The organism is Mycobacteroides sp. PCS013 (assembly GCF_049532645.1).
Classification (GTDB): domain Bacteria; phylum Actinomycetota; class Actinomycetes; order Mycobacteriales; family Mycobacteriaceae; genus Mycobacterium; species Mycobacterium gwanakae.
Map to the genome: position 1 here is coordinate 2,690,615 of NZ_CP150131.1, position 226,735 is coordinate 2,917,349.

Here is a 226,735-nt window from a genome sequence, read left to right on the forward strand (position 1 = left end):
GGCGTGCGAGGGCGGCGAGGCCAGCAGCATCGCCGCGAGCGCGGCGACAGCCGCCAGCGCCACGGTGATCTTGTCGTAGCCGCTCACACGGCGCCGCCGGCGCGGTTGTGGCCTGCTCGGGATATGTTGGGTCACGCCAATTCCTCTCAGTAGGATTGGTTATCGAGATGGCCCCGGCGGGTTCATTGGCGTGAGGTTCGCCGGGGCCGTTTCTATTCAGTTGTGAAATCTGCTGTCGTACTCGGTTTTTCAGGCGCTGAGTAAGCGTCGACGGGATCGCCCGGATAGGCCGAGGGCTGTTGGATCTGCAATAGGGTCTGGCGCGGCCACCGGTGCCGACACGTTGGTGTATTTCGCAATCAGCGCGTCAAGCTGCTCGCGCGTGAGACGCCAATCGCGGCCTACGCGGTACCCGACCAACTCGCCGCGATTCAGCCGCTCACGTAGCCAGCGCTCAGGGTGCTTCCAGTGTTTCGGTAGTGCGGCGTCGGCGACCTCGGTCAGCGAGAATGTCTCGACACGCGGCAGGGTGGTCATACAGCTCCCCCGAGTTGGTCTGGTTCGGGCCAAGTGATCCGACTGGATCGCTCGACAACGGCTCTGGCGCCGTAGGATTCGAGAAGATTGACACGCTTCTGGGCCGTTCTGTAGGTGCGGTATACCTTGTTGGTTACCGGCCACACGAACTCGTCGGTGCCCATGATCTGCGTGTAGTTCCCGGCCGGGCGCCATCCTGGTGGGCGCCAACCGGGAACGGGTGACCAGATGGCGTCCTCGGGAAAGTCTGGATCTATCGCGGTGATGGGTTCGAAAGCGCCGTCGGGGTACCGGCTCACCCGCACGCGGTACAGGAATTCGCCATCGAATCGCATGCTCACGCGGGATCACCGCCCCGCAGCTCGCGCGGAAGGATGAGTGATCCATGATCAGCGACGTACTTGGTGATGCGTTTCCAGGCGTAGTTCTGACCGTCAGCAGTCAGCTTTCCGACCGCGTAGGCGTACCCGTTCTTCGCAACGTCCTTGTGGGTGAACGCAAGTCCGCGCTTGAGGGCGTCGGCGGTCGCGTGCCCGGTGTCGGTGCGCTCGCCCCGGATGAATAGACCGATGTGTCCGAGGAAGCGCATCACGTCGGCATGCCTGATGTCGATGCCCTGCTTGACACCCCATGCCTGTACCTCGCGCGCGAACTCCTGCCGGTGGATCGCCGAGTCGGACCCCGTGTGCGCCTCCGCCTTCGCAACCAGCGGGGCGTCACGCTCAATCGCAGCCTGGAGCACCTTCGATTTCAGCTCGGCCGCTTCGCGTGCATCCTCGGCGTCGATGACCATCTGCGCGAGCTGGCGTGTGTTTGGCAGCTCGATCACGGGCGCCGCATTCGCGAGCAGATATCGCATGGCATAGAACCCGGCGACAAGGCGCTTCTTGAAGTCGCGGACCACCTCGTTGTTGCGCATGTAGGTGATGAGCAACGCCGACTGCGGTTCATTCAGGACCGCGAACTCGGTGTCGCCGCCGCCGTGCTGGCCGACTTCTCTTGGTCGCGTTTGAAACGCGACCAAGTCGCCCAGTTCGTTGAGGTCATCCATGTTGGCCCGAATCAGGCCGAGCACATTCTTGTGCTGATTGCCCGTCTCAGCGGCGATCACCAACGACGTGGTGAAGGGCTCGCCGTCTGATCCAGCGAATACCAACTCGTTGTTGGTAGGTTCGAGATCTGACACGAAGTGTCCTTTCGTTGTCGGTGCCCTCACCCCTGGCCGGGTGGGGGCTTTTCTTATGCGGCTGATGTCCGCTTCTGCGGGTCGTTTGACATGCCAGTCATTGACATCCTGGGGTCAAAAAGGACCGCAGTGGGCACGTGAAGCGCCTCCGCGATGCGTTCGGCGAGGTCTGGTGTACAGCTACTGCGACGCCCGGCAAGGAGGTGCGAAATGAAGCCCTTGGAGCACCCCGAGTATCTAGCCAATCGCCCCAAGGAGAACTTGTCCTGCTCCATTAGCGCCCGCAGCGTGTCAGCGCTTCGGAGCTTCATCCAGGTCCCCTTTGGCCATCGATTGCGTTGCTTCATGAGTGTCCCCTAGTAGACGTCTATCTGTCAAGCATTACGGGTCAATCATGCGGCTACTGGTAGACGCTTGGCAAGTAGTCACACGCTTGTAGTTTCGCAGCCAGCGCATTTGCCCATGTAGCGGCGCTATTGATTGGTAGACGGTATGAGTTAGATTTTGTGTCAACCAGTGGTAGACGGTAGTGAGGTAGCGATGGTTGATACAGGGGACGGCAGTGTTCATGGTTCAGATGTGCCCACAATCCGTGACCTGATTCGCGAAGCTCTCGACGGAGGTAGTTCCGTCCGGAAACTCGCCGACGACTCCAACGGTCTGGTGAAGTTCCAGACCTTCCAGGAGTTGTCGAACGCGGCGCCGAGCCAGTTCCCCAAGGACGTCAAGACAGTCCGCGGCATGGCTTCGGCGCTAAGGGTTCCCGAGTCAACGATCGTCCTCGCCTACGCCAAAAGTCTGGGAATAGACGTGTCGGTCGAATCGGGAATTGCGGCCCGGATGCCCAAAGGGGCAGACGGGCTGGGCATCGAGATGCAGAACGCGCTGGTGTCGATAGTGCGCGCTGCCGTCAAGATGAACGGAGTTGACCATGCCGATCAACCAGAACCCGCCAATGATCCGCCCACGCAACCGGATGCATCGGCGCAAGACGTCGAAGACGAGGAGGTGAAGCACTACTACCTACTCCGGTACGAATCGAGCAATCCCGATGTGATCACCCAGACGCCTGGTGTCGATGCCCGCGATGACGGCGAAGCCCTTCATGAGCTCTACCGCAGCTTGCGCGTAGCCGGTGTGGAGATTGAACCCGGCAGCGACGCGACGGTCACGATCACTCAGCACAACGGGATCACAAGTTTGATCGGACTCGTACGCTCAGACACCAGCCCCACCCGTGAGGAGTACGTCATGGCGCGGCTACGTGAGCGGGCAGCCCAAGTGACAGATCCCGCGATGGGTAGTGGATTCCTACAAAAGGCGCGGCATGACAACTCGGCAGAGATCGTCCGCCCAGATCATTGGAACGAAGCTCCGCTACCTCCGTCTGCTGCCGAGGCAGACGCCGCATCCGAGGGTTACAAGCAGTCGGACACTGAGGACACCGCGGGGGCGCTCACGCACTACGTGGCGCTTGCCCGCGAGATCTTCCAGGACCTCGCCGACATAGACCCGTCACTGGACATGAGGGACCAAGCATCCAGCCTCGAACGGCTCATCGGGCCTGGGGCAAACCTGGTGGCACATTCGGCCTACATCAGCTCTATCGGCGCCATGCTCGACCGCGCGAGAGAACGGCTCATCGAATTCGCCGTCAAGCAACCCAGCGCGAAGAAACAGGCTGCAGCGATGATCGAACGACTAGAGGCTCACGCCAACTTGGCCCCCGTCGACGGCTAATTCACGCCGTCGCGAACAGGGTCGCCTGCTCCAAGGTCACAGGTTGTTTCTGGGCAGCGCTGTACCTCGGGAACGTGGGGGGCACCAGCGGGCGTTTCTTGGCGAGCAGGTCGGCAACCGTGATGTGTTGCAACCGCGGGTAGGTCTGGCCATTAGCAGGATGAGTGAAGACGCCGCCATGGTTAATGGCGTCAGTAACACCCTTGGTCGCAGGTGAAAGTGTGATGAGGACACCCATCTGCGCCTTCCGCGCTTCGACCGCGCCCAGCAACTCGCGCACCATCGCTGGCCCGATGTTCTTGCCGCCCTTCACTGAGACGATCAGCTTGCCAATCTGCCCCTTAGCGCCGAGCGGGAAGCGGGCTACCCCGTCAACACCCTTGTCTGCCACTTGCTTTCGATTAGCCTCGGCATTGATCATTGTTACTGCCCACGTCTCGAACTCCAACGGTGAGAGATCGAACAAGGCTCGTGCACCACGCAGGTCCTTCGGAATACCAGTTACCTTGATGTCCTTGAAGACATCCTTGCCGAAGGTGTACCCCAACCTCGTCGTAATCACGTCGATCGCCAACTGAGTGACATCGATCCCAATCCATTGCCGTCCCAACCGCTGGGCCGCATCGACCGTGGTGCCACACCCGCAGAAGGGATCAAGGACCACATCGCCCGGCTCGGTGGTCAACTTGATCAACCGATCCAGCAGGGCCAACGGCTTCTGTGTGGGATACCCGAGCCGCTCGGCAGCCCGCGAGTTGATCGGAGGTATGTCGGTCCACACGTCGCCAAGCGGTCGGCCGCGCTGCTCGCTGAGGTACCGCTTCATCTGAGGAACCCGGCCCGGTGCCGTTTGCACAACGATTCCGTCTTTGTATGCCTTCTGCATCCGCTCACGGGTCCATCGCCAGACGCGAGTAACGCCAAGAAACTCGTAGGTCAGATTTGGGCGGTCATGATTCGGGTTTATGAGGCTATCCAGTCGATACAGCCTTCCGTCGGCGTCCCGATTTCTGTATTTACTCTTCGTTTTCTCGTCGAGGTCATATTCGTCGTAGGGTTGAAATGCCGAATCCTCCATCCACTTCGGCGATTTCGTCTTCGAGTATCCGAGGATCACATCGTGATTCGACGGCAACCTTCGCGATTGAAGGCTCTTTCCTGTGCTGCGTTGCCAGATGATTTCATTCTGGTAGTTCTGGATGTCGAAGATCGCATCGAGGAGCACCTTCAGGTAGTGGCTCATCGTTGGATCACAATGCAGGAATAGCGAACCTGCGGGCTTAAGAACACGGTGCAGCTCCAGAAGACGAGGAGTCATGTTCGCCAGGTATGCCAGCGCCTCGCTCTCGCCGAGCAACGTGTAGTAGGCGGATAGAGCATCGGCGACTCGTGCAGGCGCGCTGTTCGATAATCCGCCGATAAGCACTTCCGTCTTGTGCGTCCACCTCCACGTGTCCTCGAACGCATCGCTTTGCGCGACCGACTCATCGTCGGCCCGGTTATTGCCGAAAATCACCGAATAGTTTCGGTTGGAGTTGAAGGGTGGATCCAGATAAATCAGATCCACTGATTCATCCGCGACGTGCTCATCTAGCACTTCGAGGTTATCGCCGAAATACAATCGGTTCACGTCGCTCACCTCAACATCCTTTAGTAGTTGGCACAATTGCCCATTTCGGATTGGAATCGAACGGTTACTGGTCCGTAGCAATCGATGAACAAACGGCCAGACTGGACGTTCGCCGCTGTTGGGCGCGCGCGCCAGCCATCCGAACGGAATAACAACCGTGTTATTCGAGGTCAGGGCATGTTTTTGTCGGTGGCCGTCTTTAAAGTTCCCGCCATGCACAGCGTGTGGCACCCGTGGAAGACCGCAGCGGAGCGGTATCCGCACATCAACATCGTCTGCAAACACCGACTCCCCCAGGGGATCCGGGGGTTGCTCAAAGGCGACACCATCTGGCTGTGCAACACCCTCACTCAGGCTGAACGCCGTTCCACACTTACTCATGAGTTGATCCATCTGGACCGCGGAGTCGTCGCACCGCCGCTGCGCCAGCGCGAGGAGTGGTACGTCGATGCCCTCGCGGCCCGACGACTCATCCCGCTGCCGGCGCTGTTGCGCGGACTGCAGCGCGCCCAGGACGATTACGAACTCGCCGAGGAACTTTGGACGGACGTGCATACCGTCCGTGTGCGGCGAGAAATCCTCACGGCGGGAGAGATCGCATGGATCGATCAACACCTAGACGATATGGAGATCGCATGAACATCGTGGAAGTACTTGAATTCGAACGGATCTGGTGGCAGTGCTCGGGATCTAAAGATGAGGCTATCCGTAGCAAGTTTGGCCTCACGCCTACTCGCTACTACCAGAAACTCAACCAGATGCTTGACGGCGACGACGCGCTCAAAGATGATCCGATCACGGTCAACCGGCTGCGCAGAATCCGCGCTGCGAAACGGCTGTAAGCAGGTTTCGGTTCGGCGTAGAGTGCCCTAGTCGGGGTTACTTACCGAGGGGTTCACATGAGAACGGTGACAGCGCTATGTGCACTTCTCTTCACAGTCGGCTTCACGGCACCATCAGCGATCGCCGACCCTGGTGTCACGCGGAACATCCCTGGGGATGGGGTATTTCGCGTCGGCGTTGATGTCGCCCCGGGCACCTACCGATCAGCAGGGGGAATCGGCGGCTACCCGTGCGGCTGGTACCGACGTAGCACCCTCGGCGTGAATGACAGCGTCATCGATGTTGGGTCGTCCACCGGTCAGCAGTTTGTGAAAATCGCCGCTACTGATGCGTCCTTTGAGTCGATCAACTGCCAAACCTGGACGATGGTCAGCGAGGGGCAATCAGCAAAACCTGCCGCATCTCAATCACCCCCAGAGCTCGGACAGTCTTGCAGCAATTCAGGACCCGCATTCATGACCTCATCATCAGGAGCGACGCTCGCGTGTGTGTATGCGGGACCAGGTGTCGCCCATTGGACCAATTCGATTACACCGATAGGGGTTCGAGAATCCGGCACACCGTGCGACAGCAGCGATTCCCGCCCCGCGGTGACCGCCGACGGGAGGCACGGTCTACTTTGCGTTAGTAACGGTCCCTCGGCGATCTGGTCGCCAGGCGCCTAGACCAGTGCCTTCTCCATAGCCTCGGCAGCCGCCCTCATCGAGGATCGATCGAGGTGTCCGTACGTGTTGACCGTTGTGGTGATGGACTCATGCCCGAGGTGCCGCTGGATGACCGGCAGCGGAACGCCGGCCGCGATGAGCCACGACGCGCAGGTGTGCCGCATATCGTGAATCCTTGGCCGCGGGTCAAGCTCAGCGCGCTCGACGGCCGGCGTCCAGACGTTTGCGCGGAAGTTCACAGCACGCACCGGGCCACCCTCGGCGCGTCGACCTCGCCCGGGGTTGGTGAACAGCCACTCCCCTGAGTAGTCGAGTTTCTCAAGCACCGACCCGGGAACGTTGATCGTGCGGACCGACCGCTTCGTCTTCGGTGGTCCGATGCGATATCCGTGGTTGTCGCGCCTCCACGCCCGCGTGATGCGGACGGTTCCAGCGTCGCGGTCCACGTCCGAGGGCTTGAGGGCGCTTACCTCACCCCAACGGGCTCCGGAGGTGACCAGGAACTCGGGCAGTGGGCGCCATGGCTCGGTGACCTGCTCGTTGAGATGGGCGAATTCGCTCTTGGTGAGGAAGACCATTTCGTGACCAATGCCGCGCGGCAGGCGGGTCCGGTCGGCCGGATTGCTGGCGATCTTCCCCGCAGCCACCGCCGTCGCCAGCGCGGCCGAGAGGAAGCCGTGCTTATTGGCGACGGTCTTGGCGGCGTGCTTATCTCCCAACGATTGCACCCACAGCGAGACGTCCTCCCGCGACAGTGCCTCTAGCGGCATCGCACCGAATGCGGGCTCGATGTCGTTCTTGAGATACCCGAGGTAGTCCTGAACGGTCCGTTGATCCACACCGGTCAGGTGCTCGATGTGATGCGTCACCCACTTCCCGACAGTCATGCCTGAGCGTGGTTCGGGTAGCGCAATGTTGTGCATCTGGAGTGCCCGCTCTGCGCCGTGGGCGTCAACGAGCGTTCGGAACGCCTCGGCGGCCCCTGGGCTCTCAAAAGTCAGCGAGAACTGGCGGCCGCCTATGCGGTAGAGCACGTCCCAGCATTCGCCGGATTTGAGCGACCGCGTACGAATCGACGCCATGCAACGGACCATATCACCGAAAGGTGTTGCATATGGCGTTGCATGGCGTTGCGTGATTGCATTACTGCTGTTCAAAGCGTATTTAATTGTGGAGCTGCCGGGAATTGAACCCGGGTCCAACGGCCGTTCATTAAGGCTTCTCCGTGCGCAGTTCGCTATGCCTCTACTTGGATCTCTCGGTCCCGCGAACAAGCCGAGATGACGATCCCAGTCGCTGTTTGATGTCCCCACGGGTCCCGCGACCGAACCCGTAGGTTTGTCCCTCTAGCTGATGCCAGGGTCCGGGCCGAGGGCGCTCCCGGTCTGACAGACACGCAGTCGCTTAGGCAGCGAGTGCGTAGTCGCGCTGATGAGAATCGGCGCTTAATTGGTTGCAATGACGCTTACGGTGGTCTCTTGCCTGCACCGGCACGCTTCCCTTAAGTCGAGACTCGCTGTCGAAACCTTTCAGCCCCGTCACCCCACCGACCTTCGGTGGGACACTCCATCGTACCGCCGCAGATCCATGAAGCCACCGAATTACCCGTCCACGCCACGGTAACGTGCGGGAAATCGCCAAACCTGGGGAGTCACCGCCATGCGCATGCTGCTGAGTACCTATGCCGCCGTTGCGGCCGGCGCGACCGTATTCGCTGCTCAGGCGTCCGCCGAGCCGTCAATACCCAGCCTTGACGGCTACACGGCGGTCGAGCCCACTGCCTTTGAGACGTACTCGGCGTACGCCACCACGGGTGTGCAGTTCCTCACCCCCGATGGCCTGCGCTGTCGCATCACCTCGAACTCCCGCGCCACCGGAGTCGACGGCACATGCTGGGGCAAGCTCCCCGGCGTCGCGGGTGACGAGAACGTCGCCGCAGTGTCGCTCAATACCCCGACCGCGAGCCTGACCCACATGCCCGATCTGGGCCAGCAGGAGATCGTCGCGCGGCCCGACGCCTCCCCCGCCGGACCGGCCCCGGTGGACCCCAGCGCCTATCGGCCGCTGACCTCTGGCCAGAAGATCACCTACGGACTCAAGGGCACCGACAAGGTGATCACCTGCGGCGTGAGTGATCAGCGCGAGACGATCTGCCTACTGCCCAACAATTTCACCGGTGACGGCCCGCACGGATTCGTGCTGTCCCCAGCAGGCAGCCGAGCGTTCTAGCCGTCGTCGCCGAGACCAAGGTTGTGGCGAAAAGATGCGAGACGAATCCGCCACAACCTTGGTCTCGGCGCGAAGGGGGGCGACGCGAAGGGGGGTCGACGCGGCGGGGCGGCGCGAAGGGGTCACGGCGCAGGAGCGCTCTAGCGCGCGTCTGCCAACACTTCCAGCGCGGCGTTGTATCCGGGGATGAAGGAAATCGCCGGTCCTCCATGACATCCCGCGCTCCCGAGATACAGGCCTTCGACGGGTAAGGGATCGCCCCGGTATCCGCGTGGCCCTGGTCTATTGACGCCGATCTGGTCCGCGTGAACCAGCCCGAAGCAGTAGTCGCCGCCCGGCGCCCCGAACATGGTGCCCATGTGGCGGGGCGTGAAGGTGGTGTGCCGCAACACCGTTTCCTTGAAGTTCGGTGCCAGCCGGGAGATCTTGTCCATCACCCGCTCCCCCATCTCCACCTTCATCTCTCCGTATCGGGCGTGCCCCGTCTCCACGGGGAACCACAATGCGAAGGCCGAAGCCGCGTGCTTACCCTCGGGCGCCAGCTGCGGGTCATGCAGGGACGGAATCTGGAACACCACCGCGGGATCGGCGGGCACCACACCCCGGCGACAGTCTTCCCACTGCGCCTGCAACTCCTCGGGCGTGCTGTACATCCCGACCGTCGATTGCATCTCCGGATCGTTCAGGTCCTGGTACGGCGCCGCGAACTCCGGCAGCGCGTCGAGAGCGAAGTGCATCTGCAGGTAGCTGCCCCGGTGATCGACCCGCGCGAATCGGTCCCGCTGATTGGGTGGAACAACCGCGGAGTCCAGCATCTCGACCATGGTGATATCCGGTGCGACGCACGAAATAACGACGGGCGCGGTGATTGTCGAGCCATCTTCCAAACCGACGCCGCTCACCCGGCCGTCGGACGTCAGGATTTGGGTCACCTTGCTGCGCAGCCGCACTTCACCGCCATGCCGAACCAAGAGCTCATGCAGATGCGACGTCAGCGCACCGATACCGCCTCGGAGCTTCTTCATCTGCAAGGCGGTCGCATCCGGCATCGCCAACCCGAAGGCCAGCGCGGCAGCGCTACCGGGGGTTTCGGGACCGCGGTAGGTCATGTTGAGCGCCAGAAACGCCAGCATTCCGCGCAGCACGCCATGTTTTTCTTTATCGGGAAAGTAGCGGTCCAGCACATCGGTAACCGATCCGAACAGCATGTCGTTGATGCTCGCCCTCTCGAATTCGTTTGTCGCGCAGGCGTACATCTCGTCAAATGTTTTCGGCGGCTGACCCACCTCAAATCGCCCCAACGCCCTCGTGGGCGCCTGGCTCCATGCCATGATCCCCGCCATGCCGTTGACCGCCTCGGCCCCGTGCACCTCGTTGAGATGGGTCAAAAGCTTTATCGGATCGCTGTAGTAGACAAGCGGCTCGTCTCCAATTCCCCTGAGCGCCACGGACACAACATCGAGGTCGACGGTCGGCAGCGTGTCGAGCCCGAGATCGCGACTCAAGACGGCAGATGTCGGAAACTGGACGGATCCGGCGATCTCGAATCGGTAGCCGTCGAACAGCTCCACCGTCGAGGCCATACCGCCGGCGTACAACTTTGCGTCGAGGCACAGGGTGTGCAGACCCGACTGTTGCAGCTTCGCCGCTGCGGTAAGTCCGTTGTGCCCCGCGCCGATCACGATCGCCTCGAAGTCCGCCATGCCTCACGCTGACACGGCGCCTAAGTTTTGTCAATAGTGACAAAACTTGGTTTCAGGAAGCGTCGCCAATTCCCGCCTTCAGGAAGTCCAGCGCGGTACGACTGAGCCGCGCAAGCTCCTCGGGCGAGCGATTCTCGCCCAGCATCCACGCGTCCATGGCGCCGAAGACTGCCGCCGCAATGCTGCGCGCTGTCACGGTATTGCGCAGGCGCACATCAGGATTAGTGTCGCCGTCACCATCGCGAACGAGATGTTCCTCGATCGCCTCGGCGAACTCGGCCTCAACCTGCCGGATATGCCGCACGATGCGCGCGCGGTCGAGCTCCTGGTTACGCAGCGTCGCGATCTTGACCACCGCGTCGACGTCATAGGGCGCACTGAAGATCGCCGACTCCACCGATTCCAGGATGGGCTCGCCGGGAATCCTGGCGTCCAGCGCGCTGCGAAACCATTCCAAACCGAGGTCGTAGTCCGGGAAGAGCAGGTCGTGCTTGGACTCGAAGTGACGATAGAAGGTACGTAACGAGACTCCGGCATCCGCGGCGATCTGCTCGACCGAGGTGTCCTCCACGCCCTGACCGAGAAAGCGCACGATCGCCGCCTGCCGAAGGGCGGCACGGGTCCGCTCACTGCGGACGGTCTGGGCCGGTCTGACCATGCTCGAAAGGTACCGCAAGGATCAATCAAGGCAAGTTATGTCACTATTGACAAAACTTCAGAGCGCTGTCAAGCTCCGGACATGGTGTCGCTCATCGTGCACGCGATCCTCGGAATCGCCGTCATCGCGCTCATCGTCGCCTCGAATCGACCGATATTCGCCCGAACCGCAACGGGTCCCGCGTTATCGCTGCTCGAAATCGTGTACTACGCCGTCGGCATTGCCTCGATCGCACTGGGCTGGTACTTCAACATCCGGTACGTCGCCGAGTACCACGTGTCAAACCCCATCACCGGGTGGATCGACTACATCAAGCTGATGTTCGTCAATCCCGCGGCCGGCTCGGCCAGTCAGGACTACACGATAGGCAATGTCATTCTGCTGCCGCTGATGACGATCATCGACGGGTACCGCCGCGGCATCCGGCGCCCATGGCTTTACTTCGTATCGAGCCTCTTCACGAGTTTCGCGTTCGCATGGGCCTTTTACCTGGTAACCGTCGAGCGCCAGCGCAGACACGAGAAGGCCTTGGCGGTGGCCGCGTAACCTGTTCGGGTTACATGCCTTTGGCGCGCCGTCCCAATTCGCGGGTGATCTCGCGGGTGGCGTCCCGCTTGGCCAGATCCTGACGCTTGTCGTGCGCCTGCTTACCGCGCGCCAACGCCAGCTCCACCTTGACCTTGCCGTCTAGGAAGTACAGCGACAACGGCACCAGCGTCAGGTTGCCATCGCGAACCTTGCCGACCAGCTGATCAATCTGCGCTCTGTGCAGCAATAGCTTCCGGTTCCGCAGCGGTGCGTGGTTGGTCCAGGTTCCGTGGTCGTACTGCGGGATATGCAACGCGCGCAGCCAGACCTCGCCATCATCGATGGTGGCGAAGGCGTCTACCAGAGAGGCCTTGCCCTCGCGAAGGGTCTTGACCTCGGTGCCCACCAGCTGCACCCCGGCCTCGTAGACGTCGAGGATCGAATAGTTGTGCCGAGCCTTGCGATTGGACGCGATGATCTGGCGCCCGTCGGTCGGTTTCTTACTCATCGCCAGGACCTATCTACGCACGTACAGACGCAAGGTCACATAGGCGGTCACTCCGGCCAGCAGAATGCCCAGCGCCGCCATCTGAATCGACGCGAGGAACACATCTCCATAGGTGATCGGGGCAATCAGGTTGGCCTGAATGAACTGTTCCAACGCGCCGTTGAGGATGGTCACCCGCGCCACGATCAGACCGATCACCGCCAGCGCGACACCGGCAAGCGCCGCGATCACCGCCTCCAACAGGAACGGCAGTTGCGTGTACCAACGGGTGGCACCCACCAGACGCATGATGCCCACCTCGGTGCGCCGGGTGTATGCGGCGACCTGAACCATGTTGGCGATCAACAGAACCGCGCCGACAGCCTGGACCAGCGCGATCATGAACGCCGCGTCACGCAGGCTGTTCAGTACCGCGAACAAGCGGTCGATCAGATCTTTCTGGTTGAGCACACCCTTCACACCGGGCTTGCCGACGAATGACTCGTCGAAATCTGCGTGCGTCTCCGGGTTCTTGAGCTTGACGATGAACGAGGCCGGGAACGCATCCTTGCTCACGTCCTTCATCAGGTCCCGGAACTGCGGCAGCCGCTTCTCCGCGTCCGCGTACGCGTCCTCGCGATTCACAAAGCGCACCGACTTGATATCGGAACGCTTCTCGATCTCGTCGCGCAGACCCTTGCAGATATCGCTGCTGCAGTCGGTGTCGCTGGCCGACAGGTCCTCGGTGAGGAAGATCTGCGTCTCCACGCGGTCCAGGTAGATGGCCTTAGAGTTCTTGGCCAGCGATATCACCAGCAGACCACCACCGAACAATCCGATCGCGATCGCGGTGGTGATGATCATCGCCACCGTCATGGTCACATTGCGACGCAGGCCGGTGAGGACCTCGTTGAACAGGAATCCAAATCGCATGTTCTATTCCACTTACCTATCTACCCCGTAGACACCGCGCTGCTCGTCGCGGATCAGCTTGCCGAGCTCCAACTCGATGACGCGCTGGCGCATCGAGTCGACGATGTGATGGTCATGTGTCGCCATCAACACGGTGGTGCCGGTGCGGTTGATCCGCTCCAACAGCGCCATGATGTCCTCACTGGTCTCGGGGTCCAGGTTTCCGGTCGGCTCATCAGCCAGCAGTACCAGCGGACGGTTGACGAACGCGCGCGCGATACCGACACGCTGCTGCTCGCCACCGGACAACTCCGAGGGCAGCCGGCTGGCCTTACCGGTCAGGTTCACCATCTCCAGTACCTCGGGCACGATGCGGTTGATGATGTCGGTCTGCTTGCCGATCACCTCAAGCGCGAAGGCCACGTTCTCGTAGACCGTCTTCTGCTGCAACAGCCGGAAGTCCTGGAAAACACAACCAATCGTCTGCCGAAGGTGCGGGATTTCGCGGCCGCGCAGCTTGTTGACGTGGAACTTGGAAACCTGGATTTCGCCCTTGGTGGGCAGCTCCTCGCCCAGCAGCAGCCGCATGAATGTCGACTTGCCCGAACCCGAAGGTCCGATGAGGAACACAAACTCACCCTTGTCGATCTCGAGGCTCACGTTGTCCAACGCGGGCCGAGCCGACGATTTGTAGAGCTTGGTTACCTTTTCGAGGCTGATCACGGCACGCCAGTCTAGCCGGGAAACCCGTGATGACCGTGAGGGCGCACTACGGCGCGGGGCTTGGAGGCGTCGCGGGAGGTGCACCCGGCGGCGGCGGAAGCTGCGGCGGGACCAGCCAGGGGGGCAACCATCCGGGTGGCGGAGGTGGGGTTGTCGTCGGGGGTGTCGGCGGCGTTCCGCTGGGTGTCAGCGTCGGAAATGTCGTGACGATGGTGTTCGTCGGCTCCGTCGTCGTGGTCGTGGTGGGCGCCGTAGTGGTCGTCGGACGCCTCGTGGTGCTGGGCACCGGTCGCGGCGTGGTGGTCGTGACGCTGGGCTTGGGCACCCAGGTGTATCCAGGCGGCGGCTGCGGAGGCGCCGGCTCCGGCTTGTTGATCTCGTAGAGCCAGCTCGCCGCGACGAACGCAAGAATGAGCATGGCGGTCGAGGTGCGGATCCTGACCTTTGCCCGGATCTTGGCCGCCGAGGACAGAAGCTTCTCCCAGAGCGGTTCCTGGCGAGGTTCACTCATTTGAGATCCTCGTCCCTCACAATCGGTTGGGGTTTGGTGTCAACGCCCTCGTCGCGGCCCTCCTCGCGCTTGGTCTCGCGTTTGAGCTCTCCGGAGCTCGAGGAGGACATGGTGCGCACCACCGGGCGGCTGTCCCCCACCAACGCCACGCCGGCCTTGGCCAGCGCCGCGATGACCTTGGCGCGCAGCCGCCGGCCCACCTCGAACTGCTTACCGGGCAGCGACCGCGCCACCATGCGCACGTTGACCCGGTCCACCTCGATGCTCTCCACACCCATCAGCGACGGGGCGTCGAGCAGCAGCTGCGACAGATCACGGTCCACCAGCGCCTGCTGGCAGACGTCGTACAACACATCGTTGACCCGGGCCAGGTCCACACTCGTGGGCACTGGGATATCGACGACCGCGCGGGCCCAGTCCTTCGACAAGTTGACCGCCTTGACGATCAACCCATTCGGAATGGTGATGACCTCGCCCTCGCTCGAACGCAACTTGGTCACCCGCAGGGTGACCTCCTCGACGGTCCCCCGCGATTCGGTGGTCTGCCCCTGCACGTAAAGCTCCACCAGATCACCGAAGCCGTACTGCTTTTCGGTGATGAGAAAGAAACCACTCAACAGGTCCTGGACGACGCGCTGAGCGCCGAAACCGAGCGCGCCACCGAGCACCGCGGCGGGACCTGCAAGCCCGCCTATCGAAATACCCAGCACCCCAACGACGTGCACGGTGGTGACGACAACGACCAGCACCACGACGATCCAGGAGACGACGGAGGCGAGTGCCTGGCGATGCTTACTGGCCTCGGAGCGCACCAGCGCATCGCTCTGCGTAAACGAACGGTCCAGCCGGCGGGTGATCTTGTGCGCGCCCCAGTTGATGAAGCGCACGAGGATCATCGCACCCAGGACGGCGATGACGATCTGCAGACCGCTATCGAGTAGCCAGCGGCCAACCTCGCTGGACCACAGGGTGTTCCAGCGCTCGTGGAGGCGAAGGCTCGCCGCGTTGAACTCGGTGGCGCTAGTCATCGCGCCTATTGCGCCACCGAATTCCCGCCTCGATGAATCCGTCGATGTCCCCGTCCAGTACCGCCGCGGGATTACCTACCTCGTACTCGGTACGGAGGTCCTTGACCATCTGATACGGCTGCAGCACGTAGGAGCGCATCTGGGTGCCCCAGGAACTGCCGCCATCACCCTTGAGCGCATCCATCTCGGCACGCTCCTCCTGCCGCTTACGCTCCAGCAGCCTGGCCTGCAGCACGCGCATCGCCGCGACCTTGTTCTGCAGCTGCGACTTCTCGTTCTGGCAGGTGACGACGATCCCCGTCGGGATGTGAGTCAAACGCACCGCCGAGTCGGTGGTGTTCACCGACTGACCACCCGGGCCGCTCGATCGGTACACGTCGACGCGCAGATCGCCTTCGGGAATCTCGATGTGATCGGTCGTCTCCACCACCGGCAGCACCTCGACATCAGCGAACGAAGTCTGCCGCCGGCTCTGGTTGTCGAACGGGCTGATTCGCACCAACCGGTGCGTGCCCTGCTCGACCGACAGTGTGCCGTAGGCGAAGGGTGCGTGCACTGCGAAGGTCGCGCTCTTGATACCCGCCTCTTCGGCGTAGGAGGTGTCGAAAACCTCGACGGGATATTTGTGCGCCTCGGCCCAGCGGATGTACATGCGCATGAGCATTTCGGCCCAGTCCGCGGCGTCCACACCGCCGGCACCGGACCGGATGGTGACCACGGCTTCGCGTTCGTCGTACTCGCCCGACAGCAGCGTCCGAACCTCCATGGCCTCGATGTCCTCACGCAGCTTGGCGCGGTCGGCATCGGCCTCTGCCACCACCGAGGGGTCATCGCCTTCCTCGGCGAGCTCATAGAGCACGGGCAGATCGTCGAGACGCTGCCGCAGTGCTTCCACACGCCGCAGCTCACCTTGTGCGTGCGAGAGCTGGCTGGTCACCTGCTGGGCGCGCGCCTGGTCATCCCACAGGTTGGGGTCGGCGGCAGCTTCTTCGAGTGTCTTGATCCGCGCACGCAGACCGTCGACGTCGAGCACCCGCTCCACCGTGGTGAGGGTCGTGTCGAGGTCAGCGATGTCGGCTTGGCAGTCCAGATCCACAACTGTTCAGGCTACCGGGCTGACGGAGCGCAACATTCCGACCCGATGCCATAGGTGCTACCCACGCGTCACCGCACGGATGTGATCGGCGGAGTGACTCAGCCGGATCGCGGCCTCCGCGACCGCCGCACGGTCCATCAACTCGGACGGTCCCAGCGTGCCGAGGACGGCAGCCACGTCGCCGTCATCGCTCATGACAGGCACACCCAAGAACCCGATCCGGCAGGGCTCGGTCAAGTCGACGGGTTCACACATCATGTCCACCATGACGTCGAGAGTTCGCTGGTCAGCTTCCCGACGATCTTCCGCCGATCGCCTGGCTCCGCCGCCGGAGAGTGAGTAGAACTGATCCACCCGGGTGCTCTGGCGCGCGACGTAGAACCCGTTGGCGCGCACACGCGCGAACATGGCAGAGACACGTTCCCACCGCGACTCAGATACGAATGCCCCGGCGTTCTCCAGCCATTGCCGCACCGTGGAATCGTCGGCCCAGGCCATGAAGATGATCCCCGCTGGAGCGGCCAAACGGACGCGGCTGCCGACGGGATAGCCGACCCCGGTCGCCGAACGTCCCGAGGAAGAGATGATGGCGACGTCGTCGCCGATGATCATCGCCATGGTGGCCAACGCATTGAAGTGGTCGGCCAGCTCAACAACCTCACGATCGGCCACCACGGCGGTGCCGAAACGAGCACGCGCCGCGTGACCACCAATCAGCAATGCCGGACCTATCGAGTAAGTCTTATGCCGGGGATGACGCTCCAGATAGCCCGCGTCCGTCAGCGCCTGAAGTATCGCAAGCGTCGATGCCGGATTGACGCCTATTGCCTCGGCGATCTCGGTCATCGACAGCGGCTGAACGGGCCGCGCTGCCAGGTAATCGAGAACCTGGGTTGCGCGCACGACCGCGGGTGCGGACTTCGTCATTTCCACCCCGATCCGGCTATCCGGCTGTTACTATTCCGTCGAATTTGATATATCGAATTTCAACAAGAAATACAATACTCAACTACTTAGCTACCCGGGGGACTCGAACGACATGTACTCCTTCGGGCGGCAGCTGGCCGCGCTACCAAGATCACGGTACGGCCCGTGGGCCGTTATCGCGGCCGGAGAGACCGAAACGGCGACCGCATTCGCGCGCCACATCGCCGCGAACGGCATCAACGTAGTGCTGGCAGCGCACGGTGGCAGAGCCGACGCCTACACACTGGCCGTGACCTCGGGCGTGAGCGTGCGAACCACATCGCCCGATGTCTTCACCGGCGAGCTCGCCGCGGCGACCGACGACATCGACGTCGGCCTGCTGGTGTGCATCACCGACGAAGACAGCGGCAGCAGCCGCTTCGGCGAACCCGTACTGAACCGCATGCGCACGCTCTATCTCACCCATCGATTTGGGCACCGCATCGCTGATCGCGGCCAGGGCGGCGTCATCATGGTCAGATCGCTGGCAACACAAAGGATTTCGCACCACATTCAACCCCGCAGCGCCGATTCGATGTTCACGGCGGGCATTCGCGATGGCCTGGACAAGCAGGGCGTCGAGGTAGCCCTACTTGATGATTACGTGCCGCACCGGCCCGCGATGGATGCGGACGACCTGGCGCTGATGGCATTGGCCCGCCTGGGACGGCGGCGCCACCGGCACTGCACCCACCAACGTGACCAGACCGACCGGCGCACGGCACGCGACGCCAACTGACCCACCGACGGTTGTGCACGTGCTGTTCAAATCCCCGTCCCTCCCTATCCAAACTGACGCACTGGTAAGTTCCTGACCGTGAGTCAGGATACGAACATCGCCCCCAAGACCGAGCTGCTTCACCCCACCCAGGACGACTTCGCCGAATTCGACGGTGAAACACGCCGACTCCTGAAGGCCACCGTCGACTGGTTCGAGAATCGCGGCAAGACGCGCCTGCTCAAGGACTATGTCGACAAGGTCTTCTACCAGGACTTCCTGGACTTCGCGGCGAGCGAGAAGCTGTTCGCAACCTTCCTCACCCCGGCCGCCGACGGCGCCGGGAACGCCGACAAGCGCTGGGACACCGCCCGGGTGGCCAAGCTGTCGGAGATCCTCGGCTTCTACGGCCTGAACTACTGGTACCCGTGGCAGGTGACCGTGCTCGGGCTCGGGCCCGTGTGGCAGAGCACCAACACCGACCCGCGCAAGCGCGCTGCCGACCTGCTCGACGGTGGAGCCGTCGCGGCATTCGGCCTGTCCGAGCAGGCCCACGGCGCCGATATCTACTCCACCGACCTGGTGCTCACTCCGGTCGAAGGTGGCGGATACAAGGCATCGGGCCGCAAGTACTACATCGGCAATGGCAACTGCGCCCGCATCGTGTCGGTGTTCGGCCGGGTCGAAGGCCGCGACGGACTGGACCAGTACGTCTTCTTCCTCGCCGACAGCGAGCACCCCAACTACACGGTGATCAAGAACGTCGTGCCGTCGCAGATGTACGTCGCAGAGTTCGAACTCGACGAGTACCCGGTCAGCGAAGACGACATCCTGCACGTCGGCGCCGACGCCTTCAGCGCCGCGCTCAACACCGTCAACATCGGCAAGTTCAACCTGTGCTTCGGCGGCATCGGCCTGTCGACTCACGCCCTGTACGAGTCGGTCACCCACGCACACAACCGCATTCTGTACGGCAGCCCGGTCACCAAGTTCGACCACGTGCGCCGCGAGTTCGTCGACGCCTACGCCCGGTTGATGGGCATGAAGCTGTTCAGCGAGCGCGCCGTGGATTACTTCCGCACCGCCAGCCCCGAGGACCGGCGCTACCTGCTGTTCAACCCGGTCACCAAGATGAAGGCCACCACCGAGGCCGAGAAGGTGCTGGCGTTGCTGGGGGATGTCATGTCGGCCAAGGCATTCGAGGCCGAGACCTACACCACCGCGGCACGTATCGACGTGGCCGGCCTGCCCAAGCTCGAGGGCACGGTGGCCGTCAACCTGGCGCTCATCCTCAAGTTCATGCCTGCCTACCTGCACCATTCCCAGGATCTCGCGGTTCCCGGAGTGCAGCTGGAAGCCCGCGACGACGAATTCCTGTTCAACCAGGGCCCGGCCAGCGGCCTGGGCAAGGTCCAGTTCCACGATTGGCGCAAGCCGTTCGCGGAGAACGCCGGCATCCCGAATGTCGCGGCCTTCACCGAGCGCGCCGAGGCGCTGGCCACCTTGGTGGCCGCGGAGAAGGACGCCATCAAGAGCGCCGGACTGGATCTGCAGCTCAGCATCGGCGAGCTGTTCACCCTGGTGGTCTACGGCGGTCTGATCCTGGAGCAGGCCAAGCTGCGAGGTGCCGACGAACAGCTCATCGACCAGATCTTCGAGATCCTCAACCGGGATTTCTCGCAGTACGCGGTCGATCTGATCGGCAAGCGCGAGGCCACCGCGTCCCAACGGCAGTGGGCCAAGGACGTGATTTCAGAACCGGTATTCAATTCCGAACGCTTCGACGCGATTTGGAATCGGGTCGAGGCGCTGTCCGGCGTGTACGAAATGCGGGCCTAGTCCGCAGGTCTACCCGCGCACCCTCGTAACCGTCGCTAGCATCGGTGGGGTAACCCGTCCGCACAGGACCGCGGCCAGCCCCCTGTCGGCCAGCCCATAGCCGACGACAGCCGCTGCCCCCTGGCGGGCAGATAAGGATGGACGAGGGTGCGCGCCGTTCACGTCGCCATCGTCGGTGCGGGGCCCTCGGGCTTCTTTGCCGCCGGATCGCTACTCAAACACCCCGATTTCGACGTGCATGTTGACATGCTCGAAATGCTGCCCACCCCTTGGGGTTTGGTCCGGTCTGGGGTTGCACCGGATCACCCCAAGATCAAGTCGGTCAGTGCGGTATTCGAGAAGACGGCAACGCACCCGCGCTTTCGGTTCTTCGGCAATATCGAAGTGGGAGAACAGATCACCGCCGAGGAGCTGGCGTCGCGCTATGACGCGGTGATCTACGCGGTGGGAGCCCAGTCCGACAAGCCCCTGGGCATCCCGGGCGATCAACTGCCGGGCTGCATCGCGGCCGTCGACGTGGTGGGTTGGTACAACGCCAACCCCACGTACCAAAAGGTGTCGGTCGACCTGTCGGGCGCACGCGCGGTGGTCGTCGGCAATGGCAACGTGGCGCTGGACGTCGCACGCATTCTGGGCATGGATCCGGAGACGCTGCACACCACGGACATCGCCGATCGCGCCCTGGATTCGTTGGACCACAACGCGATCCGTGAGGTGGTGATCATCGGACGGCGCGGACCGCTGCAGGCCACCTTCACGCCGCTGGAGCTGCGCGAGATGGGCGATCTGCCCGGTGTAGACGTCGTGGTGGACCCTGACGACCTGGCCGACATCACCGACGAGCAGTTGGCGGCCGCACCCAAGCCCACCCGCACCAACATCGACACCTTGCGCAAGTTCTCGGAACGACCGCACACCGAAGGCCATCGCAGAGTGGTGTTCCGGTTTCGCACCTCCCCCATCGAGCTGCACGGCGATACCGAGGTCGAATCAATTACTGTGGGCCACAACGAATTAGTAGATGAAGACGGGTACGTCGCGGCCCGCGACACCGGCGAACGCGAGACGCTGCCCACCCACCTGGTGGTGCGTGCCATCGGGTATCGCGGAGTTCCGGTGCCGGGATTGCCCTTCGATTCCCGGCGTGGGGTCATCCTCAACAACGCGGGACGCATCGAGGGCCGCCAGAACGAGTATGTGGTCGGCTGGATCAAACGTGGCCCGGTCGGCGTCATCGGAACCAACAAGAGCGACTCACAGGAGACGGTCGACACGCTGCTCGCGGATCTGACGACCGCCGACCTGGGCGCCGCACCCGATACCGCAGCCCTAGAGGAATGGCTTTTGGGTCACGAACCACACATCGTGTCCCAGTCTGATTGGCTGACCATCGATTCGCATGAGCGCGCAACCGGCGAGCCACAGGGCCGCCCCCGGGTGAAGCTCGAGACGGTGCCCGATCTGCTCGCCGCAACCGGACGACACGGCGAGCCATGACATTGGTCCTCGCCCAAGAGGCTCATCCGTGACCGTCCACATCGTGATGTCACAGGTCATGCCCGCAAGCTGCGAGCGGACGTTCGACCTGCTCCACGATTACGGCCGGCGACTGGAATGGGACACCCTGCTACGCCGCGCGTCGGTGGAGGGCGGCAAGGCCGATGTCGGCAAGGTGGCTGTCTGTACCGCGCGCTGGATCCTGGGCGGCTACTCATTTCGCACCCGATACGTCACGTTCAAACCACCGCATCTGGCGGCCATCAAGCTCGAATCCACGCCGCCCTTCTTCAGCAAGTGGGCCGCCTCGCTCCGTCATGAACCGATCGACAGTGACGACACCGACCTCGCCGCCGAGCACCGCGAGGACATGTCGCTGGCGACATACACCATGACCTTCACCTGCAGACCGGCGATCATCGAGCCCATCGCGGAGCGAATGTTCAAGCGTGAGACCGAGAATCGCCTCGCCGCGTTGGCGAACTTCTTGCAGCAGACCGCGTAGCTACAGCGGCGGAGGCTCGTAGTAGCGCGGCGGCAGTTCATGCTTCTTGGCCGGATCCTCCGTTGACGACGGACCCCCAAAGGCTGCCGGAGGTGGCGGCGGCGTTGCAGGCGGCGGTGGAGGGGGTACCGGATCGATGTTTTCGATCGATGGCGGCCCGCTCGGGTATTGCTGCGCAGTGGTGGCCCCCGGCGGCGGCGCTAACAACACATCCCAACGCTCGGGATTCTTCGGTGAGTACAGCACCGGAATCAGATCGCCGATGCGCGGCCAATCGTTGACGTCACGCACGATCTGCCGATAGGTGATGTATTCGGCGACCGTCGGACCATTGAGCGCACCGGTGATCGTAACCAGCTGCTCACCCGTCACTCCCTCGGGACGAGGGCTCACACCCGTCACCAACAGGGTCCCTTGCGCCGCGTTCGTACCGGATTGCGCCTGCCTGCCGCGTCGCATCTGCATGATGACGAAAGCCAGCGAGCCGCCGATGAGCAGTAGCACCACGAATTCCCACACACGTCCATGGTAGGACTGCAGGCATGACGCCCACCGTCTCCTTGCGCGAAGATCGTCGGCTGGCACTCGAATTGGCCGATGCTGCCGATGAAATCACCACGTCGCGGTTCGGTGCGCTCGATCTTCGGGTGGACACCAAGCCCGACCTGACGCCGGTAACCGACGCAGACACCTCGGTGGAGTCCGTCCTGCGCTCTCAGCTGCATCGATCACGTCCAGCGGACTCGGTGCTGGGCGAGGAATACGGCGGAGAGGCCGCCTTCAGCGGTCGGCAGTGGGTCATCGATCCCATCGACGGCACCAAGAACTTCGCACGTGGCGTCCCCATCTGGGCCACACTCATCGCGTTGCTTGAAGACGGCGTCCCCGTCGTCGGAGTGATCAGTGCCCCGGCGCTGTCCCGCCGGTGGTGGGCGGCCTCCGGGCTCGGTGCGCACCGCCGGGTCGGCTCCGGCGAGGACGAGCTGATCCATGTTTCCGGGGTCGACCAGCTGGCGTCTGCCAGTCTGTCGTTCTCCAGCCTGTCGGGCTGGGCCGACCGCGGTACGCGCGATCGATTCATCGACTTCACCGACGCGGTGTGGCGGGTCCGGGGATACGGCGACTTCTTCTCGTACTGCCTGGTGGCCGAGGGAGCGGTCGACATCGCGGCCGAACCCGAGGTCTCGTTGTGGGACCTGGCCGCGCTAGACATCCTGGTCCGCGAGGCCGGCGGCACCTTCACGAATCTGGCCGGCGAGCCTGGCCCACATGGCGGTAGTGCCGTCGCAAGCAACGCATTGCTGCACGAGGAAGTACTGCGCGCCCTGTCCTAAGGGCCCAGCTTCTCGCACTCCCAGCGCCGCTTGAGAGCGGCAGAGCCCGCGTGCCGCGGGGTCCATCGGTGTGACATGCACCTCGTTTTGTGCGGACCTTACCGCTTAGTAAGATACGGTTCTTACTTCGGAGTAAGGTAACGATCAGTTACTCCGGCAGAACCCCACTTTGACCCCAGAAACGGCTGGTGACATGACCAACACGTTGACCCCGCGCGACGAGAAGAAGGCCGCCAAGAGCAAGAGCCTGGCGAAACACGAGACCGGCGTCGGCCTCCAGAAGCACAAGCGCGGCGCGATCGACATCCTCATCGCGGTGCTGACCCCGATCGCGGGTTCGGAGCTGCTGGACAAGTACAACCTGCGCGGAGCCTTCAACAAGGGCATCTTCGAGACCACGAAGGGCTTGTTCACCACCCTCGGCGTTGCCAACCGCACCTTCAAGAAGGTGACCGGCAGCAAGGGCGCCCCCAAGCGCCTCGACAAGGCGAACGCCGACTACTTCGACCTCACTCCCGAGGACGAGCAGAAGATGATCGCCGACACGGTGAAGGAATTCGCCGTCGAGGTCATCCGCCCGGCCGCCTACGAGTCGGACAAGAACAAGACCTACCCCGCCGATCTGCTGAGCAAGGTCGCCGAGCTGGGCGTCACCGCCATCAACATCCCCGAGGATTTCGACGGCATCGCCTCGCAGCGCTCGACCGTCACCAACTCCCTTGTCGCCGAAGCTCTCTCATACGGTGACCTGGGCCTGGCACTGCCGATCCTGGCGCCGTCAGGTGTGGCTTCCGCACTGACCAACTGGGGCAGCGCCGACCAGCAGGCCACCTACCTCAAGGAGTTCGCGGGCGAGAACGTGCCGCAGGCCTCTGTCGTCATCGCCGAGCCGCAGGCACTGTTCGATCCGTTCAGCCTGAAGACCACGGCCACCCGCACCCCCAGCGGTTTCCGCCTCAACGGCGTCAAGTCGCTGGTTCCCGCTGCCGCACAGGCCGAGCTGTTCATCGTGGCCGCCAACTACAACGGCCGCCCGTCGCTGTTCATCGTCGAGTCCGGCACCGAGGGCATCACGGTCGAGGAAGACCCGAGCATGGGTATCCGCGGCGCGGCCCTGGGCCGGCTGAACCTGAACAATGTCGCGGTTCCCGCCGCCGGCCTGCTGGGCGAGGACGGAGCCGGAGAGTCCGACTACTCGGAGGCCGTCGCACTGGCCCGTCTCGGCTGGGCATCCCTGGCGGTCGGCACCGGCCAGGCCGTGCTCGACTACGTGATCCCCTACGTCAAGCAGCGCGAGGCATTCGGCGAGCCCATCGCCCGCCGCCAGGCCGTTGCCTTCATGTGCGCCAACATCGCCATCGAGCTCGACGGTCTTCGTCTGGTAACGCTGCGCGGTGCCTCGCGCGCCGAGCAGGGCCTGCCGTTCATCCGCGAGGCCGCCCTGGCCCGCAAGCTGGCCACCGACAAGGGCATGCAGATCGGCCTCGACGGCGTGCAGCTGCTCGGCGGCCACGGCTTCACCAAGGAGCACCCGGTGGAGCGCTGGTACCGCAACCTGCGTGCCATCGGTGTCGCCGAAGGCGTCGTAGTCCTCTAAGCCCCGAACCTCTACTAAACGAAAGTCTTTCCATGGCAATCAATTTGGAACTCCCCAAGAAGTTGCAGGCGGTTCAGGAGAAGGGGCACCAGGGCGCTGCCGAGCTGGTACGGCCGATCTCCCGCAAGTACGACCTGGCCGAGCACACCTACCCCGTCGAGCTGGACACCCTGGAGACGCTGTTCGCCGGCGTCACCGCTGCGGGCACGTTCGCCTTCGCCGGTGCCGAGGCCTTCCGCGCCGAGGAGAACACCGAGAAGCAGAACGTCAACGGCGCCAACATGTCCGCGCTGCTGAATGCCCTCGAGATGAGCTGGGGCGACTGCGGTCTGCTGCTGACCATCCCCTTCCAGGGGCTGGGCAACGCCGCGGTGTCGAGCGTGACGACCAAGGAAGACGCCGACAAGTTCGGCAAGGTGTGGGCCGCCATGGCCATCACCGAGCCCGGCTTCGGTTCGGACTCTGCCGCGGTCACCACCACCGCCAAGCTCGATGGTGACGAGTACGTCATCAACGGCGAGAAGATCTTCGTCACCGCCGGTTCGCGTGCCACCCACATCGTGGTGTGGGCCACCCTGGACAAGACCAAGGGCCGTCCGGCCATCAAGTCTTTCCTGGTTCCGCGTGAGCACCCGGGCGTGACGATCGAGCGTCTCGAGGAGAAGCTCGGTATCAAGGCATCCGACACCGCGGTCATCCGCTTCGACAATGCACGGATCCCCAAGGACTACATCCTGTCCGATCCGGAGATCAACACCGAAAAGGGTTTCGGCGGTGTGATGAGCACCTTCGACAACACTCGCCCGATCGTCGCGGCCATGGCCGTCGGAGTCTCGCGGGCCTCGCTCGAGGAACTGCGCAAGATTCTTGAAGACGCCGGCATCGAGATCTCCTACGACCGGCCTGCTCACGCTCAGCACGCGGCCGCGGCCGAGTTCCTGCGCATGGAAGCCGACTGGGAGTCGTCGTACCTGCTGACCCTGCGTAGCGCATGGCAGGCCGACAACAACATCCCCAACTCGATGGAAGCGTCGATGGCCAAGGCCAAGGCCGGTCGGGTCGGTAGCGATGTGACCCTCAAGGCTGTCGAAATGGCTGGCACCACTGGCTATTCCGAGCGCACCCTGTTGGAGAAGTGGGGCCGCGACTCAAAGATCCTGGACATCTTCGAGGGCACCCAGCAGATCCAGCAGCTGGTGGTGGCCCGCCGCCTGCTGGGGCTGAGCTCCGCAGAACTCAAGTGATGCACTGATCAAGATCCATTGCGGCCCTTTCGGGATTCCCCCCGGAGGGGCCGCAGTGGTTCCCGACGAGCGTTCTGTGAGCCAGCTGAGCGAAGTCTGGCAAAGACAGCTAAGCTCCCGTTTTTATCGGCGCGATACATCATCTTGTGGAGGACATATGTGGGTTCGGTCAGGTCTGCTTGCCCTGGTGAGCTGTTCCATCATTCCGTTCGGCGCGGGCCTCCCGGTGGCCAGCGCGGACGAATCGACCTGCGCCGCGATCAACCAGATGTCCAAGGCCGTCGATGACCCGGCCAACAACGGCCCGATCGTCACCGAGGCACTGATGTACCTGCGCGGTGACAACCCCGCCTACTCCGGCCTGGACCGTCAGGTCGATGCCATTGGGCAGGCTCGCGACATGTGGGGACGGGTCAACGACGGCGTGCGCGCCAACCTGGACGGCATCACCGAACCCGGGCCCCGCCAGCAGCTCACCGCCTACGCCGACGGCCTGAGCGGCGCCTACGACCTCTCCGGAACGTGGCTGGTGGCCGCCCCCGAGGTGCGCTCCTCCCCCGAGATCATCGACCGTGGCGCTGCGGTGGGGGGCCTACTGTTCGACGGCGTCAACAACTTCCACGTGCTGTCCAACATCTGCAACGGGGGCGCGCACTAAGCGTGCGACTCGACCCGGCCGACGCACGGAGCCGTTTCCGGACGGCGACGGTGGCAAGGCTGGCGACGGTGCACGCATCGACTGTGCCGCACTTGGTTCCGGTGACCTTCGTGGTCGCCGATGATGTCATCTGCTGGGCGGTTGATCACAAGCCGAAGTCACGCAACGATTTACAGCGACTGCGCAACATCGCCGCGAATCCCGCCGTCAGCTTCCTGGTGGACCACTACGACGAGGATTGGTCAGCGTTGTGGTGGGCGCGCGCCGATGGCATAGCCCGGACACTCGACAAGCCCGATCTGGCCTGGATCAGCCTGCTGGCCAACAAGTATCGGCAGTATCGAGAAACTCCGCCTGCCGGCCCCATGGTGCTGACCGATGTTTCCCGGTGGAGCGGGTGGACCGCCTCCCCCGTTCAGGCGTGACTACTCCGGCCTGATCCCATCGCGCGCGCAGTCCGCGAGCAACAGCCGCTTGATGACCTTGCCGGTGGACGTACGCGGCAGTGCGCTGACGAAGTACACGTCACGGGGCACATGGAACTTGCTGAGCCGATTCTTGATGAAGGCGCGCACCATGTCTCCGTCGAGACCGGCGTCTTTGTGCAGCACGACGAACGCCGACAGCCGCTGCCCGAAGCTGTCATCGGAGGTCCCGACGACGGCAACATCGGCAACCTGCGGCAAGAAGGCCAACGCGTCTTCCACCGGCCGGGGAAACACGTTTTCACCGCCGGAGATGATCATTTCGTCGTCGCGCCCATCGATGTACAGACGACCATCGGCATCCAGGTGACCCAGATCGCCGGTGTCCAGCAGACCGTTGACCGAGGCCGGAGACGGATCGGCGACGTACCCGTCGAACAACATCTCATTGCCGACGAAGATTCGTCCCGTCACGCCGCGCGGCACCGGGCGCCGGTCGGCATCGAGAATCGCGATGGTGGTGCCCAACGGCGGCCGCCCCACGGTGGTGGGAGCGATCGCAAGATCCGCGGGGTCGGCAATGGTGGCCCAGGACACTTCGGTGGACCCATAGAAGTTGTAGAGCACTTCACCGAACGCCTCGGTAAACCGTTGCACCAGTGAGGCATTCAGAGGCGACCCGCTGCAGGCAACCAGTCGCAGGCTCGAGGTGTCGTACTTCTGGCGCACCGTGGCGGGCAGATCGACGATGCGCTGCAACATCACGGGGACAGCAATCAGCGTGGTCACCTTGCGGGTGGCGATGGCCCGCAGGCATTCTTCCGGATCGAACTTCTCCTGCAGGATCACCGTCGCCCGCAGCGGGGTGCTGATCTGCAGGCAGCCCAGTCCCCAGGCATGGAAGACGGGCGCCGAGATGAGCATGGTCTCGTTCATCTTCATCGGCATCCGCGAAAGCATCGCGGCAATGACGGCGAACCCACGCGGCGTCGGCCGCAACGCCCCCTTGGGGGTTCCCGACGTTCCGGAGGTTTGCACCACCTGGTGGCCGGGACGGGTGGGCGGCAACACTCCCGGCTTGTCGGCGACAACGAAGTCATCGAGCCCGCGGCGGCCATTGATGGCACTGCGCCGACCGGTGCTGACGAGCTCGACCTCCCAGGGTACGTACCTGACGAGTTCGTCCAGATCGTCGTCGACAAACACCTTGGTGAGATTGTTCCGCGCCACAGCAATCTGGATCTGGGTTGCTGCCAATGCGTTGTTGAGAAGCATCACGTCCACACCGAGCATGCCGAAGGCAATGAGGCACTCGACCATGGCAATGTTGTTGCGAGCCAGCAGGCCAATCTTGGACGTTTCGTTGATGCCGTCGCGCATCAGACCGGTGGCCATTGCCTCGGCGCGCCGGTCGAGTTGCTCGAAGGTCAGTTGTCCGGCGTCATCGGCGATCGCGAGCTGCTTGGGGGCGCGGGCCGCCGCGGCCGCGTATCCGCCCTGGAGAGTGAATCCCCACCGCGCCAGTGAACCCAACTGGCGAAGTCCGCGGTCGGGGCGCGGGATACGCACCACGCCGACCCCCACCATCAGCCGGGCGATGCTGAGTTGAATATTTCCGCCATCACCCATGTTGGACACGGTGGAAGTCGACGCGCCGGACAGATAGTCGTCGATTTTGTCCAGCCCATCCATCAACCACTGGTTTACCGCCACGCTCGGCTTCTTGATACCGGGAGGTAAGACGGAGGCCGCCCGCAACACCGTGATGCGTACCCGGGTCTGCGCCGAACGTTCCTCGAACAACCGGACGGAGATCAGCCCGTCGTTATCGACGCCCTCGATGGCGAGGCTTTCCTTGGTGTTGCTGAGAATCAGCCGAACGCGGGCCGTGGTCTTGGCCGACAGCACCAGGTATTCGGGATCGGGTCCCGTCTCGGTGTTCTCGATCAAGGTCTCGCAGGAACCGACCCCGGTAAAGAACATCGGGTACATGTCGGGTGAGCTGATCAGCTCCCACACCAGCCCGCGCGGGTGACTGAGCAACTTGTCGCAACTAATTACATCAGCGACCATAATAGTAGTCCTACCTGGGGTTTTCGGTCATGCACCGCGCGAGCGTACCCGATGACGCGGATCACTGCCCAGGAACGGATGTGGTTCCTATCACTGCCGTGACCAGATTGCCCAGCGCAGCGCGGGGCGATTGCCCGCAACCCCAGCCGGACATATCCGCGGCCAGGCAAACACTGTGTGAAAGGCCCTACCTAGATGTGGGGAGCCTCGCGGATCTTGCTGCTGTCGTTCCCCAGCGTCTTGCAGTACATCGTGACCGAGGTACGTGTCGCGGAGATCTCCAGATTCGAGGCATCACGCCCACGCTGATCCTTGAGCATCTTGCTCACCGCGTCGTTCTGCTTCTGCTCCTCGGCAGCGATGAAGTCCTTGCATGGGGTATCCCCACCCTGATTGATGACACCCGAGCATCCCGCGAGCAGCGCGACTGCCACGAAACCGGTTCCAGCCAAGACCTTCACAGCGCTCATGCCGTGACAGTAACTCATCACCGAACCCTGCTCCGGCAAGATGTACCTTGAGCCGGAGATAGGGAGGGTCATGTTCCATCTGTTCAACGAGCGCTCGCGACAGGTCATCGTGATCGCACAGGAGGAAGCACGCGAACGCCAGCACAACTATCTCGGAGCAGAACACCTCCTGCTGGGTCTGCTCGGCGAAGGCACCGGCCTGGGTGCTCGGCTGCTCGCTACCGCCGGAGTCCGTTTTGAGAACGGGTCACGGGTCATTCAGCAGATCGTGCCGTTGGGCCAGGAGCCGCCAACCGAGAAGATGGCGTTTACTCCGGGCGCCCAGCAGACACTCGAGCTGGCGATGACCGCGTCCACAAGCAGGCGGCACACGGAAATCTGCACGGGGCACCTACTTTTGGGGCTCGTGGACGCGGCCGACCCCCTCATCATCCAAATCTGGGAGAAGCTCAACGTGGACGTTCTGGACCTCTGGGATAACGTCCGGGCCCATCTGGACGAGAACCTCGGCGACTAGGACGCGGTTAGGCGTACGCAGGTCGTGACTGCGCGGCGATGCTCTTCTCCCCCGCGCTCGCGGCCCGCCGCAGAGCCCCGTACTCGCCGAAATATCCGGCCACACTGCCCACCGCCGGCAGCATTCCCAGATAACGGAAAATCGGCTTGGGCTGCGGCCGCTTTTCCAGCTCATCGCCGATGGCCCGCAGGATGCCCGCGAGGTGCCACAGGGTGCGAGCCAGGGCGAACGGCGACCAGCTCCGCGGCGTCTCCGGGTCCTGATCGTCGGCGCCGGCCAGCGCCGCATCGCTGAGGGTGCGATTGCACAGCACCTTCGCCAGCAGCCGGACTTGCTCCTGGTGATCACCGATACCAAGCTCGCGGGCGATGGCCACCAGGACAATGGCCTGGTTGGAGAATCCCAGCAGGTCCTGCACGGGCAGCCGTGCCGCGAGTGCACCGAAAATCCCTGGGAACGCGACAAATACGGTGTTGACGGCGCCCACGCGCTGCACCCACCAGTGCACCTTTCCGCGCGTGTCCAGCTGCTCCCAGGCGCGGGTGCCCGGGGTAGTGGCCGTGTTCAGAGCGCAGGCCAGGGCATCAAGCGCCTTGTCTGCGACTCCGTCGCCTTCGCCCAGCTCGTAGGTGCGCTCCTTGAGTCCAAAGGGATCGGACTGCGCCAGCACGGTCAGGACGGGGTTGATCACCCGGACCGCGCGGCTCAATGCGTCGGCGATATCGGCATCGGAGAGCACGGCATTTGGTAACGCGATGAGACCCATATGCCCATCATCTCGCGGCCGGGGTCCAGGCGCGCGACGGGGATCGATTCCTCTGAATTCAGACCGTCAAATCGCCACGGCGTGAACGTGATCGGGCGTACTGTGCCCTCAGCACAACAAGATAAGGACGGGCAATGAAGCTCATGGTCTCGACCCCAGAGAGCGACGAGGGCTGATCCGTGGCACTCGCAGCAACTCTGATCACCGTCTGCACCACTGCGGTCGGTGCGACAGCATTCGGCGCTTCGCTCGCCATCACTCCGCAGCCCCCGGACACTGTTCTCTACGTCATCAGTTCAGATCGCCCGTTAACGGCGATTACCTGGCGAGACAGCCTCGGGCATATGCGTGAGCAGCCCGTCGACGGCTCTCAGCGCACCTGGACCTGGACCTTTACCAGCGATATCACCGATCCCCCGTACTTCGTCAGCGCCCAGTCCGCAGGGGCCGAAGCGACATGCCGCTTGATCGTCAACGGCAAGGTCAAGGTCGAAAACACCGCCGCGGCGCAGGACTCAACCGCCACCTGCCACGGATAACGCTCGCCGCACCGCTCAGCGATGCTTGGCGACCGTCAACAGGACTGCCGAATCCGCCAGCGCCTGTAGCGAGTGCCGGGCGTCGGGGATTTCGATGAGGTCACCGGTGCGACCGTCCCAATGTTCGGCGCCGACCACTAATCGGACCGAGCCCTGAATGACATAGATCGTGGCCTCACCCGGACTCTCGTGCTCACCGAGCGCGGACCCCGCGCGCAGTGCGATCACGGTTTGACGCAGCACACGCTCGTGGCCCCCGACAACCGTGTCCGCGGCATTGTGGCCATCCTCGGCGCGCTCGAACAGCTGCCGTATCAGGGCTTCGATCGAGCGTTTCTGCATACCTGTCATTCCATGCCCCGGCGGCCGGCCCGTCAACCCTCCTCAACCCTTTTTCAGCTCCTCGGCGAACATCACGAGGATGCCGCTGGGACCGCGAAGGTACGTGAGCTTGTAGACGTCCTCGTAGGTGGCGACACCACGAAGCGGATGGCAGCCGTGCCTGGCGGCTATTTCAATGGCCTCGTCGATGTCATCGACCGAGAACGCGACGCGGTGCATGCCAATCTCGTTGGGGCGAGTGGGCTTCGACGCGATTGCTTCGGGATGGATGTACTCGAAAAGCTCGATCCGACCATGGCCGTCTGGCGTCTGAAGCATCGCGATGTTCGCGTGGTTGCCGTCCAAACCGACGGCGGTGTCGGTCCACTCACCACTGACCGTGGCGCGACCGACGACGGTGAGACCAAGGTCGGTGAAAAACGCGATAGCCGCTTCGAGATCGCCTACGGCGATACCGACGTTTTCGAGCTTGATGGCCATCGCAGGGATGCTACCGAGCCGGGCAGCGAGAGTTGTCGAACATCTCAGAGTAAAAATGACGCAGGCCAGAGACTGTTATGAGTCTCTGGCCTGCGTACCTAGTAGCGGGGACAGGATTTGAACCTGCGACCTCTGGGTTATCCGAGAGTTGAGCTAGCACAGGCCGTCTCGGACAGTCAATGGCAAGCCCAAATGACCGATGAGCAGCGCCGACCGCGCCAGAACGACAGGGATGGACAGTCGAACACAATGGCGAATGGGTGGGACGCCGTGCGAATTATTGGAGACTTAGCAGAGACAGGAACGCCTCCGACTCCCCATTCACTCAGGGAGCCGGAGGCGCCGTCGACCATGGTGGCACCAGTACCGTCGGACTTTGCCGCATAGGCCAGAAGAGGGGCTTTCCTTTAGTCCGTGAGGCTACGACCGTCTCGCATAAACAACCCAAGACGGTAGGGGATACCGGGAGTTTCTTCTGCTCGCGCCCGTACCAAACATCTAGCCGTTCACCGCGGTCCTTGGCGATGTCCGCGTTCCGGATCTCGCGCAGCAGTTCACCGCGCACTACAACGCCAAGCACTGACCGTGGACCCGGAACTCTGGCCGCGTTCAGCCGCCCCCACCGCCGTCGCACCCACCGCCACCATCACTGAATCCACCGCTATCGCAGAGCCCACCACCGCCACCGTGGTCTGAACCGAATCCGCCGAAGTAGCCGAAGGATCCCGCGTCGGCCCCAGGACCTGAGCCATATCTGGGCGTATTGCCTGACAGGTCGCGGCGTCGCCGTGCAGGGGCTCGCAGCCTGGGGCTCTCAGATCGTGACGCTGTAGGTCGGTGCGGCTTACTGGCTTCTGGCGTGCGACGGGCATCCCTGTGGTTGGCTTTGCGGGCCAACTGCCAGCCGAAGCATCCGAGTAACAGTGCTATCAGTGCTAGCGCCATCAGTGCAATCCCCACAGAAGCTCCTCCCTGAGCCTGGCCACCACTTTGCTGAACGTCTCTTCATATTGCGCTAGTTAGTGCGTGAGCGCCAGGTGGGCAACAGCTGTGTGAGCGTTAGAGCTTGCCGCTGAGATAGAGGATCTTGTGGCCGCCGGGCTCGAGCCTCCCCGGTGGCAAATAGCCGCATGTTGAACAACCATGAGCCTCAACACTCAACGCCACATGGTCCGGCGGGTGGTAGTCCACGCAGGAGGCCATGGTGTCTGCATGCTGGATCACGCCCACGGAACCAGTCGCTTGTCTCGCTCATCGTTGAACGCTCCTGCGGTCGGGGATCTGCTGACATCCACTACGACGGCGCACCAGACTGATTCGGTTCCAACAATTTTCAACTATGTGGAGAAATTCCGACCGTTACACCGACAGCGGCGGATGACACCAGGAGTAAAGGGCTGCAGCCTGTTTGGCCGCGTATGCCATTGCCGGCCTGGAGCCGCGTGAAAGAACTGCGTGCGCCTCTTCGAGTAGATCCCGCACGGGCCTCAGCAGCTGGTAGTCGATGCCGTTGGACCGCTTCGGCAGCAGTGGATGCTCGTCGCGGGTTATCGACGCTTCAAATGCTGCTGCCGTGTTCGGGGCAACCACTTCACCGGCGAAGTACGCATCGACCATCTCATCGTCGGCGCGCATCTTCACCGCATAGCGCCTGTACGCGTCAGCCTGCCACCGCATCAGATCCGTGAGCGCCTGAAGGCTCGCAGCATCCGGGGACGAAATCCCATAGCCCGCAGCATCATCGAGGAACACATCGAGCTGCCACGCCGCCATGTCATACAGGCCCGCGGCCAAGTCCAATCTCGACGGATCCAATCGCGGCTGCGGCCTGCTCACAAGCTAGTCCGATCCCTGCTTGGTCCAGGTGATGGTGTTTCCCCTACCGACGTAACTCATCGAAAGGGACGCGGGAGTGACATTCAGGGGGAAGTACACGAGATCGAGCGGAGGCTCCTTGAGCCACAGCACGCACTTATTGCCCTGACCGGACGGCGCTTCCTGCGGAGTTTTGTCCCAGCTGGTGAATTCCCAATGTCCCGGTGCCCCTTGTGCCAAGAGTGAGCCGTCCGCGGCGAGAGTGATCGTGCTCGAATCATCAAGCCAGGTGCCGATGAACTGGTCACGGGTGTACTTGGAATCGCAGGCCGCTGCCGGTGGTTGCGCGGGCGCAGACGAGGACGCCTCGGGGGCATTGGAGCAACCCACCACTGCCAGCGCTACCAGAAGTACCAGTTGTCTCATTTCCCAAGAACTCTCATCGCGTTGTCGAATACCACGGTGCGTCTGTCGAGCGCGTGATGGCCGCCGTTAACCATCTCGGTAATTTTGGTGATATTTCCAGTGTCTGCAACGGCATTGCCGTTGTGGGTGTTCCAATACCAGAGGGCTGATGTAAATGCGTACTGCGGAGTTTCCAGTAACTCAGGGTTGCTGACGAAATCCACGCCGAAAGCATCGCTGATCTTCTGGTAGTTGTACTTACCAGTGACCTGAATGGCGCCACGGCCTTTGTATCGCACACCATCACCTGGCGACGTGTTCCCGAGGTCTTCGCGCCCCTCGTACTCAGCCCCCGACGCATACTCCTTGTACGTCGCGAAATGATCGGACTCGATGGCCACCTGCGATAGGAAAGCAGCCTGTCTGACAGGCGTGTTCATACCGCCCTGACGCATCATGTCATTAAGCGGGCCAACAACTTCGTTGGCCTTCGCCTCGCTGATGTTGGGGTCGATTTCCATAAGCATTGCAACAGTCACCGGCGTATAACCGTCCGTGGGCGGCTGCTGAGGATCCTCCGGCATTCCGGTGGGCGCCACGGCGCGACGGATTGCCGCAGCGATGTCGTGGTCAAGTGCATTGGCGCGCTCCAGAATTCCCTTGAGCTCGGTCTCCTTATTGCCCCGGACCGTTTCCAGCATGAGGTCGCCGTGCACATCGCCAACGACCTTGCCATCGGGCGTGATCTGCCAGCCGAATTTCGCGACCTCACCTTTGAGCAGTTTGAAGTCCGTCACGACGCGACCGACTTGGTCGACGAGGGGCTCTAACGCATCTGTTACCGCACGAGTTTGTTTCTGCTGCTCGTCAATGTCGGTGCGGCGCTTACCGAGTTCATGACGCCAGGTATCGGCGGCATCGCCTCCCCACCCTTCCAGCGAGCGTTTGATGCCGTCGAGCGTGTCCCCAAGGTTGGCAAGTCTCTTGTGCTTGCCGAACATGACACCCAACAACTGGACGAGCGCGTTGGGATCCCACTTCTCCAGTTCGGCAACGCTGACCATCAGTGTCCCCCATCGGTCTTCGCGATGCTGTCGCGGCTGCGCTGATCCTGCGCGGTGAACTTACCGGCGGCTTCCTGCATCCAGGTACCCAGCCCGCCCAAGTTTCGGTGGAGCACGTCGCCCTGTTCCGACCAGGAGCCCTGCGCCTCGTTCAATGCTCGCGCCGATTCGCCGATCCATCCGCCAGCGGCCTCGGCAACACTGTCGACGTCATGCGCATGATCCGCGCGGGAGTCGGTAACAGCATCAATCAGCGCCCACGCATGCCGGTTCACATCTTCGGGATTAACCTGAAGTGCCACGCCCCACCCTCCTACAAAACACCGGAATTTGTCTGCGCTACAACGTATTTCACTCGAATTTCACGTCCCAGCCAAGGGCCTTGTAGCGGCGCACTTCCCGCTCCCGTGCCGCCTTCTCGGCCTTCTCCTGCTCAGACCAGTCACCGATAACCCCCGGTGAAGCTGCTGGCATATCGCCCAAGAACTCATCGGTGTTGTCGTAATTGATCAGAATCTGCGGTGTCGCCTTCTCACCATCGTCCTCACCCTTGCCGCCGCGACCATGCGCGCCAGCGCCGCCCATCATCCCCATCGGGCCACCACCACGCACACCGGCAGCACCCACCGCCGCCGGGTTGATGCCCGACCCATTGCCGCCAGCGGCACCGCCCGGCAGACCCGCACCGCCGCGAAGCGCACTCAACCCGCCAGGCCCGCCAGCACCTGAACCGGACCCGCCGACGCCTGTGCCGGTGCCCGTTGACGATGGGGAGAATCCTGCCGCCGTCGTACTACCGATCGGCAGGCCGGAACCTCCAGAGCCAGAACCCAACCCTGAACCCGCACCACCGGAACCCGAACCAGCGCCCGATCCCGATCCCTGACCACCACCAGAACCGCTGCCCTGGCCACCACCCTGACCTTGCCCCTGTCCAGCTCCAGCCTGCTTTGCATCACCGCCGGCCAGCTGCGGCTTGGTGTCCTTGTTGGCCAGTCCGTCGGTGGCGGGCGGGGTCTGGGTACCGCCACCGGAACCACCCCCGCTATTGCCTCCCCCGCCACCGTTGCCACCGCCCTGATCGCCGGGCATCGCCCCCAGCTGCTGCACATCGGGGTCCGTCACCTTGGGACGGTCCGTCGACATCGGGTTGGTATACGTGCTTTGCGCCGCAGCACGAATCGCGTTGAGAGCCTGCTGCTTCTCGTCCTTCGAAGCGTTCTTGTCCGGCACCGGATAGCTGTTCGGAACCCGACTGGCCGCGATCAACGTCTCTCCATCCTGCTCCGCAGCCTGGCTCAGCTTCCCCGCCTCGGCCGCCAAACCGGTATCCGGGTCCGCGATCTTCTTGTAGGTGCGATCCACCGCGTCGTACGCCGAATTCGCAGCCTCACCCGACCATGACTCGGAATCGAGCAGCTTGCTACGCACCTTCATCGCTGTATCTACCGAATCAGACACGGCCCCATAAACGGAGGTCCATCGGTCAGCTTCCGCTCGCGCCGACTCCACACCCAACCCAGTCAGCTTGGAGACGATCTCCTGATGCGACATCCCCTGCCAGCCATCATCAGCCATCACTCACACCCCATTTCACTTCGGAAGAGTCGGCGCCACCGCAGTGGCTATCTGCTTGGATTTCGCGCACGCATCGGGCACATCTTTGGCTTCCTGGACATCCACAACCACCACGACAACAGCGACTGTTGCCTGTTGCGACGGCAGGATCACGGTGCAGGTAGGTACCGAAGCGACACGGCCCTGGTAAATCACTCCGTCAAGGCCGGCCACCGTGATGGGCTGAGGATTGGTGTACAGCTCAGGATCCAGGTAAGCCGACACCTTGGTGTTAGCGACCGTCAATTCCGCCGTCCAACCGCCACTGAGACCCTTCCATTGGCAGCCACGCAACTGCGGATCCTGAGTGCCTACATCGGTCACCTTCGCCGAATCCAAACCCCAAGAGCGAATCTGCTCAGCTGAATAGCCAAAGCACGGGTCGTAACTCGTGCCGTCATTCCAATGGCTCGGCGGCGGGTGCGGAGCCGTCAATGTGCTCGACACCTGAGGTTGCGAACTCGCAGTGGCCGACGCCGAAGACGGCACTGAACCGGTGCTATCCGCTGGCTTCGTGATGCCCGTCGATGTCGAGCATCCGGCCATCAACAGCGCCGCCGCGCACGCTAAGCCCATCCGCATCATCAGTACTTCACCGTCGCCGTTCCGTCCTTGTACGGGTTTATGCGCCCAGCGTTGCGTTCCTCGGTGTTGCGAAACAACATCTCCGTAGCGATGAAGTGGTCGGCGTGACTCTTGTAATGGGCGGAGATTTTCTTCAGGGCATCAACGGCCGCTGCACGCTGCTCTGCGTAGTGCTGGGCCGCCGCCTGTCCAGAGGGCAGGTCCCCGAGCGCGAGTTGTTGTTCACGGCTCACCGCTGAAATCTGCGTCTCGACCAAGTCCCGGGCCCGCAACATGTCCCCAGCGAGTTCCATGCCGTAGCCGTCTTTGAACTTCAGAGTGGTGCGGGCGGCCTCAGCGGCTTCCTGTCGGGCATCTTGGGACATCCCGTTGATGTCGAACTTGTACTCACCCACAGACCACCTCGCCTTTCATCGTCACAACCGGCATTCATCTAGATAGGACGACACTAGGGACAAATCGGTTCCAACAATTTTCAAGGCATTTGGCAGCCGCGGGAGAGCGGAGAAATTCGCTGGTCGCTGGGGGTTCCTCAGCGCCTCACTATGAACGGCGGCAATAGTCGATACCTCAAATACGTGAGGACATTCCCGTTGTCCATCCTCGCCGTAGCTTTCCGATAACACTCAGCGAGACGTTCGACATAACGCCTGTTGACCTCAGTCCTATGGGCAACGGCCTTCATCGAGTCGGCCATCTGCTCGGGCCCCAGAACAGCGGGCCTCATTGCCTCAAAGCGGGCTCGACTCTCCTGGGTAGTCCCGAGGTCGTAGAGGGCCAAATGCAGCTCTTTGATCTGACGCGGGCTCGGCGACCGAATGCCTTCATCTTCAACGATTTTCAGCTTCTCCACCGCTTCAAGCATTACGCGGGATGCGGCCGGCCTCCAGTCCTTGATCTCATAGTTTTTGCACGCCTTCGAGACATCCCGCAGCACCGCCCGTAGCTGCCCCCTCAGTTCTCGCTGCCGCTTGCTGACAGCGCTCCTAATGCTCAGCAACGCCGGGACCGCGATGGCGAGTGCTGCCATCCACCACGCCAGATCCCAAAGCTTCACCGCAGAAGTGTTTCATGCGCACGCTCGATGTCGACGTCTATTTGAGCTCCGATCGCCATCGCCGCTTGCGCGGTGCGCAGCTAACGCAAGGCTGGCGGGACCTTCAAAGACGATGCAGGTCTGCCCATGCGCGTCATCGCCGACTCACTCGGCCAGGCTGACATCCTGACCACATAGCGGCACTATCTGGCTCGCGGCAAGGCGCATCCGGAGGCCCTGGCCGTGCTGGATCGCATGCTGGAACACCCTGCGAATTAGGGGAGACTTTTTGGAGACCTGGGGTGACACAGGGAAAGAAAAACCCCAGGCCAGAGGAAATTAATCCTCTGGCCTGGGGACCTAGTAGCGGGGACAGGATTTGAACCTGCGACCTCTGGGTTATGAGCCCAGCGAGCTACCGAGCTGCTCCACCCCGCGGTGGTGAACACCAGGTTACCGGGCGCAGTGCGTGGCACCAAATCGTTTACCTGGCCTGCAGTTACGCACCCACGAACGCCTCGGCCGAGTGTCGACTTTCCGGACTTCTATCTCGGACTTTGGCCCGAAAAGTCGACATTCGACGGAAATTACTTGGCCTGTGTGAACTTCGTCATCGCATCGTCAAGGCTCTTCAGCGCCTGCCCATACCGGGCGAAGTCGCCACTCTTCTGGGCGTCCTTCACCTCGCCGATGGCCCGCTGAACCTCCTGCAGCGCGGCGGTCTTCGCCGAGGACAGTTCCGAGGACCCCGCCGGCGGCACGGCAGCCGGGGGAACGATCGGAACGTTCTGACCGCTGGGCGGCGGCGGGTTCACATTTCCGGGTTCGGCCGCCGGGGCGGTTGCCGTCGCACCGGCACCGGGCCCGAACACCATGTCCAGAGCATCCCTGACCGTGGTCGCGTAGCCGACCTTGCCGTTGTAGAACATGCCCACACGGATCAGGCGCGGATACGAGGACTGATCACCCTGGCCCGGCGAGGCATACAGCGGCTCGACGAACAACAATCCGCCGTTGGCCACCGGCAGTGTCAGCAGGTTGCCCCACCGCAGGATGTTCTGGTTCTTGATGATGCCGACATGCGAAGACACCTGGTTGTCGGTGGTGATCGCATTGTTCACCAGCTTGGGGCCCTGCACCGTTCCGGGAACCGTCAAAACGGTGATCTTCCCGTAGGTTTCGGGATCGGAGCTGGCACTGACATAGGCGGCCAGGAAGTCACGCTGGAAACGATTCAGCGCACTGGTCAATTGGAATGACGCCGAATTGTCGTTCTTCGTAATATCTTTCGCGACGATGTAATACGGCGGCTGCGAACCGGTGGACGCGTTCGGGTCATCGGGCACCTGCCAGAAATCACTGGTGGAGAAGAAGGTCACCGGATCGTTGACGTGGTAACGCGCCAACAGCGTCCGCTGCACCTTGAAAAGATCCTCCGGGTAGCGCAGGTGGCGCGCGAGGTCCGGCGAGATGTCGCTCTTCGGCTTAACCGTTCCGGGGAAGATCTTCATCCATGCCTTGAGCACGGGATCCTTCTCGTCCTGCTGATACAGGGTGACGGTGCCGTCGTACGCATCCACCGTCGCCTTGACCGAGTTCCGGATGTACGACACCTGCTGGTTGGGCAGCGCTCCCCCGGTCTTGCCGACCTGGCTGTCAAAGGTGGCCTCCGACAACGACGTCTGCTGCGAGTACGGGTAGTTGTCCAGCGTGGTGTAGCCGTCGACGATCCAGACCATGCGCTTGTCGACGATCGCCGGGTAGGTCCCGCTGTCGACCGTCAGCCACGGCGCCACCGCTTCCACCCGCCGGCTTGGGTCCCGGTTGAACAGGATCTTGCTGTTGTCCCCGATCACGTTGGAGAACAGGAAGTTCCGTTCGGCGTACTTCAGGCCAAAGACCGTCCGCGCCAGCGCACCGCCAACCGGCACGCCGCCGGTACCGGTGTAGGTGCTGTTCTTGGTTCCGGAGTTGTTCTCGTAGTCGTACTCACGATCGTCACCGTTCTTGCCGACGATCGCATAGTCGTTGGTGTCGCTGGCGATAATCGGGCCGTAGTAGACGCGCGGCTGAGCCAGCGCCGCCGGGCCGTCGGAAAGGACCTTGCCGTTGTCATCGACGGCATTTACCAGGAACTCCGGGTACCCGCCGTTCTCGTCCGGCTTATCGGCCACCCCGCGCACGGTGTTGGCCGGTGCGGCGATGAATCCGTTGCCGTGGGTGTAGACGGTGTGCCGGTTGATCCAGTCGCGCTGGTTATCACGAAGCTTGGCCGGATCGAGCTCGCGTGCGGCAACGACATAGTCGCGCAGCGAGCCGCTCCTGTCCTGATACCGATCGATCGACAACGAATCGGGGAAGGCGTAGAAGTTCTTGCCCTGCTGCAACTGAGTGAAGGCCGGGCTCACGATGTTGGGATCCAAAACGCGGATGTTGGCGATCGTGGAACGATCGGCCGCAACCTGTTTGGCCAGTTGCTCACTGCCGGTGGGCGCCGATGCGGTACCGCTGTAGTCCCGATAGGTCACGACGTCGTCGGTCAGTCCGTAGGCGTCGCGCGTCGCCTTGATACTGCGCGCGATGTACTCGCTTTCCTTCTGCGCGGCATTGGGTTTGACGCTGAACTGCTCCACGATGAGCGGCCAGCCGGCGCCGACCACCAACGAGGACAGCAGCAGCAGCGCCAGGCCGATCGCGGGAATCCGCAGATCCTTGAGCACCAGCGCCGAGAACACCGCGACCGCGCAGATCACCGCGATGGCCAGCAGGATGAGCTTGGCCGGCAGCACCGCGTTGATATCGGTGTAACCGGCGCCGGTGAACGGCTTACCGGCCCGCGTGTGCGAAAGCAGTTCGTACCGATCGAGCCAGTAGGCGGCAACCTTGAGCAGCACCAGAATTCCGGCAAGAGTCACCAGCTGGATGCGTGCCGGGCGCGACAGCGTGCCCGAACGACCGGACAGCCGAATGCCACCAAAGATGTAGTGCACCAAGGCGTTGACGATGAGCGCGACGAAGACCGCGATGAACAGGTACGTCAGCACGAATCGATAGAACGGCAGCTCGAAGGCAAAAAACCCGAGATCCAGGCCGAACTGTGGATCCTTGATACCGAAGTCCCCGCCCTCCAGGAACAGCTGCACGGGCATCCAATAGCTTTGGGCCACAATGCCGGCCAGCACGCCGATAAGCACCGGAACACCGATGACGAAAAGCCGCACCCGCGACAGGATCAGAGCACGGTACTGCGCCAGCGCGTCACCCGGCCCCTTGGTGGGCACGAACACGGGCCGCGCCCGGTATGCCAATCCGAAGCCCGCGAAAACCACAGCACCGACCAAGATTCCGACGATCAGGAACAAGGCCAGCCGGGTCAACAGCACGGTCGTGAATACGCCACGGAATCCGAGCTCACCGAACCACAGCCAATTGATGTAGGTGTCGACCAGGCGTGGGCCGATCAACAACAACACCACGATCACCAACGCCGCGGCGACCAGTCGCCGGCTCCGTCGGGTCAATCGTGGCAGAGCCCCATTCGGCCGCATTCCCACGTCGCTACGCTCCTCGTCGAGTGTTCAAGCACGGCTCAATTTTCGCGCTTCGATTCTCAGCCCCACTGTAGCCGCAGAACAGCGGGCATCGGCCAGCATCGAGGGTGGTGAGGCTCGCTAACAACTAGGCGCTTGACCACCGCGATCAAGGGCGTTGAGCCCGTCAACCGCTTCGGCCAAGGTGCCGACCTTGACCATGGTGAGCCCCTGGCCACCGTCCGTCTTGGCCTCGGCGCAGTTGGCCGCCGGCACCAAGAACACCGTTGCTCCAGCGTCTTTGGCTGCCTGCATCTTGTGCGTGATTCCACCGATGGGCCCCACCTTGCCCTCGGCGTCGATGGTTCCCGTTCCGGCAACGAACTTTCCACCGTCGAGTTCACTGGGCGTCAGCTTGTCGATCACCGCGAGGCTGAACATCAGCCCGGCCGACGGCCCACCGATATTGGCCAGGTTGAAATCAATGGTGAACGGCGCCCACGGTGCCTGCACAACTCCGACCCCCAGGAACCCGTAGTCACGATCCGCGTTCTTGCCGAGCGTGATCTTCACCGATTCGGTCTTACTGCTGCCCTCGGGGTTCTTGCGCTTGTAGTCCAGCGTCACCACCTCACCGGGCTTGGTCGCCTTGAGCGCTCCGGTGAACTCCTCCAGGTTGGCGACCGGTCGCCCGTTCACCGCGGTGATCGCGTCGTTCTCCTGCAGCTTGCCCTTGGACGGTCCGTCATCGCTGATGGTCAGGACGGTGACCGCCGTCGGGTACTTGAGATATCCGAGCGCCGCGAATTCAGCACTTTCTTCGGACTTCTTGAACTCGAGGTCGTTTTCCTTGTCCACCTGGTCCTTGGACCGATTAGGCGGGTACACCGCGTCCCGCGGAACTAGCTGCTCGCGCCCGCTCGCCCACAACCGCAGCGCGTCGGCCAATGTCAGTCCGTCGCGCTGGGAGACCGTCGTCATGTTGAGGTGGCCCGACACCGGGTCGACCTTGGTGCCCTTGATGTCGACGACCTCCTTGCCCTCGACCTGACCGAGGGTGTTGAAGGTCGGGCCCGGTCCCAGGGAGACGAACGGCACGGTGATCACCGACATCAACAACGCGAAGGCGATGATCGGGACCAGCGCGACCAGCAGCGTCGCTACGCGGCGATTCATGCCTGCACCCTATGGCAAGCCCTGCTCGGGACCCCGTCGGTAGTCTCATGGTGGAGGTCCGATGAACGATCATGCCCCCGTCCTGCTGTATGACGGCGTGTGCGCACTGTGCAACGGGGCGGTGAAGAAGATCCTGCGGGACGACAAGGTCGGAACGATGCGCTTCGCGGCGCTCGACAGTGAATACGGCAAGCAGGTGATCGCGCGGCACCCCGAACTCGTCGGTGTCGACTCCTTCGTGATCGTCGACAACCCGGGCGATCCTGCCGAACGAATTCATATCCGGTCCGACGGAGTGGTGCGCATCATCGACTATCTCGGCGGCACCCGACGAGCCTCCCTCATCGCACTGGTTCCGCGCCCCATCCGCGATGCGCTCTACCGGCTGGTCGCCCGAACCCGATACCGGGTGTTCGGGAGGTACGACACCTGCCCGGTGCCGCCTCCGGAGGTCCGGGCGCGCTTCCTGGCCTGATCCCATGCCAAAACGGGTGCGTTCACTGACAGCGTGATCCGGCCACGTCTACCAGCGGTACCGTGGAGATATGGCCGACCTCCCCTTTGGATTCGCTGCTGGCGACGACCCCGACCGTGAGCCGGGCGACGGCGCGCGGCCGGGCCCTGGCTCGGGACCGTCGGGCGCGGACCCGTTCGGCTTCGGATCTGGTGGATTCAATCCCGCCGACCTCGGGCAGATCTTCACCCAGCTGGGCCAGATGTTCAGCGGGGCTGCCGCCGGTGCGGCCAGTGGTCAGTCCGCGGGCGCGGTCAACTACGACATCGCCCGGCAACTCGCTTCAAGCTCAATCGGTTTCGTCGCGCCTATCACCGAGGGCACCCAATCGGCGATCACCGATGCGGTGCATCTGGCTGACACCTGGCTCGACGGAGCCACCGCGCTGCCCGCCGGGGCCACCCGAACCGCTGCCTGGACCGCGACCGACTGGGTGGACAACACCCTGGAAAATTGGAAGCGGCTCGTCGACCCTGTCGCCGAACAGATTTCAGGCATGTGGGCGGCGAACCTGCCCGAAGAGGCCCAGGGCATGGCCGGGCCGCTGCTGGGCATGATGACCCAGATGGGCGGCATGGCCTTCGGATCGCAGCTGGGCCAGGCGCTCGGACAGCTGTCCCGAGAGGTGCTGACCTCCACCGATATCGGATTGCCGTTGGGCCCCAAGGGCACCGCGGCTCTGCTTCCGGTCGCCATCGAGGCGTTCTCCGAGGGCCTTGAACAGTCCAAGAGCGAGATCATGACCTTCCTGGCCGCCCGGGAAGCCGCGCACCACCGGTTGTTCAGCGGCGTGGGCTGGCTGACCATCCGGCTGATGGACACCCTCGAGCAGTACGCCAAGGGCATCTCGATCGACATGAGCGCCATCGAAGAAGCCGCACGCGGCTTCAACCCCGCTTCGCTGGGCGATCCGTCCGATATGGAACAGATTCTGTCCCAAGGCATTTTCGAGCCGAAGACCACGCCGCAACAGGAGCAGGCCCTGGAACGCCTGGAAACCCTGCTGGCGCTGATCGAGGGATGGGTGCAGACCGTGGTGACCGACGCGCTCGGCGAGCGCATCCCCGCGACCGCGGCCCTCAGCGAGACCTTGCGGCGCCGCCGCGCCACGGGCGGCCCGGCCGAGCAGACCTTCGGCACCCTGGTGGGCCTGGAGCTGCGGCCGCGCAAGCTGCGCGAAGCTGCAGATCTGTGGCGCAGGCTCACCGACGCCGTGGGTGTGGACAAGCGCGACGCGATCTGGGCACACCCCGATCTGATTCCCGATGCCAGCGATCTGGACAACCCAGCCGCCTTTATCGATCGCATCGTCGGCGGAGACACCGACGCCATCGACGACCCGATCGCGCAGATCGAGAAGCTCGATCCGGGCACATCCGAATAAAACCGGAGAAATCTGCGGCTCACACATTCGGCGCTGGTCAGGGGTCGAATAAGGCTGTGGATAAATGGCTTTCAGCCGCCCGGCACGCACGCCGGATATGTCACAGTGGGTCATGTCCAGTGAGCCGACCTTCACCCTCGATCCGGCACGTCCGGTGCTGCCGAGGCCGGATGACGGAGTTCAGATCGGGTGGATGCCGCGTCATGCGGTGATCGTGCGCCCCTCATCCACCGCGCCGGCCGCGGCGGTACGTCAGCTGCTGCACTCCCTGAACGACGAACTCACCTGGAGTCAGATCCTGGGCCTTCAGTGCGTCAAGGACTTTCGTGACGCTGAGGACATCCGGGCGCTGCTCGAGGAATTGGTCGACACCGGCGCCGTCATCCGGCGCACCCGATCCGTCACGGCCGCTTCGCCGGTGATCCGGCTCGTGGGCCGCGGCCCGCTGTCCGACACCCTCGCGGAGGCGCTCCGGCACACCTCGGCGCGTATCCAGCGCGCAACCCAGTCGGCACACGGAAAGTCTTGGCAACACGTAGATTTGGCGATACTCGCCGATGACCTGATTGCCGACACCCGGCTACTTCGGGCACTGGCCGATGCCGAGGTGCCGCATCTGTCCGTCCGGGCGCGCGACGGCACCGGTCTGATTGGGCCCATGGTTTTACCTGGTATCACCAGTTGCCTGCAATGCGCCGACCGCCATCGGCGTGATCGCGACGAACAGTGGCCCGCGGTGGCCGCTCAACTCACCGGAACCGTGGGTGTCGCCGCGCCGGCCACGGTGCTGGGCACCGCGGCGGTGGCGCTGGCGCAGATAGACAGAGTGCTGTCGGCGATTCGCGGACAGGCGCCGGGACCACTGGTGACGCTCAACGCGACGCTCGAGCTCGACCTGGCCACTCACGCGCTGACGGCCCGACATTGGACCGCACATCCGTTGTGCCCGTGCGGCGCCTATTTCACTGGAAATTGACGAAGACCCACTTTTTGTTAACTTCATCACGACCGGGCATGATGTGCACATGGCAGAGATCCGTCGTGGCCGCGCCGCACGCGCCGCAAAACTCGCATCGCTTCCGGCCGGAATCGCGGGCCGTGCCGCACTCGGTGTGGGTAAACGGATCGCCGGGAAATCCAAAGACGAAGTGAATGCCGAACTCGTCGAGAAGGCTGCCGAGCAGCTGTTCCAGGTTCTCGGCGAGCTCAAGGGCGCGGCCATGAAGATCGGCCAGATGCTCTCGGTGATGGAGGCCGCGATTCCCCCCGAATTCGGGGAGCCGTACCGCGAGGCGCTGACCAAGCTGCAAAGCGATGCCCCGCCGCTGCCCGCCGATAAGGTCCACCGCGTGCTGGACGCACAGCTGGGCACCAAGTGGCGCGAACGTTTCCAGTCCTTCGACGACAAGCCCGTCGCCTCGGCCAGCATCGGCCAGGTACACAAGGCCGTCTGGAAGGACGGCCGGACCGTCGCGGTCAAGGTGCAGTACCCCGGCGCCGACGAGGCAGTCCGCTCGGACCTCAAAACCATTCAGCGTCTGTCCTCGTTGTTCAAGCAGGTGGCGCCGGGCGCCGATATCAAGGCCATCGTCGACGAACTCATCGAGCGCACCGAGGAAGAACTCGACTACCGCATCGAGGCCACCAATCAGCGCACCTTCGTCAAGGCTTTCAAGGACGACCCCGAGTTCTACGTCCCCTCGGTTGTGGCCTCGTCCCCCAAGGTGATCATCACCGAGTGGATGCAGGGCCGGAAGCTCTCCGAAATCATCGCCAAGGGCACCGAAGAGGAACGCAGCAAGTGCGCGCATTTCCTCCTCGAATTCAGCATCAGCTCGCCGTATCGGTGTGGACTGCTGCACGCAGACACCCACCCCGGGAACTTCATGCTGCTCGAAGACGGCCGGTTCGGAATCATGGACTTCGGCGCCTGCGCCGCGCACGAGGGTGGTCTGCCCGCGGGCTTCGGTCCGATCCTGCGCCTGGCCCGGGACGAGAAGTGGGAAGAGCTCACCGAGGTACTCCGTTCGGAGGGTTTCATCCCGCCGAGCGCAACCTCCGTGTCTCACGAAGAGGTCAACTCCTACCTTGAGCCGTACATCGAACCGCTCAACCACGAGACCTTCCACTTCAGCCGCAAGTGGCTGCAGCGGCTCACCGCCAAGGCCACCGATTTCCGCAGCCAGGAGTTCCTCGAGTCGTTCAAGACCAGCCGGCAGATGAACTTGCCGCCGAATTACCTGATGTTCTTCCGGGTTCTCGGCGGTCTGATCGGTATCGCCGCGCAGCTCGATGCCCCGGTCGACTACGCCGCCATCATCGACAAGTGGGTTCCAGGGTTCCACGAGGACAGCAAGGCTCCGGTCGCCACGTAAGTGAGATGGAAAACCTGCGTTGTCAGACTCTCGCCGCCCCCGGCATGATGTAACGCATGGCTGAGATCCGTCGTGGCCGCGCCGCGCGCGCTGCAAAACTGGCATCCCTACCGGCAGGCATCGCCGGTCGAGCCGCGCTGGGCGTCGGAAAACGTTTGACCGGCAAGTCCAAGGACGAAGTCAACGCCGAGATGATGGAGAAGGCGGCCGAACAGCTGTTCCAGGTTCTCGGCGAGCTCAAGGGCGCGGCCATGAAACTCGGGCAGGCCCTTTCCGTTTTCGAGGCCGCCATCCCGCCGGCCTTTGCCGAACCCTTCCGCGAGGCGCTGACCAAGCTGCAAAGCGATGCCCCGCCGCTGCCCGCCGACAAGGTCCACCGCGTGCTGGACGCACAGCTGGGCACCAAGTGGCGCGAACGTTTCCAGTCCTTCGACGACAAGCCCGTCGCCTCGGCCAGCATCGGCCAGGTACACAAGGCCGTCTGGAGCGATGGGCGCGTTGTCGCGGTCAAGGTGCAGTACCCCGGCGCCGACGAGGCGGTGCGCTCCGACCTGAAAACCATGCAACGGTTGTCATCGCTGTTCAAACAGATCGTGCCCGGAGCAGACGTCAAAAGCATCATCGACGAACTCATCGAGCGCACCGAGGAAGAACTCGACTACCGCATCGAGGCCACCAACCAGCGGGCCTTCGCGAAGGCCTTCAAAGGCGACCCCGAGTTCTATGTGTCACCGGTCGTGGCCTCGGCGCCCAAGGTCGTTATCAGCGAATGGATGCAGGGCCGCAAGCTCTCCGAAATCATCAGCAGCGGAACCGAAGACGAACGCAACGAGTGCGGCCGCCTGCTGCTGAAATTCACGGTCAGCTCCCCGTACCGATGTGGACTGCTGCACGCGGACACCCACCCCGGAAACTTCATGCTGCTGCCCGACGGGCGCCTCGGCGTCATGGACTTCGGCGCCGTCGCCACCCATGAGGGTGGGTTCCCTCCGAACCTGGGCCCCATCTGGCGTCTGGAGCGCGACGGGATCTGGGATGAGCTCATCCCCCTCATGCGCGAGGAGGGATTCATTCCGCCGCGCACCGAGGTCTCACCGGAGGAGATCGACGAGTACCTCAAGCCGTTCATCGATCCGCTCAAGTCCGACGAGTTTCACTTCAGCCGCAAGTGGATGCAGCGGGTCGCCGCCAAATCCAGTGACCTGCGTGGAGCCCAGTTCCAGACCGGCCGTCATCTGGATCTGCCGCCCGTCTATCTCATGATGTTCCGCGTTCTCGGCAGCCTGTCGGGCATTTTGGCCCAGCTCGACGCCACGGTCCCGTACGCGCAGATCATCGGCGACTGGGTTCCCGGATTCCGCGAGGATGAGCCCGTTGCTGCCAGCTAGCAACAGCTAGCATTCCGTGAAGACGTGGGGCAACGACGCCACACTGAAGGATATGAGGTGACATGGCAGATATTCGCCGCGGCGGGCTCAGCCGAATGACCAAACTGGCAAGCCTGCCCGCAGGGATGGCCGGTCGCGCGGTCATCGGGGTGGGCAAACGGCTGACCGGAACCTCGGCCGATGAGGTCAACGCCGAACTCCTGGAGAAGGCCGCCGACGAACTGTTCAACGTGCTCGGTGAGCTCAAGGGCGGCGCCATGAAGGTCGGCCAGGCCCTGTCGGTGATGGAGGCGGCGATACCGCCGCAGTTCGCCGATCCGTTCCGTGAGGCTCTGGTCAAACTGCAGAGCGAGGCACCGCCGCTGCCCGCAGCCAAGGTGCATCGCGTGCTCGACGCACAGCTCGGCACCAAGTGGCGCGAACGTTTCCAGTCCTTCGACGACACGCCCGTCGCCTCGGCCAGCATCGGCCAGGTGCACAAGGGGATTTGGAAGGACGGCCGCGAGGTGGCCGTCAAGATCCAGTATCCGGGCGCCGACGATGCGCTGCGCGCCGATCTCAAGCTGATCCAGCGGATGACGCCGCTGGCCAAACAGATTGCGCCCAAAGCAGATATCGACAGGCTGGTGGCCGAGATCAGCGACCGCATCGAGGCCGAACTGGACTACCGTCAGGAGGCGTCCAACCAGCGTGCATTCGCGAAGGCCTTCGCCGAAGATCCGAAGTTCTTCGTCCCGGCGGTGGTCGCGAGCGCACCCAAGGTGATCATCGCCGAGTGGATGGAGGGGCGGCGGCTCTCGAAGATCATCTCCGAGGGCACCCGCGAGGAACGGGACTCCGCCGGCGCCTTGATGCTCGAATTCACGGTCAAGTCACCGGAAAAGGTGGGCTTGGTGCACGCCGACCCGCATCCGGGCAACTTCATGCTGTTGCCCGATGGGCGTTTCGGCATCATCGATTTCGGCGCGGTCTCCGAGCACCCCGGCGGCATTCCGCCCGAATTCGGCGAGGTGCTGTGCTGGGCCCGAGATGAGCAGTGGGAGCAGGTGATCCGGCTCATCAAGCAGCTCGGATTCATGCCACCGGAGGTCCAGCTGTCCGGGGATCAGGTGATGGACTACATCCGGCCGCTGTGGCCCTATGTCGATCCGCTGCGCTCCGGTGAATTCCATTTCACGCGTGAATGGTTCCAGCAAGCCGCGGTGGCGTCGACCGACCTCCTGGACGAGGGATTCACCGAACGATTCAAGCTGGCACGTCAGATGACAGTGCCGCCGGGTTACGTCATGCTGCTGCGCACGCTCGGCGGAATGATCGGGGTTCTGGTGCAGCTCGGCGCGCACGTGAACTACGCGGCGATCGCCGAGGAATGGATGCCGGGGTTCTTCGAACCGAACGCGAAAACGCCCTGATAACAATGCTCCCCACCGCCACATGGCGATGGGGAGCATTGGTTGTCGAGGCCCACAACATGCCGAGTCATGCCGCGGCGGGATCTGCGGCCGGCAGCGGGTTCTTACGCGGGCGTCCACGCGGACGCTTACGCGCCACGATGGCACCCTGCTCCAGGATCTCGCCACCCCACACGCCCCAGGGCTCCGCGCGATCCAGCGCCGCAGCCAGGCACTGCGACCGGATCGGGCAGTCCGCGCACAGCGTCTTAGCCCGTTCCAGGTCCGCCGGGCTTTCCGCGAACCATAGGTCCGCATCCGCGACGTGGCACGGTAGCGCGAGTCTTCGGGCCTCCACTTCGACGGTCATCATGTGTCCGTTCACCTGCTTCCTCTTCGGTTCCTCGTAAAACTGCTGGTCTCGTATCGGTGTCTTATCGATCGAGATCCGGAACCACGTCTGAGGTTTTGGGGCTCAAACAAAAGTGGCCACGGATCCCGGTGGTGTCGGGTCCGTGGCCTGGGAGGCGGTTGAGGGGCTACCTAGATGTATCCCCTATTCACGGACGCGACATTCGCGGCGGCGACGGCGGCGCGGTGCTTAATGCCGACGGCCGACATGCTCTGAGCCGCCGGCTTGGCAGCGGCGGCATGCGTCAGGAGCGACGGCGGAGCGAGCGGCGATACGACAAAGGCACCATGGGCATCACGCCACAAGGTGTCGCCGTAATTGGTGGGTGTGTTCATCGCTCCTCCTTCCGTCTACTCACTCGTGAACAGGTCTGGTCTGGAATCCTCGCGAATTCCTGAAGCCCAGAGTAAAAGGTCATCTATTGGTTGACAAGTTATTTTTGACCTGCGGCGATACTTCAAAACCAGTTTTTCCGAACTGGCATCTTTTCCAGATCTCCGGTTACACAGATGTCAGTAGTCGGGAGCGGAACAGATCCAATACCTGATCCAGTGCCGCGCGCGTGGGCTGTCCCGGCTCGTCGATGAGATGTTCGGTGACCACCGAATGCGCAGGCATCGGCGAATGGGGGTTGGCCACGTCGCCGGGCAATTCGATGGCGACAAACGCATCCCCCAGCTCATCTCTGAGGAACTGGAATCGCTCGGCCGGCACCAGCTTGTCGGAGGTGAAGCGCATACCGAGCACCGTGAGCCCGTCGTGCTGACAGCGATGCTTGACCTTCTGCAGGTCCTCCGGAGAAATATCGATGTTGTAGCGATGCGACTTGGTGAGACCGGCCGGCAGCGATGGCTGCGACAGCACGGGTGCCAACAGCCTGTCGTCGGCCGCCATGGCCAGCGCGTATCCCCCGGTGAAACACATACCGATGGCGCCCACCCCAGGACCGCCGTTGCGCTCGTGCTCGTTCTGAGCGAGTGCCCGCAACCACGCCACCACCGGGGAGCTCTTTCCGGTGGCCAGGACCGTGAATTCGCGGCTCACGCAGCCGCGGAACATCGAGGAGGCCATATAGGTCGCGGTACGCAACCACCCCTCTTCCCGGGGGTCCGTGTTCTGTCCGGGATTCCCAAACAGGTGCGGCATGACGGCGGTGCAGCCGATGTCGGCCACCTTGCGTGCGAAGTTGGCGACCTTCGGGGTGATTCCGGGCATCTCGGCGATAACGATCACCGCCGGTCCACTGCCCTTTCTCAACACGATCTTGGTTTCACCCTCGTGTGTGAAGGTGCCTGCTTCGAAATCGCGGAGGTCATCGTCGGCCATGGGGCGAGCCTAGGACGAGATCGCGCTCCGCGCTAGACACGTGTTGAACAAGGAGCTACGAGGCTCTGGCACGGACCAAACGCAGTACATCGGGGCCGTACTGCTCCAGCTTGCGCGCGCCTATTCCGGGAATGGCCACCAGGGCGGCATCATCCCCCGGAAGAAGCTCGGCGATGGCGATCAAGGTGTTGTCGGTGAACACCACGAACGCGGGCACCTTCATCTCCTTGGCCGTCTTGAGCCGCCAATCCTTGAGCGCGACAAGGAGTTCCTCATCGATATCGGATGGGCAACTCTCGCAACGCCGGAGCATTACCGCCGCCGGAGTGCTGAGCGCGGCATTGCAGATTCGGCAGCGCGCACCGCTGCCCCGACGTCTCGGCGTAGCAGCGGCCGGCAGTTGCGCGGTGGGGGCGATTCCGTTGAGAAACCGCGAATGCTTGCGGGACTTGCGGCCACCGGCCGCGCGCGCGAGCGCCCAACTCAGGTTCAGATGCACACGCGCACGGGTGATCCCGACGTACAGCAGCCGCCGCTCCTCTTCGACCGGTTCGATATCGCCGGCACGCGACAGGGCATGCGAGATGGGCAGGGTGCCGTCGGCCAGCCCCACTAGGAACACCGCATCCCATTCCAGGCCCTTGGCCGCATGCAACGAGGCAAGCGTCACGCCTTGCACGGTCGGTGGGTGACGCGCCTCGGCCCGCACCCGCAGTTCACGCACGAGCCCCGGCAGATCCAGCTCCGGCAGACGGACACATTCTTCCTCGGCGAGTTCCACGAGCGCGCGCAGTGATTCCCACCGCTCACGCGCCTGGGCGCCGTGCGGCTCCTCGGCCGACAAACCCAGCGGCTCCAGAATCTCCCGAACCTGTTGCGGCACAGAAGTGTCTGCGTGATCTCGCTCAGCGGCACGCTGCAGCGCCACCAGCGCCTGCCGCACCTCCTGGCGTGTGAAGAACCCTTCACCACCACGCACCTGGAACGGTATGCCCGCCTCGGTGAGCGCCTCCTCGTATACCTCTGACTGCGCGTTGATCCGGTACAGCACCGCGATTTCCGATGCCGGGGTTCCGGATTCCAACAGTGTTGCAATCGATTTCGCCACGGACTTCGCCTCGGCGGCCTCGTCGTCGTGTTCGGAGAATCTGGGGGTCGGCCCTTCGGCCCGTTGACCGATAAGTTGCAGCTTGCTGCCCGCCACCCGTCCTTGCGCCGCGGCGATCAGCCGGTTGGCCAGCGAAACCACTTGCGGGGTCGAGCGATAGTCACGCTCAAGACGGACCACTGTCGCTTCGGGAAATCTGCGGGAAAAGCCCAGCAGATACTGCGGGGTGGCGCCGGTGAACGAATAGATGGTCTGGTTGGCATCACCCACAACGGTCAGGTCGTCGCGGGGGCCCAGCCACGCGTCGAGCACCCGCTGCTGCAGTGGGGTGACGTCCTGGTATTCGTCGACCACAAAACAGCGATAGCGATCCCGGAACTCGTCGGCCACCGATGCGGAGTTCTCGATGGCTGCCGCGGTGTGCAGCAGCAGGTCATCGAAATCAAGCAGGGTTGATCCGTCGGGTCGGGCCTTGAGCTTCTCGTAACCGGCGTAGACCTTCGCGACCTGCTCGGCGGGCACCGGCGTATCCCGCGCGAACTTGGCGGCGGCGGCCGGATAGGCCTCGGGGCTGATCAAAGAGGCCTTGGCCCACTCGATTTCACCGGCAAGGTCGCGCACGGTGTCGGTGCTGGTGCTCAGCTTGGCGCGGTTGGCGGCCTGGGCGACGATGGTGAACTTGCTGTCGATGAGCTCCCAGCGTGTATCGCCGACCAGCTGCGGCCAGAAGTAGCGGAGCTGCCGCAGACCGGCGGCGTGGAACGTGACGGCCTGAGCCGATCCCACGCCCAAGTCGCGTAACCGCCCACGCATCTCCCCTGCCGCCCGCTGGGTGAAGGTGACCGCGAGGATCTGACCGGGAGCGACATGCCCGGATTCGACCAGGTGAGCGATGCGATGGGTGATGGTGCGGGTCTTACCGGTGCCCGCTCCGGCGAGCACGCAGACGGGACCGCGCGGCGCGGTGACGGCGGCACGCTGCTCATCGTCGAGACCATCGAGGAGAGAACGCGCCACCCGGCCATCTTCGCAGCAACCGCCGACAACACCGCTCGCTGACCCCGTTCTCGGCGTTGAGACATCTCACATACCCCGGCGGAACACCCACCAGGGGTATGACGTTGAATGCCGGTGTGACTACAGCGAGCGACACATTGACCATGTACAGCACCACCTGGTGCGGATATTGCCGTCGGCTCGAGACGCAGCTGAAGGCCGCGGGCATCGACTACACCAAGATCGATATCGAGCAGGACCCGGCCGCAGCCGACTATGTCGCCAACGTCAACGGTGGAAACCAGACCGTGCCGACCGTGAAGTTTCCTGATGGCAGCGCGTTGACCAATCCGTCGCTGTCGCAGGTGAAGGCCAAGCTCGGCGTCTAAACCCAGGGCCCGGTTGATTTAGGCGTAAGCCCAGGATTCGACGATCTCCCGGGCGATGGAAATCGACCCGGGCAACATCAAGCGCGAGTCGGACGCGGTGGTCCAATCCCCTGCTTCCAGTGCAGCCCGCACCTCGTCGCGTGTGAACCACTCTGCTTCGGCGATTTCACCGTCGTTGAACGAGAAGGGCTGCGATGGATCGCCCACGGCGTGGAAACCCAGCATGATCGATCGTGGAAAGGGCCACGGCTGGCTGCCCAGGTACTGCACATCCGTGACGGTCAGACCCACTTCCTCGGCGATCTCGCGGGCCACACACGCCTCCAGGGATTCGCCCGCCTCGACGAACCCCGCCAGCAGCGAGAACATCCGCTCCGGCCAGAACTTCTGACGGCCAAGTACCGCGCGGTCACCGCCGTCGTGCACCAGGCAGATGACAGCAGGGTCGGTGCGCGGAAATTCTTCCTGACCGGTCGACGAATTCACCCGGACCCAACCGCCCTTGGCCGGAGTGGTCGGCGATCCATCAACGGGGCTGTAACCGGCACTGTCGTGCCAGGCCAGCATCGCCATCGCGGTGGCCAGCAGGGCCGCACTGGTGTCGTCGAACAATTGTCCGGAGCGGCGCAGATCCAGCAGGGGCGCACTGTCGTCGTCGAGTTCGGCGCGCACCGCCCACACATGACGGCCGCCCGGGATGCGCCCGAGGAACACCGCGTGCTCCGGCGGCACATCGCCGACGCGTGCCGCGTCTTCGAGAACCACTCGCCCGTCGACAATGTTCACCCGGCCCCGCACATCCAGGGTGACCAGCCCCGCCTCGGCCCAACCCTTCGCCAATTCCTCAGGGTTGGAACGCAGTTCGTCGGCCCGATCGAGCCCGACCCGTGACAGCAGCGGAATGTTGCGAAGACGGAAAGTCATGTCATGCTCCGGCGTTGCGGACGTAGAGCAGGCGGTCGGAGGCCTCAATGGAATCGACCTCTGGCGCATCCACCCGGTGCAGGGTGCCGTCGCGCACCACACCCAAGACGATGTCCGAGAGATGACGCGGCGAGCCGCCTACCTCGCTGCGCTCCACCTCGCGTTCCGCGATCGCGAACCCTGCCTCCGGGGTCAGCAGGTCCTCGATCATCTCGACGACGCGCGGTGTCGAGGTGGCGATGCCGAGCAGCCGTCCCGCCGTTTCCGAGGAGACCACCACCGAGTCGGCGCCCGACTGGCGCAGCAGGTGCACGTTCTCTGCCTCGCGGATCGCGGCGACGATCTTGGCGTTGGGCGCCAACTCACGTGCGGTGAGCGTGACCAGCACCGAAGTGTCGTCCCGGTTGGCGGCCACGATGATCGACTTGGCGTTTTGCACACCGGCGAGCCGCAACACGTCCGACTTGGTAGCGCTGCCACGCACCGTCACCAGGTCTGCGGCAGCCGCCGAATCCAGGGCCATCTGGTCTTCGTCAACGACCACGATCTCGGCCGGGGTAGCGCCATCGGAGAGCATCGCCTGGACGGCGGTCTTTCCCTTGGTGCCGTATCCGACGACAACGGTGTGGTTGCGCACGCGGGACCTCCATCGCTGGATCTTGAGTGCTTGACGCGAACGTTCGGTGAGCGCTTCCACCGTGGTGCCGACCAGAACGATCAGGAACAGCAGCCGCAGCGGCGTGATCACGAGAATGTTCACCAGCCGCGCGCCCTCGGTGTACGGGGTGATGTCGCCATAGCCGGTGGTGGAGAGCGAGACGGTCGCGTAATAGAAGCAATCGAGGAAGCTGAGCGGATCGCTTTCCTCCGGGGTGGATGCAACATCGCGGTAGCCACTGCGATCGGCGTACACCACGAGCACCGCGGCGAAGAGCGTGCCGACCGCGATGAGGATTCGTTTTCCAATGGCGAGCCATGGGCTGGCGGCGTTCTGCGGGATACGCAGGACGCCGACGAGAGCATGGTCGGGCTGTGCGGTCAGCGCCTGGTCGATGCCACGGAACCGCTGGCGAAACTTACCGGCCATATGCCGATCGCGTCCGAGTCACCGGTTGCACGGGTGTCAATCTACTCACATGGCGCCCGTCATTCGCGTTGGCTAGCGACTTGGCGCCGAAGTTGCCTCCGAAGTCAGCTTCGCGAGTTCGGTTGCCTGGGGCAGCTCGGGCAGTTCGGCAGGCGCCACCGTGCGCCCCGTCCGCACGTAGTGGAACACCGCGCTCACCCGCGCCGGATCGATGTTCTGCAACGCCGCCCAGGCGTGCCGGTACGCGGCCAGCTGCAGGGCTGCGGCTTCCATCTCGGTACCTGACGGCTCATGCCCGGTCTTCCAGTCCACCACTGTCCAGTTTCCGTCTGTGCTGTTGTCGGGTCCGAACACCGCGTCGATCCGGCCGCGGACGGCGGTCCCGGCGACAGAGATCTCGAACGGCACCTCGATATCGACGGGTGTTCGATCCGCCCATTCCGAGGCGAGGAAGGCCGACTGCAGGGCCGCGAGATCCTCGGCGTCTTCGAACTCCCCGTAGCCGTCGCCCGGCAGATCTTCGAAATCGATGAGACGTACCGCTCCGTAGTGACGCTGCACCCAGGAGTGGAAGGCGGTGCCGCGCCGGGCTTCGAGGTCCGGACGTGTGGGGCGCGGGCGGGCCAGCCTGCGCGCGAGCGCCTGCGGATCCTGACGCAGCTCGACCAGGCTGGTCACCGAAAGATGCTGGGGAAGAGTCCGTTCCGGTCGGCGATGGGCCTGCTCTCGTTCGCGCAATAGCGCGTCGACGTCGGCGGCCCAGCCGTCGGGATCCTCATCCTCGGCCGGCGCGGCGGTATCGGTGAGTGCCTCGCGCACCAGCTGCGCCCCTGCTTCGATGTCGCCGCGCCTGCCCGCCAGCGGGTCGGCGGGCCATTGCGCCTCAACGGTCTGATCGAGCATGGGGTTGCGCTCGCCTGCCGCTGGCGCTGGCGCCCATTCCTCGACAATTCCGCACGGGATGCCCTGGGTGATCGCGTCTTCGATGACATCGCGCAGCTCGACCAGAAAATCGGACGGCCCCTTGGGTTTGAGTCCGGTCTGGCCCCAGTGGTGTCCGGAGACGAAAAGTTGCTCGGCCGACCTGGTGACCGCCACGTACAGCAGTCGGCGTTCCTCGTCGATCCGGCGAGTGGCCAGGCTGTCCTTGTGTCGCGCGATGGCGTCGGAGAGCTGTTTGCGGTTCGTGATGCCCTCGGTGTCCAGCTGCGGAACCCCGAAACGATCTCCCAGGGTGGCGCGGTCGCCGCGCACCAATGGCGGCAGCTCGGTGGCACTTGTCAGCCAGGTCGGCGCGGCCACGCCCGAGGGAAACACCCCGGCACTCAGATGCGGGACCGCTACCACGTCCCATTCCAAACCCTTGGCCGAATGCACGGTCAGAATCTGTACCCGGCCCGGGCTACTCGCGACTTCCACCGGGGCGAAGCCTTTTTCGACCTCCCATGCCGCATCCAGGTATTGCAGGAACGCGGCGATCACGCTCACCGGGTCGCTCTGGTCGGCAGCCTCGGCGAATCCGGCGGCCACATCGGTGAATGCGCGCAGCTGGTCCAGGCCGCCGCTGCGTTGTCCCGCGATGAGCTCGACATCCAGCGCCAACACTCGCTGCACCTCGCAGATCAGGTCGGTGAGCGGCATGCCGAGCCGGGTGCGCAATGCGGTCAGTTCCCGCCGCAAGGCCGTCAGGCGCGTCCAGCCCTCCGCCGAATACTGTTCGGGTGCACCGGGGTCGCTGATGGCATCGGCCAGACACGGTATGTCGGCGTCCTCCCCTGCCATGTCGGAGCCGGCGCGACCAAATCCCATCGCCCGCCGCCACAACACGGCCAGGTCGTGAGCGCCAAGGCGCCATCGCGGGCCGGTCAACACCCGCAGGGCAGCCGGGCCCGCGGTCGGGTCCGCGACAAGACGGAGCATCGCCACGGTGTCGGCGACCTCAGGAAGACCGAGCAGACCCGTCAAGCCGACCACTTCGACCGGAACACCGTGCGCAGCAAGGACCTCAGCCATGGGGGCGGCATCGCTGTTGCGGCGGACCAGCACCGCCGACGACGGCGGACGGTTCCCGCCGCGACGTGCCTCCTCGTACACAGAGGCCAGTTTTGTTGCGACCCATTCGCGTTCGGCGACGATATCGCCGAAGAGCGCGCAGGCGATGTTGCCGGAGGTAGCGTCCGGGCGGGGGCGCAGCGGCCGCACCGCCACCGAGCGCCGTCGCGCTTCCTCGGACACGGCGTTGGCCAGGTGCAGAGCCTCCGGCGGGTTACGCCAACTGGTGCGCAACTCCCGTGTGGGCGCCGGTGAACCGTCCGGCAGCGGGAAGTCGGTGGTGAATCGGGGCAGGTTCGTCGCCGAGGCGCCCCGCCAGCCATAGATGGACTGGATGGGATCACCCACCGCCGTCAACGCCAGCTCGGGATCGACGCCGCGCCCGAACAACGACGACAACAGGATGCGCTGAGCATGCCCGGTGTCCTGGTACTCGTCGAGAAGCACTACCCGATAACGATCTCGCTGGGTCTGTCCGACGATGGGGTGTTCGGCGGCCAGACGGGCCGACAGCGACATCTGTGCTCCGAAATCGAGGACACCGCGGGCACGCATCTGCTCCATCAGCTGGGCGACGATCGCGACGAGCTGCGTTCGTTCATGCTGTGTCTCGATCAGACGCAGCAGCCAGGCGCTTGGGCGGCCCTCCCGCTGGTACGGGCCCGGGGGCAGAGTGTGAATCAGCTGTTCCAGCTCATCGTGCGAGGAGAGCAGATCGGTGGTGTCCACCAGATGTTCGGACAGCTGACCGGCCAGCGCGAGCACCTGAGCGGTGACCGCGCCGGGCGTCTTCTCCGTATCCAAATCCCCATCGAAGTCACAGACCAGCCGGAACGCCAACTGCCACAACTGCGTTTCCGTCAGCAGCCGCGCGTTGGGCTCCATGGGCAACAGCAACCCATGCTCGCGCAGCAGGGTTCCCGCATAGGCGTGGTACGTGGCGATCACCGGATCGGGCTCGTCGGCCCCGACGGGAACCATGATCCCGCTTCCCGCCAGCCGGGCCAGTCGCGATCTGACCCGGCGCAACAACTGGCCCGCCGCCTTGCGCGTGAAGGTCAACCCGAGCACTTGGCCAGGGGTGGCATAGCCGTTGGCCACCAACCACACCACCCGCGCGGCCATCGTCTCGGTCTTACCCGCCCCGGCACCCGCGATGACCACCATCGGGCCAGGTGGCGCGCCGATGACGGCGGCCTGCTCGTCGGTGGGCTCGAAAAGCCCCAAGGCCCTGGATAGTTCGGACGGAGAGTAGGTGCTCACGACTGGCACACCGCCTGCCCATCTGCCTGTGCGGGGCAGCATGCGCGTAGCGGGCAGTGCCCGCATCCATCATTGACCCGGGCGATGAACAGCGGCCCCTTCGTGCTGGCCGCGGCGGTGTGGATGGTGTCACGCCAGGCCTGCTGAGCGGCAGGCGTCAACGGATCCTGATGGCGTTGAGTGGCCCCGTCATCGAGGTTCGGTTTCGCGACGTACACCAATCGGCCACCACCGGGCTCACCCTCGGGTTGTCCGGTGATGAGACCTTCGGCAGCGGCGACCTGGTAAGTGGCGAGCTGGGCGTGTTGTTGCGCGTCGTCCTTGGTGGCGGGGCTCTTGCCGGTCTTGATATCGATGACGACGGCGCGACCCTCGGCGTCACGTTCCAACCGGTCGATGCGACCGACCAGCCGCACTTGCGGGTGATCGGCGTGCGTGAGCACTCCGTCGACGCCGATCTCTCGACCGACTTCGGTGAGTTCACCGCGCGTCGCCATACGCCACGCGGAAAAGGCCTCCAGTAGTTCATGATGCCTGCGCAGCTCATTACGTGCATACCACTGCGACTCGAATGACATTGACTCCCAAGCCTTGTCGAGCTCTCGGGACATGGCCTCGTTATCCGCGGGATGCTCACCGACGAGCGCATGCACCAATGTTCCGAGCGCACGGCGCGGATCGGTCAGATCCGTGCCGCCATGCCGTTCCAGCAGCCAGCGCAGCGGGCAGGCCATCAGCGTCTCGACATTGGACGGTGACAAGCGGACCGGGCCGTCCTCGGCGTGCCACAGGGGATCCTCGCTACTGACATCGGCGAGCCCGTACCAAGACCCGGGGTCTGCGCCGGAAACACCGGCCTCCGCGAGGCGAGCCAGCTGACGCGCCGCCGCGCGACGACGGGCATCGCTCACGGTACCCGCGGATGCGGTGACGACGGCCCGCAGTTCGCCGACGAGACTAGCGGTGGTCAAGGTCCGGGACTCCGGCACTCCCGCGCGATATTCCGGCATCACCCATTGCGGATGCGCGACCATGAGCTCGGTGAGAAAACGGGAGGCCATCGCGGAACCGCCGCCCACATCGGCATTCTCGTTGTCGACGGCCGAGACAAGAACGCGGCGAGCCGCCCTGCCCACTGCCAGCAGCAGCAGCCGACGCTCCTCAGCGAGTGCCACCGCCGCCCCGTCGACATACGCGGCGTGGTCAATGCCCGCCAGCACATCCATCAGCTCCTGGGTGCGCAGCACCCCGCCCCGTGGCGCGGTGTTCGGCCACAGCCCTTCTTGCACACCGGGGATCGCGACCACATCCCACTGCCGGCCCACGGCAGCGTGCGCACTGACGATGGAGACCGCATCGGGCTCACCCGCCGCGCGCTGACCCGCGAGCGCCAACGACCGGATGTGGTCGATCAGTCCCATCACTCCGATGCCTGGTGTGCGCGCCACATGTTCGGATGCCAGGTCGAACAGTGCGGACACCGCATCGAGGTCCCGGTCTGCTTGCGCGCCCAGTGGACCTCCACGTTGCGACAGCCCGTCCCAACGGCGTTGCAGACCCGATCGGATCCAGGCCGCCCACAGCACATCGAGGACGCCCGCATCGGACGTGATGGCCTCGCGCACAGCGGCGATCACCGCACGCACGCGCCGCAGTGGTGCGGCCTGGATATCGGTGAGCGCCCTGAGGCGCGTGTCTTCGGCATCCACCAGAATCGAACGCAATAGCGCAGCGCTGTTCGCATCCCCGCCCGCAGCTTCCTCGGCCCGCAACAGTTGGCGGCGTAACCGCCTGAGCGCTACCGGATCCACGCGCCCAATCGGGCCGGTCACCAATGTCACCGCATCCTCGTCGGTCAGACTGCCTTGCGCACAGGACACTGCCAGCAGCAGCGCATGTACGGCTGGAACAGCGGCCACCGGACCGTCGTAGGACTCCGCGTGCACCGGAACGCCGGCCGACTGCAGAGCGCGGCGCAGAGCCGCGCCACTGCGCGGCACCGACCTGACGACGACCGCCATCTGAGACCACGGCACCCCATCGATCAAGTGGGAGCGTCGCAGCAGGTCGACAACCAGCGATGCCTCCGCGGTTTCGGTGGGCACGGCGGCAAGACGCACGGCAGCCCCCGGAGCACTCTCCGCCCCCTCGATCACGCGGGCGGGCGAGCTTCCCGGCAGCCGTCTCGCCACCGTGTTCGCAAGTTCGGCGACCGGCGGGGCGCAGCGATACGAACTGTGAAGTTCGATGGTCGTGGCCCCGTCGTCGGCGCCGGTCTGCAACAGCCGGGCATCGGCCCCGCGGAATCCGAATACGGTTTGATTGGGGTCACCGGTGCACACCGACAGCGAGGCGCCCCCCGCCAGCAGTCGCACCAACAGCGCCGCCTGCGGATCAAGATGCTGGGAATCGTCAACGAGAAGAAGGCCGATCCGATCGCGTTCGGCGGCAAGGATTCCCGGATCGACAGCGAAGATTTCGAGCGCCGATCCCACCAACTCGGCTGCGCCGAGTGCGGGCACCGTGGCCTGTGGAGCCGCCATCCCCACCGAGGACCGCAGCAGCATGACCTCCTCATACTGTTGCGCAAGGTCGGCAACTGCGACCCACTCCGGTCGGTTGTGCCGCCGCCCGATAGCGCGAAGGTCTCTGGCGTCCACACCGCGCTCGGTGCACCGCGCCATGAAATCTCGAACACCGGTCGCGAACCCGGCCGTCGTCAGCGCGGGCCGCAGCGAGGCGGGCCAGGAGCCTCCATTGTCTTCAGCGTTGCCGCACAATAAGTCCCGCACAATGCTGTCCTGTTCGGCAGCGGTGATCAAACGCGGCGGCGGATTGCCCTGACGGGCAGCGTGGGCGGCAAGCATGGCGAAGGCATACGAGTGCACGGTGCGGACCATGGGTTCACGGATGGCGATGGTTCCGCGGCGCTCGAACACCGCCGCAGAGATCCGGCTGCGCAGCTCGATGCTGGCCCGGGTGGAACCGGTGAGCACGAGAATGGATTCCGGGCTCACACCCGCGGCGGTCCGCGCCGCCACGATGTCTACCAGCAGGCTCGTCTTGCCGGTTCCGCTACCGCCGACCACGACGAACCGGCCTTGCCGGGCCGGGTCCAGCAGATCTGCGGCCGCGCCATCCCACGATCGGGGGGAGGTGGTCGGCGCCGGCATGTGCAGATCACAGCACGAGGGTCTGACAACCGGACCTGACCTGGGTGTCCCGCGCGGAGATCACCCGCGGATCGTGGCAGGATTCCGCGGGTGACACCGACGTTGAAGACCCACCGGTACGGCCCCGACGAACCCGCGCGTCTGGTGGCGTTGCACGGGCTCACCGGGCACGGCAAGCGCTGGGCGCCGCTTCTCGACGAGCACCTCCCCGATGTGCCCACCCTGACACTGGATCTACTGGGCCACGGGCGCTCCCCTGCACCCGCGCCATGGTCGCTGGAAGCGCATGCCGATGCGGTTGCCGCGGTGCTCGACGAAACGCAATCAGGGCCCATTGTGGTGGTGGCGCACTCATTCGGCGGCGCCACCGCGTTGCATCTGGCCGCACGCAGACCCGACCTCGTGAAGTCGCTCGTGCTGCTGGACCCGGCGATCGGACTGGACGGTGACTGGATGCGTCAGATCGCCGAGCAGATGGTGGCCTATCCGGATTACACCGACCGCGCCGAAGCAAAGTCGGACAAGGTCGCCGGAGCATGGTCGGACGTACCGGACCACGTCATCGAGGCAGAACTGGATGAACACCTGATCCAACTGCCGAACGGCCGGTGGGGCTGGCGCATGCACCTGCCTGCCGTGGTCACCGCGTGGAGCGAGCTGGCACGCGATATCGCCCTGCCGAACAACATCATTCGCGTTACCCTGTTACGCGCCACCCGCACCTCGCCGCCCTATGTCACCACCGGACTGCTGGATGCTCTTGTCGCCAAGCTTGGCGACCGGTTGGAGCTGGTAGACGTCGACTGCGACCATATGGTGTCCCAATCACGACCCACCGAAACCGCCGCCGCGATACGGTCACACCTGGAGTAAGCATGGCGGCCGTCACCGAAGAACAAGTAGAGCTGGTGCGCTCGCTGGTCGCGTCGATACCGGCCGGTCGGGTGGCCACGTACGGCGATATCGCCGACGCGGCAGGCCTTTCCAGTGCACGAATCGTCGGATGGATCATGCGAACCGACTCGGCCGACCTGCCCTGGCATCGTGTCATCGGGGCAAGCGGTCGCCCCGCACCTCATATCCGCACCCGACAGCTCGAACTGTTGAGGGCCGAGGGCGTGCTGGCGGTGGACGGACGAATCGCGTTACGCGACGTCCGCCACGGCTTCTAGCGCACCCGGCACCGCCGCCGAAGTAAATCGGCGCACCAGGAGATTCACAATCTCGGGATGCACACCCAACGGCTGTGCGACACCATCGGCGCCGCACGCAGCCAGGCGCTCCTGAAACAGACCTTGCGCCAACAGATACGACGCGATGAAGACGCGCCGACCGGTCGCACGCGCTGCTGCGACCATGTCGGGCACCCGCGGTTCGCCTGTGGCGACATAGCCCACCCTGACGGGGCCGGTGTGATGCGCCAGCATGTTCGCCGCGGTGTGCACCTCATGACGAGCCCGGGGATCGGAAGACCCTGCCGCCGCGAGCACCACCGCATCACCATGACGCCACCCGGCCTCGCGCAGCCGCTCGGCCATCACACTGGCCAGCACCGGATCGTGCCCCAATGTTTGGGTCACCGCGACGTTGGGATGTCCACTCAGCTCGACATGCTGCGGAATATCCTGGTGCACATGGTATCCCGATGCGAGAAAGGCCGGAACCAAGACCGCGGGACCTTCGATCGTCGACAGCACCTCTGACGGGGTAGGACCCAGCACGTCGACGAATGCGGTGCGCACCGCACCTATGCGCAGCGACACCGCCTCGGCGAGCGCCGCAATGTTCTCCACGCCGGCAGCCGAACGCGTTCCATGCGCGACCAAAACGTATTCGACAGCGGACGAGCCGCATGTGCGAAGACCGTCATCCATGGCATTCCCCAATCATGGTCGGATCGATCGCCAGCCGGTAACCGCGCTTGACCACTGTTTGAATCACTTTCGGCGCACCGAGCGCAGACCGCAGGCGCGTCATCGCCGTCTCCACCGCATGGGTGTCGTCTCCGCCTCCGGGCAGGACACCCAACAGATCTTCGCGCGACACCACCTGACCGGGACGCACCATCAGCCGTTTCATCAACGCCATTCCCGCCGGAGAGATCTGACGCGTCTCGCCGTCAACCGCAATCCCGCAGCTGCGCACACTCACAACATGCCCACCGGCGTGAAAACGCGGTGCACGCCTAGGCAATTCATCAGCAACGTGCCGGGCCAACGCCCCCAGCCGCGCTCGTTCGGGTTGCGTTGTCTGCACACCCAACACTTCCAGCGGCGCCGCGGTCACCGGGCCGACACACAGCGGCGCCACCCTGCCCCGCAGTGCGGACAGCAGCTCATCCAATCGTCCTGTTGCCTTGGCGCGACCAAGCATTGATGCCACCGCGGGGGCGCTTGTGAAACTGATCCCGTCCAGCTCGGCATTGATGGCCATGGAGATCATGCGGTCCATCGGGCGCTGATCCTCCGGTGGTTCCCAGCGGTATACCGGTACCCGAATCACCTGCGCGCCAGCGATTGTCAGCGCTTCACAGAGATCGGCGATGGGCTCCCACTCGGTGGCGGCACCGTGAAGCTGCACGGCGATACGCCGGCCCTCGACACCCTCTTCCAGGAGCCTATCCAGCACCTCCGCTGACGACTCGGACGCGGGTGACCACTCTTCACGCAGACCCGCTTGGCGAATCGCCCCAGTGGCTTTGGGCCCGCGGGCGACCAAACGCCCGGACTCCAACGCCGACTTGAGACTTTGCGCCACACCCCATTCGTCAGCGGCTTCGATCCAGCCACGGAACCCGATTCCGGTGGTGGCCACCGTGACGTCGGGCGGGTCGGCGATGACGAGCTCGGTGGCCTCACGCAACTCGGCGTCATCCGCGAGCGGGATGATCCGGATGGCCGCGGCGTACACCACTGCAGCACCCCGGCGTTCCAGGAGCGCGATCAGTTCCTCCGACCGGCGCGCAGCAGTGACACCGATGGTGAATCCGTCGAGCCGACGCTCTTGTTCGTTACGCGGCAACCGCGTTCCGGTGTCGGCTCCTGAGCATTCCGATTTCGACATTTCCATTGCTCACCCGCACCTCGAAGACTGGCAACCGGCGCGACGCATCATCGAGGCAACGCCCGTCTATTAGCGAGAAGACCTGCTTAAGCAGCGGCGAAGCCACCGTCGGCTCACCGCCACGGTCACCGGTCAAACCGCGCGACATGACGGCGGCATGACCGTATGGATCGATGTTACCGACCGCGTACAGCTCTCCATTGGACAGCAGAAACAGTGCGGCCTGCACATCATCCGGAAGGAGCACCGCAGCACCCCGGCCCGGGGTGAGCGAGTCCACCGCACACACCGTCGACCACACGTACTGGTACCGCCTCAGACGGGGGCGAGCGTCCAGAATTGTCATCTCCGGCCTTTCTTCTCGTCGTGTTGTGTCATGTCTACCCCTGTTGTGTTACCCGGGTATTACCGCCGCCGGTTCGCTACGTTGCGGACTCGGTGGCGGACCTGAATCCCGGGGTACCCAAGAGCACCGGAATCTTGCGCGGACCGCTGTCGTCGAATGCGATGGTGGAATCGAGTTCCTCGGGCGCGTTCACGAACGACACGAATCGGCGCAACTTGTCCTCGTCGGCCAGCACGGCCGCCCATTCATCGGAATAGCCCTCAACGTGGCGCGCCATGGCGGCCTCCAAGTCATCGGCGATACCAAGCGAGTCCTCGCACACCACGGCCCGGATGTGATCGAGGCCACCCTCGATCGCCTCCTGCCACGGCGCCGTGCGCTGCAGCCGATCCGCGGTGCGGATGTAGAACATCAGGTAACGGTCGATGTATTTGATCAGCGTCTCCGAATCCAGATCTCCGGCGAGCAGTTTGGCATGCGCGGGGGTCGCGCCACCGTTACCTCCGACATAGAGGTTCCAACCGTTCTCGGTGGCAATGACGCCAACGTCCTTGCCCCGGGCCTCGGCGCATTCGCGGGCACATCCAGACACGCCCATCTTGAGCTTGTGCGGGGAACGCAGCCCGCGATAACGCAATTCGAGTTCGACGGCCATGCCCACCGAATCCTGAACCCCGTACCGGCACCACGTCGAACCCACGCAACTCTTCACGGTGCGCAAGGACTTGCCGTAAGCCTGCCCGGATTCCATGCCAGCGTCGATGAGCCGCTTCCAGATCAGCGGGAGCTGTTCGACGCGAGCACCAAACAGATCGATGCGCTGACCACCGGTGATCTTGGTGTACAGGCCGAATTCCTTTGCTACTTCGCCGATGACGATGAGCTTCTCCGGAGTCACTTCGCCGCCCGGCAGGCGCGGCACCACTGAATAGGTGCCGTTCTTCTGCATATTGGCCAGGAAGTGGTCGTTGGTGTCTTGCAGCGCGGCCTGCTCCCCTTCCAGAATGTGATCGCTGGACGTGGAGGCCAAGATGGACGCGACCGTGGGCTTGCAGATGTCGCAGCCGGTTCCCGTGCCGTGCTTGGCAATCAGCTCCGAGAAGGTCCGGATCCCCGTCACCTGCACCACTTGGAACAGCTCGGCGCGCGACTGTGCGAAATGCTCGCACAGCGCCTTGGACTGCTCGACACCCTGAGCGGCCAGGATCTGCTTGAGCATCGGAATGCAGCTACCGCAGGATGTTCCGGCACAGGTGGCCGCCTTGAGAGCCGGCACATCGGTGGCGCCCTCACAGATGGCACTGCAGATCGCACCCTTGGTCACCGCGTTGCACGAGCAGATCTGCGCGTCATCGGGCAGTGCGCCGACGCCGATCTCCGCACCCGAGGGCGCGATCAGTGCGGCCGGGTCTGCCGGCAATTCCCGGCCCAGCATGGGCCGCAGGGTGCCGTAGGCGCTGGCATCACCGACGAGGATGCCGCCCAACAGGGTTCGCGCATCATCGGAGACCACAAGCTTGGCATAGGTGCCCTTGGTGGCGTCGTTGAAGACGACCTCCAGGGCACCGTCGGAGGTACCGTGGGCATCGCCGAAGCTGGCGACATCCACCCCGAGCAACTTGAGCTTGGTGGACAGATCGGCGCCCGGAAACTCGGAAGTGCCGCCGAGTAGCCGGTCCGCGACGATCTCGGCAGTGGTGTACCCGGGCGCGACGAGCCCATAGCAACGGCCTTCGATGGCGGCTACTTCACCGATCGCATAGATGTGCAGATCGCTTGTCTGGCAACCGGCATCGGTGAAGATGCCTCCGCGTTCGGCCAACTCAAGCCCGCATTCCCTGGCCAGCTCATCACGCGGCCGGATACCCGCCGAGAACACCAGCACCGAGGCGTCAATCGTGGATCCGTCCGACAGCTGTACGGACAGCGTTCCGTCTTCTGCCTTCTCGATGGCCGCCGTGGACACACTGGTGTGCACCGTCAGTCCGAGGTCGGTGACCAGCCGGGTGAGCAGGGCACCGCCACCCTCGTCGACCTGCAGGTGCATGAGGCGAGGATTGAGCTCCACGACGTGCGGGGCCAACCCCATGAGGCGCAACGCATTCGCAGCTTCCAAGCCGAGCAGGCCACCGCCGATGACGACACCCGCAGCACCCGGCGACTTGTCGGCGACGGCCTTGATGGCATCCAGATCATCCATGGTGCGGTAGACGAAGCAACCGTCGGCGTCGCCACCGGGGACCGGGGGCACAAACGGGTATGAACCGGTGGCCATCACCAGTGCGTCATAGTCCAGGACGGTGCCGGCTTCGGTGGTGACCGTCTGCCCGGCCCGGTCGATGCCGACCACCCGGTCGCCGAGATGAAGAGTCACCATGGGGTCATCGGTATAGCTGTTTCCGGTGAGCGCCAGCGAGTCCCGGTCCCAGCTCTCGATGTACGAGGACAGCGCGACGCGGTCGTACGCGGCGTCGGATTCCTCGCCGAGGACGGTGACCTGCCACTGATCGGTGGCGTCACGCTCGCGGAGCACCTGGACAAATCGGTGGCCGACCATTCCGTGGCCGATGACGACGACTTTCTTGTTCATGACTTTCACACCGCCACTTCGTCTTTGGAATCGAGAACTACCGGCACCGGGACTCCCACCGGGCGCCGCACGTAGGCGTACCAGGTGACCGCCGCGCAGACCACGTAGAAGGCGAGGAACACCCAGAACGCCATGGTGGCCGACTTGGCGGCGCTGAGGTAGGAGGCACGCAGCACCAGGTTGATGGCCACACCACCGAGGGCGCCGATGGCTCCGGCCACACCGATCAAGGCACCGGACATGGTGCGCGACCAGGTTTCATCGAGCCCGGCGCTATGCGCCTTGGCGGCGAAGATCGACGGAATCATCTTGTACACCGAGCCATTACCGATTCCGGAGACGACGAACAGGACGATAAAGCCCACGACGTAGGCGGTCATGATGGCTCCGGAGGGCGCGCCGGCCGTGCGGTCGTCGATGGTTCCGGCGGACACCAGGATGCCCGCACCGAAGATCATCGCGACAAAGGCGTACAGCGAGATCTTGCCGCCGCCCGTGCGGTCCGAAAGCCAGCCGCCGAACGGTCGGGCCAGCGAGCCGAGCAGCGGCCCGATGAACGCGATCTGCGCGGCGTGCAGCGATGCCTGCGCCGCCGCCTGCGCCGGGGTCAGGCCGCTGTGAGCGAGCCCGGCAAGGAAGTTCAGCTGCAACACCTGCCCAAACGCGAAGCTGAACCCGATGAAGGACCCGAAGGTGCCGATGTACAGGAAGGCGATGATCCACGAATCCCGGTACTTCATCACGTTGATGAGCGAGCGGCCGTCGGTCTTCTGGTTCGCCAGGTTGTCCATGAACAGCGCCGCACCCACGGCGGCGAGGGCGATCAGCACGAGGTAGATACCCGCCACCCAGTGCGGTGAACGGTTCCCAGCGGTGGCGATGACGAGCAGGCCGAGCACCTGAATCACCGGGACGCCGATGTTCCCGCCACCCGCGTTGAGGCCCAGCGCCCAGCCCTTGAACCGTTGCGGGTAAAAGGCATTGATGTTGGTCATCGAGGAGGCGAAGTTTCCACCACCGAATCCCGCGACCGCAGCCACGACCATGAAGGTGGTGTACGACGTTTCCGGGTGCGCCATGAAGTACAAGGTGAGTGAGGTCGGCACCGCCAGCACCAGGGCACTGAAGATGGTCCAGTTGCGCCCGCCGAACCATGCGGTGGCGAAGGTGTACGGCAGCCGCAGCACGGCACCAACCAGGGTGGGCATGGCCACCAGGAAGAACTTTCCGGCCGCGTCGATGTGATAGACGTTCTGCGGCATGAACAGAACCATCACCGACCAGATGGACCAGACTGAGAATCCGACGTGTTCGGCGACCACCGACCAGATCAGGTTGCGCCGCGCCACTTTCGCACCGCCGTTTTCCCAGGCGGCGACATCCTCCGGATCCCAGTTCTCAATCCAGCGTCCGCGCCGTGCAATTGGGGCTGCTGCCGTGTTGTTCGCCATGCAAGCAAGGTAGAAAAATCTTGTTGCAGCGGCGCTGCTGGCGATGACCGAGCCATCACATCTCGCTCACATGAGTCTGTCATGTCGCGGTGAGGGTCCCCGAACGCGTCACATCCAGGCTCGAAAGTGATGCGCGTTACAGCGTGAGCCGCACCAGAGCCGCGGTGCGCGCCAGCCCCGGGAAGGACTGTGCCGACGAACGGGGGTGCAGTGCATGCACGGCCAGCCGGAAGATCAAGGCCCGCAACAGCATCTGCGGCCACTCCGGCAAGGTCGCCCAGCGTTCGATAAGACCGTCGTCCGCGTCGCCCCAGGACAGTGCGTCCACCACCGCGACACCTGCCGCCCAGGACGCGGGACGCCAGTAGGGGGTGATGTCGGTGATACCGGGCGCGGCCGCGCCCGCGAAAAGCACGGTGCCATACAAGTCGCCGTGGACCAGCTGCGGTGGACTCTTGGTGGGCCGCCGCAGACTCGCCAATTGGTTGATCAGATCGATGGATCGCTGGCCATCGGGCGAGCCGGGCGACACCCGGGCAGCAGAGGGCCAGGATTGCAGCGGCCGGTCTTCCCAGGCCGCACGATCGGCCGCGATGAACACATCGACATCGGCCCAGGGCGCCACGGGAGGCTGGGTCAAGAACCGGGGACGTTCCAGCTTGGAAGTGGCCTCATGGAGGCGCACCGACAGCGACACGACCTCGTCGTGCCGGGGTTCGGGCGCACCCGCAACGAATGTGTCCGCACGCCAACCCGATACGACATAGCGTCCGTCGGTGGAGCGAACCGGCCGGGCCAACCGCACCCCGTCGATGAACAGGGTGTCGCGCACCTTGGCGGACCACGCGGCACGCGCATGATCCGCTACCAGTGACAACACCACTTCACCGCAGCGCCAGCCACCCTCCCATGTCGGGCCTAGCTGGACTGGTTTGACGCCGCTGAGCCCGTAAGTCGCGAGCACGTGCTCGGGTGGGCGGTCCACAGTCACGCGGGATACGTTACCGCCTGCGATGAACTGGATTGTGTTCGCTCGGAGTTCGTGTCGGCAGTCACAGATGGGAAGTCCCGCAATACGTGGCTGTTGCTGGTTCCCATCGATCAGTACATGACCATGTCGGGGTCCACCTGTTTGGCCCAGGCCGCGATGCCGCCCTGGAGGTGTACCGCGTCCGCGAAACCCGCCTTCTTGACGGCCACAAGCGCCTCTGCCGACCGAATCCCCGTCTTGCAGTACAGCACCGCCTGACGGTCCTGCGGCAGCTTGGCAAGGCCGGCACCGGACTCCAGGGTCGACTTGGGCACGAGCTCGGCACCGTCGATGTGGACGATGTCCCATTCGACCGGCTCGCGCACGTCGATCAGCGCCACCTTCTTGTCTGCGTCGAGCAATTCGCGCAGTTCACGGGGGGTAATTGTGGAATCTGCGACCGCAGCCGAGGCCTCGTCGCTGATGACGCCGCAGAACGCGTCGTAGTCGATGAGCTCGGTGATCTTCGGCGTGGCCGGATCCTTACGGATCTTGATGGTGCGGTAAGTCATGTCGAGCGCGTCGTACACCATGAGCCGGCCGAGCAAGGAGTCGCCGATCCCGGTGATCAGCTTGATCGCCTCGGTACCCATCACCGAGGCGATGGATGCGCACAGGATGCCCAGCACGCCCCCCTCCGCGCAGGACGGCACCATGCCCGGAGGCGGCGGCTCTGGGTACAAGTCGCGATAGTTCAAGCCGAGCCCGTCGGGCGCGTCCTCCCAGAAGACCGATACCTGCCCCTCGAAACGGTAGATCGAGCCCCACACGTAGGGCTTGTGTGCGAGCACCGCGGCGTCGTTCACCAGGTAGCGCGTCGCGAAGTTGTCGGTGCCATCAAGGATCAGGTCGTACTGCGAGAACAGGTTCACCGCGTTATCGGGTTCCAGGCGCAGCTCATGCAACCGCACCTCGACCAGCGGATTGATCTCCAGCACCGAGTCACGTGCACTCTGCGCCTTGGACCGGCCGATATCGGACTGGCCGTGGATGATCTGACGCTGCAGGTTGGACTCGTCGACAACGTCGAACTCGACGATGCCGATGGTGCCGACACCCGCGGCGGCCAGGTACAAGAGTGTCGGAGATCCGAGGCCGCCCGCACCGATGACGAGCACCTTGGCGTTCTTGAGACGCTTCTGCCCATCGACGCCCAGGTCAGGGATGATCAGATGCCGGCTGTACCGCGCGACTTCCTCGCGGGTCAGATCGGCGGCGGGACTTACCAACGGCGGCAATGTGGGCACCGTGACTCCTGTAACTCGAATTCCTCAGGGCTGTCTGAAAGGGCTACAGCTGCATCAACAGTATCGGGATGCCAACCCTTCCCGAGCCGGGACTGCCGCTACGGAATCGGATACGGCCAGGGATTCGTGCGGCAGCTCTTGCCGTCGGGCTTGATCGAATCCGCGTCGAACTTCGCCGCGTCATTGTTGTTGGTGCTGAATGTCTGCTGCATCATCACCGGCGCCAGCTGCTGGTCCTGCTCACACGGTTCGTGAACCCGATAACCGATGGCATGTCCGACTTCGTGGTTGATGACGTATTGGCGGTACGAGGTGATGTCGCCCTGGAACGGCACCGCACCGCGTACCCACCGCGCTTCGTTGATGAACACGCGGCGGTCACCGTTTTCGCCGTATCGCGGGTTGTAGCACGAAGCCTCGAGCTGGATCTCATAGCCGCAGCCCTCGCGCACCGTCGCCGGTGAGGTCAGTGAGATCCGGAAATCAGGTGTGCCGGAGTCGATCCGGACGAACCCGAACTGCGGGTTATGCGTCCAGCTCTTCTGGCTGGCCAGTGTCTCGGTCACCATGCGCGCGAAGAGATCGTCACCACCGAATCCCATGGTGTCGATGCCGTCTTCGACCTCGATGGTGTACGCGAACACCTTCGCCGCACCCGTCCCGATCTGGGGTGTCGTACCCGGTACGACGTGCCAGGACTTGGCGCCCGCCTCGGTGAACGACTCCCCCTCCGGCAGCACGCCGGTGGGCAGGGTCGCGTCGAACTGGGTGAGGCCCTTGGGCGGAGCGCCAATGATCGCGTCACCCAGCGCGCCAATGGATGGCGGATCGGCGACGGGCTCGTTGGGGCCGGTACCCGCATGCGAGGGTTCACGCTGCGTGACGGTTTGGTAGCCGACGAAGACGGTCAACCCGACCAGCAACGGGATGGCGTACGCGCGCCACCCATAGGTGGAGATGAAACGACCGAGCCAGGTCTGCTTGCGCCAGCGGTCGCGATCGCGCCGATCGGAACGGATGCGTCCGCTTCCCTCGGCGAGCGGATCGCGCTGGGCGCGCAGTGGCTCGTAGCGTTCGGAGGACTCCTGCACGGGGAGTCGACTCATGGTTTCTGGCATGGACCTACGATTATGCGCCCATTGGTGCCGGTCGTAGGTCACCGGGCAAGGATGGCATAGCGACAAGCCATCCCGCCTCGGGCACGCCGCCGGATGCCAGGAGTACTGTCTGTAGTTCGGGTTCAGGCGGATTGAATAGCCGGCTGAGTGAGGTGGCGTGCGCGACCATCAAGTCGTGTGTGCGCAGAGGATAAGGACATGCGTGATCTTGCGAATCTGGCCGGGCGTCGAGGCACGGTGAACTCGACGGTGGCGACGCAAGATTCGACTCAGGGAAATGCGCGGCGTGGTGGACGGCTGCCACGCGACGAGCGCCGCGGCCAACTGGTGGGCTCTGCCAGCGAGATATTCGTCGACCGCGGTTACCACGCGGCCGGAATGGATGAGATCGCAGAACGCGCGGGCGTAAGCAAACCTGTTCTGTACCAACACTTTCCGAGCAAGCTGGAGCTGTACCTCGAGGTGCTGCACAAGCATGCCGACAATCTGGTTTCCAGTGTGCGACAGGCGTTGCGCACCACCACCGACAACCGCCAGCGGCTGCGCGCCGCCGTGATGGCGTTCTTTGACTTCGTCGAGCACGACAGCCAGGGGTACCGACTGATCTTCGAAAACGATCTGGTGGGCGTCCCACAGGTCACCGAGCGCGTCGAGGGCGCCATCAGCGCCTGCACCGACGCGGTCTTCGACCTGGTCAGCCACGATTCCGGACTGGACCCCCACCATGCCCGCATGGTGGCCGTCGGCCTGGTCGGGATCAGTCAGGTGAGCGCCCGCTACTGGCTGGACAACGAGAAGCCCATCTCCAAGGACGACGCGGTCAACGCCACCGTCGGGTTTGCCTGGGGCGGGCTCTCACACGTTCCGCTGCAGCCGCTGGACTAGCCGCTGAAGCCGACGCGTCGCGCGTCGGCAACGCCGATTTCCACGTAGGCGATCCGGGCCGCCGAGATCAGGTACTTGCGGCCCTTCTGGTCGGTGAGGTTCAGCACATCCGATTCCTTGGCCAGCGCCGCGGATACGACCTTTTCGACGTCAGCCGGGGTCTGATCGCTCGAAATGACCAGCTCGCGCGGGCTATCTGTGACACCGATCTTGATCTCCACGGGGACACCTTTCCAAGTTGTTGAGCCGCCATTGAGCTCGTATCGACGAGGTTAGCCGACGCGCTTCACGCCGACACACCTCGCATGATCGTGCCAGTCCTTAAGTCACAGCAGTAACATCAGCATCAGATTTCACATTTGATTTGGGGCTGAGAGGAAGCGCTGATCATGGTCGGTTATCGCGGAGATTCTCGGTACTCGAGCGACTACGAGCCCTACGACGACCCGTACGACTCCCAGACGACCCCGCAGTACCGCGAGTACTCGGGTCTCGATGAGGACTTCGAGTACCGGCCCCCGGGTTCCAACGAGAACTGGAAATGGGTCGCGTCCATCGCCGGAGCCGTGCTGGCAATCGCCGTCATCGCGACGGCGGTCGTGCTCAGTGGCGGCGAGGACAAGCCGCCGGCCGCCGCCATCACCACACCCGTGCCCTCGCTGACTCCGGTGACCACCACCGCGCCCCCGCCGCCGCCCTCGGCGACATCGACGCCACCATCGACGACAACCGTGACGAGCACGCCTGTGCAGGAGACGCCGTCCACCGCGCCGTCCACCGAGGCGCCGCCGCCCGAGCCTCCCCCGTCGAACCCGATGCTTCCGCCGGAAGGCCAGCGGCCGATCACTCCCGCGGCATTCGCGTACTACGTGACGGGTAACCAGACGCCGGGCGATCTGCTCACCATCACCTACACCGACGGCAACGGCACAACACGCACCGTGCTCGGCGCCTCACTGCCCTGGACGATGATCGTGACCCCGAGCCCCGGTATCACCGGCGGCTCGATCACCGCGACGAGCTTCGCGAGCCAGGTCAACTGCTCGATTACCAATAGCGAGAGTCAGATACTGGCGGTGCAGAGCAGCAACAGCATCATCGCGCGCTGCGCCAAGTAGCTCTCGCCGCTACGCGAGCCCGAGGACGGCCATCCGCTCGGTGTGCGCCTTCTGCAGCCGCTCGAAGAACTCGTTGAGGTTGCCCAAACCGGCATCACCGGACATCACCAGCTCGGCCAGCTCATCGTGCCCAGCCAGCACGTGCTGCGCCTGCGTCACCGCCTCACCCAGCAGCCGCCGCCCCCACAGGGTGAGCCGGTTGCGCTGCTGCGGGTTGTCCTTGACGGCCTCACGCACCTGAGCGATAACGAATTCCGAGTGCCCCGTGGTACCCAGCACCGACTTGAGAACCGCCGCCGATTCACCCGGTAACGAGGCCACGACCTCGCCATAGAAGTCGGCTGCCAGCGAGTCGCCGATGTACGCCTTCACCATGGCCTCCAGCCAGGTCCGCGGCAGCGTCAGCGAGTGGTAGTTCTCCAGGGTCTTGACGTACGGCTCCATGGCCGCCAGCACGTCAACTCCGTTGGCCTCCATCGCATCCCGCAGTACCTCGTAGTGACGCATCTGCGAGGCCGCCATGCTGGCGATCGCGATCTTGCTGGCCAAATCGGGCGCCATCTTGGACTCGTCGGTCAACCGGTAGAACGCCGCGATCTCGCCGTACGCGATCACCGCGAACAGCTGATTGACGCCGGGAGGATCGAGGTCCGTACTCATGCCTGGAACTCTAGTCGGGGGCCCGCGGCAGAACACCGATCTGCGCGGCAAAGCACGGCGAATCGGAAAAACGCAGCTCACCCGCTACCATGGTCGCAGGACGAACGCCCTGACCACGAAGCACCCAGGGATTTCTCCCACAGGAAATGTGCGTGCACGTGCTGCCCTCGCCGATAGACGCGAGCCCGGCCCCTTGGAATCCTAGGAATCCGACCTACCGATCGTGCGCGCTGAGCGAAAACACGAAAGGTACGTACACCCCCATGAGTCACATCGAACACACCTTTGCCCAGCTCGGGGTCCGCGACGAGATCGTTCGCGCCCTACGCGAGGTCGGAATCGAGCATCCGTTCGCCATCCAGGAGCTCACCCTTCCCCTCGCCCTCGGCGGCTCCGACCTCATCGGCCAGGCCCGCACCGGTATGGGCAAGACCTACGCATTCGGCGTCCCGCTGCTGCACCGCATCGCCACCGGCGTCGAGGACCGGCCGCTCAACGGCACCCCGCGCGCCCTGGTCGTGGTGCCGACCCGCGAGCTGTGCATCCAGGTCTACGAAGACCTCATCAAGGCATCCAAGTACCTGTCGGCCGGCGACCGCGACTTCAGCGTCGTCTCCATCTACGGCGGACGCCCGTACGAGGCGCAGATCGAGTCCCTGCGCGCCGGCGCCGATGTCGTTGTCGGGACGCCCGGACGCCTGCTCGACCTGGCACAGCAGGGTCACCTGCAGCTGGGTGGCCTGGCGATGCTGGTGCTCGACGAGGCCGACGAGATGCTGGATCTGGGCTTCCTGCCCGATATCGAGCGCATTCTGGCGCTGGCGCCGTCCGCCGAGTCGGGGCGGCAGTCGATGCTGTTCTCGGCCACCATGCCCGATGCCATCATCACCCTGGCCCGCACGTTCATGAATCGTCCGACCCATATCCGGGCCGAGGCGCCCCACTCGTCGTCGGTGCACGACTCAACCGAGCAATTCGTGTACCGCGCACACGCGCTGGACAAGATCGAGTTGGTCAGCCGCATCCTGCAGGCCGAGGGCCGCGGCGCCACCATGATCTTCACCCGTACCAAGCGCACCGCCCAGAAGGTCTCCGACGAGCTGGCCGAGCGCGGTTTCGTCGTCGGCGCGGTACATGGTGACCTCGGTCAGATCGCGCGCGAAAAGGCGCTGTCCGCGTTCCGCTCCGGTGAGATCACCGTGCTGGTCGCAACCGACGTGGCCGCCCGCGGCATCGACATCGACGATGTCACCCACGTCATCAACTACCAGTGCCCCGAGGACGACAAGACCTATGTGCACCGCATCGGACGCACCGGTCGTGCCGGGCGCACCGGCATCGCGGTCACCCTCGTCGACTGGGATGACATCGCACGCTGGCAGCTGATCGACAAGGCACTCGGCCTCGGCGTGCCCGACCCCGACGAAACCTATTCCACCTCACCGCATTTGTTCACCGAGCTGAACATCCCCGCCGATGTGACCGGTTCGGTCGGTCCCAAGTTCGCCGGCGGACCGAAGCGCCGTGAGCCCCGGGCCGAGCGCACCGAAGGCGACAAGCCCAAGCGGACCCGCACCCGTCGGCGTACCCGCGCGGGCGAGCCCGCCGACGGTGCGGTGGCCGAAGCGCCCGCGGCAGTGGCTACCGCCGAAGGCGACCAGCCTGCTGCTGCGCGCCGTCGCCGCCGCCGTCGGCGTCCGAACGCGGCCGCTGCCACCACCGCCACGGCGTGATCGCACCGGAGCGGCGCACACGGGCCGACATCATTGCTGCGGCGGTGATCGCCGTGGTGGTCGCCGTTACCGGTGTCACGATCTGGTGGACCAGCGACGCCCGCGCCACCGTCAGCCATCCCGCAGCCGGGGACATCAAACGCCCGATGAGTGCTACCCGGGTTCCCGACTCGGTGCGCGAACTATGGTCCGCCGCCAGTGGAGCCACGAAGGGGCCGGTCATCGCCAGCGGTGCGGTCGTCAGCGCCTACGGACACGAAGTAGTGGCCCATGACCCGGTAACCGGGGCCCAACTGTGGTCTTACGCGCGCCGCAATCTCGATCTGTGCGGCGCGATCGGCTTCATCGACGACGCGGTGGCCGTCTACCGAGACGCACGCGGATGCGGCCAGGTCACGATGATCGACGGACAGACCGGCCGCCGGGGCCCGCTGCGCAGCAGCCCCAATGACCCGAAGGTGTCGTTGTCGACCGACGGCACCTACGTGCTGGCGCTCGGCAGTACCCGGCTGGAACTGTGGCGTTCGGACATGGTGCGCACCCTGGAGTACGGGCGAGTCGTCGCTCCCCTGAACCCCAATAGCCAGCCCCGCGTGGACTGCACGCTGAAATCGGGTGCCGTCGGGTCCAGCGTGCTCGCGGTGCTGGAAACCTGCCCGCAGGACTCCACCCTGCGGCTGACGCTGCAAAAGCCCACACCAAAAGACAACGACAAGCCCGAGGAGCTCTACTCGGCGGCGCTGCCCGGAGTCGAGCGCGGCTCCGCGGCCAAGGTGCTCGCGGTCGCGGACACCCGGTCGGCCGTGTATCTGCCCGGCACGCACAATGAGCTGGTGGTCTTCGACGACCACGGCATGCGCGTCGGCGCGACAGCCCTACCGGGCGAGGTGGTCCAGTCCAACACCGCCGCCCAGGCCGGCGACGTCGTCACCTGGTGGACGGGCAATCAGGTGCTGGTGCTGGGCGGCTTCGATCTCTCCTACCGATTCGTCCTGCCCACCACCAAGAAGCCACTGGGGCCAGGTACGGCCATGGCCGGTGAGTTACTGATCCCCGTCGAGGGCGGGATCGACGTCTTCAACATGACCACCGGAGAATTCCGGAAATCCATTGCCGTACACCGTGATCCGGCCGACGAAAAGGGTCCTGTCATCAGCGCCGTGGTCGGCAACACGTTGGTGGAGCAGCGGGGGTCGCGAGTCTTCGCGTTGGGATAACCCGCCCGCGCGGAGTGCCCGACTCAGTCCACCGGCGGGGTGAAGGTCGGCATGGCCTTGCCGCTCTTCCAGTGCTTCACCAGGCTCTGCGCCAGCTCGCGATAGGCCAGCGCGCCCTTGTTCTTGCGGCCCGCGAGCACTGAGGCACCCGAGGCACTCGCCTCGGCGAAGCGCACCGTTCGGGGAATCGGCGGCGCGAGCACCGGCAGCTCGTAACGGTCGGCCACGTCCAACAGCACATCGCGACTGTGCGTGGTCCGCGAGTCGTACAGAGTGGGCAGCGCACCCAACAGCGTCAGCCCGGGGTTGGTGATCTGCTGTACGTCGGTCACCGTCCGCAGGAACTGTCCGACACCTCGATGCGCCAGGGTCTCGCACTGCAGCGGCACCATCACCGAATCGGCCGCCGTCAAACCATTCAGTGTCAGCACCCCCAGGGAGGGCGGGCAGTCGATGATCACCACATCGAAGTCGTCCCCCAGCGATTCGAGCGCCCGCTTCAGCGCGTACTCGCGTCCCGCCCGCATCAACAGCATTGCCTCGGCGCCGGCCAGGTCGATATTCGCAGGTAGCAGCGTCAGATCCTCGGCGGTGGTGAGCAGCGCCTCCTTGATATCGGCCTGCCCCAGCAGCACCTCGTGCACCGAGACCCCCAGGCGGTCCGGATCCTGCCCCAACGAGAACGTCAGACAGCCCTGTGGGTCGAGGTCAACCAGCAGCACCTTCTTGCCGGCCTGGGCCAATGCCGCGCCGAGGGACGCGACCGTCGTGGTTTTGGCCACCCCACCCTTTTGATTGGCTACCGCCAGCACCCGAGTCACGTCCACATACTGGCATGCCGAACACGATCACGACGGAAGTCGGTACGGCACAATCAAGTGCGTGTCTGCCCCTCAGAACCGAATGTTGTTGCTACGTCATGGCGAAACGGAGTGGTCAAAGATCGGCAGGCATACCGGTCGCACCGACCTGGATCTCACGGAAATCGGTCGCGCCCAGGCTGTGGCGGCGCGCGAGGTGCTGGCCAATCTCGATCTAAATGATCCGGTTGTGGTGAGCAGTCCGCGCCGACGGGCGATCCAGACCGCCGAACTGGCGGGTCTGACGATCGACGCAACCGACGAGGAGCTCGCCGAATGGGACTACGGCGATTACGAGGGCCTGACCACACCGCAGATCCGCGAGAACGACCCGGGTTGGCTGGTATGGACGCACGGCTGCCCCGGCGGCGAGTCGGTGGCGCAGGTGCAGGCCCGGGCCGACCGGGTGATCGCCAAGATCGCCGCCGAGCTCACCCAGCGCGATGTGCTGTTGGTCGGTCATGGCCACTTCTCGCGCGCCCTCATGACCAGGTGGATCGACCTGCCGCTGGAAGAGGGCACCCGGCTGGGCATGGCCACGGCCTCGATCGCGGTGGGCGGGCATGAGCACGGCCAGCGTCAGGTGGCCGCACTTGGGCTGACCGGGTACAGGCACCCGGTACCGTCTAGCTGACCATGACGGCCACCGACTCGCCCGCGTACCCGCATTTCGTGATGTCGCGGGCGGCCGACGCGTTGTACGCGTATGGCCGCGAGAGGGCCTACGACGATGTCGCGAGTGCCGCAGAAGCCCTGCGCGCAGGCCGGCACCGCATGCTGGTGGGTGCGCTACCTTTTGACACCTCCAGGCCCTCAGCACTGACGGTTCCGGCGACAGTTGAGCGCGGGCAGCCCCACGAGTTCTACGGCACCATGCCGAATATTCATGTGACACAACAAGTACCGGAGCCCTCTGAGCATCTGCGGCGTGTCACCGAGGCCGTCGAGGTGCTGCGTGACACCACCGGAGGCCTGTCCAAGGTGGTCCTTGCACGGGTGCTGGAGTTACAGGCCGATGACCCGGTGGACGCCTTGGTGCTGACCCATCGGCTGATCCGAAACGACCCCGACGCCAACAGTTTCTGCGTGGACCTCTCCCCCGCAGGCGAGCGGTTCCGTGGACACACCATGGTGGGCTGCAGCCCGGAGCTGTTGGTAGAGCGCCACGGAGACATGGTGATCTGTCATCCGTTCGCCGGTTCGGCCCCTCGGTCCAGTGATCCATCGCAAGACCGGCGCACGGGCGAAGACCTCGCGGGCTCGCACAAGAACCGCCACGAACACTCCGTGGTGATCGATCAGCTGCGCGAGGACCTGTCCTCGTTGTGCGTCGATGTCCAGGTTCCGCCGGAGCCGACGCTGAGTCGTACCGCAGCGCTCTGGCATCTGAGCACCTCCATCAGTGCTCGGTTACGCCAAAGTTCTACCACTGCACTTGATTTGGCAATGGCATTACACCCCACTCCGGCGGTGTGCGGTACCCCCACCGAGGCGGCAGCCGATCTGATCGCACGCATCGAGGGTGATCGCGGGTTCTATGCGGGCGCGGTCGGCTGGTGCGACAGCAGCGGGGACGGCCGTTGGGCCGTCTCGATCCGCTGCGCCGAGCTGTCGGCGGACGGCACGGCGATCCGCGCCTACGCGGGCGGCGGCCTGGTCGCCGAATCGGATCCCCAGGACGAACTGTCGGAGACCACCGTCAAATTCCGGACCATATTGGCAGGGTTAGGAGCCCACAGTGAGTAACACCCAGATTCGCCGTGCCACCGAAGCGGACGTCCCGGCCATCGTCGGCCTCATCGAGGATCTGGCGGAGTACGAGAAGGCGCGCGATGAATGCCACATCAGCCCGGAGCAACTTCATAAGGCGCTATTCGGTTCGGCTCCGGCACTTTTCGCCCATGTCGCAGAGGCGGGCGGGGTGGTCTGCGGCACCGCCGTGTGGTTCCTGAACTTCTCCACCTGGACCGGTCAACACGGCATCTATCTGGAGGACCTGTACGTCAAGCCCGAACAGCGCGGCACCGGCCTGGGGAAGGCCCTGCTGTCGGCGCTGGCCGCCGAATGCGTGGCCAACGGCTATACCCGGCTGGATTGGGCTGTGCTGGACTGGAATACACCGTCCATCAAGTTCTACGACTCGATAGGCGCAAATCCGCAATCGGATTGGATCACTTACCGGCTGCAGGGCCCGGCTTTGGCGCAGCTGGCCTCGGACCGCTAGTCGGATTCGTCGGGGCCGGATTCGTCGCCGGTGGCCCATATCTGAGCGGTGGGACTGAACAGCAGCGCCAGCGCCACCACGGCGACGATGGCGATCGGTACGCCCAGCGCGAGCTGATGCGATCCCACAGCCGCGTACCACGCGACGGGCAGGAGCAGCAGCTGCATCATCACCGCGATCCCTCTGCCCCAACGTTTCCCCGTGGCGAGGGCCAGACCCGCCGCAAGGACAGCGGTGCCGAATACCGCGAACCACGCGGCGGTGCCATACCCGTTCACCAGATGCTGGTCGGCGCCACCGGCCGCCCGCACCACCAGGACCACCGCGATGACCAGCCCCACGGCACCTTCACCGGCAACGATCGTCCCGGCGCGGCGAACGGTATTCGGAACGGCTGTGGTCACCCGACAAGCCTAGGTGGACGCTTCGCCGCGGCGATGGGCAGCTTGCGTGAAGAAGGTCCCGCTAGGCTCATGCCCCGTGCGTGCGGTCCTCATCGTGAATCCCAATGCCACCTCGACAACGGCGGCCGGGCGTGACCTGCTGGCTCACGCGCTCGAGAGTCGAGTGCATCTTCAGGTTCTGCACACAGACCACCGGGGCCACGCCAGCGAGCTGGCCCGGCGCGCAGCCGACGAGGGCGCGGCGGTCATCGTCGTACACGGCGGCGACGGCACAGTCAGCGAGGTGGTGAACGGCCTGCTCGGCCAGCCGGGACATCCCGCGCCCGGGCCACTGCCCGCCATCGCGGTGGTACCCGGCGGCTCGGCCAATGTGTTCGCCCGAACGCTGGGGATATCGGCCGACCCTGTGCAAGCCACCAATCAGGTGGTCGATCTGCTCGATGCACACCGCCGTGACCAGCGACGGTGGCGCCGGATCGGCCTCGGGCACTGCGGAGAGCGCTGGTTCATCTTCAACGCCGGAATGGGCCTGGACGGCGAGGTGGTCGCCGCCATGGAGGCTCACCGCAACAAGGGCAAGCAGGTCACGGCCGGACGGTATGTGACACGCGCGGTGCTGAGCTTCTTCCGCGCCGCGCGCCACCAGCCAACCCTCACCGTCGAGCTGCCCGGCCAGGAGCCGCAGCAGGGCGTCCACTTCGCGTTCATCTGCAATTCCAACCCGTGGACGTACGCCAACGAGCGCGCCATCTGGACAAACCCGGGCACCGGTTTCGAGAGCGGTTTGGGCGTATTCGCATCGAAGAGCATGAACGTGATGGCCAACCTTCGCCTGGTCCGCCACATGGTGGGCGCACCCCGCCCGGACCGTCCCGCGGCCAGCCACCTGCTGCGCGAAGATGACGTCGCATGGGTACGGATACGCGCGTCAGCACCTATCGCCACCCAGGTCGACGGCGATTTCCTCGGGTTCCGCAGCGAGCTGACCTTCACCGCCGAACCCGACGTTCTCGACGTGGTGGCCCCGGCAAAACCCGCAGACGCCCTCTCCTGAGACCGGCCGGGAAGGCAATAGTGTTGGGCGACAGCCCGTTCCGGACACAGCCGACTCACAGCAGCGACGCGGTCTACGTCACACCTGGGGCAGATCGGATGTACTACTTGACGTAGTCGATCTCCGGCAGGCCGTGATGTTACTCACCGGTAGCACTAAGCCACCTGGGAAAATGGGGGAATCTCGCCAGATTCAAGGCGCAGATCCGATCAGTGTAGTACAAACGAATGTGGAGTCCGCAGACACCACCCCCGAGTGAGATTGACCACGTGTTAACTCACGCTATTGACTTCTGCTGAGCTTGTGAAACGATCGGAAGCAACAGTGCAGAAACATTTGGTACGCACGCGTTAACAGCCGAAAAACATTGATCTCGTGCGCTTGTGGCGCGCGCGATGAAAAAGGAGTGCACAACTATGGATTGGCGCCATAAGGCGGTCTGTCGCGACGAGGATCCGGAACTGTTCTTCCCCGTAGGGAACAGCGGACCGGCCCTTGCCCAGATCGCTGACGCAAAGCTCGTCTGTAACCGCTGTCCGGTGACGACCGAGTGCCTTACCTGGGCGCTGGAGTCGGGCCAGGACGCCGGTGTGTGGGGTGGCCTCAGCGAGGATGAGCGCCGCGCCCTCAAGCGTCGCAACGCCCGCGCTCGCGCCCGCAGCGCCGTCTAACGCCGCAGCATCGCAGAACCCGGCACAATTTGGTGCCGGGTTCTTTGCTGCTCTGGGCCGGATTGATTGCCGCGCAGAAGCTTTCAGGCCATCAGGCGGGCACGCCGGCCCAGTGGCACCCGAAGCACCGCATTTGTTCCACCCTCGGCGTCGCTGCGCATGTCCAGTGAGCCGTCGATCTCGGCCGACACCAACGTCCTAACGATCTGCAATCCCAGCCGGTCGGACGTCTCCACACTGAATCCCTCGGGTAATCCCCGCCCGTCGTCATGCACGACGACATCGAGCCAGCGGGCCGAGCGCTCCGCCCTGATAACCACCTGACCCTGCGCACCCTCCTCGAAGGCGTGCTCAATGGCGTTCTGCACCAGCTCGGTGATCACCATGATCAGTGGTGTCGCGCGGTCGGAGTCGAGCACCCCGAGCGCACCTTCGCGGGAGACCCGCACCTTGGTGTCGACGGTGGCCACATCGGTCATGATCGGCATGATCCGGTCGATCACCTCGTCGAGGTTGACTTCCTCATCCACGGACATCGACAGGGCGTCGTGGACCAGGGCGATGGACGACACCCGGCGTACCGATTCGAAAAGCGCCTCGCGAGCTTCCTCGTTCTGTGTGCGCCGGGCCTGCAGCCGCAGCAGCGCGGCCACGGTCTGCAGATTGTTCTTCACCCGATGGTGGATCTCGCGGATGGTGGCGTCTTTGGACAGCAGTGCCCGGTCACGGCGCTTGACCTCGGTCACGTCACGGGTCAGCAGCAGCGCCCCCACCGACGCGCCGCGCACGATGAGCGGCAAGGTGCGGATGAGCACCGCGGCACCACGTGCGTCGACCTCCATGCGCATACTCGGCCCCCCGGCCAGCACGTCACGGACGTGCGCCGCGAGCTCTTGACCTTCAAAGGGATCCGAGATGAGCGGCTTGGTGACCTCCATGAGGTCATGTCCCTGCAGATCGCTGGCCAAACCCATGCGGTGATACGCCGACAAGGCATTGGGGCTGGCGTATCGGACCTCACCGGATACGTCGAGCCGGATGAATCCGTCACCCACCCGGGGGCTGGAGCGCGACATCGCCTGGTCCGCCACGTTCGGGAAGGTGCCCTCGGTGAGCATCAGCAGCAGATCGCCCGCGCACTCCAGATACGCGCGCTCCAGCACGCCCTTCTTGAGTCGGGAGGCCAGTGCGGTCTGGTGGGTCAGTACGGCCACGGTCCGGTCCCCACAGCGCACCGGGACCGCCTCCACGTTCAGCTCGGAGGCGTGCTCGGTCAGATCCGAATCACTTTCCCGCTCGATGGTCCCCGAAGCGAACGCCGCCTCCACCAACGGAACATCCGCGATCTTCGCGACGGTGCCGACGGCGTCGCTGTCGATGATCGTCGGGGCGGTGTTGGGCCGGCATTGAGCGACGCAGACAAAGGAGTCGTCGTCGCGATGCACCCACATCAGATAGTCGGCGAAAGAGAGGTCAGCTAGCAGCTGCCATTCGGCCACCACGGCGTGCAGATGATCAACCGCTTCACCGGGAAGCATGGTGTGCTCGGCAAGCAGATCACCGAGAGTTGACATGCGGTGGCGATCTAGTCGTCGATGACGGCGATCAAGTCGCCGGCCTGGATGACGTCGCCCACCGAAACGCTCACGTCGCCTATGGTTCCCGCCACCTCAGCCAGCACCGGGATCTCCATCTTCATGGATTCCAGGAGGACGATCGTGTCGCCTTCGGCGATCGCGTCACCCTTCTTGACGAGCACTTCCAGCACGCTGGCCACGATCTCGGCGTGTACTTCCTCGGCCACCTGCGCGCCACCTCGCTCTCGTCGACATCCGGTTACCGGTCCTCAGTATCGAACCACACCTACGGGATCCACGCTTTCAACCACCCGCCCCGGCATGAGAGACTGGATACACACACCGGCGCGCACCACGCGCAGCTGGCATGTCAGCCGGGCTCGCACCCGGAACCCATTTGATCGGTAAGGAGATTCCCATGGCCAAGCGTGGTCGCAAGAAGCGCAGCCGTAAGCACAACGCCGCCAACCACGGCAAGCGTCCCAACAGCTAGCGCTAGGAGTTCTCGGCCCGCTGCTCGATGAGCGTGGTCTGAGTGATCTTCAACTTAAGACGCTCACGTAGCCCGTCAGGTGCCTTTTCTCCACCGCACTTGCGGGCTACGAGTGTTTTGATCTGCTCTTCGATGCCGTAGTGCTGCAGGCAGCCCGGGCACTCTTCGAGATGATGCCGCAGCCGCGCACTGTTTTCTGCGCTGCATTCACCGTCGAGGAGGGTCCAGACCTCCGCGATCACCTCGGCGCAACCCGATACCTCGCAGTTGCCACCCTTATCGACACTGTTCTTCAGTTCACCGTCGGTCATGCCCGGCCCTCCGCCAACTCATTGTTGCGCAGGAACCCACGGTCCTTGGCCACTTCGGCCAGCAATTCGCGAAGCTGGCGACGGCCACGGTGCAACCGCGACATCACCGTGCCGATCGGCGTATCCATGATCTCGGCGATCTCCTTGTACGGGAAGCCTTCGACGTCCGCGTAGTACACGGCCATCCGGAATTCTTCCGGCAGCTTATTCAACGCTTCCTTGATTTCGTCATCAGGCAGTCCGTCAAGTGCCTCGATCTCCGCGGAGCGCAGCCCCGTGGAGGTGTGCTCGGCGTTCGCCGCAAGCTGCCAGTCGGTGATCTCCTCGGTCGGATACTCCGCGGGCTGGCGCTGCTTCTTGCGATAAATATTGATGTAGGTATTCGTGAGAATCCGGTACAGCCAGGCCTTGAGGTTGGTGCCCTCTTTGAAGGTCCCGAACCCGGCGTACGCCTTGACCATCGTCTCCTGCACCAGGTCCTCCGCATCGGCGGGGTTCCGTGTCATCCGCAGCGCAGCACCGTAGAGCTGATCCAGCAGCGGGAGCGCGTCACGCTGAAAGCGTGCGGCCCGCTCGGCCTCAGTTTCCGCCTTGGTATCCACCTGAATCGGCTGATCAACGGGATCTGCAGTGTCTGTCACGGCGGTCCTTTCGGTAGCGACACCGACCATACGGATCGGCACCGACATCGGACGTTCGAGGCACGCCATTGTCACCTGCAATACCCCTTCCGTGTTGAGGACCATAGTCCGCTCTCTGCGGACACACTGCTCAACACCGACGCATGCCGGGGTATTTCCCAAAGTATCTCGACTGTCAACTCCAAATTCACTGGACCCGGAGCGCTACTGTCCAGATCGTGGGTTCCAGGGCCGCCAAAGCTGCCACTCCGGCCGTCGCCACGTTGATAGCGGCCGGAGTCGACTATGAACTATTGCCGTATGAACACCGGCCCGGAGAAAGCGCGTTCGGCGATGAGGCGGTGCGCGCGTTGGCTGGTTCCGGATTGGTTCCCGAACAGATCTTCAAGACACTGCTGATCTCGCTGGATCGCGGGGCGGATCTGGCGGTCGCGGTCATCCCGGTACCCGCGACGCTCTCACTCAAGGCTGCCGCCGCCGCACTCGGCCGGGCCAAGGCCACCATGGCTGATCCGGCGGCGGCCGAACGCAGTTCCGGTTACGTGGTGGGCGGAATCTCTCCGCTCGGGCAGCGCAAACCATTACCCACCGTCATCGATTCGTCCGCCCTGACCTGGGAACGCATTCTGTGTAGCGCGGGCAAGCGCGGGCTGCAGATGGCACTGGCACCCGATGATCTGGTCCGGCTTACCAACGCGGTGACCGCATCCGTCACAGCAGGGTGATCTGCTCCCCCACCCGCTGGGATCCGTCGTCGGGCGCGAGTAGTTCAGGACCGTTGTTCGCGACACTGTTGACCAATGAAGAGACCTGCCGGGTGTCGATTCCGGTTGCGTCCCCTGTTCCCCGCAGAAGGCTCTGGTCCAGATCGCGGTCGGGGTCCAGCCAGCGATCCCACGATTGAGCACCCAGCATCAACGGCATCCGGTCATGAATTTCCCGGAGCGGACCGACCGCATCGGTGGTGACGATCGTGCAGCTCAGCAGCGGCGCCGCGTCCTGTCCCTGCAGACCGGTGGGCTTCCACACCGACCACAAGCCCGCGGCGAACAACCGCTTCCCGTCGCCGGCATTCATATAGAACGCCGTCTTGGCGCCCTCCTGCTTACGCCACTCGTACCAGCCGTCCATCGGAACCAGACACCGCTTGGATTGCGCGGCCACGCGGAAGGTGGCGGCCGTGGTGAGGGTCTCCGCCCGGGCGTTGATCAGGGGCGCACCCTTGGCCTGCGGCCGACCGTCTTCGCGCGCCTTGGCCCATGTCGGCACCAACCCCCAGCGCATGGCGCGAATACGACGAGTGGGAACGTCGCCGGGTTCGCGATGCCGCGCCACCACCGTGAGCACCGGATCGGTGGGGGCGACGTTGTAGTTCGGGATGACGGGAAGCTGCTGCGCAGATTCCGACGCCTGACTCGCTGTGCTTATCTCGTCGATTGCGTCGATCTCCGCGGCAAGCAGCGCCGGGTCGATCGTTACCGCATACCGTCCGCACATATCGCCATCGTGCCACCCGGGGCCGACACCACAGGTATGCGTCCGGGACAATAGGGCGGTGACAAGCGGACTCTGGCAGGCACCGACGATCGACGGTTCCGTCAAGGCGACCATCACCATGCCCGGCTCGAAATCTCAGACCAATCGAGCGTTCGTGCTCGCGGCCCTGGCGGCGCGCGAGGGCGGCACCTCCACCGTGTCCGGCGCGTTGCGCAGCCGCGACACCGATCTGATGATCGGGGCGCTACAAGCCCTCGGGTTTGCCGTCACCGGCGACGGTACCGATCTGACGATCTCCCCCGGGACCAGCGACGGAGACACCTCGAGGGTCGACTGCGGGCTCGCCGGAACAGTCCTTCGTTTCCTGCCACCGCTGGCAGCACTTCGTCACGCCCCCACCATTTTTGACGGCGACGATCAGGCACGCGCCCGTCCCATTGCTCCGCTGCTGGACGCGCTGCGCGCCATCGGAGTCGGCATCGACGGGCAGCACCTGCCGTTCACAGTGGCCGGCGCGGGACAGGTCCGCGGCGGCCAGGTCGGTGTCGATGCCTCCGGATCGTCCCAATTCGTTTCCGGTCTCCTGCTTTCCGGCGCCGCGTTCGCCGAAGGTCTGACGGCGGTGAATACCGCGGACGTGCTGCCTTCGGGTCCACACGTGGTCATGACGGTGACGATGCTGCGTGAGGCGGGTATCGCGGTCGACGATTCCACCCCCGGGCGCTGGCATATCGATCCGCAGCCAATTCCCGCACACCACTGGGTGATCGAGCCTGACCTGTCGAACGCGCTGGCGTTCATCGCGCCGGCGTTGGCCACCGGCGGAGGTGTGCGCATCAGTGGCTGGCCGCGAGAATCCACTCAGCCCGCCCGCCAGATCGAGAATGTGGTGCGCCAGTTCGCCCAGACAGTGTCACTGACGGATTCCCATCTGGAGGTCATCGGCCAGACCGGTTATGGCGGTGTCGATCTGGACCTTGGCGAGGTTGGCGAGCTGACCCCGACGGTGGCGGCACTGGCTGCCCTCGCCGCACCCGGGAGCGTCTCCACACTGCGTGGGATCGCGCATCTGCGCGGGCACGAAACCGACCGGCTCAAGGCGCTTGCCCATGAGATCAACGCTCTGGGTGGGCAATGCGAGGAGACCGAAGACGGGCTGCGGATCGTCGCCACCGATCTGCACGGCGGCATCTGGGGCTCGTACGCCGATCACCGGATGGCCACTGCCGGGGCCCTCGTCGGCCTGAAGGTGCCCGGCGTTTCCGTCGACGACATCGCCACCACCGGCAAGACACTGCCCGACTTCCCCGGAATGTGGGCCGACATGCTGGCCCAATCTGGCGGTCGCGCCTCTTGAGCCCACGCGAGTACGACGAGTCTGACGCCCGCATCCGGCCGGGCCGGCGCTCGCGGCCTCGCACCAAGAATCGTCCCGATCACGCCGACGCGGTGCCCGCGATGGTGGTCACCGTGGACCGCGGCCGCTGGGGGTGCGTGCTCAACAACGACCCCACCGAACAGGTGACCGCGATGCGTGCCCGTGAGCTCGGCCGCACTCCGATCGTGGTGGGCGATACCGTCAGCCTGGTGGGCGACCTGTCCGGCCGACCCGACTCGCTGGCACGCATCGTACGGCTGGAGGAACGGCGAACGGTGTTGCGCCGCACAGCCGATGACACTGATCCGTTTGAACGGGTCTTTGTGGCGAACGCCGATCAGTTGCTCATCGTGGTGGCGGTAGCCGATCCCCCGCCGCGCACCGGACTGGTGGAGCGAGCGCTCATCGCGGCGTACGCGGGGGGCCTCATTCCCATCCTGGCTCTCACCAAAACCGATCTCACAGATCCAGATTCGTTCGCAGCACAGTTCTCAGATCTCGATATTCAGGTCATCGTCGCGGGACGCGACGCGCCCCTGGAGCCCATCATGGATGTGCTGACCGGCCGTCTCACCGCGCTACTCGGCCACTCCGGGGTGGGTAAGTCAACTTTAGTCAATCGGCTTGTGCCCGAAGCCGATCGCGCGACGGGCGAGGTGACCGGCGTCGGCAAGGGCCGGCACACATCCACCCAATCGGTGGCCTTGCCGCTGCATCCGTCGGGCTGGGTCATCGATACCCCGGGCATCAGGTCGTTCGGCCTGGCCCACATCAAGCCGGCAGACGTGTTCGCCGCATTCAGCGACCTGTCCGAGGCCATCGAGGACTGCCCGCGCGGCTGCCAGCACCTTGGCCCACCCGCAGATCCCGAGTGCGTCCTCGACGAGCTCACCGGCGCGTCCGCGAAACGAGTGATCGCGGTGCGACAGCTGCTCTCTGTGTTAACAACGGCCTAACTCTTGGTTGCGGAGGCCTTCTCGGATCGCGCGAACAGCACATGGCGATTAGCGTTTCCATCAGTGGCTGCGACGGAAACAGCCAACTAGGGTCAGGGGTTAAGAGATGACGAGCTACGTTCGTAGAATCGCCAATGTGGCAGCCATTTTCGCCTGCGGTGTCGCCGCCTGGGCCACCATGTGGCTGTCCGTATCCGGCCTGGGGTAGTTCCCGGCCACCACCAAACCTAAAAGCCCCCGACGCATTGCGCGTTCGGGGGCTTTTAGGTTTTCTCGTCAGGCGTTGGCGCCGCGACGCGCCCTTCTACGTTCACGTACCGCCGCGAACGCCGACTTCAGACCGCGCCGCTCGCGCGGCTCCAGCTCGTCGAACATCTTGACGCTGCGTGTTTCCGGCGCATTGTCCGCGGTGTACTTCAGGTACTTGTCCGGCAGTGACAGCTTGGCGATGGTGCGCCAGGCCTTGCCGTACTGCAGCAGGAACGGCCCGGAGGTGTACGGCAGGTCATACTTGTCACACAGCTCGCGCACTCGTACCGCCACCGCGGAGAGCCGGTTGCTCGGCAGATCCGGGAACAGATGGTGCTCGATCTGGTGGCACAGGTTGCCACTCATGAAGGCCATCGCCGGACCGGCGTCAAAGTTGGCGCTGCCCAACATCTGTCGCAGGTACCACTGGCCCTGTGTCTCGTTCTCCAGGTCTTGTTTGGTGAACTTCTCGGCACCGTCCGGGAAGTGGCCGCAGAAGATGACCGCGTTGGACCAGATGTTGCGGATCACGTTGGCCAACAGGTTGGCGGTCACCGTCTTGCGATAGCTTCCCGCGGGCGAAAGCGCGCTCAGCGCCGGGAAGGCCACGTAGTCCTTGGCGACCTGCTTGCCCATCTTGGCCAGCGCCTCATCACGCTTGGCGCGGAACTCCGCCTTGTCGGCGCGCCCCTGGGCTACCTTGCCGAGCTCCAAATGCTGTGTGCCAACACCCCATTCAAAGAGGAGCATCAACAGCGTGTTGTAGACGAGGTTGCCCAGGTTGAACGGTGTCCACTTCTTGTCGCGGGTGATGCGCAGCAGACCGTAGCCCACATCGTCATCCATGCCCAGCACATTGGTGTACTTGTGATGGATGTAGTTGTGGGTCTGCTTCCAGTGCGAGGCCGGGTCCACCATGTCCCACTCCCAGCTGGAGGAGTGGATCTCGGGATCGTTCATCCAATCCCACTGGCCGTGCATGACGTTGTGGCCGATCTCCATGTTCTCGACGATCTTGGCCACCCCGAGCGTCACCGCTCCAGCCCACCAGGCAGACCGCTTCTTGCTCGCGGCCAGCAGCACACGCCCACTCAGTTCCAGGGCACGCTGGGCGGCGATGGTGCGACGGATATACCGCGCATCGGCGGCTCCAAGCGATTCCTCGACATCCCGACGGATCGCGTCCAGCTCATTGCCGAGGGCCTCAACATCAGCCTCGGTGAGGTGCGCGAATTCCTGGATATCCGAAATCGCCATCCGTGAGCTCCCTTCGCCGGTTCGTGCCTACGATAGCGTAACCTACGGCACCGTAGGTTACTAGACCGTTAACCTCATACGTCGAGTACGCAATCCCCCGAGGCTGCGGAAACGCAGGTCTGAATGCGCGATCCCGGCTCGTGCTCGGCACCATTTCGCAGGTCGCGCGCGTGCCCTTCCAGCAGTGACACCACACAGGTCTGACAGATCCCCATGCGGCACCCGAAGGGCATCTGCACCCCGGCTTCCTCCCCGGCCTCCATCAGCGAGGTCGCCGCATCGGCCGCGCGCTGCTTACCGCTGCGCGCGAAGGTGACCAGACCACCCTGCCCGTGCGGCGCGGCCCGCGATACCGCGAATCGCTCCAGGTGCAGCAGATCGGCAAGATCGGCGTCGGCCCATACCCGCTGCGCGTCGTCGAGCATGCCTTCCGGACCGCACGCCCACGTCTGGCGCTGCGCCCAGTCCGGCACCTCCGAGGCCAGTGTTGAAAGGTCCAGACGTCCCTGTGTTCTCGTCGTCCGCAGACGGTAGTGGTACGACGGGTGCTCCTCGGAGAACGCGGCAAGCTCACCGGCGAACATCACGTCGGCCTCGGTGGGCGCCGAGTGCAGGTGCACGACATCCGGCAGGGGTAACTCAGCCGCCGCCGACCGGCGTACCAACGTACGCAGCATCGACATGATCGGGGTGATGCCGCTACCCGCGGTGAGGAACAAGATCGCCGGTGGCGCGGGGTCGTCCAGCACGAAGTTCCCCTGAGGGGCCGCCAGTCGCACGATCGTGCCGGGCTCGAGGCCGTTGACCAGGTGTGTCGAGAGAAATCCCTCGGGCATCGCCTTGACGGTGATGGTGATGGTGCGCCCCGAACCACCGGCGTGCACGGGCGCCGATGTCAGCGAGTACGACCGCCAACGCCACCGTCCGTCGATCAGCACGCCGATCCCGACGTATTGACCCGGGTGATAGTCGAAGTGGAAGCCCCAGCCTGGCTTGATCTCCAGGGTCGCCGAATCGCTCGTCTCCTTGTGCACGCTGACCACGCGGCCGCGCAGTTCCCGGGCCGACCACAGCGGATTGGCCAGACTCAGATAGTCGTCCGGGAGCAGCGGGGTGGTGATGCGGGAAGCCAAGCCACGCAAGACGTTTACCGCGGCATGGCGCGACTTGGGCGCACCCGAGGCGGACGCGTCGAGCCAGGAAGACAATTTCACAGCCAATGACCTTCCGGTGATGAAGGAGATGCCCTGCCAGGCGTAACCTACGCTACCGTAGGTTACTGGCCGGAAACAGGCCAATCGGCCACGTCATGCCGCCTACAGCAGGTCGAGCAGGAACGGTAGTTCTTGAGTCGCGTACCAGGCTAGATCGTGGTCTTGAGCGTCCCCGACCACCAGCTCGGCATCCTCATCGCCCAGATCTGCGGCATCGATCACCTCGGCCGCGCGCACCACATCGGACTCGGCCTGCGCCAGGTCGACGTGCGCGGCCACCACCGCGGATATCGGTACCGCGCCCGCCAGCCGCACCACCGCGTCGTCCAGGTCGGGACGCAGCTTGGCATCGTCGGCGTCGGCCACCAGCACCGCCCGCCGAGCCGGCAATTGATCCTCGCCATCATGGTTGGCCAGCAGCCGCAGCGAGGCCATCGCCGCCTCACGCATCGCCACCTCGGACAGCTCCTCCTCATCACCCGCGGAGTAGGCCTCCCTCAGCGCCGGTGTCACCGCGAAAGCGGTGCCGTTCACCGGCCAGAGCTCGCCATCGGCCACCAGTTCACGCAGCATCGCGAGCGTCACCGGGATATAAACCTGCATTACTGCGCCGCCTCCAGCAGTTCATCGAGCGCCTCGGTGATCAACACCGGGAGCATGTCGGCATCGGGCATCGCGTCGCGATCAGCATTGATCCCGTAGTACACAACGCCGTTGTAAGAAGTCAGCCCGATCGACAACACCTGATTGCGCAACAACGGAGGTACCGGGTAGATCTCCGCCAAGCGCGCACCGCCGAGGTACATCGGCGCCTGCGGCCCAGGAACATTCGTGACCAACAGATTGAACAACCGATTGGGCAGGGTGGTCGCGACGCGAGCCGCCAGTGCATGCAGGGTCGGCGGCACGAATCCCGAGAGCGCGGCCATGTTCGGCACGTCCACCAAACTGAATGCGGCAGAGTGCGATTCGGTGGCATGCGCGATCTGAGACAACCGCACCACGGCGTTGCCCTCCCCGACCGGGAGATCTACGAGAAATGGCGACACCTCGGTGGTGGCGGCCCCCTCAGCGAGGACATCCAGATCCCCGTCCCGGTACACCGACATCGGCACTATCGCGCGAATCGTGGAGGCGGTGGTGACCGGCTCCCCCCTGCTCATCAGCCAATTACGCAGCGCCCCAGCGATTACCGCCAAGACCACATCGTTGACATCGCAATCGTATTTGGCGCGCACCCGCCGATAGTCGGCCAGTTTGGTGGTCACCACGCTGAACCGTCTGCTGCGCGACACGCGCTGGTTGAGCGGGCCGCGCGGTGCGGTACCGCGAGCCGCGGTGCGCACCACCTTGACCATCCGCTCCCCCAGCTCACCGATCTCGCCCGTCAGTGATGCGGCATCGGCGACCGCGGTGCGCACCGCCTCCAGACGGGCACCGGGACGCGCCAACCATTCCGAAACAGCGCCGGCGATCAGCTCGTTCGTACTCGGTTCATGTCCGGGAACCCAGATGTCCTCCCCGAAGTCCGGCGTGCGGGCCGTCCGGTCGAACATGACCTGCCCGAGTTCCAGTGCGGATTGGCCATCTACCAGGGCCTGGTGTGTCTTGGTGTAGATGGCCAGGCGGTTTTTGGACAACCCCTCCACCAGGTACATCTCCCACAACGGCCGCGATCGATCCAGTGGGCGAGATGTCAAGCGCGCCACCAGGTCTTGCAACTGACCATCACTTCCCGGCGACGGCAGTGCCGAGCGCCGGATGTGGTAGGTGACGTCGAAATCGACATCGTCGAGCCAGACCGGCCGGGCCAGCCCGAACCCGATCTCCTTGACCTTCTGCCGATAGCGCGGAACTTGCGGCAATCGGCTCTCCACCAGCGCGAGAAGCTCCTCATACGTGAAGCCGCCGCGGGGCTTGCGGATGATCGCCAACGAGCCGACATGCATCGGGGTAGAGCTGTCCTCGCGGGAGTAGAACGATGCGTCGAGCGCGGACAACCGGGTCACCACAATCCGCGCCGCCTTCCCCTCAAACTCACCACTTGTACCCAACGGCGCCGCTGTGCCGAACGTCTTGCTCACCGTACCCTGGCGCCCTGACCACCGGCTGTGCGATCATGATCGCAATAATCTGCATCTCTCCAGCAGAGCAAATGAGGGGGCTCATTTCACTGGAGGGGGAAAATGTCTCATCGCTATGTCACTCGGGTGGCCGACTACGAACCGGCCCCGGTGCTGGCCAGCCTGCCGCCGGCCTGTCAGATGCCACGTCCGGCGAGGTTGCACCAATCACGGACTCGGCCAGCGGGTATCGAGCGTCAAACACATCTGCGCGAACAGTCTCCGCCGCCCCAGGCGGTTGCGTTCGCCGATGCCGCAATGCGCCGTGTGCTGGAAGTCATGGACCGGCGCCGTCCGGTTACCCAGCTGCGCCCGCTGCTGAGTGACGGGCCACTGTCCGCGGTGATGGCACGTTCCTCGCGGACCCCGGTCACCGCCGCTGCCCGGTTGTCCAAGATTCGGGTGCGCCGCTGCGCGGACGACGCCGCAGAGATCTTCGGGACGTTCGAGCGCGGCGGACGCGTCAGGGCGTTCGCCGGCCGCATCCAGTCCGTACGGGGCAGCTGGCTGGTGGTTGCGTTGCAGCTCGGCTGACGCCGACGGCCGCTACCGCTTGCGGCGCGACTTCGTCGGCTTAGAGGTGCGTCCCGCGTTGCGCGCCGCTTCCCGGCGCTCGCGCCGCGTGCCGCCGCCCGAGGCCGAGGCGCCGCCGCCTTCGTGCCGGGATTGCGCCGAGCCGTCTTCTGCAGGACCCGAGTACGTCAGCTCTGGCGTCGACTCATCAAGCCCCTTGGCGCGCAACTCCCCTTGCGCTGCTTGCGCTGCGGCGGAAGCGAATTCGGCTAGCCCTTCCGGCGCCGGCTGCGGAGCGACCGTTCCGTCGGCTGGCTGCTGGACCTCGACGTTGATGTTGAACAGGAAGCCAACCGACTCCTCCTTGAGGCCGTCGAGCATGGCGGTGAACATGTCGTAGCCCTCACGCTGGTACTCCACCAGCGGATCGCGCTGCGCCATCGCGCGCAGGCCGATGCCCTCTTTGAGGTAATCCATTTCGTAGAGGTGCTCACGCCACTTGCGGTCGATCACGCTGAGCAAGATGTTGCGCTCTAGCTGACGCATCGATCCCTCGCCGGCCAGCCCGTCGATCTCGGCTTCCCTTGCCTTGTAAGCCTTTTTGGCGTCATCAAGCAGAGCGGCCTTGAGATCTGCGGGGCTCAACTCGTCGGCTTCCCCATACGTATCGGACGCGATGAGTTCTTCGGGCTTGATGCTCACCGGGTACAGCGTCTTGAGCGCGGTCCACAGCGCTTCGAAGTCCCAGTCCTCGTGATAACCGTCGGCCGTGGCGCCGTCGACGTAGGCGGCGATGGTGTCGGTGATCATCTCCTCGATCTGCGGCTGCAGATCCTCACCCTCCAGGATGCGGCGACGCTCGGCATAGATGACCTTGCGCTGCTGGTTCATCACCTCGTCGTACTTGAGGACGTTCTTGCGGACCTCGAAGTTCTGTTGCTCGACCTGGGTCTGCGCACTCTTGATGGCGCTGGTCACCATCTTGGCTTCGATCGGCACATCATCGGGAACGTTCATGCGCGTCAGAATCGTTTCCAGCGCAGCACCATTGAAGCGCCGCATCAATTCATCACCCAGCGAGAGGTAGAAGCGGGACTCGCCCGGATCGCCCTGACGTCCGGAACGTCCGCGCAGCTGGTTGTCGATACGCCGCGACTCGTGGCGCTCGGTACCCAGCACGTACAGGCCGCCGGCCTCCTGCACCTCTTTGGCCTCCGTCTCCGCGGCGTCCTTGAACTTCTGCAACGTCGCGTCCCAGGCGTCCTGGTACTCGTCCGGGGTCTCCACCGGGTCCAGACCCTGTTCGCGAAGATGCGTATCCGCCAAGAAGTCCGGGTTACCACCCAGCACGATGTCGGTGCCGCGACCGGCCATGTTGGTGGCCACCGTGATGGCTCCACGGCGCCCGGCCTCGGCGATGATGCGGGCTTCCTGCTCGTGGTACTTGGCGTTGAGGACGTTGTGCGGAATCCGACGCTTGGTGAACTGCCGTGAAAGGTACTCGGAGCGCTCAACACTCGTGGTACCGATCAGGACGGGCTGGCCGGCCTCGTACCGCTCCACCACGTCGTCGACGACAGCGATGTACTTGGCTTCCTCGGTCTTGTAGATGAGGTCGGACTGGTCCTTGCGGACCATCGGCCGGTTCGTGGGGATCGACACCACACCAAGCTTGTAGATCTCGTGCAGCTCGGCCGCCTCGGTCTGCGCGGTACCGGTCATGCCGGCGAGCTTGTCGTAGAGGCGGAAGTAATTCTGCAGGGTGATCGTGGCCAGCGTCTGGTTCTCGGCCTTGATCTCCACCCGCTCCTTGGCCTCGATGGCCTGGTGCATGCCCTCGTTGTAGCGCCGGCCCAGCAGCACGCGACCGGTGAACTCGTCGACGATCAGCACCTCGCCGTCGCGGACGATGTAGTCCTTGTCCCGGTTGAACAGTTCCTTGGCCTTGATGGCGTTGTTGAGGTAGCTCACCAACGGCGAGTTGGCGGCCTCATACAGGTTGTCGATGCCCAGCTGGTCCTCGACGAATTCCACGCCCAGCTCGTGCACACCGATGGTGCGCTTGCGGATGTCCACTTCGTAGTGGGTGTCCTTGTCCATCAGCGGCACGATCCGCGCGAACTCGGTGTACCAGTTGGAGGCGCCGTCTGCCGGACCCGAGATGATCAGCGGGGTGCGGGCTTCGTCGATGAGGATCGAGTCGACCTCGTCGACGATGGCGAAGGCGTGTCCGCGCTGCACCAACTCGTCGAGCGAGTGGGTCATATTGTCGCGCAGGTAGTCGAAGCCGAACTCGTTGTTGGTGCCGTAGGTGATGTCGGCGTTGTAGGCCTCGCGGCGTTCCGGCGGCGTCATCTGAGACAGGATCACGCCCACCTCCAGCCCCAGGAAGCGGTGCACGCGGCCCATCCACTCCGAGTCACGTTTGGCCAGGTAGTCGTTGACGGTCACGACGTGCGTGCCCTTGCCGGCCAGCGCGTTCAGGTACGCGGGCAGCACACAGGTGAGGGTCTTGCCTTCACCGGTCTTCATCTCGGCAATGTTTCCGGCGTGCAGCGCGGCACCACCCATGACCTGCACATCAAAGTGCCGCTGGCTCAGCACGCGCCAGGACGCCTCGCGCGCGACCGCGAATGCCTCGGGCATCAGGTCGTCGAGGGTCTCGCCCTTTTCCAGGCGAGCCTTGAACTCGCCGGTCTTGGCCTGCAGTTCGGCATCGGAGAGCTTCTCGACGTCGTCGGACAGGGTGTTGACGTAATCGGCCACGCCCTTGAGACGCTTGACCATGCGACCTTCACCAAGGCGCAGCAACTTCGACAGCACGTCAATAACCCCTGTACTCGTTAGGACTAGTCAGACTTCAGCGAGTCCCATCGTAGGCGTCGCCCGCACCAGCTTCCCCGAGCAGTCACTGTTGGGTGCCAGCGCCGCCATCCGCCAGCGCCGCCAGGCGCCGCTCGCGGGCGATGAGGAACAACGGGAACGCGACGCTGATCGCGATAAGGAAGCAGAGCGCGATGTACACCCAGATGTGTTTGATACCCAACCGTCGGGTCTCGACAACCATAAGGACGAGGGCGGCGATCGTGAGCAGCATCAAGTCGTTGGTCAGTGAGCCAGCGACGTGATTTGCATACGCACTGGTCACGACGTCGACCAGCTTCCCCCCCGGATGAGATGTACGCAACGTTGTGCCACCAGGTGGCAACTAAGGCGATCAGTGCTATCACGCCGTACAAAGCACAGAGATTTCGGCGAGCGGTACTCACCACCGAAGTATGCGACGTAACAGGGCCCCCACACCAGATCTGGGTGCGGGGGCCCTGTGCGCGGGTGTCCGCGCGCCCTACTACTCCCCGAGGCGTATCAGGCCGTAGTCGTACGCGTGCCTGCGGTACACCACCGACGGGCGGCCCGAGGACTCATCGTGGAAGAGGAAGAAGTCATGGCCGACCAATTCCATCTCGTAGAGCGCGTCGTCGACCGTCATCGGTTTGGCCGGGTGATCTTTGGTCCGCACAATCTGTCCCGGACCGTGACCGTCATCGACCTCGGCTCCGTTGTGACTGTGTGCGCCATTGAGCTCGGCGGGTGGCGTGAAGGCATCGGCGGGCAGAACCTTGGTGGCCTCGGCAAGCGATACCGGCGTCTTGTCTCCGTAGTGAACCTTGCGGCGGTCACGGCCTCGCCGCAACCGGCTTTCCAGCTTGGCGGCGGCCGCTTCAAGGGCGCTGTGGAACGTGTCGGCACATGCCTCGCCCCGGACGACCGGCCCCCGGCCCCGCGCGGTGATCTCCACGCGCTGACAGCTCTTTTTCTGGCGCCGGTTGCGTTCGTGTTCGAGTTCTACATCAAAGAGGTAAACGGTTTTGTCGTAACGTTCCAGACGGGACAGTTTGTCGTTCACAAAGATTCGAAAGTGATCGGGGATTTCCACGTTTCGGCCCTTGACCACGATATCGGCTTGGGCTGTCCGCTCCCCGTCCTCGAGTGCAACGGATGCCTTTGATGTGCTTGACAACTCATACCTCCGGTACTGAGAGTGCGCTTGCGCTCAACCCTTCCGCTAGGGACTAAAGATGTTGGCGACGCGCATGTTTGATGTTTGAAGTACGCCGGAGTCGCCTGAAACGCTGAGACGGCAGCCCGCCGGCGTTGGGGTTGGTGACCACCTCCTCCGCCAAACCGGACGCAGGCGCCCGTGTCGGTAGGCGGTTCGACCGCCCAAGCGCGGAACGTTCATAGCTTGTTGGCCCCGACGGTAGTCCGTGTTCACTCGCCTTGCCACCGATTCGTCAGAGTCGTTTCGAGATCGTCATACGATCTTTAGGAGTACGTCAGCGTGAGCACGGCGGCGACTCGAAATCCCGCCGATTTCAACACTCTGACCGATTCGGTAGCGGTGGCGCCGGTGGTCACGACATCGTCCACCAGCACCAATTCCGTATCCGGTGTCCGGGCCCGGCGCAGCGCGACGCGTCCGGACACATTGCGCTGCCGGGCCGAAATGGACAGTCCGACCGAATCACGCGCCCCCACCCTCATGCGCAGCAGGGACGCAAGGCGCACACCCGGAATCCGGGTAGCGACCGCGGCCACGGCGGTCACCGGATCACCGCCTCGCCCGCGTGCCGACGTCCATCGAGTGGGAGCGGGAACCAATGTCACCGGCTGCTCGACGAGGTGCCAGCACAGCAGCTGCGCCACCCCGCGTGCCAATGCCGCACCCAGCGGAGCGGTGAGATCGCGGCGACCGCGCTCCTTCATCGTCACAATCGCCTGCCGACGAGCGCCCGCGTACCGCCCGAGCGAAAGAACGGGCACACCCGGATCGACCCGCGGCGTGACCACCACGGGTTCGGCGGTGAACGCACACGCACACGCCGAACACCACCGGGTGGCGGGTGCCCCACATCCGCCACAGGTCAGTGGCAGCACCAGATCAAGCATGGGGTCACTGTGCCCGCGAGGTCCGACAGACTGACCGGATAGCACTCACCCCGGCCTAGAGTGCCGCGACCAGCCTCTCGATCTGACGACGGTCCAGTACGTCGACCGTCCCGTCGGGTAGCCCGAGAATGCGGTCGGTGGCGATGCCGTAGAGCCGCTGACGCTGGACCGCCGCATCGACAGCCTCCGCGCGCGCCGGGGCATCCGGCGCGGCCACGATCCTCTGCACGGTAGAGCCCATGTTGGCCGCGAAGCCCTGAATCATGTCGCCGACGCCCTCGGGATCGAATGTCTGGAACACCCCCTCGGCGACTCCGTGAGTGATCAGCTCGGTAAGCACGGGACGGAACTTGTCCTCCCAGATTGCCGAGATCCGGCGCAGCAGCGGCTGATTCTCTGGGCTGAACATCGACACCATCGCCGCGATGCTCTCCGGTGCACCAAGCGCCATTTTCACCTCGTAGCTAGCGCGCAGTCCGGCGTTCAGCCGCTCCAACGCCCCCATGCCCGGCTCGGTGAACACCGGACTCAGCACCTCGAAGGCCTGGTCGGCGCTACGCTCCGCCAGCGTGGCCACCAGGGCCTCTTTCGAAGAAAAGTAATGGTAGAAAGCACCTTTCGACATGCCGGAGGTGGCGATGAGATCGTTGAGGCTCACCTTCTCGTAGCCGCGTTCCAGGAACAGAGTCATCGCCAGATCGAGCAACTCGGCCCGGCGCACCTCCGGATGCTTCACCACACGTGGCATACGTCAGCGCTTCCTGATCCAGCCGACGTAGGTCAGGTACACACCGACAACCGTCAGAAACAGGAAGAAGAAACGGACCGGGCCGACTGCGGGCACCGAGGCATCGACTCCCTTCTGCATCAGCTGAGGAAACGCCAGCAGCACGAATCCGCGCAGGGCCAGGAACCATCCGAACAGCGAGATGATCACCGGCGCGAGTCCTCGCCAAAACTGATGGAAGGCGATGATCATCAGCCCACAAAACAGCAGCAGGGCACCGAACAGCCACGACCACATCGGCTCTGTGAAGAAGCTGTCGCCCAGGAAGCGCAGATCTGCCGCGCGCACGGCGATGATGGCGGTGACCGTCGCGACAAAGGGGCCGATGACCCGCGCAAATGCGCGGGTACGCAGGGCCGGATCGACCGTGGTGGACGCAGTACTCATGTCCCGATCTCCTTTCACACAGCCTGAATAGACCACTGGTCGGTATGTTAGACCACTGGTTGGTATAAGCAAATGGTTTGCCCTAGAACGCCAAGCCGACGGATTGACCTGACTAGGCTCGGGCATATGGAGACCCGGACAGCACCTGCCGATCCCGAAGTCCTCACCTCGAATCTGCGCGTTGCGCTCGACGGCCGATTCGGCCCGATACGTGATGCCGCTCGTGAGTACCTGAACCGCGCCGATCTGCTACCCGACCCCTCACTGACACTCGAGGAGGCGCGGACGCGATCGCTGCGCATCATGCGCGAGCTGGTTCCACATGGCTTGCCACACGCGGGATTCCGCAAAGAACACGGCGGCACCGGCGACGTCGGAGCCGCGATCGTCGGCATCGAGATGCTCGGCTATGCCGATCTTTCCCTCATGGTCAAGGCCGGCGTGCAATGGGGCTTGTTCGGCGGTGCCATCGAAAACCTCGGCACCGCAACCCATCACAAGCAATACGTGGTCCCGCTGATCAATCTGGACGTACTCGGATGTTTCGGCATGACCGAGACCGGCCATGGTTCCAATGTTCAGGCCCTGCAGACCGTCGCCACCTATGACAGCCAGACCGGCGACTTCGTTCTGAACTCGGAGGGCTCGCTGGCACGTAAGGACTACATTGGCGGCGCTGCGGAGCACGCCACTGTGGCAGCGGTTTTCGCTCAGCTCGTCACCGGCGGGCCCGGAGATGAGGCATCCGGCCGGGGAGTGCATTGCTTCGTGGTACCCATCCGGGATGAGGCGGGCAATGATCTACCCGGCATCACCACCAGCGACTGCGGATACAAGGGCGGCCTCGCCGGGGTCGACAACGGGCGCATTGTGTTCGACAACGTGCGGGTGCCTCGCGCCAACCTGCTCAACAAATATGCGAACGTCGGCGCCGACGGCTCCTACACCTCGCCCATCGAGAATGAGAACAAGCGATTCTTCACCATGCTGGGCACCCTCATCCGCGGACGGGTCAGCGTCGCCGCGACCTCCGGTGCGGCGGCGCGCAAGGCGCTGACCATCGCCTCGCGATATGCCCTGGTACGCAAGCAGTTTGACACGCCGGACAGCGACGACGAGGTGATCATCGCCGACTATCTGGTGCATCAGCGCAAGCTATTGCCCCTGATCGCCCGGTCCTACGCACTGGCGTTCGCGCAGAACGAGCTCACCGAGGAACTGCACGAGGTGCAGACCGCCGACGAGGTGGACGCGGACCGGCAGCGCCAGCTGGAAAGTGCCGCAGCGGGTTTGAAGGCGATGACCAGCTGGCACGCCCAGAACACCATCACCGTGTGCCGCGAGGCGTGCGGCGGGGCCGGCTATCTCGATGCCAACCAGCTCACCATTCTGCGCCGCGATATCGACGTGTTCACCACCTTCGAAGGCGATAACACCGTGCTCACCCAGCTGGTGGCCAAGGAACTCCTGTCGGCCTACGCCGAGGATGTGCGTGGTCTCAATGCTGTGGGCTGGACCCGGTTCATCGCAGGCATGGCCCGCGACGTGATCCTGGAACGCTCCGCGGCCCGGCAGGTCATCCAGACAATCCTGGACTCTTCCGACGAGGACGTCGAGGAATCTGATTTGAGCAACAGGGGCACCCAGCTGCGGCTGCTGCGCAATCGCGAAGATCACCTGCTGCGCACCGCGGCCACCCGGATGCAGCGCGCCCAATCCGATGATGAGGACCCCTTCGAGGTCTTCAACTCCGCACAGGACCACATCCTCAAGGTGGGCTCGGCCCACACCGAACGGGTGGTGCTGGAAGCCTTCATCGAGGCGATCGACAGCTGCGACAGCAAGTCAGCGCAGGAACTGCTGGAGAAGCTGTGCGATCTGTTTGTCTACAGCACACTCGAGGCGGACCTGTCATGGTTCCTGATGCACCGGCATGTCTCAACCGAACGGGCGAAGGCCATCAGGCGCGGTGTCAATCAACTGTGCGAGGAGCTGCGCCCGCATCTGAGCACCCTGGTGGATGCTTTCGGAATTCCCGAGGCGCTGCTCGCCACGGAGATGATCCCCGACAACTAGCCCGTCAGCACCGGAATCGCTTGCGGCAGCATGAGCGGACGTACCTCGATCCATCGCACTTCGGGGGTGCCCAGTCCCGTCAGCTGCAGCACGCCCCGCGCATCGGCGAGGTAGATCGCCGCCGGCGAGGCAGCGATCGTCGAGACCGGTGTCAGGAGATTCTGGTCGTTGAGATCCGAGTTCACTCCGTCGAGGTTCACATTCGCCACCGGATGTGAACCGTCGTTGCGCGCCACCGCGATGTCGTCGCCGGTGCGCCAGGCCAGCGACACCGCGGAGTTCCCGAGTCCGTAGCCCAACCGGCGCGGATGGGCCAGGGCGTAATCGCCGCTGTCGGTCTGTATCACCGTCGCCAGGATCACCTGGCCATCGATGATCATCGCGGCGCGCGTGCCATCGCGGGATAGGGCCAATTCGCTGATGGGGCCCTTGTACTTCTCCGCCACCGCGGATGATTCGACGGGCAGCACCGCCACCATCGACGTGGTGGCTTCCTGGATTATCCGGACCACTCGGCCGCCGTCGATCACCGTCCACACCGCGTCGTCGAGCGCCCAGGTCGGGCGGGTCAGCGTCTTACCGCCGACGGCCTCGCTGCCGTTGGCGCCGTTGGCACCCACCCAGAGCGACATCTGCGGATCGTCTCCGCCCTGCACCCGGATTACCGAGGCAATCTGACGCCCACTACGCGAGAGTGCAGCCGAAACCTGGTTTCCCACTTGGCCAAAAGATCCACGCACGGGCACCGCGGCATCACGGTCGACCGTCACCATGGACCCGTTCAACAATCCGTAGAGGCCCACCCCCGCGCCCTCCGATGCGCCGGGGTCGGTCGACGCGACGTTCTGGGTGCTCCAGCCTTCCGCGAACTGCTCGTCGAGGGGAGCACCGTTGACCTGCAGGACGTACGGCCCGGCGATACCGGCCCGCGAGAGCGTCCAAATCACCTGCGCGGCAAGGAACTGGCGGGTCCGCTGATCGGGCGTGAGGTTGCCCTCCAGCTCCACGCGCACGCCGCCGTATCCGCGCCCCACGTCCACCCTGCTGCCATCGACGCGGGTCAGCGGGCCGCGCAACCGCAGACCGCTCAGGTGGTTGCGCACCGCCCCAACCAGTTCCGGGCGTGGGCCGGACAGCAGCTTGTACACGAGCTCGGTGGCCAGCAGATCGGGATCGTTGACCGCCACATAGCGCGGATCGGGCACGACCGTGCGACCCGCCGGGTCGGCGAAGTACACCGTGTACCGGCGATAGGTGGACTGAAACTGCCCCCAGTCAAGGAACACCCCATTGGGCAACGAATCGATCCGCCATTCGCCGTTGGCCTTCACCAGCGTGAACTGGGGATCCTGAACATCACCCTGGTGCATCTCGAAGACCCCGATGTCGGACAGCGTGCCCAACTTGTTGGCGCGCACATTGATCGTCCATCGATCGACGCCGCGCTGGTCGGCGAATGACGGCGACTCGATCAGCACCGCATCGCCCGCGTCATCCCACGTCCGCGAACTGGATTCGGTGAGGAACTGGCGCGCCGCACGGTGCCTGTTAGAGGGGTCCGCGGTCGCCTTCAAGAATTCGCGCAGCACCGTCTCGGGTTCCATCCCCGGGGTGGGTGCCGGCATCCCTGGCGGTAATGGCCGCTGCACCGTGCCGATGGCCTGTGGCGAGGACGAGGTCGGCACTCCGGCACAGCCGGTGATACCGAGTGCCACCGCGGTCAGTACCGCGGCCACCCGGCGGCGCATCAGGACGACTCCCGCACGTGGTCGGCCTTGGCACCCGAGGTACGCATTGGTGTGGTCTCCTGCTCCCCCGGCTGGATTCCCCGTTCCCCTGGCTGAGTTCCCCGCGAAACCGGCCGGCGCGCACCAGCACTCGGACGGCTGGTCGGGTTCAACGGAAGCGGGCTCGTGGTCACTTTATGCCCACGAACCAACGGCACCGTCAATCGGAAAAGCGCCCCGTTGCCTGGTTCTCCCCACGCCTCCAGGCGACCCTGATGCAACCGGGCGTCCTCGACGCTGATCGCCAACCCCAGCCCGGTGCCGCCCGAGTGACGCTTGCGCGATGGGTCGGCACGCCAGAACCGGTTGAACACCAGCTTTTCCTCACCGGGACGCAGTCCAACTCCGCGATCGCGCACGGTGACGGCGACGCTGTCGATATCGGCGGCCATCCGGATGGTGACGGGCTTGTGCTCGCTGTGGTCGATCGCGTTGGCGACAAGGTTGCGCAAAATCCGCTCCACCCGACGGGGATCCACCTCCGCGATGATCTCGCTGTCGGGCATGTCGAGCTCTACCTCGGTGTCCAACTCGTCTGCCAGGTGCTTGACCGAAGCCACCACGGTCTTGACGGTGTCGCGCAGATCCACCTGCTCCACGGCGAGCTCGGCCACGCCGGCGTCGTGCCGCGAGATTTCCAGCAGGTCACTCAGCAGCGTCTCAAACCGGTCGAGCTCGTTGACCATCAGTTCGGCGGAACGCTGCAGCGCCGGGTCGAGCTCCTCACGGTTGTCGTAGATGAGATCGGCCGCCATGCGCACCGTGGTCAACGGTGTACGCAGTTCGTGGCTGACGTCGGAGGTGAAGCGGCGCTGCAGGTTTCCGAACTCTTCCAGCTGGGTGATCTCCCGCGAGAGGCTTTCGGCCATGTCGTTGAACGACACCGCGAGCCGTGCCATGTCATCGACACCGCGCACCGGCATGCGTTCGGACAGATGTCCTTCGGCGAATCGCTCGGCAATGCGCGAGGCCGACCGCACCGGCAACACCACCTGGCGCGCGACCAGCAGCGCGGCGGCCGCCAGCAGCACCAGCAGCACCACACCGCCGGTGACGATGGTGCCGCGCACCAGCGAAATCGTGCTTTCCTCGTTCGACAGCGGGAAGACCAGGTACAGCTCGAGCGCGGTGACCTTCGACGTGGTCGGCGAGCCGATGACCAGAGCTTTCCCGGAGAAGCTCTCGGTATGGACTGTCGAATACTGGTAACTGACCTGACCGGCCTTGACGAATTCGCGCAGCGGGCCGGGGATCTGGGTGGCGGGGCCAGCCGACGTCGCCTCGCGGGGACCGTCGCCGGGCACCAGCAGGACCGCGTCAAACGCTCCGGCGCCACCGCCTTCGGATCCCTTGCTGCCGTTCAGCAGCTGGTTACGGGCCAGCTCCAGGCTGCTCTGCAGCGACCGCGTCTCCTCGCCACCGACGTCATCGCTGACGATGACGCGAGCGCGTTCCATCTCTTCGGTCGCGACCCGAATCTTCGACTCCAGAATGCGGTCGGTCACCTGGCTGGTGAGCACGAATCCCAGAATCAGGATGACCAGGGAGGACAGCGCCAAATTGGACACCACCACCCGCACCTGCAGGGAACGGCGCCAGGTGAACCCGACCGCTCGACTCAGTGCCTTCAGTCCGCGTACCAGTGGTGCCGATCGCCGCTGAATGCGCCGCTTCGAGCTGAAGATCACGGGGGTCCGGCCTTATATCCCACTCCTCGAACGGTCAACACCACGGTCGGATTCTCGGGATCCTTCTCGACCTTCGCCCGCAGCCGCTGCACGTGGACATTCACCAGCCGGGTATCGGCCGGGTGACGGTAGCCCCACACCTGTTCGAGCAGCACATCACGAGTAAACACCTGGCGCGGTTTGCGTGCCAGCGCCACCAGCAGGTCGAACTCCAGCGGGGTCAGGGAGATCTGCTCGCCCTCGCGCGTCACCTTGTGCGCGGGAACATCGATGTCGATGCCCGCGATGTTCAGCAGCTCGGCGGGTTCGTCGTCGTTGCGCCGCAACCGGGCACGAATACGTGCGACGAGCTCCTTGGGCTTGAACGGCTTCATGATGTAGTCGTCGGCACCCGACTCCAGGCCGAGCACCACATCGACGGTGTCGGTCTTGGCGGTCAGCATGACGATCGGCACACCGGAATCGGAACGCAGCACCCGGCATACGTCGATGCCATTCATCCCGGGCAGCATGAGATCCAATAGAACCAGATCGGGGCGCAGCTCACGGACCGCGGTGAGCGCCTGAGTACCGTCGCTCACCACTGCCGTCTCGAAGCCCTCCCCGCGCAACACGATGGTGAGCATCTCTGCCAATGACGCGTCATCGTCGACAACAAGGATCCTTTGCCTCATAGAGCCCATCGTGTCACTAGATCGTGACAAAACCGGGGTACCAAAGGGGCGAGTTGCGAACTAGTCTCACGCGAGCTGCTGGCGGATCCTGAACTTCTGAATCTTCCCGGTCGCGGTTCTGGGTAAGGAATCGACGAACTCGACGCGTTTGGGGCATTTGTATCCGGCCAGATGCTCCCGGCAGTGCGCGATGAGATCCGGCCCGGTCGGCGGATCTGTCCCCGGATCTGTCACCGAGATCACCACGACAGCGGTAACCAGTTCGCCCCACTTGTCGTCGGGCACTCCGACGACGGCAGCCTCACGGACCCCTGGATGAGATATCAGCGCGTCTTCCACTTCGATGGACGACACGTTCTCGCCGCCGGTAATGATGATGTCCTTCTTGCGGTCCGAGATGCTCAGGTACCCGTCGGACATCGATCCGCGATCACCGGTATGAAACCAATTGCCCGCCAATGCTTCCGTGGTCGCCTCCGGCTGATCCCAGTAGCCGTCAAGATTCGTGTTCGACTGAGTGAGTACCTCACCGTCCTCGGCGATCGATACCCGCACACCTATCGCCGGGGCTCCCGCGCGGCCCAGCATGCGAGCCTGCTGGTGGTCGTCGAGATCGGCCCACTCGGACCGAAAGCGATTCATCGTGATCAGCGGTGCGGTCTCGGTGAGCCCGTATATCTGGATGAACTCCCAGCCGAGTTCAGCACGCACGCGCTCGATGGTTCGCGTCGGGGGCGGCGCACCCGCGACGATGATCCGAACCCGGTCCCGGCCGGGGATGGGCCCCTGCCAACGGGCCGCCGCATCCAGCACAGAATCGACGACCGTTGGCGCCGCGCACATCACGGTGACTCCATGCTCTGCGATACGCCGCAAGATCTCGTCACCGTCGACCTTGCGCAGCACGATGTGCCGGCCACCCATTCCGGTCGCCGCATACGGCCACCCCCACCCGTTGCAATGGAACATCGGCAACGTGTGCAGCAGCACATCGTCGTCACGCAGGGTGGCATGCAACCCGAAAACGACTGCGTTGATCCAGATGTTGCGATGAGTGAGTTGCACGCCTTTGGGCCGGCTCGTGGTTCCTGAGGTGTAATTCAAAGTGGCGGTGTCTGATTCGGTGCACGACCATGGTCTCGGATCGGCACGCTGCGGCGAGCTGATCTCACCGAATATCGCGGCGTCATCCTCTCCCAGCACGAAGTTATGGGTGGCGCGCACGGTGTCGAGCAGCCCACGCACCTCCGGGTCCACTATCAGTACCGAAGCCCGTGAGTGCTCGACGATGTACTCGATCTCAGCGGGAGCCAACCGAAAGTTGACGGGTACCAGGATGCGTCCCCACCCGGAAACCCCGAAGAACGAGGTGAGCAGTCGCGCACTGTTCTGCGAGACAATCGCGACCCGCTCCCCCGGTCCGACACCCAGACCGTCGAGTGCCGCGGCCTGCCCGCGCGCCCGCTCGGCAAGCTGCCGGTAGGTCACCGCTCCCCAGGAGGGCGCCGGTTGCACCGGCTCGTCGACAACCCCGACGCGGTCGGGATACACCAGCTCCGCGCGGTCCAGGAAATCTCGCACACTCAGATCGAAGAACACGCACCAATCCTGCCGTCCCGCCCCCAATGTGGCGTGGATATCCACGAAGCACGCGGACGCCTTGCCGGTCACCGGCAGACGGGTGTTTAATGATGGCGCTTTGTTCAGCAGTGGTTCATGCGCGCTTTGCGCACACGCTTAGGAGGTGACGCGACTATGTCCGATAGTCAACCTCCGAGTATCCACAGCGCCTTCTAACGCACATCAGGGTCGCGCGCGAAGGCGCTCTTGTTGCACCACACCGTTGTGTGCACCTCGAAGCCACTGCAAGAGAACAGGACCCATCATGAGTCATTGGGATGTCATCATCCGCGTAGCCCTGGGATTTGGCCTGGGTTGCGTCATCGGGATCGAACGGCAGTGGCGCGCCAAAAATGCCGGCCTGCGCACCAACGCGCTGGTGTGCCTGGGTGCGACACTCTTCGTCATCATGGGCGGCTACAGCTTCCACGGCCCCGGCGCCGACCCGACTCGCGTTGCAGCACAGATTGTTTCGGGCATCGGTTTCCTCGGCGCCGGCGTGATCATGAAGCAGGGCGCAACCATCACCGGACTGAACACCGCCGCCACCATGTGGGCCACCGCCGCCGTGGGGGCACTGGCCGGCGGCGGGATGTACGACGTCGCGATAGTCGGTACCGCCGCCATCGTGCTGGCCAACGTGCTGTTGCGGCCGCTCGGACATCTGCTGGATCGCCAGCCTGCCATCGGCCGCGAAGCCCGGCCGGCCGCGTACCTGTTCGAGGTCACCACCACCGACGAGACCGAGGCGCACATCCGCGCACTCACCGTGCAGGCCGTCAGCAGGCCCGAATTCGCGCTGCAATCGGTGCGGTCCTATGACGTCGAAGACGGCAAGCATGTGCGCGTGGTGGCGAAGCTGAGCGCCGAAGAGCGCAACGACTCACTGCTGGAGTCCGCGGTGAGCCGCCTGTCCATGGAACCAGCCGTCTCCTCGGTGCGCTGGCATGTCGACCGCGAGGAAGAGGCCGAAGCCAGTGAATGGTGAGCCTCTACGGTCACACCCGTCGAGTGTGAAGCCACGGCGGTAATTCGGCGAAATACCCGCCGAATCTTCACACTCGGCGTAGGAGCCTCTCGGCCAACGCATCCGGGTCGGCGCCATCGGTGATCACCCATGGGCCACCCCAATTCCGTTGCGCCAAATCGGCATACGCCGCGGAGACCCGCGACTGCAGATCCGCATCACGCTCATAGGTATCGCGGGTGCGCGCGCTCTCCTGCTCCTCGCGGTGCCGCGCCCGCTGCTGAGCAAGCTCCGGGGAAACGTTCAAGAACACCTGCCGGTCGGGATGCGGCAGGCCAAAGCGTTGGTACTCAAGCTCATAGACCCAGCGCGCCATGTCGCCGCCGCCGTCCTGATGCAGCCGCGCCGCGCCATAGGCAGCGTTGGACGCAACCCAGCGATCCAGTATCACCAAATCGTTCGCGGCGATCAGCTCGGCTATCTCACCGAGCGCACTGCGGCGGTCGAGGGCGAACAGCAGTCCCATCGCGTACGCGGAGGACACCACATCGCCGTGCCCGCCCTTGAGCGACTCGGCCGCGAGATCGGCGTGCACCGAGCGTCCGTAGCGCGGAAAATCCAGCGTCGCAACGGATAACCCCTGCAATCCGCAGCGCTTCGTCAGCGCGGCGGTAAGCGTGCGCTTGCCCGCGCCGTCGACACCCTCGATCGCAATCAGCTGGCCCACGGCTGGTCAGCCTACGCAAAGGCCCCCGGCACCGGAGTGCAAGGGGCCTCTACGCGGATGAGCGGCGATCAGTAGCGGTAGTGCTCCGGCTTGTACGGGCCTTCCACGTCGACGCCGATGTACTCGGCCTGATCCTTGGTGAGCTTGGTCAGCGTGCCGCCGAGAGCCTCGACGTGAATGCGCGCCACCTTCTCATCCAGGTGCTTGGCCAGTCGGTAAACCTCGTTGTCGTACTCGTCGTTCTTGGTCCACAGCTCGATCTGCGCGATCACCTGGTTGGAGAAGCTGTTGCTCATCACGAACGACGGGTGTCCGGTGGCGTTACCCAGGTTGAGCAGACGCCCCTCGGACAGCACGATGATCGACTTGCCCGAGTCCCCGAAGGTCCACAGGTCGACCTGCGGCTTGATGTTGAGCCGCGTGGCGCCGGACTTCTCGAGGGCCGCCATGTCGATCTCGTTGTCGAAGTGGCCGATGTTGCCCAGGATCGCCTGGTCCTTCATGGCCTTCATGTGGTCCAGCAGGATGATGTCGTAGTTACCGGTCGCGGTCACCACGATGTCGGCATTGCCGATGGCCTGCTCGACGGTGACGACATCGAACCCGTCCATGAGCGCCTGCAGCGCGTTGATCGGGTCGATCTCGGTGACCTGCACACGAGCGCCCTGTCCCGCGAGGGACTCGGCGCAGCCCTTGCCGACGTCGCCGTAGCCACAGATCAGCACCTTCTTGCCACCGATGAGCACGTCGGTGCCGCGGTTGATGCCGTCGACCAGCGAGTGCCGGGTGCCGTACTTGTTGTCGAACTTGCTCTTGGTCACCGAGTCGTTGACGTTGATGGCCGGGAACGCCAGTTCGCCGGCAGCGGCGAACTGGTACAGGCGCAGCACGCCGGTGGTGGTCTCCTCGGTGACACCCTGGACCGACTCGGCGATCTTGGTCCACTTGTCCTTGTCGGTTTCGAACCGCTCACGCAGCAGGTTCAGAAAGACCTTGTACTCGGCCGAGTCGTTGTCGTCCGCCGGGGGCACCACGCCGGCCTGCTCGAACTGCGCGCCGCGCAGCACCAGCATGGTGGCGTCGCCGCCGTCGTCGAGGATCATGTTGGCCGGCTCGTTCGGCCAGGTGAGCATCTGCTCGGCGGCCCACCAGTACTCCTCCAGCGTCTCGCCCTTCCAGGCGAAGACCGGGGTGCCCTGAGGCTCCTCCGGGGTGCCGTGCGGGCCGACGACGATCGCCGCCGCCGCATGGTCCTGGGTGGAGAAGATGTTGCAAGAAGCCCAGCGCACCTCGGCGCCCAGGGCCGTCAACGTCTCGATCAGCACCGCGGTCTGGATCGTCATGTGCAGCGAGCCCGAAATGCGAGCGCCCTTGAGCGGCAATACATCCGCGTACTCGCGACGCAGCGCCATGAGGCCGGGCATCTCATGCTCGGCGAGACGGATCTCCTTGCGGCCGAACTCGGCCTCGGAAAGATCGGCCACCTTGTAATCAATGCCGTTGCGTACGTCGGCCACCAGCTCGGTCATCGCCACCTCAATCGCGTCGCTTGAATAATTCCTGTATGTCAATTCAACTGACACACACGGGTCCGTCACCAGGTTAGCGCGTGTAAGCAACAGATAGTTAGATCAGGTAGCGAGATTTATGGATGCGCAGGTCACTGGGGGCCCGTCCCGCTTGCGGGGGCCTTGTCGGTGAGCGCGTTGGCTTCCACGAACGGGGACAGCAGGCGCGCCATATCGAGCGCCACATCATGATCCGACTCCGGCGGCATCGACACGTAACTAATCGCCAGCCGCACAATCGACCTCGCGAGGATGGCCGCGTCTTCCTCACTGGCGGCCACCCAGCTGTTCGCAAACGACTCGGTGAGCCGCGCCGACGCCGGCAGCACGATCAACGCGCTGTCGACCGTCACGAGGCGCATGAGTTCGGGCTTGGCCTCGCCTGTCAACAACGAGATGACCATGGGGTCTGCGGCACTCTCGGCGAAGAAGGCCGCGAATCCCTGGTGCAACGCGCCATGGATATCACCGACGTTGGCGTAGATCGCGTCGTTGACGGAGTCGGCCAGACGCAAGGCCAGCCGCAGGGCGTATCCCTGAGCCAGCCCCTGCCGGGAACCGAATTCGTTGTACAGCGTCTGACGACTGACTCCTGCCCGGCGGGCGACCGCCGACATGGTCACTGCCGACCAATCCTGATGACGCAGAAGGTCTCCGAGCGCATCAAGCACCGATTCGCGAAGCAGCGCCCGCGCGGCCTCTGCATACGGCACTCGTGGCGTCACACCGTGGAGCCTGGCAGGCGCGGTGTACTCGGTCAATGTCATGGCCGCGCGATCTCCACCATCACGAAGTCGGCCTTGGCGGCCCCGCAGTCCGGGCAGCTCCAGTCCTCGGGGATGTCATCCCAGCGAGTGCCCGGCTCGATACCGTCCTCCGGCCAGCCCAGCGCCTCGTCGTACTGAAATCCGCACTGCATGCATTCGAACAACTTGTAGTCGTCGTCGCTCATGATTCCGCTCCTTGCAGGGCTTCAAAATCCACCTTCTCGCGCACTCCGCAGTCGGGGCAGCACCAGTCGTCGGGAACCTCCGACCACGCCGTCCCGGCCGGGAACCCCTCGCGAGGGGCACCCGTGCTCTCGTCGTACACGTACTGACATATGGGGCAACGGTACTGGGACATGTCAGGCCGCCTGTTCGGTTACGCCGTACTTGGCCAGAATCTTGGCGCGCTTGCTGGGCTGGATGTTGACCTTGGTGATGTCGCCGTCGTAGTGATCCAGCACCCGCTGATCCATCACCTTGCGCCACAGCGGCGGAAAGTAGGCCAGCGTCAGCATCGTGGCGTAGCCACTGGGCAGGTTCGGAGCACCGTCCATGCTGCGCAGAGTCTGGTAGCGCCGGGTGGGGTTGGCGTGGTGATCGCTGTGCCGCTGCAGGTGGTACAGGAAGATGTTGGTCACCAGGTGATCGGAGTTCCAGCTGTGCTTGGGGGTGCAGCGCTCGTACCGCCCGCCGGCGACCTTCTGCCGCAGCAGCCCGTAGTGCTCCAGGTAGTTCACCGTCTCCAGGAAGGTGAAGCCGTAGATGGCCTGAATGATCAGGTACGGGATGACCGCGGTGCCGAAGATGGCGATGGTGACCCCGAACAACACCACCGTCATCAGCCAGGCGTTCACCACATCGTTGCTGGGGTGCAGCACGAAGCGGTTCAGCCGCTTCATGCGGGTGGCCTCCAGATTCCACGAAGACTTCAGGCTGCCCCAGACGCTGCGCGGCCAGAAGCCCCAGAACGTCTCGCCGAATCGCGAGCTGGCCGGATCCTCAGGTGTCGCGACGCGCACATGGTGTCCGCGGTTGTGCTCGATATAGAAGTGGCCGTAGAACGTCTGCGCCAGTGTGATCTTCGAGAGCCAGCGCTCCAGCTCGTCTTTCTTGTGCCCCATCTCGTGGGCCGTGTTGATGCCGACGCCGCCGAGCACACCAATCGACAAGGCGATACCCAGCTTGGAGATCCAGCTGATGCCGTTGTCGAACCCGATCCAACTCAGGTCGGTGGCGGTGAAGTAGTAGGCCCCCAGGAAGAAGCTCGCGTACTGGAAGGGAATGAAGATGTACGTGCAATAGCGGTAGTACTTGTCGTTCTCCAGCGCCTCCATCACCTCATCGGGTGCGTTCTCGCCGTCGGCACCGAACCGCAGATCCAGCAGCGGCAGGATCACGTACACCAGCAGTGGGCCGATCCAGAAGAAGAACGGCGAGAACTGCTGCCATCCGAGCTGGTTCATCGCATAAACCAGCGCCGTCGCAATGAAGATCGCGGTGGGCGGGATCATCCCGTACAGCCACATGTGGCGCTTGCGGTCGCGCCACTGGACGGGCAGGTCATGGGCTGCATCAAGGTTTGACGTCATCGTCACTATCTCCTCGGTCTATATCTGCGTGAGGTACGTCACCGAACAGATTTGACGATAGGACATGATTCGTCGCTTGTCTAGACAAATGACTATGTTTTGTAAAGTGCCTGGTGGTGTGCGTCACCCACAAGGGACCCACGGAGAGATAGGGAGCGCGCTACTTCTCGACGGCTACCCGCAACCCCAGCACCGAGTGCCTGCGGCTATAAGCGAAGTAGACGATCACGCCGATGACCATCCAGGCCAATGCGAACATCCAGGTGCGGACGGCGAGATTGAGCATCAACCACCCGCACGCCAGGATCGCGACCACGGGCAGCCACGGCACACCCGGTGTGCGGAAGCTACGGGGCAAGTCGGGCCGGGAGCGCCGCAGCACGATGACGCCGGCCGACACCAGCACAAAGGCGAACAATGTCCCGACGTTGACGATCTCTTCCAGCCCCTCTATCGGGGTGAGAGACGCCGCTATCGCGACAAGAAAGCCCACGATGAGGGTGATGCGTATGGGTGTGCCATGCGATCCCGTCCGGGCGAGTTCGCGGGGCAGCAGTCCATCACGGCACATCGCGAAGATGACGCGGATCTGTCCGAGCATCAGCACCATCACCACCGTGGTCAGGCCGGCCAGCGCGCCGATGGCGATGACCTTGGCCGCCCAGTCGACACCGTTGAGGTGAAATGCCGTGGACAGATTCGGGTGCGAATCGGCCGCCCGCAGGTCGCTGTACTTGACCATGCCCGAGAGCACCACCGTGACCGCGACGTACAGAACGGTGACGATGACGAGCGAGGCGATGATGCCGCGCGGCACATCTTTTTGCGGGTTCCGCGTTTCCTCCGCGGTGGTGGCGACGACATCGAACCCGATGAACGCGAAGAACACGATCGAGGCGCCCGCCAGCACCCCGAACCAGCCGTACTGGCTTCCGGAGCCGCCGGCGATGAACGAAAACAGGGACTGATCCAAACCGGTCCTGCTGGAACTTCCTGCCTCCGCCGGTGGAACGAACGGTGTGTAGTTGGCCGCCTTGATGAAGAACGCGCCGACGATGATCACCAGCAGCACCACCAGGACCTTGACGGTCGTGATGACGAGGGACACCCGTGAAGACAGCTTGGTGCCGACGGCCAGCAGCACCGTCAACACCGAGACAATGAGCAGCGCGCCCCAGTCGATCTTGAGCGATCCGAGATGCACTGTGCCACTCGATAACCCAAATACCGTGCTCAGATAGCTCGACCAGCCCTTCGCGACGGTGGCCGCACCAACCGAGAACTCCAAGATGAGATCCCATCCCAGGATCCAGGCCGCGAACTCACCGAATGTCGCATAGGAGAACGTATAGGCGCTGCCTGCAACCGGAATGGTCGATGCGAACTCGGCGTAGCACATCGCGGCCAGGCCACACCCGATCGCAGCCATGATGAAGGACAGCGATATCGCCGGACCGGTGACATTGGCGGCCGTCGATGCCGTGACGGTGAAGATACCGGCTCCGATGACCACAGAGACCCCGAAAACGGTGAGATCCCACCACGTTAGGTCCCTACGGAGCTTCGTTTCCGGCTCGTCGGTATCCGCGATCGACTGCTCGACAGACTTGGTTCGCCACAATCCGCTACCTGGCATTACGGCAGTCTTGCACAACCCCCGTGCTCACCACTGTTGATCACACCGGCCGGCTAAGAATTGACGGCCGAACGATCCAGATCGGGCTCGAGATAGATCACCTGCGCGATCGGCACCGCCTCGCGCACCCGCCGTTCTGCGGCATCGATCGTGGCGGCGACCAACGGCAGATCCGCATCGGGCGCGATCGCAATCTTGGCCGCGACCAGAAGCTCCTCGGGACCCAGATACTGAGTACGGCAATGGATTACCCGCTCGACGTGATCGGTGCCGGTCAGCGCGTCCAGGATCGCGCGCTCCTGCGTCGCGGTCGCACCTTCACCGATCAGCAGGCTCTTCATCTCGACCATCAAAACGATCGCGATGACGCCCAGCAGCACACCGATCGCCACGGTGCCAATCCCATCCCACACGGGGTCGCCCGTGAGAATCGTCATGCCGACGCCGAACAGCGCGAAGGCCAGCCCCAGCAGAGCACCGGTGTCTTCGAGCAGCACGACGGGAAGCTCCGGGTTACGGGAGTTTCGGATGAACTGCCACCAGCTGGCTTTGCCCTTCAGCGGTTTGGATTCCACGAAGGCGGTGCGGAAGCTGTAGCCCTCCAAACCTATGGCCAACACCAGGATCACAATCGCGACAATGGGCGACTGCAGATGCTCGGGAGCGTGGATCTTGTGATAGCCCTCATAGAGGGCGAAGACCGAGCCGAGCGTGAACAGCACCAGCGCGACCACAAAAGAGTAGAAGAATCGGCTACGTCCATATCCGAACGGGTGCAGTCGATCTGCTTCCTTACTCGCGGCGCGCTGCCCGTAGAGCAGCAGCCCCTGGTTAGAGGTGTCCGCCACCGAGTGCACGGACTCGGCGAGCATCGACGAACTCCCGGTGATCAGGAATCCGACGAACTTGGCCGCCGCGATACCCGCGTTCGCCGCCAGCGCCGCGATGATCGCCCTCTTACTGCCGCCTGCCGACATCGACTCTCCTTCTGTTCCCGCTCGCATTGTCCTGACGGACGGTCACGCGTCCGCGTCAACTGTTGCCATGAATACACGGGCGTCGGACTGCCCGGTCAGCGTCACATCTCCGCCGTCGGCCGGTATCCACACCGACTGTCCCGCATGAACGTCAAGGTCCGGCCCCATACCGTCCAACCGCACGCTGCCCCGCGTGCACAGCACTATCCGCGGTCCTTTTACCTCCACCGGAACGCGTTCGCCATCCACCAGATCGAATCGCGATAACGCGAACTCCCTGGCGGGCGTGAGGTACCGAGTCTGTGCACCGTCGGTGACGGTCTCAACATGCAGGTGCTTTTCGGCGGCGGGTGAAAAGTCCAGCACCCGAAGCAATTCGGGTACATCGACGTGCTTGGGAGTAAGCCCGCCGCGCAGCACGTTGTCGGAATTGGCCATGATCTCGACGGCCAGACCGCGCAGGTACGCATGCAGATTTCCGGCGGGCAGGTAGATCCCCTCCCCCGGTTCCAGCGTGAGCCGATTCAACAACAACGAGGCAAGTACTCCGGCGTCCGCCGGATACCGCTCACCCAACTCCAGAAGCGTGCGCGCCTCACCAGCGAAACGCTCGTGGCCGGACGACAGATAACGCACGGCGCCCTCGAGCACGGCAGGCACCAACAGATCCAGGCTGGGCTGCGGAAGGGTTATCCAGGTGGTGAACAGGGCGCGCAGCCCATCGGCATCGGATTGTCCGGCCAACAGATTCACATAGGGTGTCAGCTCGCCGACATCGAGCGCGCGAAAGAGTTCGACGGTGTCACCTGGGTCGCGAAAGCCCGCCAGCGCCTCAAAACGATCCAGCGCCACAACCAGTTCGGGCTTGTGATTGCGATCCCGATAATTGCGCACCGGAGAGTTGAGCGGGACACCCGCCGCCTCTTCCCGCGCGTATCCATCTGCCGCCTGCTGCGCACTGGGGTGGGCTTGCAGGGACAGCGGCTCGTCCGCCGCCAGCACCTTGAGCAGGAAGGGCAATTGATCGCCGAACTCAGCCACCGACGCCGGACCCAACTGCCCTGCCGGATCTGCGGCCACCACATCGAGTAATGACTCTGCGCCACCACCGGTTTCCAGGTAGGCCGGGTCGGCAGGGTGCGCACCCAGCCACAGTTCGGCTTCCGGATGCGGTGTCGGTGTGGGGCGTCCGGTGAACTCGGCGATCGCCGTCCGCGAACCCCAGGCGTACGTCCTTATCGCCCCCCTGAGCAGATTCACAGCCCGGATCTCCCCCCGCCGAGCCGGGCGTACACCGAGGCCATTTCGAGTCGTGTCGCGAGCATCATCAGCTGCGCGAGCTCCGACGGTCGGGCCGCCACGTCACCAAGATCGGTGGTGCTCACCAGCTGCGCTTCATCGACACCATCGATCCGCGCCGCAACCGATTGGAAGTCGCTATCGGTGGCAAGGGCAAGTATCCGCGGTGGGCCATCGCCGCGGGGGCCGTCGATGAACTCGTCATGGAACAATGAGCTCTCACCAGAGCTCCTGCTCGACAACGCATCCCGCATCGCGGCCAACGCTTGCGGAAGGCCGCACGCGGTAGCGGTGCGCTGCGTCAGCCGCAGCAGCGTTGCCGCCGCATGTTGCGCGAGCGCCACGGTGACCGATCGATCCCCGCAGAACACCGCGGGTCCACCGGTCAATCGCGTCGCGATCACCTTGGCGGCGTTGGTGAAGATTTCCCGGCCCACGGTGTTCCGGGACACCTCGCCATCCACTTCATCGGCGATCGCCATAACGTCGGGCACGATGGCCCTGTCGAGCACCCCCAGCACTGCCGCCCCAACAGCGAGGTTGTGAGCAAGACTGAATGTGTCGGGCACCCGCAACCGGGGCGCCAGTGAAATCGCCCGGCCAGCACCGGAATCCGCCAAGGGACCCTCATCGGGTGCGGCGATGACCACCCGGGCACCCCGACGGGTACCCATCGATACCGCAGCAGTGAGAGCAGGATCACCGGCATCGTCACCGGCCACCACCATGACATCGAGGGGGCCCACCCACACCGGAGCCCGGGTGGCGGTAACGAACGGAAGACTCGCGGTATCCGACAGCGCCCCAGCCAGAACCGCTCCCGCCGTTGCGGCGGTGCCGCGGCCCGCGACCCACACGAGCGCGCGCGACCGGTCCTCCACGTGAAGCGGGTCCAGGGCACCCTCGGCGATGGCTGTACCAACCGCCCGCACCTGCGAGCCGGCCATCGAAGCGGCCTGCAGCGAACCATCGCGGTCGGCCGCCAACAGCGCCTCGGCGTCGTCCAGATCGATGGTGGCCTTCATCAGGTCGCGGCCTCGGTGCGGTCGACCAACTCGGTGACGCGCGCGACCACACCCGCCACATCTTCGTCGGTGCGGGCCTCGACGTTGAGGCGCAGCAGTGGCTCGGTGTTGGACGTGCGCAGGTTGAACCACGTTCCGCTACCGATGTCGACGGTGACGCCGTCGAGATGGTCGATCGAAACTATCTGTGTGCCAAACGACTTCAACACCTCGTCGATACATGCCTTGGCATTCGAGACGCGGAAGTTGATCTCGCCGGAGGATGCGTACCGCTCGTAATCAGACATGAGATCTGAGAGCGGCCGGTCCTGCTCGCCGAGGGCTGCCAGCACGTGCAGTGCCGCCAGCATTCCGGAGTCGGCGCCCCAGAAGTCCCGGAAGTAGTAGTGCGCGGAATGCTCACCGCCGAAGATCGCGCCCGTCTCGGCCATCAATGCCTTGATGAACGAGTGGCCGACGCGAGAGCGCACCGGTGTTCCGCCGTGCTCGACGACAAGCTCGGGGACGGCACGGGAGGTGATCAGATTGTGGATGATGGTGCCGCCGATTTCCCGCTCCAGCTCTCGACGCGCAACCAAAGCGGTTACCGCGGAAGGAGATACGGCCCGTCCGCGCTCATCGACGACGAAGCACCGGTCGGCGTCGCCATCAAAGGCGAGGCCGATGTCAGCACCCTCGGCCACCACGAAGGCCTGCAGATCGCGCAGGTTCTCGGGGTCGAGCGGGTTGGCTTCGTGGTTGGGGAAGTTGCCGTCCAACTCGAAGTACAACGGCGCGAGCGCAATCGACGGAATCGCACCCAGCACCGCCGGTGTCGTGTGTCCGGCCATACCGTTACCCGCATCCACAGCCACCCGAAGGGGGCGTGCCCCGCTCAACTGAACCAGTGACCGCAGGAACTCGCCGTACTCGGCGAGAACATCACGTTCGGTGATCGTGCCCGCCGCACCGTCGTGCGCGGGCACCCCGTTGATCAGCTCCTCGCTGATGATGGCCAGGCCGGTGTCCCTGCCCACCGGCTTGGCACCGGCGCGGCACAGCTTGATTCCGTTGTACGCGGCCGGGTTGTGGCTGGCGGTGAACATGGCTCCCGGGCAATCCAACAGCCCCGAAGCGAAGTACAGCTGGTCAGTGGATGCCAGTCCGATCTGCACGACATCGACGCCCTGAGCGGTGACACCCTCGGTGAACGCCTGAGCCAGCGGAGGCGACGAGTCGCGCATGTCCCGGCCCACCACGATCCGCAATGGCGCGCCGGCGTCGGCCTGCTCTGCCTTGACCAGTCGTGCGAACGAAGAACCCACGTCGAACACGAAGGACTCATCGATCTGCTCGCCCAGGAGGCCACGAACGTCGTACGCCTTGATGACTGCGTGGACAGCGTCGGCGGACCGGGCCATGACGAGAGCACTCCTATTGATCTGTCGAGCGAGGGACGTTAGGTGTCGCTGGCCAGCCTAGTGGTCGGCGAGTGCCCAACGTGAACGTCCGGCGAGAGGGTACAGAATGTCACCGGGCCAAGCCGAAAGCACCTGATCAGAACTACTCTGCCGGATCCGGCAGAACCCGCAGATGTCCGCGGCGCCGCCCGACGGGAGCCGGATGCACGGGCCGGGGAGCAGCCGAGGTGGCAGGCCCTCCCATATCGAGTGCGGGCTCGCTGAATCCCGCCGCGGCCATCCGCACTCCGGTGGGTTCCCGAACCGCATCGGCCAAGGCAACCAAGTCGTCATCCTCGGGATTCGACGGCAGGGGGCCGTTGTACCGGACCAGCTCCCAGCCACGGGGCGCGGTGATCCGGCTCGCGTGCTGCGCGCACAGATCCCACGAATGCGGCTCGCTGGACGTGGCCAGCGGCCCAACCACGGCCGTCGAGTCCGCATAGACGAACGTCAACGTCGCCACGGCGGAACTCGGGCACCCGGGTCGACAGCAGCGACGGGGGGCTCTCACAAACGTTGAGGCTAGCGTGCGCAAACACGTTCCGACCCGCAGACACGCGCTGTGAACCCACTGAGACCCTCCGGTGATCAGGCAGAGACCCCGGGGTGACCGGCTCGTTGTGATTCGTCAGCCACAGCAGTCACACCGTTACCATTCCCCGTATGGCACGTGACGGACGGCGCGGCGGCTCGGCGAGCGGATCGAGCTCGCAGGGCTCCCGAAGGGGGCGCGATTTCCGTGGCCCGCTCTTGCCGCCGACCGTTCCCGGCTGGCGCTCACGCGCCGAGCGCTTCGATATGGCGGTGCTGGAGGCCTATGAACCCATCGAGCGGGCGTGGCAGTCGCGGCTGGAGGGTCTCGATGTCGCGGTGGACGAGATTCCGCGCATCCAACCCAAGGATCCCGAGTCGGTGCAATGGCCGCCGGAGGTGATCGCCGACGGACCGATTCCGCTGGCAAGGCTTATTCCCGCCGGCGTGGACACCCGGGGTAACACCACCCGGGCGCGAATTGTCCTATTCCGCAAGCCGATCGAATTACGCGCGAAGAAATCTGGGGATTTGTCGGATCTCCTGCACGATCTGCTGGTGGCGCAGGTTGCCACCCACCTGGGGGTGGAACCATCGGTGATCGACCCGACCATCACCGATGAGGGCGACTAACCGCCCGATCGAACGCGGAGTTAGATGATGCCCCGCTTCAGGCGGCGGCGCTCACGCTCGGACAACCCGCCCCAGATACCGAACCGCTCGTCGTTGGCCAGTGCGTATTCAAGGCACTCGTCCTTGACTTCGCAGCCCTGGCAGATGCGCTTGGCCTCGCGAGTCGACCCGCCCTTCTCAGGGAAGAACGCCTCGGGATCGGTCTGTGCGCACAGCGCCTTCTCTTGCCACTGATCATCAGCGACACCAATCAGCGCATCAAAATCGTTCTGCACCAACGTCAGATGCGGACGTGCGGGCGGCAAGCCCGTCGCACCCGTGCCGACGCCGGAACTCAGCTCGTCGTGTGCGCCAAATTCATTGTGCCCGAACAGCATCGTCCCGCCTCCTCACCATTCCCACTTGCAGTCGTCGTGCCCGGTTTCGTGCCACATTGTCGTCTTCCCGGCCATTCCATTCGAACATCTGATCGAATCCCGGTCTGCGCCTGCAACTTCCAAACCCAGCCCGAGGAATGACACTGGTGTGATTACACACGTGTTCGCTGCCGGGGTCAAGCGAAGGACGAAAATTCATACCATCTACGACCGACAAAATCGGCGTGGCGCCCTCGTGGCGTGTCGCATCATTGCCGGCGCACTAGTGTCGGTCAGCGTGAAACTCACCGTCCTCGTCGGCGGCGTCGGCGGAGCGCGCTTCCTGCTCGGCGTCCAACGCTTGCTCGGATCGGACTCCAGCAAGCATCAGATAAACGCCATCGTGAACATTGGCGACGACGCCTGGATGCATGGCGTCAGGATCTGCCCTGACCTGGACACCTGCATGTACACCCTGGGCGGAGGGGTGGATCCGGAACGCGGCTGGGGACACCGGGGCGAGACGTGGAACGCCATGGAGGAACTGGCGGCCTACGGCGCCCAGCCCGACTGGTTCTCGCTCGGCGACAGGGACCTGGCCACTCACCTGATACGCAGTCAAATGCTGCGAGCCGGTTACCCGCTATCAGCGGTCACCGAAGCGTTATGCAATCGATGGCAGCCCGGAGTCCGCCTGTTACCCGCCAGCGACGACCGCTGCGAGACCCACGTGGTGATCACCGACCCCGCCGATGGGGAGCAGCGCGCCATCCACTTCCAACAGTGGTGGGTGCAGCACCGAGCACAGGTACCGACCCACAGTTTCGCGTTCGTCGGCGCGGACGAAGCAAAGGCCGGCCCGGGCGTTGCCGAAGCCATCGCCGAGGCAGATGCCGTCTTGCTGGCTCCCTCCAATCCGGTGGTGAGCATCGGGGCCGTCCTGGCGGTCGGCGGAGTTCGCGGGGCGCTCCGCACAACCACCGCTCCGGTCATCGGGTACTCGCCAATCGTGTCCGGTAAGCCACTCCGCGGAATGGCCGACGAATGTTTGCGCGTGATCGGTGTCGAGGTGAGCTCACAAGGTGTCGGGGAACACTTCGGCGCCCGCTCACAGACCGGCATCCTGGACGGCTGGCTGGTCGACGAGGGTGACGCCGCTCACATTGCGGGAGTTCAGGTACGGTCGATTCCGCTGCTCATGACCGACCCGGACGCGACGGCGGCGATGGTGCGTGCGGGACTCGACCTGGCCGGAGTTACCCTATGACCTCATCTGCGGATTCCCCTGCACCGGAACATGGTTCGGCGGCTCCGGTGGAGATTCTACCCATTGCGGACTTGCCGGAATTCCGCCCCGGCGACGATGTCGCCAAGACCATCGCCGAGGCGGCACCATGGATCCGGGACAGCGATGTGATCGTGATCACCAGCAAGATCATCTCCAAGGCCGAGGGCCGCATCGTCGCGGCGCCTACCGATCCCGAAGCGCGGGACACCTTGCGGCGCAAACTGATCGACTCCGAGTCGGTCCGCGTGCTGGCCCGCAAGGGAAAGACACTGATCACCGAGAACACCATCGGCATCGTGCAGGCCGCCGCCGGAATCGACGCGTCCAATGTCGATACCGCCGAACTCGTACTGCTCCCCACCGACCCCGATGGCAGCGCCGCGGCGGTGCGGGCAGCACTGTCGCGACAGCTGGGCGTGAACGTAGCGGTGGTGATCACCGACACCATGGGACGGGCCTGGCGCAATGGCCAGACCGATGCCGCCATCGGTTCCTCCGGCATCCCCGTCCTGTATGGCTACGCTGGCGCAAAGGACAAGCACGGCAACGAACTTCAGGTGACAGAGGTGGCCATCGTCGACGAGATCGCCGCCGCCGCCGACCTTGTCAAGGGCAAGCTCACCGATGTACCAGTTGCGGTGGTGCGGGGTCTGTCGGTGCCCGACGACGGCAGCGTGGCCCGCGACCTCCAGCGCTCGGGCCCCGACGATTTGTTCTGGCTCGGCACCGCGGAAGCGCTGGAGCAGGGGCGCCGCGATGCGGTGCTGGTACGCCGCTCTATCCGTCAATTCGCTGATATCACAGTAGATTCCGATCTATTACGGGAAGCCATCGGCGAGGCGTTGACGGCGCCCGCTCCGCATCACACCCATCCGGTGAGATTCGTATGGGTACGGGATCTGGCGACACGGCGCGCACTGCTGGATGCCATGAAACAGGCATGGTCCGTGGATCTCAGCGGAGACGGACGCACCCCGGAATCCGTCGAGAAACGGGTGGCCCGCGGACAGATCCTCTACGACGCACCCGAAATCGTGATTCCGTTCCTGGTTCCCGACGGTGCCCACGACTACCCGGACGAGCGCCGCAACGCGGCCGAACACACCATGTTCACCGTCGCGGTGGGCGCGGCGGTGCAGGCACTGTTGGTGGCGCTGGCGGCGCGGGGCGTGGGGAGCTGCTGGATCGGGTCCACCATCTTCGCCGCCGATGTCGTCCGCAGGCAGCTCGAGCTGGATGCCTCATGGGAACCGATGGGGGCCATCGCCATCGGATATCCGCACGGATACCCCGAGGAGACACTGGAACCCCGCACTCCCCTTCCTGCCGGCCAGATGCTGGTTGAGCTCTGATGAGCCGCATCTCAGGTCTGCAAGCTTCCGCCGTCGAGCTGCTCTCCGCGTGGGAAACGCCCGATACCGAGCAGGACAGCCTGCGGCACTCCGTTCTGGCCTTTCTCGAGGCCAATCCGGACGCCTGCCGTCGCCGCAGCGCCGCAGGCCATATCACCGCCTCGGCGCTGGTGGTCAACCACGACGGGTCGCAGGCGCTGCTGACCCTGCACCCGCGCGTGGGTAAGTGGCTTCAGCTGGGCGGCCACTGCGAAGATGAGGACGCCACCGTCCGGGCCGCCGCGCTGCGTGAAGCCACCGAGGAATCCGGGATAGCAGACCTCACTCTTGAGCCGAATCTGCTTGGCATACATGTACATCCGATCACATGCTCGCTGGGTGTGCCGACTCGCCATCTCGATCTGCAGTTCCTGGCGCGCGCGCCCGAGGGCGCCCAGATCACCGTCAGCGACGAATCACTGGACCTGCGCTGGTGGCCCATCGACCAGATTCCGGCCGAAGATCCCTCGGTGGTCGTGTTGGCCGAGCGGGCCCGCGCCAGACTGCGCTGAAAGTCGGGTAGTGCATTACCCGTGTCCGGCCTAACGAGCCGTCGTATCGTCCCCTCATCAGCGGCGATTCTGTGAGGGGACGCACATGGACATCAAGATTGAGACCCCCTTCGGTGGCAGCGCAAGAATCACCAAGCCCGACCGCGAGCCATCCCCCGGTGGTGACGAGCCCCAGCACACGTTCACTGCCGGGGACTTACGACCGCGAGTCCGGGTGCTCTTGGTGTTGTGCATCGCCGTCGACGGCACGATCGTGTTGTGGCTGGCCGCCAAGAACGCCACGCTGACCCAGAACGCGTGGGATCTGCTGGGCACCGCGCTGCTCCTTGCCATCGGCATCACCTGCGCGCTGGCGATCGGGGTGATTGTGAAGTACCGGCACAGTTCGGTGCTCACCCCCCTGGCCAGCCAGGTATTCGTCATCTGTCTTGCCGCCTATGTCTGGCTGCTCGACCTGCGTAGTCCCGCAAGCCAACTAGGGGGCATCACAGGAGTCGCGCTGGCATTGGGCGCCGTCGCCCTGTGCTGGGTGCTGTATCTGAGCCGGTACGCGGCGGGCGCCCTGACCAGAACCGGCATCGCCGTCGTCGCACTGTTTCCCCTCATTGGGTTGGTGCAGTTCTGGATTCAGAACGAGTACATGACGCACAGTTCGCTTCCGCTGATAGACGTGCAGACCGAGTTGACGCCGGTGGGCTCGACCGGCCCCATCATCCACGTCCTGGCCAAGACCACGTTCCACAACCGTGGATCGTTCCGCGTCGACGTCCCGGCCACCCTGACCCGCGTCGTCGTCTATCCCAAGGGCACACCCGCAGAACCCCCTACACCCGAGAACGTGGCCGGGCACCTGAACGCACTCGGGAGTCAGTTCGGGGACTATCGCGAAACTCCGGCGATGTCCGCCCAGGCACGACTGATCTATGCCGGCTCGTCCGGCGGTGCCGGCGGGGCGTTCCTGGCTCCCGGATCGACGAACCAGGGCAGCACCATCATCGATATCGATTCCCGGACCGTCCGGTTGGCGGTCATCAAGGTCACCCTGATCGCCGTCACCCACCGATCGGTGAAGGAAACACGCACCTGCTATCCCCCACAGGTCGCGCTCGGCGAGGACGTGATCGGTTTCCTCAGGGAATCAACCCTGGTCCACAATTTCCTGGGGGGTAAGGCGTTGTGTACCGAAACCCAGTTCGCGTCCCGTGGCGTCATCGAGGAACTGGTTTCCGATCACCCCGTGTTGCGGATCTTCACCATGGTGTACGCCTCTGGGGCAACCACGCCGATATTGCTGCCGTTCTTCGGCACCCAGGAATCGCTGGACAATCCGCTCTCGAGCGCGAAGGCGTCGACGATCATCGAGAACGCCAACCCCTCAGGCATGTTCGGCTCGTCTGCCGAGTACGCGCCGTCCGACGCCGATGTGCGGCCGAGTCCCTAGACGTCCGAGGAGTACCGGATGCCGCCGTCGGGAATGGTGATTCCGGGCCACACCCGAGCGCCGCGCAACAGCTCGCACCGCGCACCGATATCGGCGCCGTCCCCGATCACACCATCACGCACCAGCGCGCGCGGACCGATGCGGGCGCCGAACCCGATGATGGAGCGTTCCACCACCGCGCCCGCCTCGATGCGGGCACCGTCGAAGACGACCGCACCGTCAAGCCGTGCCCCGGGCCCGATTTCAGCTCCCCGACCCACCACGGTGCCACCGATCACCAGCGCGCCCGGTGCCACCGAGGCACCGTCGTGCACCAGCGCCTCACCCGGATGTTCGGGGATCGCTGGTGAGGGCGCGATACCGCGCACCAGGTCGGCCGAGCCGCGCACGAAGTCCTCGGGAGTTCCCATATCGCGCCAGTAGCTCGTGTCGACGTATCCGCATACCTTGGCACCACTGCTGAGTAGTCCTGGAAAGACTTCTCGCTCAACCGAGACCGGCCGCCCGGAGGGGATCTGTTCGATCAGCTCGCGCCGGAACACGTAACACCCGGCGTTGATCTGGTCGGTGGGCGGATCTTCGGTCTTCTCCAGGAATGCGGTCACGCGGCCCGTGGAATCGGTAGGCACACAACCGAACGCGCGCGGGTCGCCGACCCGTACCAGGTGCAATGTCAGGTCGGCCTGGGTCTGCTCATGCTGCGCGAGAAGGTCTTTCAAGTCCAAGCCGGACAACACATCGCCGTTGAACACCAAGGCGGTGTCGTGGCGTAGATGGTCCAGCACATTCCGGATGGCTCCACCGGTACCCAGCGGTTCCGTTTCGGTGACATAGGTGATCGACAGGCCCAGCTTGGACCCGTCGCCGAACTCCGACTCGAAGACCTCGGCCTTGTAGGAAGTTCCGAGCACCACATGATCGATCCCGGCCGCGGCGACCCGCGACAACACATGCGTCAGGAAGGGGAAGCCAGCGATCGGCAGCATCGGCTTGGGCGCCGAGAGCGTCAGTGGACGCAGCCGGGTGCCCTGCCCTCCCACCAAGATGACGGCATCGGCTTTCACATGGTCAGACATATCACCCTCCTTGCTTGTCCCGGCGCCGATTGGCACGGATGGCCGAGCGCACCACGATCGCAGATCGAGCCGCCAGTGCGCCCCGAATGCTCCAACGCAGCGGTGCCTGCCACCAATGTGGATGCCGGTCTGATTGGTAGATGTAGACGCTGTCGTGGTGCGCGGTAAGGCTGCGTGCCGGATCACGCCCGGCGGCATGACCTTTCGCATGCACGACCTCCGAGCTCGGCGCGTACACGTTCTGCCAGCCCGCACGTGCCAGCCGGTCTCCGAGATCAACGTCCTCCATGTACATGAAGTAGCGCGTGTCGAACCCGCCGATGGCATCGAAGGCCTTGCGCCGCAGCAGCAGGCACGATCCCGAGAGCCATCCGACGATGCGCTCGGACGGCTCCATCCGGTCCTGGCGATACGCCGCGGTCCACGGGTTGGTGGGCCACACCGATCCCAGTAGCGCGTGAAGCGCACCCCCCGCGAGCGACGGCACCACTCGCGCCGAGGGATACACCGAACCATCGGGCTCACGAATAAGCGGACCCAGCGCGCCCGCGGCGGGCCAGCGCTGCGCGACCTCAAGCAGCGCATCGATGCTTCCCGGGCCCCACTGCACATCGGGGTTCGCGATCACGATCCATTCGGCTTCGGGATCGACCTGCGCCACCCCAAGGTTGGCGGCCTTCCCGTAGCCGACATTGCCCCCGGTGCGCAGCAGCTCGACATCGGGCTCCTCGGCGGCCACTTCGGGCGCTCCGTCGGTGGAACCGTTATCGGCCAGGATCAACCGCAGCGGGCGATCGGTGGCGTGGCGCAGCGTTCTGAGGAAGCGATGGAGATGCTCGCCAGGCGAGTACGTCACCGTCACCACGGCGATCTGCTCGAGCGGCACCGACGAGCCACTCGGGCGATGAGGATCAGGCACGGTGCTTGAGGGTACCTACCCCTGATGTGTGGCCAGCGCCTCAGCCAACGCGTCCCGCCACGGACGCAGCGGTGTCAGACCCGCCTCGGCCCACAGATCGCCGTCAAGTGCCGTGTACACCGGCCGGGGCGCTGCGCTCGGAAAATCGACGGACAGGCAGGGCTGCAGACGCGAGGTATCCGCCCCGACCAGCTCGAACACGGCCTTCGCCCAGTCGAACCGGTTCACCGCTCCACCCCCCGCCGCATGCAGCAACGGTTCGCGGACGTCGGAGGCCGCGAGGTTCAACAATGCCTCGGCAAGGTCTGCGGCATAGGTCGGAGAGCCGGTCTGATCGGTGACCACCCGCACCGGGCCGTCCCCGGCGGCCAATCGCCGCATGACCCCGACGAAATCCCCGTTGACGCCGGTGTAGACCCACGCCGTGCGCACCACCTGTGCTGTCGGTAGGGCATCGTGCACGGCCCGTTCTCCGGCGACCTTGGTGCGCGCGTACACACCGGCCGGAGCCGTGGCGTCGCCTGGTCGGTACGGGCGTGGGTCGGCATCACCGAACTCACCGCTGAACACGTAATCGGTGGAGATATGGATCAATCTGGCGCCAACCTCGCGACACGCCTGGGCCACCCGGGCAGGACCTTCGGCATTGACCGCGTACGCCCTGGCCTCGTCGCTTTCCGCGGCATCCACGGCGGTGTACGCGGCGCAGTTGATCACGGTGTCCCCTGCAGCAACCACACCGTCGGGCACGCCGTCGCGGGTAATATCCCAATCAGCCGAGTTCAGGGCGCGAACAGGGAGGGCGCGAAGCGCGGCACGGGCAATCAGATGGGTGCCGAGCTGACCGCCCGCTCCGGTGATAACAAGCACACCGAGAGTCTGGCACGCCGACTTCGCTTCCGAGGGATGAGAGCCACCCCGACGTAGCCTTGACGAGGCTTGAGACTCGTTGCCCGGCGAACGCCCGGCCCGGAAAAGAACGGATCACCGTGACCGACCCTCACGCTCCTCGCGCGAGCGGCTCGTCGCAGACGGAGACGCCGCGCCCTCTGTGGCGGGGTATTGCGACGCTCGCCGCCGTCGCCGTCATGGTGGTCACCGGCGCCGCCTGGGGAAAGATCGGCAACATCGATCCGAACATCGCCCGGTTCGATCTGCCTGGTCTGTTCGGCAATGCCGGAAGGCCCGATGACGGCGCGATCGACATTCTGATGGTGGGCGTCGACAGTCGCAGCGACGCGCACGGCAATCCGCTCTCACAGGACGAGCTGTCCATGCTGAGGGCCGGGGACGAGACCGCCACCAATACCGACACCATCATCCTCATCCGCATCCCCAGCAACGGAAAATCCGCAACGGCGATCTCCATCCCCCGTGACTCCTATGTCACCGTCCCGGATGGCAGCAAGGGAAAGATCAACGGCGTCTACGGCGAAGCCAAAGAGAACGACCGTCAGAAACGCGTTGAATCCGGCGAGACACTGGAAGCCGCCGAACGCGAATCCGTCGACGCCGGGCGTTCGGCGCTCACCCAGACCGTGGCCAAGCTGACCGGCGTCACCGTCGATCGCTACGCCGAGGTCAGCATGCTCGGATTCGTGCTGATGACCAACGCGCTCGGTGGTGTCGACGTGTGCCTGAACGAGGCTGTGTACGAACCGATGTCGGGAGCCGACTTTCCCGCCGGTCCGCAGACACTCGATGGCCCCAACGCATTGAGTTTCGTGCGACAACGCCACGATCTGCCGCGCGGTGACCTCGATCGTGTGGTCCGCCAGCAGGTGGTGATGTCATCACTGGCGCACTCGGCGCTCTCCGGGGGCACACTCACCAACCCCTCCACGCTGGGCAAGCTGCGCGATGCGATCACGCGCACCGTGGTGCTCAGTGAGGGCTGGGACGTCATGGACTTCATCAAGCAGCTACAGAAGCTGTCCGGGGGCAACGTGGCATTCGCGACCATTCCCATTCTGCGTGAGGATGGTTGGACAGAGGATGGCACCCAAAGCGTCGTGAAGGTCGATCCCGATCAGGTGCGCAGCTGGGTATCCGGTCTGCTGGACCAGCAGGCCCAGGGCAAGACCGAAGAGGCCACCTATTCCAAGGACCAGACGATCGCCGACGTCGTCAATGAGACCCAGATCAACGGCCTGGCCGCTGCGGTGTCGGAACTGTTGGTGGGCAAGGGATTCACCGCAGGCAAGGTGGGCAACAACGAGGCCGAGCATGCCGGCAACAGCCAGGTTCAGGCCGCGGAGTCAGACGACGTGGGCGCCAAGGCAGTGGCCGAGGCGTTGGGATTGCAGGTAGTGCAGAAACCGGGCCTGGCCGAGCACACCGTGCGCGTGGTGCTGTCCAACGACTACCACGGCCCGGGTTCTGGCCGTGAGACCACACCTGCCGCCTCGGAAACCGGCTCCTCCACCGAAGAAGAGGCACCGCCCCCGCCCCCGTCGCCGATTTTCACGGCGGCCAACGGCCCGCGTTGCGTCAACTGATGGATCTCACCTCGCTGCTGCTGGGCGATGCGAACAATCCGGCCCCCCGGGTCACCTATTACGACGACGCCTCCGGCGAACGCATTGAACTCTCGACGGTGACGCTGGCCAACTGGGCGGCCAAGACCGCCAACATGTTGCGTGACGAATTCGGTGCCGGACCCGGGTCCACGGTCGCGGTGCGGCTGCCCGCACATTGGCAGACAGCGGGCGTACTGCTTGGAATCTGGTGGGCCGGAGCCGAAGTGGTGCTCGGCGGCGAGGACAATGCCGACGTGGCGTTCTGCACGCTTGGCGACGAACCGGATGCCGACGAGGTGTGCGTGCTGTCGCTTGACGCGTTCGGGCGCCCCGTACCGGACCTGCCGCTGGGATTGACCGACTATTCGACGGCAGTCCGGGTACACGGCGACCGGTTCTCACCCGCCGGTGCCGGGCCCGCCCTGAACGGCCGCAACGTCGGGGACGTTGCCGCTGCCGCACGGGAAAGTGCCACGGCGCAAGGCATCACGGCCGAGGATCGGGTGCTGGGCATCGGCTCCTGGGACAGCCCGGACAAGCTGATCGAGAATCTGCTGGCAGTGCTCATCGCCGGAGCCTCCCTGGTGCAGGTGGCCAATCCGGACCCGGGCGCGCAAGAACGCCGGGTCACCTCCGAAAAGGTCACCCGTACGCTCTCCTAACGCGAGTTAGGAACCAAGCAGGGCGCGGGTCATCACCACGCGCTGAATCTGGTTGGTGCCCTCGTAGATCTGGGTGATCTTCGCATCGCGCATCATCCGCTCCACCGGGAAGTCGGTGGTGTACCCGGCGCCGCCGAACAGCTGCACGGCATCGGTGGTGACCTCCATGGCCACATCGGAGGCGAAGCACTTCGAGGCCGAGGAGATGAAGCCCAGGCTCTTCTCGCCGCGCTCGGCACGAGCCGCCGCGGTGTACACCAGCAGGCGGGCGGCCTCGACCTTCATCGCCATATCGGCGAGCATGAACTGCACACCCTGGAAGTCACTGATGGACCGGCCAAACTGCTTGCGGTCCTTGGTGTATGCAATCGCGGCGTCGAGCGCACCCTGCGCGATCCCAAGGGCCTGCGCGCCGATGGTGGGCCGGGTGTGATCGAGCGTCTCCAGCGCGGTCTTGAAACCGGTGCCCGGCTGGCCGATGATCCGGTCGCCCGGAATCCGGCAGTTCTCGAAGTACAGCTCCGCGGTGGGCGAGCCCTTGATACCCAGCTTGTGCTCCAGCGGGCCGACCGTGAAACCCTCGTCGTCCTTGTGCACCATGAAGGCCGAGATGCCGTGCGCCTTCTTCTCGGGATCGGTCACCGCCATCACTGTGTACCAGGAAGACTTGCCACCGTTGGTGATCCAGCACTTGCTGCCGTTGATGATCCAGTCATCGCCGTCCGCCTTGGCACGAGTGCGCATGCTGGCCGCGTCGCTGCCGGCCTCGCGCTCGGACAGCGCGTAAGAGGCCATGGCCTCGCCGCTGGCGATGGACGGCAAAACCTGCTTCTTGAGCTCGTCGGAGCCGCTGAGGATCAGCCCCATGGTGCCGAGCTTGTTGACGGCGGGGATCAACGACGACGACGCACAGACCCGGGCCACCTCTTCGATGACGATGCAGGCGGCCACGCTATCGGCGCCCTGACCGTCGTACTCCTCGGGAACGTGCACGGCATTGAAGCCCGAGGCGACCAGCGCATCGAGGGCCTCCTGGGGGAACCGGGCCTTCTCGTCGACATCCTTGGCGTAGGGAGCGATCTCTTTTTCAGCCAGGCCACGGATCGCCGCACGCAACTCGTCATGCTCTTCTGCCAGCTTGAACAGGTCAAACGACGGGTTTCCAGCCATCACAGCCTCCAGGATCGAACAGTTAGTCGCCGTTAACTGTACGTCACGGTCAATTTAGTCGCCTAATAGTCTGCGCCGCAGCGCCTCATCCTTCTCCAAAACGGTTGCTTCCATGCTCGCTTGGAAGGCAACCACCTTGTCCCGCAGCGTCGTGTCGGAGACCCCCAGGATGCGCGCGGCCAGCAGGCCGGCGTTGCGGGCTCCACCGATCGACACCGTCGCGACGGGCACACCCGCAGGCATCTGCACGATGGACAGCAGGGAGTCCAGACCATCCAGCCGCGCCAGCGGCACCGGAACGCCGATGACCGGCAACGGGGTGGCCGAGGCCACCATGCCGGGCAGATGCGCGGCCCCGCCTGCCCCGGCGATGATCACCTGGATGCCCCGGTCGGCGGCCGTCTGTGCGTACTCCAGCATGCGCGCCGGGGTGCGGTGTGCCGAGACAACGCCCACCTCAAACGGAATTGCGAACTCTGCCAAAGCATTCGCGGCATCCGACATCACCGACCAGTCACTGTCGCTGCCCATGATCAGGCCGACCCGTGCACTCACTATTCAGCGTCCTCTCATCGTCGCGCAGTCGCTTATCAGCGCCTTCGCCTCTTCGCGCAAGCTCATCAGTGCCTCCGCTTCTTCGCGCAAGCGCTCATCAGTGTGTCGCTTGCCATCCATCGGTCCATACCGCGTGCGAGAGCCAGTGCGCGGCACGCTCGGCACGCTCACGCACCTCGGCCACATACTGCGGATCGCTCGGCGAACCATCCGCGCGGCCTTGGATATTCACGTGCCCGAGCTTGCGGCCTGCACGCTCGCCCTTGCCGTACAAGTGCACTTTCGCCTCCGGGATGCGGCCCATCAAATGGTGCATCCGTTCATCGAGTGACATCGCGGGAGTCTCAGGTGCACCCAACACGTTGGCCATGACGGTCACGGGAGCCAGCGGTTCGGTGGAGCCGAGCGGGTAGTCGAGCACCGCCCGCAGGTGCTGCTCGAATTGCCCGGTCCGCGCGCCGTCCATGCTCCAATGCCCGGAATTGTGTGGCCGCATCGCCAGCTCATTGACCAGCAATCGGCCGTCATTGGTTTCAAATAGTTCCACCGCCAGGCATCCGGTCACACCGAGCTCGGTGGCGATCCGCAGCGCCAGCTGCTCGGCCTCCATCGCCCGTTCTTCGGGCAGCTCGGGTGCCGGCGCGATGACGACCGCACAAATCCCATCCCGCTGAACGGTTTCCACCACAGGCCAGGCGGCACCCTGCCCGAACGGTGAGCGCGCCACCATCGCCGACAGCTCACGGCGCATGTCGACACGTTCCTCGGCAAGCAGATCTACGCCCGCCGCCAGCTGCTCGGCGGCCACCGCGCGCGCCTCATCCAGATCGTCGGTGATCCACACGCCGCGGCCGTCGTATCCGCCCCGCACCGCCTTCAGCACCACCCGGCTGCCCGTCTCCGCGGCAAACCGCTCGACGTCGGCGACGGTCCTGATATCGGCGAATCCGGGCACCGGAGCCCCGATGCTCTTCAATTTGCGTCGCATGAACGTCTTGTCCTGCGCGTAGATGAGCGCCGACGGCGGTGGCTGCACATTGACGCCCTCGCCCTGCAGGGTCTCCAGGAACGCGGTGGGGACGTGTTCGTGGTCGAAGGTGAGCACGGTGGCCCCCTTCGCCGCGCGGCGCAGATCATCAAGATCAGTATGCGAACCGAATACGACATCGGGGGTGACTTGAGCCGCCGGCTCATCGGCGGCATGTGCCAGCACCCGCAGTGTCTGACCCAGCGCGATCGACGCCTGATGGGTCATCCGGGCCAGCTGACCACCACCGATCATGGTGACGACGGGAGTTTCGGGCACAGACATATGTTGTCATGCTGGCCACACGGCCCCGCCGGAACGGTCCGTCTCAGCCGTCGTCAGCAGCCAGGATCAGGCGATCACGTACACGCCCGTACCCACATGAGGTCTGCGGACCGCTTCGCACTGCCATGCCATCTTCCGTACACTCGCCATTTGTGTCTTTCGCCGATGCCACCATCGCCCGGCTGCCCCGGTTCATCCGGCCTGTCGCCGAGCGGCACCACGAGCTGATCAAGTTCGGCATCGTCGGAGCCACCACGTTCATCATCGACTCCGGTATCTTCTACGCGCTCAAGCTGACGATCCTGGAGCCCAAACCACTCACCGCGAAGATCATCTCCGGCATCATCGCCGTCATCGCCTCCTACATCCTCAACAGGGAATGGAGTTTCCGGGACCGCGGCGGCCGGGAACGGCACCACGAGGCGCTGCTGTTCTTTGCGGTCAGCGGCATCGGCGTGCTGATCGCCATGCTTCCGCTGTGGGTGTCGAGTTACATCTTTGAACTGCGCGTGCCGAACGTCAGCCTGACGGTCGAGAACATCGCCGACTTCATCAGCGCATACCTCATCGGCAACTTGCTGCAGATGGCGTTCCGGTTCTGGGCCTTCCGCCGTTGGGTGTTTCCCGATGAGTTCGGGCGCCACGGTGAGACTCCAGTGGCTCTCGTCGCGGCCGAGGTGGACGACGACGGATCAGGCGCCGACCCGGAAAACGTCACCCCGTTGCACCCGCCCACGGGGCTGCCCAACAGCACCACCGTGCATCACGGCACCGAGGTCGGCCGTGGCTTGTACGGCTCAGCGCATCACGTGGCGGGTGGCCGTTCCCGGCCACGCCCGGTGGAGCGGCTGTCGCCCTCCTCTGAACCGAGGGTGTCAAAGACCTCGTGATACAGCAGCGAGTGGACGTACTCCACTCGCGGTATCTCGTGAAACTCCAACGGATCTTGTGATGCCGACTCGATGATCAGGGTGCCGGTGCGCAGAATCCTGTCCACCAAGCCGTGCCGGAACTCGACGCTGTTGACGCGCGCCAACGGGATATCGATTCCCGAACGGCTCAACAGTCCCTGACGGAACATCACGCGCCGGTCGGTGATCACGAAATGCGTGGTCAGCCAGTTCAAGAATGGCCACACACTCAGCCAGCCGACCAGCACCAGCCAGACAACACCGATCGCGATCATCACCACGTTCTTCGCGGTGGGCTGCCAGTCGGTGTTATCGACCATTGCGGCGACGAAGGCCGCCACGCCGGTGGACAGAATCAGCACCAGGGCCGGGCCGATCAGTCGCTTCCAATGTGGATGGCGGTGCAACACCACCTGCTCGTCGTCGGCGAGTACGTTCTCCGGATACCCCACGTGCAGCGACTTTACTGGTCGCTGAGCGGGCGCAGATGCGTAATGTCGCCCGCCGTCACCGCAGTGACGGTGCCGTCCGCGGCCTCGATACGGAGCTGTCCATCGTTACCGAGCCCGACGGCTACGCCGATCAGTTCACGCTCGCCTGGCAGCTCGGCCCGCACCCGCGCCCCCAGGGTGACGCTGCGGGCGCGGTAATCCTCCAACAGCTGCTCGTCGACTCCCCTCGCGGTGCGCCAATGCGCGATGCGGCCCGCGAGTTCACGCAGCACCGCGCGCGCCAGCTCGTTGCGATCCGGATTGGCCCAGCCCAGGATCGCCAGAGACGTCGCATTGGGGTCCGGCAGCTCGTGTTGGGTGAAGGTGGCGTTGAGTCCGAGGCCGAGCACGATGGCCGACTGCGGTGTCGCGACCTCAGCCAGGATCCCGCACAGCTTGCGCCCCTCCACCAGCACGTCGTTGGGCCACTTGAGCCCGGCCTGAATACCCGACACCTCGGCGACCGCATCGACGATCGCCACTCCGGCCAGCAGCGGCACCAATCCCCACCGGTCCGGTGGCACCTCACCGACTCCTATGCCCACCGACATCGACAGCTGCGTACGCGCGGGCGCGCCCCAGTTGCGGCCGTGACGCCCCCGGCCAGCGGTCTGGTGTTCGGCCAGCAGCACGACACCGTCGATGTCCTCCCCCGCCGCGGCACGTGCCACCAGATCGGCGTTGGTTGATCCGGTTTCCTCGACGATGTCGATGCGGCGCCACTGTCCACCGGGGCTGTCGGTAAGGGTGAGTCTGTCCGAGGTCACACGCTCAGCCTAGGGCTCTCAGTGCGACACCGTGGCGGCCCGCTCGGCAAGATTTTCTTCGACCTCGTGCACCCACACCCCGTGGGCATGCGTGGTGTCCACCTCGATCTCGAAGCGTTCCGTCATGTCCGGCGTGACATCTGCCAGATCCACGTAGAACTGCTCGTACCAGCGCCGGTGTTGATAGACGGCACCGTCCTCCTGAGTGAGTAACGGATTGTCTATGCGCGTCTTGTTCTTCCAGATCTCGACATCCTCCAGGAATCCGTCGCCGAATGATCTGGCCATCGCGGCGGCGAGCTTACGCGCGTTATCCGGCGGCAGATCGGGCATCTCCTGGATGGCCACACCCCATTGCAGCACGAAAGAATCGTGCGTCACCGGATAGTGGCAGTTGATAAGCGCCACTTCGACGGTGAATCCGGGACCGAGGTCGTTGTGAATCCAGTCGATCATGTATGCCGGGCCGAAATATGTGGCCTCCGAGCGCACACCCGTTCCTTCCCAAAGCTTTTCGGGGTTAGGAACAAAGTCGGGCCGCGGTTTGGACTCCATGAACTGGCTGGCGGTCTGCCCCTCGATGACGTTCTTGAAGTACGTCGGATAGGCGTGATGGATATAGAAGAAGTGCGCCATATCCACGTTGTTGTCGACGATCTCGCGGCAATGTGATCCCTCGATATGGATCGAGTTCCATTGCCATGATGACCATTTACCTTCCGCATAGCCTTCGATCGCCAGCGGGCTGAGCTCGGGCGGTGGCGCAGACCCCTCCGGGTCATGCCACACCAGCAGCTGACCGTTCACCTCAAGAGTGGGCCAGCTGCGAGTGCGCGCGAGTTTCGGGGTGCGCTTGGCGTACGGAACCAGCGCGCACTTACCGTCGCCGCCCCAACGCCAGTCATGGAATGGGCACGCGATGTTGTCGCCCTTGATGGTGCCCTGCGACAAATCGCCGCCCATGTGACGGCAGTATCCGTCCAGCACCTTGATCTCGCCGTGCGAGTCGGCGAACACCACCAACTTCGTGCCGAACGCCTCGATACCGTGCGGCTCACCGTCATGGAACGACTCGGCCAGTCCCAGGCAATGCCACCCCCGGGCAAACCGGGTCATCACTGTGCCGCTGTCGATTTCGCGAATCATTTCGTCAGTCATCGGGGGCTGTCCTTTCGCTGACTTGTCGTCAATACTGCGCTCTACAGCAGCCGTTGTCGCCCATATGCCGTGAATTGAGCATCGAGTGCGGTTTTGTCATCCGCACTCATCCGCCGATACACCGGCGCGCCCCTTCCCTCCCAACGGAACACGGATTCATCGGTATGCCAGCGCTGCGCTTGCAGGTCGCGCTTAAGCACCTTGTTGGAGCCCGTCACCGGCAGGTTCGCCGACACCCGCAGGAAACGTGGAATACCCTTGCTACCCAGGTCTTCCTGCCTCGCGAGGTACTCGGTGAACCCTTCCACATCGAACGCCTCCGGATTGGCCACCTCGATGGATGCCATCACCTGATCACCGGAACGCGGATCGGGTACCGCATAGGCACCTGCCGCGATCACGGCCGGGTGACGCCGCAGCACCCGCTCGATGGTCAGCGCCGAGGTGTTCTCACCGTCTACCCGGATCCAGTCACCGCGACGCCCCGCGAAGTAGATGAACCCGGCGGCATCGAGATAGCCGAGGTCACCGGTCCAGTACCACCCGTTACGGATGCGGTCGGCATCCGCGTCGTCGTTCTTGTAGTAGCCCTCGAACCCGCGCCGCCCCTGTTTGTCGACAATCTCGCCGACCGCGTCATCGGCATTGAGCACACGTCCATGCTCATCGAAAACTGCTGCAACACAATCTCGTAGCGTCTCCGGGTCGACGATCACCACGCCCTCGTGCGCCGGGCGCCCCAGCGCGCCGGGCGGCGCGTTGGGATCGAGCACGACGGCTCCCCCACCCTCGCTGGATCCATAACCTTCGAACAGCTCCGCACCGAATCGTCGCCGGAACTCGGCCTGATCCTCCGGCGAGGCCTCGGTGCCGAATCCGCGCACCAGCTGGTTCTCGGCATCGTCGGGTTGCTCGGCGGTGGCCAACAGATATCCGAGTGCCTTACCGACGTAGGTGAAGAACGTCGCGCCGAAGTACCGGATGTCGGGCAGAAAGCGTGACGCCGAAAAGGTGGGAATCAAACAGACCGTAGCGCCATTGGCCAGCGCCGGGGCCCACAGCGCCATCAACGCATTCCCGTGGAACAGCGGCATGCAGCAGTAGTCGACGTCGCCGCGGTGATGCCCGAATTTGTCGGTGGCCAGGTGCGCGATCTCCGCCAGGCGACCCTGACTGCATTTCACTGCCTTGGAAGCACCCGTGGTGCCGGACGTGAACAGCAGCAGGAGCAGCGATTGCGCACCTACTCCATGGGAAACCGATGCCGCAGTGCGATTCTCGTCGATCTGCGCCAGGTATTCGGGCGTGTCTATCACCAGAAACCGGTCCACCGTCAGACCCAGCTCGAGATCCCGCAACCGATCGAGATTGCGGGTGTCGGTGACGATCAGCTGACAGTCGGTATGACGAATCTCGGCGGCCATCTCGACAGGTCCTCGGGTGGGATTGATACCCACGATGGTGGCGCCGGCCAGTGCGGCACCGCCCAGCCAGAAGATGAAGTCGGGAACGTTCTCCAGCAGGATCCCGATGTGGAAGGGCCCCTCGGCCCGCAGCTTCCGCGCGAGTTCGCCTCGTGCGGCGGACTCACCGATCACCTCATCCCATGTCCAGTCGCGGTCGCGGGTACGGAGCCCTAGATGTCTGTCGCCGACACGGTCCAGGAGCATGGCAGCGATATCGGTCCGAGAAGTGAACTCGCGGGTCATGGTGCCGATGATGCGCCCGTCAGCTCCCGATACTCCTGCGGTAGCTCGTCGGGGGCAAGCTTGGTGATGCTCACCGGCCCCGAGTGATACGAGTCCTCCCCCTCGATGAAGCCGTCGGCGTCGACCGGCCACAGCACCAACTGGCGGAATACCAACAAATAGTCGGCGCCGGGGTCCTCGATCGGGAAGCCCATGCTCCGCGCGACGGCACCGGGATAGATCTGTTTGAGGAATCCCTCGGTGACAACGCAATTGTCGTCGACGAGAAGCCGATCCATCTCGAATTCCATGACGCTCATTCGCCCCTGAACCAGTCCCGCGTAGTAGGTGCGCACGCCGTCGCGGCCTTTGGGCCCGAAATCCTGCCCGTCCATCCAGAAGTGATAGTTCGGATTCGCGCTCAGAGTGTCGATCAGTCCGTCGAGATCGGCGTCGCGCTCCAGCCTCATGTGATGCAGCACGGCGCCCAGCACCACCCGGTGCCGCTCGTTTGTCGTTGCAGCAAGCCGCTTTTCGACCAGTTCCCAGGTCCGTTCGGTGTCGATGACTGCCATGGGTCAATGGTGTCCGCTCGCACCTGCGGTGTCACCCGACAGCCGTCGAGAAAAATCGGCGGCGTGCCCGACATGTGGCGGCTGCCCGCCCGCTAACTCCGCGGTGGATAGCGATATCCGCCGCAACATCAGCACGAAGGTGGCCAGGAATCTGTCCATCGGATCGTCGAGGTCCCACCCCATCAGCTGCTCGACATGCTGAATACGGGCAGCGACGGTGCTGTGGTGCACATGCAGTTCGGCAGCCGTACGGCGCAGCGTGCCGAACTGGCAGAGCGCCTCGAGAGTGTCGACCTCGACGGCACCGGCGGGCGTGGACGCGATCTGATCGATCCGCACCACATCGTCGATCTCGCGCAGCCGCGCCGAGGGGATGTCCGCCAGCACTTCCAGCAGGCGGAGCCGCTCGTACGCGATGGCACGCCGCCCGAAGCCGGTGGAGGACGCAAAGCGCAGCGCGCGCTGTGCCTGACTCCATGATGTCGGCGCCTCGATGACGGCGACGCTGGATCCGATCCCGATCCAGGGGCCCGGCACCGCGCGGGGCGATGCCGGGAACTCACCGACTATCACGGTGTCCAGGTGATCCGACAAGGTCTTGGTGTCCTCGCTCGCCTGGCATATCAGGGCTCCGACCCGCCCGATGGTTGCAGCGCGGATCACCCGGTCCGGCAGCGCCCTGGCGAGCAGCTGCCGCGCATCCGCCGGTGCGGAGATCGCCAACACCCGCAGCTCCCGTGCGTCATCCAGACCAAGAAGGCACGCCGCGCGCACCCGATCCTCGGGTTGCGAACCGCTGGACAACAGCACTTCGACCAGTGCTGGATCGTCCATATGCAGGGCGGCTGGTACGACATCCGGCACAGATCGGCGCAGCACGTGGTGCAGCCGGTGCAACAGGAGCTCGTCGGTGGATCGGGCCGGCCCCTCGCGTTCCAGCCATACCGTGGGCTCGGCGTCCTCGGACCAGCGGACACCCACCGGACACTCGGCCAGTTCCGCCGCCGAACGCACCGCGACCTCCGCGTCGGCCCCCTCGAGCTGGTCGAAACGGGACACGATCATGAACACCAGGTCGGCATCCAGTGCGGGCTGTTTGTCCATCTCCTTCTATGTACCGCTATCGGTGAACATCCATTCGAGAAAATTTCTGAGAACTCTCTAAGGCCCATGCGCGTTCTCCCGGGTGCAGCGCGATAACATCGGGACCCATGACGACCACCGAGCCCGATATCCACACCACCGCGGGCAAGCTCGCCGATCTGCGTCGGCGCAGCGAGGAGACACTGCATCCGGTCGGCGAGGCCGCCGTCGACAAGATCCACGCCAAGGGCAAGCTGACCGCCCGTGAGCGCATCTACGCGCTACTGGACGAGGGCTCGTTCGTGGAATTGGACGCGTTGGCCAAGCACCGCAGCTCAAACTTCGGACTGGGCGAGAAGCGCCCGCTCGGCGACGGCGTGGTGACCGGTTTCGGCACCATCGACGGCCGTGACGTGTGCATCTTCAGCCAGGACGTCTCGGTGTTCGGCGGCAGCCTCGGCGAGGTGTACGGCGAGAAGATCGTCAAGGTGCAGCAGCTGGCCCTCAAGACCGGCCGCCCGCTCATCGGCATCAACGAGGGCGCCGGCGCCCGCATCCAGGAGGGCGTGGTCTCCCTCGGCTTGTACAGCCAGATCTTCCACAACAACATCATCGCGTCGGGCGTCATCCCGCAGATCTCGCTCATCATGGGCCCGGCCGCCGGTGGCCACGTCTACTCGCCCGCGCTGACGGACTTCATCGTCATGGTCGACCAGACCAGCCAGATGTTCATCACCGGTCCCGACGTCATCAAGACCGTCACCGGTGAGGACGTCACCATGGAGGAGCTGGGTGGCGCACACACCCACGAGGCCAAGTCCGGCACCACGCACTATGTCGCCTCCGGCGAGCAGGACGCCTTCGACTACGTCCGCGACATCCTGAGCTACCTGCCATCCAACAACGCCTCCGAGCCGCCGCGTTATCCGGGACCGGAGCCGACCGACGGCGCCATCGAAGACCACCTCACCGACGAGGACATCGAGCTCGACACGCTGATTCCGGACTCCCCGAACCAGCCGTACGACATGCACGAGGTCATCACCCGCATCCTCGACGACGACGAGTTCCTCGAGGTGCAGGCCGGATACGCTCAGAACATCATCGTCGGCTTCGGCCGTGTCGATGGCCGCAGCGTCGGCATCGTCGCCAACCAGCCCACCCAGTTCGCGGGCTGCCTGGACATCAATGCCTCGGAGAAGGCCGCGCGGTTCATCCGCACCTGCGACTGCTTCGGTGTCCCGATCATCACTCTGGTGGATGTGCCCGGCTTCCTGCCCGGCACCGAGCAGGAGTTCAACGGCATCATCCGGCGTGGCGCCAAGCTGCTGTACGCGTACGGCGAGGCCACCGTTCCGAAGATCACCGTGATCACCCGCAAGGCCTACGGTGGCGCGTACTGCGTCATGGGCTCCAAGGACATGGGTGCTGACGTCAACGTCGCCTGGCCCACCGCACAGATCGCCGTCATGGGTGCCTCCGGTGCGGTCGGATTCGTGTACCGCTCGCAGCTGGCCGAGGCGTCCAAGAACGGTGACGATGTGGACGCCCTGCGCCTGCAGTTGCAGGCCGAGTACGAGGACACCCTGGTGAACCCGTACATGGCTGCCGAGCGCGGATACGTCGACGCGGTCATCCCGCCGTCGCACACTCGCGGCTACATCGCCACCTCGCTGCGCTTGCTCGATCGCAAGATCGTGCGGCTCCCACCGAAGAAGCACGGAAACATTCCGCTGTGACGAATGAAGAAGGTGCGTCCGTGACCGACGAGACCAGCGAAACCGTAGCCGCTGAAAGCGATTCCGGGAAGGTGAAAGCCGCCGACGTGCAGGTGCTCAGCGGCAACCCGACAGATGAGGAGATCGCGGCCCTGGTCGCGGCGCTCAGCGCGCTGGCCTCGAAGGCGGAGACCGAGAGCCTCAAGCCCCGGAACCTCTGGGCCGAGCCGATCGACATGCTGCGCTACAGCCCGCACAGCTGGCAGCGAGTCACCCTGTTCGAGCGCGCGAAGCTGTCGCGCCCGCAGGGCACGTTCTAGACGGCCGTCACCGGCCCCGTGACCGCATTTGTCCTGGCCTCGGCCTCTCCCGCGCGCGAACGGATCCTGGAGCAGGCCGGCCTGAACCCGGTCGTCATCGTCTCGCATGTCGACGAGCATCTCGTCATGGCCACCCAACCCTCGGGTACCGCCCCGGAGCGAGCCGTGGAAGTGCTGGCCTGCGCCAAGGCCTTTGACGTCGCAACGATCCTGGCCGGCGAGGTGGCCGCCGACGCGGTAGTGCTGGGCTGCGATTCGATGCTCCTGCTCGACGGCATGTTGCAGGGCAAGCCGGGCACCGTGGAGGAAGCGCGCCGCCGCTGGGGGCTGATGGCCGGGCGGTCCGCTCAGCTGCTGACCGGGCACTGCCTGGTGCGGGTCGTCGAGGGCAAGCCTGTCGCACGTGTCAGTGAAACACGCTCGACCACAGTGCGTTTCGGAAAACCATCGGCAGCAGATCTCGAGGCCTATCTGGCTACCAGCGAGCCCCTGCAGGTGGCGGGCGCCTTCACGCTCGACGGCCTGGGCAGCTGGTTCGTCGAAGGCATCGACGGCGATCCCTCGAATGTGATCGGCGTCAGCGTGCCGCTGCTGGGCCAACTGCTGAATAGGCTCGGGGTGCCCGCCTCGTCACTGTGGATCCGCCACGAAAAGCACCTGCCGCCAAAGCCATTCCATCCGGATACTCCTACCCCGGCCCCACTGCCGCCCCGCATGGTGCCGTTGTTGGACTCACTCGCCATGCTCGGGCCGACTCAACAGCAGGAATTCAAGGATGCCCAGGGCAACCCGATTCCGCACATGCCATCGGTCAACGCCAGCTTTCAGACCGCCTGTCGAGACGATTCCTTCGACCTGGGCGTGCACACCAACCGCGGCGCCTGCCTGTGGACGGGCGACTACCTGAACACCGGTGACGGCATTCAGCTCATTCCCGTCGACCCTGCCAGCCCCTCGGTGGCACTCGGGGGACGTTCCAAACCGCTTGCGCTGCCGCCGGATGCACAGGACGGTGCTCGGCTGCTGCCCACCGGATCTGCGGAGCTGGCGCAGCGTTCGCTGTTGTTCGCCTCGTGCATTCCGTCGCCGGGATGCAGCACCTTCGTCTCGGCGGACACCACCGTCTACGACGTGAGCGAGCCGGGCAGACCGTCCTACCAGCCGATCGGTGTCATGGCCGGGATCTCGCAGCCGAGTGGGGTTTCGGCGCCTGGTCGCCGAATGCTGGTGGCGGGAAACATCGGAACTGGGCCCTGGGCGCCACGGTGTGCGTGGCTCACACCTCCGATCGACGATCCGGCTTTCCTGGACTCGTCGGCGTGGGAGAAGATCGGCCAGATCCGCGGTGGCGGAGACCGCGAGAATCAGTTATTCGCGCTACCCGCAGGCGGTTTCGGCCTGCTCGATTCCAACGGTTCCGGCGACGCCCACATCGGACTCAAGCTGTTCCGCACTCCTCAGGAGTTGGTCAGCGAGCCCATGACGGTGCTGATCCGCAACGATCCGTCCGATCCACGACCGGACGATCCGTTCATCTCCCGTGATCCACACAAGCTGTTGCAGCCGTATGGGCCCCAGGTCGTCAGCATCACCATGAACGCGGATGGCACTCAGACGCTGTACTTCCTGGTGAGCCAATGGGTTACCGATCCCACTCGGGCTTACCGAACAATCCTGTACTCCATCGTGTTGTCGCCCCAGTACCTGAGCATCTAGCCCTACTGCCCAAACAGGTCGGGACGCTCGGCGGCCTGACGCCAGTCCTCCGGCGTGCCCACGAGCGCCACCGCCGCCCGCAGCATCGCGGCGCGCGCCTCCCGGCGATCGCTGCCGGGCGTCGATAAGTAGCGGTAACTGCCCGCCTGCAGGGTTCCGAACAGCATTCGGAAGGCCTCTGAAGATGGTGCAGGGCGACCGGATTCGATGATCCGGCCACGAAGCATCTCGACCATTACCTCCTCGTTCTCCTGGCGCAATCGATGTGCGGAGGAAGCAGGATCGTGGGCCTCGATGTGGAACACCCGCGCCGCATCGCCCATCTCCTCGGTGGTATCGAGGTAAACGTCCACCGCCGCGACGATTTGGGTGATCAGATCGGCTGGCTCCGCGATCACCGCGTAGAGCCTTCCGTTGAGCTGCGACTGGGTGTGGTTGACCAATGCGGTGATGACATCGTCGGTTCCGTCGAAGAACACATAGAACGTCGGCCGGGACAGGTGGGCCTTCTTGACGATGCGCGCCACGGTGGTGCCGCGCTGCCCGTGCTTGGCGTACACGGCACCGGCAGCGGCCAGGATGCGTGCGCGCATCTGCTCGTGCTGCTCGGGCGTGCGCGCGGGGCGCCCCCGGGACCGGCCCGATGGGGTATTGACAGCCATCAGCGCTGGAGCCTACCTTTCCAATTAGCTTAACATCACTGTAAACAATATTTGTGATCGATCACAGGAGCGCTATGGCGGACATCAGTTTCCCCACAAAAAGTGGTGAAGTCACAGGCATCTTGGAGAAGCCCGCGGGTGACGGGCCGTGGCCCTCGATCGTGGTGCTGCACGACATCAACGGGTCCACTCCCGACTTGCGTCGCATCACCAAGAACGTGGCGGCCAACGGCTATGTGGCCCTGGCGCCCGACCTGTACTCCCGTGGACGTATCCGGTGCATCAGCCGAGTCATGACCAACCTCATCACCCGCCGGGGTCGTGCCATCGACGAGATCCTGGCCGCGCGCGATCACCTGTTGTCGCTGCCCTACACCACGGGCGGGGTCGGTGTCGCCGGTTTCTGCATGGGCGGTGGATTCGTACTTATCACTTCCACCAAGGGGTTTGATGCGGCCGCACCTTTCTACGGTGCGATGCCCGGCCCCTACGGCGACCATTTCGAGGGAGCGTGCCCCGTCGTCGCGAGCCTGGCCACTCGGGACCCCTTCGTGATTCGGGGCGAGCCCCGGTTGCGCAAGGCACTGGACGCCCACGGCATCGAACACGACATCAAGAAGTACGACGCGGGGCACAGTTTCGCCAACCAGCTGCCGATGCAACCACTGATGCGGATCGCCGGATTCGGGTACTCCCCCGAGGCGGAGGCCGACGCGTGGGAACGGGTCTACGCCTTTTTCGCTCAGCACCTTCACGACGACGACAGGCTGCAGGAGGCCCAATGACAACCCCGACCGCATTGGATCGCCTCGGCGAGCTCGTCTGGTCCGACGCACTCGACGCGGGTGCGCATTCGTCGGCCGGCTACCTGGATCTGCTTCCGCCGCCCTCTGATCAGCCTCAGCGCGTCGCCCAACGCGCCATGAACAATCCCCTGGTGGCCGCGGTCTATCAAGGGCCGTGGCGCTGGGGCCAGACCGTGCTCTACACCGGCATCACGCCGTCGGCAGAACGGCGCCGTGCGGCACGGGCCCTGCGACTCGGCGCGGCCCATACGCTGCTCGATGTCGCCTGCGGGCCAGGAAACTTCACCAAATACCTGGGCGACCAGTTATCCGCCGACGGTCTGGCAGTCGGGCTCGATTTCTCCGAGCCCATGCTGCGGCGCGCGGTCCGGACCAATATCGCGAACGGGGTTGGATACCTGCGTGCGGATGCCCGCACCCTGCCGTTCGACGACGGAAGCTTTGATGCGGTGTGCTGTTTCGCCGCGCTATATCTGGTACCCGAGCCCTTCAAAGTTCTCGATGAGATGCTCCGGGTGCTCAGACCGGGCGGCCGGATCGCGGTAATGACCAGCTGCACCCGCGGCCCCAGGCTCGTTCGGTCGCTCTCCGTGAAAATGGCGGCACGCAACGGTTTACACGGCTTCGACCGTGATGACATCACCTCGGTGCTGTGGAACTCGGGATTTCACGACATTGAGCAAGAGGTGCGGGGACTCTCACAGTTCGTGCGTGCGACAAAGAGTTAGGCGACGAGTCATACAACCGCGCTTAGCAGCAGGACCATCGCAAATCCGACGACCGAAATCACCGTTTCCATCACCGACCATGACTTGAGGGTCTGGCCGACCGTCATCCCGAAATACTCCTTCACCAACCAGAATCCGGCGTCGTTGACGTGGGAGAAGAAGAGCGACCCGGCACCAATCGCGAGCACCAACAGCGCGACGTGCGCGGTAGACATGTCCGCGGCAAGCGGGGAGACGATACCGGCGGCGGTGATGGTCGCCACCGTGGCTGAACCCGTGGCCAATCGGATGAGCACCGCGATGAGCCAGCCCAGCACCAGCGCGGGGATATGCCATTTCTCCGACCAGGTGCTCACGGCATCTCCGACCCCCACATCAATGAGGGTCTGCTTGAATCCGCCTCCGGCACCGACGATGAAGACGATGCCCGCGATGGGCCCGAGCGACTTCTCGATGATTCCCGAGACACCCGCGCGGTCCAGGCCAGATGCCGTGCCCAGCGTCACCATTGCCACCAGGGTTGCCACCAGTAGCGCTACCAGCGGCGTACCGGCGGTGTCGAAAATCCTCTGCACCAACGATTTCGGATTATCGATCACCACATCGGAGAGCGCCTTCGCCAACATCAGGGCCACCGGAAGCAAGATCGTCGCCAACACCGCGACAACGCTCGGAGCCGGCCCCTTTCGATCGGCTTCGGGTGCGGTCGCGGTAGGGATCTCCAGTGGCCCCACCCAGCGCTCTGCCACCCGCGCATAGAGGGGCCCCGCCACTATCAGGGTGGGCACCGCAGCCAGCAGACCAAACGCCAGGGTGACACCCAAGTCCGCCTTCAGCGCGTCCACCGCCACCAAGGGACCTGGGTGCGGCGGAACCAGTCCGTGCAATACGGATAGGCCCGCTAGCGCGGGAATTCCCACCCGCAGCAGTGGCACATTTCCCCGGCGTGCCACCAAGAGCACGATCGGAATCAGCAGCACCACACCCACTTCGAAGAACAAGGGCAGCCCGAGCACGGCCGCGATCAGCGCCACCGCCCAGGGCAGCAGGCGTGGACCCGACCGCGCGAGCACGGCATCGGCGACGATGTTGGCGCCACCGGAGTCAGCCAGCAGGCGGCCCAGCATCGCCCCCAAACCGATGAGCAGCCCGACACCGGCGATGGTCGAGCCGAATCCGGTCACAAAGGACCCAAGGAGCTTGTCGAACGGCACACTGGCGACGGCGGCCAGGGTTCCCGATCCGAGCAGCAGCGCCAGGAACGGATGCATCTTGAGCCTGGTGATGAGCGCGATGATCACGCCGATGCTCAGCACTACGGCAACAAGTAGCCGAACGTCGCTGGTGGTGTGCGGGATCTTGGCCGGCTCGGCCAGCAGAATCAGGTCGGCGTTCATGCGCCGATCTGCCTCAAGGCCTCCGCTACCAGTTCATCCGGCCCGATACCGACATCCAGCACCGCACCCCGCTCGTCGGGTTCCAGCGGTTCGAGAATCTCGAACTGCGAATCCAACAACGATGTCGGCATGAAATGTCCTGAGCGATGCGACATCCGGTCGCCAATGAGCGCCCTGTCTCCGGACAGGTGCACAAAGAACGCATCCGGGTATCCCACGCGGAGAACGTCACGGTAGCGGCGTTTGAGTGCCGAACAGGTGACCACCCCGCCCGTCCCCTCCCGTCCGCGCTCGGCCATCCATTCGGCGATCCGCTGCAGCCACGGCCATCTATCGGTGTCATCCAGCGGGATTCCGGCCGACATCTTGGCGATGTTCGCGTCCGGATGGAAATCATCACCCTCAGCACAGGGTGCACCCAGGAGCTTCGCCAGGGCCTGCGCCACGGTTGATTTGCCAACCCCTGCCACACCCATGACCACCACAACGGGTACCGACGTTTCGCCCACTAGACCCCCTTGGGCGCCTTTTGATTCATGAAGCCGAACATATACCCGGCCACCCGTCGCATCTGAATCTCCTCGGCACCCTCGGTGATCCGGTACCGCCGGTGATGGCGATAGATGTGTTCGAACGGCATGTGCCGCGAGTACCCCATGCCGCCATGAACCTGCATGGCCCGGTCTGCGGCCTCGCAACACAACCGGTTTGCGACGTAATTGCACATCGAGACCTGTTCGGAGACCGAGAACGGTCCGTAGGTGTCCATCGACCATGCCGTCTTGTGAATCAGCGCGCGCAGCATCTCGCACTGGGTCTGCAGCTCGACGAGTGGAAATTGGATGGCCTGATTCGATGCCAGCGGCTTCCCAAAAGGCTTGCGCTCCTTGGCATATTCAACAGATCGGTCGATACAGAACTGCGCCGCACCAAGGCTGGATGCTGCCTGACGAATCCGATTCTCGTTGAAGAAGTGCTGCACCACACCCAGCCCACGGCCCTCCCCACCGAAGACCGCCGAATCGGGGACCCGCACGTCGGTCAGCGAGATGTGGGCGTGGTCGGTCGGCATGTTGAAGGTCCACAGGTATTCCTCGACCTTGAATCCGGGCGCATCCGCGGGCACCAGGAACGCGGTGATACCGCGCCCGTCACCCGGATCGCCCGAGGTGCGGGCGAAAATCAGGTCGGCGTCGGCGATATGCACACCGGTGTTCCAGGTCTTTTCGCCGTTGATGATCCAGTCCGAGCCATCCTTTGTGGCCCGGGTTTCCATATGGGTGGCATCGGAGCCGTGTTCAGGCTCGGTGATGCCGAACGCGAAAAACTTCGTACCGCTGGCGAGTCCCTCGACCCACTGGGCCTTCTGCTCCTCGGTGCCGTATTCCAGCATGAGAAGCAGCCCCACGTTGTTACCGACGATGGCGTGCTCGTTCTGCAGGTCGCAGTGCAATCCGAGACCGCGCCGCGCCAGGTGCTCACGAATGACCGCCATGCCGAGGTTGGACCCGTCACGTCCGCCGAACTCCGCCGGGAACGGGTACCGAAGGTGACCGGCCGCATCGGCACGCCGACGGGCCTCTCCGAGTAGTTCCTCCCACTCCCCATTGGGCAGGCCACCACGATCCCAGTCGGTACGGGAATCTTCGCGCCGGTGATCGAAGAATCGGATGTTGTCATCGGATTGTTCGAGCGGCACGATCTCGCGGTCGATGAACTCGTCAAGCTCGGTGAGATAACCGACGAGTTCGGGCGGCAGTTCGAAGTTCATCTGGATCCTTCCGGCACCTACGGCTTCGTCAACATCAACAGGTCCCACTCGATCTCGGGTATCCGGCGACCGCTTGCGGCCATCACAATGTCCCGCACGCTACCGTCCAGATACGACTTCGCTTGCGCGGCAAGGCCAACACCCCACCACAGCGTGCCCAACACCTTCCACCACTGGAACCTGTCGGCGTCAAACGTTCCGCCTGCATCCTCGTACGCACGCACAAACACCTCGCGGCCCGCGAAGCCACCGAACTCGCGCTCGTCGACACCGAACCGCCACATCCGCAGCGCGGTCCAGCCGACATCGCGCATGGGATCTCCGAAACGAGTGGTCCCCTCCCAGTCGAGAACCGCACGCAAGCCGTCCTCGCCGACGATGACGTTGCCATTGCGAATATCGGTGTGTACCAGGCATCGCCGAGCGGGTGGCCCGGGCATGCGCTCGGTCAGCCAGGACAGCGTGCGCTGAAACACCGGCCGATCCGGAAGCAGCGCCGCCACCCCCTCGCGCATCTGTTCCAGCAGGACGACCGCCGGCTCGGCCTCCGTGGCACCGGGCAGATCCGGCGGAGCCATCGCCGGATCTATCCCATGGAGGCGACCCATCGCCGCACCGAGCTGCTCAGCCACCAGATCCTCGATTCCGGCGGACTGCACCAGCCGCAGCACCTTACGGGGAACCGTCTCGCCCGCGATGCGCTCGGAGATCATGAAGGGCGCACCCACATACGAGGCCTCCGAACACACGCCACGAACCCGCGGTACCGGAACACCGTGGCTGCGCGCCAGCTCACGCACCCCGGCCTCACTACCCACCGGCACCTGCTGCACGACTGCGGGCACAATCGTCGCGACCAGCTCGAGAGTCTCACCCCCGAATGTGGCATCCAACAGCACATTTCGCCGTCGCGCGCCCGCGGAAACACCAACCACGCCAGACACCTGAAACTTCTTGCCGAATTCGTCATGCAGATAACAGGTGAGCCCGTCGGCCAGGTCGGTCATTCGCCCTCCCAGGCGTCGTACCCAGGCTTGACGATCGCGAGTTCACTACGCACCGCTTCGGCCAGGTCTTCCCATGACGGGTCATCGGCAGGCGGCTGCGCGGGCGTGGTCAGTTCTCGCCGCAGAATCCTGGCGATGTTGGCCCCGACACGGGCGCGATGCACCGAGGATGCGGGCAGCTCGGATTGGAGGTCGTCGAGCAGTTCGGCGAGAGCACCCGCCAGTTCCGCTGCGGTCGGAAGGAAGGGCACCATACGTTTGTACCGTCTATGGTGCGTCCCACGGGGGAATAGCGAAGAAACGCCGCGGGTTGCTCCAGTTCATGGCGAGACCTTTGTCGATTCTGGATCTGGCGCGGGTGGCGCCGCACGAGACCGTGGCCGAGAGCTTCGCCGCCAGCGTCGAGATCGCGCGGCACGCCGAAGCGCTGGGATTTCACCGCGTCTGGTACGCCGAACACCACAACATGCGGTCCATTGCCTCGTCGGCGACCAGTGTCCTGATCGGACATGTGGCCACCCAGACGTCGACCATCAGACTGGGCGCGGGCGGCATCATGTTGCCCAACCATTCCCCGCTGCAGATCGCCGAGCAGTTCGGCACCCTCGAAACCCTGCACCCTGGACGCATCGATCTCGGTCTCGGCCGCGCCCCGGGGACGGATCAGGTGACGCTGCGCGCGTTGCGGCACTCCCCCGCCGATGCCGAGCATTTTCCGCAGGATGTGATCGAGCTGCAGGCATATCTGAGCGAACAGAGCCGGGTCCCGGGAGTAACCGCGACACCGGGGCACGGGACACACGTACCGCTCTACATCCTTGGGTCGTCGTTGTTCGGCGCACAGCTGGCGGCGGTGCTGGGCCTGCCCTATGGTTTCGCCTCCCACTTCGCACCTCCCGCGCTGCGGGATGCGGTGGCGCTGTATCGGCGGGAGTTCCAGCCCTCCGAGCAGCTGCCGGAGCCGTACGTGATCGCCGGGGTCAACGTCATCGCGGCCGACGACGAAGACACCGCCCGAGAGCAGTACCAGTCGGCGCTGATCGAACGTGCCAAGCTTTTCCTGCATCGCGGCGGAGGTCCGCGCCTCACCGACGACGAGGCCCTTGCCGCACTGGAATCCCCTGCCGGGCAACAGATCAAAGCGATGACAAAGTACTTCGCGGTCGGCACTCCAGATCAGGTGAACGCATACTTGGACGACTTTGCACAGCTGGCCGAGGCCGATGAGCTCATCGTGGTGCCCAACGCGCCCGACCGGAAGTTGCAGCTGCGGTCGCTGGAGATCGTGGCCGAGGTCAGCGGGCTGGCTCCGCGCGACTGAACGCAGGTGTCGGCGACTGATCGGGCGATGCGGTGAGGTACGTCCTCGACAACGCGAGGGCGACCGCCACGACCACTACCAACACGTACACCGGTAGCAGATGCTCGAAATGCGTGTACCCGATGGCGAAATGAATTGCCAAGACCGGCACGGTGCCGAATGCGCATCCGATCAACAACGACCACCACACCCAACGCCCACCACGGCGCCAGCCCCACAGACTGATCAGGAGAACCGCCAGGCCCGCTCCCATCAACGCACCACCGAAGCCCGCCCGATCGTGCGCGATAAACGGCGGCAGGTGCTGGTTGGCGGCACGCAATGCCTCGGCACTGGTGCCAAGGAAATCGAGATCGGTGGGGACGAACACCGAGGTCAGACCAACCGTTGAAATCACCGCTCCGGCAACGAACAACCCACCCCCAACGGCGATCATCAGCAGCTGCCCCCACAGGGCGCGGCGCCGCTCGGACTCCGGCCCCTCCACGATCGGTGGCCAGTGCGGCACCGAGGGAGCGCGCCACACGGCGAGCAGCAACATGGGGAACAATCCCACGACGACGAGCGTGTGTAGCGGCTCCAGAAAACCTGTCACCAGGAAGTAGAAGTACGTCAGGAACGCGACGAGCCCGGAAATCAACAGAGCATTGCGGGCCCAGCGGTGCCCTTCCCTGAGCCCACCCCAAGCCAAGCCCAGGTACAGAACTCCGATACCAATCATGTTGCCCGCCATGGTGAGCCGATCATGTTGCAGAAAGCCGACCAGATGATGGTTCACACCATGCAGATCGTGCACCGAGAGTCCGAGATAGTCGCGGTCATACCACAACAGCACCGGCCCCAGCGCGATGGTGGCCGCTCCGATACCCGCGATGATCAGTCCGATTCCGACCAGCGCACCCCATATCCACCCCGGCCATCGACGCGGATCGAAACCGATATCACGCAACGGCTTTGGCGGCGATGTCGGCGTGGCGGCTTCGATCACCCGGTTGAACCAGCCCGGGCCGGCGGCGATCAGCACCGCTGGCGTGGCGAGCACCGTCGCCGACGTGTCAGCGAGCGCACTCACCGCGGCGTCGATCGTGGGTTCGGTCAGTCGCACCGTCCCGGGCTCCCCGGGCAGCGACACCGCATCGACGTAAGGCGCCAGTTCCTGAGCCACCTCGGCCGTAGCGGCGACCGCGATGACCCGGCACCTGCGGTCGGCACTGACTCGCCGAACCGCGTCCACGTCGGCGGTCTGTACCGGCCCGATCTGGACGACAGTGGCCCCCTGCACCGGCAACACCGCAACCGCCTCGCGCGCGATCGAGACCGGCACCGTCGCTCCGAACCGGCCCTGCCATTGCGGCGGAACCGTCCGATGATCGAAAACCCAGGGAATCCAGCGCCGTCCCCCGGCATGCGTCACCACCGCCGCCAGTACTTTCATCGCCCACATCCGCGTCCGGCGCTCACCGACGACGGACGACGCCAGCGGGCTCAGCGGGTGGTATGTCCAGTCCGGCATTGGCGAATTCTCGCACCGCGACCAGCAACGCACCGGGTATCTGAACTCGGTATCCAACTCGATGAGCCGACCGCCCTCGAACGCGACTAGGCTCACAACGTGACCCTCCCGGCCGACCCCAGCCCCGAATTTGCCGCCTATGCCCACCCCGAACGCCTAGTCTCCGCGGACTGGCTCTCGGGACACCTGGGCACTCCCGGACTGTCCATCGTGGAGTCCGACGAGGACGTCCTGCTCTACGACATTGGGCACGTCCCCGGTGCGGTGAAGATCGACTGGCACGTCGACCTCAACGACAGCACGGTCCGCGATTACATCGACGGCGCGCAGTTCGCAGAGCTGATGAATCGCAAGGGGATCCGCCGCGAGGACACGGTCGTCATCTACGGCGACAAGTCCAACTGGTGGGCTGCCTACGCGCTGTGGGTGTTCACGCTGTTCGGCCACCCGGACGTCCGACTCCTCGACGGTGGACGCGATCTGTGGATCTCCGAGGGTCGCGACACCACCCTCGACGTTCCGTCCAAGCACACCGAGGGCTACCCCGTGGTGGATCGCAACGACGCCCCGATCCGCGCCTACGCCGACGACGTGTTGGCCCACCTCGGGCACGGACCGCTCGTCGACGTGCGCTCCCCCGCCGAATACACCGGCGAACGCACCCACATGCCCGATTACCCGGAGGAAGGCGCGCTGCGCGGCGGACATATCCCCACCGCCGTCTCGATCCCCTGGGCCAAGGCCGCCGCAGAAGACAGCAGGTTCCGTCGCCGTCGCGAGCTGGACGAGATCTACGGCGACGTCATCGCCGCCGAGGGGGACATCGTCGCCTACTGCCGCATCGGTGAGCGTTCCAGCCACACCTGGTTCGTGCTCACCCACCTGTTGGGTGTCGAGGGCGTCCGTAACTACGACGGGTCCTGGACGGAATGGGGCAACCGGGTACGCACTCCGATCGTCAAGGGCGAGAAGCCCGGGGCGCTGCCTCAACCTCACCAGGCATGACCCTTCCGACAGAACTCGCCGAGATCGTCGCCGATTTCAAGGCCGTCGACGGGCAGGACAAGCTGCGCTTGTTACTGGAGTTCTCGGGCGAATTGCCTGATTTGCCATCGCATTTGGAGCAGGCGGCGATGGAACCGGTGCCGGAGTGCCAGTCGCCGCTGTTCCTGGACGTCGACGCCAGCGACCGTTCCGGTATCCGGCTGTACTTCAGCGCACCCGCCGAGGCCCCGACGACGCGCGGGTTCGCCTCGATCCTGCATCAGGGTCTGGACGGCCAGTCGGCGGAGGCGATCTTGGCGGTTCCCGACGACTTCTACGCCGAACTCGGATTGGCAGAGCTGATCAGCCCACTGCGGCTGCGCGGAATGTCGGCGATGCTGGCGCGTATCAAACGAAGATTGTCCTAAACCTACTCATCAGTAGGTAAAAACAGGGGCGGCACACCCCATCCCGGATGTGTGTTTGATGCCATGGATGCATAAACTCACTGCCGAGACTCTAAGAAAGCGGTAAAACTCAGGAAGTAGGAGTCCCGATGAGCCGCTTGCGCGAAGAACCAACAACAGGAGGCCCGGTGCCCAATCACGCCAGCTCGAAGATCAGCAAGGTACTCGTCGCCAACCGCGGCGAGATTGCCGTTCGGGTGATCCGCGCGGCGAAGGACGCCGGCCTGGGCAGCGTCGCGATCTACGCCGAGCCCGACGCCGACGCGCCCCACGTTCACCTCGCCGACGAGGCCTTCGGCATCGGCGGTAACACCGCCGCCGAGTCCTACCTGGATTTCGGCAAGATCCTGGAGGCCGCCGAGAAGTCCGGCGCCAACGCTGTCCACCCCGGCTACGGTTTCCTCTCCGAGAATGCCGACTTCGCCCAGGCCGTCATCGACGCCGGGTTGATCTGGATCGGGCCCAGCCCGCAGTCCATCCGCGACCTCGGTGACAAGGTCACCGCCCGCCACATCGCCGCACGGGCCCAGGCCCCGCTGGTGCCCGGTACCCCGGACCCGGTGAAGGATGCCGACGAGGTCGTCGCCTTCGCCAAGGAGCACGGTCTGCCGATCGCCATCAAGGCGGCCTTCGGTGGTGGTGGCCGCGGCATGAAGGTGGCCCGCACCCTGGAAGAGGTTCCCGAGCTGTTCGAGTCCGCCACCCGTGAGGCCGTCGCCGCCTTCGGTCGTGGCGAGTGCTTCGTGGAGCGCTACCTGGACAAGCCGCGCCACGTCGAGGCGCAGGTCATCGCCGATCAGCACGGCAATGTCATCGTCGCCGGTACCCGCGACTGCTCATTGCAGCGCCGCTTCCAGAAGCTGGTCGAGGAGGCGCCCGCGCCGTTCCTGACCGACGCTCAGCGCAAGGAGATCCACGAGTCCGCCAAGCGCATCTGCAAGGAAGCCGGCTACTACGGTGCCGGCACCGTCGAGTACCTGGTCGGCCAGGACGGCCTGATCTCATTCCTCGAGGTCAACACCCGTCTGCAGGTGGAACACCCGGTCACCGAGGAGACCGCAGGCGTCGACCTGGTGCTGGAGCAGTTCAAGATCGCCAATGGCGAGGCCCTTGAGTTCACCGAGGACCCGACGCCGCGCGGCCACTCGATCGAGTTCCGCATCAACGGCGAGGACGCCGGCCGTAACTTCCTGCCCGCCCCCGGCCCGGTCAAGGTCTACGACACCCCCACCGGCCCCGGTGTGCGCCTGGACTCGGGTGTGCAGGCCGGTTCGGTGATCGGTGGACAGTTCGACTCGATGCTGGCCAAGCTGATCGTCACCGGCCGCGACCGCAACGAGGCGCTGGCCCGCTCGCGGCGTGCCCTGGCCGAGTTCAACGTCGAGGGTCTGGCCACCGTCATCCCGTTCCACCGCGCAGTGGTCTCCGATCCCGCCTTCATCGGCGACGAGGACGGCTTCACCGTGCACACCCGCTGGATCGAGACCGAGTGGGACAACACCGTCGAGCCCTTCACCGCCGACGCCGCAGAAGGCGAAGAGGACGAGGCTCTGCCCCGCCAGAAGCTGGTCGTCGAGGTCGGCGGCCGTCGCCTCGAGGTGTCGCTGCCCGGTGACATCTCGCTCGGTGGCGGAGGCGGCGGCGCCGCGAACGGTGTCATCCGCAAGAAGCCCAAGGCGCGCAAGCGCGGCGGCCACGGTGGCGGCGGCGCCACCGGTGACTCGGTGACCGCTCCGATGCAGGGCACCGTCGTCAAGGTCGCGGTCGAAGAGGGCCAGGAGGTCGAGGCCGGCGAGCTGATCGTGGTGCTGGAAGCCATGAAGATGGAGAACCCGGTCACCGCGCACAAGGCCGGCACCATCACCGGGCTCAGCGTCGAGGCAGGTGCCGCCATCACCCAGGGCACCGTGATCGCCGAGATCAAGTAGGACTGTTGTCGCCGAGCGTGAAGCTGTGGCGGGATTCTCACCGAATTGCCGCCATGGTTTCACGCTCGACGCGTTTCTAGACTCATGGAAACCATCGAGATCAATGCGGGCGCATGGTACTTGCGCGCCCTGCGGGCCGACGAACGCATGGACGATCGCCCGGCACTGACCTCACTCGGTGTCGACGATGCCGACTATGTATCCGCGCGCGCAGCCGATTGGGACTCCGATCGTCTCTACAGCTGGGCCGTCTGCGAACCGACCACCGCCGAGATGGTCGCCGAGGTACGGCTCGACCCCGCCACCGGGGGCATCGAATCGCGGGCCCGCGACGACTACCCGGGCTCGACGAGTGCCGAGCAGGAAGCCGTCGCCGCCGTGCGCCGCTTCGCCGACGCCATGCTGGCGTGACGGAAAGAAACCACTTGACCTCGAGTGCACTTTAGGTACGACGATGGGCGCGTGAACACGTCAACCACCCCGCTGCGCCTCGCCGTGATCTGCGCCAGTACGCGTGACGGTCGGTTCGGCCCCACTGTCGCGAACTGGATCGCAGAAAAGGCCCGGGATCATCCGTCGTTCCATGCCGGCTACATCGACCTCGCGGAATACCCACTTCCCCTTCACCTTTCCCGCAGACCGGGGGCCGCCGACACCGCCCATCTGGCCAAGATGACGGCACGGCTGCGCATTGCCGACGCATTTCTCGTGGTCACTCCGGAGTACAACCACAGTTTCCCCGCCCCGTTGAAGAACCTGATCGACTGGCATCACAGCGAGTGGCAGGCCAAGCCGGTCGGATTCACGTCCTACGGCGGCATGTCGGGAGGGTTGCGCGCCATCGAGCAGCTGCGCCTGGTGTTCGCCGAACTGCATGCCGTGACCACCCGTGACGTGGTCAGTTTCCACGGCGTGTGGAGCCAATTCGATGACGCCGGCCAGCTCGTCGACAGCCGCGACGCGGAAACCGCCGCCAAGACGATGCTCGATGAGCTGGCATGGTGGGGTTCCGCGTTACGGACGGCGCGGGAGCACTCCCCCTACGCCTGGTGAGCTATGCCTGGGGAGACTGCGCCAGCACCCGTGATACCGCGGCCACCGCAGCGTCGATCTCCTCGGCACTGACGATCAGCGGCGGACGGAACCGGACACTGTTCTTGCCGCTGGGCAACAGGATCACGTGCTCCTGCGACCATAGGCGCTCCACCAGATGATCGCGCTCCTGCGTGGTCGGCAGACTGAACGCACACATCAGCCCGCGGCCCCGCACGTCGCCAATCTCGCCGTGCCGCAGCGCCAGGGTCTGCAGACGGTCCAGTAGGTACTCGCCCATCCGAGCCGCATTGCCGAAAAGCCGCTGCGACTCAATCACTTCCAGGATGCGGCGAGAGCGCACCATATCGACCAGGTTTCCGCCCCAGGTGGAGTTGATGCGTGAGCTGACGGCGAAGACGTTGTCGGCGACCTCATCGACACGACCGCCCGCCATGACCCCGCACACCTGCGTCTTCTTGCCAAACGCCACGATGTCGGGAGTCACGCCCAGCTGCTGGAATGCCCACGCCGTACCGGTGAGGCCACACCCGGTCTGCACCTCGTCGAAGACGAACAGGGCGTCATTCTCGTGACACAGCGCGCGCACGGCGTGGAAGAACTCGGGGCGGAAATGATGATCTCCTCCCTCACCCTGAATCGGCTCGGCAATGAAACATGCTATGTCGTGCGGATTTTCGGCGAATACACGGCGGGCCTGTGCCAGTGCGGCAGCCTCCAGCTCTTCGATATCGGCGCCGGGGCGCAGGTACGGCGCATCGATGCGCGGCCAGTCGAACTTAGGGAACCGCGCCACCTTGTTGGGATCGGTGTTCGTCAGCGACATGGTGTAGCCACTTCGGCCGTGGAAGGCCTCGCGCAGGTGTAATACCTTGGTGCCCAACGCTGGATCGATTCCATGCGCCTCGTTCCAGCGGCTCTTCCAATCAAATGCCACCTTCAGCGCGTTCTCTACCGCCAGCGCTCCGCCGTCGACGAAGAACAGGTGCGGTAGCGCCGGGTCCCCGAGCACGCGCGCGAAAGTGTCGACGAACCGGGCCATCTCGACGGTGTAGATATCCGAATTGCTCGGCTTGTTGATGGCAGCCCGGGTCAGTTCGGCACGGAACTCGCCGTCCTCGGCGAGCATCGGGTGGTTCATCCCCAGCGCCGACGACGCGAAGAAGGTGAACATGTCGAGGTAAGTGGTCCCGTCGCGCGCATCCACCAGATGCGCCCCACGCGAACGCTCCAGGTCGAGCACGAGGTCCATTCCGTCGGCCAGAATGCTGCGCCGCAGCACCTCATGCACCCGATCCGGTGTCACCGGGTCCGGACGCGTTGCCTCGTCATCGGTCGTGGAGCCTACGTGGGCCCCCGGGAACATGAGTGCGGTCATAGGACCCACATTAACGGAGTATTTACGACTTCTCTACATCAAGACAAGAATATTTACGGCACTAGCTGGCGCCCATCGTAAAAAGTTTGTAAGATGATGGTGCTTCGCGTGCGAACATTGGCTGTGGTGCGGATCAGCTGCAGCAGCTCCTCGAGCGCACGCGGCGAGGGCACTCGCACCAGGAGGATGTAGCTTTCCTCGCCCGCCACCGAGTGGCACGACTCGATGGCGTCAATGTGCTCAAGCCGTGCCGGAGCATCATCGGGTTGCGAAGGATCGAGAGGGGTGATTGCCACGAACGCCGAGAGCAGTTGGCCCACCGACTCCGGATTGACCCTGGCCGCATATCCGGTGAGAACACCGCGAGATTCCAGCCGCCGCACACGAGTTTGCACCGCCGAGATCGACAGCCCGGCCTTTGCCGCCAGATGCGCCAGGGTCGCGCGGCCATCGCGAGCCAACTCGCGCACCAGAATTCGGTCGACGTCATCAAGCGGACGCTCGGGCGTTCTCTCGGAATCCGCAGTCACGGGGGCAGAGTACCGCGACCACGGACCACAAGGAACGAACTTGCGCAGGCCAATCACGTCAACTGTGAGAACAACTACAGGACACATTCGATGACCGATCTCATCCCCTGCTGGGAACTGCGCGCAGGTTTCGCGGCAGCGCTGTCCCGGATGTATGGGACGGAAGTTCCCGCGTACAACACGCTGGTCGATGTCAGCACCGAGGTTAACCAGACTTACGCCACAACACATCCGGATGCCGAACGGCTCGGCTCGATTGAGCGCGTGACCGCCGAGCGCCACGGTGCGATCCGGGTGGGCAGCCCGCGAGAACTCGCCGCCGTCGCCGACCTGTTCGAAGCGTTCGGAATGTATCCCGTTGACTTCTACGACTTGCGGGACGCCGCGTCGCCGGTGCCCGTGGTCTCGACGGCATTTCGGCCCATCGATGAAAAAGAGTTGGCACTCAACCCCTTCCGAGTGTTCACCTCCATGCTTGCGACCGCCGACCGCCGGTTCTTCGATGCGGAACTACGCACGCGCGTGGATCACTTCGTACGGCGGCGAGAGCTGTTCGATCCGGCGCTGCTGGCCCACGCGCGGCTGATCAGCGCTGCGGGTGGAGCCACCCCGGCGCAGGCCGAGGACTTCATTCGCGAAGCGGTGAAGTCGTTCGCACTGTCCACCGCCCCCATCGATCGGGCCTGGTATGACGAGCTTTCCGCGGTCTCACCGGTCGCCGCGGACATCGCCGGCGTGGGCGGCACACACATCAACCATCTGACACCGCGTGTGCTCGACATCGACGACCTCTACCGGCGGATGACGGCACGCGGCATCACCATGATCGACGCGATCCAGGGGCCACCACGCTGGCATGGACCCGATGTTCTCCTGCGGCAGACCTCATTCCGGGCACTGGCCGAGCCACGCCGTTTCCTCATGCCCGACGGCACGGTGACCAGCGACACGCTGCGGGTCCGGTTCGGCGAAGTCGAGGCACGGGGCATAGCCCTCACCCCCACGGGCCGCACTCGCTACGACGCCGCGATGATCGCCATCGACACCGCACAGGCAGATCCCGAACGGGCCGCGTCTATTTGGGCCGATCACTTTCCCGATACCGAGGCCGGTCTGGCCGAGCAGGAGCTCGCATACTTCCGCACGGACGTCGGCGCCGACGGTGAGATCGTGCGCCGCCCCATCGTGTACGAGGATTTCCTGCCGCGTTCGGCCGCTGGGATATTCCGGTCCAATCTCGACGACGACGGCACATACGGGGATAGTGCCGACGACTACGCCGCCGACTACTCGAAGGATTGGATGTCGGGCGCCATAGGGCGGGACATCCACGATCCGTACGCGCTCTACGCCGCCATCGCCGCACAATCTGACCTCACGATAGGAGCCGATCGATGACCACCACACTGCCTACCTCATCCCCCGGGGTGCTGCCGTCCGCCGACGAGTTGCGCGCGCGGGCCCAGAACGCGCTGCGCTGGATCGGCGCGGACGTAGAACTGAGCACGGATGCGGGAAGCGAGGGCGGCGTCACGGTGCGTACCCCCATCACCGGCGACACGCTGTTCACGCTCGCGGCCAGCTCGGCGGAGGACGTCGATAGCGCCATCACCGAAGCTGCCCAGGCATTTTCACAATGGCGCACCACCCCGGCGCCCGTGCGCGGTGCATTGGTGGCCCGTCTCGGCGAGCTGCTGACGGAGCACAAGAAGGATCTCGCCGAATTGGTGACCATCGAGGCCGGAAAGATTGTCTCGGAGGCACTCGGCGAGGTCCAGGAGATGATCGACATCTGCCAATTCGCGGTCGGACTGTCCCGGCAGCTCTATGGCAAGACGATGGCCTCCGAGCGTGCCGGGCATCGACTCATGGAGTCCTGGCATCCACTGGGCGTGGTCGGAGTCATTTCCGCGTTCAACTTCCCGGTGGCTGTGTGGTCATGGAACACCGCGATCGCCCTTGTCTGCGGCGACACCGTGGTGTGGAAGCCATCCGAGTTGACACCACTGACTGCCGTTGCCTGCCAGGCACTCTTGGACCGGGCCGCCGCCGACGTGGGGGCGCCGCCGGAGGTGAGCCGACTGATCCAGGGCGGCCGTGAGGTCGGCGAACAACTCGTCGACGATCCACGCGTCGCGTTGGTGAGTGCGACAGGGTCGGTGCGGATGGGCCAACAGGTGGGCCCGCGGGTGGCTGCCCGCTTCGGCCGGTCGCTGCTCGAGTTGGGCGGTAACAACGCAGCCATCGTGACGCCCTCGGCGGATCTGGATCTTGCGGTGCGCGGAATCGTGTTCTCGGCCGCGGGCACCGCGGGCCAGCGCTGTACCACCCTGCGGCGGTTGATCGTTCACCACTCTGTCGCTGATGCGCTGGTCGAACGCATCGTCAACGCCTACGGCCAGCTTCCGGTAGGCGATCCATTCAGCGAGCAGACCCTGATAGGCCCACTGATCAACGAGAAGTCGTTCCGCGATATGCAGGACGCACTGGAAACCGCCCGCGCGCAGGGCGGAACGGTCATCGGCGGCGAACGTCGCGATCTGGGTGACGGCGCTTACTACGTCACCCCCGCCGTGGTGCGGATGCCTGAACAAGGTGACGTCGTACACCGGGAGACCTTCGCCCCGATTCTGTACGTGCTCGGCTACGACACCCTCGACGAGGCGATCGCACTGAACAACGCAGTGCCCCAGGGCCTTTCCTCGGCGATCTTCACCCTGGACATGCGCGAGGCCGAGCGTTTCCTGGCCGCCGACGGATCCGACTGTGGAATCGCTAACGTCAACATCGGCACCTCGGGCGCCGAGATCGGCGGAGCGTTCGGCGGAGAGAAGGAGACGGGCGGTGGCCGCGAGTCCGGCTCCGACTCATGGAAGGCATACATGCGGCGTGCCACGAACACCGTCAACTACTCCACCGAGCTGCCGTTGGCTCAGGGCGTGCACTTCGGCTAGTCGGACGGGCTACCAGGGGTGCGGCTGGAAGTCCTTCAGGAAGCAGCCGTAGAGATCGACGCCGCGCTCGCCCTGCACAATGGGGTCGTAAACCCGGGCCGCACCGTCCACCAGATCCAGCGGCGCACGAAACCCTTCTTGCGCCAGACGCATCTTGCTGGTGTGTGGACGCTCATCGGTGATCCAGCCGGTGTCGACCGCAGTCATCAGGATGCCCTCGGAAAACAGTTCACCCGCACTGGTCCTGGTCAGCATGTTCAACGCGGCCTTGGCCATGTTCGTGTGCGGATGCCCCGGCCCCTTGTAACCCCGCGAGAAGTTGCCCTCCATCGCGGATACGTTCACCACGTACTTGCGCCGGGCCGTCGAGGCACGCATTGCGGGCCGCAGCCGTGACAACAGAATGAACGGCGCCACGCTGTTACACAGTTGCACCTCAAGCAGTTCCAGCGGGTCAATCTGGTCGACCGTCTGCACCCAGCTGTTGGTGTCGACGAGGTCGGGCAACAGCCCACCGGCGTCGACGGCGGTGCCGTCGACAATCCGGTCCGGGGTGGCCGAACCTGCCGTCAAGGCCAACGACACCAGCGAGTGTGCGGCGGCTTCGGAACCCTCTCCCAGCGCCAGAGTATGGGGATGTAACTCGCTGGAATCTCCCATCGCCGTAATCGGGACACGTGCAGCGGCGCCGCTGAGAGGCGCCTGTTCTGCGTCAACCAAGGACGTGTAGGAGCCCGGGCTGCGGCGGACCGTCTGGGCGGCATTGTTGATCAGAATGTCCAACGGTCCCTGCGCGGCAACTTCATCGGCGAAACGAGCCACCTGGGCGGGGTCACGCAGGTCGATGCCCACAATGCTCAGCCGGTCGAGCCAACTCGCGGCATCGGGCAGCTGGGCGAATCTGCGCGCCGCGTCCCGCGGGAATCGGGTAGTGATCGTGAGGCTGGCACCGTCGCGCAACAACATCAGGGCGATGTACATCCCGATCTTGGCACGGCCACCGGTCAGCACGGCCCGTCGCCCGGTCAGGTCCGTGCGCTGATCACGCCGGGACCTGTTGGCAGGCGCACAATCCGGACACAGCTGGTGGTGGAACGCATCGATCTCTGTGTATCTGACCTTGCAGATGTAGCAATGCTGGGGACGCCGCAGCGTCCCGACCGCGTCCCCACCACGCAGCGGCAGGCCGGCCGTCTCGTCATCGATCCGATCGGCCGATCCGGTCGCGGTGGCCCCGATCACCGCACGGTCGGCTTCCAGCTCCGCCTGGCGCGCCTGGCGGCGGCGCTGCCTCTTGAGAATTTTGAACAGCTTCGCGACGCCGCGTTGCACGGCAATCGAATCGGGATGATCGGGTGCAAGCGCGGCGGCCTGATCCAGGACACGCCCAAAGATGGCCATGTCCTCGGGGTCGATGTGCTTAGCCACCGACGCAGTGTAGTTAGAGGGCCAGCAGTTCTCGTAATAGCAGATCTGATGAAGCCCGTCCGCCCCTCGTCCGTGCGCACCGATCGGGCCAACCACGACCCTGCTGCCTAGTAAAATCTGCTGGATGACCGACGACTCCGATGCAGTTCGCCCGAGCGGCTCATCGCCCCGTCGGCGGCTCACCCCTGAGGACCGGCGTGCCGAGCTACTGGAGTTCGGTACACAACTATTCGGCGAACGTCACTATGACGACGTCCGCATGGACGAGGTAGCTGAGCAGGCGGGTGTGTCACGAGCGCTGCTGTACCGCTACTTTCCCGACAAGCGCTCCTTCTACACCGCGGTGATGCAGGCTGAGTACGACAGGCTCTACGACGCCACCATCTCGCTGGATATGGATCCGACTCTTTCCGGTTTCGAGCGGCTCCGGCGGACTCTTCTGGTGTACCTGCACTACCAGGAGGAGCATCCCTACGCGCCGGTGACCGTGTTCCGCATGATCGATTCTGCCGATCCCACCGTCGCAGCGATAGAGCAGCAGGAATACGACAAGCAGACCGATCGCATCATGGCCGTCGTCGAGCATGTCGCCGGCGACGAATTAACCCCGGATCTCGTCACCGCCCTGCGCGTGGTCATCCGGGCCTGGCTGACCTTCAACCAGGAACTAGCACGTCAACGGGCCATCAATCCTGATCTGGACGTCGACTGGCTGGCCGATACCTCCGCGCACGCCATGATCGACGCCGTCCGGCGGGTACCGAACATCCCGAAAGCAGTGGTGGACCTCATGGGTGCCGATTAGATCCCCAAAGTCGGCCCCCGCAAGCGGGAGGTACCCCCATCGCTCCCGCCCGCCGGAAAAATTGTCGGCCCCTGTTGGCACGATGGTCCGATGAGCAGCGAGTCCGGTCCACTCGCCCGGTTCTCGGCACCTACCCGGGAATGGTTCGCCGAATCATTCCCGGCTCCCACCCAGGCGCAGTCCGGTGCGTGGCAGTCCATCGCCAAGGGCGAGAACACCCTCGTCATCGCCCCTACCGGGTCCGGCAAAACCCTCGCGGCGTTTCTGTGGGCCATCGACACCCTGGCCGGCGCCAACCCCGAGCTGAATATCGCCGCCGGCGCGGCTCCGGCCCGGCGCGGAACCCGGGTCCTTTACATCTCACCGCTCAAGGCGCTCGCCGTCGATGTCGAGCGGAACCTGCGTGCCCCCCTTGCCGGGATTGCCCGCACCGCACAGCGGATGGGCCTGGCCGAGCCATCCATCACTATCGGGGTGCGCTCGGGCGACACCCCCGCGCAACGCCGCCGCGCGCTGATCTCCTCTCCCCCGGACATCCTCATCACCACCCCGGAGTCACTGTTCCTGATGCTGACCTCCGCCGCACGCGAGACATTGGAAACGGTCACCACCGTCATCGTGGACGAGGTCCACGCGGTGGCCGGAACCAAACGCGGTGCGCACCTTGCGCTCTCGCTTGAACGGCTGGACAATCGTCTTTCCCGGCCAGCACAGCGAATTGGCCTGTCGGCGACGGTGAAACCCGCGGCTGAGGTCGCCCGCTTCCTGTCCGGTCGCGCCCCGGCCAACGTCGTCGCCCCCGCCAGCCCGAAGACCTTCGACCTGTCGGTGGTGGTGCCCGTTTCGGATATGAGCGCCCCAGACACCTACCCCGACGCCGAGGCCTCCAACGCGGGCACCAACACGATTTGGCCACATGTCGAGCAGCGCATCGTCGACCTCATCGAGGCGCACCGCTCGAGCATCGTCTTTGCCAACTCGCGTCGCCTCGCCGAGCGGCTCACCGCCCGGTTCAACGAGATTCACGCTGAGCGCCTGGGGGTGGATCTCACCCCGGTGGCCAATCCCGGCGTACCAGGAGGGCCCCCGGCGCACATCATGGGCAGTGGGCAGACCTACGGTGCCGCACCCTTGCTGGCCCGGGCTCATCATGGCTCGGTCAGCAAGGAGCAGCGCGCGAACATCGAAGAGGACCTCAAGACCGGCCGACTCAGATGCGTAGTGGCCACCAGCAGCCTCGAACTCGGAATCGATATGGGCGCCGTGGATCTGGTAGTTCAGGTGGAGGCGCCACCGTCGGTGGCCAGCGGACTGCAACGCATCGGCAGGGCCGGACACCAAGTCGGCGAGATCTCCAGAGGTGTTCTTTTCCCGAAGCACCGCACCGATCTGCTGGGCTGCGCGGTCACGGTGCGGCGCATGCTCGACGGTGATATCGAAACCCTGCAGGTACCCGCCAATCCGCTGGACATCCTGGCGCAACACACCGTGGCCGCATGTGCACTGGATCCGCTGGACGTCGAGACCTGGTTCGACGTGGTCAGACGCAGCGCCTCCTTCACCTCCCTGCCGCGCAGTGCGTTTGACGCCGTGCTCGATTTACTCAGCGGCAAGTACCCGTCCACCGATTTCGCCGAGTTGCGTCCGCGCGTCGTCTACGACAGAGACGCGGGAACGCTCACCGGACGGCCCGGCGCGCAACGGCTGGCAGTCACGTCCGGGGGCGCCATTCCCGATCGCGGCCTGTTCACGGTGTACATGTATGCCGGCGCCGAGGGCGAGAAGCCATCACGGGTAGGCGAACTCGACGAGGAAATGGTGTACGAGTCACGCCCGGGGGACGTCATCTCCTTAGGGGCCACCAGCTGGCGCATCACCGAGATCACCCACGAACGGGTGATCGTGGTCCCGGCCTTCGGCCAACCGGGCAGGTTGCCGTTCTGGCGCGGCGACGCGGTAGGGCGGGCCGCCGAGCTGGGCATGGCACTGGGACACCTGACCGGCGAGCTGGCCGCAGCCGATGACGCCGAATTCGATAAACGTTGTGCCGATATGGGATTCGATGACTTTGCGATCGGCAATCTACGAAAGCTGCTCACCGACCAGCTGCAGTCCACCGGCGCCGTCCCTACCGACACCACACTGATCGTCGAGAGATTCCGCGATGAACTCGGCGACTGGCGCATCGTGCTGCACTCGCCGTACGGACTGCGGGTCAACGGCCCATTGGCGCTGGCCGTCGCCGATCGGCTCCAACAGCGCTACGGGGTCAGCGAGTCACCCACAGCCACCGACGACGGGATCGTGGTCCGACTGCCCGATACCGATGACAGTCCACCCGGGGCAAGCCTTTTCGTCTTCGACGCCGCCGAGATCGAGGCGATCGTGACGCGGGAGGTCGGCGGTTCGGCACTCTTCGCGGCCCGGTTCCGCGAATGCGCCGCGCGCGCTCTGCTCCTTCCACGCCGAACTCCCGGGCGCCGATCACCACTGTGGCAGCAACGCCAGCGCGCCGCGCAACTGCTCGATGTCGCACGCAAGCACTCCGATTTCCCGATGGTGCTTGAGGCGTTACGCGAATGCCTGCAGGACGTTTACGACATAGGAACCCTGGTGCGGTTGATGTCGAGTATCGAGCAGCGCCGGATCCGGATCGTCGAGGTACAGACCGAGGTACCTTCTCCCTTCGCGGCGGCACAACTGTTCAGCTATATCGGCGGATTCATGTACGACGAGGACCGCCCCCTGGCCGAGCGACGTGCCGCTGCTCTCTCGCTGGACACTGGTCTGCTCGCCGAGCTCATGGGACGGGTGGAACTGCGCGAGCTGCTCGACCCGGCGGTCATCGAGACGACCGAGAAACAACTGCAGCACCTCGCCGAGGAACGCAAGGCCCGCGACGCCGAGGGCCTCGCCGATCTGTTCCGCCTCTTGGGCCCCATCACCACCGAAGAGGTCAGCGCCCGCTGCTCCGGCGAGGGGGCCGATTGGCTGCGCGAGCTCGTCGCCGCGCACCGGGTGATCGAGACCCACTACGGGCAGCGTGCCTGGTGGGCGGCCGTCGAGGATGCGGCACGGCTGCGTGACGCGCTCGGGGTGCCGGTACCGCCGGGTGTGCCTGCGGCCTTCACCGACGCGACGGCCGATCCGCTCGGGGAGCTGCTGGGCCGATACGCCAGGACACACGGCCCATTCACCACCGGGCAGGCCGCCGAACGCTTTGGTATTGGTATTCGTGTCGCCTCCGATGCCTTGGCGGCACTGGCCGCACGCGGCCAGTTGGTACGTGGCGAATTCACCTCCGAAGCAACAGATTCTGAACAGTGGTGCGATGCCGAGGTCCTGCGGATCCTGCGCCGACGGTCCCTGGCTGCGCTGCGCGCGCAGGTGGAGCCCGTTAGCACATCGGCATTCGCACGGTTTCTGCCCGATTGGCAGTACCTCGATTCCAGCCTGCGCGGCGTCGACGGAGTCGCCACCGTCATCGACCAGCTGGCCGGGGTGCCGATACCCGCATCCGCATGGGAGCCACTGATTCTGGCGCGCCGGGTCCGCGATTACTCGCCCCAGATGCTCGATGAGCTGCTTGCCTCCGGAGAGGCGGTGTGGTCTGGACACGGCTCGATCACCGCGCAGGACGGCTGGATCGCCTTGCATCCGAGCGAGGTCGCACCGGCCACACTGGCCACACCGGATTCGGTGGTTCTGGACGAGGCACACCGCGCGATTCTCGATGGCCTCGCCGCCGGCGGTGGATTCTTTTTCCGCCAGTTCGGCGACGGGGCGACACGCGCGGCGTTATGGGATCTGGTGTGGGCGGGACGGGTGACGGGTGACACCTTTGCGCCGCTGCGAGCGCTCCTGGGCACCGCCGCCACATCGCGTACGACGCACCGAAACCGGCGAGCTCCGAGGCTGCGTGCGTACACACCAATCCCCACCGCAGCACCGGTCGATCCCGCGGTCGCCGGCCGGTGGTCATTGCTCCCGGAGAGGCTTGCCGACGGGACTGAACGTTCGCACACACAGGCCGAGTTGCTGCTCGGGCGGTACGGCGTGGTGACCAAGGGCAGCGTCGTCGCCGAGGGAGTCGCGGGCGGTTTCGCCTGGCTGTACAAGGTGTTGTCGACGTTCGAGGACAACGGGCGCTGTCGCCGGGGCTATTTCGTCGAATCACTGGGGGGTGCGCAGTTCGCTTCTCCCTCGACCGTCGACAGGCTGCGCGAATACCTCGACACGGTCGACGACGAACGCACGCCGCAGCGGGCGACGGTGCTGGCGGCAACCGACCCCGCCAATCCGTATGGCGCGGCTCTGGTGTGGCCACGGGCCGCGTCCGATTCCGGTCATCGACCGGGCCGCAAGGCCGGGGCGCTCGTGGCGCTCGTCGATGGCCATCTGGTGCTGTACATCGAAAGGGGCGGCAAGTCGCTGCTCAGTTTCGTGACCGATCCCACGATGCTGCACGCCGCGGCGTTGGGCACGATGGATTTGGTACGCGCCGGTGGGCTCGATGGTCTAGTAGTCGAAAAAATCGATGGCAGATCGGTTTTCGACATCGGAGAGTCCGCGGTGAGCACGGCGTTACTGGAAGCCGGTTTCGGGCGGACGCCGAAGGGACTGAGAGTGCGCCGATGAGGAGACAGCAATGAAGGTGACACGGTTTGACCACGTGGTGATCAACTGCACCGACGTGGACACCACTGCGGCCTGGTATCAGCGCGTCCTCGGCATGACTCGGGAGACTTTCGGCCCCGCCGGCCGCACGGCTCTGACATTCGGCGCTCAGAAGATCAACCTGCGGCCAGTCACGGCAACCCAGGAGGAGTGGTTCACCGGCCTGGCCGCGGCGGCCGGCTCCGATGATCTGTGCTTCATCACCGACGTTTCTCCCGCCGAGGTTCGTGAGCATCTCGCGTCATGTGGGATAGATATCGAACAGGGGCCGGTGACCAAGATCGGTGCGCTGGGCGCGATGACCTCGCACTACTGCAGGGACCCCGACGGAAACCTCATCGAGATCGCGGTATACCCATGAGCAACAACCACTATCACTACATCGCCTTCGGCACGGATGCGATCGAGCGTCAGCGAGTCAACGGCAGCTACGTCGCCTACGGCACACACCTGGAACGCCCGGATGACGGCCCCGACGATCTGGGATCACGGGAGTTACGGATGATCGCCGAGGCGACCCAATTCTGTCTGGGCACCGTGACCCCGACGGGGTGGCCCTATCTGCAATACCGCAGCGGCCCGGCGGGATTCGTGCGTCATCTCGGCGGCAACACGGTGCGGTTCGTCGATCTTCCGGGCAATAACCAGTTCGTGACCCTCGGAAACCTCGCCGCCGACAATCGGCTGACGATGTTCTTCGTCGACTACCCGCGCAAGCAGCGCCTCAAGGTTTTTGGCCGCGGCACCGTGCACGACGACACCCGTCGCGAGATCGAAGTGACCGTGGAGGCATTCGACTGGAACTGTTCGCGCAGCATCATTCCCCGCTATGACCAGCAGTACCTGTCCGATCTCGGCAAGGCCTATCAGGAGAAGGCCGCCGCCAGGGAGGCCGAGCTCACCGCCGAAATCGAGCGACTACGCGCACGGGTAGCCGACCTTGAAGCCACACCCCAGTGACCCCTCTCGCCGCTGATCGGGTGCTGCGGACCCACGCGACACGGTTCAAGCATTGGCTACAGGAGTATCCCGGCAACGAGATCGGATATCCGCACTGGAAACACGTCGAAGCCCATTTCTCCGAGCTACTCGTCACCGGCGGTGTCGGCCGGCTCAACCAGGACGAGCTGACGGCCCTGCTTTACCTCATCGCTAGGGGCTGGGACATCGGCCGGATGATCGCGTGGCTGTCGAACACACCCACCTTGTCCAACCTCGGCGACCTTGAGCGAGAAGACTTCCTGATACTCGCCCGGCTGGCCGCAACCATCGAGGGCACCGAATACGACGACGCGCGATACCAATTCGCGGCTTCCATCCGAAAGTTGGGGCCGCTCAACGCAGATACCGAATCCGTTCTGCTGGCCTTCTACGACAGCACCGATGAGTACACCAAACGCCTAGCGCTCATCTCCCTGGCACAGGGTGGATATCCCGGCATCCGGGCGCTGATCGAAAAATCCTGGCGCACGATCGAGGAAGAACATCACAAGATCGGCTGCTTGGAATGTCTGAGCGAGTACGTCGGTGACGAGACGCTACTGCGCGAGTACCTGGACAAGGCCAGAGATCTACCGGGCCGCTATCTGCGGGACTACGCCGAACATCTCCGCGCGTCACTGCCCTAGAGTCCTCGTCGACTCGTACCGGACGTCCTTGCCCGTCAACGGGTCACGAAACGCCAAAGAGCGCGCCAGGAGTTGCAACGGATGCGCGAAATCGTCCGACGCCACCTCGCGCACCTGCGGATACAGCGGATCGTTGACGATCGGGATGCCTAGGCTGTTCAGATGGACCCGCAGCTGATGGGTCTGGCCGGTGCTCGGAGTCAGGCGATATCTGCCTGTCGGACCATCGTGATCGACCAGCTCGATATGGGTCTCGGCGTTCGCCGGCCCCGGCTCCTCGACCGCCTGAAGGATGCTGCGCCGCTTGATGATCCTGCTCCGCAACGTGACCGGCAGAGCCACTCCGGGATCGACGGGCGCCAAAGCCTCATAGGTCTTGGCGACCTGCCGCTGCGCAAAGAGCGATTGATACGCGGATCGGACCTCGCGGCGCACCGTGAACAGGAGCACCCCCGCGGTGAGCCGGTCCAGGCGATGCGCGGGTGCCAGTTCCGGCAGGTCCAGCGTCCTGCGCAGACGTACCAGCGCTGTCTCGGCGACATGCCGCCCGCGCGGCATCGTTGACAGGAAATGCGGCTTGTCGACCACCAGAACGTTTTCGTCCCAGTGCAATATGTCGACGGCGAAGGGTACGGGAACCTCCACGGCCAGGTCGCGATACGTGTACACCACCGATCCCGAGCGCAGGCGCGTATCCGTGGTGATCGGCGCACCCGCGGCGTCGACAACCTCGCCACGGCTCACCTTGCCGGCGGCGTCCGAACCGAATCGGGATACCAGCTCGTCAACCACTCGCCCATCTTCTCGCAAGCGGATTCGCACCGGCCCCAAGCCGTCTCGCACCGGTAGAGGCGGCTCAGGAGCCCTTCTTCTGGGGCTCACCAGCGCAACCTATATCGCGTCTTACTTGGACGGCGACAATACGTCGGTCACCGGCTCGACGATGAACGACCGCGCCTCGGGTGCGGCCACCCGCAATGCATCCGCCGACGCATCGTCGGGCTGACGTTGCGAACGTACCTCCGCGTCGACCCGCGCACGGTAGGTATCCACCTCGCGCACAATGTCTTCCGCGGACCAGCCAAGCACCGGAGCCACCAGCTCGGCGACCTCCTGGGCGCAGTCGACACCACGATGCGGGTACTCGATGGCAATGCGCATACGCCGCGCGAGGATGTCCTCCAGGTGCAGGGCACCCTCGGCCGCCACCGCGTAGAGCGCCTCGACCTTCAAATACATCGGCGCCTTCGCGATCGGCTGCAACAGGCTGTGATCCGATCCCGCACAAGCCAGCACCTCGCCGATCAGCGAACCGTATCGGTCCAACAGGTGCCGTACCCGGTAGGGATGCAGACCGTAGGTCTCCCCGACGTGTTCTGTCTGATTGATCAGCGCGAAGTATCCGTCGGCGCCCAGCAGCGGCACCTTCTCGGTAATCGAGGGCGCCACCCGCGCCGGCACGAATTCGCTTGCCATGTCAATGGCATCGGAGGCCATCACGCGATACGTCGTGTACTTGCCACCGGCGATGGCCACCAGCCCCGGAGCGGCGACCGCCACGGCGTGCTCGCGGGACAGTTTCGACGTGTCGTCATCCTCCCCTGCCAGCAGCGGCCGCAATCCCGCGTAGACGCCATCGATATCGTTGTGCGTCAACGGTGTTGCCAACACCGTGTTCACCTTGTCCAGGATGTAGTCGATATCGACTTTGGTGGCTGCCGGGTGCGCCAGGTCGAGATTCCATTCGGTGTCGGTGGTCCCGATGATCCAGTGGTTACCCCACGGGATGACGAACAGCACCGACTTTTCGGTCCGCAGGATGATCGCCACCTCGCTGACGATTCTGTCCCGTGGCACCACGATGTGCACACCCTTGGACGCGGTCACCCGGAACCGGCCACGAGTGCGCGACAGCGCCTGAATCTCGTCGGTCCACACCCCGGTCGCATTGACGACGACATGCCCGCGAACCTCGGTTTCGGCACCGTTCTCGGTGTCCCGCACCACCACACCGGTGACGCGATCACCCTCACGAAGCAGCGAGACCACCTGAGTGGATGTCCTGACCACGGCCCCGTAGTGCGCCGCCGTCCGGGCCACATTCATGGTGTGCCGAGCATCATCGACCACGGTGTCGTAGTAGCGGATACCGCCGATGAGCGAGTTGCGCTTCAGTCCGGGCGCCAGCCTCAGCGCGCCGGCGCGGGTGAGATGTTTCTGGGCGGGAACAGATTTCGCGCCACCCATCTGGTCATACAAGAAAATCCCGGCGGCAATGTAGGGACGTTCCCACCACCGATTGGTCAACGGGAACAAGAACGGCAGCGGCTTGACCAGATGAGGCGCCAATGTCGAGAGCGATAACTCTCGCTCGCGCAATGCCTCCTGAACCAACCCGAATTCGAGCTGCTCAAGGTAGCGCAGGCCGCCGTGGAACATCTTCGAGGAGCGGCTCGATGTCCCGGCGGCGAAGTCACGCGCCTCGACCAACGCCACCTTCAGCCCGCGAGTGGCGGCATCCAGAGCCGATCCGGCGCCAACCACACCGCCGCCGATCACGATGACATCGAACTGCTCGGATCCCAGGCGCTCCCAGTTCAGCGAACGGGCCTGTGGTCCAAGGAACGTGTATGTGGGTCCACCCGCCGATGGGCTGGTTGCGTCACTCACGACTGCTCCCTTCCACGCCCATTACTGGGCCCCGGAGTCCTTCCAGAAACCCACGTTACCGGCCGGTAGCGCTCTCGTCTGTGATGTGTGCCGCTGTGGCGCATATCGTCCGAGGTCAGTCCAGGTCATCGTGGGCGATCAGCTGGCGCGCCGCCTCCGTTACCGAACCGGACAGCGACGGGTACACCGACAAGGTCTGCGCCAGGTCGTTCACCGACAGCAGGTTCTGCACCGCGATCGCGATGGGCAGGATCAGCTCGGAGGCATTCGAGGCCACCACGACACCGCCGATCACCACACCGGTGGCCGGACGGCAGAAGATCTTCACGAAACCGCGCTTGAGGCCCGACATCTTGGCCCGGGGGTTGGTGTTCAAGGGCAGCGTGACCGTCCGCGCCGGAATCTCACCATTGTCGATGGCTGCCTGGGACACCCCCACCGCAGCGATCTCCGGGCGGGTAAACACCGCAGCAGCAACGGTTTTCAACCTGATGGGCTGTACCGCATCGCCAAGGGCGTGATACATGGCAATGCGGCCCTGCATGGCAGCCACCGAGGCCAGCGGAAGCAGACCCGTGCAGTCGCCCGCGGCGTAAATGCCTGCCACCGAGGTGCGCGACACCCGGTCCACGGTCAGATAGCCGCCGGAGCCGAGGCTGATCCCGACGCGCTCGAGGCCCAGGCCCGCGGTGTTGGGAATCGACCCCACGGTCATGAGCACATGGCTGCCGTCGACCGCCCTGCCGTCGGCCATCGCCACGCGGACACCTGTCTCGGTCCGGGTCACCGCATCGGCGCGGGCATTCTTGATGAGCGTCACACCGCGCTCGGCCAGCGTGTCCTCCAGGACCAGGGCGGCTTCCTCGTCCTCGTGCGGCAGCACACGGTCCCGGCTGGCCACCACCGTCACCTGAACTCCCAGCTCGGTGTAGGCGTGGACAAACTCCGCACCCGTGACACCCGATCCGACCACGATCAGGTGTTCGGGCAATTCCTCCAGGTCGTAGAGCTGACGCCAGGTGAGGATCCGTTCACCGTCGGGACGCGCATGGGACAACACCCGCGGGCTGGCGCCGGTGGCGATGAGCACCACATCGGCCTCCAGAATGGTGCTGCTTCCGTCCGCGGCGGTGGCCTTGACCCGGTGATATGCCATTCCGACCACGTGATCGACCAGCTCGGCACGTCCAGAGATCAGCCGTACCCCGGCGTTGCGCAGCCGCGCGGCGATATCGGCCGACTGCTCGGCGGCAAGGCGCTTCACACGGTTGTGGATCTGCGGGAGCGAGATCTTGGCGTGCTCCACGTCGATGTCAAAGCCCAGGTTGGGGGCGCGCCGCAGGTCGGTACGCACACCCGTGGACGCGATGAACGTCTTGGACGGCACGCAATCGAAGAGCACGCAGGCGCCACCGATGCCGTCCGAGTCGATCACCGTGACCTCGGTGGTGCTTCGCTCATGGGCCGCGGCCACGAGCGCCGCTTCGTATCCCGCTGGTCCTCCACCAATGATCACGATGCGCGTCGCCACGGCATCAAACCTACAAGGACCGAACCGACCCGGCTTGCCACGATGGGGAACTTGCCACCATCCCTGCCGTCATCTACAACACAGGACCACTAGGCTTGCCCCCGTGCCGCTCTACGCCGCCTACGGCTCCAACATGCATCCCGAGCAGATGTTGCAGCGCGCGCCGCACTCCCCCATGGCGGGCACCGGCTGGCTGCACGGCTGGCGGCTGACCTTCGGCGGCGAGGACATCGGCTGGGAGGGCGCGCTGGCCACCGTCGTGCAAGACCCCCACTCGAAGGTCTTCGTTGTGCTCTACGACATGACCGGGGCCGACGAGAAGAACCTTGATCGCTGGGAAGGTTCCGAACTCGGCATCCATACCAAGATTCGCTGCCGGATCGACCGCGAGTCTTCCGACACGACCATCGACCCGGTATTGGCCTGGCTCTACGTCGTCAATGCCTACGAGGGCGGACTACCGTCGGCCCGATACCTGGGCGTGATGGCCGACGCGGCGGAAATCGCAGGCGCGCCAGAGGATTACGTGCACGGTCTACGCACCCGCGCGTCACGCAATATCGGCCCCGGAACGAGCTAGACGGAACCCTGCGCGGCACTCTGTTCGACGAGGTTCACCAGCGTCCGCACACCGACGCCCAGAGCCCGTTCATCGATATCGAAGTTCGGTTGGTGGATATCGAGCTGCGGGCCCGATCCTGACCACACCCCCAGCCGCGCCATCGCACCGGGCACCTCCTCCAAGTACCAGGAGAAGTCCTCGCCACCGCCGGACTGCGTGGTCTCCGCGAGTGCATCCAGCCCGATGTCCTCGATGGCCCGCACGAAGATATGCGTCGAGTCGGACTCGTTGATGACGGGTGGAACACCACGCCGGTAGTTGAGGGTGTAGTCGATACGCAGCGGGGCCAGCAGTCCCTCGATCACGTCGCGGACGGTGTCCTCCAGGGTGATCCACACATCCCGGCTACCGGTACGCACCGTGCCCGCCAGCGAGCCGATCTGCGGAATGGCGTTGGCCGCCTGCCCTGCGTTGACGGCTCCCCACACCATGACGGTGCCGGCGCGCGGATCGATCCGGCGACTCAACATGCCCGGCAATCCGGTGATGACGGTGCCGAGCCCATACACCAGGTCGGCCGTCAGATGCGGCCGCGAAGTATGCCCTCCCGGAGAATGCAGCGTGACCTCGACGGTGTCCGCGGCCGAGGTGATGGCCCCCGCGCGGATTGCCACCTTGCCCACCTCCAGGCGCGGATCACAGTGCAGCGCAAAAATTCTCGTCACACCGGCCATCGCCCCGGTGGCCACCACGTCGATGGCGCCGCCCGGCATGACCTCTTCGGCGGGCTGGAAGATGAGCCGCACGCCCGAGGGCAGCGAGGGAGCCGAATTCAAGGCCATGGCCGCACCCAGCAGGATGGCGGTGTGTGCGTCATGCCCGCAGGCATGCGCGACATTGGGCACCGTCGAGGAGTAGGGCGCGCCGGTGCGTTCCTGCATCGGCAGGGCATCCATATCCGCGCGCAATGCCACCCGCGGACCGTCCTCGGGCCCGAAGTCGCAGGTGATTCCCGTCCCGCCGGGCAGCACCTTCGGGTTGAGTCCGGCCTCGGCCAGCCGCGCGGCCACGTACTCGGTGGTGGCGTGCTCCTGGCGCGCCAGTTCGGGATGCGCGTGAATGTGGCGCCGCCACCGGATCAGCGTCTCGGAATTCTCCGCGAGCCAACGCTCCGCGACGGCGGACAGGGATTCGCTCACACCGTCACCGTCCTGCGCGCCAGCCGATCCAGCACCCTGGATCGCTCCGTCTCATTCTCAGCAAGCCGTATCACGGTGCGCGCCAACATCTTCGCTCCTTCAACCACAGCCCGGTCGGCGCCCGGTTCCCGGGCCGCCTTTTCGAAATCGGGCTGATGAATGACCGCTCCGCCCGAATCGATGCCGATGACCGGGTGGATACCGGGCAGCACTTGCGTCACGTTGCCCATATCGGTGCTGCCCAGGGGCACCGCTGCCTCGAACTCGGCGGGCACCGGCGTGCGGCCGAAGGACTCCATCTCCTCGCGGAACACTCCGACCAGCCAGGGATCGGGCGTCAGCTCCAGGTATGGCGGCGACGACTCGACCAGTTCATGGCTGCATCCGGTGGCCACCGCACCAGCGGCGAAGCAGGCGTACACCTTCTCCTCCAGTTCACGCAGGGACGACGATTCGACGGCGCGCATCGTGTACTGCATCGCCGCACGAGCCGGAATGATGTTGGCCGCTTCTCCCCCCTCCGTGACGATGCCGTGGATCAGCTGTCCGGGTGACAGATGCTGACGCAACAGACCGATCGAGACCTGAGCCACCGTCACCGCATCGGCGGCGTTGATTCCCAGGTGCGGCGCGACCGCCGCGTGTGATTCCTTGCCGTGATAGGTGACCATCACGTCGGTCAGCGCGAGTGACCGCGCTCCGGCGATATCGATCGGCCCGGGGTGCAACATCACCGCGGCCGCGATGTCGTCGAAAGCACCCGCCTTGAGCAGAAGTGCCTTGCCGCCCCCGTATTCCTCCGCTGGAGTGCCGATAACCACCACGGTGAGTCCGAGTGCGTCGGCAACTTCGGCGAGCGCCAGCCCGGTGCCCACCGCGGAGGCGGCGATGATGTTGTGCCCGCACGCATGTCCGATGCCGGGCAGAGCGTCGTACTCGGCGCAAACACCGATGACCAGCGGACCGTCCCCGAAGGTGGCACGGAATGCGGTGTTCAACCCGCCTTGACCGGTCACGATCTCGAATCCGCGCTCGGCTAGCAGCCGCTGGGTTTTCACAGCACTGCGAACCTCGTGGAAGGCCAGCTCAGGTTCGCCGTGAATATCGTGCGATAACGCCACCAGATCCGTTGCCGCGGCGTCCACGACCGTGCAAGCGGCCTGGGCATGCGCGGCGGACGACGCTCCGGTGCTCAAGGGCATTAGATGAGTATCCCATCATGGTTAGGCTGCGTAGCTGTGACCGATGAGCCACTTGGGCGAAGAGGCAACAGCACCGACGAGACTCCGGCCGGCGAGGCAGCGCGCGCCGCGGCGGAGATCGCCGCGCGCACCAGCGTCGCGTCCCACCCCGTCGCGGTGGTTCTCGGGTCCGGCTGGGCTCCGGCGGCCGCGGCGCTCGGCACCCCCGCCACCACGATCCCGATGGCAGACCTGCCCGGATTCAGCCCGCCGAGCGCTGCCGGACACGGCGGATCGGTGCTGTCGGTACCCATTGGCGACAGCGGCGAGCGGATGCTGGTCCTGCTGGGCCGGATCCACGCGTATGAGGGTCACGACCTGCGCCACGTCGTGCACCCGGTGCGCACCGCCTGCGCCGCCGGTGCGCGCACCATCGTGCTCACCAACGCCGCCGGAGGATTGCGCGACGAGTACACGGTGGGTCAGCCGGTGCTGATCAGCGACCACCTCAACCTCACGGCCCGCTCACCGTTGGTGGGTGCGCAGTTCGTCGACCTCGTCGATGCGTACACACCGCGATTACGGGCACTCGCACGGGAAATCGATGACAGCCTCGCCGAGGGGGTGTACGCGGGCCTTCCCGGTCCGCACTATGAAACCCCCGCGGAGATCCGGATGCTGCGCACGTTGGGGGCGGACCTGGTGGGCATGTCGACGGTGCACGAGACGATCGCGGCCCGCGCGGCCGGTGCCGAGGTGCTGGGGGTGTCACTGGTGACCAACCTTGCGGCCGGCATGACGGGAGAGTCTCTCAACCATGACGAGGTACTGGCCGCCGGGCGCGCGTCGGCCACTCGCATGGGCCAACTTCTCAGCTCGGTGATTGGCCGGTTATGACCGTCGCGGCGCAGACGATCCAGGACTGGATCGACCATGACCCCGACCCCGAGACGGCAGCCGAGCTACGCGCCTGCTCCGAGGAGGAGCTCGCGCAACGATTCTCGGAGCCATTGGTGTTCGGCACGGCGGGCCTGCGCGGCGCCGTCCGGGGCGGCCCGAACGGCATGAACCTGGCGGTGGTGTTGCGCACCACCTACGCACTGGCCAAAGTCCTCAAGGATCGGTGCCTCGGCGGCTCGACCGTGGTGGTGGGTCGCGATGCGCGACACGGATCCGAGCAGTTCGCACAGGGTGCGGCGGAAGTCCTTGCCGCCGAGGGGTTCAAGGTCGTACTGCTCCCCCGCCCGCTGCCCACTCCGGTGCTGGCATTCGCGGTACGGCATCTGGATGCGGCGGCAGGCATTCAGATCACCGCATCCCACAACCCTCCCGCCGACAATGGCTACAAGGTGTACTGGTCGGGGGGAGCTCAGATCATCTCCCCAACCGATCGTGATATCGAATCAACAACAAAGGCAGCCCCTTTCGCTGATCAGATTCCCCGCACCCCCGTCACCCCCGCCGATGACACCTTGGTGGATGCTTACGTCCAGCGTGCCGCCACGGTGCGGCGGGGCTCCGGCGGTGTCCGCATCGCCCTCACCGCATTGCACGGAGTCGGCGGCGCCACCGCCGTGGCCGTGCTGAATGCCGCGGGTATCACCGATATTCATGTGGTGGACGAGCAGTTCCAGCCGGATCCGGACTTTCCGACGGTCGCTTTTCCGAATCCCGAAGAGCCGGGAGCCGCGGACGCGGTACTGACCCGGGCCGCCGAGATCGATGCGGATCTGGCCATCGCGCTGGACCCGGACGCCGACCGCTGTGCCATCGGAATTCCCACCACGACCGGTTGGCGCATGCTGTCCGGCGATGAAACCGGTTGGCTGCTTGGTGATTACATCCTCTCAACGCAGCCACCATCGCCCACTCCGCCGGTGGTGGCGAGCACGGTGGTCTCGTCCCGCATGCTCGCGCGCATCGCGGCATCCCTCGGCGCACGGCATGTGGAAACCCTCACCGGCTTCAAATGGCTTGTCCGAGCGGCAGATTTTGACCTGGTCTACGCGTACGAGGAAGCCATTGGGCATTGCGTCGATCCGGCCGCCGTGCGGGACAAGGACGGTATCTCCGCGGCGGTGCTCGCATGCGACCTCGTGACACATCTGCGTGAGCTCGGATCGAGTGTGGAGGAAAAGCTCGAGAACCTGGCGATCAGGCACGGTATCCATGTCACCTCGCAGGTCTCGTTGCGCATGGACTCTCTCGCCGACATCACGGCGATGATGACGCGCCTGCGGGCGAACCTGCCCACCGCGCTGTCCGGGTTCCCAATCACCGTCGAAGACCTACTGGAACGACGGGGTCAGCAGCGCACCGACGCGGTGATACTTTCCGGAGAGATCGGCGGGTCGTCCATCCGGCTGGTTATCCGCCCCTCGGGAACCGAACCAAAGGTCAAGTGCTACATCGAGGTCCGCGAGCCGGTCATCACCGATGCGACCGTCGCGCGGATCTGGGCGGCCGTGGTGGTCTCCGAGCTGGAGGCGTACGCCCGCAACATCTGACTCGACCCCACTTATCTGGGACCGAACTGACGATCGCCGGCATCGCCCAGGCCCGGCACGATGTATGCGGCGTCGTTCAGACCCTCGTCGATGGTGGCGGTGAACAACCGCGCGGATGTCGACGGGCCGTAACGCGCAACGCCCTCCCGGACCGCCTCGACCCCTTGCGGCGCCGCGACCACACACAACATCGTGATGTCGGAGGCACCGCGGGAATGCAACAGATCGAGCGTATGGACCATCGAACCACCGGTGGCCAGCATCGGATCCAGGACGAACACCGGTTGTGTCGACAAGTCGGCCGGAAGAGATTCCAGATACGGGGTGGGCTGCCATGTCTGCTCGTCGCGCGCCATGCCGACGAACCCGACGCGCGCCTCGGGAATGAGGGCATGTGCCTGATCCACCATCCCCAGCCCCGCCCGCAGGACCGGGACCAGCAACGGCGGATTGGCCAAGCGGAACCCCGTTGTCACCGCCACCGGTGTGCGCACCGAGAAGGACTCCACCGGAGCCGAGCGGGTCGCCTCATAGACCAGCATCAGGGTCAGATCCCGCAGCGCAGCGCGGAAGGCCGCGTTGTCCGTGCCCGCATCGCGAAGAGTGGTCAACCGGGCCGCGGCAAGCGGATGCTCGACTACGTGCACATGCATGCTCCAGACCCTAGAACAGCAAGCTTCGATCCCGCCGATCCCGGATGCGGGAGGCATGTGACGGGCGTCACTTTCGACACTGTGCAGCTCTGTGCCTCTTTTGCGTTCCCGGCAAAACTGCCTATTCACACCGAACAGGCAATACAGCGGCATGGCGACCTTCCTAAAAATCTTTCAAGAAATTTGAGAAAGATGGAACCGAATCGCGACCACCCCCGTCGTATCCAAGTACAAGGCGAAAACTGCCCGAAAACAGGCGGTGGCCGAACCACCGGAGAGATGGAGGGGACATGGCAGACGGATTAGCAGCCGATACAGACCTTTTGCGTGGCGTTGGCGGAGTTCAGTTGGGGATGGGCGGAACGCTCGCGGCGGTAGGCACCGCGGTCAGCATCTTTCCGGTCGCCGCGCTGGCGCCGATCTTCGGTCCGATTGGCGCGCACTACCTGGGCGCATTCGCCGCGACCTCTGCCAAGCAAGGGCTGGACGTCGGTCAGCTCGCCATGGGCGTCACCGAGTCCGGTGTGAGCACCAACGTGGCGAGCAAGGGCTATGACGACGATGACGACAATGTCGGAAAGAACATCAGCGCCACCGTCGAGGGAATCGAGGCCTAACCATGGTCGAGACAAGTCCAATCTCGCCCAGCCGTTTGTCCGAGGCCGTCAACACGAACTACCCGAGCTTCGAGAACAACCCCTTCTCGGCGAATCTGATCAGCAACGCCATGGACATGGCAGGGACCGTCGGTAACGGCCAATTCAAGGAGGGCCAGGACCCCAGCAAGATGCTGGAGGGCAGCATGCAGGTGATGCAACAAGTCATGCAACAGGGCATGCAGGCGGGAAGCCAGCTCATCGGCTCCTTCGCTGGTGCGGCAGCCCAGGCACTGGGACAGTTCGCCGGCATGGCCGGTCAGGCGCTGAGCAGCATGGCCACGCGCAGCGGCGCGATGGGCGCCAATGTCGGACAGGCATCGGAGTCCACCGGTCGGGCCAGCGCGCTGATCACGGAAGCCCTGCAACAGTTCCAACACATCTCCGAGGCGCTCACACCGCTGATCGGCATCTTTCCCCCCGCAGCCGCTGAGCTCGCCCAGGCGGCGGCCGAGTGCACCACCAAGGTCTCGGCCTACACCGCGACACTCGAAGGCGAGCTGGCCGGACAGGCCGGTGAACTCACCGGTATGGCGGGCGCCGACATGGGCAACCCCGCGACACCCGCATCGGGAAACGTCCAGCCCGCGATGTCGGCGATGCAGGGTGGCCTCCAGGCTGGCACGCAGGCGATGTCCGGCGTCGCGAGCGGCGTCACCCAGACCATGAGCTCCATGGGGCAGGGCCTCGGCCAGATCCCGCAGGCTCTTACCGGCATGCTCAGCGGTGGTGGCGCCAGTAGCGCGCTGGGCGGTGCCAACATGAGCGGTATCGCCGCCGGCGCACTTGCCAACCCCTTCGGTGCCGGAGGCGGCCACGTCTCCTCCACCGCTGGTGGAACAAGCGGTGGATTGGGTAGTGCCAACGCCAATGCGGCCAAGATGCTGCTTGACCCGCGCAGCATGGGTAAGGGCGCGCAGCTGTTCCTGCCCGATGGCAGCACCAGTCAGGCTCCGAACGCGGCCGCGGCAGAGGCGGTGCGCAAGGCCCTCAGCCAGGTGGGCGTGCCCTACGAGTGGGGTGGCACCACACCGGGCGTCGGCTTGGACTGCAGCGGTCTGACCCAGTGGGCCTACGGCGAATCCGGCGTCAACATCCCCCGCCTCGCCCAGGAGCAAGGTGTCGGTATCCGGATTGATCAAGGATCCGTCATGCCGGGTGACCTCGCGGTGTGGGACGGTCACGTCGCCATGGTGATCGGCAACGGCATGATGGTCGAAGCCGATGTCTGAAATAGGTATAGATGGCACTCGCGCGAAATTAGATCGTGAGCTGCGCTTTCTCGCCACGGTGCGTGAGGCTATCCGCACGCAAGTTGAACCCGGATCGATCATTCCTACGACAACGATCGACCGGCTCCTCGATGAACGCAACGCAGTCGGCGAAAAAGCCCACCCGGACGAACTCCCAACGGGCAGTGGCTGAGTTACGACCGAACAGCTAAGCCGGACCGTCATCGGCGCTGGTCCCGACTTTATGACGCAGGCACGACGCAGTAATCGTGTATCGGACCCTCGTGAAAATCCGCGAGATGGGCTCGGTCTAAACAGGCTTGGGTGATAGCGACAGTGCGTAGGTCACCCCGTTTTCCAATCTCGCTCAGAATTGAATCTTGATCCCAGACCGCGCATTTCCCTGCCGGTAAAGGGTATGAGCGGCAATGATCGCCGAGCGCCTGTTTCCAGTTCTCGGGTACGCAGCCGTGCTTTAACGCGTACATTCCTGGCTCTGTTCCGGGCTGGACCACCCAGTAGTTGAAGCAATTGCCAACTGGGTCGCTGAAGTCGCGCAGCCATGGCCCGTCCCAGTAGGGACGAACACCGCTCGTCGTGGTCGTAGTCGTCGCAATGGTGGTTGTTTCGGTAACAGTGTGCGTAGTCGCCCATGGCGCTGAGATTGGAGTCGTCGCCGCTGGTAGCGAAGGTGTTGTCCATGCCAACTGACTGGCACGCGCAGTATCGCTATCGCTGGTACCCGAGTACTTCTGGACGAGCGCGATGCCAGCCAGTAACACGGCAATACCGATGATGGGTACCAGAACAGAGGCCCGCAGTAGCGGCTTCGGTTGCCTGTATGTGTCGGCATGTGACTCAAGCGGAGCAGCAGGGGGCGACGGAGGTTTCCTAACTGCTGCGGCGGTACCTGCATCCCACGTTGGACGATCACTTTGTGCACATTCGGCCAGTGCGGCAGCGAAATCTCGGCAGCTGGGAAACCTATCGCCAGGGGTGGGTGCTAGCGCCTTGCCGATTACCGTATCGAATGAGGCTAATTCGGGCTTGATGGCGCCAAGGCGCGAACCCACAGCCATGTGCTCGCCGGTGAACAACTGAAACGCGGTCGCTGCCAGCGCATATTGATCTGCGCGCGCGTCGATCCGTGTGCCAGCGAGCTGTTCGGGGGCGGCGTATCCGAAGGTGCCCACCACCATGTTCGTGGCGGTCAAGCCGCCGCTATCTTCCAAACCACGCGCAATACCGAAATCAGCGAGGAATACTCGCCGTTGACCGGGGTGTGAATCAGTGATCAGGATGTTGGCGGGCTTCACATCTCGGTGCAAAAGATTGCGGGAGTGAGCGTAATCGAGAGCGTCCGCAACAGCGGTCACTATCTTGATCACATCGTCCTGAGCGAAACCGGCAGGATATTTGGTCTTCAGAAGCCGGGCGGTGTCCAGTCCGTCGATGTAGGCCATCGAAATCCACAATCGGCCCTCATACTCTCCGCAGTCGTGCACGCCAACGACGTTCGGATGCGCCAGCTGCGCGGCCAGGTTCGCCTCTCGCAGAAAGCGGGCACGCAAACCTGCGCTTTCCGCGTCCACATCGGCCCGCAGAATCTTCAGCGCCTCATCACGCTGCAGACGGGGGTGGCGAACTAGATACACCTCGCCCATGCCACCAGAGCCCAGCAGCCGCACAACCTCAAATCCCGCGAACAACTCACCCTTGCGCAACGGCATAACTTCAGACCCTAATCTGCGAATCGCGGTCGACGCGGATATATATCTAGCACTAACAGAAGATCTAAGCTAACGAAGAACGCGCGCATAATCAGTTCGTTCCCCCCGCAACCTCGGCGCCCGGCGCGGCTGGCGCCATGACTGTCAGAGCCAAAGTTAAATAATGCTCAGCTTCGGCTTCGTCATTCCAATCCCGTTGCGCAGTGGCAGCCATACTGCGAGCGAGTGTCACTACAGCGTTGGCGATCAAGTCCAGATCAGTCCATTCGGTGTCAGGGTCACCTTTTATCCATCCGGCTACTCGACGCCGCTGTGCGGCCGTTGGGGCAATCGGGTTGGCCTGCGCTTCGGTGAGCGGAGTCGACGGAGTAACCCGCACGAGCGGTAATTCCATGTCACGCGCCACGTCATTGATGAAGTAATTACCGTCGCGACTTTCGATGGCCTTCCCCCAACGCGAATATGCGGTCTGTTTTCCAATTCCTACACTGGCTCCAATATCGGCCCATGATGCCCCCATATCACGCGCCGACAAGACAATCTGTTCGATTTGAGCCGCTAGAGCTTTCTGCCACTGTGCGGCAAAGTCAAGAAGGTCAAGAGTCTGCTGACGGTCAGTCCTACCAGGCTCAACCGCCTGAGCCTCATGCAGGTAAAACACAAGGACGAGCCCAAGAGGGTCCACGTTCCGGTGTCGCGCAAGTGCGCGACCAAGCCGCTCAGCGGCGTCGTTGGTGTCAACATCTACGTTCATTGCGTAAACTTTATCAGACGATCGTATGATATTTGGTACGCAACCGCGTGGGTGCATTCGGTGGCAACATCCAGAGGTCGTCGACCTACCACGCCGAGCCCCTTGCTATTGTGGCTATCTCCCCCGTTGCAGAGGGTCCGCCGCTGGATCCCATTCCTGACCGTCCGCGCCGACATCGCGGCGCTTGACGGTTGGCGTCGGTGGGCGGATCAGTTTCTTCAACCCCGCCAAATCCGCGTATTGTGCACGCAATTCGCGCACACGCCCCGCGAGCATGGCATCACCGGATACATCCGCTGCGATCCGTGCGTACACCATGTCCAACTGTCGCAACGCTTCCACGTACGCGCTGGCATACGCCCGCTCAATGGCTCGGCTCAATGCCTCCGGTTCTACACTGACTGCTTCCGGACTCAAGTTCAGCTGTTGCAACTCCCCACGCACCGACACCGTCACCGTGCCGACTCTGGCCGCTGGGGGACGCTGAATCTCGACGGTCCCGGCAACCTTGTCGACCCAGCTGCCCAACCACCCAACAAGATCATCACCAGCCAACTCATCAAAACCCATGAGGATTGGTCAAGCCCGATGATGCGGGTCGTCGTACGACTGCGGCCCATCCTTGGTGATGATCGCGGGCATCAGCCCGTCATAGCGAGATTCTGGCGCCGGGAAGTAGGGCGACGTCCAACTCATGCTCACGCTGCCGCGAGCTCCACGATAAATGTCGAAGCGATACCCGTCTTGCGTACGTCCGAAAGCGGAGCGTGTCGGCGAGTCTGCAGGCTCTGCTGACTCGATCCAGCCCCAGGTGTTCCATACGTTGACGAAGGCATCGAACACCTCGTCTCCGGAGAGGTCACCGTAACCCCACACCCAATAACCCACGTCGAAGTTCCACTCCCCATTCGGGCCGACTGCACCGCTACCTGCGCTGAGTGGGCGGAATCCTGGCGCTTGGAATCCAACGATCCAGCCGTCAGGGAGGTGTTTGAGGGTCCCAACGATGTGCTCAGCAGTGCGTTGGCGCGCGAGTGCTTCGGTGAGCTTGGGGTGGATCTGCGGTGCGGTCATGTCGTATCCCATGGTAGTGACGTGCATGTGCTTCTAGCGCCGGATGCCTGCGATGATTTCGCCGATGATCTGCAGGCTCTTGCTGTCGTCTGCCCAGTAGGCGTGGGTGTGGGCCTTGATGCTGGCGGGTAGATGTTTGAGGGGCCAGGGGCCGGTTCTTTCGCTGATGCGTTCGGGGTGTGCTCCGAAGTCGTCTTTGTAGGTCAAGCGACCGTGCCCGATCGAGGTGCGATCGGCTGGCCCAAGGATGCGGATCGGATCGTTGGGATGGATCAGCCCCCATACGGGTGCCGACCCGGGTTGGAGTGGAACCCCTTGCAGGATGAGGTCTTCGACGGTGCGCGCGTGCATACCTGCCCCGCCGAGAGTGACCAGCGAGTGTGCGTTTAGTCCTGCGTCTTGGGCGGCTTCCCCGACGACGACCGCGCCATAGGAATGCCCGATCACGGTGCGATGCGCGTCCGGTATCTGGCTGGTGTGATCGAGGCGATCGAGGAAGTCGCGTAATCGTGGGGCCCCGGCTTCAGCGAAGCTGTCCCGCGCGGCACCTGGGAGAAGGGATTGCGGGGCACGGTAGTTCTGCCAATCCACCACCGCGACACCACTGCCTTCGCCCTCTAACCGCCGCTCGGCGCTGTACTGGAAGCGTCGGCTGACTTCCACGTAGCCAGTGTCCTTGGCGCTAGGGATGAGTTTGGTTGCGTCGGTGAATGTTCCGGGCACGAACACACCGGTGTGTGAGGCTAGATCGGGGTTACCGATCGAGACGATGGCGCGCCCATCGGTGGGTTCAAATCCGAGTAGGAACCGCTGTGGCTGGTTCAGGTGCTGCTGGACGGCTTCTTCGATGCTGCGATAGAGCGGATCATCGGGTACACGTTCCAGCCAATAGTTGAGTGCATCGCGGGCGTACTCGTCACACAAGCTAACGGGTAGACGGGCTTTGTCGCCGAACATGGGGTCTTGCCGGAACAGGTCCGTGCGTTGAGCAGGGTTCAGGTGATCCCACAGTTCACGCATCCGGCCCGGCTCGGTGGGCGCATCGGAGGCGCCGTCGATGAACTTCTGGACCCATTCGGGCCGCTCCCCGTGCGCCCCGAGAAGAGAACCGATGTCGGCGGGTGGTTTTGGTGGCTCACCGCCATCATGGCCGCGCCCGCCACCCGGGACGGGCTCTGCGGGACGCTCGGGGCCAGGACGCCCATTGGCTGCGTGGCGTTCGGCAGGTGCGGGTTCGTGTGCTCGGGCTGCTGCCGGGGTCGCTTCGCCCGGTGTGGTCTTGGCCAGGGAGGGTTTGGACTCCACCGGTGCGGGCGGCTCGTGTAGCGGACGGTTGGGGGTCAGCGGTTCGCGGATGGGTTCGCGCAGCGGTGTGATGGTGGACGGCTTGACGGGCTCTCCGTGCGCGGCAGGCGTACTGGGGGCGTGAGGCGTGGCGGGTGGCGCCGAATGCGGCGGCGCTGCTGGCCCGGCTGGCGCAGCGGGCACGGTGGGTGTCGCTGCGGGTGGTGTGTGCTCGCTTGCTGCGGGGGTGCGAGCGGGAACGGGTTCACCGTGCTCGGGCAGCGCGTTGTGTGGTGCGGGTGCGCGTTCGGGCGGGACCGGGCCGTCTGTGGGGCGCGGGGTTTCGCCGGGATGAGTCGGTGTGCGCTCGGCGGGTACGGGTTCGTGTGGGCGCTCACCCGGTGCCAGAGGGCGTTCGCCAGGTGGGGTGCCGTGCTCGCTGGGTGCGGTGGGCCGCTCGCCGGGGAGGTGGTCGCCGGGTGTGGGTGTGCGTTCGGTGAATTGGGGTGTGGTGGTTTCCGAGGGTCCGGGTCCGGGCCGATCCGGGGGCGTAGGATGCGCCGACGATGGGGCGGGTGTGTGTTCGGCGGGCCCGGCGAGCGCGGGCTCGGTGGCGCGTTCACCCACCGGCACGGGGCGCTCAGCCAGGGCGGGCACACCGTGTCCTGGTGCCTCGCTGTAGGCGGGGCCACCGTTGTGGCCGAGCAGCGCCGCGTCGTCAGCCGGTTTGGGCTCGGCGCGCTCCAGCGCGGGGGCGCCGCGATGTTCTGCTTGTGCCGGAACGCCGCTGCCCTCGGAAACGGGTTGGGCGATAGTGGGTTTGGTTTCAGCAGCCGGAACGCCGGGGTGTTCGAGGGCGCTGGGCTTAGGTTCGCTGATGGTGGCCGTTGGTGGGTGTATGTCGGTGGGCGGGCCGAGTTTGAGTTCGCCGGGGTTGATGCCGTCAGGCAGCTTTCCGAGTGTTTCGGTGATCTTGCTGGTCTGGGCTCCGATCTCGGCCACCGGGTTGATGGCGGCGGCGTCCCGACCGAGCGCAGTGGTGGTTTTGATTTCCGCGTTGGCCACGCCCCCACCGACGCGGGCCGCATCGGTGCCCACGGTGGCGGCCCTGGCCGCGCCGCCGCCGGGGACCAGGAACGTGGCGGCAGTGGTGAGGTTGTAGCCGACCGCCTCCCACGGGTCGCCTTTCTTGACGTCTTCCCAGTCCACCAGGGCTTTGACGGTTTCCAGGGTTTTGTCGGTCTGCCCACCAGGATCGGAGACAAGTTTGGAAATCTCGCGGGCGGTGGTGCCGACCGGATCTAACGCGCTCAGCCCGGTTTTCGCCAACCCGCCCCACGCCTGCTGTGCGCCCTGGGTGTCGTAAGCGAACCGGGTCGGGTCTAGCCCGGCCACATATGCCAGCGGGCCGGTGAACATGCCGGTGATGTTTTTCAGCGCCCCAGCATCCATACTCACCAACGCATTGATGACCGGAGCCGCCGAGGGAAACTCTTTGGACACCCAGTCTTTGATTGCGTCCTTGGCCGCATCGATCTGCGCCCCGATACCCAGCAGATCGGATTTACGGGCCTCAACCTGATTGCCGTGATTATCGAGCACGCCCTTGATGTCGCGGGCCACGGCCTTGATCTCCTCGATCGGTGATTCGCCGTGAAACAGAAAGTCGCCCAACGTGTCCAACATGTTCGACGGCGACAACCTCCGCAACAAATCCCGCACACTGTCTTGGGCGTGCTGCACCTCGTCGGCGAACCCTTCCAGCTCATGGGCGAGCTTGCCCGACAGCTGCGCCAGCTGAGTCAGCGAGGACGTGATGGTGTCGATCGCCTTACCGATGGTCTCGGCCTCGGGCATCGTCTGCGCCGAGATCCCGGCCTTAGCAGCCTGCATTTGTGCGGCGACCCGAGGAAGGGCCTGCCACAACGCTTTCCACGGCGCAGCCACTTCCCTAGCGCCGGATGGGTCGCCGTTGGGCCACACATCGCCGACGAAAAATTCGACCACCGACCACAGCGCCGGGGCCATCACCCCGCCCCCGTTAGCGTTGGAAATGCTCACAGAGATTTTCGGATGATGGGGTTTGGCCGGCATCGACACCGACGGGCTTGCTTGCGGGATGGTGGCGGCGGCATCGGCGAGGGCGTAGTTGGCTGCTGACACCCCGATCCCGTGCCCGACGGAGCTGGCAGCCCCGAGCGTTTGGAAGAGGGCCTCAACGATCTGGCGGGCGCTCGCGGTGTACTGCTCGCCGAAATTTTCCCCGGCATCGTCTTGGCCCGCATTGAAACTCAGGCGCGCACCGGAGAGGGCTTGTGCCGCAGCCCGCAACGCATCGGCAGCCTCGTCCACCGCTTTGCCGGAGGCGGCTAGCTGCGGCGGATCGACATCGAGCTGCGTCCCGCCCCCTGCTGACCACATGTCGGTGTTGCTTTTGGTGGCCTGCACATAGCCCTCGCGCGCCCCGTGTAGGTAGTCGACGATCTTGCCGACCATCTCACCGAGTTCACCGTTGGCGCTCACCCACTTGCCGGTCGCCTCATCGGCACTGGTGGCAGAGCGCCCGTCCCACGCCGCTGCCATCTTGTGTTGCCCGTCGCGGCCCTGCTCGACGGATTCACCGATCAGCGTCCGCAAGGCTGCGACCGCCTCGGCCATATCGGCCATCGCGGCCGGATCAACCCGAAACCGGGTCACAGGCGCTCGCTGGCCTCATGAAGGTGCTGTGCACTGTCGCGCGCCTTGGCCGTGGTGTTGGTCAAGGCTTTCGCCGAATCGGCGGCTTGTTCATGCCAACCGTCCCAGATCGGGGAGAACGAGGACGCCGCGCCCCCAGACCAGCCATGTCCCAGTACCGAGCGCACCCGTCCATCAGCGGTGCGCACGCCACCGCCCAGACGCTGTGCAACATCGGCGAGCAACGCAAACGCACTGGACAGGGCAGGGGCATCGATCCGCAACACCTCATCAGAAGGACCGCTCATGGCCGCACTCCTTCCCCGTTGCCCGCGCGGGCAGAAAAACTAGAACCGGGTGACACAGTTCACCCAAAGTTGACGATGAATGTAGTAGCCAATGCGGTCGCCGTCTAGCCAGACGGCGCAATTCAGGGCAGAGTTGACAGATTTGCCCGTGTGCGATCCCCGCCGCCGAATAGCGAGTACTGCGCATTTGCCGCCGCACCCGCTCGGTGCCATTGGGCCGGGGTGAGGATGGCACAGCTATAGCCGCCATAACGAATATCCTAAATTGGGATACAAGGTGGTGCAAGAGTGCGCTAGAACGCGTGGACAAGTCCATCGTGTCAGCCGAGTACCAGCGCCTGTGCGCGCTGCTGCGGCAGATGCGCGAACAAGCGGGCCTGACGCAGGTACACATAGCCGAACAATTAGATGTGCCACAGTCGTTCGTCAGCAAATACGAATCCGGCGAACGGCGCCTCGATGTCATCGAACTCGCACACGTCGCCACCGCCATGGGCACCACACTCGCAGCCATAGTCCAGGCGTGGGAGCAGGAAAGCACTATCTGAGCAACCCCTGGACCCATCGGCCCTCACGAGATCGTGATCGATGACAGGTCGATCACGGCGTCGGCAGTGTTGGGTGCGGTGAATTTTCGGGGTTTGAGGTGCCGGTCGTGGCTTTTGTTGAATACCACCTCGGAGAACTCGACCCGGTAGATCAATGCCTCGTCGGGTAGCTCGATGGCGGCGGTGTTGGCGACAAGCCAGATATCGGTTTGTGTCGCCGAGGTTTTCAACACACCATCATCGAGTCTGCCCACGACCGGGCACAGGATTTCGATGTGTGGTGCGCCGTCGATCGTGGCCACGACTTCGGGGTATTCGATGTTATTGACCAGTGGGGTTAGGGTGACTCTGGCGTTGATGCCTTTGCGGTCGGGCACCAGGTTCTCGTCGACCTCGTCGGTGACTACCGCATCCATGAAGCCGGTGAGCCTGAAGTACTCCAGGCCGGGTGTCGGTGTCGTCACTGTCGCCCCTCCTCTTCATCGGTGGGCGCGCTGCTGCGGGGGAGGTGGGCGGTGGCGACGATCTGGCCGCCCACAACGAATATCGTTGAGATCAGGTTCAACCACAGCGGCGCGGCTTTCTCATCGACGATGTTGTAGTAAAGCATCAGCGAAAACAGTGCGACCGCTACCGAATACAGCCACAGCCGCACTTTCGGCGAGAGCAGTTCTTTGCATTTCATTTGGACCACACCTTGTCGCGCAGTGTCATACCTTTCGATGCCCAGGCTGGGTCACCGGGGCCAAGTTGGGCGGCGATGTATTCGAGCAGCTCGCGGTCGGACAGATCCTGCGGGAAGCTCTTCTGAACCGGGGCTGGCGGCTGGCTTGGCGTATAGATGCCGAGGAATCCGGCGCGGAGCTTGGCCGCGAACGCGTCGTTGCGTGTGTCGCCCTCGGGCCATGCCATCTGGTAGTGCATTTCGTCGGCACGGTTCCAGTCCGCACCCCAATACACCGCTCCTTCAAAGAGTTTGAGTCCCGCACGGACTTTAGCGATGCGGGCGGCGGGCATCGTGCGGTCACCCCACGGGTACTTGGGTGCGTTGATGTCCACGGCGGTGCCCGCCAGGTGATTCGAGTTGGCGACGTCGTTGGTGGCTGACCAGCCCCACACTGGGGAGGTGATTTCTTCGACGTTGCGGTCATACCAGTACAGCCAGGCGCCCAGGATAGTGAGCGGTGCCCCCGTGCGCAGCGGCGCAGTGTCAACCAGGTACAGCTCGGGGATGCGCACGATGTCGCATTCGTCGCGGTTGCACATGCGCCAGCGGTTCTCCGAGTAGGTGTTGCCGTAGGCGGTGCGAAAACTCATGGTGTGCCTTTCTTTTAGGGTACAAAGAAGACCCCCGTGCGGATGTCACGGAGGCCGAGTTGGGGTTGGCGGCGATGCCGCGTGTGTTGTTAGGTGATCGAGTGCCCGAGGGCCTCTAGCGCCTCGGTGTGTGTCGTGCCGGGTGCGAATTCGTAGAGGCGTTCCAAGCTTGTAGCGCAGGCGTTTTCATCGACTGCGATGACCACGGTGGGCCGCTGTGTGTACGTGTATGGGGCGCCGCGGGTGATCTCGTCTACGTGCCGGTCGTGGCGCTCTTCGGGGGTGTCGATGTCAATGACGACATACGACCCGTCCGCTAGGCGGTAGTGCTTACAGCCTGCGGGCCATGTGCTCAAATCAGTCGGTATTTCAACAGCTTTCACCATTTTCTATCCTGTCTTGTAGATGATGAATGCGACACCGTTAGGCGCGGTCCCTGGCTGGCCCGCTACTTGGGATGAGCCCACCGAGCCGCCGCCTACTGCGGCACCGCCGCCGCCAGAGCCGCCGCCGGGGTAGCCGCCGTTGCCGCCTTTACCGCCCGTCTTGGTCCCCGAGCCGGTGGAACCGTTGCCGCCGCCACCACCGCCGCCACCACCGCCTGCCTTGGTCGGGCCGGTTAGCGACGCTGGACCCCCGTCTCCGCCAGCGGTGGCGGTGCCTGACCCGCCTGTCTTACCCGCACCGCCTGCACCCCCAGCGGCCAGCGGCGTGCTACCTCCTGGTTGCCCCGCACTGCCAGCCGAACCCGTGGCCTGCCCCCCAGCACCACCCTTACCGGGTGTGGAGGAAGCCGGGGTGAATCCGGCGATCGTGGATATGCCGGAGCCGTTCGGCGACGAGGCCACCAGCGAGCCAATCGAGGTAATGGCGCCGTTAGCTCCATTGGTGGTTGCCCCGGTCCCGACCGTGACCGAAAGCGACGCCGGTACGTCTGCCGGTGCGATCTGCTGGGCAATGTAGCCACCCGAGGAGCCTTCGACGCCGCCAAGCCTTACATCGGAGTTGGTGGCCGAGGTGGTGCCAGGCATGGCCTTGCCGCCGCCACCAATGCAGATGCCCCACCATTCAATGAGGTTGGCGGGCTTGGTCCATGTGCCATTGGACGTGAAGGTGTCGACGGTGTAGCCGCCGATGACGGCTTGCTTGATCGCCGCAATCGTCTGCTGCACCTCGACGGGTGTCCCGGCTGCCTGATCACTGCCGAACCAGGTGTTGAAGATGTTCTGCGCGACATGCGTGACCCCAGAAAGCGCGTCGCTGGCGGCTGATTGTGCGGCGTTGGCAAGGGAATTGGCGTTACTGGCGGCTGATTGGGCATTGCCTGCAGTCGTCTGCGCGCTCGATGCCGCCGATTGTGCGGAGGTGGCGGTGTTGCGGACTCCGAACACCGAATTGAACAAGTCCGTGATGAACGAGTTGCCTGGCGTCGGCGCTGAGCCGCCCGTGGCGCCGTTGCGTATCGCGTCGAGGGCGCCCCGGATGAATGAGCCTGCGTCGCCTGCGTCGCTGTCGGGGTTGCCGGTGATGATCTCGAAGAAGTCGCCCAGGACCGGGATGTTTTCGACGCGCTCTTGCAAGTCCGCAATCGAGGCCCACTTGCCGCCGAGAAAGTCGCGCAGCTCTTCTAGTGGGTTGTCGGTCTGACCGAGGATGGTCTGCAAGACACGCTGCCCGAGTCCCCACAGGGGGCCGAGAGCGTCACCGAATACCTTTCCGGCGTCGCCGAGTTCAGCCTCCCATCCGAGCAGGTTTTTCAGCGGGTTGTGGTCGTCGTCCGGTACATGCCTGTCAAAGGCCCCGTTACGCGCCATCAGCTCGCCGGGAGCACCACGATGTCGGCTTGAGCACCAGCGTTGTTGAACGAATAGGCGCCGCTGCCGCCGATCTTGACCAGCGAGAAGTAGATGGTGGCCTGAGCGCCCGTGGAGCCCGCCACGATGCGGCCTACGTTGGTTCCGGGGGCGAATGCGCGTGATGGGCTGCCAGCGTCCGAGGTGTGCGCCCCGAAGTTGGCTTCGGCCATCTGCGTTAGGCCGTCCATGTTCATGCCCGAGAACAGTGAGCGGGATAGCAGAACGCCCGTGGCGGGGTCGCCGAGGCGGGCCTCGACGATCACCTGCGCCGAGGAGAACAGTTCGCGCTTCCAGATGAGATGGCCCGACACCCGAGGGACCACGTCTATCTCGTAGGGCGGCACGGTGAAGGTGGCGATCTGTTGGCGATTGGCCGATCCGCCTGGGCTGTAGTTGTTGAAGAGCTGTTCAGGGACCGAGTACAGCTCCCCTGCCATCGGGTTGATGTCTTGGGAGGTGATCCCGCCGCCTGCGCGGATGACGAGGGCCTGGCCGACCTGTGTGCCGCCTGCGGGGGTGTGGAAGTCGCCAGCGTCGAGAATGCGGGCGTTGTCCCCGGTGTCGCCCTTGAGGGTGGGCACCTTGAGGTGAATGTGCGGGTCCTCGGGCGTGCCGGACGGAATTGCCTCGAAGGGGTCAGTCGGCCCTACCGATTCACCGGACATCGTCAGCCTCGGCGTCACGCCCGGAGGTCCGGCCCAGCCCATTGGGCGTACCAGCCAGTCGTTGCCGATCCATACGTGCGCCATGTTGTTGATCCACCACGCGCGGTTGGCGTCGGTCTCATCGAGGTTGGTAGGTAGGTCGGCGGGATCGGTGATCGAGGAGTCCTGCCAGATGACGGCCTTGCCTGGTGTGCCGGGATCGCCCTTGTCGCCTTTGATCGCTTCGAGGGTGACCACGCCATCGGGTCCGAGCAGGGTGAAGGTTCCGCCGATGCCGGGCGGATCGCCCGGATTGCGGACCATGGCGTAGAACTTGAGCAGCGCAGGGTGTTCCCCGAGATATACGGGTTCGGTGGGCAGGGGGTCAGTGACACCGATCATTGCGTTACCCCTTCTGGGTTGTCGTCGGGTGTGAATGTGCGTGTGGCACCGCCCAATTCCTGTAGGCGGTTGACGAGTCGGTCGCGGACTCCGGCGCTCAGTGATCCGGCGCGCTCGATGAGAAGCTCTTCGATTTCCTTGGCGACCTGTTCGGCTTCGTCTTGCGGGTCATCGGGGGTGTCGATGGACACCCATTCGTGAGCGCCCTTGAACATGCCGGTCTGATCGCGGTAGGGGCGACGCTTGATCAAAGCCTTCTCGGGCACGACGCGTACGCCTGCGAGGGCGAAGTGAAAGCACCACGACTTGAGCAGATCGGGCAGCATGCCGAGGGTTTGACCACCGGGGCCGATGCCGTCTAACGCTGCCTGATACAGCTCCTCGATTACGTCGTTGACCTCGATGGCCTGCTCGCGCGTCAGCTTGTAGTTCGGTGGGTTCATCAGTTTTCTTGCAGGACCGGCCATCTGGGAAACCTCCTAGAACATGTCTCCGGAACCGGCGAGCAGGGCGGCGAAGTTGGCTACGTTGGCGATCTGGGCGAATCCCCGCGAGATGGGGTCCTCTTCGCGAGAGTCGTCGCCAAGAGAGATGAGCGGACGATGCGAGACCAGGCGCCCACCACTGCGCCGGATCGCGAGCACCTGATCGGTGTGCAAGATGCCGCGACGCTCGGCCTGTATCCGGTCCCCTAGCTCGAAGTCCTCGCCGAGCTTGTACGGGAAGCCGTCCAGCACATCGAATTTGAATGTGGTGTACGCCTGGCACTTGTAGTCGCCCTGGCGCAGGCTTTGTACCCCGTTGATGGTGTACGCCGAACCTGTTCCGGGCTCGAAGTACTCGCGCCGCGCATACGGGCCGACCGTGGCCGACCGTCGTGGGTCGACCCACCGCATGTAGGCCAGGAACACGTCGTCGAGCTGGCCTTGATAGAGGTTGTCCAGGCCCTCTGTGCCCTGCGCCTGCCCGTAGAACGCGATGGTCTGGGCCAATTGGGACAGGGCATAGCGGATAGCGAAAGTGATGGCCTGGTTGACCCATTGGGGCGATTTGCCCCCGGTGACGATGTCGGTGGCCTGGCTCTTGTGGATTGTCATCGTCGACTTGAGTGGCCCGCCGTATCCGGCGTCGCGGTACACGATGGGCGGGGGTGCTGGGGCCACCCCTAGAAGACGCCGGATGAACGGGTCCGTCTCCCCGTCCCCGTCCGCGTCGATCGGGAACAGGAACTCTGTGATCATGTCGTCAGCGGTCGCCGCGATCAGGTTCATGCCGCCATCGAGAGCTGTACCCGTCCAGCCGGTGACACCCGACTTGTTCTGAAAATCGACGATGAAGCACGCCCGCGACGGCTTGAGGGTGTCAGCCAGTGGACCGAACATGGTGTACGGCGGCGGATCTCCCGGCAGCCAGCAATAGACCTTCGCGACAACGCCGGCATTTTTGAGCAGCGGATCGAAGATCGTATGCGCGTCTTTCCATTTCGCGCCGAGCGTGCACCACCGCGACTGGTCCGTGATCGGATTGAGCGGCATGACCTGTACCGGCCAATTCAGCGGCGAGACGTTCTCCAAGTAGGTCTCGGGCGCGAAGAGGTTGCGCGGCAACGGAAAGAACCCGTTGAGGGTGTAGAGACGGAACAGGTTGATCCACAGAGCCGAGGCACAGGCGGTCGCCGTGGGGCCACCCCACAGGAACATCTTCGGCAGCTGTATCTCCTGCGGAAACACAGGATTGCTTGCCAGCAAGGTTGTTTCGAGGTAGCGCCGACCATGCAGGCACTTGAGGACGGTTCGGGTGGCCTTGCCCTGCTCTTCGGTGTCAGTGATCGTGTCGACGAATCCGCCCCACCGGTTGCGCCAGTCGTGCGGCTTGTCCGGGTCGAAGTCGAACGTGATGAACAAGTCCTCTTCGGGCTTGGTGTCGTAGACGATGATTTCGCGCAACCAGGCGTTGGCCTCGCCGACGATCTCGATCGTCGCCTCGCCCGCGTTGTGGGCCAGCTCTTCGGCGTCCCACGTCTCCGGCAGGGCGATACGGGAGATGAGCTTGAAATTCTTGTCCCACAACCGGATGAGAGGAGGCTTTGTCTCCCGATTGAGGTAGGCGTGCTGTCTTTCGAGCAGTTGGCTTTCGATCTCTGGCGTCAGCACATGGCCGAGGTCAGGCGTGGGCACGCTCAAATCTCTGCGGTAGCAGTACCCCGACCTTGCCGCCCGGTGTCGGGTGTATCACCTTGAGTGCGCCGACCTCACCCGGCGCTATGGGGCGCGTAAATCCCTGCCCGTGAAAGCGTTTCAGGACAGATTCGCCCGTATCGCCGTAGTTCCCGAGCAGCCATGACAGAAGCTCGGAGTTGCGTATGAACTTCTTGAAGAAGTCGTCAGCCGGATCGGTGGCCGAGATCGCGATACGGTGCGTCGGGTCGGTGTCGATAATGCAGTGCTCGCCGGGCAACAGCTCAGGGACGGGCACCATTTCGCCGCCGTTGCCGTTGGCGAGCTTGATGCCATGATGCGGTGCCGGGGCCGAGACAAAGAACACCGGCCATGCCTCGGCCTCCTTGCTCTGGTTGGCCACATACAGCGTCGCTTCGGCCTTGCCCTGGTTGATGTATCGGTCAACCTTCGGGGGCCTGCGCCAGCGGGGGTTACCGGACTGAGCCAGGTCCATCGTCCAGATCTGATGGTTGTTCCCGTTCAGCCCTGCCGGGTCGTCTTCCATCTCGGTCTCGGTGGGCTTGTCGCGCATAACCGGAATCCACAACTCGCCGAGTCGACGTGTCCACATCGAGAGCCATCCGGGGACGCCGACCGGCCAGTCTTCCCACCACTTCGCCTCGGTGTCGAACCACCCGAATTTGGTGTCCGACATGAGCAGCACATCGAATCCGGGTGTGCGCTTGCCGTCCACGGTGCGCTCAAATTCCGGTGCCCCGTAAGCCGGTTCGGTCCACACCGACTCGTACGGCATGTGCCACAGTCCGCGTATCGGGCCGTTGATCATGGCGCCCTCGGCTCCGGCGTTCCATCCGGTCAGGTGCCAGATGCGGCCCGAGCGCGGCGCGATGTACTTGATGCTGATGCCGTCGCATCGAAGATGTTGGGGAAGGTCTTTCCAGAGCGTCATCTACCCACCCACCGGGGTTCGTCCGCGTAGGCGGTTCTGGTTGCGCTCGGAGATCCCCTGCACCTGCTCGGGCGTGTACCCGACGTTGCCGTTGATCGTGACCGAGGCGTCGTAGGAGGTCCCGCCGTCCACGCCGTCGCCTGCGCCCGCACCGATGGGCGGTGCGCCCTGCGGTAGTTCCATGCCATCGGGCGACTGCCCGCCCTTGATGCCCATGATGGCGTCGGCCATCTTCACGACGCCAAGTTCGCGGATATCGGGCAGCCACGACCCGTCGAGTCCGAAGGTCTCCAAGATGCCGCCGCCGAAGATCTTGATCAGGTCGCCGAGGTCTCCCCCGCCGCCACCACCTGCGCCGCCGGAGCCTCCGCCACCGCCGAACACCGACCCGAGTCCGCCGCCGCCAGCTCCTCCGCGTTGCGCCACGCCGAACTTGCGCAAGTCGCTGTCTTGCTGCGCGGCCTTGCTCGCCTTGTCCCTGGCGCGTGCCTGTCGCTCGGTGGCGTCGGCGAGTTCGCGTTCGGCGACCTCTACGCGCCGCTGTGCGGCGTCCATCTGCTCTTGGCTGTGCTTCTTACCCTTGACCTCTTCAAGGGAGGCCTTGGCCCGCTCTAGCCGGTACTGGTGGTCATCGACAGACTGGTCAGCATTCTTGAGTGCCGTGTTCGCCGAGGTGACCCGATCGCCCGACGCGGACAGCTCCGAGCCGGTCGCCGAGCGATATATACCGCCGCCACCGGAGGATCCGCCACCGGGGGCACGGAATGCGCCGCCGCCTCCGCCGCCGTAGGTCGGTGCGCCAGCGTCAAGCCCTCCGAAGTATTCGGGCGGCAGGTGGGCGTGCTGAGTGAACTGGCTATCGCCCGCACCAGCTGCTGCGCCGCCGAACTGGCCGTTGCCGCGTCTGCCGCCCATCTCGAAGTTGGTGCCATCGGGCAGTGTCGCGGCGGTGTGACCGCCACCTGGCCCGCCGTTGACCCATCCGATATTGAGCGAACCGGCAGGGCCAAGGCCGGATTTGAAGCCGCGCTTGGCCAGTTCGCCTTGCTCGGTCGCGGTGGCGAATCGGGATCCAAACGGTGCCATTCCTGTCGCGTAGTTCGCCAGTGCGCTCACGGCGCCCGAGCAGTCGCCCCAGTTGGTCCCGCCCCACACGTAGGGCTTGCCTTCGACGCCGCTGGCGAAGTTGGTCAGCTGGTCGGCGGAGATGACACCGCCACCGGCCAGCCCGACGAGGCTGTTCAGGTACTCAGGCGATGGCACCCACCCGGCGTTGAGCGCCGCGACGAGCACCGAGCCGCCGCGCCCCATTGCTCCGGCGTTCACTACGCCCTCGCCCTTGGAGACGCGCACGGTGGGTACGCCAGTGGCGTCGATGCCGACCAGGCTGTCTGAGGTGCCGGTGCCGGGGCCGTAGAAGACGCCGGAGTTGGTGCGGCCCGCGATGGTGCCGCCAGTGTTGAGGCTTTGAAGTGTCTGCCCCCAGCTCTTGACGGCACTGGCTCCGGGTATGTCGAAGCCAAACACCTTGTCCGGTAACGCTGATAGGAACATGCCGAGCAGCTTGAGCGGGGCCTTCAGGATGCCAACTACTCCGTTGAAGGCGCCCCGGAATGCGTCACCGATGCCCGAGGCGATGCCCGAGACGGTGTCGCCGAGGAATTGCATGCCGCTGCGAATCTTGTCGATGACCAGCTTGATGATGTCCCAGCCGGTGGTAAAGGCGAGCTTGATGCCTTCCCAGGTGGGCGTGAAGACGTTGCGCCACAGCCACATCGACTTCTCGCCGACCCACTGCATGCCTTCCCATATGCCTTTGATGGTGGGTTGTAGGACCTGCGTCCAGGCGGCTTGCGCGGCGACCTTGATGCCATTCCAGGCGCCTTGCACGATGTTTCGGAATGTCTCGGATCGCCGGTAGGCCAGCACGACCGCAGCGCCGAGGGCGACCAGTCCTGTGATGATCAGGCCGACCGGGTTGGCGTTGAGTGCGACATTCAAGAGCCACTGCGCGGCGGTCCACGCTTTGGTGGCGGCGACGAGCGCGTTGTAGCCGACCGCGACCGCTGCCTGGCGGGCGAACGCCAGGGTCGTTGCGTACAGGGACGGCAGAAGGGCGGTTGTCACGACAGCGGCCAATGCCGCTGCTACGTCACGGTTTTGGTTGAACCAACCCACGGTGGATGTGACCGCGGTGACGACGCCTTCGACGGTCGAGAACAGGGCCGAGAATGCGCCCTTGACTACGTCGATGACTCCGGCCTGATCGAGGGCCGAATAGAAGCCTTGCACGACCGGCACGGCGCCCTTGAAGGCCTCTTCGGCGCGGCCAATGCCCGCCGCAAGGTTGTTCGTGAACTGTTCGGTCGGTCCCTTCACCACGTCGTAGATCGACAGTGCGAACGACTCCACCGAGTTCTGCACGCGCTCCCACGCGCCGGGCAGTCCCTTTGTCTTGGCAGCCGCTACATCAGCGGCGGCGCCCGTCTTGCCCATGGCCTGCGCCATGGCGGCGAAGCCCTGCGCGCCCTCTTTGGCCCCGATGCCTGCCAGGCGGGCGGCGTCCGAGCCGAATGCGAGGGCCGCGTTCTCTTGAAACAATTGCGGGGTGAGGCGCTTCGAGGCGTCTTGCAGCTGGCCCATGAGCGCCTGTAGGCCGACGAAATTGCCCTGTGCGTCGTAGGCCTTCACGCCGAGGGCATCGAGCGCGCCGGAGGCCTGATCGCTCGGTGCGGCCAGGTGCAGTAGCGCGGACTTGAGCAAGGTACCGGCGTCAGAGGACTTGATGCCGTTGTTCGCGAGTAGGGCAAGGGCCGCTGCCGTGTCGTTGGCGCTGATGCCGAACTGGTTGGCGACTGCCGAGCCTGCCTGTAGGCCGTAGGCGATGTCGGTGATCTCGGCACTTGACGCGTTCGCGGCGTTGGCCAGGATGTCGGCCATTTTGCCGGCAAAATCTGCCTTGAGACCAAACGCGTTGAGCGCGTTGGCCTGTATGGTCGCGGCTTCGCCCGCTGAGATCCCGGCAGCTGCCGCGAGTTGCAAGGTGCCCTTGGCGCCGTCCATGGCCTGTTGGACGTTGAATCCGCCCTTGGCCAGTTCGGTCATGGCGTTGGCGGCGTCGTTGGCCGAGGTGCCCGGCAGGGAGATGTCGTTGCCGAGTTCGCGTGCTCGCGCCGATACCTGGGCCATTTGGTCGGCTGTTGCGCCGGACACCGAGGCCATGGTGTTCATGGTGCGCGTGTAGTCCATGCCGACCGTGAAGGCCTTGGAGAGCATTCCGGTTACCGCTGCGCCAGCGCCGACGATGCCGACCTTTCCGGCCAGGCTGGTGGCAAGATCCTTGGCCCCGGAAGCGGCGCCACCGAATACACCTGCGAGCTTGGACCCGATACCCGCCTGGCGGGTGGCCGCTGCCGTGGCGGCGTTCTGGGCCTGCGCAAGATCCCGCGTGGCGTTCGTGGCCGACTGTGTGGCTAGCACTTGTGCACGGCGGACGCGTGCCAAGGCCTCCTCGGCGGCAACGACGCGATCGTTCTTCCCGGAGTCGCGGGCAGCCTGTAGCTTGGCCTCGGCCACGCGCACGCGGCCCACGGCATCCTCTTCGGCCTTGCGTGCCTTCGCCAGTGCGTTGGACGCTGATTGCACGCGCGCCTTGGCCGATTCCAGTCCCGAGGCGAAGGCCTTGCCTGTGTCGGCGCCAGCCTTGCGTCCGAAAGCTGCCAGCGGCCCGGACATCTGGCGGTTGACCGCCTTGTCGATGTCCTTGATGACCGGGATGACCTGTAGGGGGTAGTAGCCGATCGGGTCGGAAGCTCCAGCCACGGTTATACCCCCTTCTGTGATAGGTCTCGGTTTCTGATGACGTTGGCTTGCGCCTCGGCGATCGACTCGTCGACGATGCGTTGCCTCTCGGCCTGTTTCGCCTTGGCACGGTTCGCGCGGGCTCGGCGCTCTTCCATGACCGCCGCCATCTCGCGGGCCTTGGCCTTCTGGTCCGGCGTCAGCGGGCGCGAGGGGTGCGGCTCACCGGTGAGGGCGTGCACCACGTCGGAGATCAGGTAATCGGCAAGGCTCCAAGGAATTTCACCCTCGGCACGTGCCAAGGCTTTCGCGATGGCTGAATCGTGATCGAGGTACGAGACGCGGTTATGGATCATCCGCAAGGTCAGCTTGCGCCGACCGTGCTCGTCGAAACGCCAGCGGTCCCGGTAGTCGATCCCGTGGAACCGTGACAGGTCCGAATCCACTGCCGCCTCGTACTCGTCGAGCAGCATGTAGAGCCAGAGCATGTCGCCGAATGACCCTCGGGCCATCGCGGCGACAAGCCCCTGGCATGCCGTCCAGCGCCGCAGCGCCAGAGCGGTCGCTATTTTCCCAGGCTGTCCATTCCGGTTGCCTTGGCGATCACATTCGAGAACTCCTCGAATTGCTTGTTGGTGGGCTCGGTGCCGAGATACCGGACCCACTGTTCGCCGCCGAGCAGTACTCGCAGCGCGTCAATGGGATTGCCGCGCAAGATAGCCTCGGTGAAGAGCATCGGGAAGTCATCGTTGGACGCCGGGACGGTGTACGACTGACCGCCGTACTCGACCACGATCGTCTCGACGCCCTCGGCCTCATTGCGTGCCGGTGAGTCCGCGCTGCCGGTCTTAGCCATTGTCTTGCCCTTCGGTCTCGGTGTTCTGTTCGGTCTGGTCGCCCTTGGCCTTGTCACTGGTCTGCGCGCCCTTGGGCGGATACCGCACAGCGTCTTTGCGCCGGATCAGGGCCTCGGCCGAGTTTTCATCGACTGAAGCAACCTGGCCCTTGGCGAAGTCGCCCACGTTCTTGACGAACTGGATCGTGATCACGGTGTGGGGATGCCCTTCTGGACGAGGTACAGCGAGAAGTCGCCCTTGGGGAAGATGCGCGAGGTGAACTCGTAGCCCTCGACCGATCCCTCTTTCTTGTTGACGTTCTGCGCCCAGTGGCGGGCCTTGGTTGCCGAGATGTAGCGCTCGATGCGCCCCTCGTCGTCCTTCAACTCGAAGGCGATGTACCGAAGCGCAGGCTTGGGCACCACGATCTGCGTGTCGGTGGAACCGGGCCACAGTAGGTCGTAGGTGACCTTGTTGTCTTCGAGCGCAGTCCATTTGCGCTCATCCTTGTAATCCTTCGAGGCGACCTTGATCACGCCGTAGCCCCAGGCCTTCACGTCGGACTCGTCCCACTCTCGGGACTCCTCGAATCCGGCGTCGCCGTTGAGCATTCCGGCGACCGTCCACAGTGGCGCGGGGCCGGTGCCAGCGGGGAACGGGTCGGCGATCGTCGCCGGAAGATGCGTCGCGGGATCGAACGTGGTCGACCCGTTGAACACATAGACGTTGGCCTCCGGCCACAGCTTCACATTGTCAGCACTACCCGCCATAGCGGAATCTCCCTGTCTCCCAAAAGGGTCTAGGTGGTTTTTACGGTTCTCGTGATCGCTTTGACCACGAACGACGCGAGCAGTGCGCCGGTGTCCTTATCTCTGCCGTCACGGACGGTCATCGAGCCCTGCAAGCGGGCAATGCCCTCGGGCCTGTTGGCGCGAAGGTGTGCGGCGCAGCGAGTTATCAGGTTGCGCAGCGGATCACGCGAGTTGCCGAAGGCAACGACGCGGATGATGGGATCGGTGTAGACGTTCTCGAGTCCCCCGCCACCGTCGTCGGCCACGAGCACGAACACGGGCTTGGCGGGGGTCCAGGCCGCGGGCAATTCCAGGCCAGCCGAAGCGCCGGTCAGCACCGTGGGGACGTATACGGCAAGGGCGTTTTTGATGCGCTTGGCAGGATCGGCCGGCCCACGCGATTCCCCACTTCCCCAAGTCAATTGAGTACCGTTCCGTCAGGGGCAGCCTTGGTCAGCACGCCGTATTTGTCTTGCGAATGGGCGTCAACGGTGACCGCAGAGGCGCCACGGTCGGTCTCGTATTCGGCGACTACAACGAACTGGGCGCCGTTATCCCTGGCGTCCTGGGCGATCTGCTCGGCGATCCTGCGGCGTGCCGCCGCGATGCCGGGATCTCGCTTGAGGATCTTCGAGACGGTCTTGGCGTTGCGTACGAACCGGGCCATTAGTCGCTGGCTCCGTGGGCGAGAACCGCGACCCCGATGCGATCGGTCCATGGCGATACCCAGCGATGGACGTATGCGATCAGGTTGTCGCCGCGCACTTTGATCCGGTGCCCGGTCTGGGTGGGGATGTCGTGCTGAAAGAACGCGGTGTATTGCACGTTCGCGATGTCGCGCCCGACCTCCCAGGCGAGCAGTTGGTTTCCCGGTGCGACGGCCTTGGCTTCAAGGTCATACGGGGTGCCGTCTGGCGGTTGGTTGCCGTCCGCGTCGCGCCGGAATGTCGGTGTGACGGTGACGGTTTCCATCTACGGCTTCGGCTCCAGCGCGTAGAGGTCGATGATCGCCTTCTCGGCGGTCGTGAATGCCGAGCCGGAAACGACAGCCTCGGCACCGAGCCATTGGAACGGCCCGAGGATTTCGCGGTCTCCCGACTGATGTCCTGTGACCGAGGTAATCGCCTCGGTGAACGCCGCCATGTCCGCCTCGGCGAATCCGTGTTCGATCTCGATCACGATGCCCCCGAGGCGATCAGTCCATGGCAACCGTCCGGCCTTGAACACGCGCCCATCAGTCGACCATTCGAGGGTCGCGGGGTCCATGTCGACACCGTTCTCCCGCACGGAAAGGATGGCGCCGAGCCGAAGAGTCGGGAGCCGCAGAAGTGCAGCCCCCGACCCATTCAGCCGCAGGGTATGCGTCTTGACTGGGGTGACGTGCCACCCGCAGTACCGACGCACCAGGACGCCGACAGCGCTAGCGCTGAGAGCCATTCCCGCCCTTGTTGCGTGGCGTGTGAGCCTTGTTGGCGGGCTCGTGGGCCTTCGGCTGGACAAGTCCGCGACGCTCGGCCTCGGCCCTGTCCAGCTGCAACGTGGTGGTCATCCCGTTGATCTCCACATCCACCTCGACGAGGTTGGACGCTTCATTGCCGGTCATGACGGCCTTGTCATCAACTTCGACGCTCATCAGGACAGGGCCACCTTCACGAACGCGGTCGGGCGGGTGACCGCGAAGGCCAGCCGCTCTTCGGCCAGGACTGCCACCATGTTTCGGGTGAAGAAGTCCTCATGGCTGTCGGAGATCGTGACCGTGGTCTGCTCGCGGTCCCACACGACAGCCTTGGAGAAGTCGCCGAGCAGAGGGACGCCCGCGGGCTGGTCCTCGGCCTCCACGATCGGACGGCCCCAGAGGGTCCGCTGACCGATCGCGAATGGCCCGCCGTAGTAGAAGTCGCCCTGCGCGTTGCGCAACAGATCGATCGTCTCGGCATCGGTCGGGTTCATCACCCATGCGTTCGGGTTGACCCGGCCCACGACGCGGGCCTTGGTGATCGCCTTGCGCGTGGTGGTGAACAGGTCAGTGGTGAACGCCTGCGTCTGGACACCCGACCAGCTGTTGATACCGGTGAAGTTCTCCCCGGAGCCGTCACCGACGAGCAGCTGACGCTCTTCGGCGTCCTTGACGTCCAAGGCCAGCTCGTCGTTGATCAACCCTTCGAGCGCTCCCACGTCGGACAGCGACCGCTTGGTGGCGGGCACCCACTCGGCGATCGTCTTCACGTTCGCCTGACGGCGGGCGTAGGACCACGAGCCCTCGGGCTTGTAGCCGCCGTCCGGGTTGCGCACCAGCGGTCCGGCAGAGCCCGGCGCGGTCGGCGCTGCCGAGCTGGTCGCCTCGGGCACGGGCGCGGCTGCGTTCGTGTGGGCGGTCTGCTCGATGTACTCGACGACATCAGAGCCGGTGCGGCGCACCGACACCAGGTCACGCACCACCAGGGGCTTGCGACCGAGCGTCTCGACGATGCCCGACTGGTCCGGCACCACGAATGCGCCAGCGCTGGTGTCGTTGCCACCGACAAACAGGCCCTTCATGGCGATCGGGCTGGACTGCACTCGGGACTTCTCGGGCACCCGGCCATCGGGGAAGCCGGACATCATCGCCTTGAACTCGGGCGACTCGACCACCTGCAAGCCGAGGGACTTCACGCGCTCGCGCACCGGCACAGCCGCGCCCTGCTCGTCGATGTCGCCCTTGGCACTTCCGGGCAGGCCGATCTCGTCGGCCATCGCCTTGGCCGCGTCCAGCAGGTCGCGGTCGCGGCGGGCCACCTTGATCTGCTCCAACAGATCCTTGCCCTTGGCCATGTGCCGGTCGTAGTCGGCGGTCATGTCGTCGGTCCAGCCCGATTCGAGGGCCTTCTCGGCGATCTGGCGGGCGTCAGCGACGGCCTTCTGGGCTTCGCCCTTGAGGTCGTCCAACTTGGTCTTGGTGAGCATGGTTTCTCCTTATCCGTCGTGGATTGTTAAGCGCCGCACTCGATGTCGATATCGAGTGACAGCATTTCCAATGCCGAGGTATCGACGGACGGGTTATCCGCAGCCTTGCCCTCGCTTGATGCGCTGTCGAGGACCAACAGAACGCGTCCGATCGCCTCGTGCGCGGTCCGTAGCTCGTCCTCGTTTTTGGCCGACAGCGCGCGGCCAGCCTTGATGTCCTCGGTCACCTGATCGGTAATGGCCTTGATGGCTACCACCGAGGTGTCCTGGTTCGCGCCGATGGGCACGAACGAGAACTCGTACACCTTCAACTCGCGCAATTCGTATGCGCGAATACCATTTTCAAGCTCGACGCCCTTGGCATCGATGATGTCGTAGGCGAAGCTCAGTTGCGTTATGCGGCGATCCCTGACCAACCGGTAGGTCTGTTTGCCCTTCGGCGATTCGAGATCGAAGACGCCCTTGACCCACCAGCCGTGCTCGTCCTCGCCCATGTCGAGCGCCGAGGCGACGTAGTAGTCGGGGTCGTCCATCCGATGCCCGAACAGGCCCGGCAGGGTGTTGCCCGAGTTCTTCCATGTTGCAATGGTTTTCAGGAACGCACCGGGTGCGACAATGTCGCCGTAGCTGTCCGGGGTCTTGATGAACGTCGAAGGGTAGACGATGAATTCGCCCTCATTCAGACCGTCGTCGGGGCCTGCCTTGACGTTCAGCGCCGCCGTGTTCTTTGTGAGCATCAGTCCTCGCTCTCGTCCTCTTCCGGCTTGTCGGTCGGTCGAGGCGTAATCATGGGATCGGCCTGCGCCAGGGTCGGTTCGTCGTCGCCGTTCTGTGTGACGTTGAGCGGCTGCACCAGCTCGTCGCCGCCCTCGATCGGCGGCAGGTTCTCAAGGGCCCTGGCCTCATTGCGCGTGCGCCAGGGCGCGCCGGTCGACTTCTGGATAGCCTCTTGGCGCTGCTCGAAGTTGCCGCGTAGCTTCTCGTCGAGGTTGAACTCGACGTACAGGTCCGAGTTGTCTGTCATGTCGGGCACCAGCTGCAAGGCGATCTCGTCGCAGATCATCGACAGCCATGGGCCGAGGGTGTCCTGATACAGCATTCGGTGCTGCTCGGTGATATTCGAGAAGGTCGCGTTGTCGAGCAGGCCGAGCATCGGTGGCGGGATGTAGTACGCCGCCGCGACCTCTTCGCGGGTCAGCTTGCGGGCCTCGATGTACTGCAAATCCTTGGGCGTCTGATTCGCCTCGACGAACTTCATGCCGTCTTCGAGAATCGGCGTGCCGCCCGCCTGCGGCCCATCCCCCGCGTACTGCGCCTGCCACTCGCTCTTGAAGCCGATCTTGGCCTCGTCGGACCACTTCACGCCCGGTGGACGTTCGATGTAGCCGGAGGTACGGGCGCCATTGCGCAACACCTGCGAGCGCATAACTGATGCGTTGTGGGACTCTTCGAGCACCTCGCGCAGCGCTTCAATCGGCGGGACACCGCCCACATCCGAGCTGCCGCCGTTGTATCCCCGAAAGAACACCACCTCTTCGGAGGGGATTCGTATGGTGCCCTTGGACCCTCGCAGCTCGAATACCTCGGGGTAGAACCAGTTGTCGCCCTTCGGCAACACCCGCATCGGGTCCAGGCGTATCAGCCCGAGGCCGTGCTCGGTCTTCACCTTCCGCAGGTACGACGCATCGAAGATGCCGAGGTCGTGCACGAGCGCTTCGAGCATCCGGTAACGCGTGGTCCATCCGTTCGGCTGCCGGATCAGCTGCGCCAGCGGGTGGTTTGTCAGCCGTTCACGCTCGTTGTCGCCATGGCGTCGGTAGACGTGAAGGCCGAGTTGCGCGATGTTGCGGGCCAGGTAGGACACCGTGGTTCGCACCGCGTAGTGCTTACGCCAGATCTGCAAGTAGTCCTGTGACAAGCCACCGATGGCCAGCCTGGCGGGCTTGGGCGAGTCGAGCCGGCCAAGGCGTTGCACCTCGCCTGCGGAGACGACAAATCCCATGTGTCGCCTCCTTTTACGTGATCTGTATGTAGTCGATCTGGTTGCGGTCGATCAGGATCTCTCCGTCTACCGCGACCGGGTGTGATCCGGCCTCGTGCACGTGCGCGTCTTTGATCACGCAATAGGTCCGGGTCGCTTTGACGACCACACCCGAGATCGCCGCGCCAGACCACAGGTTGACGAAGGCGCGCCGGTGAAGCGCGTAGCGCAGTGGTCCGGGGATCGGAAAACCGAACATGCCTTCCCCTTTCAGACGGTCATCAGGTGGCCGGTCTCGTACGCGCTTTCGTACTCGACCTCGCGCGCAGCGGTCGCCCTGGCCAGGGCCATGATCAGCGCCACAACGCCGTCGATCTTGTCCCCGGCGTTCGCCTTGTCCGGCTTGACGTTTCCTGCCGGGTCCAAGGCAACGCCGAAGTTGTCGATCTGCCAGCGCATCAGCGGATTGCCGCCGTGCCGGATGAGCGGCACCTCGGGTGTTCCCCGCTTGATGAGCCGCTGCAAGTCCTTGGTCGGCGCGGACATCGAGGCGAAGCCCTGCCCCATCGTCGACATCGGCGCACCATCGGTCGTCAGATCGTTGACCAGCTGCGTGGCGTTCCAGCGGTCGTACGCGATCTCCTTGACCACGAACGCGTCACGGTCACTGGCGATCTGAGCTTTGATGAAGTCGTAGTCCGTGACGTTGCCCGGTGTGAGCGTGAGCCAACCGGCCTTCGCCCACACGGACGCCGAGCCCGCGGTGCGGGCATCGAGTGACTCCAATGAAGCCTCGGGCGCCCAGCTGCGCACCAGCACGTCGAAGGCATCCCCGTCTGGGAACACCCACGCCAGCGCGCACAGATCAGACGTTGACCCGAGATCGAGCCCGCCATAGCACTCGCGGCCCTTGAGCCGGTCGACATCGACGATCGAGGCGTTGTTGTCCCACGCCCCGAGATCCAGATACCGGGTCAATTGCTTGGTCCGAATACCCAAGTGCAGCCGCAGAAATGACGCCAGCTCAGCGGGCGAATCCTGCGCCTTCTTAGCCGCCTGCTGCATGAACCGCTTGGTCGGCGAGATCCCGAAGCCGGGATTGGCCTTGCGCCAGGTCGACTCGGCGAACGGGTCATCGCCCTTGACCAGCTTGCCCTTCTCATACTCGGGCTTCTCAGCGGCCCAGATCACGCCATAGGTCGTGTGATCGGTGAGCGCGCCACGGGCAAGCTGCTCGATCCGGTTGCGCTTCGCGTCATACGGCGTATGCCTGCGGCCACTGTCGGCGGTCGTGATGTACAGGATCAGGGGCTGAATCCTTGAGCCCGTGCCCGTTTCCAGCGCCTCAATCAGGTCGATCGTCTTGTGCAGGTGCAGCTCGTCGACGATGCCGCCGTGCAGATCCGCGCCGTGCTGCGCGTCACCGACATTGGCGACAGGCTGAAAGTAACTCCCCGTCGCCGGATGAGTGATCCTGTTGCGGAAGGCCTTCACGTACTTCTTGAGACCCGGCGCCGAATCGGCCAGCTGACGTATCGGATCGAACGCGAACCGCGCCTGATCCGCCGTCGTCGCGGCGCAAATCACCTGCGCGCCCGGCTCACCATCGGCAGCCGTCAGATAGATCCCGATGCCACCGGCCACCGTCGTCTTGCCGTTCTTACGCGGCAACTCGACATACAGCGTCGTGATGATCCGGGCGTAATCGCCGGTATCGACCGAGGGCGCAACCCATCCGGCCCACGGGGCGATGATGTACGCCACCTGCCAGCAGTCCGGCTCAAGCGTCTGACCGGCGAAGCGGCCCTTGACGTGGCGCAGCTGCCGGAACGCTCGAATGACCTTATCGACGCGCTCGGGGTCGAATGCCGCGCCCGGAACCTCTCGCGGCTCCGGCGTCTTGTGCAGCGGCGGGCAGTCCGGCACCGGATAGCCGCGCGATTCGAGGTACCAGGCGACCTCGGGTGAAAGCTTTAGCGCGTCAAGGTCGGCGTCGGCCCACGTGCTATTGGCCCGAGGCGAAGGGGTTGTCTCCGCCGCCATCCGGGTCACCGGCCCCTCGGGCGATGTTCTGCTCAGACGAAGGTGTCAACCCGAAGTGCTGCGCATACCGCAGTAGCTCCCGACTCGCCGTCTGCGCCACCGTCACCGCAGGGTGCACCGACTCGCGCCCCGACTGCGGATTGATGATCGTCAGGCCCTCGTCCTTGTACATCCGCACCGCTTGCACATACTGTGCCCACGCGTTGCAGTAGGCCGCGAAAGCCGCTCGATCTTCGGGTTTGATCAGCTTCAACGTCGCCAGGGTCGGTGCAACACGAGCCCATTCGGCCTTGCCCTCGTCCGGCAACCACTCGGGAGCTTCCGGCACCTCGCCATGCTCGAAAGCCGCAGGCGGTGGCACTTCGCGGCCACCAGAGTCGCGCCCCTGGCTGCGCCCATTGATGAGCTTTAAGTGTGCTGGCGCAGCGATACGGCCCATCTACAGGCCCCACCCAAAAAACGAAACGAATTCTGAGCACGCGCGAGAAAAGCCACCTCGGCGCAAGTCTGGGCGCCAGAACGTAGAGATAGCGACCCCACTACCCCCCGCGCGCCGTCTACGCATCGACGTGTCCTGCCTCGATATCGTGGGCTCTGAACTCGTCAGCGAGATGCGGCAGCGTAACGTCCAAGGTGACCGCGTTCTCGCCGACCTTACGCGCTCTGGCCTTGGCATCAAGTGTCACAACAACATCGGCGTTGCACTGCGGGCACGCCACGGTGGCAGTGCCCATGTCCCGGCCAATGTCCTGACCAATCTCGTCGATTGTAGCCATCGTGCTCACCTCGCTCTCTTTTTGCCGCGCAACGCATCCTGCGTCGTCTTCTCGGTGTGGTGTGGGTCGCATAGCGACTGGAAGTTCTCGGGGTCGTACTTGTCGCCGCCCTCGGCCAGGGGCCTAATGTGGTCTACGGCATCGGCGATGCGCGCGCATCCGGTGTGCTCGCAGAAGGGGTGCGAGCGCAGGTAGTCATCACGTGCACGCACCCATCGCTTGTCGCCAGCGCCAGTGTGCGTCGAGCCTTCCCATGCCGGGCGGCACTGGCAGGGCGCGCCTTTGACAGCTAGGCCCTTGCACCTGGCGCACACCCGTGGGGGCGCACTGGGCATCAGTGGTCCTCGGCCAGGCGGTCGGTCAGATCATCAAGCGCGGCCTGCGCCTCTTCGATGGCGGAGAAATCGCCTCGGGCTTGGGCGTCGGCGAGCAGCTGTGCCTGGTCTTCGATGCGCCGTAGCAGCCCGAGGGTGGACATCTAGAGTGTGCGCCTGGCCCTCTTGCGTGTTGCCGCCTCGGCCTTGGCCACGTCGAGCAGGCAGTACAGGTTGCGCCGACGCCGATCTTTACCCGCAACAGGCAGTTTCACCCATTCCCCAGTCGGGCAACGGTAGCCGCGATTGGCCCAGCCCCACACAGTCACCTTGGACACCTTGCAATGCCGCGCCGCCTCATCGGCGTCCACGAGCGTTTGAATGCCATCGGGCAGGATCAAAGGCGCAGTCATGTTCGTCTCCCGAAACAACAAAACCCCTCGCGCTAATGCGGTGGAGGGGTTTGGATATAGCTATGTCAGCTCCCTGCACTATACCCGAATAGTTGGGCGGACGCGAAATCCGCAGGCGCTCAGGGCGTGTCCGGCGTCCGAGACCTACGCCGAGGCCTACTGGTCTTTCTTCTCCTGGCGGTCTGCGCCACCTCCACCGCCCCACTCGACTTCGGGAGATCGCTTAAGCAGCCTCCACGTATCAGCGTGACTCCACATACGACTGCGTTTCAGCCGATGCTCAATGTCTCCTGGCGGGGCGAACATGGCGAATACCCCTTCTCTCGGCTGCACCTCAACGACATCATCGTCGTCTCGTTGTCGGTCCACGCGATACCAGAACTCAGCCCGTGGATTGATGACAAACCACTGCGCGCCCAACGCTGCGGTGCCCCGAATTAGCAAGAAGCCGACTATCCAGGGCAAGTCGGCCAGACTCCCTACAGCGTGAGCAAGTATGTAGTTCAGCCTGTCTCGGAGTCGATGGTATCGAGAACCAAAGCGACTCACGTGCACTTGCGCGACAACGAGAGCTATCGCCACCGCGATAAGCAGCATCGCCCATGCCGCACAACCCGTCTCCCGCAGGACACCTAAGCCGATCCAGGTCAGGCTCACGTGAAGGTTCTCGACCGCATTCACGCGATACCGAGCCGCCCAATACAACCCTGAGCACAAGGCGATCACACCCACTAGCCAAGCAAGTTGATTCTGGGGCTGCTGATTCAGCCATTGCCCCACCTGGGTCAGCCAGCGCTCAGCAGGAGCAAGGTGTGCACGATTAGCGATGGACGCCAGCAGCCCGGTCGGTGTTGACGGATACGGATAAATGGACTTTTGCAGCACCGCGCACCCCAATGTCGCAATACCGATCAGCGACGCCACCATCCGCCATAGCGCTGGCAGGAGTAGTTCGGGCTTCAATTTCGACAGCGCCCACTCAATCAAAGACATGGTTTGAATAATTCCTCACAACGTCGAGGTGTCAAGGCGTGTTATCGATCGCTGACATCGCATCCATGACATACCGGAAATATGTGTCAGCGTAGAAGCGGTAGTGGCTTGTGGTGATCGTGCTCTGGCAGTTGCCGCATTCGATCCAGTCGCCGCCGAAGTCCGAGATCCGCACCAGGGCCGCTACCTCGCATTGGGGGCAGGGCATCGGCACTGAGATGCGTGGGCGTGAGAGTCCGAGTTGGCCGCGCACCTTGGCGTGTAGGTCGATCCATTCAGTGATGATGTCTGGCGCGTAGTCGGTGCGGCACAACTCGACGATGCGCACGGACAGGTACTTGTACGCGGCCCGGACGCGGGCTACCTCACCGGCTCCAGGGTGGGGCGGGGGCGTCTGCCCGAGCGTGTCCGCCAGCGAATCATGGTCCGCGTTAAGGCATTCAGCGATGTCCGCCGCCATGACCGAGGCCCATTCGGCGGGGTGCCCGTACTCCTTGACCTTCGCCGTCCGCTGTTTCTCGCCCTTGTTGGGTGCCGGGAGCGTGGCATGCAGCGTGACCCAGTCCATGACAACACGATCGAGTGCGCGTGCGACTCGGCGCTGGCACGGCTCACACACACCGAGTTCGGTGTAGACGGGTTCCCCTCTGTCGCGCTTGCAGTCCGGATGTGCGCAGCGCGCTACGGTCGTCGTCATTCGTCAGCACCTCGAGTAATCATTGAAGTTTCAACAGTCGTGGTCTCGGCCAACGGGGCAGACCACTCGGTTGCGGAGACGGGGACTTCGAGAGTGACCCTTACCCCTGGCGTTTCGGCTGGCTCGGCGATGCGCTTGCGCGCCGTCAAGCTAATGATCTGAGAGTCATCGAGGTAGCAGACGGATGTCATGGCATCGAGGCACGCTCGAGCCAGCTTGTCTATGTCGGGCCTTTTGGTCGCAAACCTGGTGAACGTCTTGGGCGCCGTCTTGGGCCGGGGCATCACGAATTCGAGGTCTACGCAGAGTGGACCATCATCGGGGCCTTGTGCGTGAGCGTGGGCAGCTAGTGCGACCCGCTCACGCCACGGGCCGACCGCCTTGGAGGATTCGATGAGAATGCCTCTGCCAACGTGACGTTTGGAGCCTTGAGGCGCTGGCGAGCCAGGCACGAAGAATTGAATGGTCACTGACTGATCCCTTCACTGTTGCCGGTTCGCCGGTCCGAGGTGGACAAAGGTGGACAGGTGGACATGTCCACCTCGCACTCACGCGCGTCATGAATTGAAACTATTGTTAGTTTTCCTAAATACTTTGCATATGCGCTGGTAGAACCGCTGCGCAAAAATTGGCGAATTAGGGCACCCTTATGAAAATTGGCGTGAACGCAGACGCGGGCGTTGTCCACCTGTCCACTTTGTCCACCTTCGACGGCCTGTATCTGCATTTGCTAGCTCCCAACCTTCTGCCACTGATCGCCGTCGTGCCAGGCCAGCTCGTTGCCCTTCAAGGTGGCCAGCGCAAGGTCCAGCAGCGCGCGGTCTCGACTGGCCAGCCGCTTGCGCAGGGCACCCTCGGTGCTCGGCATCTTCTCCAGCAGTAGGCGAGCGACCCGGACCACGCGTTGTTGCTTCTGGTACGCCTGCTCGGCGTCGGAGGCTTCGCGCGCGACCCCGGCCATGCGCCCCTTATGGGATGCCTCCTCGACCTCGGACACCGCCAGCTGATCAATGACCCACTGACGCACCGCGTCAGAGACTCTGGCCGCGATCCCGGACAGCTCCCAGTCCTCGATCGACATCACCGCCCTGCCATCGAGCACCGCCAGCGCATAGGCGAACTTCTCCCGGCAGAACAAGGCGTGACCGTCCAGCGCCGCCGTATCGCCCCGAGCCGCCTTCACCCGCTCAGACCGAATCAGCCCCTCGCACTCGGCGGGCACCGTGAGCACACGCGGGTACTGCCAGTCCGTGAACGACGGCAGCGACAGCGACCCGGACGGATACGGCGACGACGCACTGATCCTCTGGTCCGTCCCCGGAAACCACATGAACCGCTGAGGAGTGCCACCACCCGAGTCAGCGAGCAGACCACCGGCCCTGTCCGGCTGAATCGACGCCACCAGGGTCAGCCGGTAGGTGTGCGCCAGCAGCATCGGCAGCTTGTTGCGGTAGGCGAAGCCGAGGGTCTCCCCCGAAAACGCCTGCCGCAGAATCGGCATGATCGTCGCACCGGAACGCCCACCCACCGCCGACAAGGTGTCAATCTCGTCCACCGTGAACATCAGCGCCTCGCGCGCGTCATCGCCCCGTGGATTGCCCTCGTCATCGCGACCGCCATACGCCGCGATCAACCCCTCGCCGCTACCCGGCGTGCGGGCATGCACATGCTCGTCGACCAACTCGCGAGCTGTCGCGCTGGCCGCACCCTTCCCACCGCCCGACACCGCCGTCACCGCACCAAACCAGTTCAGCGAGCCAGGACCACCCACGATCGGCGGCAACTGGATATGAGGCGGCACCAGAGTCAAGGCACGGGCAGCGCAGTGCGCCAACACCGCCCACGGCGAGCACATGCGGAACATCGCCGTCTCGTAGACGGTGCGCAGGCTGTCGCGCGCATCCCAGAACCCGCCTTCAAGCGAGCACACATCGAAGTCCTTCGCCTGCGGATGGTCAGCCTCCGTGACCGCCACCCGGCTCGGCATCGCCACCACATTCGAGTTCTCCGGCGGATACCGGGGGTCGCGGCGACCCGAGTTCATGCCCGAGCGAATCGTGGCCCGGATCTCCGAATCGGTCAGCGGCTCCTTACCGTTGCGGCTCGCCGACCACGCCGCATTGGTCAACGCATCGACCACCTCCTGCTCGTCGAGCAGGTGCGGCACCAGCTGCCCCAACGCGAACGCCGACTTGTTCAGCTGATCGTTGCGGCCCGGCTCGGTGGCCTCGGACATGATCCGGCACTCATCCGCCAGAGCGGCCATCGCCCAAGCATTTTCGGTATCCCGCGGTTTGGCCGGCAAGCGCTCGACAGCACGCTTCTCGCCTTTGCCGGGCAGCAGCCCGTAGCGGGTCAGGTTGTCGACGAAACTCTCTGGCTCACTCACAGGTGCAGCCACCGCCGAAACGCCTGCCACCGTGCTGAGCAGACCTCGTGCAGCCCCATCCACGCTCTGACCACGCGGGACGCGGGCATGTCGTCTAGTTGGTCGATCAGACGATCGACGTGGTCGGACATCGACCATCCGTGCGTTGTGCCGCCCCACGGCCCGATCTCGTGGCCGTCCTCGTCGATCACCAGCGCAGGCCCATCGCCGCTCACGTATCCGACTGGCCGGAAGTAGGGATCGACATCGTCTCCGGGCATCCAGGTGCGGCCATACACGCGCGCTGGCTCGCCGCCGCCCCATTGGATAGCCTCGATCTGATCGACATAGACAGCAGGGGCAGGCGCGATGTCGTCGAGCGGAATCTCGGCAGTCAGTTCGCCCACCGTGGCCGGATCGAGGGTGATTGAGCCACCGGGGTATCCGAGCATCGTCCGAATCTGATCTTCGATATACGCGATGGTCTGCTGCATCAGCTCGGTCACCCAATCCGGCGTGTCCTCAAGCTCGGCGGTTGACGCAACCAGGTTGAAGTCCGCGTCCCAGAGCCTCACTACGGGGCGCGATGACCACCGACGCGATCGCATAGCCATCAGGTCGGCGACGGTGTAACCCTCGCCGGGGCCGACCATCTGCAGTGTTCCGGTCCTGACTCTCGATCGGCTCCATCTCCACCGGATGCGTTGCGGTCCAGTGGTGGCCGATGCTCCGGGGCAGCCGACGAGACGCCCGTGGTCATGCTGGTCATACTCGCCGAGATGCGCATAGTCGATACCAGTCCACGCCTCGCCATGCCACGCACCGCCGCACAGCGAACACCTATCGATGTTGACGGCTCGGGCGCGGTCGCGGTGTGCGATCTCGCCTCCGACCATCTGCTCATCAACCAGCGCGTCAATGGCATCGATCACGTCATGCTCGGGGTTGATGCTCACGCTGACAACGCCTTTGACTCGGTGCTGGTCAGCGCCGGTGAGGGGCGGTAGGACCATGACCAGGTTCGGCCAGGCTCGCCGAGGGTCGACGGCGGGGCTACCACATAGCCGCCTCGACTGCGGATATCGATGCCTGGCAGTAGGTTCACGGCGTTGCCGCGCCCGGCGCGCTCAATGTACAGGTGCACACCGCCGCTGGCGGTGGCGACCTTGCCGTGCACCTCGGGTATCGGGCTCTTGCCTGTGTGTGGATCGCCCAGCGCACGCAGTTGCAGATACGAGTGCATACCGGTGGGTGGGTCTATGTCGATGACGTCGAACCGGATGCCGGTCGGCAAACCGATGTTGTACCGGGGGTTGGTGTTCCACCATGCCTTGATCTGTCGCGGGTCGGTGGTGGCGTCCTTGAACCCGGCCCGAGTCGCGGGCACCTTCGAGTACGGTTTGAGTGGGAACACCGGCCAGCGGTATACCTGCGCGTAGTACAGCGCCGAGGCCTTCAAACGTGGCGGCATCCCATCAAGTCCGTCGATCTCGACTTGCAGGGCATCGGCTTTCGCGTCGTCGCCCGCTATCGCCGCCTCAAGCCAACGTGCCGTCAACACCTCGATCGGAGTCAGCTGGTCTGTGTCCTCACACAGGGGGTGTGTCGTCTGGCCGAACGCGATGACGGCCATCCCCTGGCCGCAGACCCGACATGTCGAGAACTCCCTCATGACTTCCCTTCTGGTGGTGCTTGGTCGGTGGCTGTGGGGGCCTGGATGCCTAGACGCTGGCCGATCAGCTGCACGTAGTGGCTTTCCTGTTCGATCCCGATGCAGGACATGCCCTGCTCGCGGGCGGCCTGCAAGGTGGTGCCGCTGCCCGCGAACGGATCCAGCACCAGCCCGCCCACGGGAACCGTGAGGCGCACCAGCCATTTCATGAGGTCCAGCGGTTTGACGGTTGGATGCGCTATGGCCCGCCCGTTGACCTCGATGCGGGGCCGCTGCGCGCTCGGAGCTTTTGGCTGGTATCGGAACACCGGAAAGTACCGGGACGCACCGCCATTAACCGATGCGGTGTCTTCATCGAGTAACGTCGCCGCGTCGTGGTCCAGGGCTACGTTGGTGGGCCAGCGCCCCGTCACCTGCTGGGCGGCAACGGTCCCGGAGAACTTGAACACGCCCACCTCGGGGTCGCGGTGCTCGACACGGGCTGGATGGGTGCGCACCTGATTACCGACCCGGCACGCGTCAATGTGCAGCGCTCCGGCGCCGTGTTCCAGGACATTCGCCGCTACAGTGCCTCGTAGCGGCTTGCGCGCCAAAATGATCGGCTCGAACGCTGGTTTGAGGGCGGTGCCCCAACCCTGCCACTGCCGTGCTGCGTCGGTGATCGGGTCACCTTTGTCGGTGCGCTGGTAGTTGCCGCCGCTCATCGAGCCGTTGGCCGATGTAGGTGTTCCGGCGCGACCCCGCCAGATCCCTCTGCTCTTGTCGATGGCTTTGGCCACGCCCACCGATTTCGGGAAGCCCTGGCCATAAATCCAGGCGATCTGATCGCGTAGCTCGAATTCGGCGTCCTCGATCGCTACGGCTAATCGGTGCCAGGTACGTGATCCACCGAAGGCCAGCAGGTGTCCGCCAGGTTTGAGAACACGTAGGCATTCACGCCAGACCTCGGTGTTGAACGCGATACCTGTAGCGTCCCAACCCTTGCCCATAAACCCGAGCTCATACGGCGGGTCGGTGATCACCGCATCGACGCTGGCGGCCTCGATGGTGGGCAGCCAGTGAAGGCAATCTCCGGCCATCAGTGTGACGGCCCCATCGGCTTGGGTGTTCATCGTGGCCACCATGCGGGCGTGTTGGGCGCCAACAGGTCCGCGATCCACTCGGGCAGCTCACTGCCCTGGCACCACAGCTGCATGCCCTCGGCGAGAACCCCTTCTGCTTCGATGCGGCGACCGGCGACGTTCACCTCCAGCTGGCACGCCTGTCCGCGCCGCACCCAGCAGGCGTGCAGGTGACTCACGCGCAGGCGCCCAGTCCTGTCTTCACCGTGGGTGGACAGTGTCCACTCGCGGCTGCTGTCGATGAGATAGAGCTGCACCGACTCGCGTTGATATTCAACAATCTTCACCGCGTTTAGTCTCCTTACCTGGTTGGTTGACACGTGATGAGATGGGTCGCTGGCCGTGGCGGGCGACAGCACTGGATCTCATCGCCCGCCACGGGTGCTACTGGGCAGCGATCACCAGGGCGGCTCGTCGTCGGACACCGGGCGCGACGACTGCGCCGAGGTGGTCGGCAACGTGCCGCCGCCCCGCTTGAGGCGAACGTCGAAGATCTTCGCCGTGCCATTGGAGGTCTTGACGAATTCGGTCAGCTCGATCTTGACCAGGTCGCCGACTTCCGGCGCCGCCTTACGGATCGCCTTCTTGAGGTTCACGCCACCGGCTGTCACCGAGACCTCTTCGCCTGCATCGAAGTCGGTCCGGTCACCGGACTTGTTGAACGACGCCGCACGCTCGGCGAGGACCAGGGTCAACTCCGGGCATGGACTCCCGTTGAAGTCAGTGCCGGTGCGATCTCCATACTCGGTGACCGTTCCGATGACCTTCTGGCCCTCGCGGTTGCCCCAGCCGATGAACGCGCCCGCAGGCACCTCGATCGGGTCGATGTCGTTCCAGTCCACATCTGCACTCATTGCGTATTTCCCTTTCTTTACTTACTTGTTCGCGCAAGCTGTTGCCTGCGTTCAAGGCATGCCGCCTTGAAGTCTTCGGTCAATTCACCGGCCGATTTGGCCTCTAGCCACACATCACGCAACGCATCGGCATTGCACGCCAACGTGATCCGCTCATGCAGCGATGGCGCTGCTTCGTTGAGTTCGACGCCGCGCCCCATCGGCATCAACTTCCGGCCCCGGCCCTTATCGCGTTTGGCCGCTGCGATCTTCAAATCAGCGCGGCCCTTCGCCAAGTCGGCGGACACCAGTTCGCAGCTGCGCGACATCATCGGCAGATGCACGACGATGCCCATCTTTTTGTCGTAACCCATTGCCTCTAGTCGTACTTCGGCCTGCACGTCATACGGGACGCTCTCGCTGTAGCCTCCGAGCTGCGCCTCGATCATGCGCGGACCAGGCCGCTCAAATACCTTGCCGGTCTTCAAGTCGACGATCTTCGGCTTGCCCTGAGCTTTGCCCATCTTCCGGTAGGTCGACACCCGATCCGGTGTGCCAGCGATCCGGTACCCGTCATGCACATGCATCTGCTCAACGAGATGGTGCCTCAAGCATCGGGTCGCCAAGTGGTAGGCGTCGGCGTCGCGTTTCGCCTCGGGTGGGACACGCTGGTAGTCCTTGATGTTTTCGTTGAACCACTGGCGCGGCATCATCTCGCCCCGGTCCATGGCGGCGGTGACCTCGTGCATCATCGAGCCCCACTCCTGCTCGATGTCCCGGCCGCCGAATCTGGCGGCACGCAACGCGATCGAGGTTAGGTCGCGGTCAGTTTCGGCGTTGAGCCATTCGGCCTTGAGGTCATCGCAGTCGCGCAGGCCCCGCAGCACGTGGCGTTCGGTCCAGATGCGCAGGCCTTCGCGGTTGTCCTCAAGGTGGTCGATGAAGTTGGTCACCCGCTGATATGCGACGCGCTTGCCGCCGCCCGCGGGCATGATCATCGGCTGGTTGTTGCCGTTGCGGATGACCCCGAAATGGTCGCGTTCGGCGATGTCACCGCCAGCGACCGTGACGTCCCAATCGATCTCTGTGGTGCTCATGATTGAGGCTCCCTGATGTCGAATAGTGCTGCGCCGCCGTTGTTTCGATCGGCTTCGTCTTGTTGCTTGCAGAGCTGACAGAGCATCTTGATGTTGTCCAGCGACAGGTTGTCGTCGTGGCCGTCGAGCGCGACCGCGACCAGGACCACCTTGCCGACACCGCCGCCGATGTCTTCGCCTTCACCCCACGGGCAAGCACGCGACGCAAGGTGCAGGTGTCCACATTCGCCCGCGCATTCGCAGTGGTTCTTGGCGCGGCGTTTGGCCTCGGCCACCGCGTCACGCCGGGCAGCGATCTTGCCCAGCTGCGCAGCCCGCCCCTGCGCCAATTCCCTAGTGGCATAAGACCGCTTCTCAGCGAACCCACCGTTGCCGAAGAGTCTGACGACACGATGGCGCCCGCCGATGACCTCACGCACCCCATAGCGGGTACTCATTGCCAGCCCCCGCCGCCCGCCTCAAAGGCGTACCCGATGGCCTTCAGAACGCCCACCGCGTCGGCACGGTCCGGCACGTCGAACATCGGTAGGTGCTCGGCGATACCGCTGGGGTCAACCGTCCACGTACCGCCTTGATCGAGACTGGCCGAGGCCAACGGCTCCTCCACACCGACAACACGTAAGTCCAAGCTGTCGCCGTCATCGTTGATGAGGTGGCTCATACCCACCGCCGCACGTAGCTCGCGGCGCTATTGCTCTTGATCGCCGCGATTGCCTCAGCCACCTCGGCGGCGAACTCTTGGGCGGCAGACTCATTGAGAGTCAGGGCCAATGAGTGATCTGTCGATGCCACCAACAGGGTTGTGCCATGTGCCTGTGCGCACAGATACACCTCGGCACTGACCTGAGTGACGACAACACCGGTGACAACCTTCGGGGCGCTCACAGCGTCGTCACCTGCACCTCGCGGGTGGCCTGCGAGGACCGCACGAGCACCTGCGCACCCTCGACAGCGTTGATGATCTGGGCGAGCACATCCAGATGCGCACCATGGCTGGTGATGTGCACTTGAC

Annotated in this window: 233 protein-coding genes, 1 tRNA gene, 1 other RNA gene and 2 pseudogenes (2 of these 237 cut by a window edge); 74 read left to right on the plus strand and 163 right to left on the minus strand. The window is 64.4% G+C overall.

What is annotated here, in order from left to right; all coding sequences use genetic code 11:
• The 5 genes from RHO23_RS13310 to RHO23_RS13330 form a co-directional block, all read right to left on the minus strand.
• Window positions 1-135: the start of a DUF732 domain-containing protein gene (locus RHO23_RS13310; RefSeq protein WP_423487928.1), read on the minus strand. 252 nt of this gene lie to the left of the window's left edge; 135 of the gene's 387 nt are visible here — the first part of the coding sequence; its start codon is at window positions 133-135; its stop codon lies off the left edge, out of view.
• A gap of 114 nt (window positions 136-249) precedes the next feature.
• Window positions 250-537 carry a DNA-binding protein gene (locus RHO23_RS13315; protein WP_423487929.1) on the minus strand — a complete coding sequence of 96 codons (288 nt, stop codon included), beginning with the start codon at window positions 535-537 and terminating at the stop codon, window positions 250-252.
• On the minus strand, window positions 534-872 hold the full coding sequence (locus RHO23_RS13320) for a hypothetical protein (RefSeq protein ID WP_423489232.1): 339 nt from the start codon (window positions 870-872) through the stop codon (window positions 534-536). The genes RHO23_RS13315 and RHO23_RS13320 overlap by 4 nt, the downstream gene beginning before the upstream one ends.
• Before the next feature lie 2 nt (window positions 873-874).
• Complete coding sequence (locus RHO23_RS13325) at window positions 875-1,723, minus strand: Rha family transcriptional regulator (RefSeq protein ID WP_423487930.1); 849 nt, start codon at window positions 1,721-1,723, stop codon at window positions 875-877.
• Between the two features lie 53 nt (window positions 1,724-1,776).
• On the minus strand, window positions 1,777-2,070 hold the full coding sequence (locus RHO23_RS13330) for a helix-turn-helix domain-containing protein (protein ID WP_423487931.1): 294 nt from the start codon (window positions 2,068-2,070) through the stop codon (window positions 1,777-1,779).
• A 232-nt stretch (window positions 2,071-2,302) separates the two neighbouring features.
• Between RHO23_RS13330 and RHO23_RS13335 the strand changes: the two genes are divergently transcribed.
• Window positions 2,303-3,463, plus strand: a complete 1,161-nt coding sequence (locus tag RHO23_RS13335; RefSeq protein WP_423487932.1) for a hypothetical protein — start codon at window positions 2,303-2,305, stop codon at window positions 3,461-3,463.
• A gap of 1 nt (window position 3,464) precedes the next feature.
• Here the strand turns inward: RHO23_RS13335 and RHO23_RS13340 are convergent, their stop codons facing one another.
• A complete protein-coding gene (locus RHO23_RS13340; RefSeq protein ID WP_423487933.1) occupies window positions 3,465-5,102 on the minus strand; it encodes a DNA methyltransferase in 1,638 nt (545 codons plus the stop codon).
• 204 nt (window positions 5,103-5,306) lie between these two features.
• Here RHO23_RS13340 and RHO23_RS13345 point away from each other — a divergent pair, with 204 nt between their 5' ends.
• Together RHO23_RS13345 and RHO23_RS13350 are read left to right on the plus strand one after the other, a co-directional pair.
• Complete coding sequence (locus tag RHO23_RS13345) at window positions 5,307-5,732, plus strand: hypothetical protein (RefSeq protein ID WP_423487934.1); 426 nt, start codon at window positions 5,307-5,309, stop codon at window positions 5,730-5,732.
• Complete coding sequence (locus RHO23_RS13350) at window positions 5,729-5,935, plus strand: DUF3263 domain-containing protein (RefSeq protein ID WP_423487935.1); 207 nt, start codon at window positions 5,729-5,731, stop codon at window positions 5,933-5,935. Before RHO23_RS13345 ends, RHO23_RS13350 begins: the two co-directional genes overlap by 4 nt.
• Before the next feature lie 662 nt (window positions 5,936-6,597).
• Here RHO23_RS13350 and RHO23_RS13355 read toward each other — a convergent pair.
• Window positions 6,598-7,683 (minus strand): tyrosine-type recombinase/integrase, encoded by a 1,086-nt coding sequence (locus RHO23_RS13355; protein ID WP_423487936.1) that lies wholly within the window; start codon window positions 7,681-7,683, stop codon window positions 6,598-6,600.
• An 86-nt stretch (window positions 7,684-7,769) separates the two neighbouring features.
• Window positions 7,770-8,138: a transfer-messenger RNA gene (gene ssrA, locus RHO23_RS13360) on the minus strand.
• A 122-nt stretch (window positions 8,139-8,260) separates the two neighbouring features.
• Here ssrA and RHO23_RS13365 point away from each other — a divergent pair.
• A complete protein-coding gene (locus RHO23_RS13365; protein WP_070915071.1) occupies window positions 8,261-8,830 on the plus strand; it encodes a hypothetical protein in 570 nt (189 codons plus the stop codon).
• 140 nt (window positions 8,831-8,970) lie between these two features.
• On the opposite strand, the gene RHO23_RS13370 is transcribed toward RHO23_RS13365, so the two are convergent.
• Together RHO23_RS13370 and RHO23_RS13375 are read right to left on the minus strand one after the other, a co-directional pair.
• Window positions 8,971-10,533 carry a phytoene desaturase family protein gene (locus RHO23_RS13370; protein WP_423487937.1) on the minus strand — a complete coding sequence of 521 codons (1,563 nt, stop codon included), beginning with the start codon at window positions 10,531-10,533 and terminating at the stop codon, window positions 8,971-8,973.
• A gap of 52 nt (window positions 10,534-10,585) precedes the next feature.
• Window positions 10,586-11,191, minus strand: a complete 606-nt coding sequence (locus tag RHO23_RS13375) for a TetR/AcrR family transcriptional regulator (protein WP_070919378.1) — start codon at window positions 11,189-11,191, stop codon at window positions 10,586-10,588.
• Window positions 11,192-11,272: 81 nt separating this feature from the next.
• Between RHO23_RS13375 and RHO23_RS13380 the strand changes: the two genes are divergently transcribed.
• Complete coding sequence (locus RHO23_RS13380) at window positions 11,273-11,737, plus strand: DUF2834 domain-containing protein (RefSeq protein ID WP_057964390.1); 465 nt, start codon at window positions 11,273-11,275, stop codon at window positions 11,735-11,737.
• 10 nt (window positions 11,738-11,747) lie between these two features.
• Here RHO23_RS13380 and smpB read toward each other — a convergent pair whose 3' ends face one another.
• From smpB to RHO23_RS13415, 7 genes are read right to left on the minus strand one after another with little or no spacing between them, the layout of a single operon-like run.
• Entirely contained in the window at window positions 11,748-12,227 is a 480-nt protein-coding gene (gene smpB / locus RHO23_RS13385; RefSeq protein WP_030096994.1) for an SsrA-binding protein SmpB, read from the minus strand.
• A gap of 9 nt (window positions 12,228-12,236) precedes the next feature.
• Entirely contained in the window at window positions 12,237-13,139 is a 903-nt protein-coding gene (gene ftsX, locus RHO23_RS13390) for a permease-like cell division protein FtsX (protein ID WP_030096993.1), read from the minus strand.
• A gap of 12 nt (window positions 13,140-13,151) precedes the next feature.
• A complete protein-coding gene (ftsE, locus tag RHO23_RS13395) occupies window positions 13,152-13,841 on the minus strand; it encodes a cell division ATP-binding protein FtsE (RefSeq protein WP_064409347.1) in 690 nt (229 codons plus the stop codon).
• A 46-nt stretch (window positions 13,842-13,887) separates the two neighbouring features.
• The gene (locus tag RHO23_RS13400; RefSeq protein WP_109398796.1) at window positions 13,888-14,352 is read right to left on the minus strand and encodes a hypothetical protein; all 465 of its coding nucleotides are present in this window, start codon (window positions 14,350-14,352) and stop codon (window positions 13,888-13,890) included.
• Window positions 14,349-15,380, minus strand: a complete 1,032-nt coding sequence (locus RHO23_RS13405; RefSeq protein WP_064409348.1) for a mechanosensitive ion channel family protein — start codon at window positions 15,378-15,380, stop codon at window positions 14,349-14,351. Before RHO23_RS13405 ends, RHO23_RS13400 begins: the two co-directional genes overlap by 4 nt.
• Window positions 15,373-16,476 (minus strand): peptide chain release factor 2, encoded by a 1,104-nt coding sequence (gene prfB, locus RHO23_RS13410; RefSeq protein ID WP_217339255.1) that lies wholly within the window; start codon window positions 16,474-16,476, stop codon window positions 15,373-15,375. The genes RHO23_RS13405 and prfB overlap by 8 nt, the downstream gene beginning before the upstream one ends.
• Window positions 16,477-16,533: 57 nt before the next feature.
• The gene (locus RHO23_RS13415; RefSeq protein ID WP_064409349.1) at window positions 16,534-17,403 is read right to left on the minus strand and encodes an IclR family transcriptional regulator; all 870 of its coding nucleotides are present in this window, start codon (window positions 17,401-17,403) and stop codon (window positions 16,534-16,536) included.
• 112 nt (window positions 17,404-17,515) lie between these two features.
• Here RHO23_RS13415 and RHO23_RS13420 point away from each other — a divergent pair, with 112 nt between their 5' ends.
• From RHO23_RS13420 to RHO23_RS13435, 4 genes are all read left to right on the plus strand, one after another.
• Window positions 17,516-18,181 (plus strand): short-chain dehydrogenase, encoded by a 666-nt coding sequence (locus RHO23_RS13420; RefSeq protein ID WP_217339254.1) that lies wholly within the window; start codon window positions 17,516-17,518, stop codon window positions 18,179-18,181.
• A gap of 78 nt (window positions 18,182-18,259) precedes the next feature.
• A complete protein-coding gene (locus RHO23_RS13425) occupies window positions 18,260-19,999 on the plus strand; it encodes an acyl-CoA dehydrogenase (RefSeq protein WP_030096986.1) in 1,740 nt (579 codons plus the stop codon).
• Between the two features lie 147 nt (window positions 20,000-20,146).
• On the plus strand, window positions 20,147-21,496 hold the full coding sequence (locus RHO23_RS13430) for an FAD-dependent oxidoreductase (protein WP_423487938.1): 1,350 nt from the start codon (window positions 20,147-20,149) through the stop codon (window positions 21,494-21,496).
• A gap of 28 nt (window positions 21,497-21,524) precedes the next feature.
• On the plus strand, window positions 21,525-22,001 hold the full coding sequence (locus RHO23_RS13435) for an SRPBCC family protein (protein ID WP_217339252.1): 477 nt from the start codon (window positions 21,525-21,527) through the stop codon (window positions 21,999-22,001).
• On the opposite strand, the gene RHO23_RS13440 is transcribed toward RHO23_RS13435, so the two are convergent.
• Window positions 22,002-22,520: a DUF3592 domain-containing protein gene (locus RHO23_RS13440; RefSeq protein ID WP_217339251.1), complete on the minus strand. Its 519-nt coding sequence runs from the start codon at window positions 22,518-22,520 to the stop codon at window positions 22,002-22,004. It lies immediately after the preceding gene.
• A 23-nt stretch (window positions 22,521-22,543) separates the two neighbouring features.
• Between RHO23_RS13440 and hisN the strand changes: the two genes are divergently transcribed.
• The 5 genes from hisN to RHO23_RS13465 all read left to right on the plus strand — a co-directional run bounded on the left by hisN (window position 22,544) and on the right by RHO23_RS13465 (window position 27,259).
• On the plus strand, window positions 22,544-23,335 hold the full coding sequence (gene hisN, locus RHO23_RS13445; RefSeq protein ID WP_423487939.1) for a histidinol-phosphatase: 792 nt from the start codon (window positions 22,544-22,546) through the stop codon (window positions 23,333-23,335).
• A gap of 193 nt (window positions 23,336-23,528) precedes the next feature.
• The gene (locus RHO23_RS13450) at window positions 23,529-24,932 is read left to right on the plus strand and encodes an acyl-CoA dehydrogenase family protein (protein WP_057964393.1); all 1,404 of its coding nucleotides are present in this window, start codon (window positions 23,529-23,531) and stop codon (window positions 24,930-24,932) included.
• Window positions 24,933-24,964: 32 nt separating this feature from the next.
• Window positions 24,965-26,176 (plus strand): acyl-CoA dehydrogenase family protein, encoded by a 1,212-nt coding sequence (locus RHO23_RS13455; protein WP_030096980.1) that lies wholly within the window; start codon window positions 24,965-24,967, stop codon window positions 26,174-26,176.
• Window positions 26,177-26,333: 157 nt separating this feature from the next.
• Complete coding sequence (locus tag RHO23_RS13460; RefSeq protein ID WP_030096979.1) at window positions 26,334-26,834, plus strand: hypothetical protein; 501 nt, start codon at window positions 26,334-26,336, stop codon at window positions 26,832-26,834.
• A 2-nt stretch (window positions 26,835-26,836) separates the two neighbouring features.
• Window positions 26,837-27,259, plus strand: coding sequence for a TIGR03668 family PPOX class F420-dependent oxidoreductase (locus RHO23_RS13465; protein ID WP_070920754.1), 423 nt, complete (start codon window positions 26,837-26,839; stop codon window positions 27,257-27,259).
• On the opposite strand, the gene RHO23_RS13470 is transcribed toward RHO23_RS13465, so the two are convergent.
• Both RHO23_RS13470 and RHO23_RS13475 read right to left on the minus strand, forming a co-directional pair.
• Window positions 27,260-29,332, minus strand: coding sequence for an AMP-binding protein (locus RHO23_RS13470; RefSeq protein ID WP_423487940.1), 2,073 nt, complete (start codon window positions 29,330-29,332; stop codon window positions 27,260-27,262). It lies immediately after the preceding gene.
• Between the two features lie 191 nt (window positions 29,333-29,523).
• Window positions 29,524-29,820 (minus strand): hypothetical protein, encoded by a 297-nt coding sequence (locus RHO23_RS13475; RefSeq protein WP_075908196.1) that lies wholly within the window; start codon window positions 29,818-29,820, stop codon window positions 29,524-29,526.
• A 52-nt stretch (window positions 29,821-29,872) separates the two neighbouring features.
• On the opposite strand from RHO23_RS13475, the gene RHO23_RS13480 reads away from it, so the two are divergent.
• The gene (locus tag RHO23_RS13480; protein ID WP_030096975.1) at window positions 29,873-30,319 is read left to right on the plus strand and encodes a Clp protease N-terminal domain-containing protein; all 447 of its coding nucleotides are present in this window, start codon (window positions 29,873-29,875) and stop codon (window positions 30,317-30,319) included.
• A gap of 7 nt (window positions 30,320-30,326) precedes the next feature.
• On the opposite strand, the gene RHO23_RS13485 is transcribed toward RHO23_RS13480, so the two are convergent.
• Window positions 30,327-31,133 carry a hypothetical protein gene (locus RHO23_RS13485; RefSeq protein ID WP_082822449.1) on the minus strand — a complete coding sequence of 269 codons (807 nt, stop codon included), beginning with the start codon at window positions 31,131-31,133 and terminating at the stop codon, window positions 30,327-30,329.
• Window positions 31,134-31,264: 131 nt separating this feature from the next.
• Between RHO23_RS13485 and RHO23_RS13490 the strand changes: the two genes are divergently transcribed.
• Entirely contained in the window at window positions 31,265-31,624 is a 360-nt protein-coding gene (locus RHO23_RS13490) for an MmpS family transport accessory protein (protein ID WP_057966983.1), read from the plus strand.
• Window positions 31,625-31,639: 15 nt separating this feature from the next.
• Here the strand turns inward: RHO23_RS13490 and RHO23_RS13495 are convergent, their stop codons facing one another.
• The 13 genes from RHO23_RS13495 to RHO23_RS13555 form a co-directional block, all read right to left on the minus strand.
• The gene (locus RHO23_RS13495; protein ID WP_423487941.1) at window positions 31,640-31,966 is read right to left on the minus strand and encodes a cupin domain-containing protein; all 327 of its coding nucleotides are present in this window, start codon (window positions 31,964-31,966) and stop codon (window positions 31,640-31,642) included.
• 42 nt (window positions 31,967-32,008) lie between these two features.
• Complete coding sequence (locus RHO23_RS13500) at window positions 32,009-32,446, minus strand: VOC family protein (RefSeq protein ID WP_423487942.1); 438 nt, start codon at window positions 32,444-32,446, stop codon at window positions 32,009-32,011.
• Window positions 32,447-33,805: 1,359 nt separating this feature from the next.
• Window positions 33,806-34,282, minus strand: a complete 477-nt coding sequence (locus tag RHO23_RS13505) for a hypothetical protein (RefSeq protein WP_423487943.1) — start codon at window positions 34,280-34,282, stop codon at window positions 33,806-33,808.
• 3 nt (window positions 34,283-34,285) lie between these two features.
• A complete protein-coding gene (locus RHO23_RS13510; RefSeq protein WP_046254420.1) occupies window positions 34,286-34,687 on the minus strand; it encodes a hypothetical protein in 402 nt (133 codons plus the stop codon).
• Window positions 34,684-35,730: a glycoside hydrolase family 19 protein gene (locus tag RHO23_RS13515; RefSeq protein WP_052740276.1), complete on the minus strand. Its 1,047-nt coding sequence runs from the start codon at window positions 35,728-35,730 to the stop codon at window positions 34,684-34,686. Before RHO23_RS13515 ends, RHO23_RS13510 begins: the two co-directional genes overlap by 4 nt.
• Entirely contained in the window at window positions 35,730-36,032 is a 303-nt protein-coding gene (locus RHO23_RS13520; RefSeq protein WP_423487944.1) for a WXG100 family type VII secretion target, read from the minus strand. Before RHO23_RS13520 ends, RHO23_RS13515 begins: the two co-directional genes overlap by 1 nt.
• A gap of 49 nt (window positions 36,033-36,081) precedes the next feature.
• On the minus strand, window positions 36,082-37,308 hold the full coding sequence (locus RHO23_RS13525; protein WP_046254422.1) for a hypothetical protein: 1,227 nt from the start codon (window positions 37,306-37,308) through the stop codon (window positions 36,082-36,084).
• Window positions 37,309-37,323: 15 nt separating this feature from the next.
• Window positions 37,324-37,932, minus strand: coding sequence for a DUF3558 family protein (locus RHO23_RS13530; RefSeq protein WP_423487945.1), 609 nt, complete (start codon window positions 37,930-37,932; stop codon window positions 37,324-37,326).
• Window positions 37,932-38,327, minus strand: a complete 396-nt coding sequence (locus tag RHO23_RS13535; RefSeq protein WP_096503270.1) for a hypothetical protein — start codon at window positions 38,325-38,327, stop codon at window positions 37,932-37,934. The genes RHO23_RS13530 and RHO23_RS13535 overlap by 1 nt, the downstream gene beginning before the upstream one ends.
• 137 nt (window positions 38,328-38,464) lie before the next feature.
• Window positions 38,465-38,989 (minus strand): hypothetical protein, encoded by a 525-nt coding sequence (locus RHO23_RS13540; RefSeq protein ID WP_423487946.1) that lies wholly within the window; start codon window positions 38,987-38,989, stop codon window positions 38,465-38,467.
• A 343-nt stretch (window positions 38,990-39,332) separates the two neighbouring features.
• A tRNA-Met gene (locus RHO23_RS13545) sits at window positions 39,333-39,406 on the minus strand.
• Window positions 39,407-39,555: 149 nt separating this feature from the next.
• Window positions 39,556-42,522 (minus strand): UPF0182 family protein, encoded by a 2,967-nt coding sequence (locus RHO23_RS13550; protein WP_030096971.1) that lies wholly within the window; start codon window positions 42,520-42,522, stop codon window positions 39,556-39,558.
• Window positions 42,523-42,639: 117 nt separating this feature from the next.
• On the minus strand, window positions 42,640-43,674 hold the full coding sequence (locus RHO23_RS13555; RefSeq protein WP_423487947.1) for a YlbL family protein: 1,035 nt from the start codon (window positions 43,672-43,674) through the stop codon (window positions 42,640-42,642).
• Window positions 43,675-43,735: 61 nt separating this feature from the next.
• Here RHO23_RS13555 and RHO23_RS13560 point away from each other — a divergent pair, with 61 nt between their 5' ends.
• The 6 genes from RHO23_RS13560 to RHO23_RS13585 all read left to right on the plus strand — a co-directional run bounded on the left by RHO23_RS13560 (window position 43,736) and on the right by RHO23_RS13585 (window position 50,747).
• On the plus strand, window positions 43,736-44,149 hold the full coding sequence (locus tag RHO23_RS13560; RefSeq protein ID WP_418026271.1) for a thiol-disulfide oxidoreductase DCC family protein: 414 nt from the start codon (window positions 43,736-43,738) through the stop codon (window positions 44,147-44,149).
• Between the two features lie 70 nt (window positions 44,150-44,219).
• A complete protein-coding gene (locus RHO23_RS13565) occupies window positions 44,220-45,572 on the plus strand; it encodes a zinc-dependent metalloprotease (RefSeq protein WP_030096968.1) in 1,353 nt (450 codons plus the stop codon).
• 97 nt (window positions 45,573-45,669) lie between these two features.
• Complete coding sequence (locus RHO23_RS13570; RefSeq protein ID WP_423489233.1) at window positions 45,670-46,548, plus strand: hypothetical protein; 879 nt, start codon at window positions 45,670-45,672, stop codon at window positions 46,546-46,548.
• Window positions 46,549-46,597: 49 nt separating this feature from the next.
• Window positions 46,598-47,947: an ABC1 kinase family protein gene (locus RHO23_RS13575; RefSeq protein WP_064409359.1), complete on the plus strand. Its 1,350-nt coding sequence runs from the start codon at window positions 46,598-46,600 to the stop codon at window positions 47,945-47,947.
• Window positions 47,948-48,003: 56 nt separating this feature from the next.
• A complete protein-coding gene (locus tag RHO23_RS13580) occupies window positions 48,004-49,335 on the plus strand; it encodes an ABC1 kinase family protein (protein ID WP_030096965.1) in 1,332 nt (443 codons plus the stop codon).
• Between the two features lie 62 nt (window positions 49,336-49,397).
• The gene (locus RHO23_RS13585) at window positions 49,398-50,747 is read left to right on the plus strand and encodes an ABC1 kinase family protein (RefSeq protein WP_423487948.1); all 1,350 of its coding nucleotides are present in this window, start codon (window positions 49,398-49,400) and stop codon (window positions 50,745-50,747) included.
• A gap of 67 nt (window positions 50,748-50,814) precedes the next feature.
• Here RHO23_RS13585 and RHO23_RS13590 read toward each other — a convergent pair whose 3' ends face one another.
• From RHO23_RS13590 to RHO23_RS13605, 4 genes are all read right to left on the minus strand, one after another.
• Entirely contained in the window at window positions 50,815-51,099 is a 285-nt protein-coding gene (locus RHO23_RS13590) for a WhiB family transcriptional regulator (protein WP_030096963.1), read from the minus strand.
• A gap of 170 nt (window positions 51,100-51,269) precedes the next feature.
• Window positions 51,270-51,473: a hypothetical protein gene (locus tag RHO23_RS13595; RefSeq protein WP_030096962.1), complete on the minus strand. Its 204-nt coding sequence runs from the start codon at window positions 51,471-51,473 to the stop codon at window positions 51,270-51,272.
• Window positions 51,474-51,639: 166 nt separating this feature from the next.
• Window positions 51,640-52,464 carry a dienelactone hydrolase family protein gene (locus tag RHO23_RS13600; protein ID WP_070915112.1) on the minus strand — a complete coding sequence of 275 codons (825 nt, stop codon included), beginning with the start codon at window positions 52,462-52,464 and terminating at the stop codon, window positions 51,640-51,642.
• 55 nt (window positions 52,465-52,519) lie between these two features.
• Window positions 52,520-54,589, minus strand: a complete 2,070-nt coding sequence (locus RHO23_RS13605) for an ATP-dependent DNA helicase UvrD2 (protein WP_064409363.1) — start codon at window positions 54,587-54,589, stop codon at window positions 52,520-52,522.
• 98 nt (window positions 54,590-54,687) lie between these two features.
• Between RHO23_RS13605 and RHO23_RS13610 the strand changes: the two genes are divergently transcribed.
• Complete coding sequence (locus RHO23_RS13610; RefSeq protein WP_064409364.1) at window positions 54,688-54,957, plus strand: mycoredoxin; 270 nt, start codon at window positions 54,688-54,690, stop codon at window positions 54,955-54,957.
• Between the two features lie 18 nt (window positions 54,958-54,975).
• Here the strand turns inward: RHO23_RS13610 and nudC are convergent, their stop codons facing one another.
• The 4 genes from nudC to RHO23_RS13630 all read right to left on the minus strand — a co-directional run bounded on the left by nudC (window position 54,976) and on the right by RHO23_RS13630 (window position 63,456).
• Window positions 54,976-55,881, minus strand: coding sequence for an NAD(+) diphosphatase (nudC, locus tag RHO23_RS13615; protein WP_070920762.1), 906 nt, complete (start codon window positions 55,879-55,881; stop codon window positions 54,976-54,978).
• Between the two features lies 1 nt (window position 55,882).
• Entirely contained in the window at window positions 55,883-56,968 is a 1,086-nt protein-coding gene (locus tag RHO23_RS13620; protein WP_030096957.1) for a potassium channel family protein, read from the minus strand.
• Window positions 56,969-57,040: 72 nt separating this feature from the next.
• Window positions 57,041-60,283, minus strand: coding sequence for an ATP-dependent helicase (locus RHO23_RS13625; RefSeq protein ID WP_309297619.1), 3,243 nt, complete (start codon window positions 60,281-60,283; stop codon window positions 57,041-57,043).
• The gene (locus tag RHO23_RS13630) at window positions 60,280-63,456 is read right to left on the minus strand and encodes an ATP-dependent helicase (RefSeq protein ID WP_264921995.1); all 3,177 of its coding nucleotides are present in this window, start codon (window positions 63,454-63,456) and stop codon (window positions 60,280-60,282) included. The genes RHO23_RS13625 and RHO23_RS13630 overlap by 4 nt, the downstream gene beginning before the upstream one ends.
• Before the next feature lie 90 nt (window positions 63,457-63,546).
• Here RHO23_RS13630 and RHO23_RS13635 point away from each other — a divergent pair, with 90 nt between their 5' ends.
• Window positions 63,547-64,329 (plus strand): alpha/beta fold hydrolase, encoded by a 783-nt coding sequence (locus RHO23_RS13635; RefSeq protein ID WP_264921996.1) that lies wholly within the window; start codon window positions 63,547-63,549, stop codon window positions 64,327-64,329.
• 2 nt (window positions 64,330-64,331) lie between these two features.
• A complete protein-coding gene (locus RHO23_RS13640; protein ID WP_005056371.1) occupies window positions 64,332-64,628 on the plus strand; it encodes an MGMT family protein in 297 nt (98 codons plus the stop codon).
• Here RHO23_RS13640 and RHO23_RS13645 read toward each other — a convergent pair.
• The 8 genes from RHO23_RS13645 to RHO23_RS13680 form a co-directional block, all read right to left on the minus strand.
• Window positions 64,602-65,330 carry a sirohydrochlorin chelatase gene (locus tag RHO23_RS13645; RefSeq protein ID WP_423487949.1) on the minus strand — a complete coding sequence of 243 codons (729 nt, stop codon included), beginning with the start codon at window positions 65,328-65,330 and terminating at the stop codon, window positions 64,602-64,604. The two genes, RHO23_RS13640 and RHO23_RS13645, sit on opposite strands and share 27 nt — an antisense overlap.
• On the minus strand, window positions 65,323-66,477 hold the full coding sequence (locus RHO23_RS13650) for a uroporphyrinogen-III synthase (RefSeq protein WP_064409371.1): 1,155 nt from the start codon (window positions 66,475-66,477) through the stop codon (window positions 65,323-65,325). Before RHO23_RS13650 ends, RHO23_RS13645 begins: the two co-directional genes overlap by 8 nt.
• The gene (nirD, locus tag RHO23_RS13655) at window positions 66,467-66,820 is read right to left on the minus strand and encodes a nitrite reductase small subunit NirD (protein ID WP_030096951.1); all 354 of its coding nucleotides are present in this window, start codon (window positions 66,818-66,820) and stop codon (window positions 66,467-66,469) included. Before nirD ends, RHO23_RS13650 begins: the two co-directional genes overlap by 11 nt.
• 121 nt (window positions 66,821-66,941) lie before the next feature.
• The gene (nirB, locus tag RHO23_RS13660) at window positions 66,942-69,455 is read right to left on the minus strand and encodes a nitrite reductase large subunit NirB (RefSeq protein WP_064410402.1); all 2,514 of its coding nucleotides are present in this window, start codon (window positions 69,453-69,455) and stop codon (window positions 66,942-66,944) included.
• Between the two features lie 5 nt (window positions 69,456-69,460).
• A complete protein-coding gene (locus tag RHO23_RS13665; protein ID WP_264921998.1) occupies window positions 69,461-70,906 on the minus strand; it encodes a nitrate/nitrite transporter in 1,446 nt (481 codons plus the stop codon).
• A 136-nt stretch (window positions 70,907-71,042) separates the two neighbouring features.
• Window positions 71,043-71,897, minus strand: a complete 855-nt coding sequence (locus RHO23_RS13670; protein WP_030096948.1) for a TIGR02569 family protein — start codon at window positions 71,895-71,897, stop codon at window positions 71,043-71,045.
• Window positions 71,898-72,007: 110 nt separating this feature from the next.
• Window positions 72,008-73,174 (minus strand): adenylyltransferase/sulfurtransferase MoeZ, encoded by a 1,167-nt coding sequence (gene moeZ / locus RHO23_RS13675; protein WP_196325715.1) that lies wholly within the window; start codon window positions 73,172-73,174, stop codon window positions 72,008-72,010.
• 107 nt (window positions 73,175-73,281) lie between these two features.
• Window positions 73,282-74,301, minus strand: a complete 1,020-nt coding sequence (locus tag RHO23_RS13680) for a DUF3152 domain-containing protein (RefSeq protein ID WP_044105209.1) — start codon at window positions 74,299-74,301, stop codon at window positions 73,282-73,284.
• Between the two features lie 198 nt (window positions 74,302-74,499).
• Between RHO23_RS13680 and RHO23_RS13685 the strand changes: the two genes are divergently transcribed.
• The gene (locus RHO23_RS13685) at window positions 74,500-75,186 is read left to right on the plus strand and encodes a TetR/AcrR family transcriptional regulator (RefSeq protein ID WP_046255945.1); all 687 of its coding nucleotides are present in this window, start codon (window positions 74,500-74,502) and stop codon (window positions 75,184-75,186) included.
• Here RHO23_RS13685 and RHO23_RS13690 read toward each other — a convergent pair.
• Entirely contained in the window at window positions 75,183-75,407 is a 225-nt protein-coding gene (locus RHO23_RS13690; protein ID WP_030096944.1) for a DUF3107 domain-containing protein, read from the minus strand. The two genes, RHO23_RS13685 and RHO23_RS13690, sit on opposite strands and share 4 nt — an antisense overlap.
• 168 nt (window positions 75,408-75,575) lie before the next feature.
• On the opposite strand from RHO23_RS13690, the gene RHO23_RS13695 reads away from it, so the two are divergent.
• Complete coding sequence (locus tag RHO23_RS13695; RefSeq protein WP_030096943.1) at window positions 75,576-76,304, plus strand: MmpS family transport accessory protein; 729 nt, start codon at window positions 75,576-75,578, stop codon at window positions 76,302-76,304.
• 9 nt (window positions 76,305-76,313) lie between these two features.
• On the opposite strand, the gene RHO23_RS13700 is transcribed toward RHO23_RS13695, so the two are convergent.
• Window positions 76,314-76,964: a ferritin-like fold-containing protein gene (locus RHO23_RS13700; protein ID WP_030096942.1), complete on the minus strand. Its 651-nt coding sequence runs from the start codon at window positions 76,962-76,964 to the stop codon at window positions 76,314-76,316.
• Between the two features lie 263 nt (window positions 76,965-77,227).
• Here RHO23_RS13700 and RHO23_RS13705 point away from each other — a divergent pair, with 263 nt between their 5' ends.
• Entirely contained in the window at window positions 77,228-78,697 is a 1,470-nt protein-coding gene (locus tag RHO23_RS13705) for a DEAD/DEAH box helicase (RefSeq protein ID WP_057964416.1), read from the plus strand.
• A complete protein-coding gene (locus tag RHO23_RS13710) occupies window positions 78,694-79,914 on the plus strand; it encodes a hypothetical protein (protein ID WP_423487950.1) in 1,221 nt (406 codons plus the stop codon). Before RHO23_RS13705 ends, RHO23_RS13710 begins: the two co-directional genes overlap by 4 nt.
• Before the next feature lie 23 nt (window positions 79,915-79,937).
• On the opposite strand, the gene RHO23_RS13715 is transcribed toward RHO23_RS13710, so the two are convergent.
• Entirely contained in the window at window positions 79,938-80,735 is a 798-nt protein-coding gene (locus RHO23_RS13715) for a ParA family protein (protein ID WP_030096939.1), read from the minus strand.
• Window positions 80,736-80,796: 61 nt separating this feature from the next.
• Here RHO23_RS13715 and RHO23_RS13720 point away from each other — a divergent pair, with 61 nt between their 5' ends.
• The 3 genes from RHO23_RS13720 to RHO23_RS13730 are packed head-to-tail and all read left to right on the plus strand — an operon-like array spanning window position 80,797 to window position 82,998.
• Window positions 80,797-81,408, plus strand: a complete 612-nt coding sequence (locus RHO23_RS13720) for an acid phosphatase (protein WP_030096938.1) — start codon at window positions 80,797-80,799, stop codon at window positions 81,406-81,408.
• Between the two features lie 2 nt (window positions 81,409-81,410).
• Window positions 81,411-82,520: an isochorismate synthase gene (locus tag RHO23_RS13725; protein WP_423487951.1), complete on the plus strand. Its 1,110-nt coding sequence runs from the start codon at window positions 81,411-81,413 to the stop codon at window positions 82,518-82,520.
• On the plus strand, window positions 82,513-82,998 hold the full coding sequence (locus RHO23_RS13730) for a GNAT family N-acetyltransferase (protein ID WP_057966889.1): 486 nt from the start codon (window positions 82,513-82,515) through the stop codon (window positions 82,996-82,998). Before RHO23_RS13725 ends, RHO23_RS13730 begins: the two co-directional genes overlap by 8 nt.
• On the opposite strand, the gene RHO23_RS13735 is transcribed toward RHO23_RS13730, so the two are convergent.
• A complete protein-coding gene (locus tag RHO23_RS13735) occupies window positions 82,995-83,402 on the minus strand; it encodes a hypothetical protein (RefSeq protein ID WP_030096935.1) in 408 nt (135 codons plus the stop codon). The genes RHO23_RS13730 and RHO23_RS13735 overlap by 4 nt on opposite strands.
• A 76-nt stretch (window positions 83,403-83,478) precedes the next feature.
• Here RHO23_RS13735 and RHO23_RS13740 point away from each other — a divergent pair, with 76 nt between their 5' ends.
• Complete coding sequence (locus tag RHO23_RS13740) at window positions 83,479-84,456, plus strand: diacylglycerol/lipid kinase family protein (protein WP_070941304.1); 978 nt, start codon at window positions 83,479-83,481, stop codon at window positions 84,454-84,456.
• Between the two features lie 416 nt (window positions 84,457-84,872).
• On the plus strand, window positions 84,873-85,127 hold the full coding sequence (locus tag RHO23_RS13745; protein WP_005056343.1) for a WhiB family transcriptional regulator: 255 nt from the start codon (window positions 84,873-84,875) through the stop codon (window positions 85,125-85,127).
• 83 nt (window positions 85,128-85,210) lie between these two features.
• Here RHO23_RS13745 and RHO23_RS13750 read toward each other — a convergent pair whose 3' ends face one another.
• Entirely contained in the window at window positions 85,211-86,701 is a 1,491-nt protein-coding gene (locus RHO23_RS13750; protein ID WP_030096933.1) for a sensor histidine kinase, read from the minus strand.
• A gap of 11 nt (window positions 86,702-86,712) precedes the next feature.
• On the minus strand, window positions 86,713-86,931 hold the full coding sequence (locus RHO23_RS13755; RefSeq protein WP_005056341.1) for a biotin/lipoyl-binding carrier protein: 219 nt from the start codon (window positions 86,929-86,931) through the stop codon (window positions 86,713-86,715).
• Between RHO23_RS13755 and RHO23_RS13760 the strand changes: the two genes are divergently transcribed.
• On the plus strand, window positions 86,914-87,105 hold the full coding sequence (locus tag RHO23_RS13760; RefSeq protein WP_078321276.1) for a hypothetical protein: 192 nt from the start codon (window positions 86,914-86,916) through the stop codon (window positions 87,103-87,105). The genes RHO23_RS13755 and RHO23_RS13760 overlap by 18 nt on opposite strands.
• A gap of 17 nt (window positions 87,106-87,122) precedes the next feature.
• Window positions 87,123-87,197, plus strand: coding sequence for a 50S ribosomal protein bL37 (locus tag RHO23_RS13765; protein ID WP_085988129.1), 75 nt, complete (start codon window positions 87,123-87,125; stop codon window positions 87,195-87,197).
• A gap of 2 nt (window positions 87,198-87,199) precedes the next feature.
• On the opposite strand, the gene rsrA is transcribed toward RHO23_RS13765, so the two are convergent.
• Both rsrA and RHO23_RS13775 read right to left on the minus strand, forming a co-directional pair.
• Window positions 87,200-87,508 carry a mycothiol system anti-sigma-R factor gene (rsrA, locus tag RHO23_RS13770; RefSeq protein ID WP_030096932.1) on the minus strand — a complete coding sequence of 103 codons (309 nt, stop codon included), beginning with the start codon at window positions 87,506-87,508 and terminating at the stop codon, window positions 87,200-87,202.
• A complete protein-coding gene (locus RHO23_RS13775; RefSeq protein ID WP_030096931.1) occupies window positions 87,505-88,218 on the minus strand; it encodes a sigma-70 family RNA polymerase sigma factor in 714 nt (237 codons plus the stop codon). Before RHO23_RS13775 ends, rsrA begins: the two co-directional genes overlap by 4 nt.
• Before the next feature lie 149 nt (window positions 88,219-88,367).
• Here RHO23_RS13775 and ybaK point away from each other — a divergent pair, with 149 nt between their 5' ends.
• Window positions 88,368-88,874: a Cys-tRNA(Pro) deacylase gene (gene ybaK / locus RHO23_RS13780; RefSeq protein ID WP_423487952.1), complete on the plus strand. Its 507-nt coding sequence runs from the start codon at window positions 88,368-88,370 to the stop codon at window positions 88,872-88,874.
• On the opposite strand, the gene RHO23_RS13785 is transcribed toward ybaK, so the two are convergent.
• Complete coding sequence (locus RHO23_RS13785; protein ID WP_423487953.1) at window positions 88,861-89,646, minus strand: SOS response-associated peptidase; 786 nt, start codon at window positions 89,644-89,646, stop codon at window positions 88,861-88,863. The two genes, ybaK and RHO23_RS13785, sit on opposite strands and share 14 nt — an antisense overlap.
• A gap of 58 nt (window positions 89,647-89,704) precedes the next feature.
• Between RHO23_RS13785 and aroA the strand changes: the two genes are divergently transcribed.
• Together aroA and rsgA are read left to right on the plus strand one after the other, a co-directional pair.
• Window positions 89,705-91,003, plus strand: coding sequence for a 3-phosphoshikimate 1-carboxyvinyltransferase (gene aroA / locus RHO23_RS13790; protein ID WP_423487954.1), 1,299 nt, complete (start codon window positions 89,705-89,707; stop codon window positions 91,001-91,003).
• On the plus strand, window positions 91,000-91,980 hold the full coding sequence (gene rsgA, locus RHO23_RS13795; RefSeq protein WP_081349378.1) for a ribosome small subunit-dependent GTPase A: 981 nt from the start codon (window positions 91,000-91,002) through the stop codon (window positions 91,978-91,980). The genes aroA and rsgA overlap by 4 nt, the downstream gene beginning before the upstream one ends.
• 276 nt (window positions 91,981-92,256) lie before the next feature.
• Here rsgA and RHO23_RS13800 read toward each other — a convergent pair whose 3' ends face one another.
• The 4 genes from RHO23_RS13800 to RHO23_RS13815 form a co-directional block, all read right to left on the minus strand.
• Window positions 92,257-93,486: a fatty acid desaturase family protein gene (locus RHO23_RS13800; RefSeq protein ID WP_030096926.1), complete on the minus strand. Its 1,230-nt coding sequence runs from the start codon at window positions 93,484-93,486 to the stop codon at window positions 92,257-92,259.
• A gap of 74 nt (window positions 93,487-93,560) precedes the next feature.
• Window positions 93,561-94,700, minus strand: a complete 1,140-nt coding sequence (locus RHO23_RS13805) for a ferredoxin reductase (RefSeq protein ID WP_064409384.1) — start codon at window positions 94,698-94,700, stop codon at window positions 93,561-93,563.
• A gap of 102 nt (window positions 94,701-94,802) precedes the next feature.
• Window positions 94,803-95,303, minus strand: coding sequence for a DUF6912 family protein (locus tag RHO23_RS13810; protein WP_064409385.1), 501 nt, complete (start codon window positions 95,301-95,303; stop codon window positions 94,803-94,805).
• Entirely contained in the window at window positions 95,303-96,712 is a 1,410-nt protein-coding gene (locus RHO23_RS13815) for a WS/DGAT/MGAT family O-acyltransferase (RefSeq protein ID WP_057964507.1), read from the minus strand. The genes RHO23_RS13810 and RHO23_RS13815 overlap by 1 nt, the downstream gene beginning before the upstream one ends.
• Before the next feature lie 174 nt (window positions 96,713-96,886).
• Here RHO23_RS13815 and RHO23_RS13820 point away from each other — a divergent pair, with 174 nt between their 5' ends.
• Window positions 96,887-97,357, plus strand: a complete 471-nt coding sequence (locus RHO23_RS13820) for an Rv3235 family protein (protein ID WP_423487955.1) — start codon at window positions 96,887-96,889, stop codon at window positions 97,355-97,357.
• 12 nt (window positions 97,358-97,369) lie between these two features.
• Here RHO23_RS13820 and secA read toward each other — a convergent pair whose 3' ends face one another.
• The 6 genes from secA to RHO23_RS13850 form a co-directional block, all read right to left on the minus strand.
• A complete protein-coding gene (secA, locus tag RHO23_RS13825; RefSeq protein WP_030096921.1) occupies window positions 97,370-100,159 on the minus strand; it encodes a preprotein translocase subunit SecA in 2,790 nt (929 codons plus the stop codon).
• Window positions 100,160-100,244: 85 nt separating this feature from the next.
• Complete coding sequence (locus tag RHO23_RS13830) at window positions 100,245-100,484, minus strand: DUF2834 domain-containing protein (RefSeq protein ID WP_423487956.1); 240 nt, start codon at window positions 100,482-100,484, stop codon at window positions 100,245-100,247.
• Window positions 100,485-100,685: 201 nt separating this feature from the next.
• Entirely contained in the window at window positions 100,686-101,357 is a 672-nt protein-coding gene (gene hpf / locus RHO23_RS13835) for a ribosome hibernation-promoting factor, HPF/YfiA family (protein ID WP_030096919.1), read from the minus strand.
• A gap of 305 nt (window positions 101,358-101,662) precedes the next feature.
• Entirely contained in the window at window positions 101,663-102,286 is a 624-nt protein-coding gene (locus RHO23_RS13840) for a ComF family protein (protein ID WP_057966880.1), read from the minus strand.
• Between the two features lie 55 nt (window positions 102,287-102,341).
• On the minus strand, window positions 102,342-103,034 hold the full coding sequence (locus RHO23_RS13845) for a TetR/AcrR family transcriptional regulator (protein ID WP_070915186.1): 693 nt from the start codon (window positions 103,032-103,034) through the stop codon (window positions 102,342-102,344).
• 3 nt (window positions 103,035-103,037) lie between these two features.
• Complete coding sequence (locus tag RHO23_RS13850; protein WP_057966878.1) at window positions 103,038-103,460, minus strand: hypothetical protein; 423 nt, start codon at window positions 103,458-103,460, stop codon at window positions 103,038-103,040.
• 126 nt (window positions 103,461-103,586) lie between these two features.
• Between RHO23_RS13850 and RHO23_RS13855 the strand changes: the two genes are divergently transcribed.
• Window positions 103,587-105,536, plus strand: coding sequence for an acyl-CoA dehydrogenase (locus tag RHO23_RS13855; RefSeq protein WP_423487957.1), 1,950 nt, complete (start codon window positions 103,587-103,589; stop codon window positions 105,534-105,536).
• Here RHO23_RS13855 and lpqB read toward each other — a convergent pair.
• Genes lpqB through RHO23_RS13875 form a run of 4 tightly spaced genes read right to left on the minus strand, consistent with a single transcriptional unit; the run spans window position 105,533 to window position 111,284 of the window.
• Window positions 105,533-107,287 (minus strand): MtrAB system accessory lipoprotein LpqB, encoded by a 1,755-nt coding sequence (gene lpqB / locus RHO23_RS13860; RefSeq protein ID WP_101312328.1) that lies wholly within the window; start codon window positions 107,285-107,287, stop codon window positions 105,533-105,535. The two genes, RHO23_RS13855 and lpqB, sit on opposite strands and share 4 nt — an antisense overlap.
• Window positions 107,284-109,011 (minus strand): MtrAB system histidine kinase MtrB, encoded by a 1,728-nt coding sequence (gene mtrB / locus RHO23_RS13865; protein WP_030096913.1) that lies wholly within the window; start codon window positions 109,009-109,011, stop codon window positions 107,284-107,286. Before mtrB ends, lpqB begins: the two co-directional genes overlap by 4 nt.
• On the minus strand, window positions 109,008-109,694 hold the full coding sequence (mtrA, locus tag RHO23_RS13870; protein ID WP_014850711.1) for a two-component system response regulator MtrA: 687 nt from the start codon (window positions 109,692-109,694) through the stop codon (window positions 109,008-109,010). Before mtrA ends, mtrB begins: the two co-directional genes overlap by 4 nt.
• Before the next feature lie 57 nt (window positions 109,695-109,751).
• Entirely contained in the window at window positions 109,752-111,284 is a 1,533-nt protein-coding gene (locus RHO23_RS13875) for an AMP-binding protein (protein ID WP_423489234.1), read from the minus strand.
• Between the two features lie 286 nt (window positions 111,285-111,570).
• On the opposite strand from RHO23_RS13875, the gene RHO23_RS13880 reads away from it, so the two are divergent.
• Window positions 111,571-112,293, plus strand: coding sequence for an MgtC/SapB family protein (locus RHO23_RS13880; protein WP_030096911.1), 723 nt, complete (start codon window positions 111,571-111,573; stop codon window positions 112,291-112,293).
• 67 nt (window positions 112,294-112,360) lie between these two features.
• Here the strand turns inward: RHO23_RS13880 and RHO23_RS13885 are convergent, their stop codons facing one another.
• The 12 genes from RHO23_RS13885 to RHO23_RS13940 form a co-directional block, all read right to left on the minus strand.
• Window positions 112,361-112,999 carry a dTMP kinase gene (locus tag RHO23_RS13885; protein ID WP_057966875.1) on the minus strand — a complete coding sequence of 213 codons (639 nt, stop codon included), beginning with the start codon at window positions 112,997-112,999 and terminating at the stop codon, window positions 112,361-112,363.
• 68 nt (window positions 113,000-113,067) lie between these two features.
• On the minus strand, window positions 113,068-114,528 hold the full coding sequence (gene ahcY / locus RHO23_RS13890; protein ID WP_030096909.1) for an adenosylhomocysteinase: 1,461 nt from the start codon (window positions 114,526-114,528) through the stop codon (window positions 113,068-113,070).
• Between the two features lie 131 nt (window positions 114,529-114,659).
• Complete coding sequence (locus tag RHO23_RS13895; protein WP_423489235.1) at window positions 114,660-115,280, minus strand: TetR/AcrR family transcriptional regulator; 621 nt, start codon at window positions 115,278-115,280, stop codon at window positions 114,660-114,662.
• A gap of 50 nt (window positions 115,281-115,330) precedes the next feature.
• Window positions 115,331-115,519 (minus strand): rubredoxin, encoded by a 189-nt coding sequence (locus tag RHO23_RS13900; RefSeq protein ID WP_030096907.1) that lies wholly within the window; start codon window positions 115,517-115,519, stop codon window positions 115,331-115,333.
• Window positions 115,516-115,692 (minus strand): rubredoxin, encoded by a 177-nt coding sequence (locus RHO23_RS13905; protein WP_030096906.1) that lies wholly within the window; start codon window positions 115,690-115,692, stop codon window positions 115,516-115,518. The genes RHO23_RS13900 and RHO23_RS13905 overlap by 4 nt, the downstream gene beginning before the upstream one ends.
• Before the next feature lies 1 nt (window position 115,693).
• Window positions 115,694-116,923: an alkane 1-monooxygenase gene (locus tag RHO23_RS13910; RefSeq protein ID WP_030096905.1), complete on the minus strand. Its 1,230-nt coding sequence runs from the start codon at window positions 116,921-116,923 to the stop codon at window positions 115,694-115,696.
• 160 nt (window positions 116,924-117,083) lie between these two features.
• On the minus strand, window positions 117,084-118,559 hold the full coding sequence (locus RHO23_RS13915) for an amino acid permease (RefSeq protein ID WP_030096904.1): 1,476 nt from the start codon (window positions 118,557-118,559) through the stop codon (window positions 117,084-117,086).
• A gap of 53 nt (window positions 118,560-118,612) precedes the next feature.
• Window positions 118,613-119,536 carry a cation diffusion facilitator family transporter gene (locus tag RHO23_RS13920; RefSeq protein WP_064409392.1) on the minus strand — a complete coding sequence of 308 codons (924 nt, stop codon included), beginning with the start codon at window positions 119,534-119,536 and terminating at the stop codon, window positions 118,613-118,615.
• Between the two features lie 42 nt (window positions 119,537-119,578).
• Window positions 119,579-120,796 carry a mannose-6-phosphate isomerase, class I gene (gene manA, locus RHO23_RS13925; protein WP_070915198.1) on the minus strand — a complete coding sequence of 406 codons (1,218 nt, stop codon included), beginning with the start codon at window positions 120,794-120,796 and terminating at the stop codon, window positions 119,579-119,581.
• Window positions 120,793-121,860, minus strand: a complete 1,068-nt coding sequence (locus RHO23_RS13930; protein ID WP_030096901.1) for a hypothetical protein — start codon at window positions 121,858-121,860, stop codon at window positions 120,793-120,795. The genes manA and RHO23_RS13930 overlap by 4 nt, the downstream gene beginning before the upstream one ends.
• Window positions 121,860-123,260 (minus strand): phosphomannomutase/phosphoglucomutase, encoded by a 1,401-nt coding sequence (locus tag RHO23_RS13935; RefSeq protein WP_423487958.1) that lies wholly within the window; start codon window positions 123,258-123,260, stop codon window positions 121,860-121,862. Before RHO23_RS13935 ends, RHO23_RS13930 begins: the two co-directional genes overlap by 1 nt.
• A gap of 142 nt (window positions 123,261-123,402) precedes the next feature.
• Window positions 123,403-123,813 carry a DUF3499 domain-containing protein gene (locus RHO23_RS13940; protein ID WP_075908115.1) on the minus strand — a complete coding sequence of 137 codons (411 nt, stop codon included), beginning with the start codon at window positions 123,811-123,813 and terminating at the stop codon, window positions 123,403-123,405.
• Between the two features lie 152 nt (window positions 123,814-123,965).
• Between RHO23_RS13940 and RHO23_RS13945 the strand changes: the two genes are divergently transcribed.
• Window positions 123,966-124,466: a metallopeptidase family protein gene (locus RHO23_RS13945; protein ID WP_064409395.1), complete on the plus strand. Its 501-nt coding sequence runs from the start codon at window positions 123,966-123,968 to the stop codon at window positions 124,464-124,466.
• A gap of 20 nt (window positions 124,467-124,486) precedes the next feature.
• Here the strand turns inward: RHO23_RS13945 and RHO23_RS13950 are convergent, their stop codons facing one another.
• Complete coding sequence (locus tag RHO23_RS13950) at window positions 124,487-124,741, minus strand: WhiB family transcriptional regulator (protein ID WP_030096897.1); 255 nt, start codon at window positions 124,739-124,741, stop codon at window positions 124,487-124,489.
• A gap of 379 nt (window positions 124,742-125,120) precedes the next feature.
• On the opposite strand from RHO23_RS13950, the gene cofD reads away from it, so the two are divergent.
• The 4 genes from cofD (at window position 125,121) to RHO23_RS13970 (ending at window position 129,454) form a co-directional block, all read left to right on the plus strand.
• Window positions 125,121-126,089 carry a 2-phospho-L-lactate transferase gene (cofD, locus tag RHO23_RS13955; RefSeq protein ID WP_030096896.1) on the plus strand — a complete coding sequence of 323 codons (969 nt, stop codon included), beginning with the start codon at window positions 125,121-125,123 and terminating at the stop codon, window positions 126,087-126,089.
• Window positions 126,086-127,462, plus strand: coding sequence for a coenzyme F420-0:L-glutamate ligase (locus RHO23_RS13960; RefSeq protein ID WP_423487959.1), 1,377 nt, complete (start codon window positions 126,086-126,088; stop codon window positions 127,460-127,462). Before cofD ends, RHO23_RS13960 begins: the two co-directional genes overlap by 4 nt.
• On the plus strand, window positions 127,462-128,013 hold the full coding sequence (locus tag RHO23_RS13965) for an NUDIX hydrolase (RefSeq protein ID WP_423487960.1): 552 nt from the start codon (window positions 127,462-127,464) through the stop codon (window positions 128,011-128,013). Before RHO23_RS13960 ends, RHO23_RS13965 begins: the two co-directional genes overlap by 1 nt.
• A gap of 85 nt (window positions 128,014-128,098) precedes the next feature.
• Window positions 128,099-129,454, plus strand: a complete 1,356-nt coding sequence (locus tag RHO23_RS13970) for a hypothetical protein (RefSeq protein WP_070915208.1) — start codon at window positions 128,099-128,101, stop codon at window positions 129,452-129,454.
• On the opposite strand, the gene RHO23_RS13975 is transcribed toward RHO23_RS13970, so the two are convergent.
• The 3 genes from RHO23_RS13975 to rfbD all read right to left on the minus strand — a co-directional run bounded on the left by RHO23_RS13975 (window position 129,451) and on the right by rfbD (window position 132,319).
• A complete protein-coding gene (locus tag RHO23_RS13975; protein WP_030096892.1) occupies window positions 129,451-130,530 on the minus strand; it encodes a sugar phosphate nucleotidyltransferase in 1,080 nt (359 codons plus the stop codon). The genes RHO23_RS13970 and RHO23_RS13975 overlap by 4 nt on opposite strands.
• Window position 130,531: 1 nt before the next feature.
• On the minus strand, window positions 130,532-131,395 hold the full coding sequence (locus tag RHO23_RS13980; protein ID WP_064410405.1) for a glycosyltransferase family 2 protein: 864 nt from the start codon (window positions 131,393-131,395) through the stop codon (window positions 130,532-130,534).
• Window positions 131,396-131,464: 69 nt separating this feature from the next.
• The gene (rfbD, locus tag RHO23_RS13985; protein ID WP_064409399.1) at window positions 131,465-132,319 is read right to left on the minus strand and encodes a dTDP-4-dehydrorhamnose reductase; all 855 of its coding nucleotides are present in this window, start codon (window positions 132,317-132,319) and stop codon (window positions 131,465-131,467) included.
• A gap of 119 nt (window positions 132,320-132,438) precedes the next feature.
• Here rfbD and RHO23_RS13990 point away from each other — a divergent pair, with 119 nt between their 5' ends.
• Both RHO23_RS13990 and RHO23_RS13995 read left to right on the plus strand, forming a co-directional pair.
• Window positions 132,439-133,947 (plus strand): LCP family protein, encoded by a 1,509-nt coding sequence (locus RHO23_RS13990; protein ID WP_064409400.1) that lies wholly within the window; start codon window positions 132,439-132,441, stop codon window positions 133,945-133,947.
• Window positions 133,944-134,630, plus strand: coding sequence for a TIGR03089 family protein (locus RHO23_RS13995; protein ID WP_423489236.1), 687 nt, complete (start codon window positions 133,944-133,946; stop codon window positions 134,628-134,630). Before RHO23_RS13990 ends, RHO23_RS13995 begins: the two co-directional genes overlap by 4 nt.
• Window positions 134,631-134,636: 6 nt before the next feature.
• Here the strand turns inward: RHO23_RS13995 and RHO23_RS14000 are convergent, their stop codons facing one another.
• The 3 genes from RHO23_RS14000 to RHO23_RS14010 all read right to left on the minus strand — a co-directional run bounded on the left by RHO23_RS14000 (window position 134,637) and on the right by RHO23_RS14010 (window position 137,661).
• On the minus strand, window positions 134,637-135,800 hold the full coding sequence (locus RHO23_RS14000) for an acyl-CoA dehydrogenase (protein WP_030096887.1): 1,164 nt from the start codon (window positions 135,798-135,800) through the stop codon (window positions 134,637-134,639).
• Between the two features lie 54 nt (window positions 135,801-135,854).
• On the minus strand, window positions 135,855-136,355 hold the full coding sequence (purE, locus tag RHO23_RS14005; protein ID WP_030096886.1) for a 5-(carboxyamino)imidazole ribonucleotide mutase: 501 nt from the start codon (window positions 136,353-136,355) through the stop codon (window positions 135,855-135,857).
• Between the two features lie 97 nt (window positions 136,356-136,452).
• The gene (locus RHO23_RS14010) at window positions 136,453-137,661 is read right to left on the minus strand and encodes a 5-(carboxyamino)imidazole ribonucleotide synthase (RefSeq protein WP_109421152.1); all 1,209 of its coding nucleotides are present in this window, start codon (window positions 137,659-137,661) and stop codon (window positions 136,453-136,455) included.
• A gap of 158 nt (window positions 137,662-137,819) precedes the next feature.
• On the opposite strand from RHO23_RS14010, the gene RHO23_RS14015 reads away from it, so the two are divergent.
• On the plus strand, window positions 137,820-138,557 hold the full coding sequence (locus tag RHO23_RS14015; protein WP_423487961.1) for a GtrA family protein: 738 nt from the start codon (window positions 137,820-137,822) through the stop codon (window positions 138,555-138,557).
• On the opposite strand, the gene RHO23_RS14020 is transcribed toward RHO23_RS14015, so the two are convergent.
• The 6 genes and pseudogenes from RHO23_RS14020 to RHO23_RS14045 form a co-directional block, all read right to left on the minus strand.
• Complete coding sequence (locus tag RHO23_RS14020) at window positions 138,473-139,030, minus strand: PH domain-containing protein (protein WP_057964444.1); 558 nt, start codon at window positions 139,028-139,030, stop codon at window positions 138,473-138,475. The genes RHO23_RS14015 and RHO23_RS14020 overlap by 85 nt on opposite strands.
• Before the next feature lie 11 nt (window positions 139,031-139,041).
• Window positions 139,042-139,836 (minus strand): biotin--[acetyl-CoA-carboxylase] ligase, encoded by a 795-nt coding sequence (locus RHO23_RS14025; RefSeq protein WP_070927277.1) that lies wholly within the window; start codon window positions 139,834-139,836, stop codon window positions 139,042-139,044.
• Window positions 139,837-139,854: 18 nt separating this feature from the next.
• Complete coding sequence (locus tag RHO23_RS14030) at window positions 139,855-140,994, minus strand: Rieske 2Fe-2S domain-containing protein (RefSeq protein WP_423487962.1); 1,140 nt, start codon at window positions 140,992-140,994, stop codon at window positions 139,855-139,857.
• 41 nt (window positions 140,995-141,035) lie between these two features.
• Entirely contained in the window at window positions 141,036-142,703 is a 1,668-nt protein-coding gene (locus RHO23_RS14035; RefSeq protein ID WP_423487963.1) for an AMP-binding protein, read from the minus strand.
• On the minus strand, window positions 142,700-143,257 hold the full coding sequence (locus RHO23_RS14040) for a nuclear transport factor 2 family protein (protein WP_064409412.1): 558 nt from the start codon (window positions 143,255-143,257) through the stop codon (window positions 142,700-142,702). The genes RHO23_RS14035 and RHO23_RS14040 overlap by 4 nt, the downstream gene beginning before the upstream one ends.
• Before the next feature lie 84 nt (window positions 143,258-143,341).
• Window positions 143,342-144,361, minus strand: a pseudogene (locus RHO23_RS14045) (PucR family transcriptional regulator); the annotation flags it as partial.
• A 107-nt stretch (window positions 144,362-144,468) separates the two neighbouring features.
• Between RHO23_RS14045 and RHO23_RS14050 the strand changes: the two are divergent.
• Genes RHO23_RS14050 through RHO23_RS14060 form a run of 3 tightly spaced genes read left to right on the plus strand, consistent with a single transcriptional unit; the run spans window position 144,469 to window position 148,094 of the window.
• Window positions 144,469-146,079 (plus strand): acyl-CoA carboxylase subunit beta, encoded by a 1,611-nt coding sequence (locus RHO23_RS14050; protein WP_064409413.1) that lies wholly within the window; start codon window positions 144,469-144,471, stop codon window positions 146,077-146,079.
• Window positions 146,076-146,378 carry an acyl-CoA carboxylase epsilon subunit gene (locus tag RHO23_RS14055; RefSeq protein ID WP_057964449.1) on the plus strand — a complete coding sequence of 101 codons (303 nt, stop codon included), beginning with the start codon at window positions 146,076-146,078 and terminating at the stop codon, window positions 146,376-146,378. Before RHO23_RS14050 ends, RHO23_RS14055 begins: the two co-directional genes overlap by 4 nt.
• A gap of 18 nt (window positions 146,379-146,396) precedes the next feature.
• On the plus strand, window positions 146,397-148,094 hold the full coding sequence (locus tag RHO23_RS14060) for a Maf family protein (RefSeq protein WP_423487964.1): 1,698 nt from the start codon (window positions 146,397-146,399) through the stop codon (window positions 148,092-148,094).
• Window positions 148,095-148,096: 2 nt separating this feature from the next.
• Here the strand turns inward: RHO23_RS14060 and RHO23_RS14065 are convergent, their stop codons facing one another.
• On the minus strand, window positions 148,097-148,756 hold the full coding sequence (locus RHO23_RS14065) for a TetR/AcrR family transcriptional regulator (protein WP_070915225.1): 660 nt from the start codon (window positions 148,754-148,756) through the stop codon (window positions 148,097-148,099).
• Between the two features lie 74 nt (window positions 148,757-148,830).
• Here RHO23_RS14065 and RHO23_RS14070 point away from each other — a divergent pair, with 74 nt between their 5' ends.
• Both RHO23_RS14070 and RHO23_RS14075 read left to right on the plus strand, forming a co-directional pair.
• The gene (locus RHO23_RS14070; RefSeq protein ID WP_030096873.1) at window positions 148,831-149,541 is read left to right on the plus strand and encodes a dienelactone hydrolase family protein; all 711 of its coding nucleotides are present in this window, start codon (window positions 148,831-148,833) and stop codon (window positions 149,539-149,541) included.
• Complete coding sequence (locus tag RHO23_RS14075) at window positions 149,538-150,290, plus strand: class I SAM-dependent methyltransferase (protein WP_423487965.1); 753 nt, start codon at window positions 149,538-149,540, stop codon at window positions 150,288-150,290. Before RHO23_RS14070 ends, RHO23_RS14075 begins: the two co-directional genes overlap by 4 nt.
• 8 nt (window positions 150,291-150,298) lie before the next feature.
• Here RHO23_RS14075 and RHO23_RS14080 read toward each other — a convergent pair whose 3' ends face one another.
• The 5 genes from RHO23_RS14080 to RHO23_RS14100 are packed head-to-tail and all read right to left on the minus strand — an operon-like array spanning window position 150,299 to window position 154,716.
• Window positions 150,299-151,687, minus strand: coding sequence for a GntP family permease (locus tag RHO23_RS14080; protein WP_070920792.1), 1,389 nt, complete (start codon window positions 151,685-151,687; stop codon window positions 150,299-150,301).
• Window positions 151,684-152,163: a gluconokinase gene (locus RHO23_RS14085; protein ID WP_371258736.1), complete on the minus strand. Its 480-nt coding sequence runs from the start codon at window positions 152,161-152,163 to the stop codon at window positions 151,684-151,686. Before RHO23_RS14085 ends, RHO23_RS14080 begins: the two co-directional genes overlap by 4 nt.
• Before the next feature lie 32 nt (window positions 152,164-152,195).
• Complete coding sequence (locus RHO23_RS14090) at window positions 152,196-153,458, minus strand: acyl-CoA dehydrogenase family protein (RefSeq protein ID WP_070915232.1); 1,263 nt, start codon at window positions 153,456-153,458, stop codon at window positions 152,196-152,198.
• 17 nt (window positions 153,459-153,475) lie between these two features.
• Window positions 153,476-154,465 carry a phosphotransferase family protein gene (locus tag RHO23_RS14095; RefSeq protein ID WP_423487966.1) on the minus strand — a complete coding sequence of 330 codons (990 nt, stop codon included), beginning with the start codon at window positions 154,463-154,465 and terminating at the stop codon, window positions 153,476-153,478.
• The gene (locus RHO23_RS14100) at window positions 154,462-154,716 is read right to left on the minus strand and encodes a hypothetical protein (RefSeq protein WP_064410406.1); all 255 of its coding nucleotides are present in this window, start codon (window positions 154,714-154,716) and stop codon (window positions 154,462-154,464) included. Before RHO23_RS14100 ends, RHO23_RS14095 begins: the two co-directional genes overlap by 4 nt.
• A gap of 71 nt (window positions 154,717-154,787) precedes the next feature.
• Between RHO23_RS14100 and RHO23_RS14105 the strand changes: the two genes are divergently transcribed.
• A complete protein-coding gene (locus RHO23_RS14105; RefSeq protein WP_423487967.1) occupies window positions 154,788-155,786 on the plus strand; it encodes an LLM class flavin-dependent oxidoreductase in 999 nt (332 codons plus the stop codon).
• Here RHO23_RS14105 and RHO23_RS14110 read toward each other — a convergent pair.
• Complete coding sequence (locus tag RHO23_RS14110; protein WP_423487968.1) at window positions 155,761-157,299, minus strand: hypothetical protein; 1,539 nt, start codon at window positions 157,297-157,299, stop codon at window positions 155,761-155,763. The two genes, RHO23_RS14105 and RHO23_RS14110, sit on opposite strands and share 26 nt — an antisense overlap.
• A gap of 99 nt (window positions 157,300-157,398) precedes the next feature.
• Between RHO23_RS14110 and RHO23_RS14115 the strand changes: the two genes are divergently transcribed.
• The 5 genes from RHO23_RS14115 (at window position 157,399) to RHO23_RS14135 (ending at window position 161,731) form a co-directional block, all read left to right on the plus strand.
• The gene (locus RHO23_RS14115) at window positions 157,399-158,304 is read left to right on the plus strand and encodes a sulfurtransferase (protein ID WP_057964459.1); all 906 of its coding nucleotides are present in this window, start codon (window positions 157,399-157,401) and stop codon (window positions 158,302-158,304) included.
• Window positions 158,301-158,711, plus strand: a complete 411-nt coding sequence (locus RHO23_RS14120) for a SufE family protein (protein ID WP_064409423.1) — start codon at window positions 158,301-158,303, stop codon at window positions 158,709-158,711. Before RHO23_RS14115 ends, RHO23_RS14120 begins: the two co-directional genes overlap by 4 nt.
• Before the next feature lie 167 nt (window positions 158,712-158,878).
• The gene (locus tag RHO23_RS14125) at window positions 158,879-160,678 is read left to right on the plus strand and encodes an acetyl/propionyl/methylcrotonyl-CoA carboxylase subunit alpha (RefSeq protein ID WP_057964461.1); all 1,800 of its coding nucleotides are present in this window, start codon (window positions 158,879-158,881) and stop codon (window positions 160,676-160,678) included.
• 84 nt (window positions 160,679-160,762) lie between these two features.
• Window positions 160,763-161,089: a hypothetical protein gene (locus RHO23_RS14130; protein ID WP_057964462.1), complete on the plus strand. Its 327-nt coding sequence runs from the start codon at window positions 160,763-160,765 to the stop codon at window positions 161,087-161,089.
• Window positions 161,090-161,140: 51 nt separating this feature from the next.
• On the plus strand, window positions 161,141-161,731 hold the full coding sequence (locus tag RHO23_RS14135; protein WP_423487969.1) for an NADPH-dependent FMN reductase: 591 nt from the start codon (window positions 161,141-161,143) through the stop codon (window positions 161,729-161,731).
• Window position 161,732: 1 nt separating this feature from the next.
• Here the strand turns inward: RHO23_RS14135 and lat are convergent, their stop codons facing one another.
• Complete coding sequence (gene lat / locus RHO23_RS14140; RefSeq protein WP_423489237.1) at window positions 161,733-163,037, minus strand: L-lysine 6-transaminase; 1,305 nt, start codon at window positions 163,035-163,037, stop codon at window positions 161,733-161,735.
• Between the two features lie 125 nt (window positions 163,038-163,162).
• A complete protein-coding gene (locus RHO23_RS14145) occupies window positions 163,163-163,639 on the minus strand; it encodes an Lrp/AsnC family transcriptional regulator (protein ID WP_057964465.1) in 477 nt (158 codons plus the stop codon).
• Window positions 163,640-163,729: 90 nt separating this feature from the next.
• Between RHO23_RS14145 and RHO23_RS14150 the strand changes: the two genes are divergently transcribed.
• Both RHO23_RS14150 and RHO23_RS14155 read left to right on the plus strand, forming a co-directional pair.
• Window positions 163,730-165,037, plus strand: a complete 1,308-nt coding sequence (locus RHO23_RS14150) for a 2-oxoadipate dioxygenase/decarboxylase family protein (protein WP_423487970.1) — start codon at window positions 163,730-163,732, stop codon at window positions 165,035-165,037.
• Complete coding sequence (locus RHO23_RS14155; RefSeq protein ID WP_070920800.1) at window positions 165,034-166,593, plus strand: aldehyde dehydrogenase family protein; 1,560 nt, start codon at window positions 165,034-165,036, stop codon at window positions 166,591-166,593. The genes RHO23_RS14150 and RHO23_RS14155 overlap by 4 nt, the downstream gene beginning before the upstream one ends.
• Before the next feature lie 9 nt (window positions 166,594-166,602).
• Here the strand turns inward: RHO23_RS14155 and RHO23_RS14160 are convergent, their stop codons facing one another.
• Window positions 166,603-167,994, minus strand: a complete 1,392-nt coding sequence (locus RHO23_RS14160) for an SDR family oxidoreductase (RefSeq protein ID WP_057968604.1) — start codon at window positions 167,992-167,994, stop codon at window positions 166,603-166,605.
• A 151-nt stretch (window positions 167,995-168,145) separates the two neighbouring features.
• Here RHO23_RS14160 and RHO23_RS14165 point away from each other — a divergent pair, with 151 nt between their 5' ends.
• From RHO23_RS14165 to RHO23_RS14185, 5 genes are all read left to right on the plus strand, one after another.
• Window positions 168,146-168,826, plus strand: coding sequence for a TetR/AcrR family transcriptional regulator (locus RHO23_RS14165; RefSeq protein ID WP_030096853.1), 681 nt, complete (start codon window positions 168,146-168,148; stop codon window positions 168,824-168,826).
• 90 nt (window positions 168,827-168,916) lie between these two features.
• On the plus strand, window positions 168,917-173,464 hold the full coding sequence (locus RHO23_RS14170; RefSeq protein ID WP_423487971.1) for an ATP-dependent helicase: 4,548 nt from the start codon (window positions 168,917-168,919) through the stop codon (window positions 173,462-173,464).
• 10 nt (window positions 173,465-173,474) lie between these two features.
• Window positions 173,475-173,864: a VOC family protein gene (locus RHO23_RS14175; protein WP_070915247.1), complete on the plus strand. Its 390-nt coding sequence runs from the start codon at window positions 173,475-173,477 to the stop codon at window positions 173,862-173,864.
• Complete coding sequence (locus tag RHO23_RS14180) at window positions 173,861-174,463, plus strand: pyridoxamine 5'-phosphate oxidase family protein (RefSeq protein ID WP_423487972.1); 603 nt, start codon at window positions 173,861-173,863, stop codon at window positions 174,461-174,463. Before RHO23_RS14175 ends, RHO23_RS14180 begins: the two co-directional genes overlap by 4 nt.
• Window positions 174,460-175,131 (plus strand): hypothetical protein, encoded by a 672-nt coding sequence (locus RHO23_RS14185; protein WP_217339206.1) that lies wholly within the window; start codon window positions 174,460-174,462, stop codon window positions 175,129-175,131. Before RHO23_RS14180 ends, RHO23_RS14185 begins: the two co-directional genes overlap by 4 nt.
• Here RHO23_RS14185 and RHO23_RS14190 read toward each other — a convergent pair.
• The 3 genes from RHO23_RS14190 to RHO23_RS14200 all read right to left on the minus strand — a co-directional run bounded on the left by RHO23_RS14190 (window position 175,120) and on the right by RHO23_RS14200 (window position 179,332).
• A complete protein-coding gene (locus RHO23_RS14190) occupies window positions 175,120-175,974 on the minus strand; it encodes a pseudouridine synthase (protein WP_423489238.1) in 855 nt (284 codons plus the stop codon). The two genes, RHO23_RS14185 and RHO23_RS14190, sit on opposite strands and share 12 nt — an antisense overlap.
• Window positions 175,975-176,034: 60 nt before the next feature.
• On the minus strand, window positions 176,035-177,801 hold the full coding sequence (locus RHO23_RS14195; RefSeq protein ID WP_030096847.1) for a glycerol-3-phosphate dehydrogenase/oxidase: 1,767 nt from the start codon (window positions 177,799-177,801) through the stop codon (window positions 176,035-176,037).
• A 115-nt stretch (window positions 177,802-177,916) separates the two neighbouring features.
• Complete coding sequence (locus tag RHO23_RS14200) at window positions 177,917-179,332, minus strand: NAD(P)H-quinone dehydrogenase (protein ID WP_044105177.1); 1,416 nt, start codon at window positions 179,330-179,332, stop codon at window positions 177,917-177,919.
• 103 nt (window positions 179,333-179,435) lie between these two features.
• Between RHO23_RS14200 and RHO23_RS14205 the strand changes: the two genes are divergently transcribed.
• Entirely contained in the window at window positions 179,436-179,912 is a 477-nt protein-coding gene (locus RHO23_RS14205) for a gamma-glutamylcyclotransferase (protein WP_057964475.1), read from the plus strand.
• Here RHO23_RS14205 and RHO23_RS14210 read toward each other — a convergent pair.
• Window positions 179,909-181,093 carry a M20 family metallopeptidase gene (locus RHO23_RS14210; RefSeq protein ID WP_030096844.1) on the minus strand — a complete coding sequence of 395 codons (1,185 nt, stop codon included), beginning with the start codon at window positions 181,091-181,093 and terminating at the stop codon, window positions 179,909-179,911. The two genes, RHO23_RS14205 and RHO23_RS14210, sit on opposite strands and share 4 nt — an antisense overlap.
• Window positions 181,090-182,295, minus strand: a complete 1,206-nt coding sequence (locus RHO23_RS14215) for a M20 family metallopeptidase (protein WP_064409429.1) — start codon at window positions 182,293-182,295, stop codon at window positions 181,090-181,092. Before RHO23_RS14215 ends, RHO23_RS14210 begins: the two co-directional genes overlap by 4 nt.
• A gap of 3 nt (window positions 182,296-182,298) precedes the next feature.
• On the opposite strand from RHO23_RS14215, the gene RHO23_RS14220 reads away from it, so the two are divergent.
• On the plus strand, window positions 182,299-183,171 hold the full coding sequence (locus RHO23_RS14220; RefSeq protein WP_227457782.1) for a purine-nucleoside phosphorylase: 873 nt from the start codon (window positions 182,299-182,301) through the stop codon (window positions 183,169-183,171).
• Window positions 183,168-184,781, plus strand: coding sequence for a phospho-sugar mutase (locus tag RHO23_RS14225; protein WP_064409431.1), 1,614 nt, complete (start codon window positions 183,168-183,170; stop codon window positions 184,779-184,781). Before RHO23_RS14220 ends, RHO23_RS14225 begins: the two co-directional genes overlap by 4 nt.
• Window positions 184,782-184,792: 11 nt before the next feature.
• Here the strand turns inward: RHO23_RS14225 and upp are convergent, their stop codons facing one another.
• A complete protein-coding gene (upp, locus tag RHO23_RS14230; RefSeq protein ID WP_070941319.1) occupies window positions 184,793-185,434 on the minus strand; it encodes a uracil phosphoribosyltransferase in 642 nt (213 codons plus the stop codon).
• A gap of 290 nt (window positions 185,435-185,724) precedes the next feature.
• Between upp and RHO23_RS14235 the strand changes: the two genes are divergently transcribed.
• The gene (locus tag RHO23_RS14235; protein WP_064409433.1) at window positions 185,725-186,051 is read left to right on the plus strand and encodes a hypothetical protein; all 327 of its coding nucleotides are present in this window, start codon (window positions 185,725-185,727) and stop codon (window positions 186,049-186,051) included.
• 2 nt (window positions 186,052-186,053) lie between these two features.
• A pseudogene (locus tag RHO23_RS14240) lies at window positions 186,054-187,313 on the plus strand (C40 family peptidase); the annotation flags it as partial.
• Window positions 187,314-187,564: 251 nt separating this feature from the next.
• Here the strand turns inward: RHO23_RS14240 and RHO23_RS14245 are convergent.
• From RHO23_RS14245 to RHO23_RS14270, 6 genes are all read right to left on the minus strand, one after another.
• Window positions 187,565-189,052, minus strand: coding sequence for a serine/threonine-protein kinase (locus RHO23_RS14245; RefSeq protein ID WP_423487973.1), 1,488 nt, complete (start codon window positions 189,050-189,052; stop codon window positions 187,565-187,567).
• A gap of 91 nt (window positions 189,053-189,143) precedes the next feature.
• A complete protein-coding gene (locus tag RHO23_RS14250; protein ID WP_423487974.1) occupies window positions 189,144-189,806 on the minus strand; it encodes a hypothetical protein in 663 nt (220 codons plus the stop codon).
• A 114-nt stretch (window positions 189,807-189,920) separates the two neighbouring features.
• A complete protein-coding gene (locus RHO23_RS14255; protein WP_423487975.1) occupies window positions 189,921-190,376 on the minus strand; it encodes a hypothetical protein in 456 nt (151 codons plus the stop codon).
• A 9-nt stretch (window positions 190,377-190,385) separates the two neighbouring features.
• Entirely contained in the window at window positions 190,386-190,880 is a 495-nt protein-coding gene (locus tag RHO23_RS14260; RefSeq protein ID WP_423487976.1) for a hypothetical protein, read from the minus strand.
• A 33-nt stretch (window positions 190,881-190,913) separates the two neighbouring features.
• On the minus strand, window positions 190,914-194,861 hold the full coding sequence (locus tag RHO23_RS14265) for an alpha/beta hydrolase (RefSeq protein WP_423487977.1): 3,948 nt from the start codon (window positions 194,859-194,861) through the stop codon (window positions 190,914-190,916).
• A complete protein-coding gene (locus RHO23_RS14270) occupies window positions 194,858-195,148 on the minus strand; it encodes a WXG100 family type VII secretion target (protein ID WP_423487978.1) in 291 nt (96 codons plus the stop codon). Before RHO23_RS14270 ends, RHO23_RS14265 begins: the two co-directional genes overlap by 4 nt.
• Before the next feature lie 302 nt (window positions 195,149-195,450).
• Here RHO23_RS14270 and RHO23_RS14275 point away from each other — a divergent pair, with 302 nt between their 5' ends.
• A complete protein-coding gene (locus tag RHO23_RS14275) occupies window positions 195,451-195,696 on the plus strand; it encodes a helix-turn-helix domain-containing protein (protein WP_423487979.1) in 246 nt (81 codons plus the stop codon).
• Between the two features lie 23 nt (window positions 195,697-195,719).
• On the opposite strand, the gene RHO23_RS14280 is transcribed toward RHO23_RS14275, so the two are convergent.
• The 43 genes from RHO23_RS14280 to RHO23_RS14490 form a co-directional block, all read right to left on the minus strand.
• Entirely contained in the window at window positions 195,720-196,160 is a 441-nt protein-coding gene (locus RHO23_RS14280; protein ID WP_423487980.1) for a hypothetical protein, read from the minus strand.
• The gene (locus RHO23_RS14285) at window positions 196,157-196,381 is read right to left on the minus strand and encodes a hypothetical protein (protein WP_423487981.1); all 225 of its coding nucleotides are present in this window, start codon (window positions 196,379-196,381) and stop codon (window positions 196,157-196,159) included. The genes RHO23_RS14280 and RHO23_RS14285 overlap by 4 nt, the downstream gene beginning before the upstream one ends.
• Window positions 196,378-197,013, minus strand: coding sequence for a M15 family metallopeptidase (locus RHO23_RS14290; RefSeq protein ID WP_423487982.1), 636 nt, complete (start codon window positions 197,011-197,013; stop codon window positions 196,378-196,380). The genes RHO23_RS14285 and RHO23_RS14290 overlap by 4 nt, the downstream gene beginning before the upstream one ends.
• Window positions 197,014-197,102: 89 nt before the next feature.
• Complete coding sequence (locus RHO23_RS14295; RefSeq protein ID WP_423487983.1) at window positions 197,103-197,399, minus strand: DUF7572 family protein; 297 nt, start codon at window positions 197,397-197,399, stop codon at window positions 197,103-197,105.
• 3 nt (window positions 197,400-197,402) lie between these two features.
• The gene (locus RHO23_RS14300) at window positions 197,403-198,827 is read right to left on the minus strand and encodes a hypothetical protein (protein ID WP_423487984.1); all 1,425 of its coding nucleotides are present in this window, start codon (window positions 198,825-198,827) and stop codon (window positions 197,403-197,405) included.
• Window positions 198,827-199,915 (minus strand): hypothetical protein, encoded by a 1,089-nt coding sequence (locus RHO23_RS14305; protein WP_423487985.1) that lies wholly within the window; start codon window positions 199,913-199,915, stop codon window positions 198,827-198,829. Before RHO23_RS14305 ends, RHO23_RS14300 begins: the two co-directional genes overlap by 1 nt.
• Complete coding sequence (locus tag RHO23_RS14310; protein ID WP_423487986.1) at window positions 199,912-200,382, minus strand: phage gene 29 protein family protein; 471 nt, start codon at window positions 200,380-200,382, stop codon at window positions 199,912-199,914. Before RHO23_RS14310 ends, RHO23_RS14305 begins: the two co-directional genes overlap by 4 nt.
• A gap of 12 nt (window positions 200,383-200,394) precedes the next feature.
• Window positions 200,395-202,092, minus strand: coding sequence for a hypothetical protein (locus tag RHO23_RS14315; RefSeq protein ID WP_423487987.1), 1,698 nt, complete (start codon window positions 202,090-202,092; stop codon window positions 200,395-200,397).
• A complete protein-coding gene (locus RHO23_RS14320; protein ID WP_423487988.1) occupies window positions 202,079-203,044 on the minus strand; it encodes a hypothetical protein in 966 nt (321 codons plus the stop codon). Before RHO23_RS14320 ends, RHO23_RS14315 begins: the two co-directional genes overlap by 14 nt.
• Window positions 203,045-206,866 (minus strand): phage tail tape measure protein, encoded by a 3,822-nt coding sequence (locus RHO23_RS14325; protein ID WP_423487989.1) that lies wholly within the window; start codon window positions 206,864-206,866, stop codon window positions 203,045-203,047.
• Window positions 206,867-206,868: 2 nt separating this feature from the next.
• On the minus strand, window positions 206,869-207,357 hold the full coding sequence (locus tag RHO23_RS14330; RefSeq protein ID WP_423487990.1) for a hypothetical protein: 489 nt from the start codon (window positions 207,355-207,357) through the stop codon (window positions 206,869-206,871).
• 53 nt (window positions 207,358-207,410) lie between these two features.
• Window positions 207,411-207,701 (minus strand): hypothetical protein, encoded by a 291-nt coding sequence (locus tag RHO23_RS14335; protein WP_423487991.1) that lies wholly within the window; start codon window positions 207,699-207,701, stop codon window positions 207,411-207,413.
• Complete coding sequence (locus RHO23_RS14340; RefSeq protein ID WP_423487992.1) at window positions 207,694-207,894, minus strand: hypothetical protein; 201 nt, start codon at window positions 207,892-207,894, stop codon at window positions 207,694-207,696. Before RHO23_RS14340 ends, RHO23_RS14335 begins: the two co-directional genes overlap by 8 nt.
• A complete protein-coding gene (locus tag RHO23_RS14345) occupies window positions 207,891-208,451 on the minus strand; it encodes a hypothetical protein (RefSeq protein ID WP_074341521.1) in 561 nt (186 codons plus the stop codon). The genes RHO23_RS14340 and RHO23_RS14345 overlap by 4 nt, the downstream gene beginning before the upstream one ends.
• Before the next feature lie 29 nt (window positions 208,452-208,480).
• Entirely contained in the window at window positions 208,481-208,894 is a 414-nt protein-coding gene (locus RHO23_RS14350) for a hypothetical protein (protein WP_423487993.1), read from the minus strand.
• On the minus strand, window positions 208,891-209,139 hold the full coding sequence (locus RHO23_RS14355) for a hypothetical protein (RefSeq protein WP_423487994.1): 249 nt from the start codon (window positions 209,137-209,139) through the stop codon (window positions 208,891-208,893). The genes RHO23_RS14350 and RHO23_RS14355 overlap by 4 nt, the downstream gene beginning before the upstream one ends.
• Window positions 209,139-209,444 (minus strand): hypothetical protein, encoded by a 306-nt coding sequence (locus RHO23_RS14360; RefSeq protein ID WP_423487995.1) that lies wholly within the window; start codon window positions 209,442-209,444, stop codon window positions 209,139-209,141. Before RHO23_RS14360 ends, RHO23_RS14355 begins: the two co-directional genes overlap by 1 nt.
• Window positions 209,445-209,909 carry a hypothetical protein gene (locus RHO23_RS14365; protein ID WP_423487996.1) on the minus strand — a complete coding sequence of 155 codons (465 nt, stop codon included), beginning with the start codon at window positions 209,907-209,909 and terminating at the stop codon, window positions 209,445-209,447. It lies immediately after the preceding gene.
• Window positions 209,893-210,105, minus strand: coding sequence for a hypothetical protein (locus RHO23_RS14370; protein WP_423487997.1), 213 nt, complete (start codon window positions 210,103-210,105; stop codon window positions 209,893-209,895). Before RHO23_RS14370 ends, RHO23_RS14365 begins: the two co-directional genes overlap by 17 nt.
• A complete protein-coding gene (locus RHO23_RS14375) occupies window positions 210,105-211,415 on the minus strand; it encodes a phage major capsid protein (RefSeq protein ID WP_423487998.1) in 1,311 nt (436 codons plus the stop codon). The genes RHO23_RS14370 and RHO23_RS14375 overlap by 1 nt, the downstream gene beginning before the upstream one ends.
• A gap of 26 nt (window positions 211,416-211,441) precedes the next feature.
• Window positions 211,442-212,152, minus strand: coding sequence for an HK97 family phage prohead protease (locus RHO23_RS14380; protein WP_423487999.1), 711 nt, complete (start codon window positions 212,150-212,152; stop codon window positions 211,442-211,444).
• Window positions 212,152-213,417, minus strand: coding sequence for a phage portal protein (locus RHO23_RS14385; RefSeq protein WP_423488000.1), 1,266 nt, complete (start codon window positions 213,415-213,417; stop codon window positions 212,152-212,154). The genes RHO23_RS14380 and RHO23_RS14385 overlap by 1 nt, the downstream gene beginning before the upstream one ends.
• Before the next feature lie 13 nt (window positions 213,418-213,430).
• Window positions 213,431-213,655, minus strand: a complete 225-nt coding sequence (locus tag RHO23_RS14390) for a hypothetical protein (RefSeq protein WP_423488001.1) — start codon at window positions 213,653-213,655, stop codon at window positions 213,431-213,433.
• Window positions 213,656-213,666: 11 nt separating this feature from the next.
• Complete coding sequence (locus tag RHO23_RS14395) at window positions 213,667-215,439, minus strand: terminase large subunit (RefSeq protein ID WP_423488002.1); 1,773 nt, start codon at window positions 215,437-215,439, stop codon at window positions 213,667-213,669.
• A complete protein-coding gene (locus tag RHO23_RS14400) occupies window positions 215,402-215,878 on the minus strand; it encodes a phage terminase small subunit P27 family (protein ID WP_423488003.1) in 477 nt (158 codons plus the stop codon). Before RHO23_RS14400 ends, RHO23_RS14395 begins: the two co-directional genes overlap by 38 nt.
• Before the next feature lie 118 nt (window positions 215,879-215,996).
• A complete protein-coding gene (locus RHO23_RS14405; RefSeq protein WP_423488004.1) occupies window positions 215,997-216,215 on the minus strand; it encodes a hypothetical protein in 219 nt (72 codons plus the stop codon).
• A gap of 5 nt (window positions 216,216-216,220) precedes the next feature.
• A complete protein-coding gene (locus tag RHO23_RS14410; protein WP_423488005.1) occupies window positions 216,221-216,427 on the minus strand; it encodes an HNH endonuclease signature motif containing protein in 207 nt (68 codons plus the stop codon).
• Window positions 216,428-216,549: 122 nt separating this feature from the next.
• Window positions 216,550-216,693: a hypothetical protein gene (locus RHO23_RS14415; RefSeq protein WP_423488006.1), complete on the minus strand. Its 144-nt coding sequence runs from the start codon at window positions 216,691-216,693 to the stop codon at window positions 216,550-216,552.
• Window positions 216,694-216,942, minus strand: coding sequence for a hypothetical protein (locus tag RHO23_RS14420; RefSeq protein WP_423488007.1), 249 nt, complete (start codon window positions 216,940-216,942; stop codon window positions 216,694-216,696). It lies immediately after the preceding gene.
• A 156-nt stretch (window positions 216,943-217,098) separates the two neighbouring features.
• Window positions 217,099-217,935, minus strand: coding sequence for a hypothetical protein (locus RHO23_RS14425; RefSeq protein ID WP_423488008.1), 837 nt, complete (start codon window positions 217,933-217,935; stop codon window positions 217,099-217,101).
• A 31-nt stretch (window positions 217,936-217,966) separates the two neighbouring features.
• Window positions 217,967-218,632, minus strand: coding sequence for a hypothetical protein (locus RHO23_RS14430; protein ID WP_423488009.1), 666 nt, complete (start codon window positions 218,630-218,632; stop codon window positions 217,967-217,969).
• Window positions 218,629-219,102, minus strand: a complete 474-nt coding sequence (locus RHO23_RS14435) for a RusA family crossover junction endodeoxyribonuclease (RefSeq protein WP_423488010.1) — start codon at window positions 219,100-219,102, stop codon at window positions 218,629-218,631. Before RHO23_RS14435 ends, RHO23_RS14430 begins: the two co-directional genes overlap by 4 nt.
• Before the next feature lie 260 nt (window positions 219,103-219,362).
• Window positions 219,363-221,021 (minus strand): DNA primase, encoded by a 1,659-nt coding sequence (locus RHO23_RS14440; RefSeq protein ID WP_423488011.1) that lies wholly within the window; start codon window positions 221,019-221,021, stop codon window positions 219,363-219,365.
• Entirely contained in the window at window positions 221,018-221,956 is a 939-nt protein-coding gene (locus RHO23_RS14445) for a hypothetical protein (RefSeq protein ID WP_423488012.1), read from the minus strand. Before RHO23_RS14445 ends, RHO23_RS14440 begins: the two co-directional genes overlap by 4 nt.
• Window positions 221,953-222,672 carry a bifunctional DNA primase/polymerase gene (locus RHO23_RS14450; RefSeq protein WP_423488013.1) on the minus strand — a complete coding sequence of 240 codons (720 nt, stop codon included), beginning with the start codon at window positions 222,670-222,672 and terminating at the stop codon, window positions 221,953-221,955. Before RHO23_RS14450 ends, RHO23_RS14445 begins: the two co-directional genes overlap by 4 nt.
• Window positions 222,669-223,784, minus strand: a complete 1,116-nt coding sequence (locus tag RHO23_RS14455; protein ID WP_423488014.1) for a DNA-methyltransferase — start codon at window positions 223,782-223,784, stop codon at window positions 222,669-222,671. Before RHO23_RS14455 ends, RHO23_RS14450 begins: the two co-directional genes overlap by 4 nt.
• Window positions 223,781-224,080, minus strand: a complete 300-nt coding sequence (locus RHO23_RS14460; RefSeq protein ID WP_423488015.1) for a hypothetical protein — start codon at window positions 224,078-224,080, stop codon at window positions 223,781-223,783. The genes RHO23_RS14455 and RHO23_RS14460 overlap by 4 nt, the downstream gene beginning before the upstream one ends.
• Before the next feature lie 111 nt (window positions 224,081-224,191).
• Window positions 224,192-224,647, minus strand: a complete 456-nt coding sequence (locus RHO23_RS14465) for a hypothetical protein (RefSeq protein WP_423488016.1) — start codon at window positions 224,645-224,647, stop codon at window positions 224,192-224,194.
• Between the two features lie 17 nt (window positions 224,648-224,664).
• The gene (locus RHO23_RS14470; RefSeq protein WP_423488017.1) at window positions 224,665-225,723 is read right to left on the minus strand and encodes a hypothetical protein; all 1,059 of its coding nucleotides are present in this window, start codon (window positions 225,721-225,723) and stop codon (window positions 224,665-224,667) included.
• On the minus strand, window positions 225,720-226,160 hold the full coding sequence (locus RHO23_RS14475; RefSeq protein ID WP_423488018.1) for a hypothetical protein: 441 nt from the start codon (window positions 226,158-226,160) through the stop codon (window positions 225,720-225,722). The genes RHO23_RS14470 and RHO23_RS14475 overlap by 4 nt, the downstream gene beginning before the upstream one ends.
• On the minus strand, window positions 226,157-226,384 hold the full coding sequence (locus tag RHO23_RS14480; protein ID WP_423488019.1) for a hypothetical protein: 228 nt from the start codon (window positions 226,382-226,384) through the stop codon (window positions 226,157-226,159). The genes RHO23_RS14475 and RHO23_RS14480 overlap by 4 nt, the downstream gene beginning before the upstream one ends.
• The gene (locus tag RHO23_RS14485; protein WP_423488020.1) at window positions 226,381-226,608 is read right to left on the minus strand and encodes a hypothetical protein; all 228 of its coding nucleotides are present in this window, start codon (window positions 226,606-226,608) and stop codon (window positions 226,381-226,383) included. The genes RHO23_RS14480 and RHO23_RS14485 overlap by 4 nt, the downstream gene beginning before the upstream one ends.
• Window positions 226,605-226,735, minus strand: partial view of a hypothetical protein gene (locus RHO23_RS14490; protein ID WP_423488021.1) — the 3' end only. It continues 316 nt past the right edge of the window; the window shows 131 of its 447 coding nt (coding positions 317-447); the start codon falls outside the window, past its right edge; it ends in the stop codon at window positions 226,605-226,607. Before RHO23_RS14490 ends, RHO23_RS14485 begins: the two co-directional genes overlap by 4 nt.

Excerpts from the sequence above, each read along its gene's own strand:
- RHO23_RS13315 (WP_423487929.1), bottom strand. The coding sequence starts at position 537 with ATGACCACCCTGCCGCGTGTCGAGACATTCTCGCTGACCGAGGTCGCC.
- RHO23_RS13320 (WP_423489232.1), bottom strand. The coding sequence starts at position 872 with ATGCGATTCGATGGCGAATTCCTGTACCGCGTGCGGGTGAGCCGGTAC.
- RHO23_RS13330 (WP_423487931.1), bottom strand. The coding sequence starts at position 2,070 with ATGAAGCAACGCAATCGATGGCCAAAGGGGACCTGGATGAAGCTCCGA.
- RHO23_RS13345 (WP_423487934.1), top strand. The coding sequence starts at position 5,307 with ATGCACAGCGTGTGGCACCCGTGGAAGACCGCAGCGGAGCGGTATCCG.
- RHO23_RS13350 (WP_423487935.1), top strand. The coding sequence starts at position 5,729 with ATGAACATCGTGGAAGTACTTGAATTCGAACGGATCTGGTGGCAGTGC.
- RHO23_RS13355 (WP_423487936.1), bottom strand. The coding sequence starts at position 7,683 with ATGGCGTCGATTCGTACGCGGTCGCTCAAATCCGGCGAATGCTGGGAC.
- RHO23_RS13365 (WP_070915071.1), top strand. The coding sequence starts at position 8,261 with ATGCGCATGCTGCTGAGTACCTATGCCGCCGTTGCGGCCGGCGCGACC.
- RHO23_RS13370 (WP_423487937.1), bottom strand. The coding sequence starts at position 10,533 with ATGGCGGACTTCGAGGCGATCGTGATCGGCGCGGGGCACAACGGACTT.
- RHO23_RS13375 (WP_070919378.1), bottom strand. The coding sequence starts at position 11,191 with ATGGTCAGACCGGCCCAGACCGTCCGCAGTGAGCGGACCCGTGCCGCC.
- RHO23_RS13380 (WP_057964390.1), top strand. The coding sequence starts at position 11,273 with ATGGTGTCGCTCATCGTGCACGCGATCCTCGGAATCGCCGTCATCGCG.
- smpB (WP_030096994.1), bottom strand. The coding sequence starts at position 12,227 with ATGAGTAAGAAACCGACCGACGGGCGCCAGATCATCGCGTCCAATCGC.
- ftsX (WP_030096993.1), bottom strand. The coding sequence starts at position 13,139 with ATGCGATTTGGATTCCTGTTCAACGAGGTCCTCACCGGCCTGCGTCGC.
- RHO23_RS13400 (WP_109398796.1), bottom strand. The coding sequence starts at position 14,352 with ATGAGTGAACCTCGCCAGGAACCGCTCTGGGAGAAGCTTCTGTCCTCG.
- RHO23_RS13405 (WP_064409348.1), bottom strand. The coding sequence starts at position 15,380 with ATGACTAGCGCCACCGAGTTCAACGCGGCGAGCCTTCGCCTCCACGAG.
- RHO23_RS13415 (WP_064409349.1), bottom strand. The coding sequence starts at position 17,403 with ATGACGAAGTCCGCACCCGCGGTCGTGCGCGCAACCCAGGTTCTCGAT.
- RHO23_RS13420 (WP_217339254.1), top strand. The coding sequence starts at position 17,516 with ATGTACTCCTTCGGGCGGCAGCTGGCCGCGCTACCAAGATCACGGTAC.
- hisN (WP_423487939.1), top strand. The coding sequence starts at position 22,544 with ATGACGCCCACCGTCTCCTTGCGCGAAGATCGTCGGCTGGCACTCGAA.
- RHO23_RS13450 (WP_057964393.1), top strand. The coding sequence starts at position 23,529 with ATGACCAACACGTTGACCCCGCGCGACGAGAAGAAGGCCGCCAAGAGC.
- RHO23_RS13455 (WP_030096980.1), top strand. The coding sequence starts at position 24,965 with ATGGCAATCAATTTGGAACTCCCCAAGAAGTTGCAGGCGGTTCAGGAG.
- RHO23_RS13460 (WP_030096979.1), top strand. The coding sequence starts at position 26,334 with ATGTGGGTTCGGTCAGGTCTGCTTGCCCTGGTGAGCTGTTCCATCATT.
- RHO23_RS13470 (WP_423487940.1), bottom strand. The coding sequence starts at position 29,332 with ATGGTCGCTGATGTAATTAGTTGCGACAAGTTGCTCAGTCACCCGCGC.
- RHO23_RS13475 (WP_075908196.1), bottom strand. The coding sequence starts at position 29,820 with ATGAGTTACTGTCACGGCATGAGCGCTGTGAAGGTCTTGGCTGGAACC.
- RHO23_RS13480 (WP_030096975.1), top strand. The coding sequence starts at position 29,873 with ATGTTCCATCTGTTCAACGAGCGCTCGCGACAGGTCATCGTGATCGCA.
- RHO23_RS13495 (WP_423487941.1), bottom strand. The coding sequence starts at position 31,966 with ATGCAGAAACGCTCGATCGAAGCCCTGATACGGCAGCTGTTCGAGCGC.
- RHO23_RS13500 (WP_423487942.1), bottom strand. The coding sequence starts at position 32,446 with ATGGCCATCAAGCTCGAAAACGTCGGTATCGCCGTAGGCGATCTCGAA.
- RHO23_RS13510 (WP_046254420.1), bottom strand. The coding sequence starts at position 34,687 with ATGAGACAACTGGTACTTCTGGTAGCGCTGGCAGTGGTGGGTTGCTCC.
- RHO23_RS13515 (WP_052740276.1), bottom strand. The coding sequence starts at position 35,730 with ATGGTCAGCGTTGCCGAACTGGAGAAGTGGGATCCCAACGCGCTCGTC.
- RHO23_RS13525 (WP_046254422.1), bottom strand. The coding sequence starts at position 37,308 with ATGGCTGATGATGGCTGGCAGGGGATGTCGCATCAGGAGATCGTCTCC.
- RHO23_RS13530 (WP_423487945.1), bottom strand. The coding sequence starts at position 37,932 with ATGATGCGGATGGGCTTAGCGTGCGCGGCGGCGCTGTTGATGGCCGGA.
- RHO23_RS13555 (WP_423487947.1), bottom strand. The coding sequence starts at position 43,674 with ATGAATCGCCGCGTAGCGACGCTGCTGGTCGCGCTGGTCCCGATCATC.
- RHO23_RS13560 (WP_418026271.1), top strand. The coding sequence starts at position 43,736 with ATGAACGATCATGCCCCCGTCCTGCTGTATGACGGCGTGTGCGCACTG.
- RHO23_RS13565 (WP_030096968.1), top strand. The coding sequence starts at position 44,220 with ATGGCCGACCTCCCCTTTGGATTCGCTGCTGGCGACGACCCCGACCGT.
- RHO23_RS13570 (WP_423489233.1), top strand. The coding sequence starts at position 45,670 with ATGTCACAGTGGGTCATGTCCAGTGAGCCGACCTTCACCCTCGATCCG.
- RHO23_RS13575 (WP_064409359.1), top strand. The coding sequence starts at position 46,598 with ATGGCAGAGATCCGTCGTGGCCGCGCCGCACGCGCCGCAAAACTCGCA.
- RHO23_RS13580 (WP_030096965.1), top strand. The coding sequence starts at position 48,004 with ATGGCTGAGATCCGTCGTGGCCGCGCCGCGCGCGCTGCAAAACTGGCA.
- RHO23_RS13585 (WP_423487948.1), top strand. The coding sequence starts at position 49,398 with ATGGCAGATATTCGCCGCGGCGGGCTCAGCCGAATGACCAAACTGGCA.
- RHO23_RS13590 (WP_030096963.1), bottom strand. The coding sequence starts at position 51,099 with ATGATGACCGTCGAAGTGGAGGCCCGAAGACTCGCGCTACCGTGCCAC.
- RHO23_RS13595 (WP_030096962.1), bottom strand. The coding sequence starts at position 51,473 with ATGAACACACCCACCAATTACGGCGACACCTTGTGGCGTGATGCCCAT.
- RHO23_RS13600 (WP_070915112.1), bottom strand. The coding sequence starts at position 52,464 with ATGGCCGACGATGACCTCCGCGATTTCGAAGCAGGCACCTTCACACAC.
- RHO23_RS13610 (WP_064409364.1), top strand. The coding sequence starts at position 54,688 with ATGACGTTGAATGCCGGTGTGACTACAGCGAGCGACACATTGACCATG.
- nudC (WP_070920762.1), bottom strand. The coding sequence starts at position 55,881 with ATGACTTTCCGTCTTCGCAACATTCCGCTGCTGTCACGGGTCGGGCTC.
- RHO23_RS13620 (WP_030096957.1), bottom strand. The coding sequence starts at position 56,968 with ATGGCCGGTAAGTTTCGCCAGCGGTTCCGTGGCATCGACCAGGCGCTG.
- RHO23_RS13630 (WP_264921995.1), bottom strand. The coding sequence starts at position 63,456 with ATGCCGGCGCCGACCACCTCCCCCCGATCGTGGGATGGCGCGGCCGCA.
- RHO23_RS13640 (WP_005056371.1), top strand. The coding sequence starts at position 64,332 with ATGGCGGCCGTCACCGAAGAACAAGTAGAGCTGGTGCGCTCGCTGGTC.
- RHO23_RS13645 (WP_423487949.1), bottom strand. The coding sequence starts at position 65,330 with ATGGATGACGGTCTTCGCACATGCGGCTCGTCCGCTGTCGAATACGTT.
- nirB (WP_064410402.1), bottom strand. The coding sequence starts at position 69,455 with ATGAACAAGAAAGTCGTCGTCATCGGCCACGGAATGGTCGGCCACCGA.
- RHO23_RS13665 (WP_264921998.1), bottom strand. The coding sequence starts at position 70,906 with ATGGCGAACAACACGGCAGCAGCCCCAATTGCACGGCGCGGACGCTGG.
- RHO23_RS13680 (WP_044105209.1), bottom strand. The coding sequence starts at position 74,301 with ATGCCAGAAACCATGAGTCGACTCCCCGTGCAGGAGTCCTCCGAACGC.
- RHO23_RS13685 (WP_046255945.1), top strand. The coding sequence starts at position 74,500 with ATGCGTGATCTTGCGAATCTGGCCGGGCGTCGAGGCACGGTGAACTCG.
- RHO23_RS13695 (WP_030096943.1), top strand. The coding sequence starts at position 75,576 with ATGGTCGGTTATCGCGGAGATTCTCGGTACTCGAGCGACTACGAGCCC.
- RHO23_RS13700 (WP_030096942.1), bottom strand. The coding sequence starts at position 76,964 with ATGAGTACGGACCTCGATCCTCCCGGCGTCAATCAGCTGTTCGCGGTG.
- RHO23_RS13705 (WP_057964416.1), top strand. The coding sequence starts at position 77,228 with ATGAGTCACATCGAACACACCTTTGCCCAGCTCGGGGTCCGCGACGAG.
- RHO23_RS13725 (WP_423487951.1), top strand. The coding sequence starts at position 81,411 with ATGACGGCCACCGACTCGCCCGCGTACCCGCATTTCGTGATGTCGCGG.
- RHO23_RS13745 (WP_005056343.1), top strand. The coding sequence starts at position 84,873 with ATGGATTGGCGCCATAAGGCGGTCTGTCGCGACGAGGATCCGGAACTG.
- RHO23_RS13750 (WP_030096933.1), bottom strand. The coding sequence starts at position 86,701 with ATGTCAACTCTCGGTGATCTGCTTGCCGAGCACACCATGCTTCCCGGT.
- rsrA (WP_030096932.1), bottom strand. The coding sequence starts at position 87,508 with ATGACCGACGGTGAACTGAAGAACAGTGTCGATAAGGGTGGCAACTGC.
- RHO23_RS13775 (WP_030096931.1), bottom strand. The coding sequence starts at position 88,218 with ATGGCGTGCCTCGAACGTCCGATGTCGGTGCCGATCCGTATGGTCGGT.
- RHO23_RS13785 (WP_423487953.1), bottom strand. The coding sequence starts at position 89,646 with ATGTGCGGACGGTATGCGGTAACGATCGACCCGGCGCTGCTTGCCGCG.
- RHO23_RS13800 (WP_030096926.1), bottom strand. The coding sequence starts at position 93,486 with ATGGCGATTTCGGATATCCAGGAATTCGCGCACCTCACCGAGGCTGAT.
- RHO23_RS13810 (WP_064409385.1), bottom strand. The coding sequence starts at position 95,303 with ATGCAGGTTTATATCCCGGTGACGCTCGCGATGCTGCGTGAACTGGTG.
- RHO23_RS13820 (WP_423487955.1), top strand. The coding sequence starts at position 96,887 with ATGTCTCATCGCTATGTCACTCGGGTGGCCGACTACGAACCGGCCCCG.
- RHO23_RS13840 (WP_057966880.1), bottom strand. The coding sequence starts at position 102,286 with ATGCTTGATCTGGTGCTGCCACTGACCTGTGGCGGATGTGGGGCACCC.
- RHO23_RS13845 (WP_070915186.1), bottom strand. The coding sequence starts at position 103,034 with ATGCCACGTGTGGTGAAGCATCCGGAGGTGCGCCGGGCCGAGTTGCTC.
- RHO23_RS13850 (WP_057966878.1), bottom strand. The coding sequence starts at position 103,460 with ATGAGTACTGCGTCCACCACGGTCGATCCGGCCCTGCGTACCCGCGCA.
- RHO23_RS13855 (WP_423487957.1), top strand. The coding sequence starts at position 103,587 with ATGGAGACCCGGACAGCACCTGCCGATCCCGAAGTCCTCACCTCGAAT.
- mtrA (WP_014850711.1), bottom strand. The coding sequence starts at position 109,694 with ATGGGCTCTATGAGGCAAAGGATCCTTGTTGTCGACGATGACGCGTCA.
- RHO23_RS13880 (WP_030096911.1), top strand. The coding sequence starts at position 111,571 with ATGAGTCATTGGGATGTCATCATCCGCGTAGCCCTGGGATTTGGCCTG.
- ahcY (WP_030096909.1), bottom strand. The coding sequence starts at position 114,528 with ATGACCGAGCTGGTGGCCGACGTACGCAACGGCATTGATTACAAGGTG.
- RHO23_RS13900 (WP_030096907.1), bottom strand. The coding sequence starts at position 115,519 with ATGAGCGACGACGACTACAAGTTGTTCGAATGCATGCAGTGCGGATTT.
- RHO23_RS13905 (WP_030096906.1), bottom strand. The coding sequence starts at position 115,692 with ATGTCCCAGTACCGTTGCCCCATATGTCAGTACGTGTACGACGAGAGC.
- RHO23_RS13910 (WP_030096905.1), bottom strand. The coding sequence starts at position 116,923 with ATGACGTCAAACCTTGATGCAGCCCATGACCTGCCCGTCCAGTGGCGC.
- RHO23_RS13915 (WP_030096904.1), bottom strand. The coding sequence starts at position 118,559 with ATGCCAGGTAGCGGATTGTGGCGAACCAAGTCTGTCGAGCAGTCGATC.
- RHO23_RS13920 (WP_064409392.1), bottom strand. The coding sequence starts at position 119,536 with ATGTCGGCAGGCGGCAGTAAGAGGGCGATCATCGCGGCGCTGGCGGCG.
- RHO23_RS13930 (WP_030096901.1), bottom strand. The coding sequence starts at position 121,860 with ATGAAGGCCACCATCGATCTGGACGACGCCGAGGCGCTGTTGGCGGCC.
- RHO23_RS13935 (WP_423487958.1), bottom strand. The coding sequence starts at position 123,260 with ATGGCCCGGTCCGCCGACGCTGTCCACGCAGTCATCAAGGCGTACGAC.
- RHO23_RS13945 (WP_064409395.1), top strand. The coding sequence starts at position 123,966 with ATGGCACGTGACGGACGGCGCGGCGGCTCGGCGAGCGGATCGAGCTCG.
- RHO23_RS13960 (WP_423487959.1), top strand. The coding sequence starts at position 126,086 with ATGACCTCATCTGCGGATTCCCCTGCACCGGAACATGGTTCGGCGGCT.
- RHO23_RS13965 (WP_423487960.1), top strand. The coding sequence starts at position 127,462 with ATGAGCCGCATCTCAGGTCTGCAAGCTTCCGCCGTCGAGCTGCTCTCC.
- RHO23_RS13970 (WP_070915208.1), top strand. The coding sequence starts at position 128,099 with ATGGACATCAAGATTGAGACCCCCTTCGGTGGCAGCGCAAGAATCACC.
- RHO23_RS13975 (WP_030096892.1), bottom strand. The coding sequence starts at position 130,530 with ATGTCTGACCATGTGAAAGCCGATGCCGTCATCTTGGTGGGAGGGCAG.
- RHO23_RS14000 (WP_030096887.1), bottom strand. The coding sequence starts at position 135,800 with ATGGCTGGAAACCCGTCGTTTGACCTGTTCAAGCTGGCAGAAGAGCAT.
- RHO23_RS14030 (WP_423487962.1), bottom strand. The coding sequence starts at position 140,994 with ATGACTGACGAAATGATTCGCGAAATCGACAGCGGCACAGTGATGACC.
- RHO23_RS14035 (WP_423487963.1), bottom strand. The coding sequence starts at position 142,703 with ATGACCCGCGAGTTCACTTCTCGGACCGATATCGCTGCCATGCTCCTG.
- RHO23_RS14040 (WP_064409412.1), bottom strand. The coding sequence starts at position 143,257 with ATGGCAGTCATCGACACCGAACGGACCTGGGAACTGGTCGAAAAGCGG.
- RHO23_RS14050 (WP_064409413.1), top strand. The coding sequence starts at position 144,469 with ATGACGACCACCGAGCCCGATATCCACACCACCGCGGGCAAGCTCGCC.
- RHO23_RS14065 (WP_070915225.1), bottom strand. The coding sequence starts at position 148,756 with ATGGCTGTCAATACCCCATCGGGCCGGTCCCGGGGGCGCCCCGCGCGC.
- RHO23_RS14070 (WP_030096873.1), top strand. The coding sequence starts at position 148,831 with ATGGCGGACATCAGTTTCCCCACAAAAAGTGGTGAAGTCACAGGCATC.
- RHO23_RS14075 (WP_423487965.1), top strand. The coding sequence starts at position 149,538 with ATGACAACCCCGACCGCATTGGATCGCCTCGGCGAGCTCGTCTGGTCC.
- RHO23_RS14080 (WP_070920792.1), bottom strand. The coding sequence starts at position 151,687 with ATGAACGCCGACCTGATTCTGCTGGCCGAGCCGGCCAAGATCCCGCAC.
- RHO23_RS14085 (WP_371258736.1), bottom strand. The coding sequence starts at position 152,163 with ATGGGTGTGGCAGGGGTTGGCAAATCAACCGTGGCGCAGGCCCTGGCG.
- RHO23_RS14090 (WP_070915232.1), bottom strand. The coding sequence starts at position 153,458 with ATGAACTTCGAACTGCCGCCCGAACTCGTCGGTTATCTCACCGAGCTT.
- RHO23_RS14095 (WP_423487966.1), bottom strand. The coding sequence starts at position 154,465 with ATGACCGACCTGGCCGACGGGCTCACCTGTTATCTGCATGACGAATTC.
- RHO23_RS14105 (WP_423487967.1), top strand. The coding sequence starts at position 154,788 with ATGGCGAGACCTTTGTCGATTCTGGATCTGGCGCGGGTGGCGCCGCAC.
- RHO23_RS14110 (WP_423487968.1), bottom strand. The coding sequence starts at position 157,299 with ATGCCGGACTGGACATACCACCCGCTGAGCCCGCTGGCGTCGTCCGTC.
- RHO23_RS14120 (WP_064409423.1), top strand. The coding sequence starts at position 158,301 with ATGACCCTTCCGACAGAACTCGCCGAGATCGTCGCCGATTTCAAGGCC.
- RHO23_RS14130 (WP_057964462.1), top strand. The coding sequence starts at position 160,763 with ATGGAAACCATCGAGATCAATGCGGGCGCATGGTACTTGCGCGCCCTG.
- RHO23_RS14150 (WP_423487970.1), top strand. The coding sequence starts at position 163,730 with ATGACCGATCTCATCCCCTGCTGGGAACTGCGCGCAGGTTTCGCGGCA.
- RHO23_RS14155 (WP_070920800.1), top strand. The coding sequence starts at position 165,034 with ATGACCACCACACTGCCTACCTCATCCCCCGGGGTGCTGCCGTCCGCC.
- RHO23_RS14160 (WP_057968604.1), bottom strand. The coding sequence starts at position 167,994 with ATGGCCATCTTTGGGCGTGTCCTGGATCAGGCCGCCGCGCTTGCACCC.
- RHO23_RS14165 (WP_030096853.1), top strand. The coding sequence starts at position 168,146 with ATGACCGACGACTCCGATGCAGTTCGCCCGAGCGGCTCATCGCCCCGT.
- RHO23_RS14170 (WP_423487971.1), top strand. The coding sequence starts at position 168,917 with ATGAGCAGCGAGTCCGGTCCACTCGCCCGGTTCTCGGCACCTACCCGG.
- RHO23_RS14175 (WP_070915247.1), top strand. The coding sequence starts at position 173,475 with ATGAAGGTGACACGGTTTGACCACGTGGTGATCAACTGCACCGACGTG.
- RHO23_RS14180 (WP_423487972.1), top strand. The coding sequence starts at position 173,861 with ATGAGCAACAACCACTATCACTACATCGCCTTCGGCACGGATGCGATC.
- RHO23_RS14215 (WP_064409429.1), bottom strand. The coding sequence starts at position 182,295 with ATGCCCTTGAGCACCGGAGCGTCGTCCGCCGCGCATGCCCAGGCCGCT.
- RHO23_RS14220 (WP_227457782.1), top strand. The coding sequence starts at position 182,299 with ATGAGTATCCCATCATGGTTAGGCTGCGTAGCTGTGACCGATGAGCCA.
- RHO23_RS14225 (WP_064409431.1), top strand. The coding sequence starts at position 183,168 with ATGACCGTCGCGGCGCAGACGATCCAGGACTGGATCGACCATGACCCC.
- upp (WP_070941319.1), bottom strand. The coding sequence starts at position 185,434 with ATGCATGTGCACGTAGTCGAGCATCCGCTTGCCGCGGCCCGGTTGACC.
- RHO23_RS14235 (WP_064409433.1), top strand. The coding sequence starts at position 185,725 with ATGGCAGACGGATTAGCAGCCGATACAGACCTTTTGCGTGGCGTTGGC.
- RHO23_RS14245 (WP_423487973.1), bottom strand. The coding sequence starts at position 189,052 with ATGCCGTTGCGCAAGGGTGAGTTGTTCGCGGGATTTGAGGTTGTGCGG.
- RHO23_RS14250 (WP_423487974.1), bottom strand. The coding sequence starts at position 189,806 with ATGAACGTAGATGTTGACACCAACGACGCCGCTGAGCGGCTTGGTCGC.
- RHO23_RS14255 (WP_423487975.1), bottom strand. The coding sequence starts at position 190,376 with ATGGGTTTTGATGAGTTGGCTGGTGATGATCTTGTTGGGTGGTTGGGC.
- RHO23_RS14260 (WP_423487976.1), bottom strand. The coding sequence starts at position 190,880 with ATGACCGCACCGCAGATCCACCCCAAGCTCACCGAAGCACTCGCGCGC.
- RHO23_RS14270 (WP_423487978.1), bottom strand. The coding sequence starts at position 195,148 with ATGAGCGGTCCTTCTGATGAGGTGTTGCGGATCGATGCCCCTGCCCTG.
- RHO23_RS14285 (WP_423487981.1), bottom strand. The coding sequence starts at position 196,381 with ATGAAATGCAAAGAACTGCTCTCGCCGAAAGTGCGGCTGTGGCTGTAT.
- RHO23_RS14290 (WP_423487982.1), bottom strand. The coding sequence starts at position 197,013 with ATGAGTTTTCGCACCGCCTACGGCAACACCTACTCGGAGAACCGCTGG.
- RHO23_RS14295 (WP_423487983.1), bottom strand. The coding sequence starts at position 197,399 with ATGGTGAAAGCTGTTGAAATACCGACTGATTTGAGCACATGGCCCGCA.
- RHO23_RS14300 (WP_423487984.1), bottom strand. The coding sequence starts at position 198,827 with ATGGCGCGTAACGGGGCCTTTGACAGGCATGTACCGGACGACGACCAC.
- RHO23_RS14305 (WP_423487985.1), bottom strand. The coding sequence starts at position 199,915 with ATGATCGGTGTCACTGACCCCCTGCCCACCGAACCCGTATATCTCGGG.
- RHO23_RS14310 (WP_423487986.1), bottom strand. The coding sequence starts at position 200,382 with ATGGCCGGTCCTGCAAGAAAACTGATGAACCCACCGAACTACAAGCTG.
- RHO23_RS14320 (WP_423487988.1), bottom strand. The coding sequence starts at position 203,044 with ATGACGCTCTGGAAAGACCTTCCCCAACATCTTCGATGCGACGGCATC.
- RHO23_RS14330 (WP_423487990.1), bottom strand. The coding sequence starts at position 207,357 with ATGGCCCGAGGGTCATTCGGCGACATGCTCTGGCTCTACATGCTGCTC.
- RHO23_RS14335 (WP_423487991.1), bottom strand. The coding sequence starts at position 207,701 with ATGGCTAAGACCGGCAGCGCGGACTCACCGGCACGCAATGAGGCCGAG.
- RHO23_RS14345 (WP_074341521.1), bottom strand. The coding sequence starts at position 208,451 with ATGGCGGGTAGTGCTGACAATGTGAAGCTGTGGCCGGAGGCCAACGTC.
- RHO23_RS14355 (WP_423487994.1), bottom strand. The coding sequence starts at position 209,139 with ATGGCCCGGTTCGTACGCAACGCCAAGACCGTCTCGAAGATCCTCAAG.
- RHO23_RS14360 (WP_423487995.1), bottom strand. The coding sequence starts at position 209,444 with ATGGAAACCGTCACCGTCACACCGACATTCCGGCGCGACGCGGACGGC.
- RHO23_RS14365 (WP_423487996.1), bottom strand. The coding sequence starts at position 209,909 with ATGGCTCTCAGCGCTAGCGCTGTCGGCGTCCTGGTGCGTCGGTACTGC.
- RHO23_RS14370 (WP_423487997.1), bottom strand. The coding sequence starts at position 210,105 with ATGAGCGTCGAAGTTGATGACAAGGCCGTCATGACCGGCAATGAAGCG.
- RHO23_RS14375 (WP_423487998.1), bottom strand. The coding sequence starts at position 211,415 with ATGCTCACCAAGACCAAGTTGGACGACCTCAAGGGCGAAGCCCAGAAG.
- RHO23_RS14380 (WP_423487999.1), bottom strand. The coding sequence starts at position 212,152 with ATGCTCACAAAGAACACGGCGGCGCTGAACGTCAAGGCAGGCCCCGAC.
- RHO23_RS14385 (WP_423488000.1), bottom strand. The coding sequence starts at position 213,417 with ATGGGATTTGTCGTCTCCGCAGGCGAGGTGCAACGCCTTGGCCGGCTC.
- RHO23_RS14390 (WP_423488001.1), bottom strand. The coding sequence starts at position 213,655 with ATGTTCGGTTTTCCGATCCCCGGACCACTGCGCTACGCGCTTCACCGG.
- RHO23_RS14395 (WP_423488002.1), bottom strand. The coding sequence starts at position 215,439 with ATGGCGGCGGAGACAACCCCTTCGCCTCGGGCCAATAGCACGTGGGCC.
- RHO23_RS14400 (WP_423488003.1), bottom strand. The coding sequence starts at position 215,878 with ATGGGCCGTATCGCTGCGCCAGCACACTTAAAGCTCATCAATGGGCGC.
- RHO23_RS14405 (WP_423488004.1), bottom strand. The coding sequence starts at position 216,215 with ATGGCTACAATCGACGAGATTGGTCAGGACATTGGCCGGGACATGGGC.
- RHO23_RS14415 (WP_423488006.1), bottom strand. The coding sequence starts at position 216,693 with ATGTCCACCCTCGGGCTGCTACGGCGCATCGAAGACCAGGCACAGCTG.
- RHO23_RS14420 (WP_423488007.1), bottom strand. The coding sequence starts at position 216,942 with ATGACTGCGCCTTTGATCCTGCCCGATGGCATTCAAACGCTCGTGGAC.
- RHO23_RS14425 (WP_423488008.1), bottom strand. The coding sequence starts at position 217,935 with ATGTCTTTGATTGAGTGGGCGCTGTCGAAATTGAAGCCCGAACTACTC.
- RHO23_RS14430 (WP_423488009.1), bottom strand. The coding sequence starts at position 218,632 with ATGACGACGACCGTAGCGCGCTGCGCACATCCGGACTGCAAGCGCGAC.
- RHO23_RS14450 (WP_423488013.1), bottom strand. The coding sequence starts at position 222,672 with ATGAGGGAGTTCTCGACATGTCGGGTCTGCGGCCAGGGGATGGCCGTC.
- RHO23_RS14455 (WP_423488014.1), bottom strand. The coding sequence starts at position 223,784 with ATGAACACCCAAGCCGATGGGGCCGTCACACTGATGGCCGGAGATTGC.
- RHO23_RS14465 (WP_423488016.1), bottom strand. The coding sequence starts at position 224,647 with ATGAGTGCAGATGTGGACTGGAACGACATCGACCCGATCGAGGTGCCT.
- RHO23_RS14470 (WP_423488017.1), bottom strand. The coding sequence starts at position 225,723 with ATGAGCACCACAGAGATCGATTGGGACGTCACGGTCGCTGGCGGTGAC.
- RHO23_RS14475 (WP_423488018.1), bottom strand. The coding sequence starts at position 226,160 with ATGAGTACCCGCTATGGGGTGCGTGAGGTCATCGGCGGGCGCCATCGT.
- RHO23_RS14480 (WP_423488019.1), bottom strand. The coding sequence starts at position 226,384 with ATGAGCCACCTCATCAACGATGACGGCGACAGCTTGGACTTACGTGTT.